Origin of the sequence: Staphylococcus succinus, from assembly GCF_029024945.1 — a bacterium.
GTDB lineage: Bacteria > Bacillota > Bacilli > Staphylococcales > Staphylococcaceae > Staphylococcus > Staphylococcus succinus.
On sequence record NZ_CP118976.1, the window covers coordinates 1,498,016 to 1,728,701 of the forward strand.

A 230,686-nucleotide genomic window follows, 5' to 3' on the forward strand; every position below is an offset into this window, starting at 1 on the left:
GCAATAGCTGCTAGCTCAACCGGAGATTGACTACCGCCTGCTTTCAAGACATCTAACCAAGCGTCTACGGCTGGCTGACCTTCATCTTTGATGCGTTGTGACATAACAGTACCTATCGTTAGTCCGGCTGAATATGTGTATGAGTACAGTCCCATATAGTAGTGTGGTTGACGCATCCATGTTAATTCAGCACCATCTGTAAGTTTAACGCTATCTCCAAAGAATTGGCCATAGACATCACGCATAATCTGGTTAAGTACTGGCGCTGTAAGGGACTCACCATTATCTACTTTAGTATATACTTCACGCTGGTATGCTGCTTCTAATAAGTGAGTCACCATATTGTGATAATAAGTCCTAGAAACGATTGATCCTATTACCCAACGTTTAAAATGAGCATCTTTACTATTTTCAAATAAGTAATTCGCCATTAACATTTCATTCATCGTTGAAGGTGCTTCTACAAAATACATGGAAGCCTCAGATTCTAAATAATTTTGATGTGTTTGAGCTAAAGTAAAGTGTCCTGCGTGACCTAATTCATGTGCTAAGACAAATGTTTCAGCCATTTTTCCAGTCCATGAAATAAATATATAAGAGTGAGTTGCATAAGGACTAGCACAATATGCACCTGTTTCTTTACCTTTATTTTGAGCAAAATCAATCCATCTATCTGTATAAGCTTTTTCAACCATTTGGATATAATCTTTACCTAGTACATTCAATGCACCATAGATATATTCCTTGGATTCATTAATAGAAATTTCAGGTTCATAACCTGGATCAATTGAGACTTTTAAATCTTCGAAATTCATGACATCAAGCCCGTGCACACGTTGGATGAGTTTTGCGTATTTTTGCATAATAGGGGCTAAATCGCTCATGATTACATCAATTTGTCGATCAAACATGTCTCGTGTAACTTCTTGTTCCTGCAAGAGATAATCTATTACAGAGTCATAGCCTCTTAAATTTGCTTCAATTTTTTCTTGTTGTACTTGCATGTTATAGGTAGCAGCAGTAGTATGTTGATATTTACTTAACGCATCACTAAAATATTGAAAACTTTTTCTTCTGAATGCTACATTTGCATTATCTTCATATTCATTTTCAAAGGTAGCATAATCTAACGGAAACATTTGACCATGGTGTTCGAAAGACTCAAAATCAATATCTAACATTTTTGTAGTACCATACAACTCATATGGACTTTCAAAAATAGGGGATAAACTAGCTAAAACTTTTTCAACTTCTGGTGATAGTTGATATTTCTTTTTCTCTTTTAGCTTAGTTAAATAATGAGGATAGTTAGATTGTTCAATTAATGTCTCGAATAACTCGTCAGAAAGCGCTAATATTCCAGATTCAACAAATGATAACTCACTTGCGATTTTGCCATAAGTCGTAGACAATTTCGCACTTAAAGTTTGAGCATCGGTGTTTGCTGTATCAACACTTAAGCGTAATTCTGCATAATTGGCCATGCGATCTAATTGAATTAATATTTCGGAATACATACTTAACATTTCTTCAATTATAGTAATATCATTCAATTTATGATTGTATTGTAAATTAAATGCTTTTGCCTTTGTTAAAACTTCATCTAAATGCTTATAAAACGATTCATCTGAATCAAATAACGCGGTAATATCCCATGTTTCATTTATAGGAACGTTATTTCTTAGCGGTAATGATTTAGTCATATCTTCACTCCTGTACATTTGTAGTGTATACATCTCTGATTATACAGGAAGATCACTTATAAAATACAATCGAATGTTTAACAAGTGAAAGTGGGGAAGGCGTTAAATAATATTGACGTGTATTCGCTATTATTCTAATATTAAATCATACTACTGAAGACGGAAGCTTTTAATATATTTTTATAGTAAAATGAAAGTAACACAATTAAAATTTCGATAATATAAAATAAGGAGCACTATAAATGACAATATTTGATATGCCTAATTTTTTATGGATTACTATAGTTGCTGTAATTTTGTTGACTATGTTTTATAATCTTATTTTAACTAAATGGTTTACTCCAGCAATAATTACTTTTATTGTACTAGCTATAGCTGCGTTCTTAATACCTAACTTTGAAGATATAACTTATGAACCTTTATTAGGTTTTGCAGCATTTATGGCCGTTTTAAGCTTAATTATAAGTTTCTTAATTTGGTATTTCACACGTAATTGGAGACGCAAAAGAAGAGAGAAGAAGCTAAATAAAGAAATTCGTAAACGTGGGGGAATACCACAAGAAGAACTAGAGCATTATAAACACTAAAAAAGAACTGCTGATTTTGTATCAGCAGTTCTTTTTTAGTGTTTATTTATCAGAAATATATGCATGTTTAATTTGATCCAATTGCTTAATTGTTAAATCAATACCACCTTCACCGAAGAACCATGCATTAGCTTCAAAAGGCGTGACATCCTCATTTTTTATAGCATTAACATTTTTGATCACAGAATTATTCAAAGCCTGTGGTATGTCATTTTGTTGCTTGTTAGAATCTGTTGAGCGATTAATTACAAATAATTTATCTGGATTTACTTTTTCTAAATATTCATTTGATATTAGTATACCGCTTGAATTTGCTTTCATTTTGCTATCAGCATGTTTAATACCAAGATCTTTATTCAGGAAACCACCAAATCTTCCTGAAGAACCATACGATTTAATTCCTTTGTCATCAACATTTAAAAATAAAGCAGTGTCTTGATTGATTACTTTTTTAGTTTGTTTAACTTTATTATCTAAACGTGTTGTAAGTTTTTGTGCTTCTTTTTCTTTACCGAATATATGTCCGATATTGTTAGTGTTTTTCTTAATAGAATCTATATAATCATCATTATTAGGGCTGACAAAAACTATTTTAGCATCTGGTGCAGCTTTTTTCATTTCATCAAGCGTTTTAGTATGTGCTTGCCTAAATGATGCAAAAATCACATCCGGTTTCGCTTTAGCTAATTGATTATAGTCTGGCTGTCCAGGATTACCAAGATTATCATACTTATTATTCTTAAATTCTTTTAAGCTTTGCGGCAAGAAAGATGCACCTTGTCCTTTAGCAACTGCAACTATACGATTTTGAAGTTTAAGTGCTTTCATAACATCTAAAGCACCATAATCCATAACAACAACACGCTTAGGGTTTTTAGGCACATTTATAGATTCTTTTTTTATTTGTCCTTTATTATGATCTTTATTTTTATCTTTAAACTCATATGTATGTGTAATCTTTACAGTATCGCGTTTGGTTGTTTCGCTTGACTCAGTATTACAAGCTGCCAATACTACAGACAAACTTAATATAATTAGCAATAATCTTTTCATTTAAATCCTCCTTATAGTAAGATTTAATTATATACTAACTGATAAAAGTTATCAATTAGGTATTTTAGTTATTTTAAATACTTTATATATGAGTAGCTCTATAATTATAAAACATCCCAAGTATATATGTAATGTATAGCGATAGTCGTATATACTAACACATCAAATAGAACTTACATTATATATACCTCTGAATATATGTAGTTTATAGCAAATTAACTACGAGCAATATATGAATAATGATTTTCTAATTTATTATGAAGAAGTAGGTTGCTAAATTAATGATATCGTAGTGCACTTTTCCAATATACATATAACTTCCTATAATATATATTATGTAAACTAAAATGAAATTTTAAATATACAATGCTATAATTAACAACATTCCATAAATCTCTGCGTTTTATTATCTAATATGAACTTACGTACTTAAACAACTATAACGATACAAAAATCTTATTAAGCTAAACGCTTAGCCAACAGATACAAATACATATGGATACAATATACATACACTCATCAACCAAAATGCTTTCAGATGCTCACAAATCCAAATCTCAGCGTTCAATCAAGTCACATAGAACTTACTAACTGGGAAAGTAATAAATTGTACCTAAAAGTACTGTCCTTAGTTAAAAGTTTTTGAAATAAAGGTATTATTTATATATAAGTTACATAACATAGTTATAGACATCTATATAAGTATAATGTAAAACCACGTAATTAATAAAATATCATCGATTATCGTAAATAATAATTGAAATTGTCCAATTATACTTAAATATTAATGCTGTGATTATTAACTTTTATATTAATAACACTACGCTAACTTACGATCCTGAAAATTGCTGTCATTGCGTCTTTAAAGACACTCAACGCTGTATATTAGCACGTTAAAACATGTTTTAACGTGCTAATCACTGAGGAATATCGCTTTATTATTACTTCAACTTATTTATTTTTTATAGGTCTTTCCTTACTACTTTATTTTTGTCTTGAACTTGCAAAGTACTATATAGGGTTACATAACATAAATATAGACACCTGTATTTATGTTATTAAAAAACGCTCTGTAGCATTTATCAGAACGTTTTTTAATATAATTCTATAAAAATTTATTTAAAATCATCAAATTATAATAATATTTTTTACTATAAAAAATTCATAATATAGCACCATTGCAATAACTTAAGCCTATGCTATACTTGTATTTGTGGAACGCAACTAGAATTAACTCCTAAGAATTAAGTTCCACATTAATAAAGAAAGCACCTAATGATTACTATCATCAGCGTGCTTTCTTTATTTCTATTTTTTTACCTTTTTTCTAATGTTATTGAGTGTATTGAATAACCAATATTTTGTTTTCTTAATTGGTTTATAGAAATCGCCAATAAGCTCTTCTATTTGAACATTAAATCCACGTTTAAAACGATACACACCGTAATCTTCACTATTTTCAGTGAAGTCACCTGATAAACCGTAGAAGTTATATCGTGCATAACCATGATCAAAACAATAGTTCATCATATACCAATGCATCATATAAGGTCCCATATATTGATTATATTTCTCGGAAGAACCACCGGAGAAGTAATTTACTTCGTATGCATTTGCAAAGTAGACCCCTGCTGCTAAGTTTAATATTGAACCATCTGTTTGTCTTAATTCACTAGCTTGTAACAACTCTTTTTTATCATGCTCTATTTGTTTATCCAGTTCAGCAATTTTTTTCAATTGTTTTTCTGATTTATTTTCATTTTGCATCATTTTATCGCGACGCGCCTCTTTTTCATAAATAGCGTCTTGAGTATTATTGATATACTCATCTAAGTCTATATACGCTAAAGGTATTAAGGCTTTTTCTCCGTAATTGTCGATAAAATTATAAAAATAGTCGTCAGTTTTTGATACAAAGCCTGTACGTTCTTCTGTTTCACGATACAATTCTAAGAATATGCCAAACTCTTCCCTAGTTAGCAGTCTTACTTTAACCCCAAAATTAATTGCTTTGTTAATATTACGTTTACGTTGGCTATCAAATTGTTTTTTAATAGATGTAGGTGTTTCTTTTTCTAGATTTAATACCCCCATCCATCTTACTTGGCTTGAGGTATCATATTCAGTTGTGAAACCATGATGTGTATAACCATGTGATTTGAATAGATTAACTAATGCATCGTTTTTGTCGTGATTTGGAAACGGATTGATGTCCTTATCGTAAATTTGATAAATCCAGTACGGATCCATTTTGACATATAAACAATTATGCTGTTGTAGATAAGTATCTAATTCACGTAAATAGAAATCCACTAAACCTAGATCATTATAGTCCATGACTGGTCCACGATTTGAATAATAAACATAGCTTCCCATTGTCGGGATTTTAGAGAAAAGACTAGCAGCAATAACTTGATTATCGTCATCTTTTAAGCCTAATAAAACAACTTGAAATCCATCTTCTTCTCTTGTCGCAATATTTTCTTTTACTTGAAAGTAATGACTTTCTAATGCTGGATTCTGTACAAAATTGTCATACTCTTTGACAGTTAACTCTGTAAATTTCATTCTAGCTTAGTTCCCTTCTATTATTTATGTTTATTTCTTTTTCTCTTTTAATTTTTTTAAAGTCGTATATATTTTGTACATTGGTCTATTAATCGGCTTAATAAAATCACCAACATATTCAACGACATCAGCATTAAATCCTTTTTTGAACTTAACTACACCTGCATCTTCTGCATCCTCTGTAAAATCACCACTGATACCATAGAAATTATATCTATCAATATTATTGTCCAAAGCATAATTAATCATAGTCCACTGTATTGCATAACTACCAGCAAAATGTCTAAATTCATTAGATGTACCGCCAGCATAATATACAACTTCATAAGGATTAACAATGAAATAAGCTGCTGAAATTGGTAATTCGTCGCCATGTTCTTGTTGTAATGCTTTTGCTTCATCAATTTTTTGTTGATTTGCGATTAATTGTTGTTCTAAGTTATCTTTCTTATTGTAAGATTTTTTGTTTTCCGGTCTCTTTTCAATATCTTTAATCGCTTTATTAATATCCTTGCTGAGTACTTCTCGCTCTGCTTTTAACTCTTCTATATACTCATTGAAATCCATATAAGCTAATGGTACTAAAACACGATTTTTATAGTATCTTAATCTATGGTAATAGAAACGATCATCTCTATCATCAAAGTCTTTCGTTTCAGAAGTATCTTCCATAAATGAACGGAAAATCGGTAATTCATCTTCTTCTAAGAATCTTACTTTAACACCGTTTTTTTGTACCTTTTTCGTGTTTCGTTTACGTAAACTGTCCATACCTGCTAAAACGTCTTTAGCCTCTTTACCCGCTAAATCTAAAACTGAATGATATCTGATTTGAATCACAGGATCGAAACCTGTTAAAAATCCTTGATGCTTATATCCTAAATGCTTCATTTTGTCGAAAATCCAGTCATGTCCTGCATTTTCTAACACTTCTCCATCATGGTTACGATATTGATATGCTAAGTATGGATCCACCCTTAAATATAAAGCGTTATGCTTTTTAACATATTTGGATAATTCATTAAAGAAGTAATGTACAAGTTCTTTATTTTCAAAATCAATAACCGGTCCACGGTTTGTGTAAAAATATTTGAAGAATTTCATAACTGGAACTGCAGTTAATAAACAAGCGGCAATGACTTCGTTGTCATTATTTTTTATACCTACTAAATGTGTTTCTGTACTCTCTGCAATTTTCAATTCATAATTCCCCACCATTTGCGTGAAATGGCTATTTGGCATTTTGTCTGTAAATGTCCCGAACTCTTTTGCAGTTAAATTCGTAAATTTCATTTTATATACTCCTATTTGTCTATAGTTCTTTAACTCGAGCTTTAAACTTCAATCTTAATTATTATACAATAATCATTTATAAAACTAAATCAATAGCACATACATCACCTATGAAAAACACAGGTTGATATGAACTTTATGTATTTCTTTATTATATCATTACTTTCGTATTAACAAAGAATAAGCCACTAAAAATAATGTTAAATTTTAGTATATGTATGGTAATGCGTTATTCTTATTAACTCTATACACCTTGAATATTATTTATAATAATAGAAGAAAAACTGGAAAACAATATTGTTTTCCAGTTTTCGTATTTCAGAATTTTTTAATGCTTCATTAAAGGCTTTTATGATGGTTAGCTTAATGCTTTGCGTAATGCTTCACCAATTGCAACACTTGATTGTGGATTTTGACCCGTAATAAATTGTCCATCAGTTTCCACATGCTCTACAAAGTTATCTTTTGTAATAAATTTAGCGCCTTGATTTTCTAATTCTGATTGTGTTAAGAATGGTACTTTGTCTTCTAAGCCCATTGCACGCTCTTCTTCATCTGTAAACGCAGTTAACGTTACACCGTTTATCAAGAAGTTTCCTTCGTTATCTTTTGCACCAACAAATGCGCTTGGTCCATGACAAACAGAAGAAATAATCTTACCTTCTGATTTAAAATCTGCAAGCATTGAAGCTAATTTTTGGTTATGTGCATAATCAAAAACAGTTCCGTGTCCACCAGGTAAGTATACCGCATCATATTCTGAAGTGTTAACTTCACCTAAACTAGGTACTTGTTTAATGCTATCGGCAAATTGAGCATATTTCTCTAATTCTCCATTTTGTGTAGAATTAGGATCGACTGGCACTTCACCGCCCTCAATAGATACAATATCTACATCAATGTTTGCATTTATTAATATATTATAAGGCTCACTTGCCTCTTCTAACCATAATCCTGTTGGTGTTCCATCATCATATTGATTTCTGCTTGTTAGTATGAATAAGACTTTTTTACTCAAAATCCTTCACCTCTTTTTTAGTATAAGAGAATACACTCGACCAGTTAACATTTACAGTCTTACTAATCATTCTCTCGTCATTGTATACCCTGAATGTACTAATTTTATTCATACAAAATTGATTTAGTTTGCTTGATTAAGTGCCGTTCTAATTGAATTTAAGTATTTGACTGTATCCTTTTGTGTATCACTGGCAAAGCGTTTTACGATTTCACTGCCTATTACAACCCCATCTGAAGCTTCTATAATATCGGATACATGTTCTGGTGTACGAATACCAAAACCAGCAACCACTGGCACATTAGCAATTGCTTTAATATGTGCTATTTTATTTTTCAGTTCGGGATGAAATTTACCATTTTCTCCTGTAGTTGCATTCATAGTAACGGTATATATAAATCCTTCCGCATGCTTAGCAATTTCATTCATACGTTCATCAGAAGTTGTCATAGCTATCAACGAGATTAACTTAACTTTGCGCTCAGGATGCCTTGCCTTTAATTGTTGTATGAGTTCATGTGGCAAATCTGGAATGATTAAACCATAAACACCTGCTGCTTCACAGGCTGCTAAAAATTCTGCTTCTCCATAGAAATTAATAATATTATAATATGTCATTAAAACGTAGTCACTAGATATAGAGGATTTATGTTTCATTAGCTTATCTAATATATATTGAACATTAACGCCCTCTTCTATCGCCTTGCTACCGGCATCCATGATAACTGGTCCATCTGCGACTGGATCCGAAAATGGCACCCCAACTTCTATAATATCTGCTCCAGCATCACTTAATGTTTTCACATTTTCTATAAAGGCTTTATTGCCCATTACATAAGGAATAAATAATTTACGCATGCGTTTCACCTTCTTCTCTCATATAATTTCTAATTGTTTCCATATCCTTATCTCCACGACCGGAAACAGTGACGACTAAAATTGCTTCTTCATCCATTGTTGGTGCCAACGTTTCTACATAACTTAATGCATGTGCACTTTCTATCGCTGGTATGATCCCCTCTGCTTTTGTAAAGCGAACTAGTGCATCCATCGCTTGTTGGTCACTGGCAGTTTCGTATTTTACTCTACCAATATCATGGTAATATGAATGTTCTGGCCCTACACCAGGATAGTCTAAGCCAGCAGATATAGAATGCGCTAACTCAATTTGCCCATCATCATCTTGTATTAAATACATTTTAGTGCCGTGTAGTACGCCTTCTTTTCCCTTATTAATCGCTAACGCATGCTTATTACTATCATAGCCTTCTCCTGCAGCTTCAACACCATATAATTTCACATCGTCTTGAATGAATGGATAAAATGTACCTATTGCATTTGAACCTCCACCTATACATGCAACAATTGCGTCTGGTAACCGGCCTTCTTTCTCAACAATTTGTGTCTTGATTTCTGACCCTATCACACTTTGAAAATCTCTGACCATCGTAGGAAATGGATCTGGGCCAAGCGCAGAACCTAATAAATAATGTGTGTCTTCAACATGACTTACCCAATATTGCAACGCTTTATTAACTGCATCAGACAATGTACCTTGTCCTTCCGTCACCGGTTCAACTTTTGCACCTAACAATTCCATTCTAAAAACATTTAAGGATTGTCTTTTAATATCTTCTTCGCCCATAAAGACAACTAGTTCCATATCGAATAAAGCAGCAACAGTAGCACTAGCAACCCCATGTTGTCCTGCTCCAGTTTCCGCAACAAGTTTATTTTTACCCATACGTTTAGCCAACAATGCTTGTCCTAGAGCATTGTTTATCTTATGTGCGCCTGTGTGGTTTAAATCTTCACGTTTCAAATAAATTTTTGCACCGCCAAGTTTTTCAGTATACGATGCTGCATAGGTAAGTGGTGTTTCACGACCTACATAATCTTTTAAATAACCATCTAATTCTTTTTGAAATTCTGGATCTACTTTCGCTTTTTGATACTCTTTTTTTAACTCTTGTACAGCTGGCATTAACGTTTCAGGTACAAATTGGCCACCATATGCACCAAAAAATCCAAATTCATCCGTTTCTGTCTGTATATTTTTCATCATTATTTATTTTCTCCCTTCACATGTTCAACAATTAATTGCATTTTAGCGCTATCTTTTTCATTGTTTGTTTCTATACCACTAGCTATATCATAACCACTATGTGATAAATCTAATGCTTCGATTGTTTTGATATGTTCATAGTTAATACCACCTGCAATTAAGTAATCAATATGCTGAATGGGTTTCAACTGTTCCCAATTATATGTTCGACCTGTACCACCATACGAAGATGATGGCGTATCAAAGATAAATTGATCTACGCTATCTTTATAATAGTCAATTTCTTTCACCAATGTTTCATAATCTGTTGCAGGCAACGCCTTAATAACTTTAATTGTAGGTTTATATAACTTAATATCATGAATTAATTCTAACGTTTCATTACCATGAAATTGTATGGTAGTGAGGGTGGTGTGTTCTATTAATTGTATCAAAGTATTATACTCAGGGTTAACAACGATAACTACTTTCTCTTTATCATTAGGTATAATATCTGTAAGTTGTTTAATGGTGGAGATATCAACATATCGCTTACTTTTAGGATAATGGATAAAGCCCATAGCATCGATATTTAAGTCTTTTGCTTTTTTCACATCTTCTAGTGTACGAAATCCACAATACTTTAGTTTCATTGCTGCACCTTATTTAACTTTAAGCTTGGTAAGAATTGGCTTAAATCATCACATTTCATTAAAGATTCACCAATGAGCAGACCATCAATGCCTGATTTAACTATATTTTCGACATCTTCTTTAGTGTGAATACCACTTTCTGAAATATAATAATATCCTTGTTTTTTATCTTCTAATATTTCATTAGTATGCAAGACATCTGTAACAAAACGTTTTAAGTCTCTATTATTTACCCCTATGATTTGAGGATTAAGTTTGTATGCACGTGCAAGTTCTGCTTTATCATGTACTTCGACTAATACTTCTAAGTTTTGTTCAGTGGCATAATCATATAACTCGCTTAATTGCTCGTCACTGAGCACATTAACGATAAGTAAGATAATTGAAGCACCAGCTTTTTTTGCGACATCGATTTGTATAGAATCTACTACGAAGTCTTTACATAATACTGGTAACGATGTTTCAGTCGTTAATTTTTGCAAACGTTCATAACTACCTCCGAAATACTTTTCATCAGTTAATATTGAAACTGCGTTCGCACCATAAGCTTCGTAATCTTGAACTTGTTGTCCTAAATCTTTATCCGGTAATTGATCTAAAGAAGGGCTTTTAGATTTAATTTCAGCTATGACTGCTAACTGATCCGATTGATCCATCAGTGTTTGGAATTTAGGTTTATGCGATATATCTATATGATTTAAAGATTTTAACTTTTCTTCATAATATCCTTGTGCTAGTAATGTTTGTTTATATGCTACAATTTCATCCAATATAGTCATATGTCTTACCTCCCATTTTGTTGTATTGTTGTAAAGCTTGTCCTGTGTTTATTAATTCTTGAGCTTTGCGGACACCTGCTTGAATAGTTGAAACTTGTTCTGAAACATAAAGGGCAATCCCAGCATTTAAGACTACAACATCCCTCTTAGCGCTGCGATCTGTGCCATTCAGTATATTTTTGTTGATGATTAAGTTTTCCTGAGGTGTACCTCCAACAAGTTGATCATTAGAGGCATAACTTAAACCTATATCCTGAGCATTCAATGTATAATGACTAATTTCTCCATGGTCATTCACTTCATAAATGATATTATCACCTGATAATGTCGCCTCATCCATGCCATTAGCACCATGCAATACAATTGCTTTTTTACGCCCTAAATCCCCTAATGTTTGTGCTATTTTTTCTAATTTCGATGTTTCATAAACACCCATAACTTGGTAGTCTAGTTTAAACGGATTGATGATTGGACCAGTAATATTGAAGATGGTTGGGTTACGTAACGCTTTTCTTAATGGCTGGATATGCTTCATAATTGGATACGTTTCAGTTGCGCTTAAAAATACTAATCCATTACTATCTAATTTTTCGGCTGTATCACTCACTGACGTTGTTTTAATATTCATTTCATTTAATAGGTCTGTACTCCCTGATGAAGAAGTAACGCTTTTATTTCCATGTTTAACCACAGGTACGCCAGAGCTTGCAATAACAAAAGAAACTGTAGTAGAAATATTAAAACTATTCGATTTATCTCCTCCGGTGCCACATACACACATGCTATTTGGATAATATGGTTGTTGAGGATACATCGAACGAATCAAACTATTAGAAATAAATGTTAATTCTTCTTGGGTGATTTCTTTTTCAGAAAACACTTCTAACAACTCAATTTTCATTTGATCGTCTATATCTTTAGCAATGAGTATATCTATAAATTCATCCATTTGTTTTTGATCTAACGGTTTATGTTGTTTCAACTGTGTTTGTAGCACCATTGTCTCTGACCTCCTTCATTACTGTTAAAAAGTTGTTAATCATCTGAGTACCATATTCTGTTGCAAACGATTCAGGATGGAATTGTATACCAAAATGTAAATTTATCTTATGTTCAAAAGACTGTATACAATCTTTTGTTTGCGCCGTCACTTTTAAACTTTCTGGGAAAGTATCAGGGTTACTCATAAGTGAATGGTATCTCATTATTTCTGAATATTCTGGAATATCTTTATATAACAATGTCTCATCTACAATTTTCATTTGATCTTTTTTACCATGCTTTATATTTTCACACTGTATCACATCACCGCCGTAATAACACGTTAATGCTTGTGATCCTAAACATACACCTAATATAGGTTTATGATGATAGTGCTCAATGATGTGTTCTAGATGCGTTGTATCCATAGGATGACCTGGACCTGGCGAAATAACAAGTGCTTCTACATCTAAATTATAGATCGTTGGGTCGTCTGGATATTTAACGATGACTTCTTCTTGTCGTGCAATCATATCTACTAAGTTATATGTGAATGAATCATAATTATCGACGATTAATATCATGGTGATACCTCCAATAAACTTTTTGCCTTAAGTTTTGTTTCTTCAAGTTCCTTTTCTGGAACTGAATCGTAAACCACACCACAGCCAGCTTGTACATTAATATAAGTCTCATCAATCATCATTGTTCGTATAGCTAATGCAAAATCCAAATCGTGATTACAATTAATATATCCAATGCCTCCACTATATACACCACGTTTATGTGGTTGAACTTCATAAATACGTTGAATAGCTCTGAGTTTAGGTGCACCTGATACTGTGCCAGTTGGTAATAAACTTGCTATGACGGACATCGGTGAATAATTCTCTTTCAACTTGCCTGTAACTTCACTGACAATATGAATCACATGCTCATAGCGTTCAATTGTCATTAATTTTTCTATTGTGGATGTCCCGATTTTACATACTCTATGAATATCATTTCTACCTAAGTCAACAAGCATACTATGTTCACTCAGTTCCTTTTCATCATTTTTTAGTTTGTCTTCATTTGCCCGATCTTCTGCTTCATTCTTACCTCTCTTTATTGTTCCAGCTATTGGATTAGTCACTACAGTTTGACCTTGTACTTTTACAAAACTTTCAGGAGAGCTTCCGACTATAATCGGATGATCCATATTTAAATAGTACATATATGGACTTGGATTTTGTCTTTTTAAATTTTGATATAATTGATATGACAATTGTTGTATTTGGCTAGAAAAATAATGTTTATAACTATAAATAATAGATGGTACGACTTGGAACATATCTCCTTGTTGAATAAGTGCTTTCATTTTACTCACTGTTGCCATAAATTGTTCTGGTGCTATATTAGATTCAATAACTTTTTCATTTTGTTCACTTTCTATATATGATGGATAGATATTGATTTGTTTTAATTCTTCTATACGTGTATTGACACGTGCATTTAATTGATCCTCGCTCTGGCCAGAAAATAAATTTGTTGCAATTACGTAAAGGTGCTCTTTATAGTGATCAAAGACATACACATCTTCTACCATGTGAAACTTAACATCATGTTGTGTATGGTCTTCTAAATTAATTTCCTTTAAGATTGGAAATTCATGTCTTACTAAATCAAAGCTACATGTTCCCACAAAACCTGAGATAAATGGTAAGTCTGTTAATGCTTCGTCTGCTATTTCTGCTTTATAATCGTCGATGAGTTTTTTCATTTTGATGTATGGCTCTTCTGTGACTACTTGGGTTTCCTTCGGTGTTTGCACAACCATGTGTTCATTATCCAATGTAATTGAACCATATGTGTCAAAAATAACAATTGAATAGCGACCTTTAAGTTTAGATTGGTCTGAACTTTCCAAAACGATTTTTTGTTCTCTTAATCTTGCTAATGCTTCTGGCGTTACTTCTGCATTTAATTTTTGATATTGTACTTTCATTTACTTTCCTCCTCATAAAAAAATCAGCATCCTATAACAATAATTGTTAAGGACGCTGACGCGCGGTACCACCTAAATTAGTAGATATATCATCATATCGATATATTGACCTACTCACTCATTCATTTTCATTTGTAATCCAACAAAACCCAATTTCAGTAGATGTGCGTGTTAGTTTTCATCAACCACTAACTTTCTGTTGCTACCCATTCATCACTTACTTCATTTTGTTTTTTTGTAACAAAAAAACACCACAATAACGCATACTGTAAGGACGCGTTACCGTGGTGCCACCTTAGTTAACAGATTCTGTTCACTTTAATTGCTTTATTTATAATTTTAATCTCATTTAAAAGCCCAATTCACTATATATGTAGTGCTAATTTTCATCAACCATTAGCTTTCTTCTTGCTACATGACATATATGCTACGTTATCTTCCAAATGGCAACTTGTGTTGCGAAAGTAATTAATTAGTATGGTACAAGTATAATTCGATTTTGTCAACTTCAAAATTTGACTATTCTTATTGTTAAACAATAAATCGTACATTGAGCCTACACATCAAGACAATAATAAATATAATTTTTAATAGGAAATAGCTGATTATATCTCAATGCATCAAGTTACATTTCCCTTTATTTAATAAATGACCTGCTTATGATTAATAATTGATATGAGAAGGTGTCATTACAAGTTGTTCACTCCACTTATCATTAAAGAAATGCTATTAGATTGGTACTTTAGTATAAGAAATACGATTTGTTGTGAACATCTTTATGCGAGGTATTGGTTATAGCATAACCTGTTAAAAACCAAAAATTTTACAACCTTTTCATCAGCATACCTATTTGTGCTACACGATATTGTAAATTCTGTGTTTCGCACTATTAAGTTTATGTATAATTATATAGTTTGCCATTGTATTTTTAACAATTAATGATACGGTGTATTTAAGGGCAGGTTAACCGTTCCTGTCCTTACCTTCAAGTTTAAGCTTTCACATGGTTTTAATGACTGTTGGGGTTAACAGTCTAATCATTATGCGAAAGCAAAATTGTACTAGGTTTCAGTATCAATCTAGCATAAAAGGACATTACTCCTTATTGCTTGTCAGCGTTAACTTTCTATACTACACATTTCATAATTTCTCGAGCATCCCTTTCTACCTAGAGGGGTGCTTTCTGATGCTTTGAAATGTATTTACTAAGATTATTTAAACTAATATAGCTATAGCTATTTTTAATACAACAGTACGACACCTATCATTCTTGTACGTCAGCAGTTAACCTCATAAATTGTTTACTTCTTTAAATTTGTATAACTTAGTACAATATATTGTAAATTTAATCTTTGAATATTGTTAATGTATTTATACATATTAATTTATTTATACACTTATGATATGCTTAAATCATTAAAAGAAAGGGGTAACTATTTTATGAACAAAAAAATCTTTACACTTAGTTCTAGTCTTTTAGCAACGACAATGTTTTTGACACATAATCCTATCGAAGCATCAGTCGAGGGTGAAACTGAATTAAAAAATGATGCCATTGAGAAAGTTTCCGAAACATTTCACTATCAAGATAAAGGACTAAGACCTACAGGAGAAGTGGAAGATAAAGATTCGTATTATATTATTCCAACATATCAATCTACAGGCGTCGGTGGTATAAAAATTATAAAAGTGGATAAATCCAATGGTCAATTATTATTTGGAGATAAAGATGCTAATGATTTTAAAACATCTGGTACGTTAAAACTCGATGACTATGAGTTAGCACAAGAAAATAATGAAATTACTACACCGTCTGGTAAACAACTTACGATTGAGAAAGATTCAGAAGATAAACTACCAGAATCCGGAGAATCTATACCTTTTCAACATACTTTGTATAGTACATTTGTATTGATGTTAGGTATCAGCATAATTATGCTGAATAAATTCAGAAAAAAAGCATAGTTTATAACCTTATTAAAATAAAAAAGCCAACCTTTCATAGGTTGGTTTTTTATAATTTATTATCGATCATTGAAGTTCAAATGTTAATTCTCTGCTTCAATTTTATTTATTATTTTTATTAAATGTTACAAAGTAAGTTGCTTATCGTAAAATTTTTCGAAAACCTTTGCTAAATCTTCTTTCGCACTGTCTAAAACTTCTTCTTCTGGTAAAATCGCTGTCCCTTGAGCACGAGCTACGTATAACGCATCAAAGCCCATGATGTCTTCAAACATAGCTTTTAAGTATTGATATGAGAACTCAAGCGGAGTATAGCGATCATTGTTAGTATATATTGATCCACTAGCCTGTAGATATAGCGCTTTATAATTATCAGTCATTAATCCAACTGAACCTTCATTCGTATATTGGAACGTTTGGCGTGCAAGTAATATATTATCCATGTAATCTTTCAAACGAGATGTTACGTTAAAATTGTGCAGTGGTGAAATGATGACTATACGGTGCTTATTTTTAAACTGGGTTAATAATCCGGAAGTAATGACTTCAATTTCCTTTTCTTTTTCACTTAATGTTTCTTGGTTACGCTGTTTATTCCAAATATGCAATAATTCTGTTGTTTCTATACGGGGTAAATTGATTGCGTATAAGTTCAATATTTCAGGGTTATCATCTGGAAATTCAGCCTTATATTTTGCTAAAAACAACTCTTGTAATTTATAAGTAAAGCTACCTTTATTTTCACAATCTGGGTGAGCATTAATGATTAATGTTTGCATATACATTCTCCTTCTTACTTGATAAACTAAGTATAAAATTCAATGGTGCCTAAATACGACACCATTAAAGGAGAAATTATGAAAAAATCTGAGCGATTAAATCAAGAACTCATTTTCTTAAGTGATAAATCTTCATTTCATTTAAAAGATATTATGAACGCGTTTAATATATCCAAAAGAACTGCATTAAGAGATATACAAGAACTTGAAGCTATGGGACTAGGTATTTATGTTGAAAATGGTCGCTATGGCGGATATAAATTGATTACTCAAAATTTATTGACTCCTGTTTATTTTAGCAATGATGAAATATTAGCTATCTTTTTTGCACTTAAAGCATTAGATATATTATCCAGCACCCCTTTTGAAAAATCTTATACTCAAATTAAAGAAAAACTATTCGCTACTTTACCATTTAATAAGAAACAAGATATTTCTAAAGTTTTAAATTACATTTATTACTATAATATAGCCCCTATTAATAAATCCCCATTTTTATCTGATATATTAATTTCTATAATGAACGAATACGTGGTTTCAATAACTTATACGCAACATAAAAATATAACAACTTATATTCAAATCTATGATCTGTTTTATAGGAATGGCATCTGGTTCTGTAGTGCGTATGATATTAATAATGAACAATGGGGAACTTATCGCTGTGATTATATCACTGCTTTAAAATTCAAGAATCATGAAATTACGCCTTATTCGAGAGAAGCGTTAGAACAGTTTCAAACTAACTATGAAGATACATACCATAATATCTCTTTTAGGTGTCAGCTAACCTCTTTGGGCGTAGAATTATATCATAAGAAAAATTATCCAAATATGGAATTAGTGTATATTGATGATGTCCCTTATATTACTGGAGGCTATAACGAAGACGAACTTACTTATATGGTGCAATATTTAATTTCATTAGGTGAACATGTGAAAATCATCTATCCTGAACAACTTAAAAATAGCTATATAAATAAATTAAAAAGTATTTTAAATACGTATAATTAATGTATTATTGGGTAAACCCTTGAGGAAGGAACGCATTGATGCGCAGACGAAAGTTACAATCGTTGATGTAATTGCAGTTATAAAAAGCAGATAAATTGACTTTCCCATTATATCATATTTTGTTTTTAGTGTTTTAAAAGCGTTTATTAAATACAAAAAAGCTGTAAGGTATATACCTTACAGCTTAGGAAACGCTAGATTATAACATATGTAAAAAATTTGTACCCATGTATAATAATCGTCTCCAAAAATAGAATGTCTGAAAAACTTTGCGGAGAGGTTACCCATTCCTCTCACTTTAATTAACAATAACTTATAATAACTACACTGTAAACAATCAAATGTTGTAATACGTTTCAATTTTCGGAATATTCCTTTTATCCTTATATTTAACAATAATTAATTCTATATTTTGTTTTTAAAAATTCTCATAAAAGTTTATTTAATGACTATAAACTTTAACATTGAATGAGTATAGTTGAACACTTTATCAAAAAAATTAAAAACACTTCACTTCATTAGAAATTTTCGTCACAATCATTATTATTTAACCAAGCTGATTGTAACGAAAATAGTCAAGCTATCTACAATATTTTAAATATGAGCTTAAATACTTTTAGGGTTTATATACTAGCAAAAGAAGCACCATAATTAACCTCTAATGCCTCTTTATGTTTCTTAGCCAACGTTTTATAAGAAGAATGTGGTGATAGCGAATTCACAGATAAACCAAATCGATCAGTTACGTATTTTAAGTCTTTGACATCTATTTTATTATCCTCATCTGCAAGTAGATACATATAGTAAATGACACCGGAGTTTATAAGTGTAGATATAGATGATATCTCTCCCTCTGTTGCTTCACTTAACACTTTGATTTTACGATATATAAATTGTTTATCTATTTTACCATCTGGTCTATTCGTTGTAGTCACATTCCTAAATACGTATGAACCATCTATAATATCTCTTTCATTTTTAGTGAACTCAGAAGCCCCATTTTTTAAGAGATATGTTTTTTGTGCATGTGATTGCTCTAAATATTTCAATAGGTTTTTAGTGACAGTTAATTTTCTAGTTTTAATTTCTTTAGAATGCTTCTGTTCACTTCTTAACTCTATGACGTACCCATCTTCTACAGGTTTATTATATGCTTCTCTAACATCGTCAATTTTAAGTTCTGAGAGCTCTGTATATTCAAAACCACCTACACCTTCAAATAACGCAACGTACAAAGCAAAATCATTTGAGTTAACAATATCTTTTAAAGCAATTTCTAAATCATTTTTGGAAAGGTGCTTCATTTTATGCTTAGCTGTATATTTGTCTAGCGACCCATATGAAAAAGATTTGAATACGTTAATGTTACTAATCTTTCCACCTTTTTCAATGGCATACTCACAATAGTTTTTAGCTTGATTAAGATAAGTTACTAATGTATTCTTTTGTGATGTATTAATACTATATAAAAATATCTCTACTTCTGCATCTGTAAAGTTATATAAGTCTTTATTTAGTTGTTGTTCTAAAGTTGCACTTCTATTGAATAATGAGCGATAGTAATATCTGTTTTTTTCTGAAACAGTACTTAAAAACTCTTCTTTAAAAAAGTGGTTATAAAACGCCATTTTCAATCTCTCCTCATTTTCTTTTAACCTTATAGCATTTGTTCTAGTTCTCTTAATTTATTGTAAGCTGCTTTTTTAGCTTGTGCATCTTGTTTTTCATGTAGCACGAAATCATACGCTTTATCATATGAATATTCTAAGACATTATTTAAAAAAGCCATATATTTTTTAATATCGCTATTATAGTCATCTTTATATAATTTAACGAAAGCGTTTATATACATTTGTGATCGTAATGTTTTATTTGTTTTCTTAATTTCGTTTATCATTAACAAGATTCCACTTAAGTCATCAGCTATTTTTACTTCTTCTCTTCTATTTTGAATTGTAAAACATTCATCAATCACTTTGGTTAACTGGTTATACGTGATTAAAGAACTTCTGAGTCCTTGTCTTGATTGTCCTGTATAAATCAATTCATCAAACTCTGTATCAGAATCTTTTATAGCTTTAACGACTTTAGCAGATTTTGTTTCTTGTTGCATTTCAGTCACTCTATTTTTAGACCAAGATGTAGCTTTACTATGTTGCGCTTGCCATTTAATTGCTTCAGAAGTTGTAAAGTTACTAAATACTACATTGAATTCAAAACCTATAGTAGGATTTTCTCTAAAAGCTTTTTGTGTCGCTAACAATCTATGATAACCATCTAATACATCTATGCGTGTACCTTCAGTAACAATTAAGCTATGGTCATTAGAATCATACATCAGCTCATCTCCACTGTCTGAGGTTGTTGGCGCTGCGTTTAAATATAACGTACTTTCCTTTAATGTACCATTTAAAAGATGCTTTGTTATTTCATTTACATTTTTTTGGTTGATCGTTGGAATCTTTACAACTGAAGATAGTCTTTTTTCCAATTTGGACTCACGTTGAATATCAAAATTATAATTAATAATACCACTATTTACAAAGTCAGAAATTACTTTAACAGACATCTTAGTACTATAAACATCATTTACTGGTAACGCCGGAGAAAACTCATAGGGCAATTGAATTTCATCTTGCTTTTTGTAAGCTGTAAAATCAAATTGCTTAGCTTCTTGTTGCTCACCTTTTAGAACATATTTATTAAGCATTTCTTCCCTACCCATTACTTTAAACGCTTCCATAATATATAAAGTGATTAATCTAATATCAGTATTCGCAAAAAAGCTATCATCAAGTTCACGTGATGTAAAAGATATAGCAACACCTTCTGGGACACTGTAATTAAAATTCATATTTTTAGCTATCTTTTCTATGTATTCATCATTTTTTTGATTCTTTAACTCAGCCACAATATTTAACAGTATTTCTTTTTTTTCCATTATTACTACCTCTAATTTAGATTTCAATATTTTAATTAATTATGTTTAATTCTTTCTTTATTATATTTTCAATTCCGTTTAATAATGTGATTACGTTTAGTAAAATCACTATATTTCATTTCAATACAAAATATGTTACTTCTATACATATGTACACTTATTGAGCATAAGTTATTTCTTATTATTTATAGCTTACTACAAGAATCATTTTATGACAATACGATTATGCAACTAATTATATTTTATTTCAAACAAGGTAAAAATATCTTGATTTCTAGTTGTATGTCTCATAGTTAGCACATAGAAAATCAATGACTCATAACACATTACCGTTATACTTAAAGGGACTTTTAACGCCCCAAAACTTGTTTAACTGTTAATTTTATTTATCTGTTTTGTTTTTTACAATATATACATATCTATCAAATTTACCCGCCTTTCAATTTTAATAAAGTGGGGTTTATTATTGCTATCCCTTTTCTATTATCATAAAAGGCTTATTATAATACACCACTTTTTATCATGACCTTACTATATTTTATTTCATTTTATTCGTAATACAATAACTATATGGTTTATGTACAACATGTCATGTGTGTTGTTATATAATCGGTACGAGATAGCTTGTTGTGTGGAGTATGAGCAAAATTGGATAAGATGGATTGAATGAGAGAATGTGAGTGTTCGGGATAGTTGACACTTGATATAATTTGACCCGGTAAAACGGCTAAAAACTTCAAAAAATTTTATTGATACATCATTATATACGACACCAACAATATTAAAGATGAATCACTTAAATTGGAAAACCAATCAAATATATACTGGATTATTATCCTTATCATTTTTCCTACCTGCATATAGCATCCCTACATTTTTATATATTATTTCTATTTTTCGCCTAACGTTGTATTCACCTTAAATTACTAAACTCAATTTAATTCAAAAACATACTACTTTCATTAAATAAATTTTACTCTTAGTAAATTAGAAAAATAGCCTGTCTCATGTAAAGACAGGCTATTTTTCTAGTTTTCCTTATTTTTTCCATCTTGCCTAAAGTAATACAATAGTAGCAATCACCGTTCTTCAGATCTATAGTATATTGCTTAACCCTAATAATAAGTTTAATATAGTTAACTGTTCTGGTACTGTGTTTCGAGAGACTTCTGGATGTGATGTAATCATCTTATCTTTCACGTTTATTTTATTAATATTTTGTTCATCTATCCTGCTCGTTTCATTGTAATATAACGGTACCTCATCGCTGCAAATGACATATTTATCATAAGTATTCTGTTTATTTAAATTACCATTAATTGTTGGTACTAAATCTTCTTTTCGAATATCTTTTAAAAATCTTCTATCATTTTGCTCTAACTTTCCACCAATATTTACAATTGGGTCTACAGCTAATGTTTTTAAATCTAAAGCAGCACCATGATATATAGCACCTGTTCCCCCTTTTGATCCACCATATAAAACTATGTTTTCAGTAGTAATATCTAGTTGACTTTGAACAGATTCAATTGCTCCTTTAATATCTCTTTCATATTCTGGATAGTTCGTAGTATTGATGTAGTGTGAACCATGCGACACATTGATATCCATAATTCTCATTGTATACACATTTTTCACTAAGCTCTTTTCAATTCCATCAAAAAATTTGGGAAACATACGCTTAGGTATAAGCGAACTATCGTATTCTTTCGCATTAGGCATGCAAGTAAATATAACTAATAATTTTCGTGGCACTTCCTCATTCACTTTTCTTCCTTCCGGAGCATCAAGTGTATAGAATAAATGATTAAATTTGATGAGATCTTTTCTTTGGAATAATTCTCCTACATATTCTCTTTTATAAAATTTTGATATCGTTTTTTGATGAAAATACAATATATAATCTTGCTTTAATAAATCCTTGTATTGTTGATGAATATCTGCTGATTTTCGTGCTTTTTGTATATAGTTTTCTTGATCACCTGTATCTATTAAAATTCTCTTTTGATCTTCAAATTTAATTTTCTCCTTTAAATCAAAAACTTTATTTTCCATTAACTTTTCCTCACATTATTTATTTAAAAACTGTATCTAAAATCTTATTTGTTGCTCCAATTGAATCCTTATTCATTAATGTTTTAGTAACTGAGTTGTAATTTATCCTCTTTATTCTAGTTAGCTGATTCGCCAACTTCACTTCATCTTTCGCAGCTTCTGGAAAATTACCTATTTCTTCTAAATCAAAATAAAATCCTACTTCTTGTTGATAGTCATTTGTATCTTCTTGTAATAAGAAAATAGGCTTATTTAAATGCGCATAATCAAATATAGTTGAAGAATAATCTGTAATCATTGCTTCACTTAATATATATAACTCTTGAATATCAACAAATTCATTATAAAAACAATGTATTCTCGAGTCTAGATTATTATATCTACCACGTAGCCTTGATTCATTTGGATGCAACTTAACGATTATTTTGTATTCTTCTGGTAAATTTTGTAGTAACTTAATTAAATTTATTTTTGTTAGGCTATCTCTTTGTCCTTTTCTCCATGTCGGACAGTATAATATATATTTTGCATTCGGATCGTGCTCAAATAGATATTTATTTTGAATTCTGTTCCACTCTTCTACACTATTATTATTTAATAGATATTCATTTTTGGGTGCTCCTGATTCAATTATATTCAGTTTATTGTTTTTTTGTAATTGAAATGCTGATTGAAGCAACATAGTATTGATATCAGAAGAAGTTATGAGATAGTCCCATTTCTTCATTCTAGGTATGAACTGTTTTAATTGTGCTTCCTTCTCTTGCACATTACTCAGGTCATTCACCATTTTTTTAAGTGGAAAGCCATGCCATGTTTGAATAAATACTTGCCTACTGTCTTTAGATACTTTATCCCATGAGTTACCATTCATAAATACATACTTACAAGCACGAAACGTTTTCTTGTATTTTTCTGATCCAAATCTAACAGGTATAAAACCATGATTTCTAATTTCTATATCTACTAATGAATTAGATGAACTTACAAACACTTTTTTATCCTTAAATTGTTCCTTTATTTTTAATGCAATATATTTAGGATCACCGCTAAAGTTACTTCCGTGGAATGACTCAATAAACACCTTGTTTTCTTCAGGATCTATATCATCAAGTATTTTCATCTCAAGCTTATTTTTTCGATAATCATATAGCTTTCTCATTTTAGTAAATACTATATTACTATTTAACAATTTATTGAAAAACTCTTTGCTCTTTAATTTTTCATACATATTCTTTCTACGATTTAATTTATGCAACTTAGCTGTGTTATCTCTTTTTAACTTATAGATTGGACTATGCGATTTGTTATCATTACTAAGTACTTCATATAGTCTTTTTAGATACTCTTCAGCATAATTATCATTAACAAAGTCTTCTGTTAAATTACCCACATCTTCTTGTCTTTCATTTCTTGTATATTTATTATCAAATACTTCTAAGACTTTTTTACTGTCTGCTATTAAATTCTTTTCTAGGAATTTGATGCCATTATACTTACTGTATATTTCCTCAAGTACATTATCGTCACCTCTGTATACGAGTGACTGATTACCAGCTGCTAAAGTTTCTAATATAGAATACCCGAGTGTTTCATATGGAGAAGTTGAAACATAAACATAATTAACTGGCTCTTTACCATTAATATGCACATTACTCTCTAAGTTATAATACTTAACTAAATTCTTATATAAAGTCTCTGAAGGCCCATATCCTTTGATGTACAGTTGAATGTCTTGTCTATCTGTATTTTTCTTAATATAATTCATTAGTTTTATTACATATGAAATATCTTTTATTTCATCTTCGAATCTAGATTTAATTAATAAATTTCTTTTTGTATTAGAGGGATTTTCATTAATTTTTATATGTTGAGCATTTACATAATTATTAAAAACCGAATTAAATTCATATTTTATTTCAAACTTACCTTTAATTGACTTAGTGCTAACTCTAATACTATCGATAGTGTCTAATGATAAGTCTATATCTTCACTAATATATTCAAGAGGCCCGTGTATTTCTCCAACTATTTTAATGCCTTCATTTTTTTGCTTAACAATACGTGAACATTTAAACAGGTCTTCCCTAGTAATGATTAAAATATCGCCATTAGACATTTCATCATAATCTTCCATTGTATAAACTTTAAATTTAGCTGATTCAAATCTTTCATGTATAATTAATTTTGTAATTTCACTTGGCTCAAAATCCTGTTTATTAAAATATTTAACTTCATGGCCATTTTCCAAAAAAGCTTTAATTAAATTGATATTACTTCTAGATGTGCCGCCCTTAGCAAAAATATTAAACCCTAAAATGTTTATTCTCATTTTCACACCAAAACTCCCTATTTTTTTGTCGGTTAATATTATCTGAATAAACTGTCTTCCCTAACAATTCTATTCCTTATGACTAACATAATACTATATGCTCCAAACAAAATCTATATTATTTTTATATTTTATCATTAATTTTTTGTAAATAAAAAATTAACCATATCTAGCAAGATATAGTTAACTAGTATTTATGATAGTAATATCAAAAGGCAGACTGACTATAATTGTTTTACAAAGGTTATTCACTGCGTTTTTTATATCTTATGTCTGTATAAATCATTATTATTATAATAACTATGTAAATTACGACAAATGTAGTCATGTCAATCCTGTCAAAGGAGTATAAGAAAAAAGTAAAGAGTGATAGTAGCCATATTATAATATTGATAGCCTTATGTAGTTTCACAGGTTGTACCTCCTTCGAATATTTATGATAACACATTAATAAATATCAAAAAATTAGGAGTTACAAAAGATAAAATTCCGACATATAATTATAAGTAATATAATATTCAAAACAACAGTTAATTTAACTTATTGTAAAACATGGCATTTGAATGATGTTATATCGGTTTAGTATCATGCACCTACTTCAAAAATATTTTGATTTACGACTACTCCCCCAAAAATTAACAAACTTATTATATTTTATTACTTATTATGTCAAAAGCGTGTTTATCTGATTGTAGATCATGGAGTACATTAAATTTTGAATTTATTTCACTAAGTTATTGTGAGTCATTTTTCTTCTGCGACTTTGACTATATAAGCAAGGATTAGAATTAACGGTAAAGCTGTAGTTACATTACCATTATTAAAAACGGCAAGAAACAGTTAGCTGCTGCAATATAAATGACCCCTAAGAGAATTGAAAGTATTATTGAATTTTTCATTACATTTGTCTCCTATGATTCAATATATTACCAAAACAAATAGAGCTTCCCTTATTTCTATAAGACACAAAAACATGTCACTTAATACAAAACACCGGCTTTCATTTAGACAATATAATTTTAAAAACTTTTTATTTTAAAAAACAAAAAGTTTTTGACATTTATATATTATTATATCATATTAGTAAGAGTGTTTATTAAATTCTTATTAAAAACGAAAGCGTGGATTATTATGAAAGACGTGAAAGATCAGAAAACTTTAGCCAGATTTATTTTGTTGCTAATATGTTTGCTTACTTATTCAATTACAGATATGTATGAAAAATATAACTTAATATCACTCGTTGTATTAGCTGCTGTTGCAGGCGCAGCAATACATTATGTTGTTGAATTTGCATTTTATATATATAAAAATAAAAGATGATAAACTATTTAATAACTTGATGTTCTATATAGTATCAACACAAGAAAAAACGCGTTTAAAAAAACGTAAACACAAGGAGAAGTAATATTGAAATTCATTAAGATCTTCATCGTATTTATGATAGCTTTAATTGTTTATTCTTTATCGAGTCTATTACTAGATTCCTATGATTTAACAACAAGTATAATATCATCATTCATCCTTACAACATTATTTTTCCTTTGGACAAGAAATGAAAAAAACTAATGTTGCTTTATTGACGTTAAGCCTTTATTTTTTTATCTTCCTATTTCTAACTCATACATACTCGAACACTCTAAAAAAGAGCTGATTTAATTAAGGCTTTGATGAATTCAAAGAAGGAAGTGAACGAGATATAGTAAAAATTAAATTAAGAACATATTTAAATAATTTTGTAGGTCTATTATTTTTAACTTACTTCTTGTTATTAACAATTACTAATATCATTAATGTTAAATGGTCTATTGGTTACATAATTATTATTGCTATTGTTTATGTTATTAGAGATTTATATGGACATAAGCAAAGAAGCAAAGCGAAATACTAATCTTACATGATATAACAAGTAACTATAGCATTTACAGTTAGGAGCTTTTTTTGCAATACTTATACGCTTTTTTATTCATTCTTGTATTTATTCCGGCTTGTACATATTACCAATTATCTGTTGGAAGATTTCAAAAAAAGAGATCAGGTAAAAGTAATGCTGAATTGAAAATTGATAAAAAACATTTGATCATTGGAGCATGTTTTTATACACTATTATCAATTTTAGTAGTAATAATTTACCTAGATAATTAATATAATTCGTACTATCGTTTATATTTTTTCTCACTTTTAATTAGTTTTATTTTCAAAAAGAAAAGCATCTAGATTTGATAGTAATATTTCGGATAAAGTGTTTTTTTAATTAAATAAGAGAGGTACATTATGTTCAATATAAGAGACAATGATTACACCAAAAGATCAATAAAGATATTTATACTAGCAACAATTATTTTCATAATTACGTTTGTTCTAGCAATTATCTTTACACCCTCACTCGCAACATTAAAAAATTTAGGTTCTGGCACTTCTAGTAAACTTTCAGAAGCTCGTGGTTTGAAAAAAGTTTGGGAATACATAATAAATAATGGATTTAAAACACCTTTACAAATGCTGACCATCGCCATGATTCCAATCCCATTTTTATATTTCGCTAATCTAATTAGTACAATTATAATTACAGGTATTCTTTTTGGATTTGCAGTTCATCTTGATGTTTACAAAGGCTCTATAATGGTTCTATCTTCAATGCCACATACAATCATCGAGATACTTGCAATGTGCTTTGTTATCAGTAGTTTATATAAATTAAATCAAGCGATTATTAGAAAAATCGGCAATCTTTTCAGGAAAAATAAAAAAGAAAGGTTCTCTCTTAAATTAGCTATAATTAATTTATTTAAAATCTACGTTTTTATTGCTTTACCTTTATACATAATAGCAGCATTTATAGAAACATATTTCCCCTCTTTTATAGATAATTTGTTTCACTAATTAATAAGTTGTTTTACTTTGTAAAACTAAATAACAATACCATCTATTTTATCTAAGTTGACTCTTTGTTTTTACATATCTTCACTTGGATTTTAAGAGGTATTTTGAAGTATTCGTCTTTCTTAAAATGCAGATGTGAGCAAAATAAACACGCTTGAATGCCATACACAAAGTTATGAAGAAGAAATCATAAAGATAGCAACAACTAAATTACATAAAAATTGAGGAGGTACACATATATGATAGTTACAATTTTAATATTGATACTAATAGTTAATTTATTAGAAGCCTTATATCTAGGAATAAAGTTTCGGGAATTAAAAAAAGAAATGCAGCTGATAAAGAATATAAAAAATTGGTAGATAAGTTATCTCCATTAATGTCTGTAACATTTATTATATCAATAATTATCCTAGTTATACTTTGGATTATTGCATAAAAATTCGAACATTTTATTTATTATAGCTTCTTCATGTTCATCATTATCCTTTTAGATAGTAAACTTAAGAATATAAAGGGAGGATTACTGATGCGTTTAGTTAAATATTTCATACTCATATTCATAGTCTTTTTTATACTAGACATTATATTTTTTGGGGTTGTTACAAAAGAAATTAACATTATAAGAATATTATTATCATCATTAATATTTGCGACGATAATGACCTATTTCAATCACTTTACGAGTAAATTCACAAAAAGATAAACTCGCTTAAAAAAGTTGAGTATAGTTTGATAAAAAACAAAATATTTTTTAATTAGCCTGTTTTACATCCATATACCTTTCAGCGTTATATTACATATAAAAATACTGTTTAAAACACTTTTAAAAAGACGTTATATCTATCTAGTATCAAGACAAGAAGAAACTCATTTCAAACCAAAAGAGTCAGGAAAGTTGGTAAGTTATTCTAATATCAAATTTAAAAAAGAAGGTGATTGAAATGAAAATTTCATGGATTTTTTGGTGGACTATAGGGGCTATTGAATTTTTAAGCTTTATAAGCTTTACTATTTTTCTTTGGACAAGAAATGTAGACGCATCAGGCGCTATACAAACTACTGAATTGAAATGGATCAACATAGCTGTTTTAGGTACTGCGTATGTCATGCCATTCATAATACAAATAATATGGTTAATAATTAACCTATTTTTATCAAAAAGGCAAAATAAAATGGCTTAAGTTATTTACAATAATCTATTGCCTATTTACATAACTAAATCATCAAAAGAATAAAGAGAGACTAGATTTATTATCTAGCCTCTTTTTATTCTGCCTTTAAATATGTAATTAATTTAGGGATTAATAGACTAATTAAATAAATAATAGCTGTATTAATAACAACTGATTCAATAAGTGTTACTGGCTTAAAATAACCTAATACCTTATCATTCGAATTCAATATTGCAACTATAACTGCTTTATACTATTCAATCGATAGCATATTGAGTGTTATACACATGATTCCAAATATAATATAACCGATGACTGTAAATGATAAATAATTTGAACTTTTCCTCACCTCTATAGAATATTAAGATAAGAAGAAACTCGTTTCTAAAAACCAATAAAAGTGCCTAAAATCAAACTTTTTTATTATTCTTTTTTCTTCATTTAAAGCAACGCCAACACCTAACCTATCGCTATCCCAGCAACAGTGCCAAAGGTCCCATGACAGCAGATAAAACAACTCCAAATATTATACAATAAAGAATAATATTAGAATTCTTCTTTAATAAATTTTTCAAAATAAAAAACTCACTAATTATTATTAACTGTCTGCTGCTTTTATTCCTTTCTTTTTATCAATTTCAAGTTGACAAAAATAATAATTTGTCATTTAATATAGTTAACTGGTTAACAAAATAAAAAAGGAGATTTCACCTTGAATAAAAAAGATGAAGTTATCAAATCTCTTGAAAAATTTATAGTTGAAAGAGAGAACAGTAATAAAAAAAGAATTTATAGGAAAAGTGAGAATAAGATTGATTTGTCTTTAACACAATTCCATATAATAGAAATAATTGATAAAAAAGAAAAAGTAAATAATAAATTATTAGTACAGGATTTAAAGATTTCTGCACCTGCTATTTCAAAATCTATGCGTAAGTTATTAGATCTTAACCTAGTCGAAGAAACCTATCTTGAAGAAAACAGAAAAGAGAAATACTACAAACTAACTTCTAAAGGATCAGTATTTGCCAATGTCCACGAAGAATTACATAAGCGTGCGACCAATAAATACAATGAAATATTAAATGATTTTGAGGAAGAAGAATTAGAAGTAGTTATAAAGTTTTTAAATAAAGTAACAAAAAGTCTTAAAGAGGATTAAAGGAGAGATATCATGCTAAAAAATGACAAAGTAAAACGTACAATGCTTATTGTATTCGGATTTATGGCGTTTTTTGCTTCTTTAATACAAAATATATACACACCTATCATTCCCCAATTGCAAAGCGACTTTAATGTCTCTTTGCTATGGGTTAATACAACTGTTGGAGGGTTTATATTCATAGTTGCAATAATGCAAATTATTTTAGGAAAGTATATTGATTCGAAAAATCCAAAAAGCATGTTATTAATAGCAATTGGTATTACATTATTAGGAAGCATCGCTTGTACTATGACAAATACATTTATCATTTTCGCAATATTCCGTCTTTTACAGGCTATAGGATGTGGTATGATCCCATTAATCGTTATTACATTGCTAGCAGATTTGTCATCTGACGATAACCGATCATCTATGATGTCTAATTATCAAATAATATTATCTTGTGCACCTGCATTAGCACCAATACTTGGTGGATTAATAGGTAATGATTATGGTTATAAAGGAATTTTCTTGGTATTAACTGCTGTATCGATTATTCTACTCATTGTAACTATATTTATAAAAATACCAGAGGTAAATAAATACAATAAACCGAAGAATTCTGTAAAGTATGTGTCCTTCTTTAAATCGAAATCTTATAATATTATGATTTCTTTTGGATTTTTAATTTTCTTCACCTATTTTGCATTATTAGTATATTTACCTATTCTTTTAACAAGAATATATAATATATCTACTGCTTTAACCGGTTTTTTATTCTTACCAATTACCGTCAGCATAATATTAGGTAGCTTTACTTATAAGAAATTAGCTAAAAATGTTTCTAATACTGTTGTATTCAAATTAACTATGATTATATTCCCAATTTTATTAATACTATTTAGCATTCTAAACCAAACTAATATTTATATATTATCAATTAACATATTCTTAATTGGACTAATTGTAGGTATCATACCTGCTCTTATATCTACAAATTTATCATCAGAATTTCCTAATAAAAAAGGAGCTGCTTTAGGCGCATTTAATTTTATTAGATATACAGGGATGGCACTTGGCTCTATAGCAGTAGGATTATTTAATATATATAATGTATCCATACTGTTTGTTGCTATAGCTATACTTTTATTAATATTGGCTTCCGTATATTTTCTATCAAAGAGACAACATAAGTTAATAACTAATAAAGCCTATAATAGTTAGACAAATTACCCCTCACCAGATAAAACAAAATCTGGTGAGGGGTATTGAAATAAAATATGAATTTTATTACTATATATAATTAAGATCGAATAACAAAATATTATATATTGTAACAAGATAAAAAGAAACTCATTAAATATAATAGAATGAATGTTCTAATAAGTTAATAAGAATAACCATCCATTAATATATATGGGTGGTTTGATATGTATCAAGATTAAGAAGATACTTATTTTCAACTCGTTTCAGATTCGCTTTTTTCTTCATAAATCACAGTCGCTGAAATATATAACCAATTGCTGTTAGTTTGTATTTCTAAAACTTTGATATTATCTTTTTTTAAAATGCATTTACCCTTTTATCCAGAGTTTTTTCGGTGAATGCAGTAAACGTTTTAATTTGCATGAATAGTCTCCTTTGTTTTAAGTATATGAGTTTATATCCCAGACTCTTTGATTTATTTTAAATTAGTTTGATAAATAAACGTGATAATAATTTAAGCGAAGTTTATACTATGTATATTTCTAAATTAATTATTGTGAGTCATTTTTATTTTCTTTTATGATTTTAACTATATAAGCAATAATTAAAATTAAGAGCAATGCTGCACTTACTACTGTTATATAGTTACCATTGTTAAATAAGAAAGGAACACAAAGTATAACTACTGTACTATATATAATACCTAAAACAACAGATAATATAATTGGTATTTTCATTATAGAACCACCTTATATATTCTTATTTTTTGATATTATATATAATATTAAGAAATAATATTTCTAAAGAAACGGATTATCAAACTGCACATATCAAGAAATAATGAAATAGTCACCTCTTTCATCTCTTTTTTAATTCTTTTATTTTTCACTAACATAACACCCTCTAATTTTAATAAATATTGATCCAAACTAAATCTTATCTAATACCTGTGTTTTTCTATATTCTTTTTCAATTTCAAAACGAAAGAAAAAACAGCACATACAATAACGATCAATATCAAAATAGATAATAAAGTCATGCTAGAACCTATAATATTCACTCTAAATGAAGAGCTACCATTTGATTCAAAATGAGCATATGTATTAAAGATAAACATTAATAAAATACCAACACCAGCAAGAATACCTACAACATCAAAAATCAATTTTATATAGGGATATTTAATATTTTTAGTTAACATACAACCACTCCTTACTATACTCGATATAAGATCGTAAAATTAGAATTTTTTATTTATGTCATTTAACAAATTGTAATCATTTTTATTTTTCATCGTTTTAATAAATATTGGATAAAAAATAATAAGCAAAGCTATTAATATTTTCGGAGTCATATTAAAAACATCCCTTTCTTTTTAAAATAATATGCAGATACATCATCACAATTATTTTACTCTTTATCATTCGCATAAATTTTTGTGAAGATCAAAAGAATAGCAGCTAAAAAAATTATAAATATAGGCATAAAATCTCCTTTTAGTATGTTACCTGTTTAATGAATCATTGAATTTATATATCATCTCTATCTTTCCAACTGTTTCTTGTCTTAACAAGTAAATAAATGGCATTTATCCCCATTACAACAGTATAAATTATTGTTAAAGTTAAATTATCAAATTGATAAATAAAAATGAGACCGACTAATAAAAATACATTTAATATAGTTGATATAAGAAATCCCATGCCTTTTGTATTATTATCTTTCATAAAATTCACCTCCTATTTTGATTAAGTTTAATATAACTATTTTATTCCTTCTTAAAATACCTTATAGCAAGGTTACAGACCTAACTATTAACCAAAGAAGAGCAACACTATTATTATAGAAATGAGCAATAAATCTACTACTATATATTTGATATTGTTCTCTAAAAAACTGGGTATAATACTGATTATTATACTTATTAGAAATATAGCTGAAATGATACTGTTTAAGTAATCTAAAAAAGACCATTCAAACATTTCTTTTAAAACGGAAATTAAAAGTAAGCATAGTAGAGACGGAAAAAATATAATACTTGATAATCTTTCATAGCTTTTGTAGTTTTTGAGTGCTTTTAACACGAATTATTTCTCCTAGAATCTTATATTTATTCCTTTAAGAATATGTAGTTATTTAGATTTCCTTTTATAACACATGAAATATGTCAATAAACTACAAATTAATATGAACAAAAATATAGCCATATTATTATCAACTCCTTAACCATCATCTTCATTGAAGAATAAATAGAAATATGCAATTATGCCTATTGGCACACCAATAAAAGGTGTTATAAAAATACATCCTAAGACAATACATAATACTAAGTATATGACATCTGTAGAGTCCCATCGGTAATTCATTAACATTTCTTTTATCTCTTTAAACTTCATCATTACCCCCCTCTAGTAAAATTAGCAAATATAAATAACCACTTTTAAAATATTAACTATTTTGTAAAACAATTCATTTATATTTATATTGTATAACAAAATTCCAATGAATTCTAGAACAGAAATAAATTATAAAATTGTTTGATTAAAATAAATTAACTAAAAAGAACAGGTATGAAAACTGCATTAAGTGTTGTCTTCTATATCTTTGAATCTTTTAGTATTTTATTTTCTTTTGTTGGAATGTCTGTGCTATTCGATCCTAATAAAACTCAGAAAGGTATCGATGTCTTTCTAATAATTTCCTTTATAGGTTGGGGCGTAAGTTTTATTATATTAGATGATAGTTTATATGTAGAAAAGAAATTTTCCCCTAAAAGCTAGTCTTTAATAAAATATGATAAGCAATGTCGAATTATATAAGCAAAATATACCTATATTGATTGAAGACTTAATTTATTATTGGCACCAACCTTGAAAACCCACCTATAAATTTAGATGGGTTTCTGCATATTCATATAACTTTTCTGTAGTTTTATCAAGGTCACGTGTACCATTTCTAAGTATCGATAATACAGTTTGACTTCTACCTGTTTCTTTATGGATTTTATAACCAGATATATCACTTAGAATTAATTTTGTTATTGTCTGTTTGTATTCTGACAACATCCAGATGCGAGCTGGATGGCGTCAATCATTAGCAGATTTGAACCTTAACTTATTATAATTCTGAACTTTGGAAATCTTACTCAATAAATAACCACTTACAATTATGCAAACAAAAGAACCACCCAGTCACAAAATGGATGGCTAAACTAAAAACATTTTAGAGATGTGTGGCTTGAAGCTATTATTTGATTACCACATTACATTCAATATAAACCTAATAAAGCAGCCGAATTAGCGGCTGCCAACATAACATATTCTATTTAAGAAGAGGTAACTTCATAGTATAAAATTACCCATTTAAATTTAAATTAAACAAAAAAGAATAAGAACATGTTGGTGATTTCTCTTGTAGAATGAATACTATTTATATATTAAAAAGCAAGAATGGGACAAATGTACTTGTTCTATTTTGACAAATACACAATGATTAAAAGTGTATGATATTTCATGGCTGAAAATATTCAATTCATAATTCAAAAAAGGAAAACCTAATAGATTAAATAAAAACGCCATTCGAGGAGTCGCTGTGATTATAATGGAAGTTTGTATTAACTATATACAACTTAGTGCGTAAAAAGGTCTAAAACAATTAGCACTATATAATATTACATAAATTGTAATTCGTAAATATCTTTCTCATTATAATTATTAAAACTATCTATATGACCTTTTAATAATATTTCTTGTTCTTTCCTACTCACATTATGAGAATATTTCAATCTAATATTCATGTTAGATTCATAACCATTATTTTTTATTGTAGAATCTAATTCTTCAAAAACTTTTTTGTTAATAGGTATTAAATAACCTTCTTTACTAGGTAACATATTAGCATATTTTGTTTGGATAACTTTATCTTCCCCTAATAAAATCTCTATAGTAATCTTTCTAGCAGCACCGCCGCCCAAGTTATATAATTTCAAATAATCTTCATGTTCTGTCACATTCGAAGTTGTATTTATTAAATGTAATTCTTGATTACTATCTTTAGTTAATAAGATTTGGTTAAATGCTAAAGCTGGAATAAAACTAATTTCATTTGATATAATTGAACCGATACTGAAACAAAATAAAACAATGCCATTATGAAAGTACCTATTGATCCAATTGCTGATATTATACTGATCATTAAGTTCCTCCTTAACATTTTAAGTATTGTTCAACGTTTTATTATTAAAAACAATAAAATTGAAAACCACCCCGAAGGGTGGTGAGTATAATAAAATGATGCAAGACCGCTGATAAATAATAAAAATCCAGCTAGCGATTTCTACTATTTAAGAATAACGTTAAAATGACTGACCCTAATATTAGTATAGTACAATTTAATGTACCACAACTATATATTACCACTCGTTAAACCTTATAAACATTCATATCGACAAAATATATAAAAGTATTATAATAGAAGTGTGCATTGGGTATTAATGTATATGCAAAAAAATAACCACTCCGAAGAGTGGTTATATCTGGAGTAAGTCTGAATACACACCCTAAGGCGTACATTAGACCCACTCTATTGTCATCACCCTAGGGTGCGCTTTGTAATATTATAATAGTTCACAATAAAAGTAAAGCATAAACTTATTGCGGTCAAAAAGATTCGCCCAACTGATAAAGAAAATAGAACAAGCTCATGACCGTGCCTGCTCTGTATAGTATAATATCTGATTTAATTCTATAGTAAAAGCGTCCCTCATTAGGGACGCTTTTCATTCGAGGTAGTAACACCATTTAGGAGTTAACAATAATTGGAATATATATAAAGTGCTCTTTTTACATATTCAATTGTACAACCTTCTAAACGTTGTTTACGAAAATATCTCAAAATTTTATCAACTGATTCTTCATCCATAGGAAATCCAACGTCTTGGTTTATCCAATTTGCTATCTCTCCTAAAGGTGTATCATCACCTGAATAATCTTGTATAAATTCATAAAAACTCAAAAATCCACCTCTTTTTAATGAGCCATACGAATTGTATTATTTTTTAACATTTTACGCAATAAATAAAAAACATACTCCTAAGAGTGGCTTTAATAAAATATAGAAACAAAATACTTTTATAATAGTACTATCTTAAATTAGAGTTATGTCTTGAATAAATGAATTCTTGATATTTAATTCAGAAATACAAATATGGGATAATATACTCATTTGAAAGTAAGATGATATAATTATATATTATTTCATATAACAACGTAAATTTATGTAAATAGCCTAATACATAATAAAGTTATTATTAAAATTACAGTTACTATTATACAAACGTCTAATACGCTTTCTCCTTCCTTTTTACCCTTTTTAATTTGGTTAACATGCATTACCACGGTTGCTATAAAAAATAACGTTATCAATATCAATAGTATAATTTCAATTAAGATTATAGTCATATAGCTATCCCCTTTAGATTATATTTGATTAATATCTATATACCCATTAATACGATAGTCAATTTATTAACGTTATAAATGTTTTTGTTTACTTTATGATGTCGCGGGAAATTTTAATATGAGGTGATAATATGTTGCCAAAATGGCTTAGTCAGTTTGGAATTAATGATTTAAAAATTAATACTGTAGTAGATAATAACTCCTTTTACGTTAATGGTAAGTTACATGGGAGTATACTCATTGAAGGAGACAACTCATCAGAAGAAATATATAATATAAAATTAGAAGTCATAGAAAAAATTGAAAATCATGACCCTACAAGTGATTTTAAAGTACTCGATAATATCTTATACACTTATGAGATTAAAGATAAGTTCACTGTTCAAGCTAATGAAAAAATTAGCCGCAAATTTTCAGTAGCCCTACCATTAGAAAATATAAAAGGTAAGCCTGATCAAATAACTATAAGGACACATATATATTTAGCAAATGCAGTTGACAATTATGACGAAGATCAAATTGATGTAATATATTAGCTTATTTATATTTCATTCTAAACAAAAATTGGGTGATAGTATATGATCACCCGATTTTTTAATTTAAATATTTTCTAGAGGTAAATTCATACCTTTCCAGCCTTCTAAAGCGCCAGCTAACTCATATGCCTCATACCCATGTTTGTATAGTTCTAATAATACAACTTTCCCTAAAATGGTACCACCAGTCCAATCATACACTACATATATTTTATCTTTTGATAAATCATCTAAATAATCGTTCAAATTTTTAGCTGGTATTTCAATAGCATTTTTAATTTTATCTTTTTTAATGTGTTTTGGAGCATTTCGAACATCAATAATTGTATATTTTCCTTCACCAGTTTCAATATCTTTCATTACTTCATGATGATTTATATATAAACTTAAAAATGTTTCTAGGAATTCTACTTTATTCATAATAGTTCATCCTTTTCTAAATGATTTTTGAGCTTGTTGGATAACATATAAAATTGTTCTTTTTCTTCTTCACTAAATACTTCAAAAACTTTTGAAACTAAATCATAATTAAAAGGTAAAAATCTTTTTAACAACTTTGAACCCTCAGTAGTCAATTGGACATAATTCGTACGTTTATCATTTGGCAAAACTTTCCTTCTAATTAAATTTCTTTTTTCCATCCCTTTTATTATGCCAGTAATCGTCGATTTTTTACTTCCTAATTTTTCTGCTAAATCAGATGGTGCTAATGTCATATCTTTTTCATATGTTAATAGCATCATTATTGAAAATTTTGCTTCAGTTAAATCATATTTTTGTAAAAGTGAATCATATTTATCTTTCATTAAACAGTAAGACTTATGAATTTCTAAATAGAGTAAAACATCAATTATGTTTAAATTATCATAATCTTTTTTCAACGCTTTTAATTTAGCTAATGTAGGACTATCAAACAAATATATATCTTCCAAAAGATGACCTCCCCAAATATAGTTAGGCGCCTAACTATATTAAAGTTATCATACCTTATCTATTTTTTCAATACAACTATCTATTCAAATTCCATATGTTTCGAAATTTTAAATATAAAAAATCAGAGGGTATTTATTAGTGTAATATCCTCTGATTTATAGCGTTTAATTTCTTTTATTCTAATATTCCCATATTTAACTCTAGTTTGTATATTGGATATTTTGGGCTACTTCACCTACATCTTGATTATCCGATGGCTCAACATAAATTGTTTCTATATTCTCTTCAATAACCTTTTTAGTAACTTCTGCCATATGACTGTAATCACTAACTTGAGGACTTTCCCATTTATATGGCACATTTTTATATAAGTTAATTGTGCCATCTCCATTACTACTATAAGTTATAGAACCAATTGCGCTATGAGAAGATGCTATTGTAGTCACATCCTCTTTATAAACAGCGCTATCTTTTGCTTGAGGGTTGACTTTTGAACCTTTCGCTATCTTGTTAATATAGATTGGCATAGTCGGGTCTACATTATAATTAGACACACGTAATTGATACCATATACGTGCATATTCGATTTCTTTAGTACTAAAATAATTTAAATAATCCTCTTTCTTCCCCTCTTTAGAAATACCCTTCTCTTCAGTTTTTTTATTCTCATTAATTGAATTTTTGGCATTACTAGCATTACTCGTCTTTTCATCTTCTTGATTATTATAGTTGTTGTTTTCCTTAGTATGATTATCATTACAGCCAGAAAGTCCTATGGCTATTAAAAAGACTATTAACACAATGAATATTTTTTTCATTTCATTTCTTCCTTTCATTTTTTAAATCAAATAGAAATTCAGTAATTTTAATAAATTAGTAACTTATATGTATTTTACATCATAAAACCTATTATACTATAGTGCGCAATTCATATTTAGACTATCTATTAACTGATCGTTTTATACTTAATTATATTTATTTTCTCCTAACTACTTTTTTATTCAAATCATTGTTATATTATGCCTTATATAATGTATCTAAACATTTTTCCAAAATGAAAAATTGTGTCTAACAATTCAATAAATAAAAAGCCCTCCTAAAAATTTCCACTTTTTAAGTGTCTACTTTTAGCAGAGCTTGATAAAATTACATACTTCTTTTTTATTCATTATATTAACTCATATCTCTCACTTTTTCTTTGGTAATTGTTAAATCAGATAGTGCTTTATCACTCTTCATCAACAGCGTTCCAATACAAACTAAAATAATGATAGTAACTGACATAATTAAATAGGTATTTTGAAAACCTATTTCTACATACAATTTACCCATTACTACAGAAAAGAATGCTACTCCAAGTTGTTTTGCAACGTTGAAAGCAAGCATATAAATTGTTGCTGAAAGCCTTATATCAAATATACTCACTATATATTTCATTATCGATATGAGCATTAATGGCATTTCTATAGCTGCTAATAGTTTAAAGAAAGATAACAACCAAATCTCATCTGTAAAAGCAGTACCTACCACTCTTACAAACAATACAAGACCATATAAAAACAAACCATTTTTTGATCCGATTTTATTTATAATCCATGGCATGATGACCATTACGCCTGCTTCAATGAATATTTGTGTTGAAGTAAGTCTACTAAATAGTGATTCTCCAGTTCTACTGTCAGGGAAAAATTGCACAAAGTAATTAGGAAACTGTTGATCAAATACATCATATAAACTTGCACTACCAATAATTAATAAACAAAGTCCCCAAAAACTTTTATTTTTGAATAGCTCAAAGATGCTTTCTTTATTTACATTTGGTTTCTCATTTTGACTATCATCCTTTTTTTGATAGTCGGATTTTTTCACTTTAATACTCCAAAGTAATATACCTAGTAACAAAGCTGATATAGAACATATCCAAAAAATACTATTGGCATTATGAACAAACATTATGCCCCCAGTAAAAGCAAAAGCACCACCTGCTAATGACCCAAATAGCCTTGTATGACCGTATTCAAATCCATTAGCTCTACTTGATTTTTCACAATATGACTCTACAACCCCAACGCCACTGTATAGGCATAAGCTTATAAAAGAACCACCAATGATACTACCTAAAAATACATTTAATTCTAGCAACGGTATAAATGCATATTCGAAAAAAGGACCAATAAAAAGTAGGCACAAAATGACAAAAGCAAACAAATATTTTTTTAATCCTAATTTATCTTGAATTATGCCGTAAATTGGCTCTAATATTATCGCAACGATAGACATAGTAGCAAAAACAATACCAGCTTCAGCTGTATCTAAATTTGCCTCCTTATTTAACCATAATGGTAAAAAAGTTATTATCAATGTCCATATTGCAAAATAAAAAAAGTTCACACCTCCAAAGCGCCAAAATACACTACTTTTAATATTAATCATCGCTATCATCCTCCAATATTCGTGGCGAATTTGGAGTCCATCGTTCATCTGGCACAGGTTCGCCCAATATTGGCATACCGATATTATCCCATTCTATAACTTGTGCTCTTGCGTGACGATTCGGATCATATAGCGGATCGCCTTCAATGGTTTGATAATTTCTAGCGTGATAGACAATAATATCTTGATTTTCATCTTCTGAGACAGTAAAAGAATTATGCCCAGGTCCATATTGTGCATTAACGTTACTACTTTTAAAAATAGGTTGGCTCACTTTAGACCACGAGCTAGAATCTAATAAATCACTAGTGATATCAGCATATAATAAGCCTACACAATATTCTATCCCTGTTGCACTTGCTGAATAGGTTAAATAAATATAATTTTCTTTTATTAGAACGGCTGGTCCTTCATTCACTAAAAAGCCTTGTTTTTCCCAATCATATTCAGGATAAGTTAGCATAGTTATTTCGCCTTCTAAAGTCCAAGGATTTTTCATCTTTGAAATATAAATATTTGAATGACCTGGAATTTCAAAGTCTTGCTGTGCCCAAACATAATATAAAGTGTCATTTAAACAAAATATTGTAGCATCTAAGGCAAATGAATCCCAACCTGTCTCTATTTGTCCTTTATCTACCCAATTATCAGACAAAGGATCATCAGAGTTATTTTCTAATACATACATCCTATGATTAAATGTATCATCTTCAATTTTTTCATTAGGCGCTGCTGCATAATATATATACCATTTACCCTTAATTTTATGGATTTCAGGTGCCCAAATTAAATGGCTTTGTCCCCCTTTGTCATGTTTTTCCCATATTACATGTTCTTTGGCATCGTATAGACCGTTTATCGTATCAGATATTCTCAATATAATTCTATCGTATTTAGGATGTGAACCTGTAAAAATATAATTTCCCTTATCTTTGTAAATAAAAGGATCCGCCCTTTGTAATACGATAGGATTGCTAATATTAACCATAAAACTCCCCCTCGATATTTTTGAAAACGTTTTCAAAAATAACTATAAAATATTTGTCCGTACATGTCAAATTAATTACAAATACGTCCGTATAAATTATAAAAACGCAATATTCAATGTATCATTGGAACCGTTTTAAAAAGCTAAATTCTCTTCACCTATGTAACACAAGTCATATTTTGTTTTACTGTAAGTTTTATCGGGTGGTTATCCAAATCATGCTTGTAACAAGTGCTTATGTTGAATATTCTATATAAAAATCTTATTAATAGGCATAAAAATACACTTCTTTAACGTAAGGCACTTTTTACATTCAAAGTGTTTACTTTTAAAGAAGTGTAGTGTTTCATATTTATTGTATTTCTCTTGAGTAGGATTAGTTGGGAGATTATATATAACTGTATTCAACGAATGGATGATTGCTATAACACTTATAAAACAAATTAATATTTTTTTCATAATTCTATCTCCTTGAAGAAAAAGGAATACAAATCATACATTGTATTCCTTTTCTAACCTGTTTAGTAGCAAGCTGAATAACCAGCTGATGCACCTTGTTTTCTACCTGTACCTTTACCTACATGTTTCTTAGCTGTAGCACGTGATTTTTTAATGCCAGCTTTAGCAGCATCATAAAGTGCCCCTCCACCAAGAGCGGATACAGCCCACCTTGCTGCAGCAGCTAAATTTCTTGGCTCAGTATTATTTGAAACATCATATGTTTCTTTACTTTCTAAGTTATTAGTTTGGAAAGCTTTTAAATCATTAGAACTACTTGCATTAACTTGTAAAAGTATACCTATTTCCACAACACAAAAAATATAAATTATTATTCTTTTTTTATAAAAATGAAACCCCCTTTATTTTTACGCAAAATTACAACGGAGATGATACATTTTGAAGAAATTAATTTATAACGCTGTTTTATTAATTTTATTTATAAGAAGTATATTTGTTATAGTTGAATGGGCAAATGGAAATAGTGACGTTCCCTCTATAGTCATATTTATTTATTTTTTTATTTTATGTGTTGTATTAGTAATATTTATTCATTATGTAATCAAAAAATTCATTAATAAATGAAATTAAGTAAACATTCATTATTCCTGAATTGAATACTGCACAAATAAAATTAACTAAAAAAGAAGCAATATTGTGAGATATATCAACAAGGCCACAAGTGTCACAAATGATTTTCCACCCCTTCCTGATAAAGGGGCTAATACTATAAACCAATGGGATATTGATAAGCTAAAATACAAGAAAACAAACCCTTTACCTTTCTATAAGAATGAAGCCCAAATTGCCATAATGGTAAAGGAATTTTAGATATCTCAAATTAAAAGAGCCTCAATTAGAGGCTCTTAATCAATAATTATACTAATTCTTTCAAATTCTAATTAATATTTTGGATTTCCCAGTACTGTTCAACCAATGGTATCTTAGTGAGGACTTCATCTTTAAAAGTAGGCTTATATATAAATAAGGAATATATAGAGAATTATGATAACTTACCATTATTAATTAGCTCTGATAAAAAATGTCCTTTGAGAAGGTTGTCATTAGATATATTACCTGACAAAAATTTCATTGAATTAGATTCATTAGAAGCCATTATCAATATAGTTCAAAATGGTGAAGGTATAGCAATTTTACCTCCTGATCTTACTTCTGATAGCTCCACTAATAATATAAAAGTCGATTTTAAATCTATACCTTATTACGAATATGCATTTAATAAGCGTACATAAAACATAAAGCTACAACGTTATACAAATCGTTGTAGCTTTATGTTAATTTCTTTATTTATTTTTGTATTCTATCTTTTTGTACACCTTCCATTATTCTGATAAAAATGAAAGCATAAATCACTTTTTAATTATAACGAGTAGTAATGAAGATTTTAACATTAACTCAAAAGCTAATTTTTGTTTATTATCTACTTAGAAATATTATTTTTATTCAATAAGTAGTCCTTATGCTTCACCTTCTTTTCAAATGAAGGGCTACGCATTTCTCCATACATTTATTGTATATTGAATTTATTTACGTACATACCCTTGCTTATTAAGAAATGCTAGCATATTAGGCTGTATACTTCTTGCTAAATGATCATCTATGTGGTCGCTCCAGCCTTTAATTTTTCTTGCTGTAAAAGGTGCTTTGATTGGTCTATTTTCATAATACTGCTTCATCTCTTCATCATAACTTTCTATATGTGCCACATCGAAAGGCTCATACTGATTATGATGCATGACTATTGATTGAGGTAATCTTGGTTTTAGTGGCGCTTTCTCTTCATCTGGATACCCCATACTTAAGCCTACTAAAGGTATAACATACTCAGGTAATTGTAATAAGTCGCTGATTTTTTCAATGTTTAATCTGACTCCTCCAATATAAACGCCACCTAATCCCAATGATTCTGCAGCAACCATAGCATTTTGTGCCATTAATCCAACATCTACTGCTCCAATTTGTAGAAATTCTGCATAAGCGATATCAACATCAGGCGCAATTTGATGATTACGATTAAAATCTGAACAAAATATCCAAAACTCTGATGCTTCTTGTATATAACTTTGATGACCACTCAATTCCATAATTGCTTTTCTTGTTTGTTTATCCGTAATTCGTATAATAGAAACTGCTTGTAGTAAACTAAACGATGATGCTTGATTAGCAGCTTTAAATATATGATTAACCTGCTCCTCTGGTATTGCTTTATTTTTAAATTTTCTTACTGAACTATGGTTTTGTAATAATTTGATTGTATCGTTCATTTGTCTTCCCCTTTCAATATACTGTTTTATGATATATAATATGATAAATTATTAAGTATTAAATTAGAAGAAGGCAATATAAAAATACGTAGTATTAAATTTTGTACCTTTGTACAATGGAGGGATTTATATGGTCAAAATTTGTAATTATGGTTTTGATAAAGAAGTGATAGAAGATAATAGAGATATTTATGGCATTGCATATACCCAAAATATACTTTCGGGACGTTATAAGAATTTAATCATCTGGTATTTGAAAGAAAAAGACCGTCGTTATAGTCACATTAAAAAATTTCTTGAAGATATCTCACAAGGGTCATTAACGAAACAATTACGGGAATTAGAAAACGACAAGATTATAAGCCGTACTGTGTATCCTGAAGTGCCACCTAAAGTGGTTTATGGATTAACTGAAAAAGGTAAAGATTTGTTGCCTATTATAGATATGATGGAAAATTATGGGAAACGTCACGGAGAACAGCCTCATAGTGTATAACAGTTAAAAATCTAGCTCCTCCTCATTTTATCTGAAAACTGCTTGCTTCAAATAATAAGTGAAAGCGCAATCTTAATGCTAATAAGATTGCGCTTTTTATGATATCGATGAATTGGAAAAAGGTAAAAAATCTCCTCTATGTCCTCATTCACTATATATTTATCGGAGCTAAGCAATATGCATGAAGTAATGATTGTGTCGCCTTTAAAGAATCGATATGTGTGCGCTCTAACGCATGTGAGGATTCAATACCTGCACCAAATAAACCATGCCTAATATCAGCACCTGCTTTTAGTGCAGCAGAAGCATCGGAACTATAGTATGGATAAATATCAACTTTGTATGGAATTTCATTTGTTTTACATAAGTTTACAAGTTGTTCGCGCAGTCCTTTATGGTAAGGACCTGAGCCATCTTTAGCACAGATAGAAACCGTATATTCATCAGATGCTTGTCCATCGCCCAACGCACCCATATCAAATGCAATAAACTCAACGATTTTAGGCGAAATAGATGCATTTGCACCATAACCAATTTCTTCATTGTTAGATATATAAAATTGAGTCGTGTGAGGTAGTGTTATATCTTCTCTTCTCACAGTTCTTAAAAATTCAATAATCATCGCAACACTCGCTTTGTCATCTAAATGACGGGACTTAATAAAGCCTGAAGATGTCACTTGTGTTCTAGGATCAAAACTAATAAAGTCTCCTACTTCAATACCTAAACTTTCAGTTTCCTCTTTAGTATTTACTTTTTCATCTAATCTAATTTCCATATGTTCAATATCTCTAGGTTCATTATCATTTCCACGATAAACATGTACACTCGTTTCATGTAAACATATCGTTCCAGTATATATTTGACCTGATGATGTTTCAATGTCGCAATATTCGCCTTCTATCGCGTTATAGCTAAAACCTCCGATTAAATCTAACGCTAAACGGCCATCTTCTTTGATTTCTTTCACCATTGCACCTAATGTATCTACGTGTGCGGTAATACACTTATAAGATTCATCATTCTGCCCTTTAACAGTAATAATCAATGCACCCTTATGCGTTGTTTCAGTAGTAAATCCTAATTGTTCTACTTCATTTTTCACATAGGCAATCGCTTTATCTGCATTTCCCGATGGACTATTAATGCTAGTTAATTGTTGAATCGTGTTAAAAATAGATTCTGTCATGCTATCCCCTCCTACTATTTATATTTTTATTTTAACTTTTCTTTTTTAAAATTGATACATATTGCGTATTAGCATGAGCTACTATACAATGTTACTATTCTGAAAATTTGATAGAGGTGGTTTGCTTTATGAAAAACATTCTTTTCGTTGGCTTAGGTTTAATCGGCGGAAGTTTAGCGAGTAACTTAAGATATTACCATGATGATATTACAATAACTGCTTATGATGCAGATATTTCCCAATTAGATAAAGCTTTATCTATTGGTATTATAGATGATCAATCATCAGACTATAAGACAAGCGTTGAAAGTGCGGATATTATCATTTATGCGACACCCGTACAACAAACAATTAAATATTTACAAGAATTACCTAACTATCATACTAAGAAACATGTGATTATTACTGATACTGGCAGTACCAAATCTACCATTCAACAATATGAACCTTTACTTTTAGACCATGATATACATTTAATAGGTGGTCATCCTATGGTAGGTAGTCACAAGTCTGGAGTATTAAATGCTAAGAAGCACTTGTTTGAAAATGCTTTTTATATTTTAGTACATAATGAATCACGTAATGACGCTGCCTTTGAGGAAATACAAAGTCTATTAAAGACAACTGATGCTAAATTTATTTCAACAACCGCTGATGAACATGACTTTGTTACTGGCATTGTGAGTCACGTTCCACATATTATAGCTTCGAGCCTCGTTCATTTAAACGCTCAACATGTTCAGGACTCTGAACTTGTTAAAACATTAGCAGCTGGTGGTTTCAGAGATATCACAAGAATAGCTAGCAGTAATCCAATTATGTGGCGTGATATCACTATTGAAAATAAAAATGTTATCCTCTCCATTTTAAATGAATGGAAAAATCAAATGGAAGATGTGATTTCACTCATTGAGCGTAATAGTCCTGACTACTTACATGATTTCTTTAATGATGCTAAAATTTATCGTGATGAACTCCCCCTTAAATCACAAGGCGCATTATCTGTGGAGTATGATCTATATGTCGATATTCCGGATAAACCAGGTATGATTAGCAAAGTTACAAATATCCTGAGTTTACATAATATTTCTATAAGCAACCTAAGAATATTAGAAGTACGTGAAGATATTTATGGCGCGTTACGTATTAGTTTTAAAAACCCTGAAGATCGTAAAGATGGCGCTGAAGCTTTAAGTGATTTTGACACTTATATTGCTTAATCTCCTTTATGCATATGCACATTAACCTATGACTTTTCCTTACTATAAATGCCATAGGTTAAAATTAAATAAAGACAAGTACATTTCTATTATGCTGAATGTACTTGTCTTTATTTAATTACTTATATCCGCATGTTTATACCTTTTATAATCTATATACTTCATTTTTATATCCGCTTCACAATGGTGTGCGCTTACACCATGTTTATTGGAGTAAACAGATATGAACTAAATGTAAGTAACCACGCTTGCTACATCTTATGACCAGCCATTAAACCTAAGCGCCCATTCTTTGTTCCAGCATCTGTATAAGATACAGCTTTAGAAACAATACCTTTACCAAATTTACGATGTAATGCATCAATTGTTTTAGCCAATCGCTCTTTTCTCTTCTTTTCATACTCATCTATAAATAAGTTTAACTGTGTATCATTCTCATCTACAAATTGTGTTAAAGATACGCTTACTGTTCTAAATAATGCTGTAGTATCACAAAGCCGGTCTAAAAAATAATCAATAACTTTAAAGATATCATCTTCTAAGTTCGTTGGGTTTTCTAATGTATACTGTTTATTCACATGGCCTTTCTCATTATAACCAATTGAAAAATGAATCGTCTTCGCTAATTGGTTTCTTGCTCTAACTCTACTCGCTACATCTTCAATTAATTCACGCATGACGACCTTCATCTCTTTATATCGATAATCACGCATCAGTATTTGACTCTTGCAAATAGATGGGTTCATCACCTTACATTTCTCTCTTACACGACTTTCATCTATACCATTCGCATGCAAATGTAAATCTACGCCGATAATGCCCAAATCCTTTTTCAAATACTCATGTGGGTAGACTGCTAAATCGCCTATCGTAAAAATGCCTCGTTTATTTAATTTAGCTTCTGTACGTTGACTAATTCCCCAAAATTTACTTAGGGGCTGAATTGGCCACAGCTTGGTTGGAATATCTTGATAGCGCCACTCTGCAATTAAACTTGAAGTGTGTTTTGCCTCTATATCCATCGCTACCTTACTTAGTAACATATTTGAGCCTATACCAATAGAACAATCGATACCTGTCTCCGTTTTGATTTCAAGTTGTAATTTTTTACAGAAAGCATGGAGTGTCTTACTAAATCTATGATAACTATCTGTCACATCCATAAAGAACTCATCGATACTATATTGATGTAAATCTTCTGGTGGTACATAACGTAATGCAATCTTAGAGATTGCTACTGAAATTTCTAAATATCTTCTCATACTTGGATTAATGATATATATGTCAGTTCTATGTGGTATTTCAAATAGTCTCGACCCCGTCTTAATACCTAAAGCTTTTAAAGGCGCTGTCGCTGCTAAAACGACTGAACCTTGTCTCTTTGTATCTGCAACTACTGCTAACTTTACTTTTGTTGGATCTAATCCCTTTTGTATACACGAAACGCTTGCAAAAAAGCTTTTTTGATCGATACATAATACATCTCTATCTTCCACTAGTTTATAATCATACATATCAAATGACCTCCTTGTGCTAATTTCATTATATACGAACATCTGTTCGTTTTCAATAAAATAGAACAAACGTTCGTAACCCGTAATTTTTTATAGTTTTTTAAATTTTCATGCTATAATATTAAAAAATAGTTTTAGGAGGATAAGATATGCCTATCGTAAATGTAAAATTATTAGAAGGTCGTTCTGACGATCAACTTAAAGCGTTAGTGTCAGAGGTTACACAAGCTGTAGAAAAAACCACAGGTGCTAACAAAGAAGCTGTCCAAGTGATTATAGAAGAAATGAAACCTACGCATTTTGGTGTAGCTGGTGTGAGAAAGTCAGATCAATAATATGCTGTATGTGTCACCGTCACTTTGGTAGACACAACAAAAAGGAGTAACTCATCAATTAATGAGTTACTCCTTTTTATAGCTACTGCTATCTTATTCATTTAAAAACTTTTTAACTTCTTCTTTATTTTTAGCTTTATCGATTTCTAATGAACTACCATCGGCTGGCGTTTGAATATCTTGATACGTGCCTTTAATAGGTAATGTTATAGAATCAATATTTTTATCGCCTCGAATACCGAAGTTTAAACCTGTCTGCATCAGCGCAGAATCTGGCATATTAGTATTTAAGTAACCTCTTAAAATACCAGCAACTCGTGGTAATTTAGGCAGTGTATCTAAACTCACAAGTTCTTTCTTAAGTGATTGCATCACTTGTTGTTGTCTCCGTACACGACCAAAGTCACCTTCAGGATCATGTCTGAATCTAGCATATCCTAATAGTTCTTTACCATTTAAACGATGATGACCTTTTTTCAATGATACACCGATATTTTCAGACATATCTTTTTCGACATCTATTGGTACACCATTAGGTTCTAATTCATCAATCATTTTTTCGAAACCAGTAAAATCTAAAATAGCGTAGTATTCTGGATCTATACCTAGGTTTTTCTTCAAAGTCTGTCTCAATAATTCTGGACCGCCTATAGAATAGGCTGAATTAATCTTATGTTGCCCATTACCAGGTATATCTGCGTAAATATCACGCATCACAGACATCATCTTCATTTTCTTATGAATATAATCATATTGCGCGATCATAATAGAATCAGTCCTAGAAATACCACCTTGTTCTTTATCTGCACCTAACACCATAATCGTTATTTTACCGTCATTTTTAACGGCGCCATTAAATTTTTGTTGCTTCAGTGTCTTACCGTGGTCTTGAGCATAATCAATTCCAGAGTTATATCCGTGAACTGAATAGCCAATTACTATCGCCAATATTATAACTAAGATTAAAATAATAATAGGCAACTTTCGTATTCGCTTCTTCTTAACCCTACGCATAGGGCGTTGATTCGTCTCATTGCTTGTGTGTTCATTGTTGTTTTGTTTATCTTCATTCATTAGTATCAACCTTATATCTTCAAAATTGCACATTTATGTACTATAATTAGCATATACTATAAGTTATATAAAAAGTGAATAAAAATCAAGTGTTTTCTTAATAAATGGTACTAAGGTCTAATACAGAAAGACAGAAAGGATGTTAAACATGAATATAAATAAAGCATACTTCGCAGGTGGTTGCTTTTGGTGTATGGTCAAACCCTTTGATACATACGAAGGAATTGAAAAAGTAACCTCTGGATATATGGGAGGCCACGTTGACCATCCAACTTACGAACAAGTCAAAACTGGCGACACTGGACATTTTGAAACAGTTGAAATCGAGTACGATGTCGCATTGTTCTCATATCATAAATTATTAGAAATTTTCTTTTCTGTAATAGATCCTACTGATGAAGGTGGACAATTTCAAGATAGAGGTGCGCAATATCAAACTGCCATTTTCTATACCAATGCAGATCAAAAAGAAGTTGCTGAAGACTATGTTGAAAAATTAAAACAAACTATAAATAGAGATAAAGCAATCGCAACTAAGATCTTACCCGCTTCTACATTTTATGAAGCTGAGGAAGAACATCAAGACTTTTATAAGAAGAATCCTGAACGTTATGCTAAAGAACAACAGGACCGTCAACATTTTAAAGCATCGTCAACAGATTAATCGATATAAAATTAGCCGGATTACAATCTACTGTAACCCGGCTTTTATCATACTTACGTTATTATAATGATATATCAATCTCGCATTACTATTTCTACTGTTGCTGCTTCATTTCTAACGGGATTTTATGCTTTTTCTCAACATCTTCGCCGTTAAATAGTTTCATAACTGTTTTAATACTTGCTTCCCCCATTAAATTAGGTTGTTGCGCAACAGTAGCATACAATTTTTTATTATCTACGGATTTTAACGCATCTTCATTACCATCAAAACCGATAACTTTAATATCTTTATTGCCTACCGCTTCTACTGCTCCTAGAGCCATTTCATCATTTTGCGCAAAGATGGCTTTAATATCTGGATGTGCTTGTATAATGTTTTGCGTAACATTTAATCCTTCAGTCCTATTAAACTTCGCACTTTGTTTTGAAACGACATCCAGTGACTGATCGGCTACATTATGGAATCCTTTACCTCTTTCCCTAGTAGCACTTGCTCCTGGTATGCCTTCTAATTCTGCTACTTTAGTCTGCTTACCAAATTGATCAACAATAAGTTGACCTCCCATTTCTCCACCTTTAATATTATCTGAAGCTATAAATGATGCTACTTTACCTTTTGCTACTTCTCTATCAAGCGTAACCACAGGGATGTTTTGATCATTAGCAATTTGTATACTACCAGAAACGGCATCTGAATCTGCAGGATTTACAATAAGATAATCTACATTTTGCTGTATTAAATCATCAATATCATTAGCTTGCTTAGCTGCGTCATCTTGCGCGTCAGCAAATTTCACTTTTACGCCTTCTTTTTTAGCTTCTTTTTCAATACCATCTTTAATCTTTACAAAAAATGGATTATTTAAGGTGGAAATGCTCACACCAATGACTACATCTGATTTTTTCTTCTGTGATTTCCCACTATTATTATTTTCTAAAGGGGATTCTAGTGAACACCCTGTTAAAAATAGCAAGATAACAAAAGCTCCGATTATTTTTTTCATACTGACTCCCCCTTATTTATTCTTTCTATCAATTAGTACAGCAATGATAATGACTACGCCTTTAACGACTTGTTGATAGAATGAAGAGACCCCTAATAAATTTAATCCATTGTTTAAAACGCCGATAATTAAGACACCGATTAAAGTACCTAATATGCGCCCTTTACCTCCCGTCAACGATGTGCCACCTAATACAACCGCAGCAATTGCATCTAATTCATATGACATACCCGCAGTTGGTTGCGCAGAGTTTAACCTTGATGTAAGTATCGCACCAGCCATTGCTGACATTAACCCAGCTAAGCTATAAATCATCACTTTCAATTTATTAACCTTAATACCGGAAATAAATGCCGCTTTTTCATTACCACCCATGGCATAGGTTTGACGTCCAAATATCGTTTTATGTAATACTATATATAAAATGATAAATGTGATGAACATAGTTACAGCAGGAACAGGCACGCCTAGAAAATAACCACGGCCAAATAATTGAAACGCGTAACTTCCATTTAGATTAGTTATTGGATTGCCATCGGTAATAACTAGCGTGACGCCTCTAAATACAGTCATAGTGGCTAAAGTTGCTATGAAAGGTGCCATCTTACCTACAGTTATTAATAAGCCGTTAATCGCCCCTAAAATAGCACCAAAGATACACCCTATCAACAATGCCACAATAGAGTCCATACCTGAGACCATTAATATTGCAATCATTGCACTTGATAACGCCAATGTAGAACCAACGGATAGGTCAATACCTCCTGTTAAAATGACAAATGTCATACCAAAAGCAATCAGTCCATTGATTGACACTTGTCTTAATAAATTAAATAAGTTAGAGGGTTCTAAAAATGCGCTGTTTAAAGCACTTATAATAATTACTAATAAGATTAATCCAATAAAAGGAATTATTTTTTCTAAATATGAAAAAGATAACTTAGATTGTTTCATGTATTTCTCCTCCTGTAGCTAAAGTCATAATATGCTCTTCTGTTAACATTGTTTTATCTAAAACGCCTGCTATACTACCTTCGTGTACCACGGCTACTCTGTCACTCATCCCTATAATTTCAGGAAGCTCTGATGAAATCATAATAATCGACATACCACGTTCAGTAAGTTCATTCATTAATTGGTAGATTTCTCTTTTAGCTCCAACATCTATACCTCTTGTTGGTTCGTCCAATATGAGTACGTGTGGTGCTGTAGCTATCCACTTCGCTAATACTACCTTTTGTTGATTCCCACCTGATAAATCTAAACATACATCGTTTTTATTCCCTTTAATATTTAAGCGTTGAATCATTTGTTCTGTATATTGCTCCATTGATACTCGAGTTATAAATCCAGATTTAGAGAAACTTTTTAAAGCAGGTAAAGATATGTTTTCTAATATCGTATCTTGTAGCACTAAACCTTCTTCTTTTCTATTTTCTGTTATAAATGCTAGCCCGTGCTTAATAGCCTGATTAGGATTATGCATCTGCACTTTTTTATCATTTAGTGTTACTCGCATATCTCCTTTATCTAATCCAAATAACACACGCATGATTTCAGAACGTCCAGCGCCCATCAATCCACTAAAACCAAGTATCTCGCCTTTGTGTAATTCGAATTGAATATGCTCGAGCTTATGTGCTGTTGAATTTAGATGCTCTACAGATAAGATAACTTCATCTTGTTTATAATTTCTATCTGGATATTGATGATCTAAATCCCTACCTATCATCGCCTTAACGATTTGAGCATTTGATGTTTGTTTAGTATCTTTCGTCAAAATAGAGCGACCATCTCTCATTACTGTAATACGATCTGAGATATTAAAAATTTCTTCCATTCTATGCGAAATGTATACGAATGATACACCTTCACTTTTTAAGCTTCTAATTTGTTGAAATAACACTTCAATTTCACTACTTGTCAAAGCTGCAGTAGGTTCATCCATAATAATAACTTTAGATTCCTGCATTAAGGCCTTACTAATTTCTAACATTTGCTGCATGCCTACGGATAAGTCACCTGCCAATTGATGTAAATCAACATTTATATTAAGTTTTTCAAAAATGGCCCTTGCACGTTTGCTCATTGATTTATTATCAATAATGCCCAATGCTTTAGTCTCTTCTTTGCCTAAAAACAAATTTTCTAACACTGTTAAATTCGGCCAAATATTCAATTCTTGCTGAATAAAAGATACACCATGTTGTTCAGCATCTTTTGTATTTTTAAACTGAAGCGGTTCATCATTCAAGAGCACAGAACCACGATTTGCTTCATACACGCCAGTAAGTATTTTCATTAAGGTACTTTTACCGGCACCATTTTCACCCATTAAAGCATGTACTTCCGCATCAGCAATCTCAAAATCAACACCCCTGAGTACACGTTATTTCCGAATGACTTATAAATTTGATTCATTGTTATCATTTCAATCACCCCTTAAAATAAAACGCCACTTGTTAATATTACGTTAGCATATGGCTTATCTTCTCCTGTGCGTATAACAGCCTTTGAATATTTACTTTGTGCTTTGAATTGTTCATGCGTTTGTGTAGCAATATCAATATTTGCAGTACATAACTGTTCAAATAACGCATGGTTTTCAGTCTTCATTTCTTCAGCCACTATCATATCTTCTATGTTCATATGTGCTTTTACTATATTAAAAACTTCTAAAAAGGATGGTTTACCTAATTCCAAAGCGAGATCTATTTTTTTCACACCTTGTGGTACTGGTAAACCACAATCAGCAATTACGATTTGGTCTGTATGACCTAAATCACTCAGTAATTTAGAAATTTCACTATTTAAAATACCTGTCTTATACATATCTTCACTCCTCATTATTTATGTAACCCGTTACATATTAAGCATTAAAATCTAGTGCTTTTCCGTCGCTTGACTATTAACGCCACGTTATCACACTGATTATTACTATTTTCATCATATAAATTAAGTAGCTTCGAAACTGCAAGTTGACCTAACTGATAAGCAGATTGATCTATCGTCGTAATTTGAGGATAAGTCATTTTTGAAAATGGTATATTATCATATCCCACAATTTGAATATCATCAGGCACTTTAAAGTGATGTTGCTGGATAAGTCCTAGAATTTGAATCGCTAACAAATCATTACTACAAATCACACTATCTATTTTGTATTGATTTAGCATCTTGAGAAATTGACGTTCTTCATCCAGCTGCTCTGTATTACAAAAGTAGTATGAAACAGCATGCTGTTGTAATATAGCTTTAATTCCATCAACCCGCATTTTAAATGCGTCAATATTCAAGTCAGCGTGCACTATGAGTATGTGTTTACCGTGCCCTTCTAATATCAATTCAGCTTGGCGTTGTCCACCTTCAAAATGATTGGTAGAAATACCACTACGCTCATTGTTCGTACGATCGACAAATACAAATGGAATGTCTTGTTGCGATAGCATATTCTCTACGACGTGCTCATCAATGACGGTTGTAATCATTCCAACACAATTGTGTGAAATAAACGTAGATAAATAGTCTCTTGCCTTTGTAACATCATTATCGCTGTTACCAATAAGTACTTGATAGCCTTGTTCTAAAGCAATATCTTCGACACCACGTGCAATTAACGTAAAAAATGGATTGCTTATATCTGGTAAGAGTAAACCTATCATCTTAGACTTTCTTTTAAACAAGGTTCGTGCCGCTTCGTTAGGTTGGTAATTCAACTGAGTTATTGCATGCTCAATCTGTTGTCTCGTTTGATGCTTCACATACCCTTTGTTGTTTATTACTCTAGAAACAGTTGCGACAGAAACACCAGCCAATTGTGCAACCTCTCTAATAGTAGTCATTAAAATCACCTCAATTATATGTAACCGTTTTCATATTAACATAAGTTCTTCTTATTGGACAGTTGAATAAAAAAATATTTTATTTTCTTCTATGAATAAGGTGGCTTTTCACGAATTATAAAGAAGATGATTGCAAAAGCATTTAATTTAACAGTCGTTATCAACACATTATCTTTAGTCCAAAAATAAGGCCATAACATAGCGAATCTAACCGCAATTACATTGTATTATTACAATATAATGATAAAGAGGAAACCAAAGTATCATATGTCCTTTTTATTTATATTAAATTGTCCTACTAATATTGAAAGCGCTTACCATCAATGTTATATTATGTTCGTACCTTTCACAAAGGGGTAACGAGAAATTCTATATAGTTAGAGTCAAAATAATATTTAAGCAAGAAACACCAGTTAGTTTATTAAGTAGTTAATGACTTCTCCAGTATTTAACTACACAAACCATTAAACACTAAACTCCTTAAACAAAAAACCAACACGTACATATATTGTACGTGTTGGTTTTTTAATTTAAGCGTATACTGTCATCTTCTATTTCCCTTTTCTAATCACACGCATCACTTTTAACATACTCAACCATAATGAGTGGTGTTTACGATAAACTAGAAATCTTGGTTCCCAATCCGGATTGAATTTCTCTTTATATCTTCTAAGACCTTGGAAGCGGTATAAACCGTTAAAATGTTCAAATACACGTCCCGCAATTCTTTCACCATAAAATGCATAAGGCACTTGGCCAACATTAGATAATGTAGCCATACCCATATTAAAACGCTCATAGCCATTTTCTTTTGCCCATAACAGCATATTTAAATATAGACCATCCATAAGTGGCAACGCTACATCAGATTTCCAACGAATTAAATCAACTGACATAGTTGCTTTATAATACGTTGGCATCAATGTACAAAACGCAATAATTGTATGTTCATTATCTTTAATAACAGCTATAGGTGCTTTAGATAAATAGTGTGGATCAAAGCTACCTACAGAAAAATGCATTTCATTACGTTCACCTAACCAATCATCACTAATATCTTTTAATTCTGATACTAAAGCCTGTGAAAATGGCGGTGTTAATACTTCAAATGATAAGTTAAGTTCATCAAACTTATTGAGCGTCGCACGTAAACCTCGTTTCTTTTTACCAGATATGGTAAACGTCGTTAAATCTACTAAAGCTTCTTCGCCTAATTTGAAGAATTGATTACCAAAATTATGATATAAAGACATATATTTATCTGTCACTTGGTAGAATATAATATCATATCCTAAATATTCCGCTTCTTTATAAAAACTTTCTAATAGTTTCTGAAATGACTTAGGATTACCGATAGGGTCTCCTAATACGATATGTGCATTGTTTTTGTACCTATACATTAAGAATGCATCATGTGTTTCGTTTATAAAGCATTTTTTATCACCACTATACATTAAGTGGCTTAAATAATTGCCTCCATGCTGTTTAATAATAGTGTTACATATTTCGTCTTCACTACCGCTATGTAATACTCTATAGCGTTGTTCAAACCACCATACAATAATACCCACGATAATAGCTACAAGTATAATGGTAAACCAGAAATAATATCTTAAAATTGAAGTATCTACTTCAATATGATAAATATCTAACGAGTAAAATGTACTAGCTATAAAAAGGTGATTGATATACAAGATTACAGAACCTAAAATGATATTTACAAATAACTTACTATATCTAAACGGTCGTTTAATCACATGTGCACGTTTATAAAATAGGACTAATAATATCAACATAATAATAAGCCAACTAATTAACATAAACGATGCATATGTATAGGCAGTTACTACAAATATTAATATAATTGATATGATTGAAAACAAGATAGCACGTTTAGAAAGATGATACACACCAAATACATTTAATAATAGTAATAAACAAGCACAAGTATGTACTGAGACAATAATATAATAAATGTAATGGTGTGGGTTATACAGACCATCGTAAATAATTGTTAAATTATTCAAGAAAAATACTATACTCGTAAACATTAATAATAAAGCAATCGAGAATGATGGAATGCGAGCAATAATATCTTTTTGATATGACCCAAGAAGAGAAGTCATATCTTTCATTGGAACTATAATTTTCGAGCCTTCCCAATAGCGTTTAGCTGTACTACGAAATTCAAACGTAGATAAAATCAAGGCAACTAATACTGGGAATAAATAATATGCAAAGCGATAAAGTAGTAACGCTAGTACAATACTTTCTTCAGGAATTTTCAATGATTTTAAGCCTAATAATACAACTAAATCAAATGTACCAAAACCACCAGGAATAAAACTAATCAAACCTGAAAGTGCAGCTATAATGAATATCCCCATAAACGTGGCAAACGAAATATGTATATCGACTAGCCACATAGCCATATATAATACCAATGCTGCAATAAACCACTCCACACCAGATACAATGGTACAGTAAACACCAAGTAATTTTTTATCTTTTTGTACTGGTTTTATGATAGTAAATAGGATAAATGCTGGCAAAAATAATGCAACAATATATAGCAACACATGCATCCACGGAAATGGACTAAAGATATGCGACACATCAAACACATGAACTACAACGAGAATAGACAGTAAACTCAGTCCTGTAAGCATGGATACTAATACAATTGATATTGTATGTAGTAATGCGCGCTTATCGTCTGTGGTGTTTTTATAAAATAAAAAACGTACGCTAGCACCAATAAAACCACCAAAACCAACTACGGCGTTTAAGGCATTGACAATATAACCAATCCTAACTGTTTTTAATAAAGATATACGTAAATCTAACGCTTTCGATAAAATAACATCGTACAGTGATAGCACAACAATTGAAAGACCACCACTTAAGAATAACGCCGCTAACCAAACTCTATTTATTTGATCAAAAGATTTTATTGTCTCTTTAAAATCAATATGAGAGAGCTCTTTATATAACGTAAAAACAACAAAACTAAATAATGCAATTGCAAATATTACTTTTAATATAGAAAGTAATTTACTTCTTAATTCCTTAGACATGTTTTCTTTTCACTTCACTTTTGGGTATTTCTTATTCATTACAAAAAATATATCACAATACTATTACATATGAAATAAAACTTTAATGATAAATACTAACATTATTGTTAGATTGTAGTCATTAATCATCATTTCATTTTAATAAATTAAGCCAAATATCATCTTCACTTCCATGATATAAAAAACGTCCCTTTGAAATATTTTTTCAAAGAGACGATGTGATGTGGTATATCTTAGCATATATGTCGTACCCATGTATGCATCAAGATATAGATTAACGAATAACTTCTTCGTCTTGGATTTCATATTCCCCTGCATCATCACCATAATATTTATTATATCTACGTTTATATAAAAGATATAAGTGTGATACTAATACTTTCAAAATTGCGTATGCTGGTATACCTAAGATAACACCAACAACACCGAGTAAATTACCGGCACTTAATAAAATAAAGATAATTGTAAGCGGATGAATCTTCAATGTTTTACCCATAATATTAGGTGAAATAAAGTGCCCTTCAATAAATTGAACAGCTGTCCATACGATAACTAATTTCAATAGCATAATTGGTGATGTAATCAATGCAATAATGATTGCCGGTGAAATCGCAATTGTAGGACCAATATAAGGAACGACACTTGTCACTGCAGCTATAGAAGCTAATATCAAGCTATAGTCTAAACCAATAATACTATAACCGATAAATAACAAAATACCAATACAGAATGATACTATGATTTGTCCTTGAATATAAGAACCAACTTGTTCACTCATTTTATCTAATAGATCATGAAAATCTTTTCTGAATCTTGGTGGCATGATCTTCGTAGAAAATTCTTTAAAACGATGACCATCTTTTAACATAAAGAATAAAACAAATGGCGTTGTTGCAATTACTACACCTACATTGACTAATGCCTCTGCTACATTCTTAACTTTTGAACCAAAACCATTAAAGTAATCTGATATCATAGATGGTAATTTATTTGCTAACGCATCTAATTGATCTTGTACTTGCCCATAATAATTAGAAATCAGTGAATATTTAGTAATACTATCTATAAATTGATTTACTTTATCTACATAGTGTGGAAAATTATTTCCAAAACTCTTAATCTGTGTACTAATCACTGGAATAAGTAAGTTAACAGCTAATGCTATCACAGCGATAATCAATAAAAAGAGAATAATAACTCCCCAAATTCTAGAAATATTATAACGTTCCATTAAGTTAACTAATGGATTGAATAAGTAATACAAAATAATTGAAACAATAACTGGCGCTGCAATCGTATTAAATACGATGATAAAAGGCTTGAAAACATACGAAACTTGGTCAAATATAAAAATTGCGATTCCGACAAGTATCAGTATTAACAAACCAAAGAGTAAATCCTTACCGCCGAAAAATTTCATGAAGCGGGTTTCAGGAAAACTCAATTTCATTCTATCTTTCCCACTCATTTTTTCTTGCTTAATATTTTCTTCATTCGACATTCAATTCACCATACCTTAAATTAATTCTTAAAAATTTGCATATTCACATTAGTACAACAATCTTCAAGCACAAGTATAGCAACAGCTCAAGCGTTAGGTTAATAATAACACATTACATATATATCAAACATAGATGTTGCTATTCAAAATATATGGATTCAATGATGCACTTGTAACTTAAGTATGTGCCAACTTTATTCTACTACCCTCATAGATGACTTTTAATTAGAATTTCATATTTTCTATTATTGTTTATCAACCGTGAAGTGATAAACGTGTAAAGTGAGGTAAATTACTTCAGCTTCATATATAGACACATTCAACTCTTGTTGCAACATTTTCATTATTTTTAATGCAATATTGAAACACTGCGGATACTGTTCTTTTAATAGTGCTTCAAATGGACTTGTTTTTTGCAATACTTCACCATTCCTTAGCCTTCTTATTAAAAATTGAATATGTCTAATAAAACGTTGATACTGGACGCTTTCTTTATCTACAGTAAATTTCAAATCATGTTCTACAATAAAAATACTCTTATTTATTAAGTGATTTATTATTTCTATTTCATGCATAGATAATGTTTCAATGTTTGAAGCTATATGTAATGCAATGAATCCAATTTCATCTTCTGGAAAATTGACGTCCAACACATCATTTAAACGTTCTATTACTTTTTCAGCTATAGCATAAGCTTCACTATATAATTGTTTTGTTTCTACAACGAATGGATTAGTTATAATTTGATTTTGTTTCAAACGTTTATATGCAAATATGATATGATCTGTCACTGAAACGACTAATGTTTGGTTGTCAATTTTCATCTCAGAACTCGTAATAATATTCACTGCATCAATCACAGCTTGTATCAATGTATCATCAGCATACTCGATAATTGTTTTATAATGTTCTTGCTGTAGTTTTTGATCGAGTATATACGCCTTTTCTATCGTTTGGTTTTCTTGTAGGAGCATCCCTGCCTTTTTATTAAAACCAATCCCCTTAGCTATAAGCACATATTCTTCTTTATCTTTAGTACAAATTATCACATTATTATTTAACACCTTTGTAATCAGGTAAGAACTCAAATTAATCATCCTTCTTATTATGTCAATAAGCATTATATATTGAAAAATCAAAAATTGAAAGTAGTATTGTTATCTACAGAATAATCTCATTACATAACAAAAGCTATGCAATTTCCAACTCAGGAAACGCATAGCTTTAAATTATTCATTATAACTTTTTATTTTTAACGCCCCAACTCTCAATACCAAATAAATTAATATTTAATTCCTCCGGTCTAAAGATTGGTTTTCTACCTGCTTTACGTTGACGTTGGTAATCATTCATAACTGCAAATGCGATGTTGGATAATCCAATGATTGCTACCAAGTTAACGATCGCCATTAATCCCATAAATAAATCAGCAGTACTCCAAACAACATCTGTTTTGGCAACTGCTCCAATAAATACTAAGACCACGACTAAACACCTAAATATAAATAAGATCATTCTATTTTTAGATAAGAATTCAATATTAGACTGGCCGTAATAATAGTTACCCACTACTGATGAAAAGGCAAATAGTGTAATAGCAACTGTTAAGAATATACCACCTGCATTACCTAAATGTTCATTAAGCGCTGATTGTGTAACTGCAACACCCTGTGGCGCTTTATCACCAAATTTTAAGCCTGAGTATAATAAAATCATAATGGCAGTAGATGTACATACAAGCATTGTATCGAAAAACACACCAAGTGATTGAATTAATCCTTGTTTTACTGGATGTGGTGCAGCAGCAGTTGCCGCAGCATTAGGCGCTGACCCCATACCCGCTTCATTTGAGAATAGACCACGTTTAACACCTTGCAATATTGTAGCTCCAACTGCACCACCTGTGATTTGTTCGAAACCAAATGCACTTTTGATAATTGTAGAAATCATAGGAATAATTTGATCATAATTCATAAATAATATGATAACGACCATAAAAATATATAAAATTGCCATGATAGGTACAATGATTGATGACATTGTTGCGATACTACGCACACCACCAAAAATAATAATTGCTGTAAATACCGCTAAAACGATACCTGTTATAACAGGGCTAACATTATATTGTGTTTTTAATGATTCGGCAATTGTATTAGACTGTACTGTATTAAAAACGAATGCAAAGGTGATTGTAATTAATATGGCAAATACGACACCTAACCACTTTTGATTTAATCCTTTAGTTATGTAATACGCTGGACCACCACGGTAGCCTCCATCTTCATCAGGTACTTTGTATACTTGAGCTAAAGTCGCTTCTATGAAGGCACTCGCAGCACCAATAAATGCGATGACCCACATCCAAAATACAGCTCCTGGACCACCTAGAACGATTGCAGTAGCAACACCTGCAATATTACCAGTACCTACACGTGACGCTGCACTAATTGCAAACGCTTGGAATGGCGCAATACCTTTTTTACCATTATCTAATGTTTCTGGTTTTTCTCCAACAGCACGAAACATCTCTGGAATCCATCTTAACTGCACAAATTTAGAACTAATTGTAAAGAAGATACCAGCAGTAATTAATAGCCCAATTAGATATTGTGACCAAATTAAATCATTCCCGACTTGAACAAATGCTTTGAACCAATCTGGAATTAAACTATCAAAATCTCTCAATTTAATCCCTCTCATCTCTTTGTTTAAAGTTTAATATTAAAAGCAAGAGACTTATAGTAGATTTCATACACATAAACAAATATCTCATGATATAAGAACACGAATGAAAATCAGAAAAGATACTCAAACATTCGTTTAAACAATGTTTCATGTGTCTTTTCCACTAATATAAACCTCTTGTTTTTATTTTTTTATTGTACCTAAATGATATTTTATCATTATACACTTATAATGACTAATGAAATTTGAAATTCAATTACTTAATAATCAATCTTTCCACTTCTCCAAAGTCATTTATATCTACAATGAAACTGCCATTTGTGTACTGTTCTGATAAATGAATATCCTTGATATTACCAGATTCTTCTTGTTTGTTTGAATAAATTGTGTACATCGTTTGTCCAGGTTGCACTACTTCAGCTGCAACAATGCGGTGTGGTGCTTTTTTAAGTTCTTTCAACAAAGTAATGCCACGCTGTGCACGTTTAGCAACCTGCAATATTTTAAAGTGAATTCGTTTTAAAGAACCACGTTGCGTTGCCATTAAAATAGTATTTCCTTCTACAATTAACTGTGTCATTATCACAAAATCCGCTTCTTTTAAATTGATAGATTTAACACCCGCGGCTCTTAGACCTGTATCTGATAGTTCATCACTACTGTATGTGAGTGACATACCTTTATGCGTGAGTACAGTAAGTAATTGTGGCGTTTCTATGCGCATGACATTAATGATTTCATCATCATTCTTTAGTTTCATTGCCACTAACGGTTTGTTGTAACGCGACGTTTTGAACATCGAAACATTACTTTTCTTAATCATGCCATCACGCGTAGCAAGTATATAAAAAGCTTCTGGTTTAAATTCGTTCTCACAAAAGACATCTATGACATGTTCCCCTTCGTCAATTGGCACTATTTGTGACACGTGTTGACCTAAATCTTTCCATTTTATTTCAGCTAATTTATGAACTGGTATGAATAAATAACGACCTTTATTTGTAAAGACAAGTGCTGTATCTAATGTGTTAACTTCTTGATGTTTCAAAAGTGCATCACCATCTTTAACACCAACTTCACCTACACCACTCGCATTAAAACTACGTAAAGAAGTACGTTTAATATAACCATGTTTTGTAATACTCATAATTACATTTTCACTAGGAATCATAACTTCTTTATCGATTTTAATTTCACTTATTTCAGCTTCAATATCAGATAAACGTTCTTGCTTAAATTGTTTTCTAATGTCTGTTAATTCTTCTTTAATTACATTTAATAATGCATCATGATTGTCTAAAATATTTCTTAACTGTTCAATTAAAGCTTTTAGTTCATCATGTTCTTCTTGAAGTTGAACAATATCCGTATTTGTTAAACGATATAGTTGTAATGTCACAATTGCTTCAGCTTGTGCCTCACTAAAATCAAATTCAGCAACTAAATTATCTTTAGCATCTTTTTTATTTTTAGAGTTTCTGATTAGTTTAATGACTTCATCTAAAATTGACAAAGCTTTCATTAATCCTTCTACAATATGCATTCTACTTTCAGCATGATCCAACTCATAGCGCGTACGTTTCGTCACAACATCAATCTGATGATTTAAATAACTATCGATAATTTGACGAATGCCCATTAATTTAGGACGGCCTTCGCTAATCGCGACCATATTGAAATTATACGCGACTTGTAAATCGGTATTTTTATATAAGAAATTAGCTACAGCTTCACTGTTTACATCTTTCTTCAATTCAATCGCTATACGTAATCCCGTACGGTCAGTTTCATCTCGTACTTCGACAATACCATCTACTTTTTTATCAGCACGTAGTTCGTCCATCTTTTTAACAAGAGAACTTTTGTTAACTTCGTATGGAACTTCAGTAACGATAAGCTCTTTTCTGCCATTTCTTAGTTCTTCTACTTCTACTTTAGAACGGACTATAATTTTACCTTTTCCGGTTTCATAGGCTTTCTTAATCCCATCAATGCCTTGTATGATACCACCTGTTGGAAAATCAGGACCTTTCATATATTTCATGAGCTGGCTCACTGTAATATCAGGGTTGTCAATATACTTCAGTGTAGCTTGAATCACTTCACCTAAATTATGAGGGGGGATATCGGTTGCATAACCAGAAGATATCCCTGTACTACCATTAATTAGCAAGTTAGGTATTCTTGCTGGTAATACCATAGGTTCCGTCGTCGTATCATCGTAGTTTGGCATAAATGGTACAGTTTCTTTATTGATGTCTCTTAATAATTCTTCAGAGATCTTACTTAATTTAGCTTCGGTATAACGCATGGCAGCTGCCGGATCATTATCAATACTACCATTGTTACCTTGCATTTCTATTAATACATGTCGTAACTTCCAATCTTGACTGAGTCGTACCATAGCATCATAAACTGACGAATCTCCATGTGGATGATACTGACCTATTACATCACCGACTGTTTTAGCACTTTTACGAAAATTCTTATCATACGTATTTCCGCTTGAATACATTGCATAAAGTATACGTCTTTGAACAGGTTTGAGCCCATCACGAACATCTGGCAATGCACGCTCTTGAATGATGTATTTACTATATCTACCAAATCGATCGCCAATAACGTCTTCTAGCGATAAATCTTGAATTATTTCACTCAATTTCTTTCCTCCTCATTAGGATTGTCCTGCTCCAAAATTTGAATTTCATTATTATCTAGAATGCTTTGATCTTCTTGTAATCCAAATTCAACATGATTTTCAATCCATTCACGTCGTGGCGCAACTTTATCTCCCATTAATGTAGTTACACGTTTGGATGAACGTAATTCATCTTCAATTTGTACTCTAATTAACGTCCTTGTATCAGGATTCATTGTTGTTTCCCATAACTGGTCTGCATTCATTTCGCCCAGACCTTTATAGCGTTGCAAACTAAAACCTTTGCCTAATTTTTTCTGTAATTTTTCTAACTCTTCATCTGTCCAAGCATATTCAATTTTTCTTGAAGCACCTTTACCTTTTTCTAATTTATATAAAGGTGGCAATGCAATAAACACCCTTCCAGCTTCTACTAAAGGTTTCATATACTTAAAGAAAAATGTCAGTAGCAGTACTTGTATATGGGCACCATCTGTATCAGCATCTGTCATGATGATAATCCTATTATAATTGCTGTCTTCAATTTTAAATTCGTTACCTACGCCGGCCCCAATAGTATGAATAATGGTATTGATTTCTTCATTTTTGAAAATATCATCTAATCGCGCTTTTTCGGTATTGATTACTTTCCCTCTTAGCGGTAATATGGCTTGATATTTACGATCTCTACCTAACTTAGCAGAACCACCTGCAGAGTCACCCTCTACAAGATACAATTCTTTTTTATCAGTATTTTTACTTTGCGCTGGTGTTAATTTACCAGATAGTAATGTATCTTTACGTTTATTTTTTTTACCAGAACGCGCATCTTCTCTTGCTTTACGAGCAGCTTCCCTAGCTTGTTGTGCTTTTACTGCTTTTTTTACAAGATTCTTTGATAATTGTCCTTTTTCTTCTAAATAATACGGTAATTTATCTGCTACAACAGAATCAACTGCACTTCTTGCTTCCGTTGTTCCTAATTTAGATTTCGTTTGCCCCTCAAATTGAAGTAATTCTTCTGGGATACGTATAGAAATGATAGCCGTCAGGCCTTCTCTAATATCATTACCATCTAAATTTTTATCTTTATCTTTTAATTCATTGATACGTCGCGCGTAATCATTAAAGACACGTGTCATTGCTGACTTAAAGCCAACTTCATGTGTGCCACCATCTTTAGTACGTACATTATTAACAAAGCTCAAAATACCTTCTGAATATTGATCATTATATTGGAAAGCTACTTCGACTTCTATATTATTTGCTTCTCCATCAAAGGTTGCTACTTCATGTAATACTTCTTTACCTTCATTGACATAATTCACAAATTCTTTAATACCTTCTTCATAATGGAACACATCTTCTCGTTCTTTTCCTGCTCTCAAATCTTTTAAAGTGATTCTTAGGCTTTTCAGTAAAAAAGCGGACTCCTGTAATCGTTCACTTAGCACATCATAGTTAAATGATGTGGCTGATTTAAATATTTCTGGATCTGGCTTGAAGGTTACTTTTGTACCGGTCTTTTTAGTCTTACCGTGCTTGACAAGTCCTGAAGCGGGTCTTCCACCATTTTTGAAGCTTTGTGTAAAAATCGTTCCATCTCTATGGATTTCGACTTCTAACCACTCACTTAAAGCATTTACTACCGAGGCACCTACACCATGTAAACCACCTGAAGTTTTATATCCACCTTGTCCAAATTTTCCACCTGCATGAAGTACTGTAAAAATAACTTCTACAGTAGGTTTACCTGAAGCATGAATACCTGTAGGCATACCACGTCCATCATCTTCTATAGTAATACTTTCATCTTTATTAATTGTCACTATGATTTCATTTCCAAAACCGTTCAATACTTCATCGACGGAATTATCGACAACTTCATATACTAAATGATGTAATCCACGTTTATCGGTAGAACCAATATACATCCCAGGTCGCTTTCTTACGGCCTCTAATCCCTCAAGAACCTGAATGGAATCATCCGAATAATTATTTTGTTTATTCATTGCCAATCGTTTCGCCCTCCTACAAACGTACGTTCGTTTTTAAAACTATACAATAGTTATTTTTATATAAATCGAATTAAAATGCAAGCACCAAATCAATTTTAAAGAAGAAATCATATCCTTTTTGAAAAATTTATTCGTATAAACATAGTCTGATGTGGTAAAATAATTTTAATGTCATTAAAGGATGTGTGATTATATATGATGATCGTAATCATGTTAATATTAAGTTACCTTATCGGTGCTTTTCCAAGTGGCTATGTAATAGGTAAATTATTTTTTAAAAAAGATATTAGACAATTTGGTAGTGGGAACACTGGTGCAACAAACAGTTTTAGAGTATTAGGAAAACCAGCTGGTTTTCTAGTAACTTTTTTAGATATATTCAAAGGTTTTATAGTTGTGTTTTTCCCGCTTTGGTTACCTGTCCATACAGATGGTGCTATAAGTACATTTTTCACAAATGGTCTTATCGTTGGTGCTTTTGCAATTCTTGGCCATGTATATCCAGTGTATCTTGGATTTAAAGGTGGTAAAGCAGTAGCAACAAGTGCTGGTGTCATACTTGGTGTCAATCCTGTCTTATTATTAATTTTAGCAGCAATTTTCTTTGTAATATTATATTTAACAAAGTATGTATCTCTATCAAGTATCATCGCATCACTGTGTTGCGTTATTGGTGCTTTATTAATTCGGGACTATATCTTATTTGTTGTTAGCATCGGTGTCGGAATATTATTAATCGTCAGACATCGTACTAATATCGTAAGAATATTTAAAGGTGAAGAACCTAAAATAAAATGGATGTAACTATTACAAAAGTCATTTAGTAAATAAAAAGTATCAAATAAAGAACTAAGCTAGAGGTGTTCAACCTCTGGCTTTTTATTTTTATCATTCCGAATACATCGGTTAGCTGGGTATTTCCGATTACCTTAAAACACCATTATTTCTATTATACTACTAATATAGGTCATTAGCATGAATTTTCCACATTTAAGTTATTAGTCGGTTTATTTTGAATATTTAACAAAAAAATATGATATACTGCTTTTAACGTTACTCAAATCGGGTAATTAATATAATACTAATTCATAAATTAGTGACTAACTGTCATAAGTGAAGCGCTTGTGAGCCGAAAGGGGCCTTTTATTATGGAAATAGAACTTTCAGATAATGCTGTGTCTTGGTTTAAAGAAGAACTTGATTTACCTGAAGATGACAAAGTCTTACAATTCTTCGTACGTTATGGTGGAGAATTTCAATTAAAACAAGGTTTCAGTCCTGCCTTTAGCGTTGATAAGAAGAATGATCTTGAAATCGGTTATGAAAATAATTATGAAGGATTAGATGTCGTAATCGCTGAACATGATTTATGGTATTTCAAAGATAACAACTTATTCATTGATGTAAACGATGGGCTTGACGAAATTTCCTATACTGCAAAATAATGGTATAACGAGTTATTTCAATCTGTGCTTTATATAAAAATATTTTGAAACTATAGACTTCCGTTTCAAAATATAAGTGTTATTACTAAATAGATAATATTATAGTTATTTTTTATTGTTACGTTGAATTTCAAACGTAACAATAATAAGGATATGCTCATACTAATATAAAAGAGGTGCGCTCAGTTAACTGAATGCACCTCTTTTATATTTATAGCATATATTAACTTAAAGTAACTTAAAGTCCATTCGTTACTTCTAAAGTTTCCCCCGCCTTATTTCTTCGCTCAACACTTTGATACACTTCATGCCATTCAGGAAAATATTTATCCAAGCGAATAGGTTTGAAAGTATCTTTTCTAATACAAGTTAACACTGTAGACCCAGTTGTCGCGAGTTCTCCGGATTCATTATAAATTTCATAACGATAAAGTGATCTTAGTCTAGAATATTTTTCAACCCATGTTTTTACTTTTACTTTTTCTGGATACGTTATAGATTGAATATATTTAATATCTAAATCCGTCACTGGAGAAATTACACCTGAATCTTCCATTTCCTTGTAACTAAATCCTAATTTACTTATATAATCTGTACGTGCAACTTCGAACCATGTAGGATAATTACCATGATAAATCACACCCATTTGGTCTGTTTCTTGATAGCGAGATTCAATTTCTGTCATACTATAAATCATCTTTAACGTCCTCTTTTCAATAATTCATACTAAATAGATATTAACATAAACAAGCTGTATTAGCATATTGCTAATACAGCTTGCTTTGACAACGAATAAAATTACTCAGCTAATTTATTTCTCAATACAAGTTGTAAAATACCACCATGGCGATAATAGTCTAATTCTACATTTGAATCAAAACGAGCGATTGCTTCAAATTCAATGACTTTGCCATTTTCTTTCTTAGCTTGTACTTTCACTAAATCATGAGGTTTAACTGCTTCATCAACTTCTACTGAAATAATTTCAGTACCATCGATACCTAAGCTGTCTGCAGATTCTCCATCTTTAAATTGTAATGGTAATACACCCATCATAACTAAGTTCGAACGGTGAATACGTTCATAGCTTTGCGCAATAACCGTTTTAACACCCAATAAATTCGTACCCTTAGCTGCCCAGTCACGAGAAGAACCCATGCCGTAATCGTTACCAGCCAATACAACTAAACCTGTTCCATCTTCTTTGTATTTCATAGCTGCATCAAAGATTGACATTTGTTCGCCTGTTGGCCAATAAGTTGTAAATCCACCTTCAGTTCCAGGAGCTAATTGGTTTTTAATACGAATATTTGCAAACGTACCGCGAACCATAACTTGATGGTTACCACGACGTGAACCATATGAGTTAAATTGGCGAATCGGAACATTATGTTCTTGTAAATATCTGCCTGCTGGTGTATCTTTACCAATCGCACCCGCTGGAGAGATATGGTCAGTCGTTACTGAATCTCCAAATTTGCCCATAACACGTAAGTTATTTAAAGGTTCAATTGTACCTGGCTCTTTAGATAATTCTTGGAAGAATGATGGATTCTGAATATATGTTGACTCTGGATCGAAGTCATATAATGGTTGATCAGTTACATCGATTTCGTTCCACATTTCATTATTATTATATACTGTTTCATATTCTTCTTTAAATAGTTCAGGCGTAACAACGCTATCAACAGTATCTGATACTTCTTTTATTGATGGCCAAATATCTCTTAAGTATACATCTTCGCCATCTTTACCTTTACCTAAAGGTTCATTTTGTAAGTCAATATCAACTGTACCTGCTAATGCATAAGCCACAACTAATTGAGGTGATGCTAAATAGTTAGCCTTCACTAAAGGATGTATACGTCCTTCAAAGTTACGGTTACCAGATAATACCGAAGTTACTAATAAATCTTCTTCAGCAATCGCTTTTTCAATTTCTTCTAATAATGGTCCAGAGTTACCGATACAAGTTGTACAACCATAACCAACAAGATTAAAGCCAAGATCATCTAGATACTCATTTAACCCAGAATCTCTTAAGTAACCTGTAACAACTTTTGAACCAGGTGCTAATGAAGTCTTAACATAGTCAGGAACTTTTAGTCCTTTTTCGATAGCTTTTTTAGCAACGAGACCCGCACCTAACATTACATATGGGTTAGATGTATTCGTACATGACGTGATTGCAGCAATTGCTAAATCACCTGTTTTCATTGTAGTTGTTTTACCATCTTTAAATTCGATTGTTGCAGTTTTATCAAATTCACTTTCATCAAATCCATGTCCTTGATTTCCTGCTGGTGCAGTAACTGATTTCTCAAATTCTTTTTTCATATCGCTTAAGAAAATTAAATCTTGTGGACGTTTTGGACCTGATAATGAAGCTTCAACTGTTGATAAGTCTAATTCAACTACATCTGTGTATTCTGGTTCATCGTTATCTACAGTGAAAAACATGCTATTTTCTTGTAAATATTTTTTAACAAGGTCAATTTGTTCATCTGGGCGACCTGTTAAACGCATATATTTCAATGCTTCTTCATCAACTGGGAAGAAACCACAAGTTGCACCATATTCTGGAGCCATGTTCGCAATTGTTGCGCGGTCAGCTAATGGCAAGTGTTGTACACCTGGACCAAAGAATTCAACGAATTTACCAACTACACCTTTTTTACGCAACTCTTGAGTGACACGTAAAGCTAGGTCAGTAGCAGTTGATCCTTGTGGCAATGCATTAGACAATCTCACGCCGATAACTTCTGGAATTGGGAAGTATGAAGGTTGACCAAGCATGCCTGCTTCAGCTTCGATGCCCCCAACACCCCAACCTAAGACACCAAGACCATTAATCATTGTTGTATGTGAGTCAGTACCTACTAAAGTGTCAGGGAATGCTACAGTTTCTCCATCAATTTCACGAGCATGTACTACGTTTGCTAAGTACTCTAAGTTAACTTGATGAACAATACCAGTTGCTGGTGGTACTGCACTATAGTTATTAAATGCTTTAGTAGCCCAATTTAAAAATTGATAACGCTCATAATTTCTTTCGAATTCTAATTTCATATTACGTTCTAAAGCTTCTGGATTAGCGTAACTATCAACTTGTACTGAGTGGTCAATAACTAAATCCACTGGCACTTCTGGATTGATTTTGTTTAAGTCTCCACCAACATCATTCATAGCTTTACGTAATGATGCTAAGTCCACTACAGCAGGAACTCCTGTAAAGTCTTGCAAGATGACACGTGAAGGTTTGAATGGTACTTCCCCTTCTGCCCCTTTAGTAAAATCAGATAATGCTTTGATATGATCATCTGTAATTACGAAACCATCTTCCTGTCTTAAAACTGATTCTAATAATACTCTAATTGAATATGGCAGTTGCGATACTTTAGTAAATCCTTGTTCTTCTAAAGTTTTTAAATCATAAAACGTATATGATTTCCCGTTAAGATCAAACGATTTTTTCGCTTGTTGCTTAATATTTGAAGCCATATAAATCCCCCCTGAAAGTTTTTGTTAAATTTATGCCGTTATCTAAATTGTATAATTATATGTGACTTAAAACAACTACATAAAGCCAGAAACCTTGATAATTAAGATTTGAATTTTCAATCGGTATGTATAAGTTATACTTATCGTTAAAGCAATGTGTAATAAGTTATTATTATCAATTGAGAATCATTATCAACATTTTCAGATTTTTCCAATTACTTTTATGTCATTTCATTCATCTATTTCATGATTGCGCACAATTCATGATTTTATTTCATATAAAAAAACGCGCCCATAATGGGCACGCTTTTAAAAATTGCTTTATATAATTTATTTTAAGGTTTCATTCTTTTCAGCTTCTCTAAGCGATGCGCGTCTTTCGATAATATCATCTTCATAATCTTCTTGTTGATGCTGTAAGTAATCTTGCAATCTATGTTTATTTGGTGTCAATGTTAATCCTAAGAATTTACGTTCTTTGTTCGCGTCTTTATAGAATGACACCATCATCATTATAACAACGAAGGAGAACGGCAATGCACTGATAATGGCAGCACTTTGTATTGCATTAAGCGCTTTAGCACCGTCACCTCCACCTGCAAATAGTAATACAAAAGCAATCAGTGATTGGGCAATACCCCATGTCACTTTTACAAAATTTGAAGGTTCTAATGATCCATAAGATGTTTGCATCCCTAATACGAATGTTGCAGAATCTGCTGACGTAATAAAGAATGATGCAATTAATACCAATGCAATAATAGATAAAACCATTCCCATTGGTATTTCATGGAAGACACCGAACAATTGCGTTTCTGCAGTCATATTAAAGAGTTCAGGGTTTTTCTTACCAGTTTCAATACCCAATACGCCAAACACACTGAACCATACGAAACTTACAATAGCTGGGACTAGCAGCACGCCAGCGATAAATTCGCGAATTGAACGTCCTTTTGAAACACGTGCAATAAAGATACCTACGAATGGGCTCCAACTTAACCACCAACCCCAATAATAAAGTGTCCAACTAGACATCCATTCTCGTTTTTGAGGGTTTTGGGCAGCTGTATCAAATGAATTCAGCAAGAATGAATTTAATAAACTACCTGTTGAACTTGTCATCATGTTTAAAATCAAAATCGTTGGTCCAATGATTAATACAGCAATCATTAATATTGCACCCAAAGTAATATTTAAATTACTTAAATATTGAATACCTTTACTTAAACCGGACCAAGCACTCATGATAAATAATATAGTTACAACTATAATAATTATCGCTTGTACCCAGACGTTGTTGGGAACGCCGAATAAATAGTTTAACCCACCATTGATTTGTAATGCACCCATACCAAGTGATACGGCAACACCAACTACTGTTGCAAAAACAGCTAGAACATCAATGATTGTCCCGATTGGGCCTTCTACTTTATTTCCTAAAATAGGACGTAATGTTCTTGAAATAAGTCCTGGTTCCCCTTTTCTAAATTGAGAATACGCAAGCGCCAATGCAACCACACCATAAATAGCCCATGCATGGAATCCCCAATGGAAGAAAGTAGAACGTAATGCTTCAGTATAAGCTGCAGTCGTTTTAGGATCTGCAGTTGGGGGTGCAGCAAAATCTGCCATAGGTTCCGCAGCACCGTAGAATACTAATCCAATCCCCATACCAGCACTAAATAACATTGCAAACCATGAAACTGTATTAAATTCAGGTTTATCATTTGGTTTCCCTAGTTTTAATTTTCCAATAGGGCTAAAGATTAGGAAAATACAGAAGAAAACAATAAACGTAGTAAGAATCAAATAATACCAACCTAGTTTGTCCGTAATCCATAGCTTAATTCCATTTGTAATTGTATCAAATTGCTCTGGTAAAACAGCACCAATTAAAACTACAATCGCTACGATAATCGCGCTATAAATAAAAACTGGAGATATCTTCTTACCATCCGAATGTTTGTTAGAAGAATTCACACTCATTACTCCCTTTCTCATCTTATTATATTTTTAAAATCTTAAGTAGAAAATTATAAATTTTATATATAACTACTTTTGTTTCACCATATATAACAATAACAAACCCTTTTGTTAATATCAAATTTAGATAAAAAAAGTATACTCTAAACATAAAAATTATTGTATAATAAAATTTATATTTTTAAAAAAAGTGAGGTTAAGTATTATGTTAAAGGAATTTAAAGAATTTGCATTAAAAGGCAATGTATTAGACTTAGCAGTAGCCGTTGTTATGGGAGCTGCTTTCAACAAAATTGTAACAGCTTTAGTTACATTCATCATTATGCCATTAATAGGATTAATTTTTGGTACAGTTGATTTTGCAAAAAGTTGGTCATTCATGGGCATTAAATATGGTATGTTCGTTCAATCAATCATTGATTTCATCATTATTGCGTTTGCACTATTCATCTTTGTAAAAATTGCCAACACATTAATGAAAAAAGAAGAAGAAGAAGAAATTGAAGAAAACACTGTATTACTTACAGAAATCCGTGATTTATTACGTGAAAAAAATTAATTTTATTTCCCTAAAGGCCAGCATTTAATGCTTGTCTTTTTTTATTTAAAAATAAATCAACATTTTAATTACTTTTTATGCTATTTATAAAGACCAAGCAAACACTTAAACTGTGTTTGCTTGGTCTTTATTTAATAAATATAAATTTTGAATAATGATAGTAGTCTTTTAGATTTTTGGGACCTATTACAGTAATTCCGATAGAAAATGTATGCCAAACTTGCTTACACTCCAAAGGTTTTAGCTTGCCACTAAGCATATATCTACTCTAATGAATTACTGTTTTTTGAATTGTGTAGTACTTTGATATTGTTCGGTTTCAACTTCTAGAATTAGCGGTATCCGTTGTTTAAGTTCACTCACATGAGAAATGATGCCTACCATTCTACCTGAAGATTTCAAACTTAACAATGTATCTAAGGCAGTTTCTAGTGTTTCCTGATCTAAAGTGCCAAATCCTTCATCTACAAACATAGAGTCTAAAGCGATACCCCCCGCTTCTTGCTGCACAATCTCACTAAGACCTAACGCTAATGCCAATGAAGCTTGGAACGTTTCCCCACCGGATAACGATGTAATATGTCTAGCCTGATTAGAATGAGAATCAAATACGTCAATTTCAAGGCCACTATAACCTTGTGAAATTTGCTCTCTTCTTGTTAATTGGTAGCGTTCACCTGTCATTAATGCTAAACGTTGATTAGCCTGAGCTAATATTCTTTCTAAATAATAAATTAAAACATAATTCTCTAATGTCAGTTTTCGCTCATTTTTACCTGAAAGTATCTCTGCAAGCTGAAAAACTTCTTGTTGTTCTTTTAATTCGAATTCTAATTGTTCGATTGTTGTTTTAATTTCATTAATTTTTTTCTGATTAAATTCAATTTTAAACTCATGTTGGCTTAATTCAGTTGTAATTGTTTCTAAACATTGTTGTTGTCGCTCGTAATCTTCTTTTAATTTTTCACTATCTTTAAGTTCACGATCATTTGTTTCTGCTGTTAGTTGTGCTATCAATAATTCAAATGATTGCTTCTCTTTATTATACGTTTCAATATCATCTTCTAATTTATTTTTTTCGTTTATCTTAGCTATGGTTTCTTTTACTTGATCCAAATGCGCAAAACCTATTCTTCCCATTTCTGTGTCAATCTTGACTTCCATATTTTCTAATTCTTCCTCAATTTCTGTACAACTTGCTTCTAAGTATTTTTTACTATTTTCTTCAATAGATAGCTCATTTTGAGCTTGTTGTATGCCTTGTCCTAACTTTTCTAACTCATCATCAAACTGTTGTATCTTTACTACATCAAGCTCGTACGCTTTTATAAATGCATCCACATTTTTATGTTTTGTTGTATTTTCAAAATCGTTGATCATTACTTCATGCGCTTTCAAATTCTGGAGGATAGTTTTACTTTCTAATTCTAGCGCATGTAATTTTTGTTCATTCTGTTGGAGCCGTTCCTTTAATTGGCTAATTTCTTCATTTTCAGTAGTTGCTTTTTTCTTTTGTTGTTTTTTTGTCTCTATAAGTACTTCATATGCTTCATAATTTGTATCAGTTAAATCATCCTGTGAAAATTCTGCTAATTGTTCGTTTACATATTTCAACTCACTTTCACATTTAATTTTATTGCCTGAAGCTTCATTAATGCATCTTTCTATTTCCGATAAATTTTGTGATCTTTCAGTGAGTTCATCAAAATCTAAATGCTGTTCAATTTTATGTATCTCATTGCCACAAACTGGACAAGTATCACCTGATTGTAATGCAGATTGTATTTTTGTAATAATATCTTTTTTATTATTCAAATCTATATTTGTTTTATCAATACTTCGATATTCATTTTCTAAATTTTTCAGATGTTGCTCGACAGCTTTTAAATCTTCTACTTTTTGTTTTTTTCTATTTTGTAATGATTGATACTCTATTTGTTTTAATTCATTACGTTTTAAATCTTTCACTTTATTCTTCAATTCAAAAATCTCACTGTTTAATATTTCTATTATTTCATAATCTGGATTTCTATAATTCAGTTGTGCATTCATCGTATCAAATTGCTGTTGTTGTAAGGCAAAATTTTCATTTAGCTCATTGTACGAAATTTTTAAAGCATCATATTCTTGATATGCTTTTTTATATTTATTAGCTTTATCGTAAAATAGCTTACAGCGTTCTATAAATTCTCTTGTTTTTTCTAATGTTTGAGATGACTTTTTATGCATCATTAGCATATCTTCATCTTTTTGTATTTTCGATACTAACCCCCTTATCAATTGATCCTTATTACTTATATCTTGAGTGATTTTAGTTTTTTTATTTTTTAACGTTTCTTGAGTATCTAATAAATTGGCTAAAGGTCTTACCTCATAAATCTCATTTAGTAATTTTACTTTACTTTGTATATCATTTTCTTTTAACACTAAAGCATCATATTTTGCTTGCTGCTCTTTTAATTTAGACAACGCATGTTCTAAATTTATATTATCATCTAATATTTTCTCAGATTTTTTGACCTCTTCTTGTTGTTGGTGCTTTCTTTGTTTGAGTTGTTCCTGTATATCTTTGGCTTTTTCAATAAATTTAGGCAATACCTCAACAACACGATTCGTTTGTCTAGCATTGATTAATTTAAACTCAGTTAATACTTCATCATTAAATGCATCGATATCTTGCCAATTATTTTCTAAGATACTAAATCTTTTTTCTATTTTTTCTCTCACTTCTTTAACATCATCCATTAAATTTCGTTGAATATCTTCGAAACGTTGACTATTAAATAACGTTCTTAAAATTTCTTGTTTCTCAGAACTTTTTGATAATAAAAACCGTTTGAACTCACCCTGCGGTAGTATAAATAATTGTCTAAATTGTTCTGCATTGACACCTAATTGACTTTTAATAAATTGATTCCCCGTATTTATTTTACTCTCTTTTAAATCATAGTCATCATTATCAAATTGATATACCGTTAATTGACCCAATGTTTTATTTTTATTACCTTCTTTAATGAACGCGCCTTGACGGACAATTTTATAAACATCATCTCTTAACTTAAATTCAAATTCTACAACCATAGGGGATTTACTATCAGCAAAATGACTTCTCAAATCACTTTCTTTGCGATCTTTAGTAGAAGCTTCGCCAAATAAGGCATAGACAATTGCATCAAAAATCATCGTTTTACCTGAACCTGTTTTTCCACTAATCAAAAATAATTGGTCATCCTTTACATGATCAAAATCAATAGTTTCATTTAAAAAAGGTCCAAAATTATTTAATTTTAAAGTTAATGGTCGCATTTATTGCATACCTCCTTCTAACAAATCATTTAACACGCGATCTACCTTTTGACTTTGTGTAGAAGTTAAAGATTCATCTGTAATACTTTGATAAAAGTTCTTAATAATCGTTTCATCGTCTAATTTTTGTATCTCATAATTGCTACGATGAATAGGTGTATTAAAATCAAACGTCTGATTTGTTAAAGCGAGTGTATTAGGATAAATTTGCTTTAAATGTACCATTGGATCGCTCACATGTGACATATGCTTTAGTTTGAAATGTAAATAGTTTTCTTTATTTTTAATATCTAATTTTTCTTGAATCGCCTCTTCATAATCGCCTTCAATAACTTCTAACTGTCTAAGTGGTTGTATAGGTATAAATTTATCTTTAATCTTGTTATCTTTAATTTCCATTATCCTATAACCTTTAGGTTGATTACTTTCTGAGAAAGAATATTGCAATAATGAACCACTGTAATTTATGAAATCTGAATCTATACTAAATGGATGATGTAAATGTCCAAGCATTACCCTATCAAATTGTTGAAATGAACTTGCCTCTACAGATTCCACCGTACCAATTGTCAACGCTCGTTCTGAATCAGATCTAAGCCCGCCTTGAACCGTTAAGTGCCCAACCAATACATTAACTTTGTCTTTATCAATCGCTTTACTTATATGTGATAAAGCTTTATTTATACATTGTTGATGTGTTTCTAAAGAATCATCATCAAAGAAATGCTGCATTTCATTGATTGTTGCAAAGGGCAATGTATAAAAATCTATTTCTCCAAATGATATTGGCTTATCAATATCTACAAGTTTTGTACGAATGTGCATCCCAGATTTTTCAAACCATTTAGAACCATAGTTTAATCGTTCTTTACTATCGTGATTACCACTAATCATAATGAGTGGTATGCCCATTTCTAAATTCAAAGTATTTATTGTACTTTCTAACAATTGTATTGCACTTTTACTTGGATAACTTGTATCATATAAATCTCCTGCAACTACAATTACATCAGGTTGTTCATTTTTCATTTCTTCTATAAAGCACTTTAAAATATATATTTGGTCATCTAGTAATGTTTTGCCATTCAATATTTTTCCTAAATGCCAATCTGCTGTATGTATTACTTTCATATTTGCACCTCTCATAGAACGTTAGTTCATATATATACTATTATATTCCCTTAATCATTTCTATTATAATAAAAATGCCGCTTATCACCTAGGATAAACGGCTCAAAACTATTGTATTAAACTACGCTTTACTTTTTTATATTTATATAACATCGCCAAACGCCAAGGAATAATCATACAAAAAGCAAGCAAGAAAAACATTCCCGCAATTTCTCCTGGGTCTATTTTATTACTAATAAATATTTTAATTATTGTACGAATTAAAAGTAATGAGATAAGTATTATAGGAAAAGCTTTAGATCGTTTCATATATACTTCATTACCTTTAGTTTCAAATCTAGATGTCCATATTAAAATTGTCGAAAATAATACTCCTAAAATAATACATTCTAAAATTTCAAATCCCGTTAATCTAAAATATGGAACGACATACATTAAAGCTCCAGTTGCCATAAAAAACGGTGGCAAAATAATTTTCTTTTCATTAACAGGAAATTGTTGTGCTTTCATGCGCACGATAATAACAGCAATTCCCATTAAAAAAGCGAAAACTATAGAAAAGATCAAATATAACATGCTGACACCTTCTTTAAGTTTCTACAAGATGATATTTATTTAGGATTGTTCATCACTCTACAAAGCTAAGTCATGAAATTGACACGCCATTGATTACTTAGCTATTATTAAAAACATCACATAGTATATATTAGCATTTTTTACATTTTGAAGATAATAAAATACATAGTTTTTGCCATTTTAAACACAACTATATAATATCATGAAGTGTATCAATCACTATACACATTTCAGCCATCTAATATGTGATGAGCAATATAAATTTTACAGCAAAAAAATAAGCCTCAAAGAGACTTATTTTAACGTTTTTATTTACATAGCTTGTGACGTATTGTCGCAAGCAGAAAATGCATTATTTAATACCATTCTAAGATAATTCATATCATGTAGTTGCATTGCGTTATGATATTTTTTAAATGATTCTTCAGTTGGAAAGTTAATGTGTATATTTGCAAGTCGATCTAAAACCTCTTTGTCTTCCATATCAAAAGCATCTCTCACTTTGTAATACCTCCCTTGTATAAGCATATTATATCAAACGTGAAAATATTTTCAATAATTTTCTGAATATTTAAAAAACATAAAATGCCACGAAACGCGCCACAACAATAACTATTAAAGAAAAATTTTTTTGAATTTAAACATACAATAAAGGGATAAATTACTTCGTTAAAAAGTATTTTAACTCATCTATATCTACGAAATAATATCACTATTTTGCATCGCCCTCCTTCAATCAATACTATCTTCCGTTTTTTATTAGACCGCACTTATAACATAAGTTTAAATTGACATCCTTTCACCTTACCACAGACAAAAATAAGGGCTGACAGTTACTTTTTTAAGTAGCTGCCAGCCCTTTATTGACGGTCTATTTAGACTTTTTGAGTTGTTCCTCTTGATTTTTATTCATCATCGTCATCATTTGATTTATTTTCTTTTGAGATGGTTTTTGACCCATTTGCATCATCATCATACGTAGCATCTCTTCATTAATTGGTGGGTTCTTTTTAAGGTAATCCATCATATATTTTCTTGCTAGGAAAAATCCACCGACTAATCCAATAATAAGTGCTAACACGATTAATACTATTGCTAACCAAGTTGCCATTGTTTCACCCACTTTCCTATCCTAATGAATTTTACTAAAATTAGTACTCTATTTCAAGAGTAACTCAATGAATATCTTCTAACCTTATGTATTATATCAATTTCAATTTCAATTTGTAAATATAGTCACATATTTCTTTGATATTAAAAATTGGTATGAGAACAAGCGCTCCCATACCAATAATTAAATGTTATTAGACATTTATTAGAATGTTTGAATTTGATTCAATACATTTTCTTTAGTGAAACCATATTTTTCAACTACTAAATCGCCAGGAGCACTAGCACCGAATCCATCGATAGCGATGACTTTACCTTCAGTACCAACGTATTTATGCCAACCTAGTGATGATGCCATTTCAATAGCAACTCGTTTGGTAATTGATGATGGCATTACTGATTCTTTATACTCAGCAGATTGTTGATCAAATGCATTCCAGTTAGGCATTGAAACAACACGTACACCTTTACCTTGAGCTTCTAAATCTTTAGCAGCTTCAACAGCTAAATTAACTTCTGAACCAGTTGCTAATAATAAGAATTCAGGGGCTTGTTCTGATTCGAACACTACATAAGCACCTTTACGTACGCCTTCTTCAACTGTTTCTTTTGGAAGATCCATAGTTGTAAGATTTTGACGCGTTAGTACTAATGAAGTTGGTGTATTTTCAGATTCTAATGCCACTTCCCAAGCTACACGTGTTTCGTTCCCATCTGCTGGACGAATCACATTCATATTTGGAATCGCACGTAAACCAGCTAATTGTTCTACTGGCTCATGTGTTGGACCGTCTTCACCAACAGCAATTGAATCATGAGTAAAGATAAACGTTGAATTTAAGCCCATAATTGCTGATAAACGTAATGCTGGTTTTAAGTAGTCACTGAATACGAAGAATGTTGCACCGTATGGGTGTAAACCACCGTGAGCAGCCATACCATTTACTGCAGCACCCATAGCAAATTCACGAACACCAAACCAAATATTTTTACCTTCTGGTGTATCTTTATCAAAGTCAGTTGCATCTTTAACATTTGATTTATTTGAACCAGCTAAGTCTGCTGAACCACCGAAGAATGAAGGCACAGATTTACTTAATGATTGAATAACTTCTCCAGAATCTGCACGTGTTGCACCACTATGTCCAGCTTCATATTCTGGAAGTACATCTTTGTAGTTCTCTGGTAATTTACCACTAATAGCTAATTTAAACTCTTCAGCTAATTCTGGGTATTTATTGCTGTATTCTTCAACAAGTTTATTCCATGATTCTTCTTTTTCATTCGCACGTTTTAGCATGCTTTGTTGGAAAATTTCATAAACTTCTTCCGGCACATTGAAACGTTTTTCAGGGTCTAAACCATAGTTTTCGAAAGTTAGTTTTCTTTCGTCTTCACCTAATGGCGCACCATGTGCACCGCTTGAATCTTGCTTGTTAGGCGCACCGTAACCAATAATCGTTTTAATTTCGATAATTGTTGGCACATCTTGTGTCTTAGCTTCTTCAATTGCTTTATCGATTGCATCGATATCATTGCCTTCTTTGACAAAAATATGTTTCCAACCATAAGCTTCGAAACGACCTTTAATATCTTCAGAAAATGCTTTGTTTAAATCACCATCTAAAGAAATATCATTTGAATCATATAAAACGATAAGTTTATCTAATTGGCTATGACCTGCTAAAGATGCTGCTTCGTGAGAAATACCTTCCATTAAATCACCATCTGATGCAAGTACATATGTGTAATGATCCACTACTTGTGCATCATCTTTATTAAATTTACCTGCTAGATGTTTTTCAGCCATTGCCATACCAACTGACATAGCAAACCCTTGTCCAAGAGGACCAGTAGTTACTTCAACACCATCAGTGTGTTTAAACTCAGGATGTCCAGGCGTTTTTGAATCCCATTGTCTAAATTGTTTAAGTTCTTCTAATTCTAAACTACCTGAAACATGTAAAAGGCTATACAATAACGCTGATCCATGACCCGCAGATAATACAAAACGATCTCTATCAAAGAAATCTTTTGATTGGGGGTTAAAATTTAAATGACGAGTCCATAAAGTGTATGCCATAGGAGCTGCACCCATAGGTAGACCAGGGTGACCTGAGTTTGCTTGTTCAACAGCGTCAATACTTAAAGCTCTTATCGTATCTACCGCTAATTGATCTTTTTCTTTATTCATCTAAATGACTTCCTTTCTTCTAGCTAGTTTCATAATCATTATACATGATTTTTCATCTATTTAACAAAAAAATGAGTTAATTTTTTTCTTCCTCATCTTTAGAATCTAATATTTTTTTTACTTTATCTGGTGTTACATCATTACCTTCTGGATCAATCACTCTTGTACTTTCAATTTGCTGTTTAAATTTCTTTCTAAACGAATCTAAATATGCTTTGCGTAATTTGGATTGTTCTTTAGCTTCATTCTCAGTTAAGCCAACTTCCTTTTTCTTTTTAGCGAGTTCATTAATACGTTCTATATTAACGCCATCCATCTTTGCCATAAGAAACCTCCGTATTTCATCAATATAGAAAAATATAACAAAAAAGTGAACGAAACTAAATAGTTTCGCTCACTTTCCTCCCATTTGCTAATTCAAAAGCACCTTATCTTTATTATAACTTTGACTACTTTATTGATGCGCTGCTGCAATTAATGCTTGTTCTATGTGTTCGCTTTTTCCTTCTGAAGTTGGTTGGTTTCGTTCGTGTTTGGCTGTATCTTGTGTAATTTGATGATCCGTCATCTCGTACGTCTGTTCTGATTCAGCATTGTTATCAGCACTTATAATAAATAAAGCACATAATACCATGGTAACAACAAGCACTGCTATATATGGTTTTACTTCTGATTTATATAATTTCATCATTTAATAACACTCCTAGAACATTTGTTTGTATAACTAACTTAACAGAACACCTGTTCTAAGTCAATACCAAAACGAACAAACGTTTGTAAAATGTATATGTGCGTGCTATAATAAGTATAAATCAATCTAGGGAGTGCCTATTATGAGAGAATTAACTAAGCGACAAAATGAAATTTTTGAATATATAAAGCAAACGGTTCAATTAAAAGGCTACCCACCAAGTGTCCGTGAAATTGGTGAGGCTGTCGGTTTGGCGTCAAGCTCAACTGTACATGGCCATTTATCAAGATTAGAAGAAAAAGGTTATATAAGAAGAGACCCTACTAAACCACGTGCTATTGAAATTGTGACCGAACAAGTAGGTGAAGCAGTTAATATGGAAGAAACCATCCACGTTCCTGTAATCGGTAAGGTTACAGCAGGCGTTCCAATTACAGCTGTAGAAAATGTCGAAGAATATTTCCCTTTACCCGAACACTTTACTTCAACACATAACAGCGACATTTTCATTCTTAATGTTGTTGGTGATAGTATGATCGAAGCAGGTATATTAGATGGAGATAAGGTCATAGTCAGAAGTCAGACAATCGCTGAAAATGGTGATATTATTGTAGCTATGACTGAAGATAATGAAGCTACAGTAAAACGATTCTATAAAGAAAAAGCACATTATCGTTTACAACCTGAAAATAGCACTATGGACCCTATTTATTTAGATCATGTTACTGTACTAGGTAAAGTCGTAGGTTTATTCCGAGAAATGTAAAGTCATATCATACAGTTCTAATAGTACTCTCACAAAAATAAGAGGCTGAGCGCATGCGCTCAACCTCTTATTTTTCGTCTTTTTTCTCTAAAACTTCTTTTACTTTTTCAAGTATATCTTCTGTTTTATCTTTTTTATTTGTTGTCATAACTTATTCATCCTCACAAATTAAAGATACCCTTATACAACAAAATCAAACATTATCCTGTGTAATTTTCAGTCCAATATGGTTGTCTTTCTTCATTAAACTCAACACCTACGCCAAGTGTTTTAAAAGATTGTTTGAGTATATTTTTTCTATGACCTAATGAATTCATTAAACCTTGGTGTGCATATATACTACTTGTTTGACCGTAAGCTAAATTTTCTCCGGCCGCATTAAAATCATGACCATCCGCTTCTAATCTATCGAACGGCGAATCACCGGATAAATTATTATGATCAAAATAATTATTTTCTGCCATATCTTCACTATGCGCTCTAGCAGTATCAGAAATACTAGATGAATAATTTAATGTTGCTAAGTCATGTTGCACCCTTTCAGCATTAACCAAATCAAAGTTTTGCAATTCAAAGCTTTGAGCTAATCCTTCTGAAGGCGCACCATATTGTTGTTGTAAACGGCTCTCCATATTATCGCTAACTTGTAAAAGAGCAGTTAAGTTATTGTTCTCGTGCTTATCATAAAAAGCTGTTGTATAAATTTGATCATCATGAAAATTATCATATTCATCATCTTTTACATCGAATCTAACATGTCCTTTTTGCTTTTCAGTAATAGGTTTACCTAGCCTATCTCTGACTGTTTCTTTAGGTGTACCATATTTAATTTTAGATTGAGATGAAATGACATTTTGGTTGCTATACAATGCATGCACTTTATTATCAATATAACTGACCATTACAAATGCTTTATAATCGCCTGAATAATAAGTATGCCAATTTGTACCATATTCATTAGATGTAACACGTTGGGCATAGCCTAACTTCTGCTCCACAGTTTGTTTGGTCATATTCATTTGAATATTATTGATTGCAAACTCTTGTTTGCTAGGAACTTTAAGTGACTTGTCCGAGGTAGAATTGTCCGAAGTCCAACTATTCACTTTAGTTTTTACTTGTTGTTGTAATGCTTCCATTGGGGCTGTCTCTTTTACAGGAACTACCAACACGATTACTAAAATAACAACGATATATAATAGAAATTTTCTAATATGTCACACCTACTATTAAATTAGTCTCTATCTCCATTAAAAATAGAGTTTTTCACGACTACATAATCCACTTTTCTCAATGAATTTAAATCTTTGCCACCTGCATATGAAATAGAACTTTGTAAATCTTGTTGCATTTCCACTAAAGTATCAGATAAAGAACCTTTGTGTTCAACAAACATTTTTTTACCTTCAACATTTTTATGTTCACCTTTTTGGAACTCCGATGCACTACCAAAGTATTCTTTATATAATTTACCATCTAACTCTACAGTTTCACCTGGTGATTCTTCATGTGCCGCAAACAATGAGCCAACCATTACCATTGAAGCACCAAACCTAATAGACTTCGCAATATCACCATGTGTTCTAATTCCACCATCAGCAATAATAGGCTTACGTGCTGCTTTACTACAATGGTTCAAAGCTGCTAACTGCCAACCACCTGTACCAAAACCAGTTTTAATCTTAGTGATACAGACGCGCCCTGGTCCAATACCTACTTTAGTAGCATCTGCGCCAGCGTTTTCAAGTTCACGCACACCTTCAGGCGTACCAACATTACCAGCAATAACAAACACTTCTGGAATAAAACGTTTAATATGCTTGATCATATTAATAACTGAATCAGAGTGCCCATGTGCAATATCAATTGTAATATAGTCAGGAATAACTTTTTCAGCAGCTAATTTTTCAACAAAATCAAATTCACGTGCTTTAACGCCAACTGAAATAGATGCAAAATATCCTTTTTCCTGCATACGCTTTGTAAACGGAATGCGTGCTTCTTCATCAAATCTGTGCATAATATAGAAATAATTGTTTTCTGCAAACCATTCAGCCAACGTTTCATTCATAACTGTTTGCATGTTGGCAGGAACTACAGGTAAATTAAAACTTCTTGGCCCAAATTGAATAGTTGTGTCACATTCAGAGCGACTATCAACAATACATTTGTTTGGTATAAGTTGGATATCTTCGTAATCAAATATTTTCATAGTTAAACAAACCCCTAACATTTTTAATAATACAATCGTTTAATGGTAAGATTTTCATGATGATTTCCTTTGTTCTAAATGAAATTATATCTAATTTTAGCATAATTTCCGAACAATAACTTTTTCCACTCATCTTCACCATTAGATAATATACATTGTTTTATCATAAATGTAAATGGACTATAGTCGTAAATTACCAACTAGATTTTTTAACTCCTGGAATTTGTCCTTTGTGTGCATACTCTCTAAATGCAATACGTGACATTTCAAATTTGCGATAAACCCCTCTAGGTCTACCTGTCACTTTGCAGCGTCTAGTTAACCGTGTAGGTGAAGAATCCCTTGGTAACTTGCTCAATGCTTCATAGTCACCTTTAGCCTTTAATTCTTCACGTAACTCATGATATTGATTAACTAAACGTTCTCTTTTTTGCTCTTTTGCTATTTTGGATTTTTTCGCCATTAACTTTCAACCTCTCTTTTATAAAACGTAATGATTACGTTTTGTATAATAACACACTTTTTTACTTTAGCAAATAATTAAATTGTTAATATTCATTCTATATTCTGTAAGCAGCAGCTTTTCCTTACAAATATATCTCCTAATTTATTTTATCTTTGATGCTCAATAAGTACGATCAAATGTAGTTTTAATGTAATTCTTTATTACTAAATCTTATATGTTTTGAAGATTTAACTATTTAATCGAAATACACAATTGATAATTACTTATAATTGTGATAAAATTTTAAAACGTAACAATTCCTATTAAGAAAGAGGTGTCGACTTTGCGCGTTAACATTACATTAGCTTGTACAGAATGTGGCGATCGTAATTATATTTCTAAAAAGAACAAACGTAATAATCCAGAACGTATCGAACTTAAAAAGTTCTGTCCTAGATTAAATAAATATACATTACATCGTGAAACAAAATAGGGTTCTGTCCTTATTAGCTTTTTTAAATACGACAGATTTACTTTCAAACCTGAAACGAGCGCATATTGCAGCTTATTTCAGGTTTATTTTTTGTCGCTAAATTCAACTTTTAGTATGCTCAATTCTTCTATTTAAATATATATTTGTTGAGGTAACTATTTTTAAATAGCAAAAGTTTATGAAATATTACCAATCTATATTTCATAGCACTCATACCTTATATCGTCTATATCTACACCATCGATAATAGTGTTTTACTTTTACCTAAATAAAAAAGAGCATCGCATTTACGACACTCTTTTACGCACCCAATGATAAGTTAGAATACTAACGGCAACTAATCTTTAATTTCTAAATCTACATCATTAATATCAATACCTAATGCTTGGGCTACACCTTTACCATATTCAGAATCCGCTTTAAAGCAATGACGAATATGACGATGTTGTACTTCTAATGTTGTACCTTGCATTTCATTAGCTGTATTTACAAAAATACGCTCTTGTTGCTCCTTAGATTGTAATCTAAAGAGACGACCTGGTTGTTCGAAATAATTATCATCATCTTCTCTATAATTATACTCGTAAGCTTCGCCTTCAACTGGTAAACCAGGTTTTTTAAATTCGGGTTGATCTTCAAATGAACCATCACTGTTTGGATAGTAATGTGTTCCCCCACCTTGGTTATTATCTAAGATTCGCATTTGACCATCTCTACTAAATGGACAAATATTTTCAACACCTACACCTTTAGGTTGGTTAACTGGTATTTGCCAATGATTTACGCCAAGTCTGTAACGTTGCGCATCACCATATGAGAATAAACGACCCTGCAACATTTTATCAGGTGAAAAATCAATTCCTGGAACGATGTTTGTTGGTGCAAAAGCAGCTTGTTCGACATCTTGGAAGTAATTATCTGGATTACGATTAAGTTCAAATTCTCCTACTTCAATTAATGGATAGTCGCCTTTGTACCAAACTTTTGTTAGGTCGAACGGATTATCTTTGTGCTTTCTAGCTTGTTCTTCTGTCATAACTTGTATATACATTTTCCATTTTGGGAAATCTTTATTTTCAATCGCTTCAAATAAATCACGTTGCGAGGACTCTCTGTCATCAGCAATCGTTTGAGCTGCTTCATCAGGTTGTAAATTTTCAATACCTTGTTGTGTTCTGTGATGGAATTTCACCCAAACACGTTCTCCTTTATCATTATATAAAGAGTAAGTATGAGAACCAAAACCGTGCATATTTCTAAATCCTTTTGGAATACCTCGATCTGACATCAAAATAGTCACTTGATGCAATGCTTCTGGTAGAGAGGTCCAGAAATCCCAATTGTTTTGTGCACTACGCATATTTGTTCTAGGGTCACGTTTCACTGCATGGTTTAAACTCGCAAATAATTTAGGATCTCTAAAGAAGAATACTGGTGTATTGTTACCTACTAAATCCCAATTCCCTTGATCAGTATAAAACTTCAATGCAAAACCACGAATATCACGCTCGGCATCGGCCGCACCTCTTTCACCTGCTACAGTAGAAAAACGTGCAAACATTTCTGTCTGCTTCCCAATCTCGGAAAAAATACTTGCAGATGTATACTGAGTAATATCATTTGTAACTGTAAATGTACCAAATGCACCAGAACCTTTTGCATGCATACGTCGCTCTGGAATTACCTCCCTATCAAAATGAGCCATCTGTTCTAAAAAGTACCAATCTTGCATCACCATAGGTCCTCTAGGGCCTGCAGTCATACTATTTTCTCTATCAGAAACTGGCGCACCAAAAAGACTAGTCAATCTTCTATTATTGCTCATAATGTTTCCCCCTAAAATTAATTCTAGATAATAATGATTATTATCTAGAATTAATTTTAATGTATACTGCACTTAAAAGCAACAAACTAACATATAAACTTATGATAATTTTCCGAAAATTTAAAATATTGATGATTTTAGTAATATAAAAAGCATTGATTGTAATAAGTAAAAGCATTAAAATGGAGTGTATATAAAATTTAATAAATTATAGGAGACAAATTATGGCGCAAAATAACATGAAACGTGGTCTTAACTCGCGACATATTTCAATGATAGCTATTGGTGGTGCAATTGGGACTGGACTATTTGTAGCGACAGGAAATGTAATCTCTCAAGCAGGCCCTGGTGGTGCAATATTAGCTTACTTGATTATCGGAGTGATGTTATATTTCTTAATGTCATCTATTGGGGAGTTAGCTACATTTTATCCAGTATCAGGATCCTTCAGCTCATATTCAACTCGATTCGTAGATAGCTCTTTAGGATTTACAATGGGATGGCTATATTGGGTAATGTGGGTATTGGTAACAAGTGTTGATATCATTATTGCATCTAGTGTACTGAATTACTGGGAAGTATTTAGTTTCTTTAGCCCAGTAACATGGAGTATGCTCTTTTTATGTTTACTCTTGTTACTAAATATTTTTTCAGTTAAGGCTTTTGGTGAAACTGAATTTTGGTTATCACTTATCAAAGTCATAACTATCATTGTATTTATTATTATTGGTATTTTAACAATAGTGGGTATCTTAGGTGGAAAAACGTATGGTTTTGACCATTTCACTACTGGACAAGCCCCCTTTGTTGGCGGTATTTCTGGCTTTTTAGGTGTCTTGTTGATTGCAGGGTTTTCTGTTGGTGGCACTGAAGTTGTTGCAGTAACAGCCGGCGAATCTTCAAACCCTCATCAATCGATGCCTAAAGCTATTAAACAGGTGTTTTGGAGAATATTATTATTTTATGTGTTATCAATTGCAGTTATTTCAGCAATTATACCTTATACTGATCCACTACTGTTAAATAAGTCTGAATCAGTAAGCCAAAGTCCGTTTACTATTGTATTTGATCGTGTAGGTATCGCTTTTGCTGCTTCTGTCATTAATGCAGTTATTTTAACTTCACTGTTGTCGGCAGCCAATTCTGGTATTTATACAACAAGTCGTATGTTGTTCTCAATGTCTGAAGATAAACAAGCACCGCGTATTTTCGGAAAATTAAATAAAACGACTAAATTACCTATGATTTCTATATTCACTACGTTTATCATAGTACTACTTATTATTATATTGGCTCAATTTAAATCAGACATCGTCTTTTCACTACTTAATATAATTGGTTCATTGGTAATAGTAGTTTGGGCATCTAGTATTATCTCACAAATACGTTTACGTTCAGCAATCAAAAAGCAAAATAAAAATCCCGACGATGTGCTTCCATATAAAGCACCGTTCTATCCGTTAGGACCTATTATTGTCATTGTTGCATTACTTTTCTTATTTGCTGGTAATTCATTAGGCGCTCTCATCTCTGGTGATTTTTTAGCAGTACTACGCAATATTTCACCAATCATTATTTTAGCTATTATTTACTTTGCACATAAAGTAGTTCGTAAAACTAAAATCATTAAACTTGAAGAAATGGATTTAAAAAGTCACAAGTACGAGTAAATAAAACAAGGATACATTAACATCTAATGTATCCTTGTTTTTTATGTATATAGTTAATAGAATAGAAACTAAAACTTATCGTACTCTGATTAGCGTACAAATTACATATTCTACACTTCATAACACGAAAACGCTTCCTTAACTAAAATTACATGAGATCTTGATATTTTCAGTTTAGTGAAATTATAGTATAATTAAGTATAATAATAAACGTTAACCTAGAGGTGGAAACTATGATTGGACAGACAAACTTATTTGACGACATTTTAGAAACTGAAGAACGCTTCGTTATTGTTGTGCAATCACTTGAAGACAGACACAACCGCTTGATTAAGCGCACACTAAGAGAATATAGTAGCTTGGATCATTCTCAAATGGAAAGTCTCTTTGACCATCTTAAAGACTTATTTTTAGAAGAAGACTTTGAAGAAAATCAATCTGCATTTTCTATTACTGTATATACAAATTTAGATTATGCTGCTGATCATGTATATGCACACGTTAAGAGACATCGTGGCAAACATGAATGGACACACACAGCTAAATAATGTGACTCACATCGTAAAACAATAAAAAAAGGGCCGATATATCTAGATATCGGCCCTTTTTTTATTTTAAAAGTGTTTTTAAAGCGTGAGGAATACCGTTCTCCCCATTACTTAAAGTAACTTCATCAGCAACAGCTTTAACTGCATCGTTAGCATTATCCATTGCTACTGCATAACCAACTACTTCAAGCATTGATATATCATTAGAACTATCTCCAAATGCAATAACTTGTGATAAGTTATAACCTAATTTATCACATAATGCGGTAACAGCATTGCCTTTAGATACATCTTTAGCCATAAACTCTAGGAAATAAGGTTTACTCGTTGTAACGTCAACATCCTCATTAAAGTGTCCTGCTAATTCGATATTCAAAGCCGTAACATTTGGTACATAATCTACACCCATTGCTTTCGGCACTTCTGTTTGAATATAGTCCTTAATATTATCTACGCGTTTCATCGGTAAGCCAGTTAACTCAGATTCTATATTCATATATTCATGCTCACCTTCATATATGATATAGCCTCCATCATACGTTAAAACGAATAATTTATTTTCTCTGCAGTAATCTACTATTAAGTCAAAATTTTCTTTAGAAATTGAGCGACTCACTTCTACTTGCTCATTGCTAACGTTAATTGTCTTACCGCCGTTATAACTGATTACATAACTATTATTTTGGTCTAGTTGTAATAATTTTGCTGTCGGTAACATTCCTTCTGTTGGACGACCTGAAGCTAATATCACTTTATACCCCTGACTTTGTGCTTCAATCAAATAAGCAGCTGTTTCAGGGCTAACTTCATTATTAGTATTCATCAATGTGTCATCCATATCCATTACTATAACTTTATAATCACTCATGTTGCCTGTCTCCTTTCAACATCTCTTTATATATTACTATATATTAAAGACGTTGGTACAGTACTTTAGATACTACGCCACTTTCATTGATAGTTACCAATTCAGAACGACAATCATCAAACTCGCCTTTGAGCGCCCTTACTAATTCACCACTACGTTCTGGTGCAATAAGCGTAAGTACTGTTGGACCGGCACCACTAATAACTGTAGCATAAGCTTGATATTGTTTAGCTATATCTTTAATTGACTGAAACTCTGGGATTAAGTGTTGACGATATGGTTCATGAAAGCCATCTTGTTCCATCATTTTTCCTGCAAGCTCATAATTGTGTTGAATCAATGCACTGATCATAGTATTACTGATTGCACTATTTTGTACGGCCTTTTTATGTGAAAATGTATCTGGCAAGGTATTTCTGGAATCATCAGTTCGTAGTTCGTATGATGGTATAGTGATAATAATATCTACTTTAGGCGTATCGATATACGAAACATCCGTCACTTTAGTATCCGGATTATAATACCCTAAAACAAGACCACCGTAAATTGTTGGCGCTACATTATCTGGATGCCCTTCAAACTCTGTAGCTAATTGAAGTAATTCGTATTTAGACAATTCGATATCACCAAAATAGTTAGCAATATAGAGCGCACCAACTAAAGCTGATGCTGAAGAGCCTAACCCTCTCGCAAGCGGAATCTCACTTCTCATTTCAATATCTAACCCTGGTAAGATGACATCGTATTTGCGTGCAACTTTCTGCGCAATTTGATAAATATAGTGTCTATTATCTGTGGGTAAATCTTCTACATTAGGTCCAACATGATTAAAACTCCATACACCACTTGTATTTGTTTTTACATCTAAATATAAAAATTTATTTAAAGCCATTCCTATAGAATCAAAACCGACACCTAAGTTAGCGGTAGATGCCGGAATTTTTAAATGTAACATGTTGCTCATGCTATAGTGCCCCTTTGATATATTCTAAGATGCTCTTTCTATCATTTGGTAAAGGTTTGATAGGATTATCTAACAATGATATCGCTGTGTCAGGATCTTTTAATCCATTACCAGTGAGTACAGCTACAACCTTCTTACCTTGTGGCAGCTTACCAGCACGGTGTAATTTTATCAATCCAGCTACAGAAGCATTACTCGCAGGTTCACTAAAGACACCTTCTTTACGTGCCATTAATTGATACGCTTCTAAGATTTCTTCATCTGTAACACTATCAATTAAACCGTTTGATTCATTTAATGCATTTGTCGCTTTATCCCAACTTGCAGGGTTACCAATACGAATTGCCGTTGCAACAGTATCAGGGTCTTTTACTACTTTGTTTTGAACGATAGGCGACGCACCTTCAGCTTGGAATCCATACATATGGGGTAATGATGTATTATCACGTTCATGGTATTCTTTAAAACCTTTCCAATAGGCTGAAATATTACCAGCATTACCTACAGGAATAGATAAAATATCAGGAGCTACGCCGCCTAATTGTTCTATAACTTCAAAAGCACCTGTTTTTTGTCCCTCTATTCTGTAAGGATTGACTGAATTTACCAGTGCAATTTCCCCATTTTCAGCAACTTCTTTCACAATCTCTAAGGCTTCATCAAAATTGCCTTCAATAGAAACAATTTCTGCACCATACATGACAGCTTGTGATAGTTTACCTAAAGCTATTTTACCTTCAGGGATAACTACGATTGCTTTTAGACCTGCACGTGCTGCATAGGCAGCCGCTGATGCTGAAGTATTACCTGTAGATGCACAGATCACTATTTTTTTCCCTTCTTCTTTAGCTTTAGCCATAGCCATAACCATGCCTCTATCTTTAAAAGAACCTGTAGGATTTGCACCTTCATATTTAACATGTAATTCAATGCCAAGCATTTCTGATAAATTTTCACAATAAACTAATGGCGTGTGACCTTCATTTAATGTTAATTGTGGTGTATTTTCATTTACTGGTAAATATTCCTTGAATTCTTTTACTAACCCTTGCCATTTCTCCATTTTAATTAAACCCCTTCGACTGGATATATTTTCTTAACGATATAACCTGATTCTGTTATTGAAGACTCTGGTGACTCATCTATACCTACGATAATCACACCAACTGTATGTGCATCACGTTCTTTGATAGCTAATGATTTATGGAAAGGTAAGTTAGCTTTAATCAATGACTCAACTTTATTAAGCTCATCACCATCAGTTTGGACAACAGCATAGTAACTTTCTTTTTCTTTAATTGTCACCGTGTCTTCATCCTCCATCATTTCTTTTGTTGCTTCTGTTTTCAACTCAAAATGTGGTGGTAACGTGTGTAAATTAGAATCAAAATTTAATGTTACATTTAATAAATCACTCACTACAGCACTACCTGTGGCTAAGCTACCTGCACCTTTACCGTAGAACATCGTTTCTCCAACAGCATCACCAATAACATAAATCGCATTAAATTCATCTTCAACAGCAGAAAGTTGATGTGCTTTATTGATTAACGTTGGTGCTACAGATGCTTGAACCTCTCTATTTTCATATGTACCTTTACCAATCAATTTGATTTTATAACCTAACTCATCTGCAACTTTGATGTCTGATAATTCAACATCACTAATACCGTGTCTTTCTACATCAGACAAATTAATCACTTGGTTAAATGTTAAATATGATGTAATTACAACTTTTCTTGCTGCATCGACACCTTCTACATCATCAGTAGGATCTGCTTCTGCAAAACCTAGTTTTTGAGCTTCATCTAATGCATCTTCAAACGATGTTTCTTCTTGAGTCATTTTACTTAGGATAAAGTTAGATGTACCATTTAATATCCCCATGAATTTACTAATGTTATTGGCATTCAAACCATTATTAATCGCGTTAACAATTGGAATACCTCCAGCAACACTCGCTTCGTATTTCAGTGCTACATCGTTTTCTTGTGCTAAATCTTCTAACACATTCAAATGAACAGCTAGTAAATCTTTATTTGCAGTAATAACATGCTTCTTCTGACTTAACGCACGTTTCAACCAGTCAACCGTCGGCTCAATGCCGCCCATTACTTCAACAATAATATCAATAGAATCATCGTTTAAAATTTCATCAATGTCTTCTGTTAAATTATACTTCGATACATTAATAGGTCTTGATCTAGATTTGTCGCGGACTAAGATATGTCTAATATTAATATCCTTGTCCATTGTGTCTTTAATTTGTTGTCTGTTCTCTTCGATTATCTTAACTACACCTGAACCTACAGTACCTAAACCGAGCAGGGCTACATTTAATTCTTTCATAACTTCATTCCTCCGATTGTTCTTCTAAAAAATACAAGTGTACAGTTGAAAAATACTTGAATATGGTATAGTATAAATTCATTCATTATTTTTGTAAAGGTTGAATATTTAAATCGTATATCTATACTATCACTCTCGTGATAAAAACTAAACAAAATTTTCTGATTTTTTAGAAAGGTTGTATGTCACTATGAAAGTAGCGAAATTTGGAGGAAGTTCTGTTTCTAATGCAGAACAAATAAAAAAAGTATTAAATATCGTCAATTCGGACGATGATAGAAAGATTATTGTTGTTTCTGCACCAGGTAAACGCCATAAAGAAGACGTCAAAACAACTGACTTACTGATACGTCTATACGAAAAAGTCATTGCAGGTTTAGACCATATTTCTAAAAAAGAAGAAATTATGCAACGTTATGCTGATATTATTTATGAATTAGAAATGCATGATAATTTATTGTTCACTATTGATAAAACGCTAGAACATTACATCAAGACATTAAAAAATAAACCTTCTCGTTTATTAGATGCGCTACTCTCTTGTGGCGAGAATTTCAATGCCCAACTCATTGCTGAATATAATAATAGTCAAGGTATACCTACGCGTTACATTTCACCAGGTGATGCGGGTATCACAGTTACCGATTTACCACAAAACGCGCAAATCTTAGACCATTCTTATGAAGATATATACCAATTAAGAGCGTATAAAGAAAAATTAATTATTCCAGGATTTTTTGGTATTTCAAGACAAAACTATGTTGTAACATTCCCTCGTGGTGGTTCCGACATTACTGGTGCAATTGTTGCACGAGGTGTAAGAGCTGATTTATATGAAAATTTCACAGATGTCTCAGGTATATTTAGAGCAAACCCAACTATTGTAAAACACCCTGAAGTCATTGATGAAATTACCTATAGAGAGATGCGCGAGTTATCTTATGCTGGCTTTGGTGTATTTCATGATGAAGCACTGCAACCATTGCATAAAGATAGAATTCCTGTCGTTATAAAAAATACAAATCGTCCTAACGATACAGGTACTTTTATTCGCCATGATAGAGAAATCAATTCGAATAATATCGTCAGTGGCATCAGCTGTGACAAAGACTTTACAGTACTAAATATTAAAAAATATTTAATGAACAGACAAGTTGGATTTACACGTAAAATACTTGGCGTGCTTGAAGATTATAATATTTCATTTGATCATATGCCTTCTGGTATAGATAGTATAAGTATTATTATGCGTTCAAAAGAAATTCAAAATCGCGAAGAACAAGTGTTAAATGATATCCGTAAAAATTGTGATGTGGATGAATTAAGCGTTGAACACAATTTAGCTATACTCATGATTGTTGGAGAAGGCATGCATAGAATTGTCGGTACTGCGAATACAATTACCCATGCCCTTGCAGAGTCTAATATCAATTTAAAAATGATGAACCAAGGCGCTTCAGAAATTTCAATCATGTTCGGTATCGATGTTACTGATGCTGAAAAAGCAGTTAAAGCTACATATGAATATTGTTATAACGGCGAATGTTTGAAATTGTAAAACTAAAATCCTTCAAATCGTAAGTGTCTTGATTAAAACAAGACTTTTGTTAACGATTTGAAGGATTTTATATAGCTTTCTTTTCTGAATTTAACGCTTGATTTATACGTTCATCACCAACAACTAAACGTAATATTACAAATTGATAATAACTCAAAGAGTCAATAACACTACGATAATTAGGTATCTGATGATAATCAATCGGATCTAATAACTCATACATTAAAACAATCTCAGGTTTCACATAATCAACATCCCATTTGATTGAGTGGAAATAAATATGTTTCTCTGGCATGCGTATATTATGATTCCATCTAAACATCCAATCACCATCTTCAACATCATATATAATAACTGTCATGATTAATTCATTTTGATCAAAAACATTGGCATGTGTAATCTTAGAGAACTCTATTTCAGAAAAGTCTGAAGTGCTCTGTGTTTCATCATATAAATTTATATGATATGTTTTGGGGATATACTTTAATACTTCAGCAAGAAATTTTCTTTCAACACTGATATCTACTTTACCGTCTAAATTAAATTCATCATGTAAAAATAATTGCTTAGCGACCTCGCCATTATATTTAAATAGATTACCAACTTTTTCGTTTAATCTATTAACAAGCGTTTTAACATTTTTATTATTGTTCAAATGAGCACCTCCTCTAAAAGTAAGCGTTTCCAATAATATACATTATATAATTTGTAGTTATAATTTTCAACGTATTACTCACATATTTGAAAACTATTTTATATGTTATTAAAAATAACCAATAAACATGTAGTCACTTAATGATTCTGTATTTAAAAACTCTGGCCGATTCACAATCAACGTATCGTTTGCATTGTTATATAATGTCAGTTGAAGCTCTGCAACTTCCGGTATAGATTGGTATAGCGCATCCTCAATCATATACGGCACAGCCGCAAAGTAATAACAAATTTGATATTTTGAAAAAGTTTGTACAACATCCGGACCGACAATAATATGATATGTGCCATTTACCACACCGTTAGGTAAAATAATATTAAAATCAGTGTACTTAGCTACATATTTAATAATATCAGTTGAATAGCTTATCACAGAAATTTTAGTTCCTGTCTCATATAAATAATCAATTATCTTATAAGCAGTAGGATGATTATCGAAAGCGATAATTTCACCTTTCTTTATTTGCTGCATTATTTGCTCGAGATAATTTTTGATAGCACTCAAATCATTGTCCCCCATCTTCAACGTATCTTTTGTACCCTTATTATATCTATTAATCCCCCTAAGTGTAAACGAAATTCATCCCTAATATTAACATTCAATGTATAGAAAAATATATTTATGACATTTATATATAGTCACTTTTGAAAATACTAATTATACAACAACTTTAAAATTGATTCTATTCTAATAAAAGCCATATAATCAATATATATAACAGTTTAAAAAATTGTATTTGTACTACTATGTATAAAAGAGTAAAATAAACTGTATCAATAAATTTAATAAGATTAGGATGATCACCATGTTTCTTCTATTCATTTTACTAGTAATCATTATTTTACTCATTATTGTTGCTATTATTAACCACCGTGTTATGCAACAAAAATTGGATACAGAAATTTATGCTAAAGACCAATTGGTCACTAAAATAAGTACGGTTACACGTGAAAACACGCACTTAAAAAACCAAATGTTACGCATTGATGGCAATAATGATACACATCACCACGGCTTAAGAAAAGCTAAGCAAGACTTATACGAAATTTTAGAGCAATATAAACAAGAAGGCAAAATTCAACACTATGCTATTATTGCAACAGGAAATCTTGCAGTAAAACATCCGCTTTTTGAATTTGCACGAACATTTGATTATGTTGTTATTTCAGAAAAAGGTATTTTCAACATTAACGTGAAAAACTGGAAGCAAAAAACTTTCTATCACTTTACTGTAGATCCAACTTTAGAAAATCAACCTAATAAAGAGAACACAGTAAACCAAACAGTGGGTCGCTATATCGCAGAGCAATACCACAGCCAATTCCAATCTTCAAATAAAGCAACATATACATTTATAGAACGCATCAAAAATAACTCAGTTATTTTCGATTTCTATAATTATGATCCTTATGAGCAAGCAGCCAAAAACACCAAAGAGTTAGAAGCCAAAATAGCTGAACGTCTTAATCACAATATCAAAAGTATTGGACTTGTATACTTTACAGATGGTAGCGTGAATCTAATCGATGGTCCTACGGTCAGAGAAGAATATGCTGAAACTGTTTCTTCTAAGTCTTCACTTAAAGAAATCATTGGTGGAACGATTAACGAAGCTGAGGAAGCTTTAACGAAAGAACAATACGATAAACTTGTAGCGCGTTTCCACTAACTCATAAATACATTAAACCCCCGATGCCAAATACAGCATTGGGGGTTTAATGTATTTATAATGTGCAACCTTGAATATAGATTGTTTAAATCGTGCAAATGAATTTAGAAAATATTTTTTAACTCCACAAATTTAATTTATCACTTTTAGCTTGTCGTTCAGCTTTTTGGAATATTTCTCTGTACTTACCATTCGGTGCAAAATATTTCTCACGGGCTAAGCCATTTTTCACCATTTGTTCATTATACATCGTTTTTTTATCTAACCAAACATAGGCTAAAATCCTACCATAACGATCTTCTTTTTCTTTATCAAACTCTAAAAAAACATCTTTATCAGTTAAATGTTTCTTAGTATAATTTGAAGCTTCTTTCCCATAAGGCTGTACCGGTGTATTCGGTTTAACTGTTTCTGGCGTATCAATCCCTATTAATCTAACCTTTAATTGCTCACCATTTTCATCTTTAGCAACTAACGTATCTCCATCTACTACGCGTTCAACATGTACCTTTTCCGTTTGATCAGGACCAGCTGCTGAATTAGAACTATTCCCTTGAAACGGACCACTATGATTAATAAATTGAAATGCTAAAACACCTAAAATAATAATACCAACAACTAGCGTTGTCATTTTCTTTGTCGATTTCACTGTTGCACCTACTTATATAGAATTGTCCAAATCATCATATATAAATTCATTTAAACCGTCAAGAGCCAAATATAATTTATTTTTCATTTCAAGTATCACTTTATTATTAAATTATAAGTAATCATCGTTCAGGCTAGTTCAAAATCAGGACACAAATCCATGACACTATTTTATTTTATAAATATTTTTCTCATGCTATAATGTGAGTGATAGGAGTGAACAATTTGACTATGGCTAAAGAGAATATGATTACTACCATTGCAATCGTGATTGCAATTATTATAGGCTTGATTTTACAATTTCAATTTCAACTACCCCCTATAGTTTCAGCTGTTGTAGCGATATTTTTAGGTATATTTATTGGTTTTATCATTATTTTAATCCAATCACTGATTACGAAAAAAAAGAAAAAATAACACGTCCTGCCGCATACCTATGTCGGCAGTTTTTATTTTCTAAATTTAATGCTACTTTTAAAATCACATAAAAAAAGTTACATATTAAAGCCAGTAGACTTTGTATGTAACTTACTGATACCCATAATGATATTAAACATTTTTTATAAATGTGAGAAAGGCACTAAAAGCTTGCTCATTCGCCGAAAATGTACGTTCTTCAATTTCATGAACAGTTGATGTTAATAATTGATAGTCTGCTACTTCATCGTCTTTTAAATAAGCATTAATACTACTTTCTAACTCTTCTAATGAACTTGCCTTTATCGTACTTAATTTAATTTCTTGCATCGTTCATTCCCCCTTATAATGTCATATGAAGATGAATTATAACTATCATACTACGCACAGTTGCGTCATACAATTAAAAACAATATGCTTAAACTGACAACCCATATACAACAACTTTAAATTTATCTGTAGCTATTCATCACATAGCTAACGAAATCAAAAATAAAACTCTTCTTAACTGAATTTGAGCAACTAGCGTTTAATGACTGATTGTTAAGCTATCCGGCATCACTATATTTTTAATAGACAGTATAGTTCGTCTTTTTTAATTATATAGAGTTAAATCATTGATTTATAAATTGCAATTCATAAACTTTTTCCTTTTCGTACATATTAAATTCATCTAATTTAGCGACTAGTAGTATTTCTTGTTGTTTTCTGCTTACATTATGATAATAAGAAAGTTTAATATTTAAATTAGATTCATAACCGTTATTTTGAATCGTACTTTCAAGTTCTTCGAATACTTCTGCATTAATAGGTAAAAGGTAACTTTCTTTACTAGGCAAAATATTCAATAATTTTTCTTGAACAATTTTTTCATCATCTAATAAAATTGTTATATTGATTGTCTTTGCTGCACCCCCACCAAGGTTATATAACTTCAGATAATCTTCATGATCCGAATTGTGTATCGTCATATTTTTCATTGTAAGCGTTCCATCTTTATCCAACTTGAGTAAAACCTGATTAAAACCTAATGCAGGAATAAAGCCAAGCTTCATTTGATAAAGCTGAATACTTACAGAAACAAAATAAAATAACGCCATTATAAAAGTTCCAAGTGACCCAATGGCTGAAATAATACTGATCATTCTATCACTTCCTTAATTTTGGGAAAATTCAGGTAAAAAATACGTATTATACCCTTCCCAGAACTTTCATAAACATATAAGGCTTATCCTCCATCTACGTGGAGTCATGTAGTTTAGTTGTCTTTTTCACTATTTAATAATTTTCCATTTTTTGCATCAACGCTGACTTCATACTTAGTGTTCCCTTTTTTCAAATCCATATCATAAACAAGCTTTCCGTCATCTTTGGATAATGACCATTCCTTGATATCATCACCTCCAACTTCTTTTTGCCCTTTCTTAATTGCATCTTTAAAATTAATAGCGTCACTATATTTAAACTCCTCTTTTGAATCCACTGAATTCTCTTTTTCAGTTTCTTTGTTTATTAACGCTTTATCCTTATCCGAAACGATTACTTCTGATTCTTCATTAGATTTTTGTTGTTCAATTTTATATACCCATTCACCATTATGTTGTTCATAAGAAATACCTTTTAAATTTTGTCCACTATAGACACTCTGCGCTTTTTTTAAGGCTGCTTTGGGGCTAGTTTGAATATCATTTAATGTGATAACTTTTTCATTACTTTCTTCACTACTCGAGCTTGATGATTTTTTATCACCATCTGAGGAACTATTACCACAAGCAGTTAATAATACTGCAGATAGCGTTAACGTTGCTAACCTTTTTATTGTCATAAAGATTACCTCCTAGAATTTTAACAGTATTTTTCCCGTAAGCTCCATGAACAAAACCTATTTCTCACTTTAATTTATACACACTTTTAAAGTTCTATTAACTCATCGGGTTGTTTTCCAACTTAATTTAAACATTGTTCTTAGATTTAAATACAATGCATTAGAAAGGTTTTCAATAAAAATTAGCGTAATATTGCAAACTTTTATATCACTTGATAGATATAAATCAATACTTATCTAAACATTGCTACTAAAATATTAAAAAAGGCAAGCACATAAGTGCCTACCTTTGTATTAGGAAAAAATGAAAAATGACAAGTACTTTAATAGAATATTATGCTTTGATTGGTTGCCTTGTTAAATCACCGCCCCAAAGGGCGGCATCAAAAAGGATGAAGTTCTGGAGAAACTTCATAAAGCGATAATATAACAAACAACTGTATTTTTCAATATCTTAACTATTATTTTTTTAAATTATTTTTGTTTCCATTTTACAAAACCAATTATTTCATATTGGATAACCTTTTTTGACTATATTCTTACATAAAGACACATAAAAATAACTCATTTTAGCATTCATTGAATTTCACTCATTAATGGATACCCCTTTTTATGGTGTAAAAGGATTGAAAGATTCTGAAGACAAAAACTTTGCTCCATTTCCAGATTTTAAAATGCCTGTAAAAGAAATTATTTTAGATAATAATGATAGCGCAGCAGTATACTTAAACTTTGAAGGTACACACTGGAGCTCCTTTTAACGGCATAAATCCTACCGGTAAATCTGTAAAATTTTCACTAATGATGCTTTTAAAATTTAAAGATAACAAAATTATAGAAAAAAGATCCCATGTTGATGTAAATGATATTATTAAACAAATAAAACAATAGAATTGCATAGATAAATTTAATAAAAAACAACTTACATTTAATAATGTAAGTTGTTTTTTATTAGTAAATCATTATTTGTGACATTATGCTTAGCACTATAAAATACTAATTCTTTCTATATGACCTTGAATGATACAACCTTTACCTGTATGTTTAATACCTTCATTACGGTAAATTTCATATTTTTCTAATTGATGGATTTTAACAGGCAAGTGTTTTAAATAAGCTTTGATTTCTTCAATAGTATATAACATGGATTCATCTTTAGGTCCGCCAGTTCCATAAACTAATTGTTCTTTTGAATAAAACTCAAAATAACTATGACCACCTATGATTAATGGCTGAATGAGATTATTGAACATCTCTTTTTTGCCTTCGTTAGGTACATGACCAAAGATATTAATACTATAGTTAAATAATGACTCAGGGGCTAAGTTAGGCTTTGTGATATCGCCGTAATTTGCATCAATATCAACGCACGCTTCACTTGCTAGTTGGTATTGCTTATTAATACCAACTTGTGATATATCATAGGTTGTAATACCATAACCAAGTTTGGCTAAATATATTGCATTACGTCCTTCTCCCTCTGCAAGTAGTAAAATCTTTTCATTATTATCTGCTTGTTTTTGAAAAATCTCTTTGACTAATAAATTCGCTTCCTTGCCATAAATATATTCTTCTGAATCAAACTTTTCATCCCAATGATTCAATTTAAAGTCTCCTTTTTAAGTTCATTAAAATACGAGCTGTATAATTGCGATTGTGATTAAAATACTTACAATCCCTTTTTGAATAGTATCAGGTAACTTTGAGCCTATTTTTAGTCCTATGGGCGCAAATATCATACTTCCTATGATTAAAAATATTGCACTTTCTAGAGGAATATAGCCTTGTATAAGTTTAATGATAAAAGACCCTATTGATGATATAAAAGCAATGACGATACTGTTGGTCACTACAGCATCCATTGGCAATTTAAATAAAACCAATAATACAGGAATAATGATAAATGCTCCACCCGCACCTATAATACCTGATAGTACCCCAATTCCAAATCCTACTAAGATAAGTAATATAGAGTTGAATTTGATGTCTTGAAAAGAAGCTTTAACTTTAATAAACATCAATAGTAATGCGATTATAGCAATAATTATATAGATAGTATTTATAAAAGTAGCATTTAATAAACTCGCTAATATCGCTCCAAATACACTTCCAATAACCATACCCCCACCCATGTTCATTACCAGTTTGGGAGAAAATCCAACTTTTTTTCTTGCTTTGAATGAGCCACCAAGTGTACTAAAAAATACTTGACTGGAAGTAAGACCTGAAGCAATGTATACACCATAGGCAGGCGCTCCGAATAATGGTGGTAACAATAGAATAGCTGGGTAAATAATAATCGCCCCTCCTATACCAACCAAACCAGATATGAAACCTCCAAATATGCCAATCAATAGCATAGTAATGCCATGGATAATATCCATTATTTACTTTTCACCAATAAGTCAACAGCTTCATTAATCAGTTCTTGTGAACTTTCATTATTCTCTTCAGCTAACTTTACACATTCGATTAAATTCTCACTAACAATAATACCCATGAGTCGTTGAATTGAACTTTTTGACGCACTGAGTTGTGTAATCACCTCTCTACAATCTTTTTCTTCTTCCATCATTTTTATAACACCATTTAGTTGGCCTTGTATTCTATTAATACGATTAATCATTTTTTTATCATAATCCATAATTTTTCCTCCAGTTTATCTTGAATAGTCTTATCATACGCAATTTAAAACAAACTGTCAAATACCTGTAGGGGTATTTGACAAAGAAATTATTGCTAGTATACCCTTATAGGTATTTTGAGGAGGAAATTATGAAAAAGTATAATGATAAGCACATACATGATCTCAGTAAATCAGAATTAGAAGCACTGGCAAAAAACGGACAATTGATTGACGTCAGAACAAAAGAAGAATACGAATTAGGACATATCACTGGCGCCATTTTACATCCTGTAGAGGATATTGAATCATTCAATAAGAATAAAAATATAACTTACTATATACAATGTAAAAGTGGTGGTAGAAGCTCTAAAGCAAGTGAATATTTAGCAGGAAAAGGCTATAAAATTACTAATTTATACGGTGGTTACGATGCTTATGAAGAAAAATATATCAATAATGATGATATAGCAGAAGAACATAGAAATATAGAAATAAAAGAAAATCGCAAAAAGTTTAATTTTAGCGGCCTCCAGTGTCCAGGACCTATCGTTAATATTAGTAAGGAAATTAAAACCATTGATATAGGTGACCAAATTGAAGTTACAGTAACAGATTCTGGATTTTCAAGTGATATTAAAAGCTGGGTGAAACAAACAGGTCACACACTTGTAAGGCTAACTGAAAATGATACTGAAATTAATGCAATCGTTCAAAAGGAAAAGCACAAAGATTTACAAGTAAATCACACCTCAAAAGGCACTACAATTGTACTGTTTAGTGGCGAATTAGATAAAGCAATTGCAGCCATGATTATTGCGAATGGCGCTAAAGCTGCAGGAAGAGAAGTAACGATATTTTTCACTTTTTGGGGGCTTAATGCATTAAAAAAAGAAATGCCATCTAAGGTTAACAAGAAAGGTATTGCAAAAATGTTTGACCTTATGTTGCCTAAGACTCCAGTACGCATGCCACTATCCAAAATGAATATGTTCGGATTAGGTAATATTATGATGCGTTATGTCATGAAGAAGAAAAATGTAGCCTCTTTACCTTCACTTATCGACCAAGCAATCGATCAAAATATCAAGTTAATTGCATGTACCATGAGTATGGATGTTATGGGTATTACGAAAGAAGAGTTAAGAGATGAAGTTGAATATGGTGGTGTAGGAACTTACATTGGGGATACTGAACAATCGAATCATAATTTATTTATTTAATAAAACTTATTAGAGAAAGGAGTTATTCTATGTTTTTCAAACAATTTTACGATGATAATTTATCTCAAGCATCATATTTAATTGCTTGTCAACGTACAGGTGAAGCGATGATTATTGACCCTATACGTGACCTAACAAAATATATTGAAGTTGCAGATAATGAAGGTTTTGCAATTACTCATGCTGCTGAAACACATATTCATGCTGACTTTGCCTCGGGTATTAGAGATGTAGCAAACAAAATACATGCAAATATATATGTTTCTGGCGAAGGTGAAGATGAATTAAGTTACAAAAACATGCCACCACAAACTCATTTTGTTAAACATCAAGACACGATTTGCGTAGGAAACATTAAACTAGAAGTCCTGCATACACCAGGTCATACCCCTGAGAGTATTAGTTTATTACTCACTGATGAGGGCGGAGGTTCTAATATACCTATGGGGCTATTTAGTGGTGACTTTATCTTCGTTGGTGATATAGGTAGACCTGATTTATTAGAAAAAGCCATTCAAATGAAAGGATCTACAGAAATAGGAGCCAAGCAAATGTATCAATCTATTAATAATATTAAAAATTTACCTGATTATGTTCAGATTTGGCCTGGACATGGTGCAGGCAGTTCATGCGGTAAAGCGTTAGGATCAATACCTACATCTACATTAGGCTATGAAAAAATAAACAACTGGGCCTTCAATGCAACAGATGAAGCAACATTTATTGAAACATTAATATCAAACCAACCAGAACCCCCCCATCATTTTGCTCAAATGAAAAAAATCAACCAATTCGGTACGAAATTGTACCAACCTTATATTGTTTCACCTAGTTTAAATCATGACAGAATAGCTTTTGATCTTCGAAATAAAGAAGCCTTTCACGGTGGTCATAAACAAGGGACAATCAATATTCCTTATAATAAGAATTTTATTAATCAGATTGGTTGGTATTTAGACTACGATAAAGATATAGACTTAATTGGCGATAAAGCAACAGTTGAACACGCCACAAATACTTTACAATTAATTGGTTTTGATAGCGTAGCAGGTTATCGTTTGCCAAAATCAGAAATTCAGACGCAATCCATTTACAGTGCTGATATGACAGGTGAAGAAGAATATGTTCTAGACGTACGTAATGATGAAGAATGGAATCAAAGTCATTTAGAACAAGCGGTTCATATTTCTCACGGAAAGCTTTTAAATGAAAGTATTCCTTTTGATAAAAATGATAAAATATACGTTCATTGTCAATCAGGAGTTAGAAGTTCAATTGCAGTAGGCATATTAGAATATAAAGGTTTTACAAACGTCGTGAATGTTAGAGAAGGTTATCAAAACTTATTCATTGATTAAGTAAAATTAATAGTAACAATGATTATTATAAACTACTAATGATGAAGTAGGAGAAAATTATAGGTTTTATTAACATGTGTAGAATAATTTTCTATAAAAATGATAAGAGTATATGTGTATATTACTTTTCATTATCGCTTCGAATTTTAGCGCCTTAAGTTTTATTAAGTTATCGAGTTTGAAAGTAATGCTTATTTTTTTTCAAAAACATCAACTAATGAAGTTTCCTATTAGCCAATCTTAAAGCGCAGTACTATTATATTAATAGGTACTGCGCCTTTTCGCTTATTAAATAAATCATTCTTCACATATCAATTAAAATGAGACACCAAGGAATGCATGTGGTTGAACAAATATATAGTCATGTAACAAAAAATATGAATCATAAAGCTAAGGAATATTTTGAAAGATTCATTCAGGAAAAGTGAGTATTTTAAAATCTTCTACACCCAATCTGCACCCAAAACCCTCAATATAATAAAAGTGAATGCAAAAAAGCAACCCGAAATCATCCATTCAGAATGACTCGAGTTGCTGTTATTACTAGTGTTTCGCCCCTTTGCTCAGCACCTAGTATTGTTTAATATATTGTTCTCTTTCCCATTCAGATACTTGAGTTCTATAATAATCCCACTCAATTGATTTAGAATTGATGAATTGGTTATAGATATGATTACCTAGTGCATCTTTAATAGGTTCATTTTCTCTCATAGCTTTGATTGCTGTATAAAGCGTTGAAGGTAAATCTTGGATACCCACAGCTTCACGTTCATCGCGATTCATTTCATAAATATTTTGGTTTACTGGTTCTGGAACTTCTAATTTATTTTCGATTCCATCTAGACCTGCTTTAAGGATTGCTGCTAATGCTAAGTATGGATTAGCTGCTGGGTCAACTGAACGTACTTCAACACGTGTTGATAATCCACGTGAAGATGGTACACGGATTAATGGTGAACGGTTTTTACCACTCCAAGCAATGTAACATGGCGCTTCATAGCCAGGAACTAAACGTTTATATGAGTTCACTAATGGATTACATACTCCTGTGAAACCACGCGCATTTTTAAGAATACCTGCAATAAAGTGGAAAGCGTCTTTAGTCATTTGCATGTCACCGTTTGGATCGAAGAATGCATTTTCTTTATCTTTGAATAAAGATACGTTAAAGTGCATACCACTACCATTAACCCCAAATAATGGTTTCGGCATAAATGTTGCATGTAGGTTATGTTGACGTGCAATTGTTTTTACAACAAGTTTAAATGTTTGGATATTATCACATGCTGTGATTGCATCCGCATATTTAAAGTCGATTTCATGTTGTCCTGGTGCAACTTCGTGATGACTTGCTTCGATATCAAAGCCCATATCCTCAAGTTCTAAAACGATATCTCTACGACAATTTTCACCTAAATCAGTAGGTGCAAGGTCGAAGTATCCTCCATCGTCATTTAACTCTAACGTTGGTTCGCCTTTTTCATCTAATTTGAATAAGAAGAATTCTGGTTCAGGTCCAAGGTTAATATCAGTGAAACCAAGTTCTTCCATGTCTTTTAATACACGTTTTAAGTTTGCACGTGGATCCCCTTCAAATGGTGTACCATCTGTTTTATATACATCACAAATAAGACGCGCAACTTTTCCTTGTCCAGCAGTCCATGGGAAAATAACCCACGTATCTAAATCTGGATATAAATACATATCTGATTCTTCAATACGTACGAAACCTTCGATTGAAGATCCGTCAAACATCATTTCATTATCCAATACTTTTTCTAATTGGCTAACCGGTACTTCAACGTTTTTAATTACGCCTAAAATATCTGTGAATTGTAAACGTAAATATCTAACGTTTTCTTCCTTAGCAAACTTATGAATATCTTCTTTTGTAAATGTACGTTTTGGCATTATAAATGTCCTCCAGTAATATTATTTGATAAAACGAGATAAGTCACCACGATTTATCGGAATCGCTTCTTGTTGTGATTTCTGTGTAGCATCAACTATCATTTTTTTTCTTGTTTCTTGTTCATCAGCAGAAAGGTGGTCTTGTTCATTATGTATAATCTGTTTGATTCCTTTGATATTGAATCCTTTTTCAATCAATCTTTTAATTTCTAAAAGACGTTCCAAATCATTTAATGAAAAGAGTCTTTTATTCCCCTCTGTACGTTCTGGTTTAATCAGTTCATGTGTCTCATAGTAGCGAACTTGTCTAGCAGTTAATTCGCTCAATTTAGTTACAACACTCATAGAGAAGACAGCCATATTACGACGTAATGTATCATTTGACTTCAATCCAATCACCTCTATTTTTGAACTTGTTATAAATTTAGCACAAAAATGAAATAAATACAAAGGCATGTTAGGTTTCCTAACATTATGTCTACAACCCTTGTTACCATTGACTTCAAGGCACTTTCTCACTGGTTATTAGTAGAATATTTTGAAAATTCCTTAAATTTATTTAAAAAAATCCATATTTCCATCAATTTATAAATTGAGAAAATATGGATTTCTAAAAGTTTATATTAAATTTTCAGATTGAAGACGTTTAGCTGCTCTTGATACCGCTAATTTAACATGTTCATATGTGAGACCGCCTTGGACGTATGCTTCATAAGGTGGACGTATCGGACCATCTGCCGACAACTCGATAGAAGATCCTTGTATAAACGTACCTGCCGCCATAATGACATCATCTTCATACCCCGGCATATAAGCAGGTTCTGGGCTAAAGTGTGCATTGATTGGAGAAGCGTGTTGAATGCTTTGACAAAATTGTATCATTTGTTCTTTTGTATCAAATTCAACTGTTTGAATTAAGTCTGTTCTTGGCTCATTATATTTAGGTTGCGTACGCATATTCATTTTTTCTAAAAGAAGACTAGTAAATAGTGCGCCTTTTAAACTTTGACTGACAACATGGGGTGCTAAAAAGAAACCTTGGTACATTTCCTGTAATGAGTTGAGAGATGCCCCCGCTTCTTTACCTATACCAGGTGCTGTTAAACGATAACCACATCTAGCTATTAATGACGCTTTTCCTGCGATATAACCACCTATTTTTGCTAATCCACCACCAGGATTCTTAATTAAAGAACCCGCGATTAAATCTGCACCACATTCTATAGGTTCACGCGCTTCAACAAATTCGCCATAACAGTTATCTACAAATATAATAATCTCAGGATATAGACTTTTAATCATTTGTATGGCTGACTCAATTTCGTCTAACGGTATTGATGGGCGCTGGTCATACCCTTTAGAACGTTGTATTGCAATCACTTTAGTCGTTGTATTAATCGTTTGTATAACTTGATCAACATCTATTTTTCCTGCTTTCAAATCTACTTTCCTATAATCTACACCATGTTCTTTTAGACTTTCTATACCGTTGCCATTAATACCTATAACTTCTAATAACGTATCATATGGATTACCTGTAATATATAGTAGTTCATCACCATACTTCAATGTACTTTGTAAAGCTATCGTGATGGCATGCGTACCCGATATAATTTGTGGGCGTACAATGGCATCTTCCGCTTTAAAAGTTCTTGCATATATTTCTTCCAAGTGATCTCTACCAAAGTCATCATAACCATAACCAGTAGTCCCTTGTAAATCACTTTCAGTAGCTTTCACTGCATGAAACGCATCTAACACTTTTTCTTGGTTGGCATATGCAGTCGCTTCTATGTCTTTAAAATAAGGCGTCAATGTTGTTTCAACCTCAGCTATCAATTGATTCATATCATTCATATATTCATTACTTCCTTCTATTCTTTTTTGTATCCTTTCAGAGTATACGAAGCATCACCTTCATTAAATGTTAACTCAGATACAAGTGTATGTTGCTTTAAAAAGTATAATCGATCAGCATTTGTACTCGGTACATTTTCTTCATAATATGTTAATGTACGTTTAACTTGTTCATATAGTAAAGCTTTGACTTTTTCTATATCGGCTTCGTCTTTACTAGATACAAAAACAGACGGTTTATTTGTAGTTGGAATCGTACCTTCGTGCAAATCTTTCTTATTATAGATTATAGCTTGGGGTATATGCCCCATATCTAAATCTTTAATGATTTGGTTTACTGTGTCATACTGCGCCCTATATTCAGGATGACTACTATCTACTACATGTAATAATAAATCAGCACTTTTAGCTTCTTCGAGCGTTGATTTAAAAGCTGCAATCAATGTAGTAGGTAATTTCTGAATAAAACCTACAGTATCAGAAATAATTAAATTAAAACCATTATTAATTTGTATCTGTCTTGTTTTGGGATCAAGTGTTGCAAATAGCAAGTTTTTTTCAAATGTTGTTTCTCGTGCTAACGCATTAAACCACGATGACTTTCCAGCATTGGTATAACCTACTAAAGCAACTTGGAAGACATGATTTTGTTCACGTTTATTACGATAACGTTCTCGATGTTCGACCACTGTTTCTAATTGGTGTTTTATTTCATTCATTCTTGTTCTAATATGGCGTCTGTCCATTTCAAGTTTCGTTTCCCCTGGGCCTCTCGTACCGATACCGCCTCCTAAGCGTGATAGACTACGCCCATGACCTTGTAATCTCGGCATTAAATAATCTAATTGAGCCAGCTCCACTTGTAATTTACCTTCTTTGCTACGCGCTCTTAAAGCAAAAATTTCTAATATTAATTGGGTTCTATCTATAATTTTAACATTTAAATTACCATTCAAGGTTTTAGATTGGGCTGTTGTCAACTCATCATTTGCAACCACTACATCTATATCATGGTCCTCAATGTAAGCCTGAATATCTTGCAACTTACCTTTACCTACATAATATTTATGATCAAACCGTTGTCTATTTTGGGTAAATTGTTCTTGTACGTTAAGTTGACATGTCTCAGATAATGAAGCTAATTCCTCCATTGTTGAATCGAAATTAAATTCATCTTCTGATTGCGCATGTACTCCAACTAAAATCGCAGTCTCTAATCGTTTTTCAGTATTATGTGTTAGTTGCTGGGACATAACATACACCTCTTTTCAAAGTTTCTTAGTCATTCTATCACAGTGTCTTTATAAAGACTATAGAGGCATTTTGTGTTAAATTATGGTTAAGAGGTGAATTACAATGACAATTTATGATATAGAAGTCAAAAAGCCAAATGGCGACACATATAAATTAGATAAATATCGCGGTCAAACTATACTAATTGTAAATACAGCGAGTGAATGTGGCTTCACACCACAATTTGAAGGATTACAACATTTATATGAAAAGTATAATGATCAGTCCTTTGTTGTGTTAGGTTTTCCTTGTAACCAATTTGGGGGACAAGAACCAGGTACAGGTGAAGAAGCAACACAAAATTGCAAAATCAATTATGGGGTAACTTTTCCAATGCATGAAAAAGTCGATGTTAAAGGTGAAAATCAACATCCCTTATTTAAATTTTTAACTGAAGAACAAAATGGTTTTTTAAATGAGAAAATCAAATGGAATTTCACAAAGTTCTTAGTTAATAAAGATGGTAACGTCGTGAAGCGTTTTTCACCACAAAAGAAACCTAATCAAATTGAAGCTGAAATCGAAGCCTTACTATAGCTATCTATTAATACTTTATTATCTAAAAAAATGCAATGGTAAATTAAGTTGTTCAAAAATCAAAGCTACGCTAGATATTTATTATCTAACGTAGCTTTTTTAGACTTTTAAGTTGGTTAAGTTGTTAAACTTGTATTATCACTATGCCTCCGTATCATCAATTGTGAATGTACTGATAGCATGTTTATATATTAAGTGTTGTTTCCCTTGTGATAATAAACATACTAAGTCCTTATCATATGCTTCAATAATACCTTTCATTTGAAATCCGTTGACTAAAAATACAATCACTTTTGTTTTTTCAGTCTTAAATTGCCCTAGGAATTTGTCTTGGATGTTTTCTAATGTATTCATGTTATGTACTCCTTTTCTTTATTTGGGCTGAAACCTCATCTAACATTAATGAAAGTGACATGTTCTCTCTGTCTAACCAAGCTACGTCGAGCTTATTTTTAAACCAAGTCATTTGTCGTTTTGCATAATTTCTAGAATGTTGCTTTAATTTATCTGTCGCTGCAACAAGATCTGCATCATATTTGACCACTGGTATCATTTCTTTATAGCCAATCGCTTGCATACTTTGACATGATTCATATCCATGTTCAACGAGCTGACTCACTTCATTTAGTAATCCACGCTGTAACATAATATCTACACGTTTATTAATTCTTTGATATAATGTTTCGCGCGACATTTCTATCCCTATTAATAATGTATCATAATTTTCAGTGAATTGTTGTACTTTCTTACGCGAACTTAAAAGTTTTTTTGTTTTCAAATAATATTCAATCGCTCTTCGTACTCTTTTCCGATTATTCGGATGAATCGCCTGGGCTGAAGCTTCATCGAAACGCGACAAATATTGATGTAAGTCTTCATTAGTTAGTTGATCTAACTCATGTAACTGAGCTGTTACTTCATCTGCCCGTTCCTTTGAAACCACTTCGTCTTCGAACGCGTAATCGTAGATAAGCGATTGAATATAAAGACCTGTCCCGCCAGCAATAATAGGAATATTACCTCTTTCAGTAATTTCATTAATTAACCGTTGTGCTCTATTTTTAAAATCATACGCAGAAAATGCATCATCTGGTTCTAATATATCAATCATATGATGAGGGACGCCTGACATTTCTTCTTGCGTAATTTTAGCCGTACCAATATCCATTTTTTTATAAACTTGCATCGAATCTCCACTGATTATTTCTCCATTAAACTTTTTAGCCAATTCGATACTAAATTCAGTTTTACCCACTGCTGTTGGCCCTACAAGCACAATTAAAAACTGCTTATCGTTATGCACGTGTATCAACTCTCTTATATTATTTTTCTGCCTTACCATTCTTTTTTAAGATTTGTTTTTCTATCCATTCATACATATGTTGCCATGTATTAGCGTAGTCTTTTTCAAATAAAACTTCGTGTCTTTTATTTTTATACAATTGCACGGTAATATGCTTAATACCGCACTTTTTATAGCGCTGACCTAGTGTTCTTATCCCTTTACCATACCCACCTAACGAATCATCTTTCCCTGATATGAGTAAAATAGGTAAGTCTTGGTTCATCATTTTGATATGCTTCAAACGACTTGTGGCAATCATATGCTTTATAGTTTGATAAATGAGTTGATTAGACACTAAAAAGCCAGTATAAGGATCTTTAATAAATCGTTCTACTTCATTGGGATCGCTAGACAGCCAATCACTTGAAGTCTTTAGTTGTTTTACATTTTTATTAAATGTCTTATACATTAATTGGTTCGCCCATTTTAAGCGACGTGTTTTCCCTGTTAATAACATAATCACTTTCAACAATATGCGCAGCGGCACTCCTAAATATATAGGGTATTGTATCGTACCCGTTAAGATTAAACCTTGTGCAGCGTCTGGGTATTTTTGTGCGAATATACGACCAACAATCGAGCCCATTGAATGACCAATCATAATATATGGGATATTTGCGTAGTTCGTACAAACTGTTTGCGCGATTTCATAAGTGTCATCTGCAACTTGGCTTAGATCATCGATATGGCCACGTGTTTTTTCATCTATTTCTTTCCCATGACCTCTATGGTTATGACGAATCACATCATAACCTTGATAATTTAATGATTCTACAAGCCGATCATACCTATCCATATATTCAGCCATGCCATGTAGCAAATGAATGACACCGATTGTTTCTTTTTTAGCTTTGTTCAACCTAACTTCTACCATTGTGCCATCTGAAACCGTGATATTAAAATCATTTCGATTCATGTTTCTTCCCCCAAACCATGCATCATTTCGATTTTCTTATATTATACAATATATTCATAATACAATCTTATCAAATTGTAAGCCAAACGTTAACCTTCAAAGTATAATTCAAACACTACACTCTATGAATCAACAAGCATTTTAATCATACTATTTAAAATTTTTACTGATAAAAAAACTGCTAACTTAAATAAGTTAGCAGTTTTAGTGATAATTAAAATCTATTCATTTTAATCTGAATTTATTCTTTTACTGCTGGTTGATCATTACCAGTTTGCGCTTCATCAATGGCAGTTTGTAACTCTTTTGTATATTGCGCTTTTTCTACATTTGAGTAGCCTAGTAACTCAGCCATTACTTCGATAACATGATCTTTATAATTTAAAACGTCTTCAATCTTGAAGTAAAGTTTACCAGTACGACGCACGAAGAAATCAGTCGGACGATAAACCATTTCATTTTGAATTGAATAAATTAATTCAGTATATATCTCTAATGGTAAGCCTGTTTCTTGATATTTAGCAGTTTGAGCAATCTTGAATAAATCTTCAGCATTAGAACCGTATTTAGAAGCAAAATGACGTGCAGTCGCTTCATCTAATTGGTAAGCTTTGGCTTCTTCAACTTTTTTCTCAATGAATTTATCAAAGTTTTTACTACCACCTACATCTCCACCTGAGATAGTTAAGTGTTTTGTTTCGCAAGCTTTGAATTTAAGATTATATTCTGATTTCAAACGTTTTGCTAATAAATCAACAATTTCTAAAGCCATGTGACGATAGCCTGTTAATTTACCACCAGCGATAGTTAATAGTCCAGATTTACCTTCCCAAACTTCATCTTTACGTGAAATTTCTGAAGGATCTTTTCCTTCTTCTAAGATTAATGGTCTGATACCTGCCCATGATGATTCAATGTCATCATCTGTCACATTCACATCTGGGAACATATAGTTTACAGCTTCAATAAGATAATCTCTGTCCTCTTGTGTCACTAATGGTGCTGTTTTGTTATTATCGTAAAACGTATCTGTTGTACCCACATAAGCTTTACCTTCACGTGGAATAGCGAAGATCATACGACCGTCTTTTTCAGTATCAAAGTATACTGCTTGGCCTAATGGGAAGTTAGATTGATCAATAACAATGTGAACACCTTTAGTTAAACGTAATTGTTTGTTATTACGTGCGTAATCACCACTACGAACTTCATCTACCCACGGACCACTTGCGTTAATAACTTTTTTAGCTTTAATTGGATATGTTTCGCCATTAATTTGGTCCTCAACATGAATACCATTAACAGTTTCTTTTGAATCGTATGTGAAATGTACTGATTTCGTATGATTTATAATTGTAGCGCCTTTTTCTTCGGCACGTTTCATAACTTCAATTGTTAAACGCGCATCATCTGTACGATATTCTACATAACTACCGCCACCTTTAAGACCATCTTTTTTAACTAATGGTTCTTTTTCAAGTGTTTCTTTTGCATTTAACATTTTTTTACGTTCAGCTTTTTTTACGCCTGCTAATCTATCATAAACGCCTAAACCGATCGATGTAGTAAATTTGCCCATAGATCCGCCTTTATGCAATGGTAATAACATACGTTCTGGTGTAGTTACGTGAGGTCCATTTTCATAAACAATCGCACGTTCACGACCAGTTTCAGCTACGACACCTACTTGTAATTGTTTTAAATAACGTAGGCCACCATGTACTAATTTAGTAGAACGTGAACTTGTCCCTTGAGCAAAGTCTTGCATTTCTACTAAAGCTACTTTCATGCCTCTTTCACTAGCATCTAAAGCGATTCCTGCACCTGTAATACCACCACCGATAATTACAACATCATAAGAATCGTTTTTTAAATCTTTCTTTATTTGCTCTCTTTTTAACGTTGATAAACTCATAAAATCTAGCGCCTCCTAAAATAATAAAAAAAGAGAGACCTATCCCATACATATATAAATTGTACGAACAGAATCTCTCACTTCTCATCTTGATATTATTAACTTACCCATATTGTAGCATAACTAACAACTTTTAGTCTAACTTTTTATTCTTCTTCTATTTTAAAGACTTGTGTAGCTTCTACAGCTTTTTTCCAGCCTTTATATAATCGTTCTCTTTCTTTTTCTTCCATTTCAGGTTTAAATTCTTTTTCAAGCTTCCAACGATCTGCAATCTCATCTTTACTGTCCCAATATCCAACTGCTAATCCTGCAAGATATGCAGCACCTAAAGCTGTTGTTTCGTTTATCTCTGGACGTTCTACACCTAAATTAAGTAAGTCTGCTTGGAATTGCATGATGAAATTATTCTTAACCGCGCCACCATCTACACGTAAATTATTTACAGTGATGTCAGAATCTTTTTCCATCGCTTCTAATACATCACGTGTTTGATAACAAAGAGATTCTAGTGTTGCACGAATAAAATGTTCTTTTTCTGTACCACGTGTTAAACCGAAGATAGCACCGCGAGCTTCTGCATCCCAGTATGGTGTACCTAAACCTACAAATGCAGGAACGACATATACGCCTTCTGAGGATTCTACACGTTCTGCATAATTTTCTGATTGAGGCGCAGAATTAATCATTCTTAATCCATCTCGTAACCACTGAATCGCTGAACCCGATACAAAAATTGAACCTTCAAGTGCATAATTTACTTTTCCGTCTAAACCATAAGCAATTGTAGTTAACAAACCACTCTTAGAAGATACAGCCTCTTCACCAGTATTCATTAACATGAAACCACCTGTACCGTAAGTGTTTTTCACATCACCACGGTTGAAACACGCTTGCCCGAATAATGCAGCTTGTTGGTCACCTGCAATACCTGCTATTGGCACTTCTTCACCAAAGAAATGATAATCGATGGTATTCGCATACACATCACTTGATGCTTTAACCTCTGGTAACATTGAATTAGGTATTTCTAAAATATCTAATAATTCTTGATCCCACTCTAAATCATGAATATTATAGATTAATGTACGACTCGCATTCGTATAATCTGTAATATGTGCTTTTCCACCAGATAATTTCCAAACTAACCATGAATCAATCGTACCGAATAATAAATCGCCATTGTCAGCTTTTTCTCTAGCACCTTCGACATTATCAAGTATCCATTTTACTTTTGTACCTGCAAAATACGGATCTAATAAGAGTCCTGTTTTTTCGCGGAATTTATCTTCTAAGCCTTGGTCTTTTAGATTTTGACAAATTCCTTGTGTTTGACGTGATTGCCATACAATTGCATGGTAAATTGGACGCGCTGTATTTTTATCCCAAACCACTGTTGTTTCACGTTGGTTTGTAATACCAATGCCTGCAATTTGTTCTGCACCAACATTTTCTTCATTAAGCACTTCTGCTATTACCGCTAAAACTGATGTCCATATTTCATTTGCATCATGTTCAACCCAGCCTGATTTAGGAAAATATTGTTTAAACTCACGTTGCGCTACACCTTTAATTTTTCCATCTTTATCAAATAGAATCGCTCTAGAACTCGTTGTGCCTTGGTCAATTGATAAAATAAATTTTTCCATAATTATACTCTCCCTTTCGATCCGTTTTAGTCTGAATAATATATGTAAATTAATTATCATTACAATTCAACTGTACACATTATTATCCAATACCCTCAACGTTCATGCTCAAACTCTTAAAAATTCACAAGACAAGACCTGTTTATAGTCGAATATATAAACAGGACGAATTGATCTCATTAATAAATAGATTCAATGCCTTTAGCATTTTTCGATTTATTTAAAGCGATGCCTAGTACACAAGTTACAATTAATAATATGATTGCAACTATAGACATAGCATCAAATGCACCTTTATAGAATAATCTATAAATCACTGCTCCTATCATACCACCTGTAATAGGTCCAAGAACAGGGACAATTGCATAACTCCAGTTGGATTTTCCTTTACCGGCTATCGGTAAAATTGCGTGTGCAATACGTGGTCCTAAATCACGAGCAGGATTAATGGCATAACCCGTTGGCCCGCCTAGGCTTAAACCAATTGCAACAATCAACCCACCAACGATTAACGGATTTAAACCGTCAGCAATTTTATTAGTACCAATAAACATCAAACCTAATGTAAGTATAGCTGTTCCAATTATTTCACTTAAAAAGTTAGCAAAATAATTTTTTATAGCTGGCGCTGTAGAAAATACACCTAATTTTGCACCTTGATCTTCTGTTTGTTTCCAATGCGCTAAGTACATTAGCCAAACCAATGCACCACCAACAATACCACCAAGCATCTGACAAATAATGAAACCAGGAACCATTGCCCAACTAATTCCACCATCCATAGCAAAAGCTAGCGTTACAGCAGGATTCAAATGGGCACCAGATATATTCCCAACTGCATAAACACCCATTGTTACTGCAAGGCCCCAACCCGCAGCAATTACAATCCAATCCGCACCGTTACCGGCACTTTTTTTCAAATTCACATTGGCACAAACACCTCCCCCAAATAATACTAGGATTGCTGTTCCCAAAAATTCAGCAAAATATAAACTCATAGAGACTCCTCCTAAAAAGACAGAGAGATTCCTACAATTATACCCAGTTTCGAACCACCGGTTTAATTACTGTAGAAATCTCCCATCTCTGTTCTAAATTATTAACTTGATATTATCTTACACTTCATTTGTAAGCGTTGTCAATGTTTTTTGTAAATAATTAGACACAATTTAACCGTCAACCACAGAACTTTCAATAATCTCAAAACTTTTTTCACTACAATTTATTTCTGCCAATACACCATAAGGTAAGCTGTGTTTGGGTTCGCAATGCCCAAATGATAAATTAAAAAGAATTGAAATGTGTTTGTTTTCACTTTTTTCTATAATTTTTAAAAGCTCTGCTTTATATTCAGTGTAATAAAGATTATTGAATGGTTTACCCACAATAATACCATTCAAATGTTCAAATACACCTTCATTTAATAAACACATTAAATCGTCAGCAAATGCTTGAGGAGTTGGCGTGTCTTCAGAAGTTTCCAAAAATAAAATAGCATTCTTAAAATGTTGTTTGTCTGGGAAAAGATTGGTTGATAACAAGCTTACAAATGTTTCTAGATTACCTCCAATTAAATGTCCACGCCTAATCCCTTCACCACAGAGAAGCTCATACCCACCTTGGTTACGTATTGTCCGTGCCATATTTTTATTTTTTTCTTTCCACTCTATATCATTCATTCTAGTGTATAAAGCTGGTATAATTTCATTGATAGGGTCAGTATAAAACAAACATTTCTTCAAATAGTCAATTGTATATGCATCCATTTCTATATTTTCTGCAAAATCTGTCAATAATGCAGGACCATAAAAACTAACAATGCCCATTTTGTAAAACATCATATGTACCGATGTCGTGTCTGAATACCCTATAAATATTTTTGGATGCTTTCGAATTGCTTTAAAATCAACGTATGGCGCAATCCTTATAGCGTCATCCCCACCAATACAACTGATGATTGCTTTTACTTCATCATCTCTAAGTGCGTCATTTAAATCTGCTGCACGTTGTTCTGGATGTGCTCGAATATATGCAATTCCCTTGAGTGCATTAGGCATCACTTTAACATTAAGTCCAAAAACATTTTGTAATCGTGTTATCCCTTGATATGTACGCCACACTATTGCATCTTCACCTGCTAACCCAGATGACAATGATACAATAGCAACTGTATCACCTTTTTGTAATCGCATTGGTTTAATCATATTACACCACCTATCTATTATAAATATTATTATAATTTATATTTAAAAATTTTCCTTAAAAAATCAAAAAAGTTAGCAAGTCGACTAGAATTTATAGCGTCCAGCTGTTAATACATACTGAAAGTACTCTCATCGATTGCTAACTTTTATAGTTATATTTATGATATCAAACGTTTATATACTAATCTGGTCTACTTGAGTTAAGATAGAAGGTTATTTTATCATATTCATTTTGCAGAAGTGTGGCTTTACCATAATTTACGATCACTAGTTGTAATATATTTCGCTCCATTTTCTATTGCAACATCCACTTCTTCGATATCATTAATTAATCCACCTGCGATGACAGATGTGTCCGTTTCTTCATTAATAATTTGTATTGCTTTAGTTGCGATACCTGGCAATACTTCTACAAAATCTGGTTCTACACGTTTAATAAGTTCAATACTTCTATTCAACGCATGACTATCTAATATAAAGACACGAAATACAGTTATAGTATTTAATGCTTTCGCTTTATTAATCACTTTTGTCTTAGTAGAAACAATCCCCTTAGGGTGATAGTTTTGTATGATATACTCACATGCAAATTCATCATGGCTCATACCTTTAATTAAATCAATATGCATATATGTTTCTACATGATTTTTCTTTAATAATTCCATGATACTTTTAACATGACCAATATGCGTATCCAGTAACACACATTCCTTATAATCTGTTTGAGTGAGTTTTTCTAAATCCTTCATTGACCGAACTGCTGGTAAAATATATGGCTTCAATCCACTAACCTCCTACATGATACGTTTAAATAGTCGTTCTATTTCATAGTTTGAAAAATTAATAATAATCGGTCTGCCGTGCGGACATGTAAATGGGTCTTCAGTTTCACGTAATTGGTTAACCAGGTCTGCCATTTCATTATTTTTCAAGTAATGATTGGCCTTGATGGATTTTTTACAACTCATCATAATTGCTGCATCTTCCCGGATTTTTTTAACATCAACTTTTTTATGTTCTAAAACATATTCAATCATATCTTTAATAATTTCTTCAGCTTCTGCTTTAGGAAACCATACTGGATAACTATCTACGATGTAATCATGGCCGCCAAATGGTTCCAAATGAACCCCCACTTTATCTAATTCTTCTTTATATTGTTGAATAAGTATGAGTTCATCTTTTGAAAAATGGAATGTTAACGGTATTAGTAAATTTTGAACTTCGTTTGATACTTCACCTATTTTTTCTCTAAAATATTCATATTTAATCCGTTCTTGTGCTGCATGTTGATCAATCATAAACATACCTTGTTCATTTTGAGCAATAATATACGTCCCATGTACTTGCCCTACAATTTCCATATAAGGCACACGTCTCGTCGGATCTTGACTAACACTACCTTTGACATCAGATGTATCATTTAATTGATCTACTGACGCTTCTTGTACATCGTCCATATCAAACAAAACTTCTCTTTGTGACTGCGTATATGCATCATCACTATACGGTTCTTCTTTTATATAAGAATGATTAAAGTTATTCGTGGTCATTGCTTCAGATGGTGCAGATTGTTCAAAAGCTTTATCCTCCGTCTCACCATCAGAACGTTGTACCTTGTCATGATGTGTTTGAGCTGCTTGCTGCTTACGTTTTTCAAAATCTATTTTTTGTTGTTCAAAGTTATCTAACACTTTATTTTTTTTATTTAGTTTATCCATGTCATTTTGCGGAATTAATATTCTATCCTTAAATGCTTCACGGATTTTTTCTACAATTAGCTCAAATAGTTGGTCTTCTTTTGATAACCTTACTTCTAACTTAGTAGGATGCACGTTCACATCAACCAGAATGGGATCCATTTCAATATTGATGTAACATATTGGGAATCTGCCAATCGTCAATAATGTATGATAACCTTCTAAAATAGCTTTGTTTAACAGAAAATTTTTAATATATCTTCCGTTAATAAAGATAGATATATAATGATTGTTACTTCTTGAATGTTCTGGCTTAGCTACAAAACCCTCTAAATGATAATCACTTGTATCTCCAGTAATATGCACTAAGTCTTTAGCCACTTTCATACCATAAATTTCCGACATCACTTCATTGGTACGTCCCGACCCATTTGTTTTAATAATTGTTTTACCATCAGAAACAAGTGAAATACGTATATCAGGGTGACTCATTGCCATACGGTTAACAATATCTGTAATCTTACCTAGTTCAGTATACAAACTTTTAATATATTTCAAACGTGCCGGCGTATTATAAAATAAAGATTCAACTAAAATATCTGTGCCTCTTTTAGCCTTAGCGGGTTTATGATTTAAGAGTTCACCATTTTCCACATAAATCTCTTGCCCTTCTTCATTATCTGTACAAGTTTTCAATGTTACTTTGGCTACTGATGATATACTGGCTAATGCTTCTCCACGAAACCCAAGTGTGCGTATGTGGAATAAATCATCATCTTCATCTAATTTACTTGTCGCGTGACGATGAAAGACTAGACCAAGGTCTTCGGTCTGTATTCCAGTGCCGTTATCGACGACTCTAATAGACGAAACTCCAGATTGTTCAACCTCTATATTGATTTCAGTCGCTTGGGCGTCTATGGCATTCTCCAACAACTCTTTAACTACTGAGCCAGGACGTTCAACTACTTCTCCAGCAGCAATTTTATTTGCTAATGATGTCTGTAATTCTTTGATTTTCCCCATTGGACTTCACCTCTATTTCAACTGATTTTGTAATTCGCTAAGCTTTACTAACGCTTCAATTGGCGTCATATTAGATAGATTCAATGACTTAAGTTCATTTTCTACTTTACTTTGTTCTACTGGCGTATCAAATAAATCGAATTCTGTTTGTTCGAATTGATGGCTTTGCGCTTGTTGTGTTGTCTTATTTTGATATTCCGTACTCGACTCCTCAACTATTGCGGCATGTTGTGTATCTTGATCTTGTATAGCATCTGTTTTTAGTGTATTAACTACAACATGATTAGCTTCCTTATCATTTTGTTCAAATGCATTCAAAATAACCTGTGCCCGTTCAATAACTTCCTCTGGAAGGTTTGCCAGTTTTGCTACTTGGATACCATAACTATCGTCTACTGCGCCATCTTTAACTTTATGGAGAAAGATAAGTTCCCCTTTATACTCATTCGCAGCCACATGTACATTTTTCAAACATGTTAACGATTGATCGAGTGAGGTTAATTCGTGATAGTGTGTAGAGAAAAGTGTTTTTGCATGAGAAGTCGTGGCAACGTATTCAATCATCGCTTGTGCAAGTGCTAGTCCATCATATGTGGATGTACCTCGTCCTATTTCATCAAATATAATCAAACTATTTTCAGTAGCGTGTGCAAGTGCTTTTTGAGCCTCAAGCATTTCTACCATGAATGTACTTTTACCAGATACTAAATCGTCAGCTGCACCAATTCTCGTGAAAATTTGATCAAATACTGGTAGTATTGCTGCTTCACAAGGTACATATGCACCCATTTGTGCCATGATACTAATAATTGCGACTTGTCGCATGTAAGTTGATTTACCAGACATATTAGGCCCTGTAATAAGATATATGAATGAATCATTATTTAACTTACAATCATTAGGCACATAATCGTTGTAATCCATTACACGTTCAACCACAGGGTGACGTGAATGCGTCAGCTGCAATGTCTTATCTTCACTAAAACTTGGACGCGCATAATTATATTTTTGAGCTATTTCAGCAAAACTTTGTAAGCAATCCAGTTCTGAAATCACTTTTGCTTGTTTCTGTAATCGCTCTGTATACATTTTTATTTCTTCTCTTAAACGGACGAATAATTGGTATTCTAACTCTATCGCCTTATCTTCAGCTCCAAGAATAATGTCTTCTTTTTCTTTTAATTCATCTGTAATGAAACGTTCAGCATTAGACAATGTCTGTTTCCTATGATAACCAAAAGCTGTCGGATCAAATCCTTGTAAATTTGCCCTAGTAATTTCAATAAAATACCCGAATACTTTATTAAAACTAATTTTTAAGGATTTAATACCTGTACGTTGACGTTCTTTAGCCTGTAACTCTGCTAACCAAGATTTCCCATTTTTAGAAGCTTCTAAGTATTCATCTAACTCTGAATTAAAACCAGCTTTGAACAATCCGCCTTCTTTCACAGAAATAGGTGGTTCTTCTTTTAAACTATCTTCCAATAACATTAATAAATCATCTAATGGTTCTAGCGCTTTAAATTGCTCTGTCATTTGCTCATCAAAATCCCCTAATAAATGCTTGATGTTAGGAATTTCTGATATAGAGTGTTTGAGTTGTATCAAATCACGTGCATTCACGTTTCCGTAACTGACACGCCCGACTAACCGTTCAATATCATATACTTGATTTAAATGATTTCTCAAAGTGTCTCGTTCAATAAAATGATTGATAAACTGTTCTACTGTGTTTAAACGTGCTTCTATTTGCTGTTTATGAATTAATGGTCGATCGATCCATTGTTTCAAACGTCTCGCGCCCATAGGTGTTTTCGTTTCATCCATCAACCATAATAAGGTGCCCTTTTTAGTTTTAAGTCTCATACTCTCTGTTAATTCTAGATTTCGTTTAGCGTAAAAGTCCATTTTCATAAAATCGACCGCTTCATATTTAATAACTGACTCAATATGTGATAAATCTCTTTTTTGAGTATGATAGATATAATCAAGTAATAATTGCGTCGCTTGATATAAATGGGTTTCCGACATCGTATTGGCTTGATATTGTGCATCTGAAAGCTCAGAAAGTACTGTTATTGTTTCAGTTGTCAAACTAATTTGACGTTTTAATGCTTCATTTATTTCTTGATTCACAACTATTTCATTAGGATTAATAGTTGTAATTTCATTAATTAGCGTCGCTTCATCTTCAAAGTGTGTAACTTTCAATTCGCCCGTTGAAACATCGCAATAACTTAGCGCAAATGCATTATTATGGGTTAAAAAGCTTAATATATAGTTGTTTTGTTTTTCATCTACGCCCCCTTGATCCATGACTGTACCAGGCGTCACTATTCTTACTACTTCGCGTCGAACCATGCCTTTAGTTTGTTTAGCATCTTCCATTTGTTCACAAATAGCTACCTTGTATCCATTATTTATTAACGTTTCAATGTAACCGTCCGCAGAATGATAAGGAACGCCACACATAGGTATAGGGTCTTCTTTTTTAGCATCACGCTTAGTTAATGTAATTTCTAATACTCTCGAAGCCTCTTTAGCATCATCAAAAAACATTTCATAAAAATCGCCTAATCTAAAAAATAATAGACAATCTTGATATTGTGATTTTATTTTTAAATATTGTTGCATCATTGGAGTTTGGTTCGTCATAATAATATTTCACAATCCTTTTAATAGTTTCTTACTTTTAATTATATTTCGTACTTAATTAAACATATGATTCTCATCATTTTATAACTTTTCAATTCTTATCTTTCATCTTCTATATATACAATATTTATAGTATTTATTTTTTAATATTGCAAAAGGTAAATCTAACGCTAATGCATTATCGACAGTTGGTTAGATCTCTCTTAGATTTTATGTTGAAATTGTGAATTTAACTCTTAAATTTTAACACAAGTATAGCTTTACGCCTATTTATTCATTTAACATACTTACACATTCATCATGGATAAAGTATCAGCAGTCCCTTTAAAATAATCCACTGCATGATTACCTATAAAAAAAAGATTAAGACATATTATTAATCATAATTTTGTGATCCTCATAACGATTATTGCTATGGCTCAAAAATCACATCATGCTTAAGAATATATGTCTTAATCTCTTGTAAGTTAGTTATTTTAAAAAGCGTTTTAAAATGCCTTTTCGTTTTAATATCATTAATATGATGTAGCTTATGATAGCGCCAATAATACTAGAGACAATAAAGGCCAACATCAATGGTTTAATGGCAAAGTTTGAGAAGCCAAGTATCCAAGCCAATGGTATACACATTAAGCTCCCTATAATACCTGTACCTATCACTTCTCCAACTGCTGCCATAAAGATATGTTTTCTATAGTAATAGAATCCACTTGCTAATAATACACCTACCATACTTCCAGGAAAGGCGAAGAAACTACCTGTACCAAAAGTTAAGCGTAATATAGAAGATATAAATGCTTGCGCTAGCCCAAACCAAGGACCAACAAATACTGCACACAGAACATTGATTAAGTGTTGTATTGGTGCTGCTTTTACTGGTCCAAGTGGAATGACAACGATACTACTTAAAACAACATTTATAGCAATAAATATTGCAGTTAACGTTAACTTTTTTGTCTTCATATGGCTCATCCCCCTTCCGAAGATATTTTAAGTGTTATCATGATCTTGTTGATGTTGATTTAAACGATCTGACATCGTACTTATCATCATTTGCAACAAATCATTGGCTTCTGTTTGTGATTCTCTAAATTCTTCTACTATAGGTAAATCATTAATGTTTTGCTCAATATCATGTATTTTACCTTCTGATTGTTTGAGTGCTTCTGTTTTACCATAGTTTTGAAGATTCACTGATTGTTTTTGCGTCTTCTTTAAATCTTTCATACGTTGTTCGATGTGCTTGTTATGGTGAATTTGCGCCTCAACCGCATGATACTCTTTCACAGTATCTAAAGATTTAATACGTTCACTTAATTGCGTCGCCGCCTCTAAAATGTCATCTTTTTCATACATTATTGTGTCACCACAGCTTTTTCGCTGGCACGTAAAAACGTTCCATTCAAGGAATATTGTTTAGCTTCATCTACTTGTACGTCTACTAATTGACCAATCATTTCATTAGGCGCTTTAAAGTTAACTAATTTATTTTTAGATGTATATCCTGCTAACACATGTTCGTCTTTTTTACTTGCACCTTCACATAATACTTGAACAATTTGACCTTCATAACGTTTCATTGCTTGTTCTGAATAATAAGATACTTTTTTATTTAGTCGTTGTAATCGCTCTTTTTTCACGTCTGTTGGCACGTTATCTTTCATTTTAGCAGCAGGCGTACCATCCCTTTGTGAATAAATATAAGTATATGCGTGTTCAAATTCAACTTCCTCGTATAACGAAAGCGTCTCTTCAAACTGCGCCTCTGTTTCATTTGGATATCCAACGATAATATCTGTCGTTAAAGCCACATTAGGTATTTTAGCTTTAATTCTATCCACTAACTCTAAATAACTCTCGCGTGTATATTTACGCCCCATAATTTTCAAGACTGCATTGTTTCCTGATTGTACAGGTAAATGAATATGAGGTACGATATTACCGCCATTTGCAATAACTTCGATCATACGATCAGTAAAGTCCCAAGGATGACTCGTGGTAAATCTCACTCGTGGAATATCAATTTGTGTTATATCTTCAAGTAAATCGCCCAAGCCATACGCTAATCCTTCAATATCTTTGCCGTAAGAGTTTACGTTTTGACCTAATAAGGTAATCTCTTGATAACCTTGACGCGCAAGGTCTCTCACTTCTTCTATAATATCCTCTGGACGTCTACTACGTTCTTTTCCACGCGTAAATGGAACGATACAGTATGTACAAAACTTATCACAGCCATACATAATATTGACCCATGCTTTAATCTTTCCTTCCCTTACTTTAGGAAGGTTCTCAATAACATCGCCTTCTTTTGACCAAACTTCTACCACCATTGCTTTAGATAGATATGCTTCTTCTAAAATTTCTGGAAGACGATGAATATTATGCGTCCCAAAAATCATATCCACATTTTGGTAAGATTTAAGGATTTTATTCACTACTGATTCTTCTTGTGACATACATCCACATACACCTATTACAGTTTCAGGCTTTTCTTTTTTTAAATGTTTTAAATTGCCAATTTCACTAAACACTTTATTTTCTGCATTTTCACGTATTGCACAAGTATTTATCAAAATTACATCGGCTTGATTTATATCTTCTGTAGCTGTATAACCTAAAGCGCCTAATATCCCTGCCATGACCTCTGTATCATGTGCGTTCATTTGGCAACCATATGTTTTAATTAAAAAAGTTTTTCCATTTCCCATATTGCGATACTTCTCATCAATTTGGAAATCACGGTCATAATTCACTTCTTCTTTTCCACGTTTTCGAGCTTCTTTTAAGCTTGGTGGCTGATACACATGTTCAAAATACTTACTATAATCTTTAGCCTTCTTGTCACGTTCCGCTAAGATATCTATAGAAGTACTTTTTCTTTGTTCTTCATTCACTCTACAAAACCCTTTCTATATCATAAAAACTAAGAACAAACACTTTTTAAATATGCTTCACATCTCCGTATGGCAACCTAATCGTTCAAAGTTCTATAACTTATCCATAATCATTACTTTATTATATTAAATTTGATCTTAAAGTGCAAAAAGTCGTATATATAATTAAATCGACTCACCACTATTTGACGGTTGAATCGATTTCCTTAAATGATTGAATTAAATTTCATCATATTTTCCAGTTAGTGTCTCAATTGTTATACCTTCAGGCACATGGTAAAACTTCACTTGGCTAATTGTACTTGGGATTTCTAACTCAACCATGCGTTCGTTTAATTTTTGAATTAATATTAAGCATTCATTCATTTCACCTTGTACAGTCGTTTCTAACGGTCCTACTCTATATTCTAGTCCTGAGTCATCTATGACTTTGATTGCTTCATCAACATATGGGATAACGTCCTCACCATTAGCAGTTTTAGGAATAATTTGAATACTCATTAAAGTATCGTTCATACGAATACATCCCCTTAATTGTTTTACTTATTCTCTAGTTTATCAAATTAGTTATCTAAGGTATAGATTTTAATGAGGAAATTTTTGTTTAATACAAATGAATACGTAGTCTATTCATGTTAGATGTCATTTTCTTATTTTAATAATCTAGACACCAATGAAAATCCTGTGTAGATATCGAAATACGAATAATAAAACGTTGATTAATGATGTACTATACAAAATCTTTTAACGTTTTGTTTTCTAAATTATGTATTAATAGACGTTCTGACTCCTCCATAATTGCTTTAATTGGACAATTTTTGTCATGGCTAAAACTATCTTCTAATAGACTTTGTTGACCTTCAATCGTTACAATAACCTCATAAACTGAAACATTTTGCCACTCTTTTTTTAGTTGGTAACCACCTTTAGCGCCACTGTGTGCTGAGATGATATTTGCCTTTACAAGTCGGGTCAATATTTTAGATAAATAAGTTGTCGAAACAGACAGTGCTGAAGCTAAGTCTTGTACGGGGATTCTTGATGCTCCTCCATCACTTTTTATCATGTAAAGTAATGCATGCAAGGCGTAATCTGTTGCTTTTGAAAATTTCATAGTTTCATCATCTTCCTAATTATAGATATTATAAATCTATATTATCTTATAAAAGCCTATTACACAATCACATCCAGTATGAGGTGTTGAATCTAAAATAAAATAGCCATGTTAACCATTATCAACTGCTGAAATGACTGCATCCGTAAATTGATATAATAAGGAGGACCAATTATCTCTATGCTCTCTATCATGTAAATTAAATTTATTATTTTTAAAAAAACCTTTCCTTAACGCCACTGTTAATTCTAATTGTACTCCAGCGTCATTTTGACAACAATTCACAAAATTATCTGTATGCTTACCAGAAATATGTCCTGGTGCATCTTTTACAACTATATTCATTTGGTTTAATTGTACCTTAATACGCTCAATTAGTTCTCCATCTCTACCACCAATATAAACTTCTGGTTGCTGACCCATACACCCATGGACAGATATGGCGCATTGGTTATTTTTGACCATGTTCAAGAGTTTTGGCTCGTCGAAATGTCTTGAAGTGACATGTAATTCGTTATTTTTATTTCTTCTTACACCTTTAAAAGTATAAAAATCATATCCCCCACGTTCGCTCATCAACAACGCAATTTCTGTTGTACCTCGTTCTATTGCACCACCATGTACGGCAGTTATAATTGTTGGTTTCGCTGCTTCTTTTGTGATTATTTCCCAATCGACACCTTCTATTGTCTGTGACATGAGGTCAGTCATTGATTTAAATCGGTCTACCATTCCAATACCTCCAGCTAAATTGCGCTTTTACTTCTTTAAATTATGTATAGAATCCATATGTTCAAATGTGTCAAAACTAATAAAAATAGCTGACTCATTTCAGTATAGAGCATGGTCATTATACCAAACCTTATACTGAAAATAATCAGCTATGCTATATCCTGTTAAAAATTTTTCTTATACTACAAACGTTAAATGAACTATATTTATACAAATTGTTTTGTAAGTTCGTTAAACTGCGCTTCATCAATATGAATATCTTTTTTAGCTAATGGCGTACCTTCCATTTCTTCAATTTGAGATTCATATGATGGTGTTTCCGTATCTTGATAAACGATTCCTTTGATTAAAGAATTATATTCCAACACTTTTTGTGTCGCTATACTTTTACTAGACATATCATAGTCTTCAATATCTTCAATATCTGTAAGATTTTCTTTAAACCAATCGTATGTGTTTACTTTATTATATGTCACACATGGTGAAAATACGTTTACAAAAGAAAAGCCATCATGATTGATTGCATCCTCTATCATTTTAGTAAGTGCTTTGATATCACTTGAAAAACCTTGTGCTACAAATGTCGCACCTGATGACAATGCGAGCTCTAATGGAGCAACATTTTGTTCGATGTTACCTTTCGGTGTTGATTTTGTTACAAATCCTGGCGCTGAAGATGGCGATGTTTGACCTTTGGTTAAACCGTATATTTGATTATCCATAACAATATAAGTCATATTCATATTTCTACGCAAAGCGTGAATCGTATGTCCCATACCTATAGCATAGCCATCTCCATCACCACCTGAAGCAATTACAGTCAAATCTTTGTTTGCCATTTTAACACCTTGTGCAAGTGGTAATGAACGTCCATGAATACCATGCATACCATACGAATTAACATAACCTGATAAACGTCCAGAACAACCTATACCTGTAATAATTGCTACTTCTTCAGGTTCTAAGCCAACATTCGCTGTCGCTTTTTGAATCGCTGCTTGTACAGAAAAATCGCCACAACCAGGACACCAATTAGGTTTTACGTTATTTCTAAAATCTTTAAACGTTGCCATTTATACCAACTCCTTTAAACTTTTGGCAATTTCAAGTCCTTTAGTCTCAATTTCATTTGGCAAGAACGGCGTACCATCATATTTCGTTTGGTTCACTAATTTATCGCCTAAATTTACATTCATTTTTATTATACTAGCAAGTTGACCTTGGTAATTATGCTCAACCACTACAACTTTAGAAGCCTTGTTTACAGCTTGTTGAAGCGTTTCTTTCGGGAACGGGTGAAGTTGTCTGATTTGTAAATGATTCACTTTCAACCCTTGTGCCTCAAGCCTTGCTTTCCCTTCTTGAATAGCCCCTTTAGTTGAAATAAACCCTAAATAAAGGATATCCGCTTCCTCATGCGATTCATCTGATTCTACTGGATCTTGAATAAGTAACTGTTCAGTCTTACGCATACGTTTATCCATTTGTTGTTGTCTGTTTTCAGCAGATTCACTTGGCTTACCTTCAGTATTATGTTCGACACCTGTAACATGGTGAATACCACCTTTTACACCTGGGATAGGTCTTGGTGATACACCACTATCTGTTACGCTGTATCTTTCGAAGTAAGATTTATCGCCTTCTTCGCGTTCAATTTCTGACTGAATTAAAGCACCACGGTGTATTTCAATTCTATTATAGTCTAATTTTTCAACAGTTTGTTTACCCAATGAAAGCTGTAAGTCACTAAGTATAATAACTGGACATTGATACATTTCAGCCAAGTTAAATGCTTCAATTGTTAAATAAAATGCATCTTCTGCATCAGTAGGTGCCACTACTATTTTAGGTATATCGCCGTGCGTACCATAAATCATTTGCATTAAATCTGATTGCTCTTGCTTCGTAGGCAATCCTGTAGAAGGACCACCACGTTGCGTATTCATAATAACTAACGGCGTTTCTGTCATACCTGACAAACCAATTGCTTCCATCATCAAAGATAATCCTGGTCCAGCACTCGCTGTGAAAGCACGAACACCAGCATAATTTGACCCAATCGCCATATTTGCAGCAGCAATTTCATCTTCAGTTTGTACGACTGTGCCGCCTACTTTAGGTAAGTTATCAATCATATATTCCATTATTTCTGAAGCAGGTGTGATTGGATATGCAGCCATAAACCTTGATCCAGCTGATAATGCGCCCAATCCAATGGCATCATTACCTATCATATACAAGTGCGGTGTGTTATCTGTAGTTTGTAATACATAATCACCTTCTACAGTATCTAATTGCTCATTCATTAAACGATAACCTTCATTTAATGCTGCAATATTCATTTCAACTACTTTTTCACCTTTTTTACTAAACATGTTAGTAATTAATGCTTCAAAAGCTGTAATATCTAAATTCATTACTGCACAAGTTGAACCAATTGCTACCATATTTTTCATTAAAGCTGTCCCTAGTTCTTTTGCAGTGGCTGTAAATGGCAAAATTATAAGTTGCGCTCGGCAGCTTTCAGGTTTTTCTGGTTTTGCTTTACTATCTGCAATGATAACACTGTCTTCTCTCATTTCATGATGGTTAAGTTCAATTGTTTCTTGATCAAATGCGATTAATATATCTAAATCATCACTTATTGCGTGTACAGGTGATGTTGACACTCTTATTTTGTTATTTGTGTGGCCGCCTTTTATTCTACTTGAAAAATGACGGTAGCCATATAAGTAGTATCCCTTACGGTTCATAGCAGTAGCGAAGATTTCTCCTGTTGACTCAATACCTTCACCTTGTTGACCGCCCACTTTCCATGATACTTGTGATTTCATATCATCTTGCCTCCTAGTGGTTATAATAATTCATATTCAATCATATCAAAATAAACCACCCTATTACTATGTAAAGAGTGGTTTAAATTAAAATTCATACTAATGGACGATAATAGTTAAAACGGATGATCGTCATTGATGAGCACGCGCTCAATATGGGTTGTTTTACCTTCTTTATTAATATCAATAATTACACCTGATAATACTGAACGTCCTTCGTCTGGTACTACATGTCTTTGAGGTAAACTCGTAAGAAAACGATTAATGACCTCAGCTCTATTGATACCAAGTATACCGTCGTAGTAGCCAGTCATCCCTACATCTGTAATATAGCCTGTGCCACCAGGTAAAATTCTTTCATCTGATGTTTGTATATGCGTATGCGTCCCTACTACAGCACTCACTCTATTATCGAGATACCAACCCATCGCATTTTTTTCAGATGTTGTTTCAGCATGAAAATCTACAAATATATAATTTGTTTCCTTTTGCGCCTCTTCTATTAAAGCATCTGCTTTTTTAAATGGATCATCTATATCTTGCATAAATGCGCGACCTTGTAAATTTATAATCGCCAGTTTAATATCATTGATTTGGATGAAGCGCATACCTACTCCTGGTGCTTCGTCTGGAAAGTTTGCTGGTCGAACCATGCGTTTAGCATCTTCTATAAAATCATAGATTTGACGTTGACCATATGTATGATTTCCCATAGTCATAAAATCTACGCCTTCTCTTAATAAATCTTTATAAATTTTTTCAGTTAATCCTTTACCATGTGCAGCATTTTCTGCATTTACAATTGTAACTGTTGGTCGATGTTCCTGTTTGAGTCTCGTTAAGTATGTTGAAATAGCATCTCGTCCTACTTTACCAACGATATCCCCAATAAATAATATTCTCATTACATGTTCATCCTCTCTTACTGTTAGTTTAATGTAAATGATTTACGATTAAAAGTCTCTTTGTAAAATATCCATTAAAATCTATAAGTTTTAACCTATAATGTACGTGGTAAATATATTACTAGGAATAGGAAATTGATAATTCAAAATATAGGAGTTGGAAGTAATACATGTCTATTAATATTGATCCACAACATTTTGCTGACTTAGTAGTTACAGCAAATCCATCAAAAGAAGAAGACGCTGACAATATAGCTAAAGAAAGCTTAGAATTATACATTACCGCTTACCGTTTAGCTGAAAGATATGCAAATATATCTACAAATTGTTATGACACAGCTGAAGTTCTGAAAGAAGTCAAAAAGGCCGATTTAGAGTTAACTTAATATATAAAATTAATATAAAAATTTTGTGAACTGTAATGCTTTCATTTTACAGATATAGCAATAAGCCATCCATTTCTAAAATTTGGATGGCTTTATTATGTTACAAAAATTAATATTTAAGTTACATATGTTTAAACAAGAAAAAAGGTTAGCCATTGAATGACTAACCTTTTTCTTATTTTGCATATTCAATTGCTCTAGTCTCACGAACAACTGTCACTTTTATATGACCAGGATATTGAAGTTCATCTTCAATTTGGCTCTTAATATCTCTTGCTAAGCGATGTGATTTTAAGTCGTCGATAGTATCTGGCGATACAATAACTCGAATCTCTCTACCAGCTTGGATTGCAAATGCTTTTTCAACACCTTCATAACTTTCGGAAAGCGTTTCCAGTCTTTCTAATCTTCTTATATAATTTTCAAGTGTCTCTTTACGAGCACCAGGTCTTGCAGCGGATAATGCATCTGCTGCAGCTACCAATATCGAAATTATAGAAGTCGGTTCGACATCACCATGATGGGATTGAATTGCGTTAATTACTGTATCATTTTCAGCATATTTTTTCGCTAATTCTACACCAATTTCTACATGGCTTCCTTCAACTTCGTGGTCAATTGCTTTCCCAACATCATGAAGTAAACCAGCACGTTTAGCTAATGTAACATCTTCTCCTAGTTCCGCTGCTAGCATACCACTAAGGTGTGCAACTTCGATAGAATGCTTAAGTACATTTTGTCCATAACTCGTACGATATTGTAAACGACCTAAGATTTTAACTAAATCTGGATGCATATTATGCACATTAATTTCAAATGTCGCTTGTTCCCCGGCATCTCTAATAATATCGTCTACTTCTTTTCGAGCTTTATCTACCATATCTTCAATACGTCCAGGATGGATGCGTCCATCTGAAACAAGATTTACTAATGCAGTTCTTGCAATTTCACGTCTAATTGGGTCAAAACCAGAAAGAATAACTGCTTCTGGCGTATCATCTATAATTAAGTCAATACCAGTTAACGTTTCTAACGTTCTGATATTTCTTCCTTCTCTACCAATGATTCGACCTTTCATTTCGTCATTCGGTAAATTAACAACTGAAACTGTAGATTCAGAAGTATGCTCTGCTGCTAATCTTTGAACAGTTGTTGCTAATAATTCTTTTGCATTTTTATCGACTGCTTCTTTTGCTTCTTTCTCTTTTTCCTTAACAAGTATTGCAATATCTTGTGACAATTCCTCTTCAACTCTTTGAAGTTGCTCTTGAGCAGCTTCTTCTTGAGAGAGACCAGAGATGCGTTCTAATTCTTGTTCATGCTTATTTATTAATGTTTGAACACTACTCTCTTTTGCATCTACTTGTTGTTGTCTTTCTTCAAGTTTAGATTCTTTTTGCTCTAAAATCTCGTCCTTTTTATCTAAAAGATCTGATTTTCGCTCTAAGTTTTCTTCTTTTTGAAGAAGTCGGGATTCTTGCCTTTGAAGATCGCCGCGTCTTTCACGAAGTTCGTTTTCACTTTGTTCCTTCAAGATTTGATTCTCTTCTTTAGCTTCAAGAAGCTTTTCCTTCTTAATATTTTCCGCTTCTTTATTACCTTGTTCGATAATATCTTCGGCAGTTTGTCTCGCTTGTAATTGCTTTTGAAGCAATAAATTACGGGCTATAATATACCCTACAACAACTCCGAGAATAATACCTAGCAAAATGAGTAGGAGGCCTAATAAACTCACACAAACACCCCCTTTTTATCTAGGATTTTGCTCTGTATATCAATTTCAATATGATTATATGAAGTTATATAAGAATCATACAATGTAATTGTACGGTTTTGAACTAAGAAGTGTCAAGGTTTCCATATACATTAATTCAATATTTGAAGTGACTCTTTTACACTATATATACTATAACTATTGTTAACACTAATTTTACATCTTATAAGAACAAGAAAATAGTAAAATATAATATTTTCTTGTTCTTATATATATACAAAAAAATAAGCGCATATTTATATATACGCTTATTTTTATCTGAGGATGCAAACAAAATTATCTGCAGCATGCCCCTTCAATCAATTTATTCTTCGTCAAGAAGCGTTGTAGGCTTTTCTACTTCAGTCTCTTCAATATCGCCATCAAAGATACCAAGTTTTTCACGTAATTTTTGGTCTATTTCTTTTTTGACTTCCGGATTCTCTTTAAGGTATGTTTTCACATTTTCTTTACCTTGACCCATACGTTCACCATTATAAGAGTACCAAGCGCCTGATTTATCAACAATTTCTTGTTCTACACCTAAATCAATCAATTCGCCCTCTTTTGAGATACCTTGTCCATACATGATATCTACTTCTGCAACTCTAAATGGCGGTGCTACTTTGTTTTTAACTACTTTAATTTTTGTTCTATTACCAACAATATCTTGGCCTTGTTTTAATTGTTCTGCTCTACGAACTTCTAAGCGTACTGAACTATAGAATTTTAATGCGCGTCCCCCTGGGGTAACCTCAGGATTACCAAACATCACACCAACTTTTTCACGAATTTGGTTAATAAACACTGCCGTAGTGTTTGATTTCGAAATTGCACCAGAAAGTTTACGTAAGGCTTGGGACATTAAACGCGCTTGTAAACCAACATGCGTATCACCCATTTCACCTTCAATTTCAGCTTTTGGAGTTAAAGCAGCTACGGAGTCAACGACCACAATATCAACAGCGCCACTTCTAACGAATGCCTCTGAAATTTCTAACCCTTGTTCACCATGGTCAGGTTGCGATAAATATAGATTGTCGATATCGACACCTAACGCTTGTGCATATTCAGGATCTAATGCATGTTCAGCATCGATAAATGCTGCGACGCCACCATTTCTTTGGACTTCAGCTATAGCATGCAATGCAACTGTCGTCTTACCAGAACTTTCCGGACCATAAATCTCGATGATTCTCCCTTTAGGGTAACCACCTACACCTAATGCATTATCTAATGTCACAGAACCACTTGATACACTAGAAACTCGACGACCTTTGTTATCGCCTAATTTCATAACTGCGCCTTTACCAAATGATTTTTCCATATTTTTAATTACTGTATCTAAAGCTTTTTGACGATCGTTATCCAATGCTGGACCTCCTAATTGAGATTAATCTCTGTAAAATATCTTACCCATACTATACCTTGCTTTTTCTAATTTCGCAAGTATTTTGCGAATATTTGTTCGCTAGTAATCGAATCTTTTCTTTAAAAGTAGAACACACGTACTACATTTTATTGATTTTTGCTATTTTTCCTGTTAGTTAAACCATTTTAACAACCTTATGAGTGCATAATTTTGAGTTCTGCTTTTTATTAGATTACGACGTTGATTCATTTTAAATGATTGTACATTAAGTTGATTGTTAGACAAAATGCCTAAGTATACAGTGTCATGCTGACGTAATAATGCGACAGCAACTTCTGTGTGATATAAATCTTTAACAATGTGCGTAGCAACTGAAAGTTGATTATCGATAGATTTATTTTCATCTAAAAATTGTGGGTGATGCACAAGCATACCTTTAAGGTTCTGAGAATCATTAAAATTATTCATTCTAGAATAGAGTTCGCCATCCGTCACACCATCATACAATGCGAAAGTCTGTTTCATATTATTCATAAACGACTGTTCGATTAAAATGTCATCAGAACCATAGTAATAAGTGCCTATTCGATTTAGAATTTCTTTTTTTATAGGTGCAATTAATGACTCACAAGATTGTTGGCTCTCACCATTCGCAGTCAACCTAATATTCACCTCATGTGTACCAGCTAGAGGTGCAATCGTCGGATTGGTTTGTTCGTCAATTAAATCCATTAACTCGGTTTCTACTTTCGACTCTCCAATACCAGCAAAGCGTAATAATTCCGAGAATATTGTATGCTCACCATTCATTAAATATGGTAACAATTCTTGTTTTGCCATTGGTTGCATTTCTTTAGGGGGTCCAGGTAATAATGCGATACGCTTATTATGATGCTCAACTAGCATACCTGGTGCCATCCCCACTTTATTTTCTAATACATGCGCTTGATCTATTACTAATGCTTGTTGACGATTGTTGGGCGTCATGTCTATATTCTGATCTTTAAAATATTGTTCAATATAGTCTAACGCTTGCTGATCTATAACTAGTTCACGTTCTAAAATGTTGGCTACAGTGTGCTTTGTTAAATCATCTTTCGTAGGACCTAAACCACCTGTAAGAATGACCATATCATAATTTTGTAATGCTGTGTTCACGACACGTTCTAATCGTTCCGGGTTATCCCCGATAACATTATGTTCAACAACACTATGTCCAATGCCGTTTAATAATTTCGATAGATATTGCCCATTAGTGTTTGCTATCTGGCCTAACAGTAATTCTGAACCCACTGCGATAATTGATATTTTCACAATATTTCCTCCTTGAAACAAGTAACACAATTTTCATTTTATATGCTTAACGCTCTATACCATATACTGCATACTGCGAAACTTTATTTATTGTTCCCTTAATTATAAATCTAAATCCTTTTAAAAACTAAAGATAAGTTTTTAAATTTAAAAACTTAGAGAATAAGAATAAAAAAACTGGAAGCAACGCTACGTTTAACGTCGTTTCCAGTTCATATAACTAAATAAGAGTGACATTTCCTTCTGTAACTATCTGTCTACAATCTAAAATGTTGAAATCTATCTAAAGGTTACTAGGACACCGATATGTATCGGGCTTGAAGCAAGTGCCACTTCACAGTGTTTATGCAAAGTTTGAATATGTGTCCAAATATAATAACTTGTGCACTGACCTTATTGTGCTTTAAACACATCTCTACCTTTATAAAAATATTCTATTCCGGATAAGATTGTGAAGAATACACCAATATATAGCAGTACATTGCCAAGTGAAAAGCCAATCCAAGTTGCCAAAGGATCACCTAATAGTATCCATACAATTGCCACCATTGTTATAGCTGTCTTTATTTTGCCTAATTGACCTGCTGCACTTACAAAGCCTTGTTCAATTTGTAATAAACGTAATCCAGTAACAGCAAATTCACGTGCAATGATAATAATTGCTACTACAGAATTAGTTAAATCTATTTGTACTAGTGCTATTAATGCACTGGAAACTAATAATTTATCTGCTAATGGGTCTAAAAATTTCCCCATATTTGTTACCAGTTCCCATTTTCTCGCTAAATAGCCATCTACAAAATCACTTAGCGAGGCAATAATAAATATAATACCACTTATTAATAATTCGATTTTCACTTCGTATCCACCAATAAATGATACCTTACCAAATCCAAAATCTACTAAAGCAAATAACATAAATATTGGAATTAGTATAACTCTGAAAACGGTTATCCAATTCGGTATATTCATAAAAAGTCCTCTTTTCTATATATAACTTAAAGCATTAACACAGCTAAAATCCACAATATAGTTGTAATAATAACTACAAAACTAATAATTATAGCTAATTGCATCGGTTCATTATTCTTACTACGATATGTAGGTTTTTTTTCTTGTGAAAAAGCTTCTATCGTACGTTGCATTTGCTCGTCGTTATTAGGTATTTCATCTCTATGTGCTTCTATCAATTGTTCCGAATCAATATTCACAGCTTTTGCATATTTTTTAATGAATCCTTCAGCATAATTTTCGTTATTTAAAGCTTCAAATTCATTTGTTTCGATTAATGTTAAAGTTTGACGTTTCATCTGAGTACGTGATTCTAACTCATTCAATGTCATACCTAATCTTTCACGACGTCCTTTTAAAGTTTGACCAACTGAATTCACTTTGTGAGTCCTCCTCAGTCATTATTTATTAGATTTTTATTCAAAAAAACCAAATCCGCCACCAAAACCATTTTCACCAAAATCCAAGTTATTTTTACTTTTTACGGTTTGCTTTTTCATTTCTTCATAATGAATTTCTTGATTTTTATTTTCTCTTAATTCGATAATATAGTCAAAATCTTTCATTTCATAATCACTTGTCTCAACGAATAAGTCTGGGTGTTCAACTACTTTAATCGCCGGTAAACTCATCACTTCTTTAACTAATTCTTGGTGTTTTTGACTAGATTCCCTAGCTGTGACCGCACCATCAATAATATAAACATGATCCGAATCATACTCACCTTTAATTAATGAACTTCGCACTGTTTGCTTAATTAAAGTTGAACTAATAAACAACCACCGTTTATGTGCACATACACTACCAGCAACAATAGATTCTGTTTTACCGACTCTTGGCATGCCTCGGATACCTATCAATTTATGCCCTTTTTCTTTAAATAACTCTGCCATAAAATCAACAAGTAAACCTAGGTCATCTCTTTCAAAACGAAATGTTTTTTTATCGTCTGCATCTTGTTCTATGTATCTACCATGCCTAACTGCTAATCGATCACGTAGTTCAGGTTTACGTAATTTTGTAATAGAAATATCATCTATCTCAGTTACAATATTTTCAAATCTACTTACTTTTTCTAGGTTATCAGACTTAATCAGTAGACCTCTTCGCCCCTCATCAATACCGTTAATCGTTACAATACTAATACCCATCATACCTAACAAGCTTGAAACATCGCCTAATAACCCAGCACGGTTCATCGTTATCTCATACTCTAAATACCATTCTTGTCTCGTAGCTACTGCCATGAAAGAAACACCCCTTCGCTTAAAATCCACAGTTAAATAATATAATAGACTTGAAAAAACAAATCGTCTAGTAATATCCTTATTTAACACTTTAATTTTAACGAGATATATTTTAAATTTAGAGACCTATTCATCTCTTTTATTATAATGATATTATACCATTGAATCTTTGCGAGTTGTTTGATTTTTATACGCTGTTCAAAATTATAAATACCATGCGCCATTCACTTTCTGTACAGTGCCAGTAATACTTTTGGCTAAAGGATGACAGAGATAACTGCATGTATGTGCAATTTCTTCAGGTTTAATGAATCTTTGCTGAGGTAAATCTTGCATGATTTCTTCAAGTGAGGCTTCAGACCAATTTTGTGCCATATTACCACTCACAAAGCCAGGCGCAATTGCGTTAACTGTCACAGATGTCATAGCAAGTTCCTGACTTAATGCTTTAACAAATCCAATTTGTCCAGACTTCATGGCAGAATATATCGTTTCTAAACTTGCTCCAGTTTCTCCCCAAATTGAAGAAATAACAACGATTCTACCATTTTCACTTTGTCGCAATTGATCAGTAAAATATCTGCATATTCTTATTAATTGACGCAAATGAATTTGAAAACTTTCATCAATCATTTTGTCTGTTGTATCTTGCAACAGACTATATAAAGCTGTACCACTTGCATATATTAAGCAATCCACATTTTGTATAAAACTAAAATATGGGTCTAAGTTATTAACTTGCGTTAAATCACATCTTACGAACTGTACTGCACGATGTTCATAGTGCGCTTGCAATGCCTCATGATTTGCTTGATTATAGTGGATAATGACTTCATATCCATCTGATAGCAAACGCTCAACAATTGCAGTACCTATCGTGCCAGAACCGCCGATGACTAATGCTTTCATAACTTATTTCATCTCCAAGCGACTATCTACAACTTGATCTAAATTTAAGCACACTTCTGAAGTTGCATTTACGCTATCAAGTGTAATATTTTCAACTATTTCTAATAAATCAAATAGACTAACACCTTCAAAGTATAGTTTCGTATATTGATTAGCAATATATTCGGGAGAGTTTAAACCTGATATAAATTCACCAATAAATTGTTTTTTCAATAAATTAAAAGCTTCTTCATCATTTAATTTTCCTTGTTTAAGCTCTAACTCATCTAACAATAACGTTTTTAATGTATCAGGCTGTTGTGTTGCACTCGTAACCAATGAAAAACTATACGTCGGTTCCAATACAAATTGATAACCAAATGTTTCATCAATTAAATCTTGATTGAGTAATGATTGGTAAAAATCAGTTTCTTCACCGAATATCATTTCAAAGAAGAGCGTCATCTCTAAATCACGTTTCACAAATTGCTCAGCCGGTTCATTTTTCAAGACTTCATTTTTAAAGCCAATCATAAGTCTTGGCGATTGTAATTTCATCGACTCAGCAACAAAGTGTTCATTTACTTCAGACTTTTCTATTAAAGGGTCTCTAACAATTTCAGGTTGGTACTCTTTATCTCTAGCATCTTCATGGTTAGCAATCACTTGATAAATGTGATTAGGATCAACATCTCCAACAACAAAAAGCATCATATTTGAAGGATGATAGAACGTTTCGTAACATAAATACAAATCGTCTTTATTAATTTCATAAATACTTTCAACACTACCCGCGATATCTACTCGAATTGGATGGCTCTCATACATAGCTTTAAGTGTATTGAACATAAGTTTATAGCCTGGCTGTTCTTGATACATCTTTATTTCTTCAGCAATGATTCCTTTTTCTTTATCGACAGTCTCCTTAGTAAAATACGGCGTTTCAACCATCGTCAACAAACGTTTAATATTACGTTCAACATGGTCTGTAGCACTAAATAAATAGCTTGTGCGGTCAAAACTTGTAAATGCATTGACTTGAGCATTATCTTCAGCAAAAGCAGTAAATAAATCTTCTTCTTCATTTTCAAATAATTTATGTTCTAAGAAATGTGCAACTCCATCTGGAACTGTTACATATGTATCGCTACCATGTGGCTTGAATTTATTATCTAGTGATCCAAATTGTGTCGTATAAGTCACAAATGTTTTTTGAAAACCACGTTTAGGTATAATAAATACTTTCAAACCATTATTGAGTTCTGCTTCAAAAACACGTTCATCTATTTGCTCATAATATGTTTCTCTCACGAGTTGCTACCTCCTTTTGTCAAAATGTATATCGTATCAAGAATTGTTTCTTGAGCTAATGCTATAACATCTTCTCTTGAAACTTGTTGAATACCTCCAATATAAGATGATTCTGACATATCTTCTTCTAGCAAAATATTGTTATTTAATATTTCAATAATACTTTTAGGTCTATCTTGAGATTCTTGTCGTTGCGAAATGATAACTTTTTTAGCTAATTCTAATTTGTCGTTATCAAATTCTCCTTTTTGAAACTTTTCAAATTCAGAAATAATCGTGTCTTTTGCAGTTTCATATTTATCTGCAGACACACCACTAAGTACAAACATATATCCATTCTTTGCATCTATTTGAGAATGAATTGAATAAGCTAGACTTTGTTTTTCTCTCACTTCATTAAATAGCACAGATGAAGGATCCCCACCAAACATAATATTAAAAACTACGATAGCAAAATATTGCGGATCTCCATATTGGGCTGGAAACTTGAAGCCCATATTTAATTTTGCTTGATCAACTTCATCTTCTTCAACTATTTCTTGCGGTAAATTATGCCCCTGTTGAGCAGCAGTTACTTGTGATAATTTAAATTGCTTTGGCTTGAGCTCAAAATAAGTTCGAATCTGTGATTGTACTGCTTCTTCATCTACATTACCTACTACGTATACGGCGCAATAGTCGTCTTGTAACATAGATTGATATGTATGATATAAACTTTCAGGTGTAACATCTGATATGTAGGCAACTTGTCCAGTCGCTAAATGGCGATACGGTTGATCTCCAAACATATATTTCAATAAATTTAAAAATGATATTTGCGATTTGTTATCAACCATTGCTTCTAATTTTTTAGTAAGTAATGATTTTTCTTGTGCTACAAAGGTCTCATCAAAACGTTCATTTGAAACGAGTGGATTACATAAAATCTCTCTAAATAATTCTAATCCTTTTTCAAAAAGCGGCGTTTGATCTTTAAGATAACGTTCATTAACTAATTCCAATGAAATTGTAATGACATGTTTATCTTTAAACTTTGATACAAAACTATTTACATATGCGCCATATAATTGAGATAAGTGGCGTGTAAACGCTTTATCTGTCGGCCATTGTTTAGTCGCACGAACAAGCAATTTACTTAATATTGAACGTGATGTCATGGTTTCATTATCTAATGGAGCCATAAACTTAAATGTTATTGTTGTGGTTTTAAATTTTGTTGTTGGCATTACTTTAATGTGCAAGTCATTTTTCTGTTTATCTATTTTCAAATTGTCATGCCTCACTTTCATAATTTTGTTTTTATATTCTATTTCTAACCGTTTTGAATTTAACTAAACTACTTTTGAAATAATTAAATGAATAAAATATTGGTTGGTCATCTTTATCATAATGAATTAATTTCAATAACATTAGTCCTTCATGTGGTGAAGCATCTAATACATCAGAAATATGTGGTTCATAGCTAATTGCTTCTATCTCTGTTTCAGCATAAGCTACTTTTTGAGAAGCATTTTGTTCAATAGCATTTAAAATAGATTCATCACTACTTTGATACTGGGCACACGTTAAAATACTGGTCGGTACTTTATCCAAACAATAGACCATGGGTATGCGGTCTGCCATTCTTATCCGTTCGATAATGGTCACATAAGCTTTTTCAGGAAGATTAAGCTTTTGAGAATCTAAAGATGTTGCTGGCTTTTCATCAAAACTAATAAACTCTGTACCTGCACTGTATCCCTGTTCTTCAATCATCTTACTAATACTTACAAGTTCACCTAAAGGATAAGAGAAGGGGTGCAGTGATTTCACACTAGCCCCTTCTTCCAAATTATTAGATAAAACTTGTTCTGTAATTAATTCATCAATAGCATCATATACATCATCTGTTTTAACATTTAATTTTCTAGCAATTGCTAAATGACTTGGTAATTGCTCACCATCATGCAAGTCGCCATTTTTGATTTGCTGAATCATCCATTCTTTTACTTTATAAACAGAAGTAAGTTCCATATTTACACCTCATCACTATCTAAATCTACTAATATTTGTCTAGGTTTGCTACCCTTTTGTGGACCTATTACTTGATTACGCTCTAAATCGTCCATTAAACGTGAAGCGCGATTATATCCAATTCTAAATTGTCTTTGCAGAAGAGACGTACTCGCTTTTTGTTGCTCTAGTACGAATAGATATGCTTCATCGTACAACGTATCTTCACTTTTCGTTTCTGATTTATCTACTGGAGCATCTGGTTCCATTTCTTTTACATAGTTCGCTTTTTGTTGTTCAACAACGTAATTCACTACATCCTGAACTTCATGATCACTTAAGAATGCACCTTGTACACGCGTTCTAGTAGAACCACCATTAGCAACGTATAGCATATCCCCTTTACCTAGTAACTTATCAGCACCACCACTATCAATAATTGTTCTAGAATCAGTTTGTGAACTAACGGCAAAAGCAATTCGCGTAGGAATATTATTTTTAATTAATCCGGTAATAACATCTACTGAAGGTCGTTGTGTTGCAATAATAAGGTGTATCCCTGCAGCACGTGCCATTTGTGTAATACGTTGGATCGCATTTTCTACTTCTTTACCTGCGACCATCATTAAGTCGGCTAACTCATCCACAATAACAACAATATAAGGTAATTCAGATTGTTTTTCTTCTAGTTCCTCATTTTGTCGTCTAATCATTTCATTGTAGCCTTCTATATTTTTAGTTGAAGAATGTTGGAATAAATCATAACGTCTTTCCATCTCGGCTACAACTTTTTCTAAGGCTTGCGATGCTTTGTGGGGATTTGTCACTACTGGTATTAATAGGTGCGGTATCCCATTGTATACGTTTAATTCTACCATTTTTGGGTCTATTAACATAAGTTTTACTTCATGTGGTTTAGCATTCAGTAATATACTTGTGATAATACCATTAATACAAACTGACTTACCACTACCAGTAGAACCCGCTACCAGTAAATGAGGCATTTTATTTAATTCAACTGTAATTGGATCACCTGAAATGTCTCTACCTAACCCTACTTCTAATTTGTTTTTAGCTGGGAATTTTTCTTCCAATACTTCTTTTAAAGATACCAGTGAAATTTTATCATTCGGCACCTCTATACCTACTGCTGAACGGCCAGGGATAGGTGCTTCAATACGTACATCTTTTGCTGCCAATGCTAAGGCAATATCATTATGTAGATTCACTATTTTACTTACTTTCACACCTTGTGCAGGCTGTATTTCATATTGTGTAACTGCTGGTCCAATCTTGATTTGAGTCACTCTTGCATCTACACCAAAGTTCTTTAAAGTCGTCTCAAGTAATTGACCTTTTCTTTGTACTTCAGCTTTAGATGTCGCTTGCTGTTTGGCCGGTTGATTCAATAATGTTAATGGAGGGATCGTATAAGCTTCATTTTCCACTTCTCCAGCTTCAGAAATAGAATTTTCTATTTCATTGTTGTTGCTATTTTCTTCTTCCTGAGCTTCAACATGTTCCTCTAATGTAATCTGTGATTCGTTTGCATTTTGTTGGGATGTCATTTGATTATTTTCTTCATTTTGATCGAACAGCCTTTTAGAACGTTTACCTTTTTGTGAACGTTTAAGCTGAGTAGTATCGTCTTCATTATCACTATGTCCATAAATTGGAATCGATGACTGTTGTTCATTAGTTATATTTGAGACTTCTGGTAAACTACTTACATCTTTAGGACTATCTTGTGTTGTTGCTTGGGATGTTTGTAAGTCTTTTTCAGCTTTTTTCTCAGCCTTTACACGTGCCTTTGCTTCTTGTTTAATTTTGTTATGCTTTCTTTTTTCCTTCAAATTCTCTGAAGCATCTTTACTTTTTGCTTTCATACTTTCAAATAGCACCTTAGAAACATCACGATGTTTTTGCTTAAGCAGTAATATGATACTTGAGGCAATTAATAACATTGTTATGATAATAATACCTACAATTGAAATTAACGGGATAAATAGAGTCAATAGGTAATATCCTATTAAGCCTCCACCAAAATTCGGAAAATGAGAATGTTCATATGATTTATAAACAAATGATAAAATAGGCTCTCTTTGTGCCTGTGCTTTATTTGTAAAATAAAACACGATCTGTGTTACAAATAATAAAGCAAATTGTAATGTAATCGCACCTATTGTACGTCTAGATTTAGGTAACGCTTTATAATATGTAATAAATACTGTTCCAATTGCTACTAGGATATAAGTTAAATAACGACTCATACCAAAAAGATAATTAAAGAAACTATCAATCATTTTTCCTATAATGCCCAGTTGAAATGCACCTAATACGATTAATACAAATATAACAATGGCTAATATATATCTTAATGGACTGTCACTTTGCTTCTTTTTTTGATTACTTGTTTTCTTTCTTGTATTTGTTGTTTTTCTTTTGGTTGCCGTTCTCTTTTTCGCCTGTGCCAACTTTCACACCTTCTTTTCAACTCTGATTTCTTTTTTATACTTAGAATTTGTCATTTAAATTCCTATGTAAATAATTTCTATTTTACCCTTCACTAAAAAATACATTTTCTTACATATAAGTAATATGGTATAAATAAAGTTTTATTACATTTATTATAATAACATAAAAGAGGCAAAGACTATGATCGCTTGGAGTGAATTTAAAGGTTGCATACTTGTCATATTTAAGCTATAACAATCAACTGCAATCTACATTTAAATATGTTTACTTAAGCGCTTGTCTTAACCTCTTTGTTTAGTAAGGACTTTATTAAATTTCAGAAATGACTGGAATTATCATCGGACGACGTTTCGTATTCTCAAATAGTAGTTTACTAATTTGATCACGCATACTTTGTTTGATTTCAGACCATTCAATTCGTTTTTCCTGTAATCCTAATTCTACTATTTCACGTACTTTTTCTTCAGCTTCGTTTAACAACGCTTCGCTTTCTCTTACATAAACGAATCCTCGTGATTGTATTTCAGGTCCTGCTGCAATACGTCTATTTTTGGGATCAAGTGTTACGACAGCAATGAAGATACCATCTTCAGCAAGTAAATGACGATCTCTTAATACGATATTACCTACATCACCTACACCGATACCATCTATAAGTACATTACCAGAGTTCACTTTTTCATTTAAAATCATTTCTTCACCATTGAAGTTAACGACATCGCCTTTTTCTACTAGGAATATTTTCTCAGGTTGAACCCCTGATTCATTCGCTAGTTTCGCATGGGCAATTTGCATTTTGAATTCACCATTTACCGGAATGAAATATTCTGGTTTCATGATATTAATCATCATCTTCAATTCTTCCATACAACCATGACTTGAAGTGTGAATCTTTTTACTGTTAGGTATAATTTCTGCACCAGCACGTACTAATTCATTTAGCGTATTACCTACAATGACTTCCATATTTGCAGAAGCAGTAATTGCTAAAAATACAGAATCACCTGGCTCAATATTCATAATTTTGTGTTTCTTTTGTGCCATTTGATGTAACGCTTCTACCGGTTCACCTTGCATACCTGTCGCAATGATAATAACTTCATTTTTAGGATAATTTTCAACTTCATTAATCGGTATTAATAAATCTTTAGGTATATCAAAATACCCCATTTTTCTAGCAATATTAAATGAACTTTCTAAAGAACGGCCTAAGAAAGATACTTTTCTATTTAATTTACTAGCTAGATTTAATACTTGTTGAATACGAATAAAGTTCGAAGCATAACAAGATACAATCAATCTGCCTTTAACTTTTGTAAATGCGTCTTTCATATGTGATTCAATGACATTTTCAGGCGTGTTGTAGCCTGGCTTTTCCGCTTCAGTTGAATCACTGATTAATGCAAATACACCATCTTGGCCAATTTCGGTCATTTTTTTCAAATCCGGTGCGTAATGGCCATGAAGACTTTGATCAAATTTAAACTCACCCGTATATACAATCGCACCATAAGATGTATGGATACAAACACCTAAACTATCAGGGATGCTATGGGTAGTATTGAAAAATGTTACATTAACTCCTTTAAAACGCATCACTGATTCATTATTTACAGTGTAGTATCTAACTTTCTTGTTTACATTACGTGCTTTCATATTTTCTTTAACTAAGCCTATAGTTAATTTAGAACCATACACAGGTGCATCGACTTGTTCTAACACATATGTAACAGCGCCTATTGCATGTTCATGTCCATGTGTTAAAAAGATTCCTTTTAACTTTTCTTTATTCTCAATGACATATTGAATGTCAGGGATAACGATATCTACGCCAAGCATTTCATCTTCAGGAAACATCAATCCTGCATCTAACATAAACATTTCATCGTCTACTTCGACGATATACATATTTTTCGCAATTTCTCCGACGCCGCCAAGAGGAATAATACGAATATCTTTATTCTTTTTCTTAATTAAACTCAAAATGTTACCTCCTATTTAAATTACCCGTCCATATATAAACTCATAGTTTATTATAAGTTAAAATAGGCTTTATGTACACTATTAAAGTAATAACTATAAATAGTTTAGGGATCTAATCCGTGCATAAACTTCTATTTTAAATAATATAAACATTAGACGTTTTATTTATATTGTTTAGTTTTTATGTATATATTGTATTAATAATTTATTATGCAATAACTCAAAAAAAGACATTTTGTTTACATATCATAAATTTTTAATACAAAAAAAGAAACTAGTGCTTATGATTTAGAAATTTCTAACGATAGAATGAATAATATTCTATCGCAATGAAGTTTCTAATCATTTACCAGTTTCTACTATAATTTAATATTTTTCAATCAAGTTATTCTGAAAGTAATGCTTTATGTGATGCATTTACGCGACCTTGCTTATCAATTTCAGTTACTTTTATTTTAAATGTGTCTCCCACTTTCAACACATCTTCAACTTTTTCGATACGTTCGTTGGCAATTTGTGAAATATGAACAAGTGCATCTTTACCTGGGAATAATTCAACAAATGCACCATATTTTTCAATACGTTTAACTTTGCCTTCATATACTTGTCCTACTTCTGCTTCACGAGTGATATCTTCAATAATACTACGTGCTTTAGCTATAGCATCTTTATCAACCGCACCAATAACAATCGTTCCATCTTGTTCAATATCAAGTTTAACTCCAGTTTGATCGATGATTTCATTAATCTTCTTACCGCCTGGACCAATAACATCTCTAATCTTCTCTGGCTTAATTGACATTGTAACAACTTTCGGTGCAAACATACTTAGTTCATTACGTGGTAGATCAATTGTTTGTAACATGTGATCTAATATTGCTAAACGTCCTTCACGTGCTTGTTCTAACGCCTCTTGAATAATCTCTTTTGTCAGACCATCAATCTTGATATCCATTTGTATCGCAGTAATACCTTCAGCAGTACCTGCAACTTTGAAATCCATGTCGCCTAATGCATCTTCCATACCTTGGATATCCGTTAAGATAGTATAACTATCATCACGTGTAACTAATCCCATTGCAATACCAGCTACAGGTGCTTTAATCGGTACACCCGCATCCATTAGTGCAAGTGTTGAACCACAAATAGAAGCCTGTGAAGACGAACCATTAGATTCTAATACCTCACTTACAATTCTCACTGTATATGGGAAATCTTTTGTATCAGGGATAACATGACTTAACGCGCGTTCACCTAGTGCACCATGTCCAATTTCACGACGTCCTGGAGAACGTACGGGACCAGTTTCACCAACTGAGTAGTTAGGGAAGTTGTAGTGGTGCATGAAGCGTTTCTGCTCTTCTTCACCTAGTCCATCAAGGATTTGATACTCGCTTAATGATCCTAATGTTAATACTGAAAGTGCTTGTGTTTGACCTCTAGTAAATAAACCAGAACCATGTGTTCTTGGTAACACTCCAACTTCTGATTCTAACGGACGAATTTCATCTGTTTTACGACCATCTGGTCTAATTTTTTCTTCCGCAATTAATCTTCTTACTTCTTCTTTAACTAAGTCATTTAAAATAGCATAAACATCTTTAATCAATGCAGCATTATCTTCGTCTGTTTCATCAACAAATGCTGACGCCACTTTTTCTTTTAATGCTTCAAGATTAATATCGCGTTGTTGTTTATCAAATGTTAATACTGTTTCTTTTAAACCATTATCTTGCGTTAATTGTTTCACTTTTTCTACGAGTGCTTCATCTTTTTCAACTGGAACAAATTCTTTTTTAACTGGCTGAATATGATCCACAATTTCTTGTTGGAATTCGACCAAACGTTGAATTTCATTATGACCAAAGAAGATAGCTTCAAGCATTTCAGTTTCAGTAATTTCACTGGCACCAGCTTCCACCATGTTCACTGCATCTTTATGACCAGCTACTTCAAGATCTAAACGGGAAACTTCTTTTTGTGCCACTGTAGGATTAATAACGTATTCTCCATCGATATAACCCACATTCACTCCAGCAATAGGACCTTGGAACGGGATATCTGAAACACTTAGTGCCATTGATGAGCCAATCATTGCAGCCATTTCTGGCGAACAGTCTGGATCTGCGCTTAATACTGTATTCATGATTTGCACGTCGTATTTGTAACCTTTAGGGAATAGTGGACGAATAGGTCTATCGATAAGACGCGCAGTTAACGTTGCTTCATCACTTGGTCTACCTTCACGTTTTTTAAACCCTCCAGGAATTTTACCTGCAGCATACATTTTTTCTTCATAATTTACCATTAATGGGAAAAAGTCACCATCACGTGGTTCCTTTGAAGCAACAGCTGTAGATAATACTACTGTGTCACCATAACGAACTAAAACAGCACCGTTAGCTTGTTTAGCAAGTTGTCCTGTTTCAATCGTTAATGATCTATTTGCCCATTCAGTTTTAAAAACTTTTTTCTCTTGAGACATTACGAATCTCCTCTCATATATCTAATAGTACTATCATATCATTTCTAAGAAATTTTTTATATTAGTATTTATTTTTTAAAATACGCTTTATAAATTATTAAAAAAGGGAAAGGACCCTTAAGGTTCTTTCCCTATCAATATACGTCAAAAGATTAACGACGAATACCTAATGATTTAATTAATTCACGGTAACGTTGAATATCTTTGTTACGTAAATAGTTAAGTAAGTGTCTACGACGACCTACCATTTTTAATAAGCCACGACGTGAATGGTGGTCTTTTTTGTGAGTACGTAAGTGTTCGTTTAATGTAGTGATTTCCGCTGTTAACACTGCGATTTGTACTTCTGGTGAACCAGTATCTGCTTCGTGTGTGCGGTATTCTTTAATTAGTTCATTTTTGCGTTCTTGTGAAATTGCCATTGTCAATTTCCTCCTTTAAATTTGATGCGCCTTTATCCGAGCAAACCGTCGGAGACTCGAACTGCCAAGGTAAAGGTGCTTAAATGTGTAATACACATTCGACTTAAATATTATATGATATTTCATCACCAAAATCAACCGCTAATAAATATTTAGCCTTTTCTTTATCCTTATTCATCTGTTCTACCAAAGGATCAATACCATCAAATTTAATTTCTGGACGTAAATAATGATGCCAATAAACTGTAACACGTTCTCCATATATATTTTCATTAAAATCAAACAGATTCACTTCAATGACTACTTGCGCTTTTGAAGGATCATGAAATGTTGGTTTAACACCTACATTGGCAACGCCGCGGTAAATCTTATCATCTGTCCCCATTTCCATACTGACAGCATACACACCATTTTTAGGTAGTACATAATCATCACTAGGTTGTACATTAGCTGTTGGAAAGCCTATTGTGCGCCCTCTCTTTTCACCTTGAACAACTGTGCCTTTAATACGAAAACGATACCCTAACTCTTCATTAGCCTTTTGCAGGTTACCTGTTTTAAGTGCTCTTCTAATTTCAGTAGTAGATATCTTTTCTGATTCAATTTCTTGCTTACTTACCGTTGTAGTATTAAATTCATCCATTTCATTTAAAATCATCATATTTCCTTTACCGTATTTACCAAAAGTAAAATCAAATCCAGCAATCACTTCTTTAACATGATTTTTAATTATATATTCTTGAATAAATTCTTCTGCATCTACACCAGCAAACTTGGAAGAAAAATTGATAACAATACAATAATCAATACCGTATGATTCTAATATTTCCACTTTGTCCTGTATCGGTGTTAAATAATCTGTACGTTTTAGTTCAGGATTTAATACAACTGATGGATGTGGGTCAAAAGTCATAACCGCTTTTTTTAAATTTGCTGCTTTAGCTTTTTCGTCTAAAGTTTCAAATACTTTTGCATGACCTTTGTGCATACCATCAAAAAATCCAAAAGCCATAGCAACGTTTTCTGTAATATATTGATCTTCTTGAATTGGATGAGCTACTTCAATCACTTTCATGCGTATTTCTCCTTTAGTTAAATACCTTTTTAGGTTTAATTTCATCTATCTTGTCTGGATGAGGCTCATAAATTGCTAACACTTTTTCACTCTCATCATCTACCATGACAACTTGAGTTTGAATTGCAGCATTAAACTCACTTTTATAAAACTTTTGTCCATTCAAAATCTTAGCTTTTATCGTCTTATCAGTTATCATTATTTGCGGTAAACCTTTCAACCCATATTCTATCGGAAATAATTTTCTTTGTAACGCTTCATGCTCATGTAATTCTGCAATATCGCTTAAACTATAACTGTGATTTAAATCAAATCCACCACTTTGTGTTCTTGTAAGTTTAGACATGTGTGCAGGTAAATTTAAAGCTTTTCCAATATCTGTTGCCAGTGTTCGAATATAAGTCCCTTTTCCACATTCTACTGTTATATCAAACTGACAAATATCATTGTCAAAATGAAGGTCAGAGATACGCTTAATGTTTATAATGTTCACCTGCCGTTCTGGTCGCTCTACTGTTTCATTATTTCTTGCATATTCATATAACTTTCTTCCATTAACTTTTACTGATGAATACATTGGTGGAATTTGTGTGATTATACCTTCAAATTGTTTTAAAACTTCATCAATTGCTTCAGGAGATACCTCACTTTCAGAAACAGCTTTTTGTTCTAAGGTATCCCCCGTTTGATCTTCTGTTGTAGTACTTATACCAAGTGTTACAGTTGCTTCGTAAGATTTACCCATTTCCATAATATAGTCACTAACCTTCGTAGCACTACCTATACAGATAGGGAGCACACCTGAAACTTCTGGATCTAAGGTTCCAGTGTGTCCAACTTTTTTAGTTTTTAAAATTTTCCTTAATTTAAATACTACATCATGACTCGTTAAACCACGCTCTTTATATACAGGTAAAATACCGTTATACATCCTTTTACGCCACCTTCAAAATCTCTTTTTATACTTTAACTTCATCTTAACATGACTTACACACGTTGAGTTATGTAAAAAAAACTGAAACAGAAAATCTTGTTAGATTTTGTTCCAGCTTAATCATTATATTAATCTTTCTTATGCAAGTCTTGGATCATTCTTTCTATTTTGTTACCGTAGTCGATAGATTCATCATATTCAAAATTCAAATCAGGTACGATACGCAGTCTCATTCTAGAACCAAGTTCAGACTTAATAAACCCTTTAGCTTTTTCTAAACCTTTAAAAGTATCTTCTTTTTGTTTTTTATTTCCTAATACTGTTAAGAATACCGTTGCGATAGATAAGTCATTCGTTAATTGAACATCTGTAATTGTTAAAAATCCAATTCTAGGATCTTTTACCTTATTATTAGCGATATCCATAATTTCTTGTTTCATCTGCTCGCCAACACGCTCCGCTCTCATATTCATTGTTTTCACCTCACATTATTTTTTGTCCGAGTTAAGCTTCCTTACTAAAAGATTATATGATAGTTTATTTCACAACGTCAAACAAATTTTACCAAAGCCGGTTACTATAAAAGATTTTCTCATATTCTATTTTAAATTGACCGTAATATATATATTTTTTAATTTTTATTACACTTAGGCAAAATTTTAATTCCTATCTGTTGTATAATAAAATGATTTTTCATTAAAACGTTATATTTTAAATTTTATATTGCCTAACTGTTAGTTTTTTATGCTTAACTGTTATTAAGTTATTTTAATCCTTGTATGTAACAATAATCCACAAGTTTATAAAATAAATATTATAAAGTGTTACGCATTTCGTCGATTATAATGGTATACTATAACACTAATAAGCTATTACTATCTTTTATTTTCACAATTTTTAGGAGCGTGTATGATTGGAAAAACCAGAACGTCTATTATATATTTACACTCGTTTTTTAAATGGAAAAACTTTAAATAAAGAAAAACTTGCGCAAGACTTAAAAGTAAACGTGCGTACAATACAAAGAGATTTAAGTGATATTAATCATTTTATATATGAAGATCACGAGTGGCAAGGACTCGAAGGTAAAATTATTTATGATTACGATTCGGAACATCATCGTTTAAAAGTAGATAGATATAAGTTTCGAAACAATAGGTTACTTAATTTATTATTTAGAATGAAAAGTTTTACGCCAGTCATTCATGAAGATACCTATAACCTCATCAGAGGTCTCAATGCAAATTCTAACCTTGCCGAAAAATTATTATCTAATAAGTTATTAAGTCAATTTAAAATCTATCGTGAAACTAGCAATTCGACATTTATTTTTAGAATTCAATTAGCTATCGAAAATCAAAATTTCATCTCATTACAAATCAGCCCAAAACAACGTATAAAAGTCATCCCTATCTACACAAGATATTTTAATCATCAATATTGGTTTAGTTACTTATATCAAAACCAGGCTCATAGTATGAAAGTTTCATCAATATTAGATTTAGATCAAATAGAAGAAATGTTCGATCAAGATATATTTTTCAAAACAAAAAGTGCAACTTTATTAGTAAGTGATGAACTTTGGTCTGAATTTTATGAACAATTTATAATTATTCATAAAGAGCAGAAACATAATGGAACACTTGTAGATGTCATAGTTTCAAAAGAAGAATGTCTGCAAATTGCTTACGATTACCCACAAGATATTATTTTGCTAAAACCTCAAACATATGTTGATGATTTTAAAACAAAAATAAGAACTTTGTTTGATAACTATAATATATAACTTATTTTAACCTCAATAAAATAAGTAAAAGCTTACAGTAACACCCAACACATAGGTATTACTGTAAGCGATTCACTTAAATGTTTCTGTTTTAATTATTGATAAACCTCATTTTTTTGTATCAAACACATTTTCTCATAAAAATCAGAGTTTCCATTTTCTCGTTCTTCTTTCTTTTGCTTATTCCATTTATAAAATTCTTTTTTAGATAATTCTTCTTTTTTGCATAATCGATGTTTGTATTCTTTATAACTTAGTACATTACCTAAAGTAATATGTCTGTTTTGTTTTGAAGCAAGAACAAATAAATTATCTTTCAAACACTGACATAAGTCATCATTCGTATAGTTTCTTAATATAGAGATAAACAATTCTTCTTCACTCACAATATAGATACGCTTTTTATTGTCATTTAATATTTTCAACAGTAAGTCAAATGTCTGACACTGAGATGGCAAATTATGATTAATTGTTAAAAAGTCTTTCGGTATCCCTGCCGTATGACCTGTTTGATAAGGAAAGAAATTTAACACCATGACTCTGTTAGGGTTAATATTAAATCGCTTTAGTGTTGATGAGTTGCTATATAAATACTTCATAAACCATCGATGTTTATCAATATATGGTAAAAATAGTTTTTCATTATCAAATGTTAATCTCCCCTGTATATCTAAGAATATTCTTCTACGATATTCTATTGCTACTGATTCGGGTAAGTCCACACCATAAGTTTTAAAATCATTTTCTGGTTGTTTTTTTAACAGCACTATATCAGCTAACTCTGGGTTACCGAAATATGGTCGAGCAATTGCTGGATTAATATCTTTTTGTTCCATCATCACAACTTGTCTATTTTTATTGATTGTTATTTTACCATTAGCAAAATCTATCATTTTTTTAAACCTTGGAATTTGATCAAAATCATCACCAAAATGCTCTTTTAAGTACGCTAAATCTTGCGGGTGTAAAAAAGCAGTTGTGTCATTACTTTGTACAATTTTTTCCAGCGTCTCTTCATCATAGATAGTGTTATATTGACTAAAATATTCTCGCCAAAATTCGTTTATATCTTTTAAATATTCATCCATCAGGTATAACCTCCTATTTCTCCATTGTATATAAACACATAGACAGCTAGTGTCAATTGTATAAAGAGACGCAATTTTACTATAATCTTTTTATTTAGTTTCTAACTTTTAAAAAGGGCATAATTATTATAAAAATATGCTGTAACATATACCAAGTTCAATCTTTATTTAATCCATTTCCACATAAAATAGTTGAATTGTAGTATGCATAACCACATCGAAGCGTGATTCATTTACTCATACACTTATGGATTGAGTATGCTATAAGTTAGCTTATTTGATAATTTGAAGTACATTAATTAAACAAATGCTACTATGTTCCACTCTTAAGAACAGATATAAAATATCAACAGTCACATTAATTGTTAGTCTAACTCAAATAGGAATACATAAGATTGCTTATTTCAAAGTAAGTAAAATATTTTTCATCATTGCTTTAAATGGTTGCTAATTCGTTAGATAATATGAGCAAAAACACACGTAGATATACTAAATGACTGTCAAAATTCCACTAAGTTTATAGTGGGAATTTCATTAAAGGTAAACCATGCTTATCAATATGATTCTCTAAATTAGGTTGAATTGGTTTAGCGCTATGTTAAAGAAACATTTTAATTTAAATGCATTTTTAACCATAATCATTTTAAATCGAGGGATAAAATATTAAATAGGTAACTAAAGTAAGCGATATGTTGTGAAGGTGGATTTATCTTTGTAACTCAATAAGTCCACTTACATTATATTTTATTTTTAATACTTTTAACATAACACACTATAACGAATAAATTAATACAAAAGCATTTTTTATTTCTAATTATTTTTTTATAATATCAAAAACATGTGCTTTTATAAAATTGAATAATTTTATATATAAAAAAAACGGCTTCCCATATGGAAAGCCGTTTATATATGTCACAATTTATCTTTTAATTTCAACCATTTCGAACGCTTCAATAATGTCGCCTTCTTTTAGGTCATTGTATTTTTCAATTGTAATACCACATTCATAACCTTGAGCTACTTCTTTAGCATCGTCTTTATAACGTTTTAATGTGTCTAATTCACCTTCAAATTGCACTATACCGTCTCTAATTACACGTACGCCGGCATTTCTAGTGATTTTTCCATCAATAACGTAACTACCTGCTATTGTACCCACTTTAGAAACTTTGAATGTTTGACGTACTTCAGCTTGTCCAATAACTTTTTCTTCGAATTCTGGATCAAGCATACCTTTCATCGCGGATTCTATTTCTTCAATTACATTATAAATCACTCGATGTAATCTCATATCAACGCCTTCAGCTTCAGCTGCGCGTTTAGCACCCGTATCAGGACGTACGTTAAATCCAATAATAATACCATTCGATGCATTTGCTAATGTCACGTCTGATTCATTGATGGCACCAACTGCAGTATGAATAATACGTACATTTACACCTTCAACATCGATTTTCATAAGAGATGCTGCAAGTGCTTCTACTGAACCTTGTACATCACCTTTGATAATAACGTTTAAATCTTTCATTTCACCTTGTTTCATTTGTTCAAACAAGTTATCTAAAGAAACACTCTTACTTTCTTGACGTTGTTGCAATACATTTGCATCATGACGTGCTTCCCCAATGCGTCGTGCTTGTTTCTCATCTTTGAAAACAACAAAGCGATCGCCGGCTTGAGGTACATCATTAATACCTGTAATTTCAACTGGTGTTGATGGGCCAGCAGATGTAATACGTTTACCTAAGTCATTTACCATTGCACGGATTCTACCATAAGTATTACCGACTACAAGTGCATCGCCTACGTTTAACGTACCATTTTGTACTAATAATGAAGCAGATGGTCCACGTGATTTATCCAACTCAGCTTCAATAACTGTACCTACAGCATGTTTACTTGGATTAGCTTTTAATTCTTGTACTTCTGAAGTTAGTACAATCATTTCTAATAAATCATCAATACCTTCTCCACTTAAAGCAGATAGTGGTACAAATATTGTATCGCCGCCCCAATCTTCAGGAACTAAACCATATTCAGTTAACTCTTGCATAACACGGTCTGGATTTGAAGTTGGTTTATCAACTTTATTGACAGCTACAATTGTCGGAACATTTGCTTCTTTAGCATGGTTGATTGCTTCGATTGTTTGAGGCATCACACCGTCATCAGCTGCTACTACTAAAATTGTAATATCTGTAACTTGCGCGCCACGTGCACGCATTGTAGTGAATGCTGCATGGCCTGGTGTATCAAGGAAAGTAATTTTTTTACCTTCATTCACAATTTGGTACGCACCAATATGTTGTGTGATACCACCAGCTTCTCCAGCTGTTACTTGAGTATGACGAATTGAATCTAATAATGTTGTTTTACCATGGTCAACGTGTCCCATAATTGTAACAACTGCTGGACGTTCTACCGTATTTTCATCTTCAGTTTCGTCTTCAAAATATACAGATAAATCTTGTTCATCTATAATAATTTCTTTTTCAAGTTCTACACCATATTCATCAACGATTAATTCTAATGATTCTTCGTCTAATGATTGGTTAATATTAGCCATCACACCAAGTAAGAATAATTTTTTAATAATAGCTGATGAATCGACATTTAATTTGTCAGCAAGTTCACCTACTGTAATGCCTTCTTGATAAGTGATTTTTGAAGGAATTTCTTTTGGTTCTTCTTGTTTGGGTTGTTTATTATTTTTATTATTTTTTTTATTATTTTTGTTGTTTTTACCATTTGAATTATTATTTTTGTTGTTTTTATTATTGTTTGAGTTGTTATGATTTTGATTACCTTTATTGTTAGGTTTATTATTTGCTGATTGTTGATTGTTTTGCGTCTTAGATTGTGATTGTTCTGCTTGTTTAGCTTGTTCTGGTTTGTAGATTTTATCTAACGTTTTAATTTGATCATCTTCTAATGCTTGCATATGGCTAGATACTTCCACATTCATTTTTTTCAACTCATCAATAATAACTTTACTCTTAATACTTAATTCTTTGGCATATTCGTAAATTCTTTTTTTACTCATATAGTCACTCCTTACGATATTCATCTATCATTGACAATAACTTTTTAGCAAAGCCTTGATCAGTGATTCCAATGTTTACACGTTCTGCTTTACCTAAAGCTTGCCCTAATTCAGCTCTTGTTCCAAATATACGTAATGATATATGGTAGCTCTCACATTTGTTCTGTATCACTTTAATTGTGTTATCAGAAGCATCTGTAGCAATAATTACAAGCTTTAATTTATTTTTTTTTAAGTCATTCAATATGACTGACTCACCTGTCTTAATTTTTCCAGCACGCATGGCTAAACCTAAAAAATTCATGATTTGTTCTTGTGTCATTTAGGAATCTCTTCACGATAAATAAGACGTATAATTTCTTTATAAACAGGCTCTAATGTTTCAGCATCAGCTTTAAAATATTTCTCTAACATACCTTTTTGCTGTGCCTTTTCAACTAATTTAACGTCTTTTGAAACATACGCTCCGCGGCCTTGTTGTTTACCAGTTGCATCAGCAAAAATTTCGCCATCCTTGTTAATAACAACTCGTATCATGTCATTCTTTGGATACATTTCATTTGAAAGTATACACTTACGCATTGGAATTTTTTTCTTTTTCATCAAACGCTCACTCCAATTTATTTTTCAGTGTTTTCCTCATCATCAGTAATTACTTCAGTTTCTGGTACTTCAGTGATTTGTTCTTCCAATTCAACATTATCTTCTTCAACAACATTATTTGTTTGATTTTCAGTATCTTCAGTCATTGTTTCTTCAACTGGATAAACACCAGCTTCTCTAGCATCTGATTCTGACTTAATATCTATCTTCCATCCAGTTAACTTAGCAGCTAATCGTGCATTTTGACCACGTTTACCAATAGCTAAAGATAATTGATAATCAGGTACAACAACTATTGTTGATTGATTTTCTTCATCAACAATTACTTGTAATACTTGTGATGGGCTCAAAGCATTTTTTACGAATATTTTTGGATCTTCATTCCATTGAACGATGTCGATTTTTTCTCCACCAAGTTCTTCAACAACTGCTTCAACACGGGCCCCTTTAGAACCAACACAAGCGCCTACTGCATCAATATCAGGATTATCTGAATGAACACTAATTTTAGAACGATCTCCAGCTTCACGTGCTACTGATTTAACAAGAACTGTACCGTCAAAAATTTCTGGCACTTCTTGTTCAAATAAACGTTTCAACAATCCTGGATGGCTTCTTGAAACATAAATTTGCGGACCTTTTGTTGTTTGTTCAACTTTATTCACATAAACTCTGATTCTTTCATTCGGAATATAGCTTTCATTTGGACTTCTTTCCGCTTCTGACAATACCGCTTCTGTACGTCCTAAATTCACATATACATAGCGATGGTCTACTCTGTCTATTAATCCTGTTACGATGTCATCTTCTTTGTCAATAAACTCATCATACAAAATTTCACGTTCTGCATCGCGTAAACGTTGCATTACAGCTTGTTTAGCTGCTTGAGCTCCTACACGACCGAAATCTTTTGGTGTTACATCTTCTTCATATATATCACCAATTTCATATGCTGGATTTCTTACTAACGCTGTACTTAAGTCTATTTCATCTCTGTCATCAAACACTTCTTCAACAACATCTTTACGAGCTATAACTTTAAAAGTACCTTCATCCATGTTTAATTCGACACGCACATTTCTTGCACTGTCATAGTTCTTTTTGTAAGCAGTAATTAATGCCGCTTCAATAGCATCGATTAACACTGCTCTAGGAATTTTCTTCTCTTTTTCTAAATATTCAGTAGCTAATATCAGTTCATTACTTGACACGGTTCATCCTCCTAATCACGTTAAATCATTACAGCATGACGCGCTTTAGCGATTTTACTTCTTGGAATTTCAACTTGCTTTGTTTTTGACTTCTCTTTGACTTCTAAAACTATATTTTCATCATCAACAGACTGTAAAACACCTAACCATTCTTTAGCGCCATCAATAGGTGCATATAAAGAGACAAATATAGGTTTCGTTACTGCATTATGAAAATCCTTATCTTTTTTAATAGGTCTTTCAGCACCAGGTGACGCAACGTCCAAGTAATACATTTCTTGAATAGGATCTTCTGCGTCCATTACTTCACTGATCTTTTCAGAAGCAAGCGCACAATCGTTTAAATCGACGCCGCCTTCTTTATCGATAGATACTCTTAAAAAATGGTCTTTTCCTTCTTTTGTAAACTCAACTTCTACTAATTCAAAATCTAAGTCGTCAAGGACAGGTTGAATAATTGCTTCAACTTGCTCTGTTATTTTACTCATGCTGACCTCCTTTTTTGGCAAATAGAAAAGAGCGGGTATTATGCCCACTCTTTCTGCCTGAGTCTAATTTTTTAAGCACTATTATTATAGCATATGTTCATTTTCTATACAAATAACTATATTTCTTAAAGCCTTTTATAGCAACTAGAACTGTTTATTCTTAAAAATTTTAAGCGTAACTTTTCTACAAATATATAAAAATTGAAAAATACTTTGACATCTTAACACTACTTTTACATATCAAAAATTGATAATTGTGCTTTATCTGGCAAATTAGGTAAAGAACCTAGTTCATCAAGATATTCAATTACTTTTTGAGATAAACCTGCTTTTTTATTTAAATCTTCTTTAGATAAAAATGGTCCTTCTTCTCTAGCTTCGACTATTCTTTGCGCTACATTTTCCCCTAATCCTGGAACAGATATAAATGGTGGAATAAGTGTGTCACCTTCTATTATAAACTCAAAGGCTTTACTTTTTTCTAAACTAATTGGTTGCATACGGAATCCACGTTGGGCCATTTCATTCATAATTTCTAATACAGTTAATGTATCTTTTTCTTTTTTAGCAAGGTCCATATATCGTGAATACATATCATTTACAGCGTTGCGAATACTATCTTTATCTTTAATCATTGTAATTAAATCAAAATCTGATGCACGAACTGTAAAATAACTAGCATAGTAATAAAGTGGATAATGTACTTTAAAATAAGCAATACGCACGGCCATTAATACATAGGCAGCCGCATGGGCTTTAGGGAACATGTATTTAATTTTTCTACAAGAATCTAAATACCAATCTGGCACTTCATTATCTACCATAGCTTCAACCATATCATCTGTTAAACCTTTACCTTTACGCACAAATTCCATCGTCTTAAATGCTAAAGAAGGTTCTAATCCGTTATACATTAAATAAACCATAATATCATCACGACAACAAATTACACTTGCTAAATCACAAGTACCAGAACGGATTAAATCTTGCGCATTACCAAGCCATACGTCTGTACCGTGGGAAAGACCTGAAATTCTAACGAGTTCTGAAAATGTCGTTGGTTTTGTATCTTCTAACATCTGTCTAACGAAACCTGTACCAAATTCAGGTACCCCGAATGTCCCTGTTTTACATAAAATAGCTTCTTGTGTAACACCTAATGGATCAGGTGAACTGAAGATACCCATCGTTTCTTTATCATCTACTGGAATTGTTTTTGGATCAATACCTGATAAATCCTGTAACATACGAATCATTGTAGGATCATCATGTCCTAATATATCGAGTTTCAAGACATTATCGTGGATAGAATGGAAATCAAAGTGTGTCGTTTTCCATGCTGATGATTGATCATCTGCAGGGAATTGAACTGGAGTAAAGTCATATATATCCATATAATCAGGCACTACGATAATACCACCCGGATGTTGTCCAGTCGTACGTTTAACGCCTGTACAGCCTTTTACTAAGCGGTCTACTTCTGCTCCGCGTTTATGAATACCTTGATCATTTAAATATCCTTTAACATATCCAAATGCAGTCTTTTCTGCTACTGTACCAATTGTGCCTGCACGGAATACATAATCTTCACCAAACAGTTCTTTGGTGTAATTATGTGCTTTAGGTTGATATTCGCCACTAAAGTTCAAGTCGATATCTGGCACTTTGTCCCCTTTAAAACCTAAGAAAGTTTCAAATGGAATGTCTTGTCCTTCTTTAATCAAATCACACTCACATGTTTCACATTTCTTATCAGGTAAATCAAAACCAGATCCCACCGACCCATCATTAAAGAATTCACTTTTCTTACATTTTGGACAAATATAGTGTGGCGGTAATGGATTAACTTCGGTGATTTCAGTCATTGTTGCTACAAAGCTAGATCCAACTGAACCACGTGAACCTACAAGGTAACCATCATCTAATGATTTTTTTACAAGTCTTTGTGAAATTAAGTAAATAACTGAGAACCCATTACCTATAATACTTTCCAACTCTTTTTCAAGACGATCAATAACAATTTGTGGCAAATCATCACCATACAACGCTCTAGCATTCGAATAACTCAAATCTCGTATTTCATCATTTGCCCCGTCCATTCTAGGTGTATAAAGTTCATCTTTAATTGGGACGACACGTTCTATTCGATCAGCTAACTCGTTGGTATTTTTCACTACGATTTCATATGCTTTTTCTTCACCTAAGAAATGTAATTCGTCTAACATTTCATCTGTAGTTCTGAAATGTGCTTCTGGCAATGTTGAACGGTTTAAAGGATTACCCGGTTGTGCTGCAATTAAAATTTTACGAGCAATTGAATCATGCTCATATAAATAATGTGCATTACCTGTCGCAATGACTGGAATATTATTAACTTCACCAGCTCTTAATAATCGATTATAAATTTCATGTAACGTTTCATTATCACGTACAAGTTCTCTATCAATTAAATCCTGATAAAGCGCTGGAGGTTGTACTTCTATAAAATCATAATATTTAGCTATTCTTTCTACTTGTGACTGATCTTTTTGCATCACAGCCGTAAATACCTCACCCTCATCACAAGCTGATCCAACCAAAATACCTTCCCTATGTTCATCTAACAATGAACGAGGGATTCTTGGAGTTCGATAGTAATATTCAACGAGTGAAGCACTTACGATTTTGAATAGATTCTTTAGACCTGTTTGATTTTGCACAATCAATGTAACGTGATTAGGTCGCGCACGTTTATAAGCATCTTCATTAGACAATGACTTATTAATATCTTGATGATTTTCTACACCGAGCGCTTCTAACTGCTTAAGCATCTTAATAAACATATATGCTGTGGCTTCAGTATCATAAATTGCTCTATGATGTTGTGTCAGTTCAACGCCATATTTTTTCGCCAAAAAGTTCAATCCATGCTTACCATATTCAGTATTAATTGTACGCGAGAGTTCTAATGTATCGATAACACCATTAGTTGAAGCACCAATGCCTACATGCTCATAGCCTGTGTCAATGAAGCCCATATCAAACGAAGCATTATGTGCAACAAAAATGGCATCACCTACCCAAGTTTTAAAATCCGTGAGCACTTCTTCAATTTCGGGAGCGTCTACCAACATATCATCAGTGATATGCGTTAAATTGATAATTGTTTCTGATAAACGCTCATGTGGGTTACTGAAACGTTCAAATTTATCAATAATTTCTCCATCTTTTACTTTCACAGCAGCAAGTTCAATAATTTTATCGTATTGATTTGATAAACCTGTTGTTTCAACGTCAAATACTACATAAGTTGCAGACTTAAGGTCTCTATCCATCGGTTTATAAGCAATCGGAACACCATCATCGACTAACATGCCTTCCATTCCATAAATCATTTTAATACCATTTTTTTCAGCAGCACTATGTGCATCTGGGAATGCTTGGACGACATTATGGTCAGTAACTGCTATCGCTTTATGACCCCATTTAGCCGCTTGATCTACATATGCTGAAATGTTAGGTATGCCATCCATTTGACTCATTGAGGTATGCAAATGAAATTCCACTCTTTTTTCTTCAGCTTTATCTTGTTTGGTAGATTTTTTTATTTCTTCTATGTCAGACATCATCATGACTAAGTCTCGCACAAACGTATCTTCTTCTATACGTCCTTGAGCACGGACCCATTTACCAACACTTAATGCTTTAAAATGATCTAAATCATCTTTATTTTTACGTGTAAACATTTTCAATACAAGGGAATCTGTATAGTCAGTAACTTTTAATTCAACTATATGTCGACCACTCTTAAGCTCTTTTAAGTTTATATCAAAAATAACACCTTCAACCGCAACTTTAAACTCTTCTTCAATAATAGATTCAATTGGTTTTACACTTTCAACTTGAATTGGTTTACCAATCTGACATTTTGTAACTGAACTTTCGTTATTATCTTGTTGTTTTGCTTTTTCAGCTTTCATTTTTTCTAATTTTTCAGTTGCTTCACGTGCGCTTTTTTCATCTTCTTCTTGAATATGTGCTTCTAACGATGCTAAATCGTCACCTGTACTCACACTATCGGTTTCAAACACAACTTTATTAAAATCAAATCCACACTTTTGGAATGCTTTTATTAAACTACCATTACATGCTTTATCAAAGTGATCTCGTTCAATATCATTTTGACACATGATTTTTAAAACATCACCCGACATAATTAGACGTTTTTGTTTTAATTGGCCTTTGACTTTGGGGGACAATTTGGTTTGATCTATGCAATAGCTAAAGTATTTCAAAGCATATTCATCTTGGTTCATTTTATTATTTATTGTGAAATTACAATCAACTTTTGCAATCAACTTAAATTCTTCAGTAACTGCGCTTGTAAATAGCAAATAATCTTCTATAGATAAGAAGTGTGGAAATGTGATTTGGAAGACCCATGAACGGTCTGTTGCCTTTACATCCACACGTGTTAATTCACTTTGTTCAAGAAACGTTGCATCTAATTGATTCGCTATTTTAATTTGGTCAGCTAGAATTTTAAACTTTTCCTGATTTGTCATTGCCATGACGATAACCACCTTACTCTTAATTACACTGATTTACCTGTATTTGATTACTTACATTAAATGACGGTGTATGTATTATTATTACATTCTTTATATTATAACTGAATATGTATGAAATTCTAATAGTTAAACTTTATGCTTGTTCATACTTTTGATTTGAATAACAAATGCACCATTGTAGCGACTACAATGATGCATTAATTTAACTTGTAAGATTCAACTACTATTTTTCTTTGTTAATTATAACAAATTGTTGCAAATCTTGCTGCAACTTATATACTTGTGAACAATTGATTCACATGGTTAATTAGGTTATCGATATGAACGTCATCGCTCTCACCTGTATCACGTCGTTTCACTTCTACGATGCCTTCTGCTGCATTTTTACCTACCATTACACGTATCGGTAAGCCAATTAAATCTGCATCATTAAACTTCACGCCAGCACGTTCTTTTCGATCGTCATATAATACATCATAGTTTTCTTTCAACTGTGCATACAATTGATCTCCTAATTCGCGTTGATCATCTTTTTTAGGATTAATTGTGATTAAATGTAAATCAAATGGCGTAACTGATTTAGGCCATATAATTCCATTTTCATCATTGTTTTGTTCTACAATTGCACTCAAAGTTCTTGAGACACCTATTCCATAACAACCCATTAATAATGGTTGTGCTTTACCTTGATTGTTTAAAAATGTAGCATTCATCGATTCTGAATATTTTGTACCAAGTTTAAATACTTGGCCAACTTCAATACCTTCTGCAAAATGAGCTACACCTGAACCATCAGATAGCGGCTCGCCCTCTAATATGAATCTGAAATCTCCGTATTCAGTTACAACGAAATCTCTACCTACATTCGCATTTAAAAAGTGATAACCATCTTCATTTGCGCCTACAACAATATTATTCAAATCTTTAATAAAGTTATCTGCATAGATTTTCACTTCTTTATCAAATATTGGACCTAGTGAACCAGGTTTAGCACCTAATAGATTCACAATTTCATCTTCTGTTGCAAATTCAATATTATCAGTTTTGAAATACGCTTTTAATTTAATGTCATTAATTTCATGATGTCCACGGACCAATACCATAATAAATTCGCCTTCAACTTTGAATATCATTGATTTAGTAATTTCATCTAATGGTTTTTCTAAGAAATCTGCAAGTTCTTTTGCTGTCTGTATATGAGGTGTTTCTATTTTAGTTAATGGTTTTATTTCATCATGTTTTTCATTTGGATGGTAAACAACTTCTGCTTTTTCAATGTTAGCAGCATAATCACTTTCTTCACCATAAACAATCGTGTCTTCCCCTATTTCACTTAAAGCCATAAATTCATGTGTATGGCTTCCCCCAATTGCTCCTGAGTCTGCTAAGACAGGTCTGGCATTGATGCCTACACGTTTGAATATGCGATCATATGCACCATACATGTCTTCATAAGTTGCGTCTAATGAATCTTCATCAGCATGGAAAGAATATGCGTCTTTCATGATAAATTCTCTACCACGTAATAATCCAAAACGAGGTCGTTTTTCATCTCTAAATTTTGATTGAATCTGGAACAATGTTAAAGGTAATTGTTTGTATGATTTCAATTCATCACGAACAATTGAAGTTACTACTTCTTCATGTGTCGGTCCAAGCGCAAATTCACGTCCATGTCTATCTTTCAAGCGCATTAATTCTGGTCCATAGGCATCCCAACGACCAGATTCTTCCCACAATTCTGATTGTTGCAATGCAGGCATTAATATTTCAACAGCATCAACGCTTTCCATTTCTTCTCTAATAATCTCTTCGATATTATTTAATACTCTTGCTGCCAATGGTAAATAACTATAAATACCACTCGTACTTTGTTTTATAAGCCCTGCTTTTAATAGTAAGCGATGACTCAATGCCTCAGCTCCTGCTGGCATCTCTTTCATTGTAGGTATAAATACTTTTGACTGTTTCATTTCGAAAATGCTCCTCTCAATTATAAGAAATAGCGTTGGATATCATTCCAAGTCACTAAAACCATAACAATTAATACAAATACTGCACCTATTGCAACAATTGTTGTTTCTGCTTTTTTGTTTACTGGTTTTCTAAAAATTGCTTCATATATTACAAATAAGATTCGACCACCATCTAATGCTGGTACTGGTAATAAATTCATCAAGCCTAAGTTCACACTTAACAATGCCATCCAAGAAATCAGATTAATTATGCCAGTTTTAACAACGGAATCGACAGTGTGGTAAATACCCACTGGTCCATTTAACATGTCAAATGAAAATTGTCCTGTAAAAATACTAGCAATCATACTTAAAATTGCAGTGAAAATTAGTTTTCCTGCTGTTACTGTTTGTTCTAGTCCAGAAATAATTGGTTTAAATACTGTATGTTCAGTATCTGCTTGGTAACCTAATATATATTTAGTTTCTGAATGTGTTTTAGTCATTTTTTGTTCTACTTTTTTAGGTTTAATGTCAAAAGTTTGTTGTTTGCCATCGCGCTCAACTGTTAACTTCGTCTTTTGATCTTTAATTTCACTAACCGCTTGATCTATATCGTCTTTATCGTTAATTTTATGACTTCCCAATTTAACAATTGTATCACCTGATTTCAATCCTGCTTGTGCTGCAGGTGAACCTTTGGCAACTTCATCAACGGAGTTTGTTGGTGTACCTTGATAATATGCTAGACCAATAAATAATACTAATGTAAGTAAGAAATTGAAAAGAGGTCCTGCAAATAACGTTAAGAATTTTTGATATGGTTTTTTGTAAGTAAATTGTCGATCTTTTGGCGCAATTTGTATTAAACTACCATTTTCAACAAAGTATGATTTATCGGCAATTGGATAACGATGTCTTTCTTGATCATATGCCGTTATGCCTTCAATATATAAACCATCTTTAAAGTCACATTGTTTTACTTCTATAGCTTCGATTTGTTGAAATTTGTGTTGATCATCTAGAATGATATGTGTAATTTCGTCTTTATCATTCACTTTAATTTTCACATGCATACCTGGTTGTACGGGGGGCTCTTCTAAACCATCACCAGCCATACGTACATAACCACCTACAGGTAATAATCTTATAGTATACAGCGTTTCATTTTTTCTAAAACTAAATATTTTAGGGCCCATGCCTATTGCAAATTCAGGGCACATAATTCCTGCTCTTTTAGCGAAGAACATATGGCCATATTCATGCACAGATACAAGAACACCAAATACGATTATAAAAGAAATAATTGTTACTAGGAAACTCAATTAAATACACCTCATATTTTCGGAATAAATTGATTACTAATGCGCAATATATTAAATCAAGTGTTGAAATAACTATAATATTTGCCACTTTAGGTTATAAAAGTATAACACAACTAGTCTAACAGACACACGCAACTTTAACCTATTCAAACACCCTTTTAACCTAATAAAAAAGTAATGACTATAACTGCTAATAATTAATTAACTTATCAAAAAGAGTTAATTAATAATATAACAGCCTATAATCGCTTAGATATATTACTTCATTAACTCCCATTTTTTTGTATATAGTTGTACTTTGGACATTAAATTTAAAATTACATTTGAATTAAAAAGATATTTAATAATGGTAATACAAACATGAAGCTATCGAAGCGGTCTAAAATACCACCATGTCCAGGTAATAAGCGTCCAGAATCTTTAACACCAAAATGACGTTTGAATCCTGATTCTACCAAATCACCTAACTGCCCAAACATACTTAATATTATTGTAAGTATCAGTAATATCCACGTTGCAATATTAAAATCTACAAACATAATCATTACCAATGGAATGATTAAACTACATACTAGCCCTCCAATAAAACCTTCGATGGTTTTATTTGGACTTATAACTGGCCATAATTTATGTTTACCCATTAAACGACCAAAAAGATATGCACCAGTATCTGTAGACCAAACTACTAAAAATGCAAAGAGTATGTAATGTATACCTTCAGATCTCGTTTCATACAAATACATAAATCCAATTCCAACATATGCAATAGACATTAGGCAAAATGCAGCATCCATAAAACTGAATCTATTTTTAGAAAGTACTGTATAACTTAATAAAATAAAGCTCATAGCAATTAATGATTTTAACTGTAAAGCACTTACCCACGCTCCAGCATCTTGAGGTAACATAATAATCAAAATGCCTAATGCACTTATAATACCTGGAACAGATAAGAACTTAATCATATTCATATTAAGCAATTCTTTTAATCCTATGAATGCTAATAAATATGAAAATAAAATTAGACTAAATCCGCCCTTTAATAATATAGGGAGGAAAACGATAAGTGCGATGATTGCCGTTAAAGTTCTAACTTTCATACTTTTCTCCTAACTATTTATAATCCACCAAAACGTCGTTGGCGAGACTGATAAATTTTAATGCAATTTATTAATTCTTCTTTGTCAAAATCGGGCCATAGTTTTTCGTTAAATATAAACTCACTATAGGATGCTTGCCAAATTAGGAAATTACTAATACGTTGCTCTCCAGAAGTTCTAATAAGTAACTCAGGATCTGGATAATTATGCGTCATCAAATGATCATTAATCATTTCCTCTGTAATATTATCACTCGTTAAACCATCCTCAGACAATTTATCATATAATGATTTTACACTATGTACAATTTCAGCACGACCACCGTAATTAATAGCAAAAACTAGTTTTAATCCAGTATTATTTTTAGTATCTTCTTTTGCTTTTTCAATCGCTTTTAATGTAGATGTTGGTAAATGTTCCATAAAACCAATTGTCTCTACTTTAACATTATTTTCTATCAACTCTGGTAGAAAAGTTTTTAAAAAGTTAACCGGCAAGTTCATGATATAATTGACTTCATTTTTCGGTCTTGCCCAATTTTCTGTAGAGAACGCATACAACGTTAAATACTTGATTCCTATATCACTAGCTTCCATAGTGATTTTTTTTACCGTTTGCATACCTTGATAATGACCTTGGATTCTAGGCAATTTTCTTTGTTTTGCCCATCGTCCATTACCATCCATAATGATAGCAACATGTTCAGGTATATTATGTAAATCTAAATCAAAATCGGATTGATTAGGCTGATTTTTTTTCTGCTTTTTTAACTTTTTAAACATGGTATTTCCTCCGAGCGTGATCATCTCTGTTTATTATAATAAGTTCTAGATACATTTATCTACCATTTTATCATACTAGATAAGCGCATTGAATAAACAAATAAAAAAACTGTACCAAAGTCTGATTTGATACAGTTCAGATAAATATATGAAACACCTCAAACTTCAAGTTAAGACCGTAATAATTTACGTCCTTTGAAGTGAAGTTTGAAGTATAATCATTTTTACCATGTTTATACTGACATAATATCTTTTTCTTTTTCTTCTAATAAGCTATCAATTTTTTTAATTGAATCGTCAGTAAGTTTTTGAACATCATCTGTTTGTCCTTTTAAATCATCTTCAGTGATGTCGCCGTCTTTTTGTTGTTTCTTAAGATCGTCATTTGAATCACGACGTACATTACGTATCGCAACTTTTGCATTTTCACCAATTTTTTTAACATCTTTAACTAAATCTTTACGACGTTCTTCTGTTAATGCCGGGATACTTATACGAATCACTTCGCCATCACTAGAAGGATTAACGCCTAAATTAGCTGCATTAATTGCTTTTTCAATGTTAGTCACTGAAGATTTGTCGTATGGTGCAATAACAAGTAAACGCGCTTCAGGCACACTAATGCTCGCAAGTTGTTGTACTGGTGTTGGTGCGCCATAGTAATCTACGTTTACACCATTTAATAAATTGGAATTTGCTCTACCTGCACTGATATTAGCTAATTCTCTTGAAAGACTATCTATAGATTTTTGCATTTTTGATTTCGTGTCATTAATAATGTCAGTCATTGTCATACACCTCTGATTATTTTGTTATTAAAGTTCCTATTTTTTCACCCATAACAGCACGTTTAATATTACCTTCTTCAGTAATAGAGAATACATTCAATGGAATATTGTTATCCATACAGAATGAAGATGCTGTTGAGTCCATTACTTGTAAACCTTCTTGTAACATTTGAATATGAGTAAGGTGTTCATATTTAACTGCATCCGGATCTACTTTTGGATCAGCAGAGTAAACACCATCAACATTATTTTTACCCATTAAGATAACATCAGCTTCAACTTCAGCCGCACGTAACGCTGCTGTCGTATCAGTAGAGAAGTAAGGATTACCGATACCAGCCGCAAAAATAACTACACGTTTTTTCTCTAAATGTCTTATAGCACGACGACGAATATACGGTTCTGCAACCTGTTTCATTTCAATTGAAGTTAAAACACGTGTATCACACTCGAGTTGCTCAAGACTGTCTTGTAAAGCTAAAGCATTCATTACTGTAGCTAACATTCCCATGTAATCAGCAGCTCCACGATCCATACCTAAATCGCTACCTGTTTTACCTCTCCAAATATTACCTCCACCAACGATTACTGCAATTTCACAATCCATTTTTGCTACTTCAGCAACTTGTTGAGCTACACTCTTAATAATAATTGGATTAATTCCAAAACCATCGTCTCCTGCTAATGCTTCGCCACTTAATTTTAAAACAACACGTTTGTAATTAGAAGTTTGAGCCATTGTCTTATCCTCTCTATTGTAAAAATATGTAATTGATACAAGTAAAGAAGACACAATAGGTCTTCCAATACAAAAGTAAATCTTTCATACGGAGCACAAAAGGTGTCTTCTTCCTTGATCTAACTATGAAAAATTATTTCATTTGTCCTTTTACTTCATCCGCAAAGTTTTCTTCACGTTTTTCCATACCTTCGCCTACTTCGAAACGTACGAAGTCAACAAGTTTGCCACCTTTTGATTTTAAGAAAGCTTCTACTGTTTGGTCTGGATCTTTTACAAAGTTTTGGTCAACGGCACAGATTTCTTGTAGATATTTACGTAAACGGCCTTCTACCATTTTTTCAACAATATTTTCTGGTTTGCCTTCATTTAAAGCTTGTTGTTTTAAAACTTCTCTTTCGTGTGCGATTTCATCTTCACTAACTTGCTCTGATGAAACGTATTTAGGGTTAATCGCAGCAATGTGCATAGCTACATCTTTAGCAGCTTCTGAGTCAGTTGAACCTTCAACTACAGTTAAAACACCGATGCGTCCACCCATGTGTAAATAAGAACCAAAAGCATCGTTATCAGTTTTAGTTCTAACTTCGAAACGACGTACGCTTAATTTTTCACCAATTGTAGAGATAGCTTCTTTGATGCGTTGGTCAACTGTTTTACCATTTGGTAAAGTAGTTTCTAATAACGCTTCTACTGTTTCAGCTTTAGTATCTAATACTTGGATAGCAACTTCTTTAACTAATTCTTGGAAACCTTCGTTACGAGCAACGAAATCTGTTTCTGAGTTAATTTCTACGATTGCTGCTTCATTACCTTTTTCTTCAACATGTACAAGACCTTCTGCTGCAATACGGTCTGATTTTTTATCCGCTTTTGCGATACCTTTTTCACGTAAGTAGTCTATCGCTTGATCGATGTCACCATCAGTTTCTGTTAGCGCTTTTTTACAGTCCATCATGCCTGCACCAGTTTTTTCACGTAATTCTTTTACAAGTTTAGCTGAAATTGCCATTTTATATTCCTCCATCATTTAATGAATTTTAATAAATTTATCTTAAAAAAAAGGTGATAAGCCTATTTACCTTATCACCCATTTTACATTATTCTTAGTTTGATTCAACAGAAGTGTTTTCTTCAGTTGTTTCTGCTTCAGTAGCTTCAGTTGATTCTTTTAAATCAATGTTTTGTTCTGCTGCTACTTCTTCATTTGATACACCTTGTTGACCTTCTAAGATTGCATCTGCCATTTTACCAGTTAATAATTTAACGGCACGAATAGCATCATCGTTAGCCGGGATAACGTAATCAATTTCATCAGGATCACAGTTTGTATCCACGATACCTACGATAGGGATGTGTAATTTACGTGCTTCAGCAATTGCGTTGCGCTCTTTACGAGGATCAACTACAAATAATGCTTGAGGCATTGATTTCATATCACGAATTCCGCCTAAGAATTTAATTAAACGGTCGTATTCTTTTTTAAGTTCTACAACTTCTTTTTTAGGTAATACTTCGAACAAGCCATCTTCTTCCATTTTTTCAATTTCAGAGATGCGTTTGATACGTTTAGAAATTGTTTTATAGTTAGTTAAGATTCCACCTAACCATCTTTGGTTAACATAGAATTGACCAGCACGTTCTGCTTCAGCTTTAACTGAATCTTGTGCTTGTTTTTTCGTACCAACGAATAAAACTTTTCCACCATCTTCTGATACTTGTTTAATGAAGTTATAAGCTTCTTCTACTTTTTTCACTGTTTTTTGTAAATCGATAATATAGATACCGTTTCTTTCAGTGAAAATGTATCTTTTCATTTTTGGGTTCCAACGGCGTGTTTGGTGACCGAAGTGAACACCTGCTTCTAGCAATTGTTTCATTGAAATTACTGCCATAATAAAATTCCTCCTATTGGTTAATTACCTCCACAAAAAGCTCGTACAAACACGATAAAACACTATCGCACCCTTCATACTTTCACTTTTTATGTGTGTATTGGCTTAATAGCCGTGAATAAATATATCATATTCACTCTTATAAATCAATAGTTTTGCGTTTGATTTCCACATATTTAAAGAACGACTAAACAACACGCTTCAGTCGTTCTTTTATATATAGTATTCGCTCAACGTTTTAATTTATTTATATTACTTAATTCTATCTAATTCATCTAAGAATTTTTCTTTTTTCACTTTGATAAATGTACCTTTCATACCAAGTGAACGTGATTCAATAACACCCGCGCTTTCAAGTTTACGTAAAGCATTTACGATTACTGAACGTGTAATGCCAACTCTATCTGCAACTTTTGAAGCGATAAGCAAGCCTTCTTTGCCACCTAATTCTTCAAAGATATGTTCAATTGCTTCACTTTCTGAATATGATAATGAATTAATTGCCATACTAATTGCTGCTTTATCTCTCGCTTCTTGTTCTACTTCATTATGTTTCTCACGTAAAATTTCCATACCAATGACTGTTGCCGCATATTCACCAAGTACAAGGTCATTTTCAGAGAAATCGTCTTGGACACGTCCTAGTACAAGTGTACCTAATCTTTCTCCACCACCTAAGATTGGGAAGATAGTTGTTCTACTATCTTTAAATAAATCTTTGTTTTCAGGTGGGAATACCGTTAATACATTTTCAATATTAACATTTGATTGTGTTTCTCTTACATCCATTAATTTATCTGTATATTCTGTTGGGATATGACGATTTTCTAGCATTTGAATAATACGCTCATTTTTTAGTAGTTCATTCAAGCTAGAACCTAAGATTTTACCCTTTCTTGAAACAATAAACACGTTTGTTACAGTTACACTGCTTATCGTTTGTGCCATATCTTTAAAATCTACTGCTATGCCTTTATGCTTTTGCAAAAGTGTATTTAATTCTCTCGTTCTCGATAATAAGCTCATATTCCTTCTCCTTTTTCATTTATATTATAAAATAAACGCACTTAAATCTTTGTTTGTTGAAATGGTTTTCAATTTATCATCAACATATTGTGGCGTAATATCTACAACCGCATGTGGCATACTCGGCGCTTCGAATGATAAATCTTCAAGCATTTTTTCTAAAATCGTATGCAATCGACGTGCACCAATATTATCAGTATCTTGGTTTACCTGAAACGCAATTTCAGCCAAACGTTTAATTGCCTCATCGGTAAAGTTGACTGTGACTTGCTCAGTTTTAAGTAACGCCTCATATTGTTTGATAAGTGATAATTTAGGCTCAGTCAGGATTCGTACAAAATCTTCTATTGAAAGACTTTCTAATTCAACACGAATTGGGAAACGACCTTGTAACTCAGGAATTAAATCACTTGGTTTAGCCACGTGGAACGCTCCAGCACCAATAAACAGCATATGTTCAGTACTAACAGTACCATATTTGGTTTGAATCATGCTACCTTCAAGAATCGGTAAAATGTCCCTCTGTACACCTTGTCTAGAGACATCTTGACCTGAATTTTGGTTATTCGTTGCCACTTTATCAATTTCATCAATAAATATAATGCCCATTTGCTCAGCAAGGTCTATCGCTTCTTGGTTTGCAGACTCTTGATCAATTAATTCATCAGCGAATTCATCTGTTAATATTTTACGTGCTGTTTTAACTGGGACTTCTCTTTCAACTTTCTTCTTAGGTAACAGTTGACTCATCATATCTTGCATTTGTTGATTTTGATTTGTCCCTAACATTCCCATAGCGCCTGGGTCTTGTTCTACTTTCAAACGTACTTTTTCATCTTCTAATTCACCTTTTAATAACTGTTGTTTGATTTCAGAACGTTTGGTCTTAACATCTTCAGTTGGTGCTTCTTCCTCTTCGTCATTATTTTGTCCAAAGTTTGGCATCGAACCGCCGAACAACGACTCTAAAGGATTGTTATTATTATTTTGGGTAGCTTTTTTCTTCATGCTCGGAACTAAAAGTTTCACTAGTTTTTCATTTGCTTTATCTTTTGCTTCGTCTTCAACTAGCGCTTTCTTTTGCTCTTTCACTAACCTTACGGATACATCTACTAAATCTCTGACCATACTTTCAACATCGCGTCCTACATAACCCACTTCAGTAAACTTAGTTGCCTCAACTTTAATAAAAGGTGCGCCCACTACTCTAGCCATACGTCGTGCAATTTCTGTTTTGCCGACACCAGTTGGACCAATCATCAAAATATTTTTAGGTGCAATCTCTTTTTTTTCTTCTTCGATTAGCAAACTTCTTCTATATCTATTTCTTAATGCAATGGCTACTTTACGTTTTGCGTCATCCTGCCCAACGATATATTCATTCAATTTTGAAACGATATCTTTTGGTGTTAATTTAATACCATTTGACTCCATAATATAAATTACCTCCGTAATTATAATTTCTGTCATTCTAAACATTAGTAACCAAATTTGTAATTACATTTATGAATTGTTTTTACTATATCCTAATATTTAAAAATTATACGTTTTTTCTTACTTTATTTATAATTCTTCAACCACAATTTGGTCATTTGTAAATACACAAATATCTGAAGCTACTTTTAAACTTTCATACGCCATCTCTTTGGCAGTTAAATTTGTAGCATGACGCTTCAATGCTCTACCTGCACTCAACGCATAATTACCACCCGAACCAATAGCTATCAAATCATCGTCTGGAGCGATAACTTCACCTGTACCACTCACAACAAGGATAGAATCTTTATCCATCACAATAAGCATAGCTTCCAATTGACGAAGTTGTTTGTCACCTCTCCATTCTTGTGCTAGCTCTACAGCAGCTCTTTCCAAATTCCCCCCGAATTGTTGTAATTTAGTTTCGAATTTTTCAAATAATGTAAAGGCATCTGCCACACTCCCAGCAAATCCCGCTAAAACTTTATCGTTATATAAACGTCTTACTTTTCGTGCGGTCTTTTTCATAATCACTTGCTCACCAAGCGTAACTTGTCCATCTCCTGCCATTGCTGAATGGCCATTATGCTGAACTGCATAAATCGTCGTCGCATGAATAGATGTACTCATAATTCAATTCTCCTTTTTTGCACGAGGATGTGCATTTAAATATACTTTTCTTAGCTGATCATTAGTCACATGTGTATAACGGCCTGTCGTCGATAAATTCACATGACCTAGCAATGATTGTACGGTGCGTAAATCTGCTCCTTGATTAAGCATATGTGTCGCAAATGTATGTCGTAGTTTATGTGGGTGAATATCTGTGACGCCAGCTGTTCGTTTTACGACATCATTCAACACATAACGAACACCCCGCTCTGTAATTGGTGCTCCATTCATATTCACTAGTAAATACGAATGTACTTTATTCATTTTTGGTTTAAATGACTCTATATAACGTTCAATGCTTTGCCTACAAAACTCACCAAATGGGATAAACCGCTCTTTTCCACCTTTACCCAGTACTTTCACTCCAGGTAAATTCATATCTAAATCCTGCTCTTTTATATGAACTAATTCTGAGACCCTTATGCCTGTTGCATAAAGTAATTCTAAAATCACTCTGTCTCTCAATCCTTTTTTGGGGTCTTTTTCAACAGTATCAAATAATGCTTCCATTTCTTCTTCATAGAAAAAATGTGGCAAATATTGTTCTTTCTTGGGATGTACGAGTTGAATGAATGGATTGATAATTTGTTCATCTTGAGTCATCCAATATTCGTAAAAACTTCTCAGCGTAGAAATTTTACGGGAAACAGAAGTTCTTTTCAAGCTTTTTGAATATAAAAAACTCAAATAATTTCTTGCATCTTTATATTCGAATGCAGATAACTCTAAATATTCTTGACTTAAAAACGCATTGAATTGTTCTAAATCATCATGATATGACTTCAAAGTATGTTCTGAAAATTGTTTTTCAACTTTTAACATATATAAGTATGCCTGCTGGATTTCTTCCAATAAAAACCCCTCCATCAATAAGAATTGTAGCATATTGTGGGAGGGGACTGCTAAAAATAACTATTTAATTGTGTCAAATTTTCAAAATTTTCGGAAATCACGTAAATCTATCAAACTTTTATAGTGTTTGTTTATAATTATCTAAATAAGACAATGCACGGTTCGCTAAAGTTTCATATCTTTCTTTTTTATCTTTAATACGATGCTCTAAAGTTGGTAACAACCCGAAATTAGCATTCATAGGTTGGAAATTCTTTTCGTTCTTAGCATGAGAAATATAATATGCCATACTGCCTATCATAGTTTCTCTAGGGAATATAACTTCCCCTTTATCTTTTAATTTATGCGCTAAATTAATACCAGACACTAAACCACTTGCTGCACTTTCAACATATCCTTCAACCCCAGTCATTTGACCAGCAAAGTATAACTCTTCTCTACCTTTAAGTTGATATGTTTCTGATAACACATCTGGTGAATTAATAAATGTATTTCTATGCATCACACCATATCTAACAATTTCTACATTTTCTAAGCCTGGGATAAGACGAATGACATCTTTTTGAGCGCCCCATTTCAGGTGCGTTTGAAATCCTACAATATTATAAAGTGTACCTGCTGCATCATCTTGTCTTAATTGGACAACTGCAAATGGACGTTTTCCTGTTTTAGGGTCTTCTAGTCCTACTGGCTTCATTGGTCCAAATAACAAGGTTTTGCGACCACGTTCAGCCATAACTTCGAACGGCATACATCCCTCAAAGTATTTTTCTTTCTCAAATTCATTGACCGGAGCCACTTCTGCTTCTAGTACCGCATCATAAAACGCATTGAATTCTTCTTCAGTCATAGGACAATTTAAATATGCTGCTTCTCCTTTATCATAACGAGATTTCAAGTATACTTTATCCATATCTATACTTTCTTTTTCAATAATTGGTGCTGCTGCATCATAAAAATATAATTGATCTTTTCCTGTAGCTTCAACTATTTCATTTGCTAAGTTCGTTGTCGTTAATGGTCCTGTCGCAATAATTGTTTGTCCTTCAGGAATACTATTGATTTCTTCATTTACTACAGTTATATTCGGATGATTCTTTAGAGTTTGAGTTACATGTCCAGCAAAATCATGACGATCGACCGCTAGCGCTCCCCCTGCTGGTACTCTAGCTTTGTCTGCCGCACTTATAATAAGTGAATCCAAACGTCTCATTTCTTCCTTCAATACACCTACTGCATTTGTTAAAGCATTACCACGTAAAGAGTTAGAACATACGAGTTCTGCAAATTGATCCGTATGATGCGCAGGCGTTTGTTTTACAGGCCTCATTTCGAATAAATTTACTTTTATACCTCTTTGAGCTAATTGATATGCAGCTTCAGAACCAGCTAATCCAGCACCTACTACATTGACAGTTTGAGTCATTTTATTTCCTCCTATACATTAAAAATAGCAACTACAACAAAATACCATAATCATAAATACAGTCATTTACATTATAAATATATGTCGTAAGTTGCTCGTATAACTATTAAAACTTTATAATTGCTAAAATATATTATTCAGCTATTTAGTCGATATTATTACTTTTGTTCTTCTTCTTTGTATTCACAATTTGAACAAACAACCTGACTTTTACGGCCTTGTTTCTTCTCAGCTAAGTAATGATCACATTTAGGACAATCACGACCTATCGGTTTATCCCATGTAACAAAATCACATTCTGGATATTTTGAGCAACCATAGAAAATACGATTCTTTTTAGATTTACGTTCAACGACATCGCCTTCTTTACATTTCGAGCATGTCACGCCAATCGTTTTGATAATCGCTTTTGTATTACGGCAATCAGGGAAGTTTGAACACGCCATAAATTTACCATAGCGTCCCATTTTAATAACCATCGGAGACCCGCAAATTTCACAATCTTCTCCGGCGGGCTCGTCTTTAATTTCAATTTTTTCCATTTCTTCTTCTGCACGTTCAACATCTTGTTTAAAACTATTATAAAAATCAGAAATTACTTTTTTCCAACCAATTTCACCGTCAGCCACTTTATCTAGTAACGTTTCCATATTCACAGTAAAATCAACATCGATGATTTCTGGGAAATAATCTTTCACCTGTTCGTGCACGATTTCACCTAATTCAGTAGGCACAAAACGCTTACTTTCATTTTTAACATAGTTTCTCTTTTGGATTGTGTCAATTGTTGGTGCATAAGTAGACGGACGTCCAATTTTTAACTCTTCCATTGTTTTAACCAATCGCGCTTCAGTAAAGCGTGGTGGTGGCTGAGTGTAATGTTGAGATGATTCTATGTTCGTCGCAGTAACCATTTCACCTTCCTCAACATTAGGCAATTTATTTTCATTACCGCCTTCACTATCATCTTTCGTTTCAACATATAATGTCATAAAACCTTTAAATTTAATTGTTTGTCCGTTGGCACGGAACTTAATGTCATTTTGAGTTAAATCTAAAGCAACAGTATCTAAGATTGCAGGTGCCATTTGACTTGCTACAAAGCGTTCCCAAATGAGTTTGTATAATCTGTGTTGATCACGTGTAAGATAATCTTTCATTTCATTTGGTGTACGTAATGTACTTGAAGGTCTAATGGCTTCATGGGCATCTTGATCGCCCTGACCTTTAGCTTTACGATTAGACGTATAATTTTCACCATAAGTCTCTTGTATATAACCTTTAGCTTCTGATTTAGCTTGATCTGAAATTCTCGTTGAGTCAGTACGCATATAAGTGATTAAGCCAACAGTACCTTGTCTTTTTAAATCAATACCTTCATACAATTGTTGTGCCAACATCATGGTTTTACGTGCTTTGAAATTCAACTTACGTGCTGCTTCCTGTTGTAAAGTAGATGTCGTAAAGGGATTAGCAGGATAGCGTGTTTTTTCTTTCTTCGCTACCTTAGTTATTTCAAATTGATCCCCATCTAACTGTGTTGTGATTTTATCAACATCTTCTTTTTTAGTTAATTTATACGGTTTGTTTTTTAAATGAAGGAATTTAGCATTGAATTTTGATTTTTTATATCTAAACTCACCTTCTAATTTCCAATATTCTTCAGGCTTAAAGTTTCTAATTTCATTTTCACGATCAATGACTAGCCTTAATGCAACAGATTGCACACGCCCTGCTGACAAGCCTTTTTTAACTTTTTTCCATAAGACTGGCGAAATGTTATAGCCTACTAAACGGTCGAGCATACGACGCGCTTGTTGTGCATCAACAAGATCCATCTCTATACCTCTTGGATGTTTAAAACTATCTTTCACTGCCTCTTTAGTGATTTCATTAAACACTACTCTATTTTCCGTTGAATCTTCTAAATTTAATATGTTCGCCAAATGCCAAGCAATTGCCTCACCTTCACGGTCAGGGTCACTAGCTAAGAAAACTTTTTTTGCTTTTTTAGCATGTTTTTTAAGTTCTTTTACAACTGGACCTTTGCCGCGTATCGTAATATATTTTGGCTCATAATCATTTTCTACATCTACACCCATTTGGCTACGAGGCAAATCTCTAACATGCCCCATCGATGCGATAACTTTATATTTTTTACCCAAATATTTTTCAATGGTTTTAGCTTTTGCAGGCGATTCAACTATGACTAAATTTTCTGCCAAAGTAGTTACCCCCTTGCATTTCTAATTACAAAGATAAATGATAAACGGTGTATTTTGTTTTTGTCAATGTTTTTAATTTTCATTATCATTTCACCTCATGATTTATCAGTGTCTTAATTACATACAATCATGATTCCCTCAATGTTGGTGCTCACACTTTTTTTATTTTATTTTTCTATGTATATATACATATTTTTAATGAAAGTCATTTATAATATCACTTGGTCTCAAAACGATTTTTGCACCTTCTTGTGCACTCAATAAATTACCCTTTGTCAATTCATTAAACATGGATCCTGGCAAAACATATACTTCTCTATTTTGTTCCAAGGCGCAATGAGTCGTAATACGTGTGCCACTTACTGACTTAGATTCTGTAATTAATATACCTTTGGATAATCCACTAATTAATCTATTTCGTTCGGGAAAATAATATTTTTGTGGCGTTTGATTTGGTAAGTATTCGCTTATCACTAGCCCCTCAACTTCAAGTTGATTTCTGATTCCTTGTGTTTCTTTAGGATAATGATATAAATGTCCAAAACCTAGCACAGCAATAGAAGGCATATCCATACTTAGCGCATATCGGTGCGCTTTATAGTCGGCACCTTTAGCTAAACCTGAAACAATTGTCATGTTTACTTTTTTAAATGAAGGAAAAAGATAGCTTAATGCTTTGTCTGTATATTGAGTAGCATTTCTTGAACCAATGACTGCCAATGTGTTTGGCAATTGTAATATAGATATGTTTCCTTTGTAGAAAAGAATATATGGAGGGTCGTAAATTTCCCGTAGTAATTGAGGGTAATGGGGATGTGTAATCGGTATATAATTGACATGCCACTGTTGCATTTGTAATAAAATTTGTTCAACATTGTAATTTAAAAATTTATTATATATATGCGTTTTACGTCTAACATTCAAAATAGATAAAAACTGTTTGAGTAAATAATGTTGTTCAATTTCATTACACTCTAAGAAATAAGGATAACCTTTTAAAAGTTGTCTTATTTGCTGTGTAGTCAATCCAGAAAAACGTAGTTTTAAATATTGGTATTCTTTCATAAAAAACTCCTTTTACCATTTATTATATAAGGTTAAGAAGCATTTTAAAGTTACGTTAAGACAACATTTTATGTATAAATTTAATGCGGTTTTAAAGAGTAATTATAAATTTAATCGAATAGTAGTTATTGTAACTCTACACTACCGAATATTCATCTAACTATTTAAAACGATTGACTGAAAGCAATATATAATTGCTTGATAGCTATGTTGGCAACTGATTTTCTACTATATGTAAACTAACATTAACGGTTTAAGCTAACCCTATTCCATGATTTTCATAAAAAATACACTTAAAATAGCGCAAACTCCGACATATTTTCGGAATTTGCGCTGCTAGATGCTAAAAATTATTGTTTTACAGTTAATAATTGCTCGTAAATGCCTGCTTCTTTAGCCGCTTCTATTAGTGTTGTACCAATTTCTGACGGCGTATCTGCTGTCTTAACACCACAACTGTTAAGTGTTTTAATTTTTTCTTCGGCAGTACCTTTACCGCCTGAAATAATCGCACCAGCATGGCCCATACGTTTACCAGGAGGTGCTGTTTGACCACCAACAAAACCTACTACTGGTTTTGTCATATTTTCTTTAATCCATTCAGCCGCTTCTTCTTCAGCAGTACCGCCGATTTCTCCAATCATAACTACTGCTTTAGTTTCATCGTCTTCATTGAATTCTTTTAATACATCTATAAAGTTTGTACCATTAACTGGATCTCCACCAATACCTACAGCAGTAGTTTGGCCAATACCTTCTTCAGTTAATTGATGTACAGCTTCATAAGTTAATGTACCTGAACGAGATACTACACCTACATGACCTTTTTTGTGAATGTATCCTGGCATAATTCCAATTTTACATTCGTCAGCAGTAATAACACCTGGACAGTTCGGTCCTACAACACGTGTTTTCTTACCTTCTGAATAACTTTTAACCTTAATCATATCAATAACAGGAATATGTTCTGTAATACAAATCGCTAAATCTAACTCAGCTTCAATACATTCCAAGATTGCATCTGCTGCAAATGGCGCAGGTACATAAATTACAGATACCGTAGCACCTGTTTCTTCTTTAGCCTCTTCTACAGTGTTGAATACTGGCACGCCTTCAACAACTTGTCCACCTTTACCAGGTGTTACCCCAGCAACAATTTGTGTACCATATTCAAGCATTTGTTGTGTATGGAAAAGGGCAGTTGACCCTGTGATACCTTGTACAATTACTTTTGTATTTTTATCAATAAATACGCTCATCTTAGTGCTCCCATCCTTTCCTTACGCTTCTTTAACAAGTTTTACGATTTTTTGTGCGCCTTCTGCCATAGTTGCAGCTGGTTCAATTGCTAATCCTGATTCCTTAAGAATTTCTTTACCTTTTTCCACATTTGTACCTTCTAAACGAACAACAAGTGGTAAAGTCAGTTCTACTTCTTTAACTGCAGCCACAATACCTTCTGCAATAATGTCACACTTCATGATGCCACCAAAGATATTAACAAAAATACCTTTAACATTCTCATCACCTAAGATAATTTTAAATGCTTCTGTGACTTTCTCTTTAGTTGCGCCGCCCCCTACGTCAAGGAAGTTTGCGGGATTTCCACCGAAGTGATTAATCGTATCCATAGTTGCCATAGCTAAACCAGCACCATTAACCATACAACCAATATCTCCATCTAAAGCAATATATGATAAATCATACTTAGAAGCTTCGATTTCTTTTGGATCTTCTTCTTCTAAGTCGCGTAATTCTTGGATATCTTTATGTCTGAATAATGCATTATCATCAAAATTCAATTTCGCATCTAACGCTAAAACGTTACCATCACCTGTAGTAACAAGTGGATTAATTTCAACGATTGAACAATCTTTTTCAATGAATACATTATAAAGTGATACTAAAAACTTAGCTGCTTTATTAATTGATTCTTTAGGAATATTAATATTGAAAGCAATTCTTCTTGCTTGATACGGTGCTAAACCGACAACTGGATCAATTGTTTCTTTGAAAATCTTTTCAGGTGTTTGAGCAGCAACCTCTTCGATTTCTGTTCCACCTTCTTCAGATGCCATCAAAGTCACTTTATCAGTTGCACGATCAATAACAAAACCAACATAATATTCTTTTTGAATATCACAGCCTTCTTCTATGTAAAGGCGTTTAATTTCTTTACCTTCAGGGCCAGTTTGATGCGTTACTAATGTCTTACCAATTAATTCATTTGCATAAGTTTCAACTTCAGAAAGTGATTTAGCTATTTTAACGCCGCCTGCTTTACCTCTACCCCCAGCGTGTATTTGAGCTTTCACTACATATACATCTGAATTTAATTCTTTTGCTTTTTCTACCGCTTCTTCAGCAGTAAATGCTACACGTCCTTCTGGGACAGCAACGCCCATAGAACGAAATATTGCTTTACCTTGATACTCGTGGATATTCATTCTCCATCCTCCTGTTTCTTAGGTTAAGTTCATAATCAATTATAAGAAATGAAAGCGCTATTGTAAACTGATTAAGTACACTTCTTTTAATTCTTTTAATTTACACATTAACTTTTAAGCGATTTAATTGGTTCAAAAGTCTTTCTGTGTTCATTTAAAATGCCGTGCTTTTTAATTCCTTCTAAATGCTGTTGCGTGCCATACCCTACGTTTTTTTCAAAACCATATCCTGGGCATTTAACTGCTAAATTTCGCATATATCTATCTCTATGTTCTTTAGCTAGTACACTCGCTGCAGCAATTGAAATACTTTTTGCATCACCCTTAATTATTGAGGTTTGCGGAATATCCACATTTAATGTCATTGCATCTATAAGTAAGTGTGTCGGTTTAACACTTAATCCTGATATTGCTCTTTCCATAGCAAGCTTAGTCGCTTCGTAAATATTAATTTCATCAATTTCGTCTACCGTGGCATAACCATACGCATAAGCATAAACATCCGCTAATAATTGGCGCTCTAAAATTTCTCTTTTACTAGCAGATAATTGTTTTGAGTCATTAAGCCCTGTAAAATGATGGTCTTCATTTAAAATTACTGCACAAGCTACTACAGGTCCTGCCAAAGGTCCACGTCCTACTTCATCTATGCCACAAATCAAGGATTCACTATCTTGGGCCAATATTTCATTTTCAAAACGTGACATTACTTTATAATTTTCCAATAGTAATTGTTGCTTATCTAATTCTTTTCGTCTACTCACAATCGCACTTTGGACGCCTTTTCTTTCATCATTATTAATAATTAGATTGTCTAATTCTTCCTTGGTTTCTATAGTTTGTAACATAGCCTTTATGTCTTTAATTGTTGGCTTCATAGTGCCCTTACACTTCCATTTCATTTACGATATCAAACGTATATGTGCCTATCTTAGCATTACGCACTTCATGAATAATTAAGTCTATTACTGCTTCATAATCTATTTCATTACCACGTCTCAACATACCTCTTCGACGACCTATTGCATCAAACCACTCAATATTATCTGCTTCTAAAGAGACATCAACATCATAATGTTTTTTTAGCCCTTCATAGTCATGTGCTTTCATAAATTCTAAGCCATATATGGCTACCTCATCTAAATGAACAATACTGTCCTTAATCGCTCCAGTAATACTTAATTTTTTACCAACTAACTGATCTTCAAATTTCGGCCATAAAATACCTGGAGTATCAAGTAATTGTAATGAAGTCCCTACTTTAATCCATTGTTGTTGTTTAGTTACACCAGGTGTGTTCCCTGTTTTAGTAACTGCTTTATTTGCTAATTTATTAATAAGTGTTGATTTCCCAACATTTGGAATGCCTACTATCATTGCTCTAATTGCACGTGGCTTCAATCCTTTGGCTTTCTCTTTTTCGAATTTTTCTTTTGTAGCTTTAATCGCAGCTTGTTCTACTAACTTCAACCCTTTACCATGTTTTGCATCAATTGATACTGGGAAATATCCCTTATCTTTAAAAAATGCTTCCCATTTTTCTAATTCTTTTAAATTAGCCATATCTTTTTTATTTAATATAACTACGCGTGGTTTGCGTTGAATGACTTCATCAATCATAGGATTTCGTGAACTGTAAGGAATACGTGCATCTACAAGTTCAAATACCACGTCAACTTTTTTTAATTGCTCGGAAACCTCTCTTTTTGCTTTAGCCATATGACCTGGATACCATTGAATTACCATTTATATCACCTTTCTTAATTCATTTTTTATTTATGAAACGTCAATTATTTTATATTTATTTACTTAATTCTTATGTGAATTAACAACAGACTATGAAATCATAACACGTTAGCAATATCTACTTAAATATAATAATCACACTATCATCGACTTATCTACAATTTTACAACATTATTCAACAATGCACCTCAATTATCTATAAATACTTAACCTTGCATTTATTAAAATTGATACTTTATAAATAAAATACTTTTGTTATTATAATTACTTATTAATTCTTCAAATACCTGCTTTTTAAATATATGTATGTTTTAATATAAATCAATAGTTATCTTTATCTTATTTAAAGAAAAATCGTTACAATAGGATTATATTTATTACATATAATGGGAGATACTTTTTATGAAGCGCAAGATTCTTTACATATCACTATTTATGTTTCTCGCAATAATCGGTCACAGTTATGTTATATATAGATTCATTTATGATGGCGTCTTATTCACAGGACCAAATGATGGGATGGAACAAATGGTCCCTATCCAAATGTACCTGTATGATAACTGGAGTCATGGTAATTGGTTCTACTCTTCTGACTTTGGTTTAGGCGGTGACTTTTTTACAGATTTAAGTTATTATTTTTCAACTAATATCATATTTATTTTTAACGTCCTAATCATTGTCATGCTTAAGGCTTTTATCCCTATGGATACTTCCGCTGTTATGTTTTGGATGACTAATGCGCTTATCATTTCCATCATTAAATCTACCTTTGCAATGGTTACTACTTTTATTTATGCAAAGTATATATCTTTAAATCGTAAAGTAGCAATGCTTGCCGCGTTTATCTTTGTCATTTCGCCCTTATACTTTAGGTTTACGGTATACTGGCCATTTTTTAGTGATATTTTTATCTGGTTGCCACTATTACTGTGGTCAATTGAACGTTTTTTTAAAAGTGGTAAAATTGGTGTTTTTATTATAGTAGTAACCATATCATTAATTAACAATTTCTACTTTGCCTATTACCAATTATTGACCGGTTTACTTTATTTTATTATTCGCATTATTTTTCGTCATAAGCAAGATATCATCCCAAGAGCAAAAGCTATTTTGACACTTTCGCTATCATCATTACTCGCTTTAGGTAGTAGCTTGTTTATATTTTTTCATGGTATTGAAAGTTATTTAAACAATAGACGTGTTTCATTTAAAGGCGATGTAGATTTCTTAGAACACTTTAATCGAAATACAAATCTTTTTTTTGATAATTATTTAATTGTAATTCTTTTTATTACCATTCAAGCTCTTTTATCTTTTAAATTATACAAACACTATTATTATAAATTATTTGCTTTTCTTACTTTATTTTCTATTTGCGCCAGTTTCTTTCCTTTTATTGATCAGTTATTTAATGGTTTATCGGCACCACAAAAACGTTGGCATTATTTAATCGCTTTTAGCTCAGCAATATTAATCGCACTATATACAAAATATTTTCGTACATTATCCATAAAAAATTATATTTTTTCTACATTAATTGGATTATCTTGTGTATTTATGAGTGCATGGTATTATGATGATTTTGTCGAGTGGATATGGTTTGTGCCAGTGGTAAGTTTAATAGGATTGCTTATTTTACTAGTTAATGAACCTTATGTGCGCGTCAACTTAACACAATTTTTCATTTTATCTATCATGATATTATCAATACTTGTCTCTATTGTATTTATACGCAATCAAATATACTATGAAGATCACATTCGACGTGGTAATGTACGTTACGCGACTGAAAGCCTATACGACTCTCCCCTACAACAACGCCTAGTGAATAAAATGAAGCAACACACAGGAGATGATGAGCGTATAGATTGGAGAGTAAATGACCAAGATAATACGCCTATGTATCAGCATTTTAAAGGTATGAGCTTATACTCTAGTATTTTTGATCATAATATCTTAGATTATTATTACGATGCATTAAAAATTAATATGCAAAATGAATCTGTAAGTATATATCAATCAACAAATGGTCGACAAAATATAGCAAGCTTATTTTCGGTACGCTATTTAATGATTAAAAATTACCAAGATAACATTCCGAGATATTTCAAAAAAATTAAAAGTGATGGACAATACCAAATATATAAAAATACTTTAACCCTTCCTTCTGTACGGATTACTGATAAAGTTTATGATGCTAAGCAATTGAAACACCCTGTAGATAGAGAACATGCAATGATTGATGGTGTTGTGATAAATCATCGCGGGCAATCTTATCCTCATAAAGCCGAGAATTTACTCAATCAGAGTGACATCACATATCATGATATCAATCATAAAAAAGAACACCTTATTCACATTGCTAAATCAAACGGCAGGATTCAAATTCATGTTCCTAAAAAGTTAAGCACCCGTTATAAAGACTTCTATGTAACGCTATTCGTTAAACGTGGGCGTCCCGATAGTAATTTTTCTGTAAATGTTAATGGGTATGTGAACAGTCGTTTGTTTAATAACTCTACTTATCGTACTGGGGTTGATACACAATTGTATAGAACTCAGCCAGATAAAAATGATAATATAAATATTGATCTTGCCCCGGGTGGCGATTACGAAGTAGATATCAAAGCACTACATGGGGTAAACTATCAAAACCTAATCAAAGCACATCATTCAAGTGATTTTGATCATCATTATAAAAATATTAAAAATGGTATTAAAGTTCATTTAGGACAACACAAAAAGGGTATTGCCTCTATAAACACACCTTATAGAAAGGGAATGCATGCATATATTGATGGGAAAAAAGTAAAACCATTTAAAGTTAATTATATGATGACAGGTGTGCCCGTATCAAAAGACAATAAAGAAATTGTAATTCAATATAGACCAAAGTATTGGTATACAATGATTGTTATTTCTAGCATATGTATTGTCGCAAGTGCTATCTGGGTATATTTTAGAAGAAAGAATAATATTTAATACGGCAAATAAATTATCTAAAAAGGAGTTTGTTAGAGATGAGGAATGGCCATGTTTAATAGACTTTGGTCTCACAAAGTTACACGTTTTATTTGTATAGCTTCAATGGGAATAGCAGTTGCCCTACTTTTATTCTCACCCTACATATATCGCTATTTGTCTCAAGGTATTGTCTTTAGCGGTTCTGGAGATGGCTATAGACAAATGATGCCGTTCCAAATGTATTTGTATGAACATTTAAGCCAATTCAAAGGATTTTATGATCAATCTTTTGGCTTAGGTGGCGATTATATTAAAGACCTATCTTATTACTATGCAACATCCCCTATTACTTTTATAAATTTTATTTTTGTGTGGATTTCAGATGTTGTATTTAATAGCAATCCTCATTCAATTGCATTTTGGGCAAGCAATCAATTAATTGTTTCATTTTTCAAGAGTGTAGCAACATTTATAATTGCTTTTTATTATTTTAGATATTTAAAATTAAAAGGTGGCATTGTTTTACTTGCCTCCCTATTATACGGCGCTTCAACTACAGTAATCTCCTTTAATTTTACATGGTCTTACTATGGGGATTTACTTATTTTCTTACCATTATCTTTATGGGCAATTGAACGTTTTAATAGAGAGAAAAAAATCGGATTGTTTATTTTTGCAATTGCATTAACACTATTTTCAAATTTCTATTTTAGTTATTATGAGGCTATCGTCCTTTTTGCTTATTACATATATAGAATCGTATATCCACATCCAAAAGATATTGCGACAAGAAAACAAAAGCTATGGGTGATACCTGTAGCAGCAGCATTAAGTTTATTGGTAAGTATATGGGGATTCTATACTGGTGTTTCTTCATTTTTACATAATGACAGAGTCAGCAATCCTCACTTTAAAATACCTTTATTCACTGATTTTGCACGTCAAAAACATTTTTTCACAAATGGTTTTTATATAACAGTTTCTATTATTGCTTTACAGGCTTTATTATCATTCAAATTATATCGTCATTATTATTACAAATTATTTGCGATTGCAACCTGGGTAATGCTTATCGGTTCTTTAACGCCATATTTTGATAGTATGTTTAATGGATTTTCGACTCCAGAACGTCGTTGGGTATACATTTTCGCACTAACAACAGCTGGATTAATCGCTCTATATATTCAACACATCTCTGAATTGACATTTTACACTTACGTCAAAACCGCTGTCCCATCAATACTCATCATGTTAGTAATGACGCTAATTGTTAAAAATGAGAAAATGACTTGGATGGTCGTGTGTCTCATTATCATGGTTTATCTCGGTATATTATTATACAATAAGAAGCTTTTCAACAAGCGTTGGTTCCCTATACTATTGGTATTGTTTATTATTCAACAAGGGCTAATTCTTTCAAATCATCATACGAATAATGTAAAGGGATATGAATCTACATTATCTGCAATAAAGGATTCATCCTATAAAAGTCCAAACCTAGCTAAAAAAATTAAAGATATCACTCAACGACGTGACAAAGATCCCTTTAGTAGAATCGACTATATGTCAAAATATGGACTAAACTCACCAATGATTTATCATTTTAATGGCATTGCCCTTTACTCTAGTATTTTCGATGGTGAAATACTAAAATATTATGACCAAACACTACAAATCAATATGCCAATAGATAAAAATAGTACCTACAGGTTGTTTAATAATCGAGCAAATTTAATGGCTTTGTGGGATGTGAATGACCGAATACGTCGTCCTCAAGATTTAAATATGACATATGGCTTTGAGTCTGAGGATGTTATCAAGCATGCAGATAATGAATTCTTTATTCATTCAACGAATCAAACTCCTTATCCAAGTGCACACATCACAGATAAAGTTTATAGTTCAAAGCAACTTAAATCACCTATGGATCAAGAACAAGCTATGTTACAAGGCGTTGTTTTTAACGGTCAAAATACACAGGCCAATAGTGATTTCAAGCCAAATGAAAACCTATTAAGTCATAGTTCTAGTTCATTAAAAGGTGCACACCGTGATGATAAAAATAATTTAATCGTTACTAATGATAATGGTGGCATAACATATCATTTGCCCCCTTCTCTTGCATACAAATATAAAGATATGTATGTCGAAATGGATGTCGAACTTTTATCACCAGATAAAGCGCACAGCGTGAGCTTAAACGACTATACACAACAACGTAATGAATTATCATATAAATATCGTCGTTTTGTTTCACCTGTTACCATGCGTGTTAAAGCAAACGAAGATTTGAACATCAAACTGCCTAAAGGTAAATATCGCTTTAATATCAAGGGGATTTATGGCGAAGATTATCATACACTCAAGCAAGCATCTAAAGATTTAGACGAAGTGAAAGTTGCAAAACAACGTAACGGTTACAACATAAAAAAAGACATTGAAGATAATGGGTATCTTGTTTTACCAATACCATATCGTGACGGCATGCATGCAAATGTTGATGGAAAAGCTGTTTCTGTCAAAAAAGGTAATGGTATCATGACTGTCATCCCAGTCAAAAAGGGTCAGGAAAATATAGAATTAAGATACACACCACCTTACTTATATATATTAATCACGCTCAGTATCATAGGCATAATATTAAGCATCGTCTTCGCAAAATTCATTAAATCTAAATAATTTTCAAATTTATGATAAATATTCATATAAACGACTTACATGTAGTATACCTAGTAAAATCGTCATTTCACTAGATATACTGATACTTATTTTTTAACAGCGTGAGCTTATAATATGAGTTCGAACGAAATATGTGCACAAAAAAAACGGTTCCTAAATTAGGAACCGTTTTTTCATGCTTATTATGCTGATTAACGAATTTCTTTAATTCTAGCAGCTTTACCACGTAATTCACGTAGGTAGTATAATTTAGCACGACGGACTTTACCGCGACGTTTAACTTCGATTGTTTCGATTTTTGGAGTGTGTAATGGGAATGTACGTTCCACACCAACACCTGAAGAAATCTTACGAACAGTGAAAGTTTCTGAGATACCTCCACCACGGCGTTTGATAACTACACCTTCGAATACTTGGATACGTTCGCGAGTACCTTCAATAATACGTACGTGAACTCTTAAAGTGTCACCTGGACGGAATGAAGGTATATCTGTGCGTAATTGCGATTGAGTTACTGCTTCAATTAATTTGTGATTGCTCATTATTTTTCTCTCCTTCAACCTATGTTCTTACCTTGACAAAATATAGCAGCGGACCATAGTGATTTTCGTGTGTCGCACACTTAAAATATATTAGCACACTGTCAGTCTTTTTTCAATTGATTTTTATATCTTTCTATTATATCTTTATCCTTATCCGTTAAAGTATAAGACTCTAATAAATCAGGACGTTTTTCAAATGTGCGTAAGATTTTTTGCTCGTGACGCCATGTTTCTATGTGTGCATGATTACCAGATAGCAATACATCAGGTACACCCATATCTTTATAATTGCGTGGACGTGTATACTGAGGGAACTCTAACAGTCCATCTTGAAATGAGTCATCTTCATGGGATTGTTGATTACCTAAAACGCCCGGTAATAGTCTAACTACAGCGTCTGTCATAACCATTGCTGGTAACTCACCGCCTGTTAGCACATAATCTCCCATTGATATTTCATCAGTAACCAAATGTTCTCTTATTCTTTCATCGTAACCCTCATAATGTCCACAAATAAATACCAAATGCTCTGATTCGCTCAATTCTTGTGCGATTTGTTGACTAAACGGTCGCCCTTGAGGACACATTAAGATGACGCGTGTGTCCTCTGTGTGTTCAATACTATCCATAGCATTGAACACAGGCTCCGGCTTCAATACCATCCCTTGCCCTCCACCAAATGGATAATCATCTACTTGGTTATGTTTGTTCTCAGCAAAATGTCTAAAATTCACGGTATTAACGTCTAACATTCCTTTTTCTTGAGCACGTTTCAAAATAGAATGATTTAGCACACCATCAAACATCTCTGGAAAAAGTGTTAAATAATCAATTTTCATTAATCTAATAACCCTTCCATAGGTGTGATTTTTATACTTCTACCTTCAACATCAATATCTTTGACGACATCTGCAATATAGGGGATAAGATATTCCTTATCACCTTTAACGACCCATACATCATTTGCACCGGTTTCAAATATTTCTATTACGCGACCAATCGGTGTATCTTCATCGTCAAAGACTGTACACCCAATAATATCTGAATAAAAATACTCATGCTCACCCAATTCAATTTCTTCATGATCACGCTCTTGCACTATCGTTTCACCTTTTAAATATTCAATATCATTAATATTATTAATGCCTTCAAAAGTGAGCATATGTAACCCTTTATGCATACGATATGAAGCAATCTTAAATTCAAGCGTTTCTTTTCCTTCACGTTCGATTTCCACGACTTCACCAGGTTGAAAACGCGTTTCTGTAAAGTCAGAATCTGATTTAATTTTAATTTCACCTTTTACGCCATGTGTATTAACGATTTTTCCTACTTCAACTTTCATATATGTTCCTCCGATAAAATATATATCCTAGGTGTCCCTAATTTTTATGTACGTTTTATTTTTTACGCTACCTATTATAACATGGATAAATCCATCTTAGTTATCAATCAACGTTGGAAATTATAAATTTAAGACAAGAACAAACGACTAACTGTGTGCCTTGTTTTCAATACCATTTCTAATATTAAACGTATTATTTTTAGCATTTAAAAAAAGAGCACCTGATTCGGTACTCTTACAAATGATATATTTGTGATATAAGTTTAAACTTATTTTTGATCGTCGAATTTTTTCAAGATACCTTCTTTTGATAAGATGTTGTGTACAGTATCTGTAGGTTTAGCTCCATCTTTTAACCATTTAAGCGCTAATTCTTCGTCGATTTTAACTTCTGGTGCATTCACGCTGCTAGGGTTATAAGTACCGATTTGTTGGATGTTACGACCATCACGTGGCGCACGAGCATCTGCTGCTACGATACGATAGAATGGATTTCTTTTAGAACCTAAACGTGTTAAACGTAATTTAACTGCCATTTATTTTCTCTCCTTTATATGTTCATAATTTTTATTTTCTACAAGAGATAATGATAACAGTACTTCCTACATTTGTAAAGAGTTTCTTCTTGACCTTTTTAAAATTATCGTCAAACCTTTATTAAATATCAATATGAAAGCTTTCATGTCATCTTACTAAAATGCATGTAATGCTTAATATATACTGACCAATGATTACTTTTTTCCAACAAATTCAAAAGCACTTTATATATTATACGTTGATACATTGCTTAATAGCTTCATTTCAACAATCAAAGTGAAATGCATTTTACTTATAACATCATATTGTCTTTCTCCCCAGTTTCATCCAATATTTCACTTTCTTATATACCTTCAAGAGCACCACTTGACATCTGAATATATAAAATATACATTGAAGATAAATTAAATAATAATAGCACTAGGGGTGTTTTAAACTGAGATGAGTTCTACTCAAACCCTTTGAACCTGATCTAGCTAAATCTAGCGGAGGAAAGTGTGAATGATTTCGTATTTTATAGAGAAAACGATTCTACTATAAATATACTGTTATTTTTTCATACACAACTTTCTATAGTGAAGGTTGTGTTTTTTTATTTAGTAAACATTTGAATAGGAGTGATTTATATGAATAAAACAGTACTAGTAACTGGCAGTAGTCGAGGTTTAGGCGCAGTTATTGTTAGAACATTATCTCAGCAAGGATATAACGTTATCATTAATTATTTTCAAAATAAAGTACTGGCTGAGCAACTAGTATCTGAAATTGGCGAACATCAAGCAATAGCTATTCAAGCTGATGTTACAAATAAAAATGATGTCGAAAAATTAATAGCACAAGCTACAGAATATTTTGGTCATATCGATGCGGTAGTTAATAATGCATTAGTTGGGTTCAAGTTTGACCCTACACAGCAAAAACCTTTCAAAGACTTATCTTGGGACGATTATCAGCAACAACTCGATGGTACTTTAAAATCAGCATTTAACGTCATTCAAAGTGTATTACCCCAATTTTCAGAAAGACAATCTGGTGCCATTATTTCTATTGGTACTAATTTATATCAAAATCCTGTGGTACCTTATCATGAATATACAACAGCGAAAGCTGGTCTTATTGGGTTAACACGTAACATTGCAGCAGAATTAGGTCAGTTTGGCATTACAGCTAATGTTGTATCAGGCGGCTTATTAAAAACCACAGATGCCAGTGCTGCTACCACTGCTGAAGTATTTGATCTGATTGCACAGACAACACCTTTGAAAAAAGTTACCGCTCCACAAGACGTTGCCAATATGGTGGCCTATTTAGTATCTGATCAAGCAAAAGGTATAACAGGACAGAACTTTACCATTGATGGTGGTTTAACTATGAATTAATAATTTGAAATTTGGAGGCATCTCGTAATGACTATGGATTCTAAGAAACATCTCAATATTGGTATATTAATATATGCTTGTGGCCATCACCAAGCTGCTTGGTTAATGCCTGATTCAAGCGTTGAACGTGTAGGAGATATATCCTATTATCAAGAGCTAGCACAAATATCTGAGCAAGGTTTATTTGATGCTGTGTTCTTTGCAGACAATCATTCATTCCCAGCAAAGTCTGAAAGTGATATGCCAGCATTTTGGTTTGACCCTATAGTAAGTTTAACTGCAATTTCGCAAGTAACTCATCACATTGGCCTCGTAGCCACTATTTCCAGTACGTTTTCCAATCCTTTTACAGCATCTCGTCAGCTCTTAAGTTTAGACCATGTTACTCAAGGTCGTGTAGGTTGGAACCTTGTTACTTCAATGACTGATTTAGAAGCTTTTAACCATAGTATGCCAGCACTTCCACCACGCGAAGAAAGATATGCAAAAGCTCATGAATTTGCTCAACTGATGAATAAGCTATTTAGCTCTTGGGACTATAATGACTTTTCACATAATCGTAAAGACAATCATTTAATTCATTCATCACATATACACCCTTTCAATCACGAAGGAAAGTTCTTTAATGTAAAAGGTCCATCTACTACACCCCGTAGCCCTCAAGGCAAACCAGTAGCAATGCAAGCGGGTGCATCAAGCCAAGGCATAGCACTAGCTGCAAAATATGCTGATGCTGTTTATGCTGTTGCATGGAATTTAAAACAAGCAAAGGCCTTTCGTCAGAAACTTGACGAACAGTTACTGAGTGAAGATCCAAACAGACAACATATCAAGGTCTTCCCTGGTTTAGTTACATATGTAGGTGAGACATATGAAGCAGCATATGCAAAAAAACAAAAATTAGACGAAGCGCTACCAGTTGAAACTGCATTAAAGCAATTGAGCTTTTTCATACAACAAGACTGCCATAACTGGGATTTAGATAAACCTGTCCCACCATTACCTCCAGTTGAATCGTTTACAGGCCCTGTAGGTCGTTATGAGACAGTCCTTGAAATCATCCAAGACACGAATCCTACGTTAAGAGAACTACTAGGTTATCTCAATGCTGGTGGTGGACACTTAACTTTAATTGGCACACCAAAAGACATTGTAGACACTATGGAACTGTGGATGGATTGTGGTGTCGCTGATGGTTTTAATTTGATGCCTCCTGTACTTCCAAACAGTTTGGAAGATTTTGTAAATCTGATTATTCCTGAGCTGCAAAAAAGAGATTTATTTAGGTCCTCTTACGATGGTACAACTTTCCGAGAACATCTTGGCTTAATATAATATATCATGGTCAATAAAAAAGGTAGTTCCCACTTTTAGGAAACTACCTTTTTTTTATTTGATTTTCTAACTAGCAACTTATTTATAGCAAACGAATAACTAAAATGGTAAGTTCATGCCATTTAACATATTTTCCATTTGTTTACGTTTACCTTTTTTACCTTTGCCTCCGCCAGAAAATTGTTTCATCATTTTTTTCATTTCGTTAAATTGTTTCATTAATCTGTTCACTTCTTGTACAGAACGACCTGAACCTTTAGCGATACGTTTTTTTCGAGATACATTCAATGTATCTGGATTATTTCTTTCGGTTGGCGTCATTGATTGTATGATGGCTTTAATATGATCAATTTGTTTATCATCCATGTTCAAATTATCTAAGCCTTTCATTTTATTCATACCCGGCACCATTTTCATAATATCATCTAATGGTCCAAGACTTTTAACTTGGTCTAATTGATCCAAGAAATCATCCAACGTAAATGAAGATGTACGCATTTTCTTCTCTAGGTCTTTAGCTTTATCTTCATCTACATCTTGTTGTGCTTTCTCAATTAAACTTAATACATCTCCCATTCCTAAGATACGAGATGCCATACGTTCAGGATGGAATGGTTCTAAACCATCAAGTTTTTCACTCATACCTACAAACTTAATCGGTTTTTGAGTTACGGAACGAATTGATAACGCTGCACCACCACGAGTATCGCCGTCTAATTTTGTAAGTGTTACACCTGAAACTTCAAGTTGATCATCAAATGATTGGGCTACATTAACTGCATCTTGACCTGTCATTGCATCGACAACTAGCATAATTTCATCTGGTTTGGTAATTTCTTTAACATCACTTAATTCTTCCATTAATGCTTCATCCACATGCAAACGCCCAGCTGTATCAATAATCACAAAGTCTAAGTGTTCCTCTTTAGCATGTTTTATTGCATTTTCTACAATTTGTTGTGGTTTCACTTGGTCGCCTTCACTGTATACAGGAATGTCGATTTGTTTACCTACAGTTTGTAACTGATCAATAGCTGCTGGACGATAAATATCTGCCGCTACCAGCATTGGTTTTTTATTATACTTCTTACGCATAAGCAGTGCTAATTTACCTGCTGTCGTGGTTTTACCTGCACCTTGTAAGCCGACCATCATTACAACAGTTGGCGGTTTGTTAGCCATAGTAATCGTAGCATTTTCTCCACCCATAAGTTGAGTAAGTTCTTCCTGCACTATTTTGATTACTTGTTGTCCAGGTGTTAATGATTTCATTACATCTGAACCTAAAGCTCTATCTGATACAGTTTTGACAAATTCTTTTACGACTTTAAAGTTAACATCGGCTTCTAACAATGCCAATCTTACTTCACGCATCATTAGTTTAATATCTGCTTCCGTAACTTTACCTTTGCCTCGAATTTTTTGCATCGTTCCTTGTAAACGATCGGATAATCCTTCAAATGCCATATCAAATACCCTCCTTTTTAATCATCTATTCTAAATCTTCAAGTGATTGAATGTATTGTTTTATTTTTTCTGGATCATTCATATGTTCTTTCATTTTCCCGTATATATCTTGTCTTTGTTCAAAGTTTTTATATAAGCCCAACTTTTCTTCATAATCTTCTACTAAGTCGCCAGTTCTTCTTATATTATCATAAACTGCTTGACGACTCACATCAAAAGTATCAGCGATTTCACTTAAAGAATAATCTTGTAAATAAAATAGTTCTAAATAATTACGCTGCTTATCAGTTAACAAAGATTGATAAAAATCAAATAGATAATTCATTCGAATTGTTTTAATTAAATCATTTTGACTCATTAGAATTACCTTCTAAGTCATCATCTTCGGACTTTGGTGCTGCTATTTCGTCAGCTTCATCAACATTTTGTTCAATCATATCAGCAAATAGTCCATATACATAGCTTTCAGGATTAAATGGTTGTAAATCATCTAACTTTTCACCTAAGCCAACGTATTTAACAGGTATATGCAGTTCATTACGTATCGCTAATACGATACCACCTTTAGCAGTACCATCTAGTTTTGTTAACACTATACCTGTAACATTTGTCACTTCTTTAAATGATTTTGCTTGTGATAATGCATTTTGTCCAGTAGTAGCATCTAAGCAAAGTAACACTTCGTGAGGTGCTTCGGGTACAGCACGTCCAATTACACGTTTTACTTTTTCTAATTCATTCATTAAATTAGATTTGTTTTGTAAACGTCCCGCAGTATCACAAATTAAAATGTCTACTTCTTTACTTTTAGCTGCATTAATAGCGTCGTACATCACTGCCGCAGGATCTGATCCTTCACTTTGGCTCATCACTTCAACACCAACGCGTTCTCCCCACACTTTAAGTTGTTCTATCGCACCAGCTCTAAATGTATCACCAGCTGCAAGCATAACTTTTTTGCCTTCAGATTTATAACGATGTGCTAATTTACCAATCGTAGTTGTCTTACCTACACCATTCACGCCCACCATAAGAATCACATTAAGACGACCATCTTCCAAGTCCATTACTTCTGAATTTTCTTCGTCTTGATGATAGATTTCAACAATTTTTTCCACAATGACTTCACGCAAATCTTCAGTTTCAGAAATATTGCGGCGTTGCGCTTCTTCACGTAATTCTTCTACAAGTTGCATGACGGTGTTAAACCCGACATCAGCAGTAATAAGCATTTCTTCTAGAGCTTCAAAGAAATCTTCATCTACTTTACGATAACGTGCAATCAAGTTGTTTAATTGCTCTTGGAAATTTTCACGTGATTTTTCTAAACCAGCTTTAAATTTTGCTCCGAGTTGTTGCGCTTCAATTTCTTCAAAGTCTTCAATTGAAATCAAGCCATCTTCATCAAAATCTGCTTCTTTTAATTTTTTAGGTTTTTTTGAGGTTTTATCTTTGTCCTCATCACTATTTTGTTCAGTTTCTAGTTGTTCTAATTGTTCATCTTGTTGTTGATTTTCATCTGAACCTGAAAATTTATTTTTTAATCGTTTGAAAAAGCTCATGCTTGTTCCTCCTTCATGACTTTATCTATCGTATTTAAATTAACACTTACCAATTTTGATACACCTGATTCTTGCATGGTAACACCATATAGACAATCTGAAAATTCCATCGTCCCTTTTCGGTGAGTAATTACGATAAACTGTGTTTGATCTGATAATTTTTTAAGGTACTGAGCATAGCGTATAACGTTTGCTTCATCTAATGCTGCTTCTACTTCATCTAAGATAACAAACGGAGCCGAACGTACTTTTAAGATAGCAAATAATAGAGCAATTGCACTCAACGCACGTTCTCCACCACTTAATAAAGATAGGTGTTGCAATTTTTTTCCAGGAGGTTGAACAATGATATCCACCCCTGCTGTTAAATAATCATCACCTGACAAACGTAACTCAGCTTGTCCACCACCAAACAATGACTTAAATACTTCTGAGAAATAACCTTGTACTGCAAAAAACGTCTCTTTAAAACGATCTTTTACTTCTTGATCCATTTCTTCAATAATTTGTTCTAGCGTTAACTTTGCTGCTCTTAAATCTGTACGCTGTTCATCTAAGAATGTATAACGTGTATTAATTTCTTCAAATTGCTCAATAGCATTTAAATTAACTGGTCCAAGTTCTTCTATGGACATTTTTGTTAATTTAACTTTTTTACGTATTACATCGATATCTTCATCTAAATCGTATAATTGACTCGCGCGTTCATAAGTTAAATGATAATCTTCACTTAAGTGGTCAATAGCATAATTGATTAACACGTCAAGTCGAGACTGTTCAGACTTAATGTCTTGGTAGCGATTTTCGATTGATAAAATATCTTGATTAGCTTCTTGTAATTGCTGATCTGTCGCTTCTATTGTATCATTTAAAGCCGTTCTACGCGATTTGATTTCTTCAAGTGTCGTCGTCAAATTATCTCTATCTGCCTTACTTTCAGTGATACTACTTTGAATTGTTTCAAAAGCCTTTTCGCCGGTCATTTCATCTGAATTAAACAAACTTATTTGTTCATCTAATTTCTGCTGTTGATCTGCTACGTGAAGCAACTGTTTTTCCAGCCTTGACTTCGTTTGTTGTTGGCTATTGAGTCGCTCTTTTACTACAGCTAAATCAGATTGCTTTTGATGTAATTGTTGTTGCATTTGTGTTGTACTTTCTTTGCCTTCTTTCGACAATTTAGTGTATAAGTCAATATCACCCTCTAATTGTTGTAATTGACCTTTTATTTCATCTAATCTTTGCTTTTTATCTATGAGCGTTTGTTTACTCGTTTCACTCTGATATCCGTCATTTTTTTCAAATTCAAATTCTTCATGTTCATCTTTGATGTGTGCTTCTTTTTTACGTAAACGATCTAATTCTAATTCGCAATCATGCACTGTTTGCTTTAAGTTATTGTAACTTTGACTTGTATCAAAATATTTTTCACTTATTTCATCAGATTGTGCTTTAACTGTTTGAAATTGTTTTTCGAATTCAATGGTTTGCTGTTGGTAGTCTTCTAATTGTTTACGCATAGTTGTTAACTCGTCTTTTTGAGCTAAAATACTTTTCGTTTTACGATCACCACCGCCAGTCATTGAACCACCAGGGTTAACAATATCGCCTTCTAACGTTACTATTCGTGTACGGTAACGAATTGAACGTGCAAGCTCATTCGCATGCTTTAAGTCATCCACAATAATTGTATTGCCAAGTAAATTTTGTATTACATTTTGATATGCTTGATCAACTTGTATAGCTTGTGCGGCAACATTAATAAAGCCATGCGTATCTTGTGCAATCTTTAAAATATCGCTACCCAATTGTCTTGGTTGAATGATATTTAATGGTAAAAACGTGGCTCTTCCCAAACCATGTTGCTTTAAATATTGAATCGCTTGTCTACCGTCTTTTTCAGAATCCACAATGACATGTTGTAATGATGCACCTAACGCCGTTTCAATCGCTTTCGTTAACTCCGAAGGCACTTGAATAATTTCTGCTACTGCGCCATGTATACCAGAAAGCTTGTCATTTTTAGCTTTAAGTATGTGTTTTACGCCGTTGAAGAAATAACTGTATTCTTCTTGTTGTGTAGATAAGCTATCTATACGTGATTTTAGCTTGTCGTTAAAACGATAAGCTTGGTGTAATTTCTCTTCATATGTTTCTTGTTGTTGTTTGAGTTCGGTTAATTTGCGTTCGTATTTATTTAACTGTTGCTCTGACTGTTGCAGTTCTTTTTGTGTACTTTGACGTTGTTTGTCTGCATCATTAATATCACTTTGAATGTTTTTCAATTCTTCATATGCTTCAATTAATCTTGAATCTAAACGTGATTGCTTGGACTCATTTTCTTGAATTGTGTGTTCTAAAAAACGAATATCATTATTGACATCAGATTGCTCAGACATCAATTGATAGTACTTATCTTTAATTTTTTCTAACTTTTCATCATGTTGTTCATCTGTAACATAAAGTTGTGATTCAAAGTGATGTATTTTTTCATTTAATTCTTTTTGTTGTTGTTTTAATTGATCAATCTTTGTCTGTGCCTCTGTCTGTTCTTCTTTAAGTGTATATGATTGATGCTCTAAGCTTGCTTGCTCTTCTTCAAACCTCGCATTTGTTTCAGATTGATTCTTTTTTCGTTCTTCTAAAACTTTAAGCTGTCCTGCATATTTTTCAACATCTTCTGTTGCTTTAACTAATTGAAAGTTCAACGTTTCTATTTGATTATCAATTTGTTGGCGCTCAGATTTATATTTATTTAATGCTTGCGTATGTTGTACTTTTTCTGCATCTTTAGCTTCTTGTTGGCTCTTTAAGAAGTTTAAATTGTCATCGAGTTCATGGATACTTTTACTATATTGTTCAATATCGTGCACTGTAACTAGTACGTCACTTTTTTCCATCTCTTGAGAAAGGTGCTTATATTCTTTAGCAATTGCTGCTTCCTCTCTTAAAGGCTCGACGCGCCCTTCTAAGTCATATAAAATATCTTCTACTCGAGAAAGGTTATCTTCAGTTTGATCTAATTTTTGTACAGCGGTCGCCTTACGTTTCTTGTACTTTAGCACACCTGCAGACTCTTCCAATATTTGTCGTCTATCCACAGGTTTTGCATTTAATATTTCATCGACACGACCTTGTGAAATAATGCTAAATGCTTCTTTACCTAAGCCAGAGTCTAAAAACAAATCCACAATATCTTTTAATCTGGCACGTTCGTTATTAAGATAGTATTCGCTTTCACCACTTCTATATAATCGACGTGTAACCAACACTTCAGGTGCCTCTATTTGTAATTTACCAGAACTATTATCTAACTTTAATCTTACTTCTGCATAGTTTTGAGCTTTTCTATGTTCAGCCCCTGAGAAGATAATATCTTCCATTTTAGCACCACGAAGTGATTTGGCTGATTGTTCACCTAGTACCCATTTGATTGCATCGGTGATATTACTTTTCCCACTGCCGTTCGGTCCAACAATTGCTGTTACTCCTTCATCGAACTGTACATTTGTATGTTCAGCAAAAGATTTAAACCCAACGGCATCTATTGATTTCAAATATACCATGTTATGCTCCTTAATCATTACATTGCCAGTGAGAAGATTTATAACAACGTATTCTTTATTTCGTATGACATAATCACAAAGTTATAACCCTTTGTTTTTCATTAATTTATATGCACTTTCCGCTGCTTTTTGTTCTGATTCTTTTTTAGTCTTGCCTTTACCTTCAGCTACAGCAATATCCTCTAGAATAACCTCTGATGTGAACAAACGATGATGTGCAGGACCTTCTTCGTTTATTAGACGATAGGTCACATCACCTTTGTTTTGCTGATGGACATATTCTTGAAATTGCGTTTTAAAATCCACCACACCATCAAGTTCATCATCCTCCACATATGGGAAAATAATTTTTTCAGCAAACTTCCATACAGAAGGTAAACCTTGATCTAAGTATAAAGCACCCACAAACGCTTCAAAAGCATCTGAAACAAGTGATGGTCGCGTTCTTCCACCTGTTTTTTCCTCACCTTTTCCTAATAAAATAAGATCATTAAGCTGAATTTTTTTGGCAAATATTACAAGTGAAGGCTCACAAACAATTGTTGCACGCATTTTTGTTAAATTACCTTCAGGCAATTCTGGATATTTATCGAACAAATAGCGTGAAACCGTCAATTCTAATACCGCATCTCCTAAAAATTCTAATCGTTCATTATGATCTAAACGATCCATATTAAAATCATTGATAAAACTAGAATGCGAAAATGCTTGTTGATATAATTCTACTTGATTAAAATCCAATTCTAATTCTTGCATCTTTTGAGCAAACCTTTTTTGGAATGCTTGAACCATTTCTGTTTTCTTATTATTGGTCAATCTCTTTCCTCCTCAGATTTACAGCTAGACTACCCATACATCCTTATATTTTACGTGATTTTAACATAAAACTAAAGAAAAAACTGTTTACTTCAGCCGTCATTCAACGACTGCCATTCACGAATTCAATACATTTAATACACCTATATATATTTCTCCTTGATTAAGCGCTACTATTTTTAGCCAATAAAAAATCTGAGCCGTAATTTCAACGACTCAGATATTTGTTTATTATTTTTCAATGCTATTGATAAAACTAACTGCATCACCAACAGTGTTGATTTTTTCAGCTTCTTCATCAGGAATTTCAGTACCAAATTCGTCTTCTAATTCCATAACTAATTCAGCGATGTCAAGTGAGTCAGCGCCTAAATCATCTTTAAAAGATGCTCCTTCAGTTACCTTTTCAGCGTCAACCCCTAGACGGTCAACAATGATATCTTTTACTTTGTCAAAGTTTTCCACGTCGATTCACCTCCTTTAAAAAAATCTAATTATAGACTTTTATATTTTCCCATTTTATCTATTGAAATACAAGTGGCAATTAGATGGATAAGTGTATATTTTCGCATATTATTGTAGTTTTAACCTTAACTTTATGTAGGTGATATACAATTAAATTAAGCGCTATAAATATTGTAGTAATCATATAACCAAATACCTTAACATGTCTTTATAGACATGCCGTAATTCTTTACATATACATACCGCCATTAACGTGAATTGTTTGGCCAGTAATATATTTTGCTTTATCCGATGCTAAAAAGGCTACGGTATTAGCAATATCTTTATCGTCTCCAAATCTTGCTAATGGAATTTGCTCTAACATTTGTGATTTTAACTCATCACTCAAAGCATCTGTCATGTCTGAAACAATAAAGCCAGGTGCTACAGCATTTACAGTGATACTTCTTGAAGCTAATTCTCTTGCAGATGACTTGGTTAAACCAATGACACCTGCCTTTGTTGCAACATAATTTGCTTGACCTGGATTACCCATGGCACCAACAACACTAGATAAATTGATAATTGCTCCACTTTTTTGTTTCAACATTTGTGGTGTTACTTTTTGTATACAATTAAACACACCTTTTAAATTTGTGTCGATAACATCGTCCCATTCTTGTTCTTTCATACGCATGATTAAATTATCACGTGTAATACCAGCATTATTTACAAGCACATCAACTGAGCCAAATTGATTAACTACTTCTTTAATCATAGTTTTGACTTCAGTGCCTACTGCAACATTCGCTTGAATTGAAAAGCTTTCTACACCCTTAGCTTTTATTTCTTCTACAACTGCATCTGCTTTATCTTTACTACCAGCATAGTTTACTGCGACATTATACCCTTCTTCGGCTAATTGGATGGCAATACTGCGTCCAATCCCTCTTGAAGCTCCGGTTACCAATGCACTTTTAGTCATTTTCATTCCATCCTTTCACATCTTCTAGTGTCTGAATTGAAGTTAATTTTACATCTCTATTAATCTTTTTAATTAATCCTGAGAGTACTTTACCAGGACCAATTTCAATGAAATGATCAACGCCTTGGTCGATAAGCCATTGTGTTGATTCAATAAATTGTACTGGCGAATAAAGTTGTTTAATCATATTAGATTTAATCACTTTTGCATCCGTTTCGCCTTTAGCGTGGACATTTTGTACTACTGGAAACTGAGCATCATGCCATTCAAACTGATCGATATATGTAGCGAAATCCGCCTCAATGACTTGCATCATTGAAGAATGGAATGGTCCAGATACAGCAAGTGGTAGTACACGTTTAGCGCCCATCGCCTTGCCTTCAGCTACAAGTTGATCGATTAACGTTTTATGTCCTGAAACAACGATTTGTCCTGGAGCATTAATATTGGCTGGTTCAATAATTTCATCTTCAGTAGATAGCTTTTGGCATATTTCTTCTACCGCTTCATAATCTAGCCCTAAAACGGCCGCCATACTACCAACACCATCAGGAAACGCCGCAGCCATCAATTGACCACGCTTACGCACAATCTTCACTGCATCTTCAAACGCAAGTACACCGCTTGCGACTAAACTCACATATTCACCCAAGCTATGCCCCATAGTATAATCTGCATCTAACTTTTCAAGTGCTTGTAATAGAGCAGAACTATGTGTTAATAAAGCTGGTTGTGTATTTTCCGTTTGACCTAATTTTTCTTCTGAATCTGTAAACATAGTTTCTAATATATCGAAGTCCATTTGTGTCTGGGCTTGATTAAGTATTTCTGTTGCTGCTTCATTATGTTCGTATAAATCATTTGCCATCCCGACTTTTTGTGAACCTTGGCCCGGGAAAATAATTGCTGTTTTACTCATTTCCTTCACCCACCGTTTCTTTCATTGTTTCAACAATCTTTTGTTCTCCAGCTATTTTAGCCTGGCGAATCGCTGAATAAAAAGCTTTCGCACTTGAACTACCATGCGCTTTGACTACAATACCATTCAATCCTAATAACACTGAACCGCCGTATTCTGCATAATCCATTTTTGTTGTTAAGGTATTTAAGTCTTTACGTAAAACAAGTGCAGCCAATTTATTTTTAAAGCTACTTAACAATGTTGTTTTAAGCATTTTACCTATGGATTTTGCTACGCCTTCTAAGTTTTTAAGAATCATATTTCCGGTATATCCATCCGTAACTACTACATCAGCTTCACCTGTCATTAGTGCTTTCGCTTCAATGTTACCAGTGAATTTAAAGTCTTGCTGTGCTTCCATTAGACTATAAGCTTTCTTCGTAAGTGTATTGCCTTTTGATGCCTCCGTACCAATATTCAATAAACTTACAGAAGGTTGTTGAACACCACGAATTTTCTGCGCATATATATTTCCTAGTTTTGCATATTGTAATAAGTGCTCGGCTTTTGCATCTGCATTTGCACCTACATCCATAAATACAAAGCCTTTACCTGAAATAGTAGGTAAAGTAACAACTAAAGCTGGTCGTTCTACACCTTTGATACGACCAACTATAAATAAACCAGCAGACATTAAGGCGCCTGTATTTCCGGCAGATACGCAGCCATCAGCTTCGCCAACTTTCACAGCCTCTGCCATTCGCACCATTGAACTATCTTTTTTACGTTTAATTGCTCTAACCGGTTCATCTTCCATGGTAATTTCTTCAGTACAATGACGTACTTCTACACGATCGTGATTGAGATTACATTGGGCTTGATTCCCAAATAATATTATTTCTAAATCTTTAAAATCATTTACAGCCTTTTTAACAGCTTCCAAAACGATTCCAGGCGCTTCATCTCCACCCATCATATCAATCGCTATTTTAACCATTTTGTTCATCCTCACTTATATAATACATTTTGAATGTACCTTGAAATACAATGCTACCTTTGACATAAGAATTTACATTGATCATATAGTATTTGTTTGTAATTTCAACAGCCTGTGCCTCCGCACGTACCGTATCATTTAATTTAACTGGTTTTAAAAACGTCACATTACTTTCTTTTGTTAATACAGTCGGTTTATGTATAAGTGCTACACATAGGGAGTTTGCTTGTGCAAACAGTACATGACCTCTAGCAATTTGATTTCTTGTAAATACTGAATCTTCATCAATTTCAATAATTGATGTTGCCTCTTGATCAGGTTGTACATTAATTACATCACCTATGATTTCACTACCATCAATTGAGCGAATATTTTCATGATTTTTTCTAGCTACTGATTTAATTCGCTTTCTTAACTCCGGAATATTTAAGTATTTACGATCTAGCCTAATAGTTTGAATACTTACGGAAAACAGTATACTTAAATCTAAATCAGTAATAAAGGGGTTTTTTTCAATTTCTTTTTTAATTGCATCGCGACGTTCTTGTTTTTTTAATTTCATACATTCAAACTCCCTTTTTAGTACCAAGTCTTAAACATTCCTAACACATCATAACACTTTCTTTTTATAATGCTCAACAAATAACACCACATTAACACATTCTTTTTATACTACTTTACGAAATTTTCATATAAATTGCTCAGCAACTCATTTTGAACCCTAAAATTAATATAATAAACATTCAATGTAATTTAATAATTACACTTTTATAAATTTTTAATATATTTAGAAATAGTTATTGATTTAAACTAATTTTAATTGCATAATGATGATTAATTAACAATTTAATAGATTTATTCGTTCCGCATATCATTCAGGAGGTTTTTAAATGAAAAAATTATTACTAACAACTTTGTTATCTAGTGCTACAATTGCTTTATTAAGTAACGTCACCGAGGCTGAAGCAAAAGAAGAGGCTCAGCAAACGATTGCTCCTCAACAATTAAAGCAGCTGGATAATTTAGAAATCAACAATGATCAAGATCCAGTGCGTATATTAAAAGAAAATGCTCAAAAACTAATTCAAGATCAAAATAAATCTCAAAATGAGAGTTATACGCGTTCAGCATTCGACCAATATAGTGTCGTTGATAAAGAACAAGATAAAACGGGCGCGACCCATTATACCCTTACCCCAAAGAAAGACAATATAACAGCAACTGATAGTAAAATTAAAATACATGTTAACAAAAATAACAAAGTTACTTTAATTAACGGAAATTTAGATAAACCAAAAATCGAACTGACAAACAACCAAAAACTAACAAAAAGTGATGCTGAAGACAAAGCTTTCCAAGCTCTCGGCATAGATAAAAGTGATGTAAGTAACATTAAAGGTTATCCAGTTATTAGCAATAATAAATTAGATATAAATAGTGATAAAAAGAAATTAATTTATAACGTGGAGATTAACTATATTCACCCTAAAGCTGCACATTGGAAAGTACAGGTTGATGCGAATACAGGTGAAATTATAAAAAAACAAGACTTAATTGAAAACGCTAGTGCAACAGGTAAAGGTACTGGTGTCAATGGCGATGAAAAATCACCGTTAAATATTTCTTCTGCGCTTGGTAAATACACGTTACATGATGTATCACAAGATGCTGAAATTGAAACACGCTCAGCAAATAGTACAGAAAATTTATCTTTACCAATCGTCAACAGTGACACTAATTTCGATAAAGAAGAACAACGCGCTGGCGTAGATGCACATTATTATGCTAATTCTGTTTACAACTATTATTTAGACAATTTTGGCCGTAATAGTTTAGACGGTAATGGCAGTAAAATTGACTCTGTAGTACATTATGGTAAACAGTACAACAATGCTGCTTGGACTGGTCAATACATGATTTATGGTGATGGCGATGGCAAACAATTTGCACCATTATCCGCTGCTAACGATGTCGTTGCACATGAATTAACACATGCTGTTACTGAACATACTGATGGGTTAGAGTATCATGACCAACCTGGTGCATTAAATGAATCCTTCTCAGACGTTTTCGGTTACTTTAATGATCCAGAAGATTGGTTAATGGGAGAAGATGTATACACACCTGGAAAAGATGGTGACGGTTTAAGAAGTTTATCTAATCCAGAACAATATGACCAACCAGCAAATATGAGTGATTACTATCAAGGTACCGAAGATGAAGGTGGCGTACATATAAATAGTGGTATACCAAATAAAGCTGCATACTTAACAATCAAGTCTATTGGTAAAGATAAAGCCCAACAAATATATTATTTAGCTTTAACGCAATACCTAACACCGAATTCTCAATTCGTTGATGCAAAACTTGCACTTAAAGAAGCTGCAGACCAATTATATGGTGACAATAGTACTGAAGCAGATGCTATTGATAAAGCTTGGAATGATGTAGGCGTTACTGAATAACGACAACGCTTCTACTTTAAAATAAGTGCTGTAAAACTTCTAACTAAAAAAGGCATGAGCTTAAAGATGAAATTTAATTCTTTAAGCTCATGCCTTTTTATTTAATGTGCGATAGCTGTTACAGGTAATCAGCAGTTTCAATTAAGCGATATGTGTTAGATTAATCGAAACTCATATACAATAAATTTTCTTCGATAAACGTTCTTAATCTTTGATATTGTGGTTCAAAAAATACACCTGATTGGATTAATTCTGCCGCTTCATCTCTTGCCACTTCAAGCATTTTATAATCTTCTACTACATTGGCAACCAAGAAATCTGGCAAACCACTTTGTTTCACGCCAAAGAAGTCCCCTGGACCTCTCATTTCAAGATCACGTTCACTTAATTCGAAACCATCTGTTGTTTGAGTCATAATGTTCATTCGTTCTATACCGGTCTCAGTTTTAGGAGAAGCAATAAGTACACAATAGCTTTGTTGCTCACTTCTACCTACACGCCCTCTAAGTTGATGTAAAGTAGATAGGCCAAATCGATCCGCATCATATATCATCATAAACGTTGCATTCGGGACATTTACCCCTACTTCTACAACTGTAGTAGATACTAATACGTCAATTTCATGATTACTGAATTGTTGCATCACATTATCTTTCTCATCAGAAGATAATTTCCCATGTAACAATCCCACTTTATCCGTTCCATAATAAGCCTGTAATGATTCATACAAAGCAACTACGTTTTGAACATCTTCTAAATGCTCAGAACTTTCGATAAGCGGACATATCACATATGCTTGACGTCCTTTTTTTAGTTCTGAAGTCATTTGATTTAATACACTTTCATACGCTTCATGTTTCGACCATGACGTTATTATAGGTTTACGTCCTTTGGGTAATTGCTTAATCGATGAAACATCCATTTCACCGAATACAGATATTGCTAGCGTTCTTGGTATAGGCGTCGCAGTCATAAATAATACATTAGTCATAGCGCCCTTCTCCCGCAACAGCTGTCTTTGATTCACGCCGAAACGGTGTTGTTCATCAGTGATAACAAGTCCTACATTATTGAAAACAACATCATCTTGAATAAGTGCATGCGTACCAATAATACAATCAATCTCATTATTATTTAGTTGCTCCAATAATAATTTACGTTTTTTCCCTTTAACAGAACCGGTTAATAAGGCAACATTCATCCTATCTCCAAAGATTTCAACCAAACTTTCAGCATGCTGTTCTGCTAAGATTTCAGTAGGTACCATTAATGCCGATTGGAACCCAGCTGTTTTCAATGCATACATGCAAATTGCAGCAACAACTGTTTTACCCGAACCTACATCACCTTGTAATAAGCGATGCATGCGAAGCGGTGCTTTCAAATCTCTAAATATTTCATTCACACTATGCTTTTGTGCATCTGTCAGTTCAAATGGTAAACTGTCAATGAAATGCTTAACTAATTGAATATCATAATCAACTTCAATTGCTTCATCAGATGTTTTTTCTAATCGATTTAACCATTGCATTCTTAATTCAAACATGAACAATTCAGTAAATGCATATGTTCTACGCGCTTTGATTAATGAGGCTTTATCAGAAGCAAAATGCAAAGCGTTAATCGTATCTTCAAGTGATTCCAATTTATACTTTTGACGTAAATCATCAGTAAGCCACTCATGAATGGTTACATCATCCAAAACTTGGCGAATCATATCTCTTAACGGTTTTTGTTTAATACCTTCTTTAATCCGATAAACAGGCTCAAACTGAGCTTCTTCCATCATATTTTGACTAAAAAACATTCTATTTCCATTAATTTCTTGTTTACTTCTATTCCATTTACCTTTTACAGTAACTGTACCGTGTAATTCGATTTTCTTTTTCAAATAAGGTTGATTGAAGAAAGTGCACTTTACCGCAATGTTATTCACCATAATATGCACTGTTAACTTTGATTTATTACGACCAAAAAAAGCGACAGTAGGGGTTGAATATACCTCACCTACCACTGTCACTATCGCTTGGTCTTCAGCTTCATTCAAATCAATCACAGTATTATCTTCATAACGTGTTGGCAAATATAGAATCAAGTCTTCAACTGTATAAATATTAAGTTCATTAAGTACAGCTAAGCGTTTCGGTCCTAATCCTTTAATTTGGGATAAGGGAAATGGGCTATCTATTAAATTTACTTTTGACATGTTTAATCACCAAATATTTCTTGTTTTAGACGCTGACCCGTAGGCGTACCTGCTAAACCACCTCGTCCAGTCTCGCGTAAAGCTGATGGCATTGTTTGTCCAATTTTATACATTGCTTCAATAACTTCATCAGTAGGTATCCTTGAAGTCACACCTGCTAAAGCCATATCTGCAGAGACAATTGCATTAGAAGCACCTGCTGCATTACGTTTCACACAAGGTACTTCTACTAAACCAGCCACTGGATCACATACTAAACCTAGCATATTTTTCAAACAAATTGCAAAAGCTTCAGCTGATTGTTGTGGCGTGCCTCCTGCAAGCTCAACAGTTGCACCTGCTGCCATAGCTGCCGCAGAACCTACTTCTGCTTGACAACCTCCTGCTGCGCCTGAGATTGATGCGTTATTAGCAACTACGAAGCCAAATGCGCCTGCAGTCAATAAAAAGTTCAACATGTCTCTGCGTGTTGGTTCTAAGCGTGGTTTAAGTCCAAATAACACGCCTGGTACCACACCTGCAGAACCAGCAGTAGGTGTTGCGCAAATTTTACCCATCGCTGCGTTAACTTCATTTGTAGCTACAGCTTTACTCACTGCATCTAATAATGTCGGTCCTGATAATGATTTTCCTGATTTCAAATATTCTTTGATTAATACTGCATCTCCACCTGTTAGCCCTGTTGTAGATGTTACACCTGCTAGTCCTTCGTCAAGTGCATTCTCCATAGTTTGCAGGTTCTTATCCATATGTGCATAAACATCAGCTTCAGATAATCCTGTTACTTCCATTTCTTGCTCAAGCATAATTTCATGAATCTTTTTATCATTTGATTCACACATTGCTATTAATTCTTCCACACTTTTAAACATGTATTACCCTCCGTTTAGGCGTCTCCCATGAGTGATACCGTCACTACACCATCGACGTTCTTAATTTGATTTATAATTTCATCATTAATAGCATCATCTAATTCACAAGTCATTAATGCCTGGTCACCCTTTTCTTTTCTAGAAACTTGCATACTACCAACATTAATACTAGAATCTCCTAATATCTTAGCTACGCTCCCAATCGTGCCAAATGTATCTTTATGGAAGACAAGTAGTGCTGGGTAATTCCCACTAATAGCAATATTAAAGCCATTTATCGCTACTACCTCAATCTTGCCCCCACCTATAGATACGCCTTCAACAGAAATTTCCTTCTCTGCCGCCCGCATATTGATGATAGCAGTATTAGGATGTGATCTTTCTTCAGCCATTTCTATAAAATTCACTTTCATTCCTATCTCTTCAGCTGTTTGCAGACTCGTTTGTATTCGGTCATCATCTGTATCATAACCCAATAAGCCTCCTACCAATGCAACATCTGTACCGTGCCCTTTATAAGTTTCCATAAAAGAACCATAAAGATATATATCTACTTGTTTTGGTGTCTCATTAAATAAATCTTTCGCTACAAGTCCTATTCTTACTGCGCCTGCAGTATGAGAGGAGGAGGGACCAACCATTGTAGGACCAATAATGTCGAAAACTGTTTTGTATTTCATATTTATACCCCACTCTTATTTTTAATGTTTCTAATGTGTTGCGCTTTCATTTACATATGACGGTTTTATTATAACAAGATAGCTAGATATTATAAACTAAAACTGGTTGCCTTGTTAAAGTTGAAATGACAAGACAGCCACGAATAAGCATTCAACTTTATAATATAACTCAATTGCTTGGTTCACACAAAAATATACGTAATTAGATTTGATTCTCTAATTACGTATATTTAATCTATTGTTCATTTATGTTTCGTTTACTCCACAGAAAATAAATATGGATAAACTGGTTGTTGCCCATGGTGTTGATCAAGTTCAACCTCAGGATATGCCGACTCAATCCAAGATTCAATTTGTGAAGTTACAGCATCACTTGTATCTTCACCCACAATCATAGTTATAATTTCACTATCTTCATGAATCATTTCTGATAATAGACCTTTAACCGTTTCTAATAAATCTACATGACTGGTAACAATTTTATCTTCAATCAATCCCATGAATGCATCTTTTTTAATTTCAACGCCATCAATGGTCGTATCTCTTACAGCATATGTTACAGCACCTGAAGTAACAGCTTCAAGAGATTCAATCATTCGTGATTTATTATCAATGAGTGTATCTGATTCATCATAATTAAATAACGCTGCAATGCCTTGTGGAATGGACTTAGTAGGGATGACTACTGCTTCAACACCTGCGATATCTGCTGCCTGTTCACTTGCCATCATAATATTTTTATTATTGGGTAAAATAATTGCACGTTTACATTGAGATTGTTCAATTACTTTCACAATATCTTCAGTTGATGGATTCATAGTTTGGCCACCGCTAATAATATTTGTTGCTCCCATAGATTTAAATAATTCTGATATACCATCACCCATTGAAATTGTAATGACTGCTGTCTCTACAGTTTCAGTTTTAGAATTGGTAGCGTTACGTTGTGAAGTTTCTTCTTTTTTAACAACTTCTCGATGTTGTTCACGCATATTTTCAACTTTTAACTTAATGAGCTCTCCATATTGTTGACCATAATTGAATACATCACCTGGTGTTTCTGTGTGTACATGTACTTTGACTATCTCATCATCATTGATTACTAATAATGAATCGCCAAATTCGCTCATATCTTCTCTAAATATTTGTTCATCAAACGCTCTTTTGTTTTTATCAAAACGCACCATGACTTCAGTACAGAAACCATAAACAATATCTTCCGTGTTGATCACACCATGAAAATCATGCTCTTCATTCACTAATGAATCTTTATCTAGTTTAGGCGCTTCAGAACTAACTGTTTCCCCTTTCATAGCTTTAAGGAAACCTTCATATACCAAGACTAAACCTTTACCACCACTATCTACAACACCGACCTCTTTTAATACAGGTAATAAATTCGGAGTATTTTCAAGTGATTTTTCAGCTTCTTCTAAAACATAAGACATAAGTTCAATACAATCATCCGTCTCTTCTACCTTATGTATCGCTGCATCTGCTGCATCTCTAGCTACGGTTAATATTGTGCCCTCTACTGGTTTCATAATTGCTTTATATGCAGTCTCTACACCAGCTTTAAAACTCTCAGCAAGCTGGCGCGCATTAATTTCTTCATATGCTTCTAACTGTTTACTAAAACCTCTAAATAGTTGAGATAAGATAACACCAGAATTACCTCTAGCACCCATTAATAAACCTTTAGAATATGTTTTTCCAAGTTCACCGATGTGCTGAGATATATTATGCTCTATCGCTTCTCTGCCTGATGTCATCGTCAAATTCATATTTGTTCCTGTGTCACCATCTGGAACTGGATACACATTTAATGAATCAACCAAGTCTGCATGATTTGATAAATTTTGCGCCCCTTGTATAATCATCTCGGCAAATAATTTACCATTAATTTTGATAACCATTGTGCGTTTGTCCTCCTAGTTTTTCGTGCCGTTATTCACTCGTACACCCTGTACAAATATATTTATTGAATTAACTTTTACTTTTAATGTTTGTTCTAATGTATATTTCACTGTTGACTGTAAATTACTTGCTACTTCTGAAATTTTCGTGCCATAACTTACAATAATATACATATCTACATTTATCACACCATTTTCTTCTTTGACAACAATGCCTTTAGAGTAATTTTCATGCCCTAATATTTCAGCAATGCCATCTCTGACCTGTTGTCTAGAAGCCATACCTACAATCCCGTAACACTCAACTGCTTTGCTACCTACAACTGAAGCGATTACTTCGTTTGAAATATCTATACTACCATAATCATTCGTGATTTCTAACGTCATTTATTAGGGCCTCCTAGTTTATGGTTATAAAAATAGTCATTACACTATTTGTCTACTTAAGAAAATACTACATTTACCCACATTTTACAATTATATCATAATTAACCGCTAACAAAAATAATAAACATGAAAAATTGCAACTTCATATTGCTATATCAAATGAGATGTGGTACATTATTCAAGTATGTAGTAGATACGTGTATTTATATTTATTAAAGGAGGTACTTTCATGGGCAAACAATGTTTCGTAACAGGTCGTAAAGCTTCAACTGGAAACAATCGTTCTCACGCTTTAAATTCTTCTAAAAGAAGATGGAATGCTAACCTTCAAAAAGTTAGAATTCTTGTAGACGGAAAACCTAAAAAAGTTTGGGTTTCTGCACGTGCTTTAAAATCTGGTAAAGTAACTAGAGTTTAATAAATATAATGCACGAAAAGACCAGTCCTTATGTGGAGGAATGGTCTTTTTTTATGCTTTATTTCATTGTTTATCAATCAATCTTTACTTCTTATCATTAGTACATTGCCTTCTGAAATCTGCACTTCTCCCTCTACATTGTTTAATTCATTTGAAATCGTTAAAGTAGAACCTAACTTAAGCATTTCATTTTCCAAATTGTATTTAAACTTAGCTAATGATATAACTGTTGGATATGTAACAGGGATAAAAGATATATATGGATAATATTGACTATATTGGATCTGATGATTACCCTTTTTTAAAAATTGAATTTCATTACTTTCATCGATAATCTTAATACCAATATTCTGTTGAGTATATTCCGACTTTTCTAATGTCTGAAGCGCTCCCATAAAATGATCTAGTCTTCCTCCGGTTGCGCCATATACACAAATTTCCTTATACCCACTAGCTACAGCTTGTTCAATACCCAAAGCTAAATCTGTATCATTTTTTTCTGAGTTAAGTGGATTAATTGTAATATGTGATTCTATATAAGCTTTTTCTTCATTTGTAACAGAGTCAAAATCACCCACTGCAAATTGTGGAATAATTCCTGCTTCTATTAAAATTAGCGCTCCCCGATCTATACCTATCCAGTGAGTCTCTTTTTGTACCTGTAATATATCTTTCGGTAAATTTCTATCACCACATAACAAATTAACTTTCATCTATCTCAGCCTTTCAATATCTTGGTTACCTCTTTATAATCCTCATGTTTAAAAAAGTATGATCCTGCCACTAACATTGTAGCACCATGGCTTACTACAGATTCTACCGTTTCGTCATTAATTCCACCGTCTACTTCAATATCAAAACTCAAATTTAAATCATTTTTGATTTTTGATAATTTATCAAGTTTTTCTATAGATTCATTAATAAATGTTTGACCACCAAAACCTGGATTTACAGTCATTACTAAGACAAAATCCACAATTTTGATTATAGGTAAAATCGAACTCACCGGTGTCCCTGGATTGATAACTACACCTGCTTTTACATTCTTAGATAGAATTTGTTCTATCACTCTATGAATATGTGGTGTTGCTTCCACATGTACCGAAATCATATCAGCACCATGATCTGCAAATAACTCAACATATTTTTCAGGTTCTTCAATCATCAAGTGTACATCTATTGGTAAATGCGTTCCTTTACGTACCGCATCTAAAATTGGTAACCCGATAGAAATATTGGGCACAAATTGGCCATCCATAACATCGAAATGTACACCGTCTACCCCAGCTTCTTCTAATGCTGTTAATTCTTCTTGTAACTTTAAAAAATCTGTTGATAATAATGATGGATATAGCTTTACCACTTAATATCTTTCCTTTCTATTTGCAATTTCATTGAAAAGTTGTAAGTAATGGTCGTACCTGAACTGGGCAATATTTCCTTTTTCCAATTCAGCTTTAACATTACATTTCGGCTCTTTAACATGATTACAATCTCTAAATTTACAGTGTTCACCGTATTCATTGATTTCCATAAAATATTTTTTTATATCATCTTTTTGAATATGATCATAATCTAATGCACTAAAACCTGGCGTATCTGCAATAAAACCATGACTACGTTCAAATAGTTCTACGTGCCTTGTTGTATGACGGCCTCTATTTAATGATTTAGATATATGTTGCGTTTCTAACATTAATTCTGGATAATATTGATTTAATAGTGTCGATTTGCCTACGCCAGACTGTCCACTCAATACGGCTAAACCGTCTCCCCACTCTAAAAAGACTTTTTTTATATCATCGTGCATACTAATAAACTGTGTTTTATAACCCATTTCTTCATATACATTTAATAATTGAGATACTTTTTGTTGTGTTTCATCTGAAGCTAAGTCTTTTTTAGTCACTAGAATACGTGGTCGTAAATGGTATGAATGTGCAATGACTAAAAACCTATCCAATAATTGCGTTGAAAAATCTGGCTCAACCGCGCTCATCACTATAATCAGATGATCTACATTACTGACAGGTGGTCGTTTTATTTCATTTTTCCTACTATGCACATGATGAATATAACCTTCATTTACATTTTCTACTTCGAAGTCTACGACATCTCCAACAATTGGTGAAAATTTATTTTTTCTAAAAAGACCTCGCGGCTTAGTATCATACATTTGTCCTTTAACATCTACACGATACACGCCACTGATTGATTTAATGATGCGTCCTGTTTTCAATTAGGCACCCCTCTTTTAAAAGCTATTACGTTATATATTATAGCAAAGCAATTTTAATTTAAATATGATTTTAGGCTATTTCGAGTAAAATCCACTATTATATTTTCTAAAATAGTGAAAATGTTAATATACATATCACTTTAGTTTATTTTATATTAAAATAAAACACCATTTCGACAATTTATTTTGTCGAAATGGTGTTTATCTGTAAAGTGCAAAATTAGAGACACTAAACTCACTGCGTTCTCTTGGTTCGCAAGTGTTTCACTTGCATAAGAGACACTAAACTCACTGCGTTCGTTAAGTGTCTCTAAAAATCATAGGGGATATCTTTATCTGCTACAATCTTATCATCAACGCGTATGGTATAGCCTGCTGTTTTACCTTTTTCAATTGTCATCGGTATTTTTATAGATTTATTATTTTTAATCTTGAATGTTTGTGAAGCTGAAGTTCCTTCATCGTCTTTATCTCTTACATATACCTTAACTTCTTGACTCTTGTCATCTTTACCTGTATATGGGATTTCATACGTTTCTGTATAATTCTTCGTTTGAGCTTCATCATCACTATCTTTTGCTTTGTCATCTTCTTCAGATTTCTTAGCATCAGTATCTTTTTTGGCAGCGCCTTTAGAAACTGTAAATTCAATAGTTGAACCTTCATCTACTTCTTCATCTTTAGGTGATTGGCTAATGATGCTATCTTTTTTAACTTTGTCGTCTTCTCGTTCTTCTGTAACTATAACTTTGAATCCTTTATCTTCCAACGCTGTCTTAGCAGAACTTAAAGGTTTCTTCTCATAGTTTTCCACATAAACTTGTTTAGTACCTAAAGATTCAGTTAATGTAATTTCACCGTTATTCATTTTAACTTTATCACCAGGGTTTACATTTTGAGCTTCAATAAGTCCTTTCGCCATATTATTCTTAGAATATGACTCTTCAACTTTGACATCTTTGATTCCTAACTTTTTAAGTTTCTCTAAAGCTTCATCTTTAGGTAAACCATATAGGCTAGGCATGTCTACCATTTCAGGTCCTTTAGATAATACAATATCAACCTTACTTCTTTGCTCTAATCGCTCACCTTTTTCAGGTGTTGTTTTAACAATTTTATTTTCTGAGTATTTATTGCTATACTCACGCGAAATGTCACCAAGTTCTAACTTATTATCTTTCAGAATGCTTTCAGCTTCTTTTTCAGTTTTCCCTGATAAGTCTGGCGTTTCTAAATATTTATTACCAAACATGCCCATTGCCATAAATCCAAATAAGCCAAATAATAACAACACTATAATCAAACTGTAAATAACTTTCTTTTTCTTGGAACGTTTTCGCGTCGCCGTTCCATAAACATGTTCTTCACTAGATTGAAATTGCTGCTGGTTGACGATCGGAATTTGCATCGTTTGTTTAATATTTTTCTCTTTATCTTCTTCACGAGCTTGATTAGCAATTTCCGCCTTATTAATAGGTACTGTTTTAGCATTTGCCTCATCTGATTGGTATATTGCTTCATCCTTACGACTATCAGCGAGCACACTATCTAAATCATTTTGCATTTCATTAACAGCGAGATAACGATCTGCTTTATCTTTTTCAGTTGCTTTTAATACCACATTACTTAAAGCTTGAGGTATGTCTGAACGTTTATCTGTAGCATTAGGCATTGGATCTTGAATATGTTTTATCGCAATTCCAACGGCCGTCTCTCCAGTAAATGGTGGTTTACCCACAAGCATTTCATACAATACGACACCTATAGAATAAATATCAGTACCGTTATCAGTCGACTCGCCTCGCGCCTGTTCAGGTGAAAGATATTGAACAGTACCTAATACATGATTGGTCTGAGTCATTGTCGTTTCGCTTAGCGCTTTAGCTATGCCGAAATCCAATATTTTCAATGTTTGATTCTCATCTACTAAAATGTTTTGAGGTTTAATATCACGATGAACAATTTGGTTATCATGAGCGTGCTTAATCCCATCAATAATTTGTTTAGTAAAATTCAATACTGTTTGAACGTCTAACGGTTTATGTTGTTTAATATATTCTGATAATGTTAGACCTTGTATGTATTCCATTACTAAAAAGAAGTTTTCATCATTCTCTGTCACATCAAATACATTAACAATATTATTATGTGATAGTTGAGTAAGATTATGTACCTCTCGCTCAAAACTTTTGATTGTTGTTTCTTTTTCACCAGCTGGAATCCTGATTGCTTTAATTGCTACTTTACGGTTGAGTATCGAGTCTTCTGCAAGATAGACAGTACTCATTCCACCGCCACCAAGCTTCTTACTCACTTTATAGCGATCATTTATTATCTTGCCTATCATACTTTATCACCTTCAATCTCAGCCAAAACTAAGCTTACATTATCATTGGTTTGGTGAGATAATGCAAGTTCTATTAAATTTTGACCATGTGTTTCCAAATCATCTTCTTGAATCAATGCATCTTGAATCATAGGATCACGTACAAAGTCAGTTAACCCATCAGAATTTAACATCAAATAATCATAAAATTTTATTTTTTTCACAAATATATCTGGTGTAACTAATTTATCAGTTCCCATGACTTTTGTGATGATATTGCGTTGTGGATGATTAATTGCTTCTTCAGCGCTAATTTGACCTATCATAACTAAATGATTCACAAATGAATGATCATTTGTAATTTGTTCAATCTCTCTACTATTTACTAAATAGGCACGTGAATCTCCAATATTCGCAACGACGATATAGTTATCAAAAATTAATGCACAGACACAAGTTGTACCCATACCTTGGTATTCTGGGTTTTCTACTGATTGTTGATATAATTCACGGTTAATATTTTTTAGTGTTTTGCGCAACCAAGTCTCAGCTTGTTCTGCCTCGATTAAATTTTCTTCTTCGAATCGACGTTGCAGTTCATTTGTTACGAATTGGCTTGCTACTTCACCTGCAAGATGTCCACCCATACCATCACAGAGTACTAGTAATTGTTGCTCTGTCTGGTTATAAAAAACACCACCTGCATCTTCGTTCTTATCACGATATTGACCCGTGTCAGTAAAAAATTGTGCTTTTAGCATGTCTCTACCTCGTTTCTACTTGTCGTTCCTTAGCTCTTAGTTGACCACATGCAGCATCGATGTCTGCACCTTGCTCACGTCTGATTGTTGCATTAATACCCAAACGTTTCAATTCTTTTTCAAATTTAAAAATGTCTTCCTTAGGTGTTTTAACATAATTTCTTTCTGGTACGTGATTGACTGGTATTAAGTTAACATGGCAATTTAATTTTTGTATTAAGTGTGCCAATTCTCTAGCGTGCTCAACTTGGTCATTAACGCCACCGAATAAACCATATTCAAATGTAATACGTCTGTTTGTTTTTTCTTGATAATAATTAATAGCTTCCATTAGTTTTTCAACATTATAAGCTCTGTTAATCGGCATTAAACGTGAACGCACTTCATCATTTGCACCATGCAAACTCACAGCAAAGTTGATTTGAATGTCTTCATCTGCAAAATCATAAATACGAGGAATGATACCAGATGTAGAAACTGTAATATGGCGTGCACCAATATTTAAACCATTATCATCATTTACAATTTTTAAGAAATCCATCATTTCATCATAGTTCTCAAATGGTTCTCCTATACCCATAATTACAATTTGTGATACGCGTTCTTCAGACTCATCAAGGGCTTTTTGAACAGTTAATACTTGCGATACAATTTCTCCAGCTTCTAGATTACGTTTCAATCCACCTAATGTAGATGCACAGAATGTACAACCAATACGACAACCAACTTGAGTCGTAACACATACAGAGTTTCCATATTCATGTCTCATTAGTACTGTTTCAATTGTATAGCCATCTTGCAATTCAAATAAAAACTTAATTGTGCCATCTCGACTTTCTTGTTTTACTACTGTAGTCATTGTCGTCATCGTAAAGTTTTCGTTAAGAATCTCTCTTAGTTCTTTAGAAAGATTTGTCATTTCATCGATGCTGTCTACTCTTTTTTCATAAAGCCATTCAAAAATTTGCTTCGCTCTAAACTTTTGCTGACCCTTTTGTGCTAGCCAATCTTCCATCTCGTCGTATCTTATCGAATAGATTGATTGCTTTTCAAAATTGGGAAGAAACTTGTTCTTTTTCTTCTTATCTGCAGTTATCATAAATTAATTTTCCTTTCTTTTAATCCTAGTAATGAAAAAGCCATCAGAGTTAAAATCTTGAGGTAGAACTTGCATCGTTTTTACTTTTTCTCCAGTGATTGGGTGTTCAAATGTATCGAATTCAAAATCATTATTTTCTTTTAAAAATGTGTATATTACGTTTTCATTTTCTAATTGTTCAATAGTGCACGTAGAATAAACAAGCGTACCGCCTGGTTTCAAGTTATCTTTAACATTATTTAAAATTTCTAGTTGAATCTCAACGAGTGAATTAATAGTATGTTGTGACTGTTCATATTTAATTTCAGGCTTATGTCTTAATACACCTAAACCGCTACAAGGTGCATCAACTAAAATCTTATCATACACTTTATCATATTTTTCGGTTGCATCGTGTTCAAATGCTGAAATGTTAGACAATCGTAATTTTTTAATATTAAAATCTATTAAGTCTATTTTATGTTCATGTATATCCGTTGCATCAATATGTCCTGTGCCGTTTAACACTTCTGCGATATGACACGCTTTCCCACCAGGTGCACTACAAGCATCTAAGACTTCATCGCCCTCTTGTAAATCCATTAGCTGAGCAACAAACATTGAACTTTTATCTTGTATAGATACTAAACCATCTTTAAACATACGAGAATCAATAATTGGCTTCCCACTGACATGTAAACAAGTTTCAATTTCTTTATCCTGTTCAACAATATATTCATCATCTACTAACCTTCTTATTGCATCTTCAATCGTAATTCTTGTCACATTCACTCGAACAGTTTGTGTTACTTTTGTTAAAAATGACTGTGCGATAGCTTCGGTTTGTTCAATTCCAAAATGTGTTGCCCAATGATCTACTAACCATTTAGGTAAACTGTATTCAATGGCTATTCTTTTTTTATCATCAGTAATTTCAGTGAAATCTGGTAATTCGCTACGCATAATATTTCGTAAAATACCATTTACAACATTACCATTATGAGGTCCACCTTTATGTTTTGCAATTTCCACAGCTTCATTGATAATTGCATGTTCTGGTACTTTATCCAAATATACATATTGATAGATACTCATCCATAAAAGTTGTCTCACCCAACCTTTAAGTTTAGTTTGTACAAATGGCTTCAAAAGATAATCTAAAGTAAATTTTCTTTTTAATGTACCATATACAAGTTCGGTAAATAATCCTTTGTCCGCACGATTTAATTCATTATTTGATAACACGTCGTTTATAATGATATTACTATATGCTTTATCATTCATAATGTCTTGCAACGTTTCAAACGCTAATTCTCTAACATTATTTTCTATTGTCATGATAATACCTTCCCCACGAGCGACGTCTGTACGCCACTCAAATAATTTGCTGCAAGCATTCGTTTTTTACCAGCTACTTGTATATCAGTTAAAGCAATTGCATCTTCCGAACCAGTAGCCACAATGATCGCTTTTTTAGTTGTTTCAATAATTGTGCCAGGTGTTCCTGTTTTATCTTTTTCAATTCGCGATGCATATATTTTCATATTTCCATCATCCATTACAGTATATGCCACCGGCCACGGTGAAAGACCTCGAATTTGGTTGTATATAGCTTCAGCGGGTAACGTCCAATCAATTTTTTCGTCTTCACGACGAATATTAGACGCAAATGTCGCTTCACTATCATCTTGTGGCACACTATCATTCGTACCATTAATAATAGATGGCAACGTCTCTTTTAATAAATCCGCGCCTAAAAAGCTTAATTTTTGATGCATTGTCCCCACATCATCTTGATGTTCAATTTCTATTGCTTTTTGAGAAATAATATTTCCTGCATCTAACTTTTTAACCATATACATAATTGTAATACCAGTTTCTTTTTGCCCATCAATAATTGCTTGGTGGATTGGTGCGCCACCTCTATATTTAGGAAGCAATGATGCATGGACATTAATAGCACCTAATTTAGGTGAAGCTAATAATGCTTCAGGTAATAATTGTCCAAAAGCTGCTGTAACAATTAGATCAGCATTTAATTCAATAAGTGTTTGTAAATCTTCTGATTGCGCTAATTTTTCTGGCTGGTAGACTGGAATACCATGTTCAACTGCTACTTCTTTCACAGGTGGCGGTGTTAATTTACGTTTTCTACCAACTGGTC

The 230,686-nt window shown here is 32.5% G+C and carries 199 protein-coding genes, 5 pseudogenes and 1 riboswitch (2 of these 205 cut by a window edge); of the genes and pseudogenes, 36 read left to right on the forward strand and 168 right to left on the reverse strand.

Annotated elements, in window-relative coordinates:
* A protein-coding gene (gene pepF, locus PYW31_RS07375; protein ID WP_046837462.1) for an oligoendopeptidase F crosses the window boundary here: on the reverse strand, positions 1-1,703 show its 5' portion. The gene continues 109 nt to the left of window position 1, outside the view; only the first 1,703 of its 1,812 coding nucleotides appear in the window; its start codon is at positions 1,701-1,703; its stop codon lies beyond the left edge, outside the window.
* Positions 1,704-1,945: 242 nt separating this feature from the next.
* Between pepF and PYW31_RS07380 the strand changes: the two genes are divergently transcribed.
* Positions 1,946-2,290, forward strand: a complete 345-nt coding sequence (locus PYW31_RS07380; protein WP_046837463.1) for a hypothetical protein — start codon at positions 1,946-1,948, stop codon at positions 2,288-2,290.
* Positions 2,291-2,332: 42 nt separating this feature from the next.
* On the opposite strand, the gene PYW31_RS07385 is transcribed toward PYW31_RS07380, so the two are convergent.
* From PYW31_RS07385 to PYW31_RS07435, 11 genes are all read right to left on the reverse strand, one after another.
* The gene (locus tag PYW31_RS07385; RefSeq protein WP_046837464.1) at positions 2,333-3,343 is read right to left on the reverse strand and encodes an ABC transporter substrate-binding protein; all 1,011 of its coding nucleotides are present in this window, start codon (positions 3,341-3,343) and stop codon (positions 2,333-2,335) included.
* A 1,308-nt stretch (positions 3,344-4,651) separates the two neighbouring features.
* A complete protein-coding gene (locus PYW31_RS07390; protein WP_046837465.1) occupies positions 4,652-5,911 on the reverse strand; it encodes an aminoacyltransferase in 1,260 nt (419 codons plus the stop codon).
* A gap of 30 nt (positions 5,912-5,941) precedes the next feature.
* Positions 5,942-7,204, reverse strand: a complete 1,263-nt coding sequence (locus PYW31_RS07395; protein WP_046837466.1) for an aminoacyltransferase — start codon at positions 7,202-7,204, stop codon at positions 5,942-5,944.
* Between the two features lie 358 nt (positions 7,205-7,562).
* Positions 7,563-8,222, reverse strand: coding sequence for a type 1 glutamine amidotransferase domain-containing protein (locus tag PYW31_RS07400; RefSeq protein ID WP_046837467.1), 660 nt, complete (start codon positions 8,220-8,222; stop codon positions 7,563-7,565).
* Positions 8,223-8,345: 123 nt separating this feature from the next.
* Entirely contained in the window at positions 8,346-9,080 is a 735-nt protein-coding gene (trpA, locus tag PYW31_RS07405) for a tryptophan synthase subunit alpha (protein WP_046837468.1), read from the reverse strand.
* A complete protein-coding gene (gene trpB, locus PYW31_RS07410; RefSeq protein WP_046837469.1) occupies positions 9,073-10,287 on the reverse strand; it encodes a tryptophan synthase subunit beta in 1,215 nt (404 codons plus the stop codon). Before trpB ends, trpA begins: the two co-directional genes overlap by 8 nt.
* Positions 10,287-10,919: a phosphoribosylanthranilate isomerase gene (locus PYW31_RS07415; protein WP_046837470.1), complete on the reverse strand. Its 633-nt coding sequence runs from the start codon at positions 10,917-10,919 to the stop codon at positions 10,287-10,289. The genes trpB and PYW31_RS07415 overlap by 1 nt, the downstream gene beginning before the upstream one ends.
* Positions 10,916-11,698, reverse strand: a complete 783-nt coding sequence (trpC, locus tag PYW31_RS07420; RefSeq protein WP_046837471.1) for an indole-3-glycerol phosphate synthase TrpC — start codon at positions 11,696-11,698, stop codon at positions 10,916-10,918. The genes PYW31_RS07415 and trpC overlap by 4 nt, the downstream gene beginning before the upstream one ends.
* Entirely contained in the window at positions 11,682-12,698 is a 1,017-nt protein-coding gene (trpD, locus tag PYW31_RS07425) for an anthranilate phosphoribosyltransferase (RefSeq protein ID WP_046837472.1), read from the reverse strand. The genes trpC and trpD overlap by 17 nt, the downstream gene beginning before the upstream one ends.
* Positions 12,667-13,263, reverse strand: coding sequence for an anthranilate synthase component II (locus tag PYW31_RS07430; RefSeq protein ID WP_063410258.1), 597 nt, complete (start codon positions 13,261-13,263; stop codon positions 12,667-12,669). The genes trpD and PYW31_RS07430 overlap by 32 nt, the downstream gene beginning before the upstream one ends.
* Positions 13,260-14,666 carry an anthranilate synthase component I gene (locus tag PYW31_RS07435; protein WP_046838155.1) on the reverse strand — a complete coding sequence of 469 codons (1,407 nt, stop codon included), beginning with the start codon at positions 14,664-14,666 and terminating at the stop codon, positions 13,260-13,262. The genes PYW31_RS07430 and PYW31_RS07435 overlap by 4 nt, the downstream gene beginning before the upstream one ends.
* Positions 14,667-16,106: 1,440 nt before the next feature.
* Between PYW31_RS07435 and PYW31_RS07440 the strand changes: the two genes are divergently transcribed.
* Positions 16,107-16,631 carry a hypothetical protein gene (locus PYW31_RS07440; protein WP_046838156.1) on the forward strand — a complete coding sequence of 175 codons (525 nt, stop codon included), beginning with the start codon at positions 16,107-16,109 and terminating at the stop codon, positions 16,629-16,631.
* A gap of 125 nt (positions 16,632-16,756) precedes the next feature.
* On the opposite strand, the gene PYW31_RS07445 is transcribed toward PYW31_RS07440, so the two are convergent.
* Positions 16,757-17,410, reverse strand: coding sequence for an FMN-dependent NADH-azoreductase (locus PYW31_RS07445; RefSeq protein WP_046838157.1), 654 nt, complete (start codon positions 17,408-17,410; stop codon positions 16,757-16,759).
* A gap of 78 nt (positions 17,411-17,488) precedes the next feature.
* On the opposite strand from PYW31_RS07445, the gene PYW31_RS07450 reads away from it, so the two are divergent.
* Positions 17,489-18,424, forward strand: a complete 936-nt coding sequence (locus PYW31_RS07450; protein WP_046838158.1) for a helix-turn-helix transcriptional regulator — start codon at positions 17,489-17,491, stop codon at positions 18,422-18,424.
* 623 nt (positions 18,425-19,047) lie between these two features.
* Here the strand turns inward: PYW31_RS07450 and PYW31_RS07455 are convergent.
* From PYW31_RS07455 to PYW31_RS07470, 4 genes are all read right to left on the reverse strand, one after another.
* Entirely contained in the window at positions 19,048-20,052 is a 1,005-nt protein-coding gene (locus PYW31_RS07455) for a phage lytic cycle repressor MrpR family protein (protein WP_046838159.1), read from the reverse strand.
* A 29-nt stretch (positions 20,053-20,081) separates the two neighbouring features.
* Entirely contained in the window at positions 20,082-21,365 is a 1,284-nt protein-coding gene (locus tag PYW31_RS07460) for a ParB N-terminal domain-containing protein (RefSeq protein ID WP_046838160.1), read from the reverse strand.
* Positions 21,366-22,460: 1,095 nt separating this feature from the next.
* Positions 22,461-23,420: an accessory Sec system protein Asp2 gene (locus tag PYW31_RS07465; RefSeq protein ID WP_103356951.1), complete on the reverse strand. Its 960-nt coding sequence runs from the start codon at positions 23,418-23,420 to the stop codon at positions 22,461-22,463.
* 19 nt (positions 23,421-23,439) lie between these two features.
* Positions 23,440-25,752, reverse strand: coding sequence for a CDP-glycerol glycerophosphotransferase family protein (locus PYW31_RS07470; RefSeq protein ID WP_046836391.1), 2,313 nt, complete (start codon positions 25,750-25,752; stop codon positions 23,440-23,442).
* A gap of 1,140 nt (positions 25,753-26,892) precedes the next feature.
* Between PYW31_RS07470 and PYW31_RS07475 the strand changes: the two genes are divergently transcribed.
* The 3 genes from PYW31_RS07475 (at position 26,893) to PYW31_RS07485 (ending at position 29,819) form a co-directional block, all read left to right on the forward strand.
* The gene (locus PYW31_RS07475) at positions 26,893-27,075 is read left to right on the forward strand and encodes a hypothetical protein (protein ID WP_275115335.1); all 183 of its coding nucleotides are present in this window, start codon (positions 26,893-26,895) and stop codon (positions 27,073-27,075) included.
* A gap of 951 nt (positions 27,076-28,026) precedes the next feature.
* Positions 28,027-28,635, forward strand: coding sequence for a stage II sporulation protein M (locus PYW31_RS07480; RefSeq protein WP_046836382.1), 609 nt, complete (start codon positions 28,027-28,029; stop codon positions 28,633-28,635).
* A 944-nt stretch (positions 28,636-29,579) separates the two neighbouring features.
* Positions 29,580-29,819 (forward strand): DUF3923 family protein, encoded by a 240-nt coding sequence (locus PYW31_RS07485; RefSeq protein ID WP_046836381.1) that lies wholly within the window; start codon positions 29,580-29,582, stop codon positions 29,817-29,819.
* A gap of 85 nt (positions 29,820-29,904) precedes the next feature.
* Here the strand turns inward: PYW31_RS07485 and PYW31_RS07490 are convergent, their stop codons facing one another.
* Positions 29,905-30,039: a hypothetical protein gene (locus tag PYW31_RS07490; protein ID WP_275115336.1), complete on the reverse strand. Its 135-nt coding sequence runs from the start codon at positions 30,037-30,039 to the stop codon at positions 29,905-29,907.
* Between the two features lie 483 nt (positions 30,040-30,522).
* On the opposite strand from PYW31_RS07490, the gene PYW31_RS07495 reads away from it, so the two are divergent.
* A complete protein-coding gene (locus tag PYW31_RS07495; RefSeq protein ID WP_046836380.1) occupies positions 30,523-30,972 on the forward strand; it encodes a MarR family winged helix-turn-helix transcriptional regulator in 450 nt (149 codons plus the stop codon).
* A 12-nt stretch (positions 30,973-30,984) separates the two neighbouring features.
* A complete protein-coding gene (locus tag PYW31_RS07500) occupies positions 30,985-32,178 on the forward strand; it encodes an MFS transporter (RefSeq protein WP_046836379.1) in 1,194 nt (397 codons plus the stop codon).
* 533 nt (positions 32,179-32,711) lie between these two features.
* On the opposite strand, the gene PYW31_RS07505 is transcribed toward PYW31_RS07500, so the two are convergent.
* The 7 genes and pseudogenes from PYW31_RS07505 to PYW31_RS07535 form a co-directional block, all read right to left on the reverse strand.
* A complete protein-coding gene (locus tag PYW31_RS07505; protein WP_046836378.1) occupies positions 32,712-32,897 on the reverse strand; it encodes a hypothetical protein in 186 nt (61 codons plus the stop codon).
* 203 nt (positions 32,898-33,100) lie between these two features.
* A complete protein-coding gene (locus PYW31_RS07510) occupies positions 33,101-33,361 on the reverse strand; it encodes a hypothetical protein (protein ID WP_046836377.1) in 261 nt (86 codons plus the stop codon).
* A 328-nt stretch (positions 33,362-33,689) separates the two neighbouring features.
* Positions 33,690-33,887 (reverse strand): hypothetical protein, encoded by a 198-nt coding sequence (locus tag PYW31_RS07515; RefSeq protein WP_046836376.1) that lies wholly within the window; start codon positions 33,885-33,887, stop codon positions 33,690-33,692.
* A gap of 495 nt (positions 33,888-34,382) precedes the next feature.
* The gene (locus PYW31_RS07520; RefSeq protein ID WP_235602238.1) at positions 34,383-34,559 is read right to left on the reverse strand and encodes a VraH family peptide resistance protein; all 177 of its coding nucleotides are present in this window, start codon (positions 34,557-34,559) and stop codon (positions 34,383-34,385) included.
* A gap of 483 nt (positions 34,560-35,042) precedes the next feature.
* On the reverse strand, positions 35,043-35,222 hold the full coding sequence (locus tag PYW31_RS07525; protein ID WP_082104701.1) for a hypothetical protein: 180 nt from the start codon (positions 35,220-35,222) through the stop codon (positions 35,043-35,045).
* A gap of 608 nt (positions 35,223-35,830) precedes the next feature.
* A pseudogene (locus tag PYW31_RS07530) lies at positions 35,831-36,354 on the reverse strand (hypothetical protein).
* A 612-nt stretch (positions 36,355-36,966) separates the two neighbouring features.
* Positions 36,967-37,173 (reverse strand): YozE family protein, encoded by a 207-nt coding sequence (locus PYW31_RS07535; RefSeq protein ID WP_046836374.1) that lies wholly within the window; start codon positions 37,171-37,173, stop codon positions 36,967-36,969.
* Positions 37,174-37,750: 577 nt separating this feature from the next.
* Here PYW31_RS07535 and PYW31_RS07540 point away from each other — a divergent pair.
* Positions 37,751-38,155 carry a sporulation protein gene (locus PYW31_RS07540; protein ID WP_046836372.1) on the forward strand — a complete coding sequence of 135 codons (405 nt, stop codon included), beginning with the start codon at positions 37,751-37,753 and terminating at the stop codon, positions 38,153-38,155.
* 63 nt (positions 38,156-38,218) lie between these two features.
* On the opposite strand, the gene PYW31_RS07545 is transcribed toward PYW31_RS07540, so the two are convergent.
* From PYW31_RS07545 to PYW31_RS07570, 6 genes are all read right to left on the reverse strand, one after another.
* Positions 38,219-38,575: a rhodanese-like domain-containing protein gene (locus PYW31_RS07545; protein WP_046836371.1), complete on the reverse strand. Its 357-nt coding sequence runs from the start codon at positions 38,573-38,575 to the stop codon at positions 38,219-38,221.
* A complete protein-coding gene (locus tag PYW31_RS07550; RefSeq protein WP_046836370.1) occupies positions 38,572-39,087 on the reverse strand; it encodes a MarR family winged helix-turn-helix transcriptional regulator in 516 nt (171 codons plus the stop codon). The genes PYW31_RS07545 and PYW31_RS07550 overlap by 4 nt, the downstream gene beginning before the upstream one ends.
* Positions 39,088-39,288: 201 nt before the next feature.
* Complete coding sequence (locus PYW31_RS07555; protein ID WP_046836369.1) at positions 39,289-39,906, reverse strand: hypothetical protein; 618 nt, start codon at positions 39,904-39,906, stop codon at positions 39,289-39,291.
* 355 nt (positions 39,907-40,261) lie between these two features.
* Positions 40,262-41,521, reverse strand: a complete 1,260-nt coding sequence (locus tag PYW31_RS07560; RefSeq protein ID WP_046836368.1) for an oligosaccharide MFS transporter — start codon at positions 41,519-41,521, stop codon at positions 40,262-40,264.
* Positions 41,514-42,509 carry a glycoside hydrolase family 43 protein gene (locus PYW31_RS07565; RefSeq protein WP_046836367.1) on the reverse strand — a complete coding sequence of 332 codons (996 nt, stop codon included), beginning with the start codon at positions 42,507-42,509 and terminating at the stop codon, positions 41,514-41,516. The genes PYW31_RS07560 and PYW31_RS07565 overlap by 8 nt, the downstream gene beginning before the upstream one ends.
* Before the next feature lie 521 nt (positions 42,510-43,030).
* Positions 43,031-43,318, reverse strand: a complete 288-nt coding sequence (locus PYW31_RS07570) for a hypothetical protein (protein WP_046836365.1) — start codon at positions 43,316-43,318, stop codon at positions 43,031-43,033.
* A gap of 636 nt (positions 43,319-43,954) precedes the next feature.
* On the opposite strand from PYW31_RS07570, the gene PYW31_RS07575 reads away from it, so the two are divergent.
* The gene (locus PYW31_RS07575) at positions 43,955-44,260 is read left to right on the forward strand and encodes a hypothetical protein (RefSeq protein ID WP_063410184.1); all 306 of its coding nucleotides are present in this window, start codon (positions 43,955-43,957) and stop codon (positions 44,258-44,260) included.
* A 291-nt stretch (positions 44,261-44,551) separates the two neighbouring features.
* Here the strand turns inward: PYW31_RS07575 and nfsA are convergent, their stop codons facing one another.
* The gene (gene nfsA, locus PYW31_RS07580) at positions 44,552-45,292 is read right to left on the reverse strand and encodes an oxygen-insensitive NADPH nitroreductase (RefSeq protein ID WP_046836363.1); all 741 of its coding nucleotides are present in this window, start codon (positions 45,290-45,292) and stop codon (positions 44,552-44,554) included.
* 130 nt (positions 45,293-45,422) lie between these two features.
* Between nfsA and PYW31_RS07585 the strand changes: the two genes are divergently transcribed.
* A complete protein-coding gene (locus PYW31_RS07585; protein ID WP_046836362.1) occupies positions 45,423-45,788 on the forward strand; it encodes a winged helix-turn-helix transcriptional regulator in 366 nt (121 codons plus the stop codon).
* Positions 45,789-45,939: 151 nt separating this feature from the next.
* On the opposite strand, the gene PYW31_RS07590 is transcribed toward PYW31_RS07585, so the two are convergent.
* Positions 45,940-46,977 carry a M42 family metallopeptidase gene (locus PYW31_RS07590; protein ID WP_046836361.1) on the reverse strand — a complete coding sequence of 346 codons (1,038 nt, stop codon included), beginning with the start codon at positions 46,975-46,977 and terminating at the stop codon, positions 45,940-45,942.
* A 128-nt stretch (positions 46,978-47,105) separates the two neighbouring features.
* Between PYW31_RS07590 and PYW31_RS07595 the strand changes: the two genes are divergently transcribed.
* Positions 47,106-48,197 carry a prephenate dehydrogenase gene (locus PYW31_RS07595; protein WP_046836360.1) on the forward strand — a complete coding sequence of 364 codons (1,092 nt, stop codon included), beginning with the start codon at positions 47,106-47,108 and terminating at the stop codon, positions 48,195-48,197.
* 251 nt (positions 48,198-48,448) lie between these two features.
* Here PYW31_RS07595 and PYW31_RS07600 read toward each other — a convergent pair whose 3' ends face one another.
* Positions 48,449-49,711 (reverse strand): Y-family DNA polymerase, encoded by a 1,263-nt coding sequence (locus PYW31_RS07600; protein WP_046836359.1) that lies wholly within the window; start codon positions 49,709-49,711, stop codon positions 48,449-48,451.
* A gap of 149 nt (positions 49,712-49,860) precedes the next feature.
* On the opposite strand from PYW31_RS07600, the gene PYW31_RS07605 reads away from it, so the two are divergent.
* A complete protein-coding gene (locus PYW31_RS07605; RefSeq protein WP_046836358.1) occupies positions 49,861-50,046 on the forward strand; it encodes a 2-hydroxymuconate tautomerase in 186 nt (61 codons plus the stop codon).
* Between the two features lie 93 nt (positions 50,047-50,139).
* Here the strand turns inward: PYW31_RS07605 and PYW31_RS07610 are convergent, their stop codons facing one another.
* Positions 50,140-51,120 (reverse strand): LCP family protein, encoded by a 981-nt coding sequence (locus tag PYW31_RS07610; protein WP_046836357.1) that lies wholly within the window; start codon positions 51,118-51,120, stop codon positions 50,140-50,142.
* Positions 51,121-51,268: 148 nt separating this feature from the next.
* On the opposite strand from PYW31_RS07610, the gene msrA reads away from it, so the two are divergent.
* Entirely contained in the window at positions 51,269-51,784 is a 516-nt protein-coding gene (gene msrA / locus PYW31_RS07615; RefSeq protein WP_046836356.1) for a peptide-methionine (S)-S-oxide reductase MsrA, read from the forward strand.
* A 94-nt stretch (positions 51,785-51,878) separates the two neighbouring features.
* Here msrA and PYW31_RS07620 read toward each other — a convergent pair whose 3' ends face one another.
* From PYW31_RS07620 to parE, 11 genes and pseudogenes are all read right to left on the reverse strand, one after another.
* Entirely contained in the window at positions 51,879-52,790 is a 912-nt protein-coding gene (locus tag PYW31_RS07620) for a substrate-binding domain-containing protein (RefSeq protein WP_046836355.1), read from the reverse strand.
* A gap of 12 nt (positions 52,791-52,802) precedes the next feature.
* Positions 52,803-53,744 carry an ABC transporter permease gene (locus PYW31_RS07625; RefSeq protein WP_046836354.1) on the reverse strand — a complete coding sequence of 314 codons (942 nt, stop codon included), beginning with the start codon at positions 53,742-53,744 and terminating at the stop codon, positions 52,803-52,805.
* A pseudogene (locus PYW31_RS07630) lies at positions 53,731-55,220 on the reverse strand (sugar ABC transporter ATP-binding protein). The gene PYW31_RS07625 and the pseudogene PYW31_RS07630 overlap by 14 nt, the downstream one beginning before the upstream one ends.
* A 12-nt stretch (positions 55,221-55,232) precedes the next feature.
* Positions 55,233-55,622, reverse strand: coding sequence for a D-ribose pyranase (gene rbsD, locus PYW31_RS07635; protein ID WP_046836353.1), 390 nt, complete (start codon positions 55,620-55,622; stop codon positions 55,233-55,235).
* A 44-nt stretch (positions 55,623-55,666) separates the two neighbouring features.
* Complete coding sequence (locus PYW31_RS07640; RefSeq protein ID WP_046836352.1) at positions 55,667-56,632, reverse strand: LacI family DNA-binding transcriptional regulator; 966 nt, start codon at positions 56,630-56,632, stop codon at positions 55,667-55,669.
* A 551-nt stretch (positions 56,633-57,183) separates the two neighbouring features.
* The gene (gene mprF / locus PYW31_RS07645) at positions 57,184-59,709 is read right to left on the reverse strand and encodes a bifunctional lysylphosphatidylglycerol flippase/synthetase MprF (protein ID WP_046836351.1); all 2,526 of its coding nucleotides are present in this window, start codon (positions 59,707-59,709) and stop codon (positions 57,184-57,186) included.
* 274 nt (positions 59,710-59,983) lie between these two features.
* Positions 59,984-61,210 (reverse strand): AI-2E family transporter, encoded by a 1,227-nt coding sequence (locus PYW31_RS07650; protein WP_046836350.1) that lies wholly within the window; start codon positions 61,208-61,210, stop codon positions 59,984-59,986.
* A gap of 245 nt (positions 61,211-61,455) precedes the next feature.
* A complete protein-coding gene (gene glcT / locus PYW31_RS07655) occupies positions 61,456-62,298 on the reverse strand; it encodes a glucose PTS transporter transcription antiterminator GlcT (RefSeq protein WP_046836349.1) in 843 nt (280 codons plus the stop codon).
* A gap of 148 nt (positions 62,299-62,446) precedes the next feature.
* On the reverse strand, positions 62,447-63,898 hold the full coding sequence (alsT, locus tag PYW31_RS07660; RefSeq protein ID WP_046836348.1) for a glutamine transporter AlsT: 1,452 nt from the start codon (positions 63,896-63,898) through the stop codon (positions 62,447-62,449).
* A gap of 256 nt (positions 63,899-64,154) precedes the next feature.
* A complete protein-coding gene (gene parC, locus PYW31_RS07665) occupies positions 64,155-66,557 on the reverse strand; it encodes a DNA topoisomerase IV subunit A (RefSeq protein ID WP_046836347.1) in 2,403 nt (800 codons plus the stop codon).
* The gene (gene parE, locus PYW31_RS07670) at positions 66,554-68,548 is read right to left on the reverse strand and encodes a DNA topoisomerase IV subunit B (protein WP_161939122.1); all 1,995 of its coding nucleotides are present in this window, start codon (positions 68,546-68,548) and stop codon (positions 66,554-66,556) included. The genes parC and parE overlap by 4 nt, the downstream gene beginning before the upstream one ends.
* 201 nt (positions 68,549-68,749) lie before the next feature.
* Here parE and plsY point away from each other — a divergent pair, with 201 nt between their 5' ends.
* A complete protein-coding gene (plsY, locus tag PYW31_RS07675) occupies positions 68,750-69,358 on the forward strand; it encodes a glycerol-3-phosphate 1-O-acyltransferase PlsY (protein WP_046836345.1) in 609 nt (202 codons plus the stop codon).
* Between the two features lie 344 nt (positions 69,359-69,702).
* Positions 69,703-69,999: a HesB/YadR/YfhF family protein gene (locus tag PYW31_RS07680; protein ID WP_046836344.1), complete on the forward strand. Its 297-nt coding sequence runs from the start codon at positions 69,703-69,705 to the stop codon at positions 69,997-69,999.
* A 238-nt stretch (positions 70,000-70,237) separates the two neighbouring features.
* On the opposite strand, the gene menI is transcribed toward PYW31_RS07680, so the two are convergent.
* The 3 genes from menI to PYW31_RS07695 form a co-directional block, all read right to left on the reverse strand.
* On the reverse strand, positions 70,238-70,696 hold the full coding sequence (gene menI, locus PYW31_RS07685; RefSeq protein ID WP_046836343.1) for a 1,4-dihydroxy-2-naphthoyl-CoA hydrolase MenI: 459 nt from the start codon (positions 70,694-70,696) through the stop codon (positions 70,238-70,240).
* A gap of 101 nt (positions 70,697-70,797) precedes the next feature.
* Positions 70,798-73,500: an aconitate hydratase AcnA gene (gene acnA, locus PYW31_RS07690; RefSeq protein WP_046836342.1), complete on the reverse strand. Its 2,703-nt coding sequence runs from the start codon at positions 73,498-73,500 to the stop codon at positions 70,798-70,800.
* A gap of 330 nt (positions 73,501-73,830) precedes the next feature.
* Entirely contained in the window at positions 73,831-75,486 is a 1,656-nt protein-coding gene (locus PYW31_RS07695; protein ID WP_046836341.1) for a glycine betaine uptake BCCT transporter, read from the reverse strand.
* 202 nt (positions 75,487-75,688) lie between these two features.
* On the opposite strand from PYW31_RS07695, the gene mscL reads away from it, so the two are divergent.
* Positions 75,689-76,042, forward strand: a complete 354-nt coding sequence (gene mscL, locus PYW31_RS07700) for a large conductance mechanosensitive channel protein MscL (RefSeq protein ID WP_046836340.1) — start codon at positions 75,689-75,691, stop codon at positions 76,040-76,042.
* 276 nt (positions 76,043-76,318) lie between these two features.
* On the opposite strand, the gene sbcC is transcribed toward mscL, so the two are convergent.
* The 8 genes from sbcC to sosA form a co-directional block, all read right to left on the reverse strand.
* Positions 76,319-79,348, reverse strand: coding sequence for an exonuclease subunit SbcC (gene sbcC, locus PYW31_RS07705; protein WP_046836339.1), 3,030 nt, complete (start codon positions 79,346-79,348; stop codon positions 76,319-76,321).
* Entirely contained in the window at positions 79,349-80,479 is a 1,131-nt protein-coding gene (gene sbcD, locus PYW31_RS07710; RefSeq protein WP_046836338.1) for an exonuclease subunit SbcD, read from the reverse strand.
* Positions 80,480-80,587: 108 nt separating this feature from the next.
* Positions 80,588-81,055: a CcdC family protein gene (locus tag PYW31_RS07715; RefSeq protein WP_046836337.1), complete on the reverse strand. Its 468-nt coding sequence runs from the start codon at positions 81,053-81,055 to the stop codon at positions 80,588-80,590.
* Positions 81,056-81,367: 312 nt separating this feature from the next.
* A complete protein-coding gene (locus PYW31_RS07720; protein WP_046836336.1) occupies positions 81,368-81,556 on the reverse strand; it encodes a hypothetical protein in 189 nt (62 codons plus the stop codon).
* 370 nt (positions 81,557-81,926) lie between these two features.
* On the reverse strand, positions 81,927-82,166 hold the full coding sequence (locus PYW31_RS07725; RefSeq protein WP_046836335.1) for a YneF family protein: 240 nt from the start codon (positions 82,164-82,166) through the stop codon (positions 81,927-81,929).
* A 204-nt stretch (positions 82,167-82,370) separates the two neighbouring features.
* Positions 82,371-84,359, reverse strand: coding sequence for a transketolase (gene tkt / locus PYW31_RS07730; protein ID WP_046836334.1), 1,989 nt, complete (start codon positions 84,357-84,359; stop codon positions 82,371-82,373).
* Positions 84,360-84,435: 76 nt separating this feature from the next.
* On the reverse strand, positions 84,436-84,684 hold the full coding sequence (locus PYW31_RS07735; RefSeq protein ID WP_046836333.1) for a DUF896 domain-containing protein: 249 nt from the start codon (positions 84,682-84,684) through the stop codon (positions 84,436-84,438).
* 129 nt (positions 84,685-84,813) lie between these two features.
* Positions 84,814-85,050 (reverse strand): DNA damage-induced cell division inhibitor SosA, encoded by a 237-nt coding sequence (gene sosA / locus PYW31_RS07740; RefSeq protein ID WP_046836332.1) that lies wholly within the window; start codon positions 85,048-85,050, stop codon positions 84,814-84,816.
* Between the two features lie 142 nt (positions 85,051-85,192).
* On the opposite strand from sosA, the gene lexA reads away from it, so the two are divergent.
* Complete coding sequence (lexA, locus tag PYW31_RS07745; RefSeq protein ID WP_046836331.1) at positions 85,193-85,816, forward strand: transcriptional repressor LexA; 624 nt, start codon at positions 85,193-85,195, stop codon at positions 85,814-85,816.
* 200 nt (positions 85,817-86,016) lie between these two features.
* On the opposite strand, the gene PYW31_RS07750 is transcribed toward lexA, so the two are convergent.
* The 3 genes from PYW31_RS07750 to rpsN all read right to left on the reverse strand — a co-directional run bounded on the left by PYW31_RS07750 (position 86,017) and on the right by rpsN (position 88,491).
* Positions 86,017-86,955, reverse strand: a complete 939-nt coding sequence (locus tag PYW31_RS07750; RefSeq protein WP_394298759.1) for a CAP domain-containing protein — start codon at positions 86,953-86,955, stop codon at positions 86,017-86,019.
* Positions 86,956-87,050: 95 nt separating this feature from the next.
* Positions 87,051-88,028: a GMP reductase gene (guaC, locus tag PYW31_RS07755; RefSeq protein ID WP_046836329.1), complete on the reverse strand. Its 978-nt coding sequence runs from the start codon at positions 88,026-88,028 to the stop codon at positions 87,051-87,053.
* 193 nt (positions 88,029-88,221) lie between these two features.
* Complete coding sequence (rpsN, locus tag PYW31_RS07760) at positions 88,222-88,491, reverse strand: 30S ribosomal protein S14 (RefSeq protein WP_046836328.1); 270 nt, start codon at positions 88,489-88,491, stop codon at positions 88,222-88,224.
* A 325-nt stretch (positions 88,492-88,816) separates the two neighbouring features.
* Between rpsN and rpmG the strand changes: the two genes are divergently transcribed.
* Positions 88,817-88,966, forward strand: coding sequence for a 50S ribosomal protein L33 (gene rpmG / locus PYW31_RS07765; protein ID WP_046836327.1), 150 nt, complete (start codon positions 88,817-88,819; stop codon positions 88,964-88,966).
* A gap of 337 nt (positions 88,967-89,303) precedes the next feature.
* Here rpmG and PYW31_RS07770 read toward each other — a convergent pair whose 3' ends face one another.
* Entirely contained in the window at positions 89,304-90,791 is a 1,488-nt protein-coding gene (locus tag PYW31_RS07770) for a catalase (RefSeq protein WP_046836326.1), read from the reverse strand.
* Between the two features lie 224 nt (positions 90,792-91,015).
* Between PYW31_RS07770 and PYW31_RS07775 the strand changes: the two genes are divergently transcribed.
* Both PYW31_RS07775 and PYW31_RS07780 read left to right on the forward strand, forming a co-directional pair.
* On the forward strand, positions 91,016-92,461 hold the full coding sequence (locus PYW31_RS07775) for an amino acid permease (protein ID WP_046836325.1): 1,446 nt from the start codon (positions 91,016-91,018) through the stop codon (positions 92,459-92,461).
* Between the two features lie 233 nt (positions 92,462-92,694).
* A complete protein-coding gene (locus tag PYW31_RS07780) occupies positions 92,695-93,009 on the forward strand; it encodes a hypothetical protein (RefSeq protein ID WP_046836324.1) in 315 nt (104 codons plus the stop codon).
* 61 nt (positions 93,010-93,070) lie between these two features.
* Here the strand turns inward: PYW31_RS07780 and PYW31_RS07785 are convergent, their stop codons facing one another.
* From PYW31_RS07785 to PYW31_RS07800, 4 genes are read right to left on the reverse strand one after another with little or no spacing between them, the layout of a single operon-like run.
* A complete protein-coding gene (locus PYW31_RS07785; RefSeq protein WP_046836323.1) occupies positions 93,071-93,877 on the reverse strand; it encodes a Cof-type HAD-IIB family hydrolase in 807 nt (268 codons plus the stop codon).
* A gap of 43 nt (positions 93,878-93,920) precedes the next feature.
* Positions 93,921-94,841: a homoserine kinase gene (gene thrB / locus PYW31_RS07790; protein ID WP_046836322.1), complete on the reverse strand. Its 921-nt coding sequence runs from the start codon at positions 94,839-94,841 to the stop codon at positions 93,921-93,923.
* A 1-nt stretch (position 94,842) separates the two neighbouring features.
* Positions 94,843-95,904, reverse strand: a complete 1,062-nt coding sequence (gene thrC, locus PYW31_RS07795) for a threonine synthase (RefSeq protein ID WP_046836321.1) — start codon at positions 95,902-95,904, stop codon at positions 94,843-94,845.
* Between the two features lie 5 nt (positions 95,905-95,909).
* A complete protein-coding gene (locus PYW31_RS07800) occupies positions 95,910-97,190 on the reverse strand; it encodes a homoserine dehydrogenase (protein ID WP_046836320.1) in 1,281 nt (426 codons plus the stop codon).
* Positions 97,191-97,380: 190 nt separating this feature from the next.
* Here PYW31_RS07800 and PYW31_RS07805 point away from each other — a divergent pair, with 190 nt between their 5' ends.
* Positions 97,381-98,748: an aspartate kinase gene (locus PYW31_RS07805; protein WP_046836319.1), complete on the forward strand. Its 1,368-nt coding sequence runs from the start codon at positions 97,381-97,383 to the stop codon at positions 98,746-98,748.
* 67 nt (positions 98,749-98,815) lie between these two features.
* Here the strand turns inward: PYW31_RS07805 and PYW31_RS07810 are convergent, their stop codons facing one another.
* Both PYW31_RS07810 and PYW31_RS07815 read right to left on the reverse strand, forming a co-directional pair.
* Complete coding sequence (locus tag PYW31_RS07810) at positions 98,816-99,403, reverse strand: hypothetical protein (RefSeq protein WP_046836318.1); 588 nt, start codon at positions 99,401-99,403, stop codon at positions 98,816-98,818.
* Between the two features lie 108 nt (positions 99,404-99,511).
* Positions 99,512-99,967, reverse strand: a complete 456-nt coding sequence (locus tag PYW31_RS07815) for a sugar phosphate isomerase family (protein ID WP_046836317.1) — start codon at positions 99,965-99,967, stop codon at positions 99,512-99,514.
* A 301-nt stretch (positions 99,968-100,268) separates the two neighbouring features.
* Between PYW31_RS07815 and PYW31_RS07820 the strand changes: the two genes are divergently transcribed.
* Positions 100,269-101,132, forward strand: coding sequence for an NERD domain-containing protein (locus tag PYW31_RS07820; protein WP_046836316.1), 864 nt, complete (start codon positions 100,269-100,271; stop codon positions 101,130-101,132).
* A 118-nt stretch (positions 101,133-101,250) separates the two neighbouring features.
* Here the strand turns inward: PYW31_RS07820 and nucI are convergent, their stop codons facing one another.
* On the reverse strand, positions 101,251-101,781 hold the full coding sequence (gene nucI, locus PYW31_RS07825; protein WP_046836315.1) for a thermonuclease NucI: 531 nt from the start codon (positions 101,779-101,781) through the stop codon (positions 101,251-101,253).
* Between the two features lie 224 nt (positions 101,782-102,005).
* Between nucI and PYW31_RS07830 the strand changes: the two genes are divergently transcribed.
* Positions 102,006-102,197 carry a hypothetical protein gene (locus PYW31_RS07830; protein WP_046836314.1) on the forward strand — a complete coding sequence of 64 codons (192 nt, stop codon included), beginning with the start codon at positions 102,006-102,008 and terminating at the stop codon, positions 102,195-102,197.
* A gap of 132 nt (positions 102,198-102,329) precedes the next feature.
* Here the strand turns inward: PYW31_RS07830 and PYW31_RS07835 are convergent, their stop codons facing one another.
* The 3 genes from PYW31_RS07835 to PYW31_RS07845 all read right to left on the reverse strand — a co-directional run bounded on the left by PYW31_RS07835 (position 102,330) and on the right by PYW31_RS07845 (position 104,022).
* Complete coding sequence (locus tag PYW31_RS07835; protein WP_046836313.1) at positions 102,330-102,527, reverse strand: hypothetical protein; 198 nt, start codon at positions 102,525-102,527, stop codon at positions 102,330-102,332.
* Positions 102,528-102,811: 284 nt separating this feature from the next.
* The gene (locus PYW31_RS07840) at positions 102,812-103,342 is read right to left on the reverse strand and encodes a hypothetical protein (RefSeq protein ID WP_046836312.1); all 531 of its coding nucleotides are present in this window, start codon (positions 103,340-103,342) and stop codon (positions 102,812-102,814) included.
* A gap of 113 nt (positions 103,343-103,455) precedes the next feature.
* A complete protein-coding gene (locus PYW31_RS07845) occupies positions 103,456-104,022 on the reverse strand; it encodes a PepSY domain-containing protein (protein WP_046836311.1) in 567 nt (188 codons plus the stop codon).
* A gap of 596 nt (positions 104,023-104,618) precedes the next feature.
* Here PYW31_RS07845 and PYW31_RS07850 point away from each other — a divergent pair.
* Positions 104,619-104,913 (forward strand): annotated as a pseudogene (locus tag PYW31_RS07850) (ester cyclase).
* A 95-nt stretch (positions 104,914-105,008) separates the two neighbouring features.
* On the opposite strand, the gene PYW31_RS07855 reads toward PYW31_RS07850, so the two are convergent.
* From PYW31_RS07855 to cstR, 3 genes are read right to left on the reverse strand one after another with little or no spacing between them, the layout of a single operon-like run.
* Complete coding sequence (locus PYW31_RS07855) at positions 105,009-105,626, reverse strand: class I SAM-dependent methyltransferase (RefSeq protein WP_046836310.1); 618 nt, start codon at positions 105,624-105,626, stop codon at positions 105,009-105,011.
* A 24-nt stretch (positions 105,627-105,650) separates the two neighbouring features.
* On the reverse strand, positions 105,651-106,406 hold the full coding sequence (locus tag PYW31_RS07860) for a sulfite exporter TauE/SafE family protein (protein ID WP_046836309.1): 756 nt from the start codon (positions 106,404-106,406) through the stop codon (positions 105,651-105,653).
* The gene (gene cstR, locus PYW31_RS07865; protein ID WP_046836308.1) at positions 106,406-106,666 is read right to left on the reverse strand and encodes a persulfide-sensing transcriptional repressor CstR; all 261 of its coding nucleotides are present in this window, start codon (positions 106,664-106,666) and stop codon (positions 106,406-106,408) included. The genes PYW31_RS07860 and cstR overlap by 1 nt, the downstream gene beginning before the upstream one ends.
* Before the next feature lie 131 nt (positions 106,667-106,797).
* On the opposite strand from cstR, the gene PYW31_RS07870 reads away from it, so the two are divergent.
* Both PYW31_RS07870 and cstB read left to right on the forward strand, forming a co-directional pair.
* Positions 106,798-107,868, forward strand: a complete 1,071-nt coding sequence (locus PYW31_RS07870) for a DsrE/DsrF/DrsH-like family protein (protein ID WP_046836307.1) — start codon at positions 106,798-106,800, stop codon at positions 107,866-107,868.
* Positions 107,869-107,897: 29 nt separating this feature from the next.
* Entirely contained in the window at positions 107,898-109,226 is a 1,329-nt protein-coding gene (gene cstB, locus PYW31_RS07875) for a persulfide dioxygenase-sulfurtransferase CstB (protein ID WP_046836306.1), read from the forward strand.
* A 570-nt stretch (positions 109,227-109,796) separates the two neighbouring features.
* On the opposite strand, the gene glnA is transcribed toward cstB, so the two are convergent.
* From glnA to hflX, 4 genes are all read right to left on the reverse strand, one after another.
* Positions 109,797-111,137 (reverse strand): type I glutamate--ammonia ligase, encoded by a 1,341-nt coding sequence (gene glnA / locus PYW31_RS07880; protein ID WP_046836305.1) that lies wholly within the window; start codon positions 111,135-111,137, stop codon positions 109,797-109,799.
* A 21-nt stretch (positions 111,138-111,158) separates the two neighbouring features.
* Positions 111,159-111,527: a MerR family transcriptional regulator gene (locus PYW31_RS07885; protein WP_103266954.1), complete on the reverse strand. Its 369-nt coding sequence runs from the start codon at positions 111,525-111,527 to the stop codon at positions 111,159-111,161.
* A 228-nt stretch (positions 111,528-111,755) separates the two neighbouring features.
* The gene (locus PYW31_RS07890) at positions 111,756-112,994 is read right to left on the reverse strand and encodes a methionine gamma-lyase family protein (protein WP_046836304.1); all 1,239 of its coding nucleotides are present in this window, start codon (positions 112,992-112,994) and stop codon (positions 111,756-111,758) included.
* 17 nt (positions 112,995-113,011) lie between these two features.
* Complete coding sequence (gene hflX / locus PYW31_RS07895) at positions 113,012-114,247, reverse strand: GTPase HflX (RefSeq protein WP_046836303.1); 1,236 nt, start codon at positions 114,245-114,247, stop codon at positions 113,012-113,014.
* Between the two features lie 103 nt (positions 114,248-114,350).
* Between hflX and PYW31_RS07900 the strand changes: the two genes are divergently transcribed.
* Entirely contained in the window at positions 114,351-114,824 is a 474-nt protein-coding gene (locus PYW31_RS07900; protein ID WP_046836302.1) for a glutathione peroxidase, read from the forward strand.
* A gap of 141 nt (positions 114,825-114,965) precedes the next feature.
* Here the strand turns inward: PYW31_RS07900 and hfq are convergent, their stop codons facing one another.
* The 19 genes from hfq to PYW31_RS07995 all read right to left on the reverse strand — a co-directional run bounded on the left by hfq (position 114,966) and on the right by PYW31_RS07995 (position 136,719).
* Complete coding sequence (gene hfq, locus PYW31_RS07905) at positions 114,966-115,178, reverse strand: RNA chaperone Hfq (protein WP_046836301.1); 213 nt, start codon at positions 115,176-115,178, stop codon at positions 114,966-114,968.
* A 1-nt stretch (position 115,179) separates the two neighbouring features.
* Positions 115,180-116,127, reverse strand: a complete 948-nt coding sequence (gene miaA / locus PYW31_RS07910; protein WP_232772289.1) for a tRNA (adenosine(37)-N6)-dimethylallyltransferase MiaA — start codon at positions 116,125-116,127, stop codon at positions 115,180-115,182.
* A gap of 19 nt (positions 116,128-116,146) precedes the next feature.
* Entirely contained in the window at positions 116,147-117,085 is a 939-nt protein-coding gene (locus tag PYW31_RS07915; RefSeq protein WP_046836299.1) for an alpha/beta hydrolase, read from the reverse strand.
* A 241-nt stretch (positions 117,086-117,326) separates the two neighbouring features.
* Entirely contained in the window at positions 117,327-119,000 is a 1,674-nt protein-coding gene (locus PYW31_RS07920; protein ID WP_046836298.1) for a glycerol-3-phosphate dehydrogenase/oxidase, read from the reverse strand.
* 146 nt (positions 119,001-119,146) lie between these two features.
* On the reverse strand, positions 119,147-120,649 hold the full coding sequence (glpK, locus tag PYW31_RS07925; RefSeq protein WP_046836297.1) for a glycerol kinase GlpK: 1,503 nt from the start codon (positions 120,647-120,649) through the stop codon (positions 119,147-119,149).
* 179 nt (positions 120,650-120,828) lie between these two features.
* Positions 120,829-121,647, reverse strand: coding sequence for an MIP/aquaporin family protein (locus PYW31_RS07930; RefSeq protein ID WP_046836296.1), 819 nt, complete (start codon positions 121,645-121,647; stop codon positions 120,829-120,831).
* Positions 121,648-121,818: 171 nt separating this feature from the next.
* Positions 121,819-122,853 (reverse strand): S66 family peptidase, encoded by a 1,035-nt coding sequence (locus tag PYW31_RS07935; protein WP_046836295.1) that lies wholly within the window; start codon positions 122,851-122,853, stop codon positions 121,819-121,821.
* A gap of 248 nt (positions 122,854-123,101) precedes the next feature.
* On the reverse strand, positions 123,102-123,635 hold the full coding sequence (locus PYW31_RS07940; RefSeq protein WP_046836294.1) for a glycerol-3-phosphate responsive antiterminator: 534 nt from the start codon (positions 123,633-123,635) through the stop codon (positions 123,102-123,104).
* A gap of 12 nt (positions 123,636-123,647) precedes the next feature.
* Positions 123,648-125,579, reverse strand: coding sequence for a DNA mismatch repair endonuclease MutL (mutL, locus tag PYW31_RS07945; RefSeq protein ID WP_046836293.1), 1,932 nt, complete (start codon positions 125,577-125,579; stop codon positions 123,648-123,650).
* Positions 125,580-125,591: 12 nt separating this feature from the next.
* On the reverse strand, positions 125,592-128,237 hold the full coding sequence (mutS, locus tag PYW31_RS07950; RefSeq protein ID WP_046836292.1) for a DNA mismatch repair protein MutS: 2,646 nt from the start codon (positions 128,235-128,237) through the stop codon (positions 125,592-125,594).
* A gap of 471 nt (positions 128,238-128,708) precedes the next feature.
* Positions 128,709-129,200 (reverse strand): energy coupling factor transporter S component ThiW, encoded by a 492-nt coding sequence (gene thiW / locus PYW31_RS07955; protein ID WP_046836291.1) that lies wholly within the window; start codon positions 129,198-129,200, stop codon positions 128,709-128,711.
* 27 nt (positions 129,201-129,227) lie between these two features.
* Positions 129,228-129,593 carry a YlbF/YmcA family competence regulator gene (locus tag PYW31_RS07960; RefSeq protein WP_046836290.1) on the reverse strand — a complete coding sequence of 122 codons (366 nt, stop codon included), beginning with the start codon at positions 129,591-129,593 and terminating at the stop codon, positions 129,228-129,230.
* Positions 129,593-131,134 carry a tRNA (N6-isopentenyl adenosine(37)-C2)-methylthiotransferase MiaB gene (miaB, locus tag PYW31_RS07965; RefSeq protein ID WP_046836289.1) on the reverse strand — a complete coding sequence of 514 codons (1,542 nt, stop codon included), beginning with the start codon at positions 131,132-131,134 and terminating at the stop codon, positions 129,593-129,595. The genes PYW31_RS07960 and miaB overlap by 1 nt, the downstream gene beginning before the upstream one ends.
* 219 nt (positions 131,135-131,353) lie before the next feature.
* On the reverse strand, positions 131,354-131,650 hold the full coding sequence (locus PYW31_RS07970) for a thiamine-binding protein (RefSeq protein WP_046836288.1): 297 nt from the start codon (positions 131,648-131,650) through the stop codon (positions 131,354-131,356).
* Between the two features lie 214 nt (positions 131,651-131,864).
* Positions 131,865-132,248 carry an RrF2 family transcriptional regulator gene (locus PYW31_RS07975; RefSeq protein WP_046836287.1) on the reverse strand — a complete coding sequence of 128 codons (384 nt, stop codon included), beginning with the start codon at positions 132,246-132,248 and terminating at the stop codon, positions 131,865-131,867.
* Between the two features lie 111 nt (positions 132,249-132,359).
* Positions 132,360-132,980: a poly-gamma-glutamate hydrolase family protein gene (locus PYW31_RS07980; RefSeq protein ID WP_046836286.1), complete on the reverse strand. Its 621-nt coding sequence runs from the start codon at positions 132,978-132,980 to the stop codon at positions 132,360-132,362.
* A gap of 206 nt (positions 132,981-133,186) precedes the next feature.
* Positions 133,187-134,053 carry a 2-oxoacid:ferredoxin oxidoreductase subunit beta gene (locus PYW31_RS07985; protein ID WP_046836285.1) on the reverse strand — a complete coding sequence of 289 codons (867 nt, stop codon included), beginning with the start codon at positions 134,051-134,053 and terminating at the stop codon, positions 133,187-133,189.
* The gene (locus PYW31_RS07990; RefSeq protein WP_046836284.1) at positions 134,054-135,814 is read right to left on the reverse strand and encodes a 2-oxoacid:acceptor oxidoreductase subunit alpha; all 1,761 of its coding nucleotides are present in this window, start codon (positions 135,812-135,814) and stop codon (positions 134,054-134,056) included.
* 116 nt (positions 135,815-135,930) lie between these two features.
* Complete coding sequence (locus tag PYW31_RS07995; protein WP_046836283.1) at positions 135,931-136,719, reverse strand: TIGR00282 family metallophosphoesterase; 789 nt, start codon at positions 136,717-136,719, stop codon at positions 135,931-135,933.
* Positions 136,720-136,889: 170 nt separating this feature from the next.
* On the opposite strand from PYW31_RS07995, the gene PYW31_RS08000 reads away from it, so the two are divergent.
* Positions 136,890-137,105: a hypothetical protein gene (locus tag PYW31_RS08000; RefSeq protein ID WP_046836282.1), complete on the forward strand. Its 216-nt coding sequence runs from the start codon at positions 136,890-136,892 to the stop codon at positions 137,103-137,105.
* 175 nt (positions 137,106-137,280) lie between these two features.
* On the opposite strand, the gene rny is transcribed toward PYW31_RS08000, so the two are convergent.
* From rny to rbfA, 18 genes and pseudogenes are all read right to left on the reverse strand, one after another.
* A complete protein-coding gene (gene rny / locus PYW31_RS08005) occupies positions 137,281-138,840 on the reverse strand; it encodes a ribonuclease Y (protein ID WP_046836281.1) in 1,560 nt (519 codons plus the stop codon).
* A 343-nt stretch (positions 138,841-139,183) separates the two neighbouring features.
* Positions 139,184-140,230 carry a recombinase RecA gene (gene recA, locus PYW31_RS08010; RefSeq protein WP_046836280.1) on the reverse strand — a complete coding sequence of 349 codons (1,047 nt, stop codon included), beginning with the start codon at positions 140,228-140,230 and terminating at the stop codon, positions 139,184-139,186.
* Positions 140,231-140,401: 171 nt separating this feature from the next.
* Positions 140,402-141,544: a CinA family nicotinamide mononucleotide deamidase-related protein gene (locus PYW31_RS08015; RefSeq protein WP_046836279.1), complete on the reverse strand. Its 1,143-nt coding sequence runs from the start codon at positions 141,542-141,544 to the stop codon at positions 140,402-140,404.
* A gap of 393 nt (positions 141,545-141,937) precedes the next feature.
* Entirely contained in the window at positions 141,938-142,516 is a 579-nt protein-coding gene (pgsA, locus tag PYW31_RS08020; protein ID WP_046836278.1) for a CDP-diacylglycerol--glycerol-3-phosphate 3-phosphatidyltransferase, read from the reverse strand.
* A gap of 26 nt (positions 142,517-142,542) precedes the next feature.
* Positions 142,543-142,935, reverse strand: coding sequence for a helix-turn-helix domain-containing protein (locus PYW31_RS08025; RefSeq protein WP_046836277.1), 393 nt, complete (start codon positions 142,933-142,935; stop codon positions 142,543-142,545).
* Positions 142,936-142,971: 36 nt separating this feature from the next.
* Positions 142,972-143,802, reverse strand: a complete 831-nt coding sequence (locus PYW31_RS08030) for a DUF3388 domain-containing protein (RefSeq protein ID WP_046836276.1) — start codon at positions 143,800-143,802, stop codon at positions 142,972-142,974.
* A gap of 204 nt (positions 143,803-144,006) precedes the next feature.
* Positions 144,007-144,711, reverse strand: a complete 705-nt coding sequence (ymfI, locus tag PYW31_RS08035) for an elongation factor P 5-aminopentanone reductase (protein ID WP_046836275.1) — start codon at positions 144,709-144,711, stop codon at positions 144,007-144,009.
* A gap of 3 nt (positions 144,712-144,714) precedes the next feature.
* Entirely contained in the window at positions 144,715-146,001 is a 1,287-nt protein-coding gene (gene yfmH / locus PYW31_RS08040) for an EF-P 5-aminopentanol modification-associated protein YfmH (RefSeq protein ID WP_046836274.1), read from the reverse strand.
* Entirely contained in the window at positions 145,998-147,290 is a 1,293-nt protein-coding gene (yfmF, locus tag PYW31_RS08045; protein ID WP_046836273.1) for an EF-P 5-aminopentanol modification-associated protein YfmF, read from the reverse strand. Before yfmF ends, yfmH begins: the two co-directional genes overlap by 4 nt.
* A gap of 10 nt (positions 147,291-147,300) precedes the next feature.
* Positions 147,301-148,014: a GntR family transcriptional regulator gene (locus PYW31_RS08050; RefSeq protein ID WP_046836272.1), complete on the reverse strand. Its 714-nt coding sequence runs from the start codon at positions 148,012-148,014 to the stop codon at positions 147,301-147,303.
* 2 nt (positions 148,015-148,016) lie between these two features.
* A pseudogene (locus tag PYW31_RS13735) lies at positions 148,017-149,468 on the reverse strand (DNA translocase FtsK); the annotation flags it as partial.
* Between the two features lie 170 nt (positions 149,469-149,638).
* A pseudogene (locus PYW31_RS13740) lies at positions 149,639-150,467 on the reverse strand (cell division protein FtsK); the annotation flags it as partial.
* Between the two features lie 310 nt (positions 150,468-150,777).
* The gene (gene rnjB / locus PYW31_RS08060; protein WP_046836270.1) at positions 150,778-152,451 is read right to left on the reverse strand and encodes a ribonuclease J2; all 1,674 of its coding nucleotides are present in this window, start codon (positions 152,449-152,451) and stop codon (positions 150,778-150,780) included.
* Between the two features lie 385 nt (positions 152,452-152,836).
* Positions 152,837-154,936, reverse strand: a complete 2,100-nt coding sequence (gene pnp, locus PYW31_RS08065) for a polyribonucleotide nucleotidyltransferase (RefSeq protein ID WP_046836269.1) — start codon at positions 154,934-154,936, stop codon at positions 152,837-152,839.
* A 152-nt stretch (positions 154,937-155,088) separates the two neighbouring features.
* On the reverse strand, positions 155,089-155,358 hold the full coding sequence (gene rpsO, locus PYW31_RS08070) for a 30S ribosomal protein S15 (RefSeq protein ID WP_046836268.1): 270 nt from the start codon (positions 155,356-155,358) through the stop codon (positions 155,089-155,091).
* Between the two features lie 103 nt (positions 155,359-155,461).
* Positions 155,462-156,433, reverse strand: a complete 972-nt coding sequence (locus PYW31_RS08075; protein WP_046836267.1) for a bifunctional riboflavin kinase/FAD synthetase — start codon at positions 156,431-156,433, stop codon at positions 155,462-155,464.
* A gap of 13 nt (positions 156,434-156,446) precedes the next feature.
* Complete coding sequence (gene truB, locus PYW31_RS08080; protein ID WP_046836266.1) at positions 156,447-157,364, reverse strand: tRNA pseudouridine(55) synthase TruB; 918 nt, start codon at positions 157,362-157,364, stop codon at positions 156,447-156,449.
* Positions 157,365-157,495: 131 nt separating this feature from the next.
* Positions 157,496-157,840, reverse strand: a complete 345-nt coding sequence (gene rbfA, locus PYW31_RS08085) for a 30S ribosome-binding factor RbfA (RefSeq protein WP_046836265.1) — start codon at positions 157,838-157,840, stop codon at positions 157,496-157,498.
* A gap of 440 nt (positions 157,841-158,280) precedes the next feature.
* On the opposite strand from rbfA, the gene PYW31_RS08090 reads away from it, so the two are divergent.
* Positions 158,281-159,153, forward strand: a complete 873-nt coding sequence (locus PYW31_RS08090) for an HTH domain-containing protein (protein WP_046836264.1) — start codon at positions 158,281-158,283, stop codon at positions 159,151-159,153.
* Between the two features lie 95 nt (positions 159,154-159,248).
* Here PYW31_RS08090 and PYW31_RS08095 read toward each other — a convergent pair whose 3' ends face one another.
* The 26 genes from PYW31_RS08095 to ylqF form a co-directional block, all read right to left on the reverse strand.
* The gene (locus PYW31_RS08095) at positions 159,249-160,241 is read right to left on the reverse strand and encodes a hypothetical protein (RefSeq protein ID WP_235602239.1); all 993 of its coding nucleotides are present in this window, start codon (positions 160,239-160,241) and stop codon (positions 159,249-159,251) included.
* Positions 160,242-161,160: 919 nt separating this feature from the next.
* Entirely contained in the window at positions 161,161-163,284 is a 2,124-nt protein-coding gene (gene infB / locus PYW31_RS08100; RefSeq protein WP_046836262.1) for a translation initiation factor IF-2, read from the reverse strand.
* Between the two features lie 4 nt (positions 163,285-163,288).
* Positions 163,289-163,606 (reverse strand): L7Ae/L30e/S12e/Gadd45 family ribosomal protein, encoded by a 318-nt coding sequence (locus PYW31_RS08105; protein ID WP_046836261.1) that lies wholly within the window; start codon positions 163,604-163,606, stop codon positions 163,289-163,291.
* Positions 163,603-163,887 (reverse strand): RNase P modulator RnpM, encoded by a 285-nt coding sequence (rnpM, locus tag PYW31_RS08110; RefSeq protein ID WP_046836260.1) that lies wholly within the window; start codon positions 163,885-163,887, stop codon positions 163,603-163,605. Before rnpM ends, PYW31_RS08105 begins: the two co-directional genes overlap by 4 nt.
* A 17-nt stretch (positions 163,888-163,904) precedes the next feature.
* A complete protein-coding gene (nusA, locus tag PYW31_RS08115) occupies positions 163,905-165,098 on the reverse strand; it encodes a transcription termination factor NusA (RefSeq protein ID WP_046836259.1) in 1,194 nt (397 codons plus the stop codon).
* 20 nt (positions 165,099-165,118) lie between these two features.
* Positions 165,119-165,586 carry a ribosome maturation factor RimP gene (gene rimP, locus PYW31_RS08120; protein WP_046836258.1) on the reverse strand — a complete coding sequence of 156 codons (468 nt, stop codon included), beginning with the start codon at positions 165,584-165,586 and terminating at the stop codon, positions 165,119-165,121.
* 233 nt (positions 165,587-165,819) lie between these two features.
* The gene (locus PYW31_RS08125) at positions 165,820-170,136 is read right to left on the reverse strand and encodes a PolC-type DNA polymerase III (RefSeq protein WP_046836257.1); all 4,317 of its coding nucleotides are present in this window, start codon (positions 170,134-170,136) and stop codon (positions 165,820-165,822) included.
* 272 nt (positions 170,137-170,408) lie between these two features.
* Entirely contained in the window at positions 170,409-172,109 is a 1,701-nt protein-coding gene (locus tag PYW31_RS08130) for a proline--tRNA ligase (RefSeq protein WP_046836256.1), read from the reverse strand.
* 20 nt (positions 172,110-172,129) lie between these two features.
* On the reverse strand, positions 172,130-173,416 hold the full coding sequence (gene rseP, locus PYW31_RS08135) for an RIP metalloprotease RseP (protein WP_046836255.1): 1,287 nt from the start codon (positions 173,414-173,416) through the stop codon (positions 172,130-172,132).
* Between the two features lie 317 nt (positions 173,417-173,733).
* Entirely contained in the window at positions 173,734-174,516 is a 783-nt protein-coding gene (locus PYW31_RS08140) for a phosphatidate cytidylyltransferase (protein ID WP_046836254.1), read from the reverse strand.
* Between the two features lie 17 nt (positions 174,517-174,533).
* A complete protein-coding gene (locus tag PYW31_RS08145) occupies positions 174,534-175,298 on the reverse strand; it encodes an undecaprenyl pyrophosphate synthase (RefSeq protein WP_046836253.1) in 765 nt (254 codons plus the stop codon).
* A 233-nt stretch (positions 175,299-175,531) separates the two neighbouring features.
* Positions 175,532-176,086: a ribosome recycling factor gene (gene frr, locus PYW31_RS08150; RefSeq protein WP_046836252.1), complete on the reverse strand. Its 555-nt coding sequence runs from the start codon at positions 176,084-176,086 to the stop codon at positions 175,532-175,534.
* A gap of 16 nt (positions 176,087-176,102) precedes the next feature.
* Positions 176,103-176,825 carry a UMP kinase gene (gene pyrH / locus PYW31_RS08155; RefSeq protein WP_046836251.1) on the reverse strand — a complete coding sequence of 241 codons (723 nt, stop codon included), beginning with the start codon at positions 176,823-176,825 and terminating at the stop codon, positions 176,103-176,105.
* Positions 176,826-176,958: 133 nt separating this feature from the next.
* Positions 176,959-177,837 carry a translation elongation factor Ts gene (tsf, locus tag PYW31_RS08160; RefSeq protein WP_046836250.1) on the reverse strand — a complete coding sequence of 293 codons (879 nt, stop codon included), beginning with the start codon at positions 177,835-177,837 and terminating at the stop codon, positions 176,959-176,961.
* Positions 177,838-177,931: 94 nt separating this feature from the next.
* Positions 177,932-178,720 (reverse strand): 30S ribosomal protein S2, encoded by a 789-nt coding sequence (gene rpsB / locus PYW31_RS08165; protein WP_046836249.1) that lies wholly within the window; start codon positions 178,718-178,720, stop codon positions 177,932-177,934.
* 252 nt (positions 178,721-178,972) lie between these two features.
* Positions 178,973-179,746, reverse strand: coding sequence for a GTP-sensing pleiotropic transcriptional regulator CodY (gene codY / locus PYW31_RS08170; RefSeq protein WP_046836248.1), 774 nt, complete (start codon positions 179,744-179,746; stop codon positions 178,973-178,975).
* A gap of 24 nt (positions 179,747-179,770) precedes the next feature.
* Positions 179,771-181,180 (reverse strand): ATP-dependent protease ATPase subunit HslU, encoded by a 1,410-nt coding sequence (gene hslU, locus PYW31_RS08175; RefSeq protein WP_046836247.1) that lies wholly within the window; start codon positions 181,178-181,180, stop codon positions 179,771-179,773.
* A gap of 129 nt (positions 181,181-181,309) precedes the next feature.
* The gene (gene hslV / locus PYW31_RS08180) at positions 181,310-181,852 is read right to left on the reverse strand and encodes an ATP-dependent protease subunit HslV (protein ID WP_046836246.1); all 543 of its coding nucleotides are present in this window, start codon (positions 181,850-181,852) and stop codon (positions 181,310-181,312) included.
* Positions 181,853-181,855: 3 nt separating this feature from the next.
* Positions 181,856-182,746 carry a tyrosine recombinase XerC gene (gene xerC, locus PYW31_RS08185; protein ID WP_046836245.1) on the reverse strand — a complete coding sequence of 297 codons (891 nt, stop codon included), beginning with the start codon at positions 182,744-182,746 and terminating at the stop codon, positions 181,856-181,858.
* Between the two features lie 118 nt (positions 182,747-182,864).
* The gene (gene trmFO / locus PYW31_RS08190; RefSeq protein WP_046836244.1) at positions 182,865-184,172 is read right to left on the reverse strand and encodes a methylenetetrahydrofolate--tRNA-(uracil(54)-C(5))-methyltransferase (FADH(2)-oxidizing) TrmFO; all 1,308 of its coding nucleotides are present in this window, start codon (positions 184,170-184,172) and stop codon (positions 182,865-182,867) included.
* A gap of 158 nt (positions 184,173-184,330) precedes the next feature.
* Positions 184,331-186,397, reverse strand: coding sequence for a type I DNA topoisomerase (gene topA, locus PYW31_RS08195; RefSeq protein ID WP_046836243.1), 2,067 nt, complete (start codon positions 186,395-186,397; stop codon positions 184,331-184,333).
* A 195-nt stretch (positions 186,398-186,592) separates the two neighbouring features.
* Complete coding sequence (gene dprA / locus PYW31_RS08200; protein ID WP_046836242.1) at positions 186,593-187,462, reverse strand: DNA-processing protein DprA; 870 nt, start codon at positions 187,460-187,462, stop codon at positions 186,593-186,595.
* Between the two features lie 350 nt (positions 187,463-187,812).
* The gene (gene sucD / locus PYW31_RS08205; protein WP_046836241.1) at positions 187,813-188,721 is read right to left on the reverse strand and encodes a succinate--CoA ligase subunit alpha; all 909 of its coding nucleotides are present in this window, start codon (positions 188,719-188,721) and stop codon (positions 187,813-187,815) included.
* A gap of 21 nt (positions 188,722-188,742) precedes the next feature.
* Positions 188,743-189,909 carry an ADP-forming succinate--CoA ligase subunit beta gene (gene sucC / locus PYW31_RS08210; RefSeq protein WP_046836240.1) on the reverse strand — a complete coding sequence of 389 codons (1,167 nt, stop codon included), beginning with the start codon at positions 189,907-189,909 and terminating at the stop codon, positions 188,743-188,745.
* A gap of 107 nt (positions 189,910-190,016) precedes the next feature.
* A complete protein-coding gene (locus PYW31_RS08215) occupies positions 190,017-190,787 on the reverse strand; it encodes a ribonuclease HII (protein WP_046836239.1) in 771 nt (256 codons plus the stop codon).
* Between the two features lie 7 nt (positions 190,788-190,794).
* Positions 190,795-191,655, reverse strand: coding sequence for a ribosome biogenesis GTPase YlqF (ylqF, locus tag PYW31_RS08220; RefSeq protein WP_046836238.1), 861 nt, complete (start codon positions 191,653-191,655; stop codon positions 190,795-190,797).
* A gap of 402 nt (positions 191,656-192,057) precedes the next feature.
* Between ylqF and PYW31_RS08225 the strand changes: the two genes are divergently transcribed.
* Both PYW31_RS08225 and PYW31_RS08230 read left to right on the forward strand, forming a co-directional pair.
* Positions 192,058-194,637 (forward strand): YfhO family protein, encoded by a 2,580-nt coding sequence (locus tag PYW31_RS08225; RefSeq protein WP_046836237.1) that lies wholly within the window; start codon positions 192,058-192,060, stop codon positions 194,635-194,637.
* Between the two features lie 51 nt (positions 194,638-194,688).
* The gene (locus PYW31_RS08230) at positions 194,689-197,298 is read left to right on the forward strand and encodes a YfhO family protein (protein ID WP_046836236.1); all 2,610 of its coding nucleotides are present in this window, start codon (positions 194,689-194,691) and stop codon (positions 197,296-197,298) included.
* A 191-nt stretch (positions 197,299-197,489) separates the two neighbouring features.
* Here the strand turns inward: PYW31_RS08230 and rplS are convergent, their stop codons facing one another.
* The 4 genes from rplS to rpsP all read right to left on the reverse strand — a co-directional run bounded on the left by rplS (position 197,490) and on the right by rpsP (position 199,721).
* Positions 197,490-197,840 carry a 50S ribosomal protein L19 gene (gene rplS / locus PYW31_RS08235; RefSeq protein ID WP_046836235.1) on the reverse strand — a complete coding sequence of 117 codons (351 nt, stop codon included), beginning with the start codon at positions 197,838-197,840 and terminating at the stop codon, positions 197,490-197,492.
* A 101-nt stretch (positions 197,841-197,941) separates the two neighbouring features.
* Entirely contained in the window at positions 197,942-198,679 is a 738-nt protein-coding gene (gene trmD, locus PYW31_RS08240) for a tRNA (guanosine(37)-N1)-methyltransferase TrmD (RefSeq protein ID WP_046836234.1), read from the reverse strand.
* Positions 198,679-199,185, reverse strand: coding sequence for a ribosome maturation factor RimM (gene rimM, locus PYW31_RS08245; RefSeq protein ID WP_046836233.1), 507 nt, complete (start codon positions 199,183-199,185; stop codon positions 198,679-198,681). The genes trmD and rimM overlap by 1 nt, the downstream gene beginning before the upstream one ends.
* A gap of 269 nt (positions 199,186-199,454) precedes the next feature.
* Positions 199,455-199,721 carry a 30S ribosomal protein S16 gene (gene rpsP, locus PYW31_RS08250; RefSeq protein ID WP_046836232.1) on the reverse strand — a complete coding sequence of 89 codons (267 nt, stop codon included), beginning with the start codon at positions 199,719-199,721 and terminating at the stop codon, positions 199,455-199,457.
* 413 nt (positions 199,722-200,134) lie between these two features.
* Positions 200,135-200,233, forward strand: a riboswitch (TPP riboswitch).
* 115 nt (positions 200,234-200,348) lie between these two features.
* Here rpsP and PYW31_RS08255 point away from each other — a divergent pair.
* Positions 200,349-201,101 carry a 3-oxoacyl-ACP reductase gene (locus PYW31_RS08255; RefSeq protein ID WP_046836231.1) on the forward strand — a complete coding sequence of 251 codons (753 nt, stop codon included), beginning with the start codon at positions 200,349-200,351 and terminating at the stop codon, positions 201,099-201,101.
* A gap of 33 nt (positions 201,102-201,134) precedes the next feature.
* Entirely contained in the window at positions 201,135-202,436 is a 1,302-nt protein-coding gene (locus tag PYW31_RS08260; protein WP_371261097.1) for an LLM class flavin-dependent oxidoreductase, read from the forward strand.
* 99 nt (positions 202,437-202,535) lie between these two features.
* Here PYW31_RS08260 and ffh read toward each other — a convergent pair whose 3' ends face one another.
* The 10 genes from ffh to fapR all read right to left on the reverse strand — a co-directional run bounded on the left by ffh (position 202,536) and on the right by fapR (position 213,736).
* A complete protein-coding gene (gene ffh / locus PYW31_RS08265; RefSeq protein ID WP_046836229.1) occupies positions 202,536-203,903 on the reverse strand; it encodes a signal recognition particle protein in 1,368 nt (455 codons plus the stop codon).
* Positions 203,904-203,928: 25 nt separating this feature from the next.
* Positions 203,929-204,261: a putative DNA-binding protein gene (locus PYW31_RS08270; protein WP_046836228.1), complete on the reverse strand. Its 333-nt coding sequence runs from the start codon at positions 204,259-204,261 to the stop codon at positions 203,929-203,931.
* Positions 204,248-205,465 carry a signal recognition particle-docking protein FtsY gene (gene ftsY, locus PYW31_RS08275; protein ID WP_046836227.1) on the reverse strand — a complete coding sequence of 406 codons (1,218 nt, stop codon included), beginning with the start codon at positions 205,463-205,465 and terminating at the stop codon, positions 204,248-204,250. The genes PYW31_RS08270 and ftsY overlap by 14 nt, the downstream gene beginning before the upstream one ends.
* On the reverse strand, positions 205,462-209,031 hold the full coding sequence (smc, locus tag PYW31_RS08280; protein WP_046836226.1) for a chromosome segregation protein SMC: 3,570 nt from the start codon (positions 209,029-209,031) through the stop codon (positions 205,462-205,464). The genes ftsY and smc overlap by 4 nt, the downstream gene beginning before the upstream one ends.
* 81 nt (positions 209,032-209,112) lie before the next feature.
* Positions 209,113-209,823 (reverse strand): ribonuclease III, encoded by a 711-nt coding sequence (gene rnc, locus PYW31_RS08285; protein WP_371261096.1) that lies wholly within the window; start codon positions 209,821-209,823, stop codon positions 209,113-209,115.
* Positions 209,824-210,078: 255 nt separating this feature from the next.
* A complete protein-coding gene (locus PYW31_RS08290) occupies positions 210,079-210,312 on the reverse strand; it encodes an acyl carrier protein (RefSeq protein WP_046836224.1) in 234 nt (77 codons plus the stop codon).
* A 229-nt stretch (positions 210,313-210,541) separates the two neighbouring features.
* The gene (gene fabG, locus PYW31_RS08295; RefSeq protein ID WP_046836223.1) at positions 210,542-211,276 is read right to left on the reverse strand and encodes a 3-oxoacyl-[acyl-carrier-protein] reductase; all 735 of its coding nucleotides are present in this window, start codon (positions 211,274-211,276) and stop codon (positions 210,542-210,544) included.
* On the reverse strand, positions 211,269-212,195 hold the full coding sequence (gene fabD / locus PYW31_RS08300) for an ACP S-malonyltransferase (RefSeq protein ID WP_046836222.1): 927 nt from the start codon (positions 212,193-212,195) through the stop codon (positions 211,269-211,271). The genes fabG and fabD overlap by 8 nt, the downstream gene beginning before the upstream one ends.
* Positions 212,188-213,174, reverse strand: a complete 987-nt coding sequence (plsX, locus tag PYW31_RS08305) for a phosphate acyltransferase PlsX (RefSeq protein ID WP_046836221.1) — start codon at positions 213,172-213,174, stop codon at positions 212,188-212,190. Before plsX ends, fabD begins: the two co-directional genes overlap by 8 nt.
* Complete coding sequence (gene fapR, locus PYW31_RS08310; protein WP_046836220.1) at positions 213,167-213,736, reverse strand: transcription factor FapR; 570 nt, start codon at positions 213,734-213,736, stop codon at positions 213,167-213,169. The genes plsX and fapR overlap by 8 nt, the downstream gene beginning before the upstream one ends.
* 328 nt (positions 213,737-214,064) lie before the next feature.
* Here fapR and PYW31_RS08315 point away from each other — a divergent pair, with 328 nt between their 5' ends.
* Positions 214,065-215,639 carry a M4 family metallopeptidase gene (locus PYW31_RS08315; RefSeq protein ID WP_046836219.1) on the forward strand — a complete coding sequence of 525 codons (1,575 nt, stop codon included), beginning with the start codon at positions 214,065-214,067 and terminating at the stop codon, positions 215,637-215,639.
* Positions 215,640-215,799: 160 nt separating this feature from the next.
* Here the strand turns inward: PYW31_RS08315 and recG are convergent, their stop codons facing one another.
* The 5 genes from recG to PYW31_RS08340 all read right to left on the reverse strand — a co-directional run bounded on the left by recG (position 215,800) and on the right by PYW31_RS08340 (position 221,700).
* Entirely contained in the window at positions 215,800-217,845 is a 2,046-nt protein-coding gene (gene recG / locus PYW31_RS08320) for an ATP-dependent DNA helicase RecG (protein ID WP_046836218.1), read from the reverse strand.
* Positions 217,846-217,847: 2 nt separating this feature from the next.
* Positions 217,848-218,717 (reverse strand): L-serine ammonia-lyase, iron-sulfur-dependent, subunit alpha, encoded by an 870-nt coding sequence (sdaAA, locus tag PYW31_RS08325; RefSeq protein WP_046836217.1) that lies wholly within the window; start codon positions 218,715-218,717, stop codon positions 217,848-217,850.
* A gap of 14 nt (positions 218,718-218,731) precedes the next feature.
* Entirely contained in the window at positions 218,732-219,397 is a 666-nt protein-coding gene (gene sdaAB, locus PYW31_RS08330) for an L-serine ammonia-lyase, iron-sulfur-dependent subunit beta (RefSeq protein ID WP_046836216.1), read from the reverse strand.
* 257 nt (positions 219,398-219,654) lie between these two features.
* Complete coding sequence (gene fakA / locus PYW31_RS08335) at positions 219,655-221,313, reverse strand: fatty acid kinase catalytic subunit FakA (protein WP_046836215.1); 1,659 nt, start codon at positions 221,311-221,313, stop codon at positions 219,655-219,657.
* Between the two features lie 15 nt (positions 221,314-221,328).
* Complete coding sequence (locus PYW31_RS08340) at positions 221,329-221,700, reverse strand: Asp23/Gls24 family envelope stress response protein (RefSeq protein ID WP_046836214.1); 372 nt, start codon at positions 221,698-221,700, stop codon at positions 221,329-221,331.
* A 229-nt stretch (positions 221,701-221,929) separates the two neighbouring features.
* Here PYW31_RS08340 and rpmB point away from each other — a divergent pair, with 229 nt between their 5' ends.
* Positions 221,930-222,118: a 50S ribosomal protein L28 gene (gene rpmB / locus PYW31_RS08345; RefSeq protein WP_002483503.1), complete on the forward strand. Its 189-nt coding sequence runs from the start codon at positions 221,930-221,932 to the stop codon at positions 222,116-222,118.
* A 77-nt stretch (positions 222,119-222,195) separates the two neighbouring features.
* Here rpmB and PYW31_RS08350 read toward each other — a convergent pair whose 3' ends face one another.
* The 8 genes from PYW31_RS08350 to fmt all read right to left on the reverse strand — a co-directional run.
* The gene (locus PYW31_RS08350; RefSeq protein WP_046836213.1) at positions 222,196-222,831 is read right to left on the reverse strand and encodes a thiamine diphosphokinase; all 636 of its coding nucleotides are present in this window, start codon (positions 222,829-222,831) and stop codon (positions 222,196-222,198) included.
* A 5-nt stretch (positions 222,832-222,836) separates the two neighbouring features.
* Positions 222,837-223,481 (reverse strand): ribulose-phosphate 3-epimerase, encoded by a 645-nt coding sequence (gene rpe, locus PYW31_RS08355; RefSeq protein ID WP_046836212.1) that lies wholly within the window; start codon positions 223,479-223,481, stop codon positions 222,837-222,839.
* Positions 223,482-224,357 carry a ribosome small subunit-dependent GTPase A gene (rsgA, locus tag PYW31_RS08360; protein ID WP_046836211.1) on the reverse strand — a complete coding sequence of 292 codons (876 nt, stop codon included), beginning with the start codon at positions 224,355-224,357 and terminating at the stop codon, positions 223,482-223,484.
* A gap of 310 nt (positions 224,358-224,667) precedes the next feature.
* The gene (pknB, locus tag PYW31_RS08365) at positions 224,668-226,704 is read right to left on the reverse strand and encodes a Stk1 family PASTA domain-containing Ser/Thr kinase (RefSeq protein WP_046836210.1); all 2,037 of its coding nucleotides are present in this window, start codon (positions 226,702-226,704) and stop codon (positions 224,668-224,670) included.
* Positions 226,701-227,444 carry a Stp1/IreP family PP2C-type Ser/Thr phosphatase gene (locus PYW31_RS08370; protein WP_046836209.1) on the reverse strand — a complete coding sequence of 248 codons (744 nt, stop codon included), beginning with the start codon at positions 227,442-227,444 and terminating at the stop codon, positions 226,701-226,703. Before PYW31_RS08370 ends, pknB begins: the two co-directional genes overlap by 4 nt.
* A 4-nt stretch (positions 227,445-227,448) precedes the next feature.
* Positions 227,449-228,543, reverse strand: coding sequence for a dual-specificity RNA methyltransferase RlmN (gene rlmN / locus PYW31_RS08375; RefSeq protein ID WP_046836208.1), 1,095 nt, complete (start codon positions 228,541-228,543; stop codon positions 227,449-227,451).
* A 3-nt stretch (positions 228,544-228,546) separates the two neighbouring features.
* Positions 228,547-229,854 (reverse strand): 16S rRNA (cytosine(967)-C(5))-methyltransferase RsmB, encoded by a 1,308-nt coding sequence (gene rsmB, locus PYW31_RS08380; protein WP_235602245.1) that lies wholly within the window; start codon positions 229,852-229,854, stop codon positions 228,547-228,549.
* A 2-nt stretch (positions 229,855-229,856) separates the two neighbouring features.
* A protein-coding gene (fmt, locus tag PYW31_RS08385) for a methionyl-tRNA formyltransferase (protein ID WP_046836206.1) crosses the window boundary here: on the reverse strand, positions 229,857-230,686 show its 3' portion. 103 nt of this gene lie beyond the right edge of the window; 830 of the gene's 933 nt are visible here — the last part of the coding sequence; its start codon lies off the right edge, out of view — the gene reads right to left on this strand; it ends in the stop codon at positions 229,857-229,859.

What these genes read in the sequence shown, in the direction of transcription:
- PYW31_RS07920 (WP_046836298.1), bottom strand. Translation starts at nt 119,000, where the DNA reads ATGAGTTTATCAACGTTAAAAAGAGAGCAAATAAAGAAAGATTTAAAA.
- PYW31_RS07565 (WP_046836367.1), bottom strand. Translation starts at nt 42,509, where the DNA reads ATGGTTAATATTAGCAATCCTATCGTATTACAAAGGGCGGATCCTTTT.
- PYW31_RS07610 (WP_046836357.1), bottom strand. Translation starts at nt 51,120, where the DNA reads ATGAATGAAGATAAACAAAACAACAATGAACACACAAGCAATGAGACG.
- PYW31_RS07470 (WP_046836391.1), bottom strand. Translation starts at nt 25,752, where the DNA reads ATGAGAATAAACATTTTAGGGTTTAATATTTTTGCTAAGGGCGGCACA.
- PYW31_RS07585 (WP_046836362.1), top strand. Translation starts at nt 45,423, where the DNA reads ATGGTCAAAATTTGTAATTATGGTTTTGATAAAGAAGTGATAGAAGAT.
- PYW31_RS07555 (WP_046836369.1), bottom strand. Translation starts at nt 39,906, where the DNA reads ATGAAAAAAATATTCATTGTGTTAATAGTCTTTTTAATAGCCATAGGA.
- PYW31_RS07595 (WP_046836360.1), top strand. Translation starts at nt 47,106, where the DNA reads ATGAAAAACATTCTTTTCGTTGGCTTAGGTTTAATCGGCGGAAGTTTA.
- PYW31_RS07985 (WP_046836285.1), bottom strand. Translation starts at nt 134,053, where the DNA reads ATGGCAACGTTTAAAGATTTTAGAAATAACGTAAAACCTAATTGGTGT.
- ylqF (WP_046836238.1), bottom strand. Translation starts at nt 191,655, where the DNA reads ATGGTAATTCAATGGTATCCAGGTCATATGGCTAAAGCAAAAAGAGAG.
- trmFO (WP_046836244.1), bottom strand. Translation starts at nt 184,172, where the DNA reads ATGACTCAAACTGTCAATGTAGTAGGTGCTGGATTAGCTGGTTCTGAA.
- acnA (WP_046836342.1), bottom strand. Translation starts at nt 73,500, where the DNA reads ATGGCTTCAAATATTAAGCAACAAGCGAAAAAATCGTTTGATCTTAAC.
- dprA (WP_046836242.1), bottom strand. Translation starts at nt 187,462, where the DNA reads ATGAAAGAATACCAATATTTAAAACTACGTTTTTCTGGATTGACTACA.
- PYW31_RS07960 (WP_046836290.1), bottom strand. Translation starts at nt 129,593, where the DNA reads ATGTATGAAAAAGATGACATTTTAGAGGCGGCGACGCAATTAAGTGAA.
- sucC (WP_046836240.1), bottom strand. Translation starts at nt 189,909, where the DNA reads ATGAATATCCACGAGTATCAAGGTAAAGCAATATTTCGTTCTATGGGC.
- PYW31_RS07385 (WP_046837464.1), bottom strand. Translation starts at nt 3,343, where the DNA reads ATGAAAAGATTATTGCTAATTATATTAAGTTTGTCTGTAGTATTGGCA.
- smc (WP_046836226.1), bottom strand. Translation starts at nt 209,031, where the DNA reads ATGGTATATTTGAAATCAATAGATGCCGTTGGGTTTAAATCTTTTGCT.
- rpsB (WP_046836249.1), bottom strand. Translation starts at nt 178,720, where the DNA reads ATGGCAGTAATTTCAATGAAACAATTGCTAGAAGCAGGTGTTCACTTC.
- PYW31_RS07510 (WP_046836377.1), bottom strand. Translation starts at nt 33,361, where the DNA reads ATGTTAACTAAAAATATTAAATATCCCTATATAAAATTGATTTTTGAT.
- fakA (WP_046836215.1), bottom strand. Translation starts at nt 221,313, where the DNA reads ATGGTTATCAAAATTAATGGTAAATTATTTGCCGAGATGATTATACAA.
- PYW31_RS07785 (WP_046836323.1), bottom strand. Translation starts at nt 93,877, where the DNA reads ATGAGTGATTATAAAGTTATAGTAATGGATATGGATGACACATTGATG.
- PYW31_RS07820 (WP_046836316.1), top strand. Translation starts at nt 100,269, where the DNA reads ATGTTTCTTCTATTCATTTTACTAGTAATCATTATTTTACTCATTATT.
- thrB (WP_046836322.1), bottom strand. Translation starts at nt 94,841, where the DNA reads ATGAGCAACATGTTACATTTAAAAATTCCGGCATCTACCGCTAACTTA.
- guaC (WP_046836329.1), bottom strand. Translation starts at nt 88,028, where the DNA reads ATGAAAATATTTGATTACGAAGATATCCAACTTATACCAAACAAATGT.
- PYW31_RS07770 (WP_046836326.1), bottom strand. Translation starts at nt 90,791, where the DNA reads ATGAGCAATAATAGAAGATTGACTAGTCTTTTTGGTGCGCCAGTTTCT.
- parE (WP_161939122.1), bottom strand. Translation starts at nt 68,548, where the DNA reads ATGAATAAACAAAATAATTATTCGGATGATTCCATTCAGGTTCTTGAG.
- rpsN (WP_046836328.1), bottom strand. Translation starts at nt 88,491, where the DNA reads ATGGCGAAAAAATCCAAAATAGCAAAAGAGCAAAAAAGAGAACGTTTA.
- lexA (WP_046836331.1), top strand. Translation starts at nt 85,193, where the DNA reads ATGAGAGAATTAACTAAGCGACAAAATGAAATTTTTGAATATATAAAG.
- fapR (WP_046836220.1), bottom strand. Translation starts at nt 213,736, where the DNA reads ATGAAATTAAAAAAACAAGAACGTCGCGATGCAATTAAAAAAGAAATT.
- PYW31_RS07445 (WP_046838157.1), bottom strand. Translation starts at nt 17,410, where the DNA reads ATGCAAACATTAATCATTAATGCTCACCCAGATTGTGAAAATAAAGGT.
- menI (WP_046836343.1), bottom strand. Translation starts at nt 70,696, where the DNA reads ATGATTTATAGTATGACAGAAATTGAATCTCGCTATCAAGAAACAGAC.
- PYW31_RS08050 (WP_046836272.1), bottom strand. Translation starts at nt 148,014, where the DNA reads ATGGAACTTACTTCTGTTTATAAAGTAAAAGAATGGATGATTCAGCAA.
- rplS (WP_046836235.1), bottom strand. Translation starts at nt 197,840, where the DNA reads ATGAGCAATCACAAATTAATTGAAGCAGTAACTCAATCGCAATTACGC.
- PYW31_RS07545 (WP_046836371.1), bottom strand. Translation starts at nt 38,575, where the DNA reads ATGAATAAAGTAGAATTCCTAGAAACATTTTTAAGTTTATATATAAAT.
- PYW31_RS07990 (WP_046836284.1), bottom strand. Translation starts at nt 135,814, where the DNA reads ATGAAATCACAAGTATCATGGAAAGTGGGCGGTCAACAAGGTGAAGGT.
- PYW31_RS07800 (WP_046836320.1), bottom strand. Translation starts at nt 97,190, where the DNA reads ATGAAAGAATTAAATGTAGCCCTGCTCGGTTTAGGTACTGTAGGTTCA.
- ymfI (WP_046836275.1), bottom strand. Translation starts at nt 144,711, where the DNA reads ATGAAAGCATTAGTCATCGGCGGTTCTGGCACGATAGGTACTGCAATT.
- hfq (WP_046836301.1), bottom strand. Translation starts at nt 115,178, where the DNA reads ATGAATACATTAGAAAACATCCAAGACAAATTCCTAGGGCAATTTAAG.
- PYW31_RS07380 (WP_046837463.1), top strand. Translation starts at nt 1,946, where the DNA reads ATGACAATATTTGATATGCCTAATTTTTTATGGATTACTATAGTTGCT.
- PYW31_RS07520 (WP_235602238.1), bottom strand. Translation starts at nt 34,559, where the DNA reads ATGATGAAGTTTAAAGAGATAAAAGAAATGTTAATGAATTACCGATGG.
- PYW31_RS07835 (WP_046836313.1), bottom strand. Translation starts at nt 102,527, where the DNA reads ATGCAAGAAATTAAATTAAGTACGATAAAGGCAAGTTCATTAGAAGAG.
- PYW31_RS07890 (WP_046836304.1), bottom strand. Translation starts at nt 112,994, where the DNA reads ATGAATGATATGAATCAATTGATAGCTGAGGTTGAAACAACATTGACG.
- PYW31_RS08095 (WP_235602239.1), bottom strand. Translation starts at nt 160,241, where the DNA reads ATGGATGAATATTTAAAAGATATAAACGAATTTTGGCGAGAATATTTT.
- PYW31_RS07780 (WP_046836324.1), top strand. Translation starts at nt 92,695, where the DNA reads ATGATTGGACAGACAAACTTATTTGACGACATTTTAGAAACTGAAGAA.
- cstR (WP_046836308.1), bottom strand. Translation starts at nt 106,666, where the DNA reads ATGGATTATGATAAAAAAATGATTAATCGTATTAATAGAATACAAGGC.
- PYW31_RS07590 (WP_046836361.1), bottom strand. Translation starts at nt 46,977, where the DNA reads ATGACAGAATCTATTTTTAACACGATTCAACAATTAACTAGCATTAAT.
- trpB (WP_046837469.1), bottom strand. Translation starts at nt 10,287, where the DNA reads ATGATGAAAAATATACAGACAGAAACGGATGAATTTGGATTTTTTGGT.
- tkt (WP_046836334.1), bottom strand. Translation starts at nt 84,359, where the DNA reads ATGAATAAAGAAAAAGATCAATTAGCGGTAGATACGATAAGAGCTTTA.
- PYW31_RS08075 (WP_046836267.1), bottom strand. Translation starts at nt 156,433, where the DNA reads ATGAAAGTGATTGAAGTAGCTCATCCAATTCAAGAAGATCAATATATT.
- ftsY (WP_046836227.1), bottom strand. Translation starts at nt 205,465, where the DNA reads ATGAGCTTTTTCAAACGATTAAAAAATAAATTTTCAGGTTCAGATGAA.
- PYW31_RS08130 (WP_046836256.1), bottom strand. Translation starts at nt 172,109, where the DNA reads ATGAAACAGTCAAAAGTATTTATACCTACAATGAAAGAGATGCCAGCA.
- ffh (WP_046836229.1), bottom strand. Translation starts at nt 203,903, where the DNA reads ATGGCATTTGAAGGATTATCCGATCGTTTACAAGGAACGATGCAAAAA.
- PYW31_RS07775 (WP_046836325.1), top strand. Translation starts at nt 91,016, where the DNA reads ATGGCGCAAAATAACATGAAACGTGGTCTTAACTCGCGACATATTTCA.
- PYW31_RS07505 (WP_046836378.1), bottom strand. Translation starts at nt 32,897, where the DNA reads ATGAAAATACCAATTATATTATCTGTTGTTTTAGGTATTATATATAGT.
- trpA (WP_046837468.1), bottom strand. Translation starts at nt 9,080, where the DNA reads ATGCGTAAATTATTTATTCCTTATGTAATGGGCAATAAAGCCTTTATA.
- PYW31_RS07455 (WP_046838159.1), bottom strand. Translation starts at nt 20,052, where the DNA reads ATGGCGTTTTATAACCACTTTTTTAAAGAAGAGTTTTTAAGTACTGTT.
- rpsP (WP_046836232.1), bottom strand. Translation starts at nt 199,721, where the DNA reads ATGGCAGTTAAATTACGTTTAACACGTTTAGGTTCTAAAAGAAATCCA.
- msrA (WP_046836356.1), top strand. Translation starts at nt 51,269, where the DNA reads ATGAATATAAATAAAGCATACTTCGCAGGTGGTTGCTTTTGGTGTATG.
- rimM (WP_046836233.1), bottom strand. Translation starts at nt 199,185, where the DNA reads ATGAAAGTTGAAGTAGGAAAAATCGTTAATACACATGGCGTAAAAGGT.
- mscL (WP_046836340.1), top strand. Translation starts at nt 75,689, where the DNA reads ATGTTAAAGGAATTTAAAGAATTTGCATTAAAAGGCAATGTATTAGAC.
- PYW31_RS08225 (WP_046836237.1), top strand. Translation starts at nt 192,058, where the DNA reads ATGAAGCGCAAGATTCTTTACATATCACTATTTATGTTTCTCGCAATA.
- mutL (WP_046836293.1), bottom strand. Translation starts at nt 125,579, where the DNA reads ATGGGGAAAATCAAAGAATTACAGACATCATTAGCAAATAAAATTGCT.
- rnpM (WP_046836260.1), bottom strand. Translation starts at nt 163,887, where the DNA reads ATGAAAAAGAAAAAAATTCCAATGCGTAAGTGTATACTTTCAAATGAA.
- PYW31_RS07805 (WP_046836319.1), top strand. Translation starts at nt 97,381, where the DNA reads ATGAAAGTAGCGAAATTTGGAGGAAGTTCTGTTTCTAATGCAGAACAA.
- fabG (WP_046836223.1), bottom strand. Translation starts at nt 211,276, where the DNA reads ATGACTAAAAGTGCATTGGTAACCGGAGCTTCAAGAGGGATTGGACGC.
- trpD (WP_046837472.1), bottom strand. Translation starts at nt 12,698, where the DNA reads ATGGTGCTACAAACACAGTTGAAACAACATAAACCGTTAGATCAAAAA.
- PYW31_RS08270 (WP_046836228.1), bottom strand. Translation starts at nt 204,261, where the DNA reads ATGAGTCAAAATGATTTAATTAAAACAATTCGAATGAATTATCTATTT.
- mutS (WP_046836292.1), bottom strand. Translation starts at nt 128,237, where the DNA reads ATGACGAACCAAACTCCAATGATGCAACAATATTTAAAAATAAAATCA.
- PYW31_RS07735 (WP_046836333.1), bottom strand. Translation starts at nt 84,684, where the DNA reads ATGGCAAAGATGGATGGCGTTAATATAGAACGTATTAATGAACTCGCT.
- PYW31_RS07560 (WP_046836368.1), bottom strand. Translation starts at nt 41,521, where the DNA reads ATGATTAATATTAAAAGTAGTGTATTTTGGCGCTTTGGAGGTGTGAAC.
- PYW31_RS07430 (WP_063410258.1), bottom strand. Translation starts at nt 13,263, where the DNA reads ATGATATTAATCGTCGATAATTATGATTCATTCACATATAACTTAGTA.
- PYW31_RS07650 (WP_046836350.1), bottom strand. Translation starts at nt 61,210, where the DNA reads ATGTCGAATGAAGAAAATATTAAGCAAGAAAAAATGAGTGGGAAAGAT.
- PYW31_RS07450 (WP_046838158.1), top strand. Translation starts at nt 17,489, where the DNA reads ATGAAAAAATCTGAGCGATTAAATCAAGAACTCATTTTCTTAAGTGAT.
- recG (WP_046836218.1), bottom strand. Translation starts at nt 217,845, where the DNA reads ATGTCAAAAGTAAATTTAATAGATAGCCCATTTCCCTTATCCCAAATT.
- trmD (WP_046836234.1), bottom strand. Translation starts at nt 198,679, where the DNA reads ATGAAAATTGATTATTTAACACTTTTTCCAGAGATGTTTGATGGTGTG.
- PYW31_RS07900 (WP_046836302.1), top strand. Translation starts at nt 114,351, where the DNA reads ATGACAATTTATGATATAGAAGTCAAAAAGCCAAATGGCGACACATAT.
- sbcD (WP_046836338.1), bottom strand. Translation starts at nt 80,479, where the DNA reads ATGAAAGTAATACATACAGCAGATTGGCATTTAGGAAAAATATTGAAT.
- PYW31_RS07625 (WP_046836354.1), bottom strand. Translation starts at nt 53,744, where the DNA reads ATGAAACAATCTAAGTTATCTTTTTCATATTTAGAAAAAATAATTCCT.
- sucD (WP_046836241.1), bottom strand. Translation starts at nt 188,721, where the DNA reads ATGAGCGTATTTATTGATAAAAATACAAAAGTAATTGTACAAGGTATC.
- PYW31_RS07540 (WP_046836372.1), top strand. Translation starts at nt 37,751, where the DNA reads ATGTTGCCAAAATGGCTTAGTCAGTTTGGAATTAATGATTTAAAAATT.
- truB (WP_046836266.1), bottom strand. Translation starts at nt 157,364, where the DNA reads ATGTATAACGGTATTTTACCTGTATATAAAGAGCGTGGTTTAACGAGT.
- PYW31_RS07515 (WP_046836376.1), bottom strand. Translation starts at nt 33,887, where the DNA reads ATGAAAGATAATAATACAAAAGGCATGGGATTTCTTATATCAACTATA.
- plsX (WP_046836221.1), bottom strand. Translation starts at nt 213,174, where the DNA reads ATGGTTAAAATAGCGATTGATATGATGGGTGGAGATGAAGCGCCTGGA.
- PYW31_RS07680 (WP_046836344.1), top strand. Translation starts at nt 69,703, where the DNA reads ATGGAAATAGAACTTTCAGATAATGCTGTGTCTTGGTTTAAAGAAGAA.
- PYW31_RS08340 (WP_046836214.1), bottom strand. Translation starts at nt 221,700, where the DNA reads ATGACGTTAGAAATCACGAATGATTATGGTAGTATAGATATTTCAAAC.
- cstB (WP_046836306.1), top strand. Translation starts at nt 107,898, where the DNA reads ATGTTTTTCAAACAATTTTACGATGATAATTTATCTCAAGCATCATAT.
- PYW31_RS07460 (WP_046838160.1), bottom strand. Translation starts at nt 21,365, where the DNA reads ATGGAAAAAAAAGAAATACTGTTAAATATTGTGGCTGAGTTAAAGAAT.
- PYW31_RS07390 (WP_046837465.1), bottom strand. Translation starts at nt 5,911, where the DNA reads ATGAAATTTACAGAGTTAACTGTCAAAGAGTATGACAATTTTGTACAG.
- PYW31_RS07695 (WP_046836341.1), bottom strand. Translation starts at nt 75,486, where the DNA reads ATGAGTGTGAATTCTTCTAACAAACATTCGGATGGTAAGAAGATATCT.
- sdaAA (WP_046836217.1), bottom strand. Translation starts at nt 218,717, where the DNA reads ATGTTTAAAAGTGTGGAAGAATTAATAGCAATGTGTGAATCAAATGAT.
- PYW31_RS07715 (WP_046836337.1), bottom strand. Translation starts at nt 81,055, where the DNA reads ATGTTATATTTGATCTTTTCTATAGTTTTCGCTTTTTTAATGGGAATT.
- PYW31_RS07485 (WP_046836381.1), top strand. Translation starts at nt 29,580, where the DNA reads ATGAAAATTTCATGGATTTTTTGGTGGACTATAGGGGCTATTGAATTT.
- PYW31_RS07465 (WP_103356951.1), bottom strand. Translation starts at nt 23,420, where the DNA reads ATGGAAAATAAAGTTTTTGATTTAAAGGAGAAAATTAAATTTGAAGAT.
- PYW31_RS07975 (WP_046836287.1), bottom strand. Translation starts at nt 132,248, where the DNA reads ATGAAATTTTCAAAAGCAACAGATTACGCCTTGCATGCATTACTTTAC.
- yfmF (WP_046836273.1), bottom strand. Translation starts at nt 147,290, where the DNA reads ATGAAAGTGAGGCATGACAATTTGAAAATAGATAAACAGAAAAATGAC.
- PYW31_RS07750 (WP_394298759.1), bottom strand. Translation starts at nt 86,955, where the DNA reads ATGGAAGCATTACAACAACAAGTAAAAACTAAAGTGAATAGTTGGACT.
- PYW31_RS07415 (WP_046837470.1), bottom strand. Translation starts at nt 10,919, where the DNA reads ATGAAACTAAAGTATTGTGGATTTCGTACACTAGAAGATGTGAAAAAA.
- rbfA (WP_046836265.1), bottom strand. Translation starts at nt 157,840, where the DNA reads ATGAATATGAGAGCGGAGCGTGTTGGCGAGCAGATGAAACAAGAAATT.
- PYW31_RS08145 (WP_046836253.1), bottom strand. Translation starts at nt 175,298, where the DNA reads ATGTTTAAAAAGTTAAAAAAGCAGAAAAAAAATCAGCCTAATCAATCC.
- codY (WP_046836248.1), bottom strand. Translation starts at nt 179,746, where the DNA reads ATGAGCTTATTATCGAGAACGAGAGAATTAAATACACTTTTGCAAAAG.
- PYW31_RS07435 (WP_046838155.1), bottom strand. Translation starts at nt 14,666, where the DNA reads ATGAAAGTACAATATCAAAAATTAAATGCAGAAGTAACGCCAGAAGCA.
- mprF (WP_046836351.1), bottom strand. Translation starts at nt 59,709, where the DNA reads ATGTCTAAGGAATTAAGAAGTAAATTACTTTCTATATTAAAAGTAATA.
- pknB (WP_046836210.1), bottom strand. Translation starts at nt 226,704, where the DNA reads ATGATAGGCAAGATAATAAATGATCGCTATAAAGTGAGTAAGAAGCTT.
- rnc (WP_371261096.1), bottom strand. Translation starts at nt 209,823, where the DNA reads ATGGTTCAAGCATTCCAAAAAAGGTTTGCTCAAAAGATGCAAGAATTA.
- PYW31_RS07620 (WP_046836355.1), bottom strand. Translation starts at nt 52,790, where the DNA reads ATGAAAAAAATAATCGGAGCTTTTGTTATCTTGCTATTTTTAACAGGG.
- PYW31_RS08350 (WP_046836213.1), bottom strand. Translation starts at nt 222,831, where the DNA reads ATGAAAGTTAATTTGTTATGTGGTGATAGAAATTTACCGAAAGATATA.
- glnA (WP_046836305.1), bottom strand. Translation starts at nt 111,137, where the DNA reads ATGCCAAAACGTACATTTACAAAAGAAGATATTCATAAGTTTGCTAAG.
- PYW31_RS08105 (WP_046836261.1), bottom strand. Translation starts at nt 163,606, where the DNA reads ATGACACAAGAACAAATCATGAATTTTTTAGGTTTAGCCATGCGTGCT.
- PYW31_RS07845 (WP_046836311.1), bottom strand. Translation starts at nt 104,022, where the DNA reads ATGACAATAAAAAGGTTAGCAACGTTAACGCTATCTGCAGTATTATTA.
- PYW31_RS08230 (WP_046836236.1), top strand. Translation starts at nt 194,689, where the DNA reads ATGTTTAATAGACTTTGGTCTCACAAAGTTACACGTTTTATTTGTATA.
- PYW31_RS08000 (WP_046836282.1), top strand. Translation starts at nt 136,890, where the DNA reads ATGTCTATTAATATTGATCCACAACATTTTGCTGACTTAGTAGTTACA.
- pyrH (WP_046836251.1), bottom strand. Translation starts at nt 176,825, where the DNA reads ATGGCTCAAACTTCTAATTACAAACGTGTTGTTTTAAAATTAAGTGGC.
- PYW31_RS07440 (WP_046838156.1), top strand. Translation starts at nt 16,107, where the DNA reads ATGAACAAAAAAATCTTTACACTTAGTTCTAGTCTTTTAGCAACGACA.
- thrC (WP_046836321.1), bottom strand. Translation starts at nt 95,904, where the DNA reads ATGGAGAAATGGCAAGGGTTAGTAAAAGAATTCAAGGAATATTTACCA.
- PYW31_RS08315 (WP_046836219.1), top strand. Translation starts at nt 214,065, where the DNA reads ATGAAAAAATTATTACTAACAACTTTGTTATCTAGTGCTACAATTGCT.
- rpmB (WP_002483503.1), top strand. Translation starts at nt 221,930, where the DNA reads ATGGGCAAACAATGTTTCGTAACAGGTCGTAAAGCTTCAACTGGAAAC.
- frr (WP_046836252.1), bottom strand. Translation starts at nt 176,086, where the DNA reads ATGACTGACATTATTAATGACACGAAATCAAAAATGCAAAAATCTATA.
- PYW31_RS07970 (WP_046836288.1), bottom strand. Translation starts at nt 131,650, where the DNA reads ATGAACGATACTTTAATGAGTATTCAAATTATTCCTAAAACTGCTAAT.
- hflX (WP_046836303.1), bottom strand. Translation starts at nt 114,247, where the DNA reads ATGTCCCAGCAACTAACACATAATACTGAAAAACGATTAGAGACTGCG.
- PYW31_RS07500 (WP_046836379.1), top strand. Translation starts at nt 30,985, where the DNA reads ATGCTAAAAAATGACAAAGTAAAACGTACAATGCTTATTGTATTCGGA.
- nfsA (WP_046836363.1), bottom strand. Translation starts at nt 45,292, where the DNA reads ATGAACGATACAATCAAATTATTACAAAACCATAGTTCAGTAAGAAAA.
- PYW31_RS07395 (WP_046837466.1), bottom strand. Translation starts at nt 7,204, where the DNA reads ATGAAATTTACGAATTTAACTGCAAAAGAGTTCGGGACATTTACAGAC.
- sosA (WP_046836332.1), bottom strand. Translation starts at nt 85,050, where the DNA reads ATGATGAAATTATATAAATCAGAAGTAAAACCATATATAGCAGTGCTT.
- PYW31_RS07935 (WP_046836295.1), bottom strand. Translation starts at nt 122,853, where the DNA reads ATGATTAAACCAATGCGATTACAAAAAGGTGATACAGTTGCTATTGTA.
- PYW31_RS07600 (WP_046836359.1), bottom strand. Translation starts at nt 49,711, where the DNA reads ATGTATGATTATAAACTAGTGGAAGATAGAGATGTATTATGTATCGAT.
- rpsO (WP_046836268.1), bottom strand. Translation starts at nt 155,358, where the DNA reads ATGGCAATTTCACAAGAACGCAAAAATGAACTAATTAAAGAATACCGC.
- PYW31_RS07995 (WP_046836283.1), bottom strand. Translation starts at nt 136,719, where the DNA reads ATGAGAATATTATTTATTGGGGATATCGTTGGTAAAGTAGGACGAGAT.
- pgsA (WP_046836278.1), bottom strand. Translation starts at nt 142,516, where the DNA reads ATGAATATACCGAATTGGATAACCGTTTTCAGAGTTATACTAATTCCA.
- rlmN (WP_046836208.1), bottom strand. Translation starts at nt 228,543, where the DNA reads ATGATAACTGCAGATAAGAAGAAAAAGAACAAGTTTCTTCCCAATTTT.
- trpC (WP_046837471.1), bottom strand. Translation starts at nt 11,698, where the DNA reads ATGACTATATTGGATGAAATTGTAGCATATAAACAAACATTACTAGCA.
- PYW31_RS07915 (WP_046836299.1), bottom strand. Translation starts at nt 117,085, where the DNA reads ATGAATCGAAATGATTTTAATATCACGGTTTCAGATGGCACAATGGTA.
- PYW31_RS08140 (WP_046836254.1), bottom strand. Translation starts at nt 174,516, where the DNA reads ATGAAAGTTAGAACTTTAACGGCAATCATCGCACTTATCGTTTTCCTC.
- PYW31_RS07605 (WP_046836358.1), top strand. Translation starts at nt 49,861, where the DNA reads ATGCCTATCGTAAATGTAAAATTATTAGAAGGTCGTTCTGACGATCAA.
- plsY (WP_046836345.1), top strand. Translation starts at nt 68,750, where the DNA reads ATGATGATCGTAATCATGTTAATATTAAGTTACCTTATCGGTGCTTTT.
- PYW31_RS08255 (WP_046836231.1), top strand. Translation starts at nt 200,349, where the DNA reads ATGAATAAAACAGTACTAGTAACTGGCAGTAGTCGAGGTTTAGGCGCA.
- hslU (WP_046836247.1), bottom strand. Translation starts at nt 181,180, where the DNA reads ATGGAGTCAAATGGTATTAAATTAACACCAAAAGATATCGTTTCAAAA.
- rbsD (WP_046836353.1), bottom strand. Translation starts at nt 55,622, where the DNA reads ATGTATAAGACAGGTATTTTAAATAGTGAAATTTCTAAATTACTGAGT.
- pnp (WP_046836269.1), bottom strand. Translation starts at nt 154,936, where the DNA reads ATGTCTCAAGAGAAAAAAGTTTTTAAAACTGAATGGGCAAATAGATCA.
- PYW31_RS08260 (WP_371261097.1), top strand. Translation starts at nt 201,135, where the DNA reads ATGGATTCTAAGAAACATCTCAATATTGGTATATTAATATATGCTTGT.
- tsf (WP_046836250.1), bottom strand. Translation starts at nt 177,837, where the DNA reads ATGGCAATTTCAGCTAAACTTGTAAAAGAATTACGTGAAAAAACTGGT.
- fabD (WP_046836222.1), bottom strand. Translation starts at nt 212,195, where the DNA reads ATGAGTAAAACAGCAATTATTTTCCCGGGCCAAGGTTCACAAAAAGTC.
- PYW31_RS07930 (WP_046836296.1), bottom strand. Translation starts at nt 121,647, where the DNA reads ATGAGTTTATATTTTGCTGAATTTTTGGGAACAGCAATCCTAGTATTA.
- glpK (WP_046836297.1), bottom strand. Translation starts at nt 120,649, where the DNA reads ATGGAAAAATTTATTTTATCAATTGACCAAGGCACAACGAGTTCTAGA.
- PYW31_RS07980 (WP_046836286.1), bottom strand. Translation starts at nt 132,980, where the DNA reads ATGGTAGACCGATTTAAATCAATGACTGACCTCATGTCACAGACAATA.
- PYW31_RS07860 (WP_046836309.1), bottom strand. Translation starts at nt 106,406, where the DNA reads ATGGATATTATCCATGGCATTACTATGCTATTGATTGGCATATTTGGA.
- PYW31_RS07480 (WP_046836382.1), top strand. Translation starts at nt 28,027, where the DNA reads ATGTTCAATATAAGAGACAATGATTACACCAAAAGATCAATAAAGATA.
- PYW31_RS07725 (WP_046836335.1), bottom strand. Translation starts at nt 82,166, where the DNA reads ATGGCAACTTGGTTAGCAATAGTATTAATCGTGTTAGCACTTATTATT.
- PYW31_RS08030 (WP_046836276.1), bottom strand. Translation starts at nt 143,802, where the DNA reads ATGGCAGTAGCTACGAGACAAGAATGGTATTTAGAGTATGAGATAACG.
- PYW31_RS08125 (WP_046836257.1), bottom strand. Translation starts at nt 170,136, where the DNA reads ATGGCAATGACAAATCAGGAAAAGTTTAAAATTCTAGCTGACCAAATT.
- hslV (WP_046836246.1), bottom strand. Translation starts at nt 181,852, where the DNA reads ATGAGTACATCTATTCATGCGACGACGATTTATGCAGTTCAGCATAAT.
- PYW31_RS07870 (WP_046836307.1), top strand. Translation starts at nt 106,798, where the DNA reads ATGAAAAAGTATAATGATAAGCACATACATGATCTCAGTAAATCAGAA.
- PYW31_RS07640 (WP_046836352.1), bottom strand. Translation starts at nt 56,632, where the DNA reads ATGACTACTATTAGAGAGGTTGCACAATTGGCTGGTGTTTCTGTCGCA.
- PYW31_RS08215 (WP_046836239.1), bottom strand. Translation starts at nt 190,787, where the DNA reads ATGAAGCCAACAATTAAAGACATAAAGGCTATGTTACAAACTATAGAA.
- infB (WP_046836262.1), bottom strand. Translation starts at nt 163,284, where the DNA reads ATGAGTAAAAAAAGAATTTACGAATATGCCAAAGAATTAAGTATTAAG.
- PYW31_RS08370 (WP_046836209.1), bottom strand. Translation starts at nt 227,444, where the DNA reads ATGCTAAAAGCACAATTTTTTACTGACACGGGTCAATATCGTGATAAG.
- sdaAB (WP_046836216.1), bottom strand. Translation starts at nt 219,397, where the DNA reads ATGAAATACAAAACAGTTTTCGACATTATTGGTCCTACAATGGTTGGT.
- thiW (WP_046836291.1), bottom strand. Translation starts at nt 129,200, where the DNA reads ATGAAGACAAAAAAGTTAACGTTAACTGCAATATTTATTGCTATAAAT.
- PYW31_RS07840 (WP_046836312.1), bottom strand. Translation starts at nt 103,342, where the DNA reads ATGATCAGTATTATTTCAGCCATTGGGTCACTTGGAACTTTTATAATG.
- sbcC (WP_046836339.1), bottom strand. Translation starts at nt 79,348, where the DNA reads ATGCGACCATTAACTTTAAAATTAAATAATTTTGGACCTTTTTTAAAT.
- rimP (WP_046836258.1), bottom strand. Translation starts at nt 165,586, where the DNA reads ATGAGTAAAATAACAGAGCAAGTTGAAGCAATTATTCAACCTGTCCTT.